Annotated in this window: 195 protein-coding genes, 2 tRNA genes and 2 pseudogenes (1 of these 199 cut by a window edge); 91 read left to right on the top strand and 108 right to left on the bottom strand. The window is 67.6% G+C overall.

Annotation, left to right across the window (positions count from 1 at the left end; all coding sequences use genetic code 11):
- Positions 1–52: 52 nt before the first annotated feature.
- Positions 53–1,573, bottom strand: a complete 1,521-nt coding sequence (gene exaC, locus AC3B6A_RS12090) for an acetaldehyde dehydrogenase ExaC (RefSeq protein WP_488403010.1) — start codon at positions 1,571–1,573, stop codon at positions 53–55.
- Positions 1,574–2,260: 687 nt separating this feature from the next.
- On the bottom strand, positions 2,261–4,033 hold the full coding sequence (locus AC3B6A_RS12085) for a methanol/ethanol family PQQ-dependent dehydrogenase (RefSeq protein ID WP_488403009.1): 1,773 nt from the start codon (positions 4,031–4,033) through the stop codon (positions 2,261–2,263).
- Between the two features lie 432 nt (positions 4,034–4,465).
- On the opposite strand from AC3B6A_RS12085, the gene AC3B6A_RS12080 reads away from it, so the two are divergent.
- Positions 4,466–5,515, top strand: a complete 1,050-nt coding sequence (locus tag AC3B6A_RS12080; RefSeq protein ID WP_488403008.1) for a 3-ketosteroid-9-alpha-monooxygenase, oxygenase component — start codon at positions 4,466–4,468, stop codon at positions 5,513–5,515.
- A 92-nt stretch (positions 5,516–5,607) separates the two neighbouring features.
- The gene (locus AC3B6A_RS12075; RefSeq protein ID WP_488403006.1) at positions 5,608–6,747 is read left to right on the top strand and encodes a helix-turn-helix transcriptional regulator; all 1,140 of its coding nucleotides are present in this window, start codon (positions 5,608–5,610) and stop codon (positions 6,745–6,747) included.
- Between the two features lie 294 nt (positions 6,748–7,041).
- Here AC3B6A_RS12075 and AC3B6A_RS12070 read toward each other — a convergent pair whose 3' ends face one another.
- The 18 genes from AC3B6A_RS12070 to AC3B6A_RS11985 all read right to left on the bottom strand — a co-directional run bounded on the left by AC3B6A_RS12070 (position 7,042) and on the right by AC3B6A_RS11985 (position 24,243).
- A complete protein-coding gene (locus AC3B6A_RS12070; protein ID WP_488403005.1) occupies positions 7,042–7,326 on the bottom strand; it encodes an integrase arm-type DNA-binding domain-containing protein in 285 nt (94 codons plus the stop codon).
- A gap of 130 nt (positions 7,327–7,456) precedes the next feature.
- Positions 7,457–7,532 (bottom strand) — tRNA-Gly (locus tag AC3B6A_RS12065).
- Between the two features lie 64 nt (positions 7,533–7,596).
- Complete coding sequence (pgsA, locus tag AC3B6A_RS12060) at positions 7,597–8,157, bottom strand: CDP-diacylglycerol--glycerol-3-phosphate 3-phosphatidyltransferase (RefSeq protein ID WP_488403003.1); 561 nt, start codon at positions 8,155–8,157, stop codon at positions 7,597–7,599.
- A gap of 33 nt (positions 8,158–8,190) precedes the next feature.
- Positions 8,191–10,017, bottom strand: a complete 1,827-nt coding sequence (gene uvrC, locus AC3B6A_RS12055; RefSeq protein WP_488403001.1) for an excinuclease ABC subunit UvrC — start codon at positions 10,015–10,017, stop codon at positions 8,191–8,193.
- Between the two features lie 2 nt (positions 10,018–10,019).
- Positions 10,020–10,664, bottom strand: a complete 645-nt coding sequence (gene gacA, locus AC3B6A_RS12050) for a response regulator transcription factor GacA (protein WP_015477443.1) — start codon at positions 10,662–10,664, stop codon at positions 10,020–10,022.
- 444 nt (positions 10,665–11,108) lie between these two features.
- Positions 11,109–11,273, bottom strand: a complete 165-nt coding sequence (locus AC3B6A_RS12045) for a hypothetical protein (protein ID WP_488402999.1) — start codon at positions 11,271–11,273, stop codon at positions 11,109–11,111.
- A gap of 218 nt (positions 11,274–11,491) precedes the next feature.
- Positions 11,492–12,328 carry a taurine dioxygenase gene (tauD, locus tag AC3B6A_RS12040; protein ID WP_488402998.1) on the bottom strand — a complete coding sequence of 279 codons (837 nt, stop codon included), beginning with the start codon at positions 12,326–12,328 and terminating at the stop codon, positions 11,492–11,494.
- Between the two features lie 111 nt (positions 12,329–12,439).
- Positions 12,440–13,258 (bottom strand): ABC transporter permease subunit, encoded by an 819-nt coding sequence (locus tag AC3B6A_RS12035; RefSeq protein ID WP_488402996.1) that lies wholly within the window; start codon positions 13,256–13,258, stop codon positions 12,440–12,442.
- On the bottom strand, positions 13,248–14,039 hold the full coding sequence (locus AC3B6A_RS12030; RefSeq protein WP_488402994.1) for a taurine ABC transporter ATP-binding protein: 792 nt from the start codon (positions 14,037–14,039) through the stop codon (positions 13,248–13,250). Before AC3B6A_RS12030 ends, AC3B6A_RS12035 begins: the two co-directional genes overlap by 11 nt.
- 143 nt (positions 14,040–14,182) lie before the next feature.
- Positions 14,183–15,193, bottom strand: a complete 1,011-nt coding sequence (gene tauA / locus AC3B6A_RS12025) for a taurine ABC transporter substrate-binding protein (protein WP_488402993.1) — start codon at positions 15,191–15,193, stop codon at positions 14,183–14,185.
- 79 nt (positions 15,194–15,272) lie between these two features.
- Complete coding sequence (locus tag AC3B6A_RS12020; protein WP_488402992.1) at positions 15,273–16,244, bottom strand: aliphatic sulfonate ABC transporter substrate-binding protein; 972 nt, start codon at positions 16,242–16,244, stop codon at positions 15,273–15,275.
- A 169-nt stretch (positions 16,245–16,413) separates the two neighbouring features.
- Positions 16,414–17,310: an acyl-CoA dehydrogenase family protein gene (locus AC3B6A_RS12015; protein WP_488402990.1), complete on the bottom strand. Its 897-nt coding sequence runs from the start codon at positions 17,308–17,310 to the stop codon at positions 16,414–16,416.
- A 260-nt stretch (positions 17,311–17,570) separates the two neighbouring features.
- The gene (locus AC3B6A_RS12010) at positions 17,571–18,557 is read right to left on the bottom strand and encodes an aliphatic sulfonate ABC transporter substrate-binding protein (RefSeq protein WP_488402989.1); all 987 of its coding nucleotides are present in this window, start codon (positions 18,555–18,557) and stop codon (positions 17,571–17,573) included.
- A gap of 122 nt (positions 18,558–18,679) precedes the next feature.
- The gene (locus AC3B6A_RS12005; RefSeq protein WP_488402987.1) at positions 18,680–19,828 is read right to left on the bottom strand and encodes an acyl-CoA dehydrogenase family protein; all 1,149 of its coding nucleotides are present in this window, start codon (positions 19,826–19,828) and stop codon (positions 18,680–18,682) included.
- A gap of 4 nt (positions 19,829–19,832) precedes the next feature.
- Complete coding sequence (locus AC3B6A_RS12000) at positions 19,833–20,915, bottom strand: LLM class flavin-dependent oxidoreductase (RefSeq protein ID WP_488402986.1); 1,083 nt, start codon at positions 20,913–20,915, stop codon at positions 19,833–19,835.
- Between the two features lie 35 nt (positions 20,916–20,950).
- Positions 20,951–21,895 (bottom strand): ABC transporter substrate-binding protein, encoded by a 945-nt coding sequence (locus AC3B6A_RS11995; RefSeq protein WP_488402984.1) that lies wholly within the window; start codon positions 21,893–21,895, stop codon positions 20,951–20,953.
- A gap of 11 nt (positions 21,896–21,906) precedes the next feature.
- Positions 21,907–22,995, bottom strand: a complete 1,089-nt coding sequence (locus AC3B6A_RS11990) for an LLM class flavin-dependent oxidoreductase (protein WP_521774162.1) — start codon at positions 22,993–22,995, stop codon at positions 21,907–21,909.
- 351 nt (positions 22,996–23,346) lie between these two features.
- The gene (locus AC3B6A_RS11985) at positions 23,347–24,243 is read right to left on the bottom strand and encodes a LysR family transcriptional regulator (protein ID WP_488402981.1); all 897 of its coding nucleotides are present in this window, start codon (positions 24,241–24,243) and stop codon (positions 23,347–23,349) included.
- A gap of 133 nt (positions 24,244–24,376) precedes the next feature.
- Here AC3B6A_RS11985 and AC3B6A_RS11980 point away from each other — a divergent pair, with 133 nt between their 5' ends.
- Complete coding sequence (locus AC3B6A_RS11980) at positions 24,377–24,982, top strand: 3-mercaptopropionate dioxygenase (RefSeq protein ID WP_488402980.1); 606 nt, start codon at positions 24,377–24,379, stop codon at positions 24,980–24,982.
- The gene (locus AC3B6A_RS11975; protein ID WP_488402978.1) at positions 24,979–26,562 is read left to right on the top strand and encodes a rhodanese-related sulfurtransferase; all 1,584 of its coding nucleotides are present in this window, start codon (positions 24,979–24,981) and stop codon (positions 26,560–26,562) included. Before AC3B6A_RS11980 ends, AC3B6A_RS11975 begins: the two co-directional genes overlap by 4 nt.
- A gap of 65 nt (positions 26,563–26,627) precedes the next feature.
- Here AC3B6A_RS11975 and AC3B6A_RS11970 read toward each other — a convergent pair whose 3' ends face one another.
- Positions 26,628–27,539, bottom strand: coding sequence for an AraC family transcriptional regulator (locus AC3B6A_RS11970; RefSeq protein ID WP_488402977.1), 912 nt, complete (start codon positions 27,537–27,539; stop codon positions 26,628–26,630).
- A 154-nt stretch (positions 27,540–27,693) separates the two neighbouring features.
- Here AC3B6A_RS11970 and AC3B6A_RS11965 point away from each other — a divergent pair, with 154 nt between their 5' ends.
- Positions 27,694–28,527 (top strand): oxidoreductase, encoded by an 834-nt coding sequence (locus AC3B6A_RS11965; protein ID WP_488403576.1) that lies wholly within the window; start codon positions 27,694–27,696, stop codon positions 28,525–28,527.
- A 40-nt stretch (positions 28,528–28,567) separates the two neighbouring features.
- Here AC3B6A_RS11965 and AC3B6A_RS11960 read toward each other — a convergent pair whose 3' ends face one another.
- The 11 genes from AC3B6A_RS11960 to AC3B6A_RS11910 form a co-directional block, all read right to left on the bottom strand.
- Positions 28,568–29,890 carry a cytochrome c gene (locus AC3B6A_RS11960; RefSeq protein ID WP_488402976.1) on the bottom strand — a complete coding sequence of 441 codons (1,323 nt, stop codon included), beginning with the start codon at positions 29,888–29,890 and terminating at the stop codon, positions 28,568–28,570.
- A gap of 11 nt (positions 29,891–29,901) precedes the next feature.
- Entirely contained in the window at positions 29,902–31,689 is a 1,788-nt protein-coding gene (locus AC3B6A_RS11955; protein ID WP_488402974.1) for a GMC family oxidoreductase, read from the bottom strand.
- 3 nt (positions 31,690–31,692) lie between these two features.
- Entirely contained in the window at positions 31,693–32,457 is a 765-nt protein-coding gene (locus tag AC3B6A_RS11950) for a gluconate 2-dehydrogenase subunit 3 family protein (protein WP_488402972.1), read from the bottom strand.
- A gap of 105 nt (positions 32,458–32,562) precedes the next feature.
- On the bottom strand, positions 32,563–33,474 hold the full coding sequence (locus AC3B6A_RS11945; RefSeq protein ID WP_488402971.1) for a LysR substrate-binding domain-containing protein: 912 nt from the start codon (positions 33,472–33,474) through the stop codon (positions 32,563–32,565).
- Positions 33,475–33,515: 41 nt separating this feature from the next.
- A complete protein-coding gene (locus AC3B6A_RS11940; RefSeq protein ID WP_488402969.1) occupies positions 33,516–34,466 on the bottom strand; it encodes an HlyD family secretion protein in 951 nt (316 codons plus the stop codon).
- A gap of 1 nt (position 34,467) precedes the next feature.
- Positions 34,468–34,674, bottom strand: a complete 207-nt coding sequence (locus tag AC3B6A_RS11935; RefSeq protein ID WP_488402967.1) for a DUF1656 domain-containing protein — start codon at positions 34,672–34,674, stop codon at positions 34,468–34,470.
- Positions 34,658–36,820, bottom strand: a complete 2,163-nt coding sequence (locus tag AC3B6A_RS11930) for an FUSC family protein (RefSeq protein ID WP_488402966.1) — start codon at positions 36,818–36,820, stop codon at positions 34,658–34,660. Before AC3B6A_RS11930 ends, AC3B6A_RS11935 begins: the two co-directional genes overlap by 17 nt.
- Positions 36,821–36,828: 8 nt before the next feature.
- Complete coding sequence (locus tag AC3B6A_RS11925; RefSeq protein WP_488402964.1) at positions 36,829–38,253, bottom strand: OprD family outer membrane porin; 1,425 nt, start codon at positions 38,251–38,253, stop codon at positions 36,829–36,831.
- An 11-nt stretch (positions 38,254–38,264) separates the two neighbouring features.
- Positions 38,265–39,206 carry a pirin family protein gene (locus tag AC3B6A_RS11920; RefSeq protein ID WP_488403574.1) on the bottom strand — a complete coding sequence of 314 codons (942 nt, stop codon included), beginning with the start codon at positions 39,204–39,206 and terminating at the stop codon, positions 38,265–38,267.
- Positions 39,207–39,311: 105 nt separating this feature from the next.
- The gene (gene ycaC, locus AC3B6A_RS11915; protein ID WP_488402962.1) at positions 39,312–39,938 is read right to left on the bottom strand and encodes an isochorismate family cysteine hydrolase YcaC; all 627 of its coding nucleotides are present in this window, start codon (positions 39,936–39,938) and stop codon (positions 39,312–39,314) included.
- Positions 39,939–40,136: 198 nt separating this feature from the next.
- Positions 40,137–41,003: a pirin family protein gene (locus AC3B6A_RS11910; protein WP_488402961.1), complete on the bottom strand. Its 867-nt coding sequence runs from the start codon at positions 41,001–41,003 to the stop codon at positions 40,137–40,139.
- 213 nt (positions 41,004–41,216) lie between these two features.
- Between AC3B6A_RS11910 and AC3B6A_RS11905 the strand changes: the two genes are divergently transcribed.
- On the top strand, positions 41,217–42,806 hold the full coding sequence (locus AC3B6A_RS11905) for an MFS transporter (protein ID WP_488402960.1): 1,590 nt from the start codon (positions 41,217–41,219) through the stop codon (positions 42,804–42,806).
- Positions 42,807–43,339: 533 nt separating this feature from the next.
- Here the strand turns inward: AC3B6A_RS11905 and AC3B6A_RS11900 are convergent.
- A pseudogene (locus AC3B6A_RS11900) lies at positions 43,340–43,821 on the bottom strand (transposase); the annotation flags it as partial.
- A 79-nt stretch (positions 43,822–43,900) separates the two neighbouring features.
- On the opposite strand from AC3B6A_RS11900, the gene AC3B6A_RS11895 reads away from it, so the two are divergent.
- Complete coding sequence (locus tag AC3B6A_RS11895) at positions 43,901–44,224, top strand: putative quorum-sensing-regulated virulence factor (RefSeq protein WP_488402959.1); 324 nt, start codon at positions 43,901–43,903, stop codon at positions 44,222–44,224.
- Positions 44,225–44,498: 274 nt separating this feature from the next.
- On the opposite strand, the gene AC3B6A_RS11890 is transcribed toward AC3B6A_RS11895, so the two are convergent.
- On the bottom strand, positions 44,499–44,702 hold the full coding sequence (locus AC3B6A_RS11890) for a hypothetical protein (protein ID WP_488402958.1): 204 nt from the start codon (positions 44,700–44,702) through the stop codon (positions 44,499–44,501).
- A gap of 447 nt (positions 44,703–45,149) precedes the next feature.
- Here AC3B6A_RS11890 and AC3B6A_RS11885 point away from each other — a divergent pair.
- Positions 45,150–45,344 (top strand): annotated as a pseudogene (locus AC3B6A_RS11885) (DUF4224 domain-containing protein); the annotation flags it as partial.
- A gap of 1 nt (position 45,345) precedes the next feature.
- Positions 45,346–46,395, top strand: a complete 1,050-nt coding sequence (locus tag AC3B6A_RS11880; protein ID WP_488402957.1) for a phage integrase — start codon at positions 45,346–45,348, stop codon at positions 46,393–46,395.
- A gap of 120 nt (positions 46,396–46,515) precedes the next feature.
- Here the strand turns inward: AC3B6A_RS11880 and AC3B6A_RS11875 are convergent.
- Positions 46,516–46,603, bottom strand: a tRNA-Ser gene (locus tag AC3B6A_RS11875).
- 137 nt (positions 46,604–46,740) lie between these two features.
- Here AC3B6A_RS11875 and AC3B6A_RS11870 point away from each other — a divergent pair.
- From AC3B6A_RS11870 to AC3B6A_RS11840, 7 genes are all read left to right on the top strand, one after another.
- A complete protein-coding gene (locus AC3B6A_RS11870; protein ID WP_488402956.1) occupies positions 46,741–47,406 on the top strand; it encodes a Bax inhibitor-1/YccA family protein in 666 nt (221 codons plus the stop codon).
- Between the two features lie 114 nt (positions 47,407–47,520).
- Positions 47,521–47,913, top strand: a complete 393-nt coding sequence (gene tusD, locus AC3B6A_RS11865; RefSeq protein WP_488402954.1) for a sulfurtransferase complex subunit TusD — start codon at positions 47,521–47,523, stop codon at positions 47,911–47,913.
- Positions 47,913–48,272 carry a sulfurtransferase complex subunit TusC gene (tusC, locus tag AC3B6A_RS11860; RefSeq protein ID WP_488402953.1) on the top strand — a complete coding sequence of 120 codons (360 nt, stop codon included), beginning with the start codon at positions 47,913–47,915 and terminating at the stop codon, positions 48,270–48,272. Before tusD ends, tusC begins: the two co-directional genes overlap by 1 nt.
- Positions 48,269–48,574, top strand: a complete 306-nt coding sequence (gene tusB / locus AC3B6A_RS11855) for a sulfurtransferase complex subunit TusB (protein ID WP_488403573.1) — start codon at positions 48,269–48,271, stop codon at positions 48,572–48,574. Before tusC ends, tusB begins: the two co-directional genes overlap by 4 nt.
- Positions 48,571–48,906 (top strand): TusE/DsrC/DsvC family sulfur relay protein, encoded by a 336-nt coding sequence (locus tag AC3B6A_RS11850; protein WP_488402951.1) that lies wholly within the window; start codon positions 48,571–48,573, stop codon positions 48,904–48,906. Before tusB ends, AC3B6A_RS11850 begins: the two co-directional genes overlap by 4 nt.
- Complete coding sequence (locus tag AC3B6A_RS11845) at positions 48,903–49,901, top strand: glycosyl transferase family protein (protein WP_488402949.1); 999 nt, start codon at positions 48,903–48,905, stop codon at positions 49,899–49,901. The genes AC3B6A_RS11850 and AC3B6A_RS11845 overlap by 4 nt, the downstream gene beginning before the upstream one ends.
- Positions 49,902–49,990: 89 nt before the next feature.
- Entirely contained in the window at positions 49,991–50,992 is a 1,002-nt protein-coding gene (locus AC3B6A_RS11840) for a glutathione S-transferase family protein (RefSeq protein ID WP_488402947.1), read from the top strand.
- Positions 50,993–51,276: 284 nt separating this feature from the next.
- Here the strand turns inward: AC3B6A_RS11840 and AC3B6A_RS11835 are convergent, their stop codons facing one another.
- Positions 51,277–52,188: a choice-of-anchor Z repeating domain-containing protein gene (locus AC3B6A_RS11835; RefSeq protein ID WP_488402946.1), complete on the bottom strand. Its 912-nt coding sequence runs from the start codon at positions 52,186–52,188 to the stop codon at positions 51,277–51,279.
- Positions 52,189–52,539: 351 nt separating this feature from the next.
- Between AC3B6A_RS11835 and AC3B6A_RS11830 the strand changes: the two genes are divergently transcribed.
- The 3 genes from AC3B6A_RS11830 to AC3B6A_RS11820 are packed head-to-tail and all read left to right on the top strand — an operon-like array spanning position 52,540 to position 56,133.
- A complete protein-coding gene (locus tag AC3B6A_RS11830; RefSeq protein WP_488402944.1) occupies positions 52,540–53,010 on the top strand; it encodes a DUF2271 domain-containing protein in 471 nt (156 codons plus the stop codon).
- Positions 53,011–53,024: 14 nt separating this feature from the next.
- Positions 53,025–55,184, top strand: a complete 2,160-nt coding sequence (locus tag AC3B6A_RS11825) for a PepSY domain-containing protein (protein ID WP_488402943.1) — start codon at positions 53,025–53,027, stop codon at positions 55,182–55,184.
- A complete protein-coding gene (locus tag AC3B6A_RS11820) occupies positions 55,168–56,133 on the top strand; it encodes an FAD:protein FMN transferase (protein WP_488402942.1) in 966 nt (321 codons plus the stop codon). The genes AC3B6A_RS11825 and AC3B6A_RS11820 overlap by 17 nt, the downstream gene beginning before the upstream one ends.
- Positions 56,134–56,135: 2 nt before the next feature.
- Here the strand turns inward: AC3B6A_RS11820 and ptrR are convergent, their stop codons facing one another.
- Positions 56,136–57,014 (bottom strand): putrescine utilization regulator PtrR, encoded by an 879-nt coding sequence (gene ptrR / locus AC3B6A_RS11815; RefSeq protein WP_488402940.1) that lies wholly within the window; start codon positions 57,012–57,014, stop codon positions 56,136–56,138.
- Between the two features lie 143 nt (positions 57,015–57,157).
- Between ptrR and AC3B6A_RS11810 the strand changes: the two genes are divergently transcribed.
- A complete protein-coding gene (locus AC3B6A_RS11810; RefSeq protein ID WP_488402939.1) occupies positions 57,158–58,543 on the top strand; it encodes an NAD-dependent succinate-semialdehyde dehydrogenase in 1,386 nt (461 codons plus the stop codon).
- Positions 58,544–58,634: 91 nt separating this feature from the next.
- Complete coding sequence (locus AC3B6A_RS11805; RefSeq protein ID WP_488402938.1) at positions 58,635–59,342, top strand: glutathione binding-like protein; 708 nt, start codon at positions 58,635–58,637, stop codon at positions 59,340–59,342.
- 241 nt (positions 59,343–59,583) lie between these two features.
- Here AC3B6A_RS11805 and qhpG read toward each other — a convergent pair whose 3' ends face one another.
- From qhpG to AC3B6A_RS11785, 4 genes are read right to left on the bottom strand one after another with little or no spacing between them, the layout of a single operon-like run.
- Positions 59,584–60,900, bottom strand: a complete 1,317-nt coding sequence (gene qhpG, locus AC3B6A_RS11800) for a flavin-dependent monooxygenase QhpG (protein WP_488402936.1) — start codon at positions 60,898–60,900, stop codon at positions 59,584–59,586.
- On the bottom strand, positions 60,897–61,568 hold the full coding sequence (qhpE, locus tag AC3B6A_RS11795) for a subtilisin-like serine protease QhpE (protein ID WP_488402934.1): 672 nt from the start codon (positions 61,566–61,568) through the stop codon (positions 60,897–60,899). Before qhpE ends, qhpG begins: the two co-directional genes overlap by 4 nt.
- Positions 61,558–63,285, bottom strand: coding sequence for an ABC transporter ATP-binding protein (locus AC3B6A_RS11790; protein ID WP_488402933.1), 1,728 nt, complete (start codon positions 63,283–63,285; stop codon positions 61,558–61,560). Before AC3B6A_RS11790 ends, qhpE begins: the two co-directional genes overlap by 11 nt.
- Positions 63,285–65,183 carry a sigma-54-dependent Fis family transcriptional regulator gene (locus AC3B6A_RS11785; protein ID WP_488402931.1) on the bottom strand — a complete coding sequence of 633 codons (1,899 nt, stop codon included), beginning with the start codon at positions 65,181–65,183 and terminating at the stop codon, positions 63,285–63,287. Before AC3B6A_RS11785 ends, AC3B6A_RS11790 begins: the two co-directional genes overlap by 1 nt.
- A 238-nt stretch (positions 65,184–65,421) precedes the next feature.
- On the opposite strand from AC3B6A_RS11785, the gene AC3B6A_RS11780 reads away from it, so the two are divergent.
- The 7 genes from AC3B6A_RS11780 to AC3B6A_RS11750 all read left to right on the top strand — a co-directional run bounded on the left by AC3B6A_RS11780 (position 65,422) and on the right by AC3B6A_RS11750 (position 75,173).
- Complete coding sequence (locus AC3B6A_RS11780; protein WP_488402930.1) at positions 65,422–65,826, top strand: MerR family transcriptional regulator; 405 nt, start codon at positions 65,422–65,424, stop codon at positions 65,824–65,826.
- A gap of 103 nt (positions 65,827–65,929) precedes the next feature.
- Complete coding sequence (locus tag AC3B6A_RS11775; RefSeq protein WP_488402928.1) at positions 65,930–67,093, top strand: isovaleryl-CoA dehydrogenase; 1,164 nt, start codon at positions 65,930–65,932, stop codon at positions 67,091–67,093.
- A 90-nt stretch (positions 67,094–67,183) separates the two neighbouring features.
- Positions 67,184–68,791 (top strand): carboxyl transferase domain-containing protein, encoded by a 1,608-nt coding sequence (locus AC3B6A_RS11770; protein WP_488402927.1) that lies wholly within the window; start codon positions 67,184–67,186, stop codon positions 68,789–68,791.
- Between the two features lie 91 nt (positions 68,792–68,882).
- Positions 68,883–69,668 carry a gamma-carboxygeranoyl-CoA hydratase gene (locus AC3B6A_RS11765; protein ID WP_488402925.1) on the top strand — a complete coding sequence of 262 codons (786 nt, stop codon included), beginning with the start codon at positions 68,883–68,885 and terminating at the stop codon, positions 69,666–69,668.
- Positions 69,668–71,629, top strand: a complete 1,962-nt coding sequence (locus AC3B6A_RS11760) for an acetyl/propionyl/methylcrotonyl-CoA carboxylase subunit alpha (RefSeq protein ID WP_488402924.1) — start codon at positions 69,668–69,670, stop codon at positions 71,627–71,629. The genes AC3B6A_RS11765 and AC3B6A_RS11760 overlap by 1 nt, the downstream gene beginning before the upstream one ends.
- 136 nt (positions 71,630–71,765) lie before the next feature.
- On the top strand, positions 71,766–72,668 hold the full coding sequence (locus AC3B6A_RS11755; RefSeq protein ID WP_488402922.1) for a hydroxymethylglutaryl-CoA lyase: 903 nt from the start codon (positions 71,766–71,768) through the stop codon (positions 72,666–72,668).
- A gap of 552 nt (positions 72,669–73,220) precedes the next feature.
- Entirely contained in the window at positions 73,221–75,173 is a 1,953-nt protein-coding gene (locus tag AC3B6A_RS11750) for an acetoacetate--CoA ligase (protein WP_488402921.1), read from the top strand.
- Between the two features lie 438 nt (positions 75,174–75,611).
- Here the strand turns inward: AC3B6A_RS11750 and pcaF are convergent, their stop codons facing one another.
- The 4 genes from pcaF to AC3B6A_RS11730 all read right to left on the bottom strand — a co-directional run bounded on the left by pcaF (position 75,612) and on the right by AC3B6A_RS11730 (position 79,525).
- Positions 75,612–76,817 carry a 3-oxoadipyl-CoA thiolase gene (pcaF, locus tag AC3B6A_RS11745; RefSeq protein ID WP_488402919.1) on the bottom strand — a complete coding sequence of 402 codons (1,206 nt, stop codon included), beginning with the start codon at positions 76,815–76,817 and terminating at the stop codon, positions 75,612–75,614.
- On the bottom strand, positions 76,814–77,596 hold the full coding sequence (locus tag AC3B6A_RS11740) for a CoA-transferase subunit beta (protein WP_488402917.1): 783 nt from the start codon (positions 77,594–77,596) through the stop codon (positions 76,814–76,816). Before AC3B6A_RS11740 ends, pcaF begins: the two co-directional genes overlap by 4 nt.
- Positions 77,596–78,444, bottom strand: a complete 849-nt coding sequence (locus tag AC3B6A_RS11735) for a CoA transferase subunit A (RefSeq protein WP_488402916.1) — start codon at positions 78,442–78,444, stop codon at positions 77,596–77,598. Before AC3B6A_RS11735 ends, AC3B6A_RS11740 begins: the two co-directional genes overlap by 1 nt.
- Positions 78,445–78,676: 232 nt before the next feature.
- Positions 78,677–79,525: a helix-turn-helix transcriptional regulator gene (locus AC3B6A_RS11730; RefSeq protein WP_488402914.1), complete on the bottom strand. Its 849-nt coding sequence runs from the start codon at positions 79,523–79,525 to the stop codon at positions 78,677–78,679.
- A gap of 83 nt (positions 79,526–79,608) precedes the next feature.
- Here AC3B6A_RS11730 and AC3B6A_RS11725 point away from each other — a divergent pair, with 83 nt between their 5' ends.
- The 8 genes from AC3B6A_RS11725 (at position 79,609) to AC3B6A_RS11690 (ending at position 87,883) form a co-directional block, all read left to right on the top strand.
- Positions 79,609–80,232, top strand: a complete 624-nt coding sequence (locus AC3B6A_RS11725) for a glutathione S-transferase family protein (RefSeq protein WP_488402912.1) — start codon at positions 79,609–79,611, stop codon at positions 80,230–80,232.
- Between the two features lie 153 nt (positions 80,233–80,385).
- Positions 80,386–81,294 carry a DMT family transporter gene (locus AC3B6A_RS11720; protein ID WP_488402911.1) on the top strand — a complete coding sequence of 303 codons (909 nt, stop codon included), beginning with the start codon at positions 80,386–80,388 and terminating at the stop codon, positions 81,292–81,294.
- Between the two features lie 401 nt (positions 81,295–81,695).
- A complete protein-coding gene (locus AC3B6A_RS11715) occupies positions 81,696–82,502 on the top strand; it encodes an ABC transporter substrate-binding protein (RefSeq protein WP_488402909.1) in 807 nt (268 codons plus the stop codon).
- Positions 82,503–82,583: 81 nt separating this feature from the next.
- Positions 82,584–83,372, top strand: coding sequence for an amino acid ABC transporter permease (locus tag AC3B6A_RS11710; RefSeq protein WP_488402907.1), 789 nt, complete (start codon positions 82,584–82,586; stop codon positions 83,370–83,372).
- A gap of 29 nt (positions 83,373–83,401) precedes the next feature.
- Positions 83,402–84,142, top strand: a complete 741-nt coding sequence (locus AC3B6A_RS11705) for an amino acid ABC transporter ATP-binding protein (RefSeq protein ID WP_488403571.1) — start codon at positions 83,402–83,404, stop codon at positions 84,140–84,142.
- Between the two features lie 101 nt (positions 84,143–84,243).
- The gene (locus tag AC3B6A_RS11700) at positions 84,244–84,723 is read left to right on the top strand and encodes an Lrp/AsnC family transcriptional regulator (RefSeq protein ID WP_488402905.1); all 480 of its coding nucleotides are present in this window, start codon (positions 84,244–84,246) and stop codon (positions 84,721–84,723) included.
- 276 nt (positions 84,724–84,999) lie between these two features.
- Positions 85,000–86,472, top strand: coding sequence for an NAD-dependent succinate-semialdehyde dehydrogenase (locus AC3B6A_RS11695; protein ID WP_488402903.1), 1,473 nt, complete (start codon positions 85,000–85,002; stop codon positions 86,470–86,472).
- A gap of 16 nt (positions 86,473–86,488) precedes the next feature.
- Positions 86,489–87,883: an aspartate aminotransferase family protein gene (locus AC3B6A_RS11690; protein ID WP_488402902.1), complete on the top strand. Its 1,395-nt coding sequence runs from the start codon at positions 86,489–86,491 to the stop codon at positions 87,881–87,883.
- Between the two features lie 112 nt (positions 87,884–87,995).
- On the opposite strand, the gene tusA is transcribed toward AC3B6A_RS11690, so the two are convergent.
- A complete protein-coding gene (gene tusA / locus AC3B6A_RS11685) occupies positions 87,996–88,235 on the bottom strand; it encodes a sulfurtransferase TusA (RefSeq protein WP_488402900.1) in 240 nt (79 codons plus the stop codon).
- 152 nt (positions 88,236–88,387) lie between these two features.
- Here tusA and AC3B6A_RS11680 point away from each other — a divergent pair, with 152 nt between their 5' ends.
- Positions 88,388–89,944: an alpha/beta fold hydrolase gene (locus tag AC3B6A_RS11680; protein ID WP_488402899.1), complete on the top strand. Its 1,557-nt coding sequence runs from the start codon at positions 88,388–88,390 to the stop codon at positions 89,942–89,944.
- Between the two features lie 18 nt (positions 89,945–89,962).
- Here the strand turns inward: AC3B6A_RS11680 and AC3B6A_RS11675 are convergent, their stop codons facing one another.
- A complete protein-coding gene (locus tag AC3B6A_RS11675) occupies positions 89,963–91,090 on the bottom strand; it encodes a saccharopine dehydrogenase family protein (RefSeq protein WP_488402898.1) in 1,128 nt (375 codons plus the stop codon).
- 39 nt (positions 91,091–91,129) lie between these two features.
- Positions 91,130–91,531 carry a GFA family protein gene (locus AC3B6A_RS11670; protein WP_488402897.1) on the bottom strand — a complete coding sequence of 134 codons (402 nt, stop codon included), beginning with the start codon at positions 91,529–91,531 and terminating at the stop codon, positions 91,130–91,132.
- Positions 91,532–91,920: 389 nt separating this feature from the next.
- Between AC3B6A_RS11670 and AC3B6A_RS11665 the strand changes: the two genes are divergently transcribed.
- Entirely contained in the window at positions 91,921–92,094 is a 174-nt protein-coding gene (locus AC3B6A_RS11665) for a PA1571 family protein (RefSeq protein ID WP_488402896.1), read from the top strand.
- A 17-nt stretch (positions 92,095–92,111) separates the two neighbouring features.
- Here AC3B6A_RS11665 and pdxB read toward each other — a convergent pair whose 3' ends face one another.
- Positions 92,112–93,260: a 4-phosphoerythronate dehydrogenase PdxB gene (gene pdxB / locus AC3B6A_RS11660; protein WP_488402895.1), complete on the bottom strand. Its 1,149-nt coding sequence runs from the start codon at positions 93,258–93,260 to the stop codon at positions 92,112–92,114.
- Positions 93,261–93,405: 145 nt separating this feature from the next.
- On the opposite strand from pdxB, the gene AC3B6A_RS11655 reads away from it, so the two are divergent.
- Complete coding sequence (locus AC3B6A_RS11655) at positions 93,406–94,821, top strand: MATE family efflux transporter (protein ID WP_488402894.1); 1,416 nt, start codon at positions 93,406–93,408, stop codon at positions 94,819–94,821.
- A gap of 3 nt (positions 94,822–94,824) precedes the next feature.
- Here the strand turns inward: AC3B6A_RS11655 and rhtA are convergent, their stop codons facing one another.
- Positions 94,825–95,703: a threonine/homoserine exporter RhtA gene (gene rhtA / locus AC3B6A_RS11650; RefSeq protein WP_488402893.1), complete on the bottom strand. Its 879-nt coding sequence runs from the start codon at positions 95,701–95,703 to the stop codon at positions 94,825–94,827.
- A 46-nt stretch (positions 95,704–95,749) separates the two neighbouring features.
- Here rhtA and AC3B6A_RS11645 point away from each other — a divergent pair, with 46 nt between their 5' ends.
- Positions 95,750–96,352 carry a helix-turn-helix domain-containing protein gene (locus tag AC3B6A_RS11645; RefSeq protein WP_488402891.1) on the top strand — a complete coding sequence of 201 codons (603 nt, stop codon included), beginning with the start codon at positions 95,750–95,752 and terminating at the stop codon, positions 96,350–96,352.
- 831 nt (positions 96,353–97,183) lie between these two features.
- Here AC3B6A_RS11645 and comJ read toward each other — a convergent pair.
- The 3 genes from comJ to AC3B6A_RS11630 all read right to left on the bottom strand — a co-directional run bounded on the left by comJ (position 97,184) and on the right by AC3B6A_RS11630 (position 99,824).
- The gene (comJ, locus tag AC3B6A_RS11640) at positions 97,184–97,654 is read right to left on the bottom strand and encodes a competence protein ComJ (RefSeq protein ID WP_488402889.1); all 471 of its coding nucleotides are present in this window, start codon (positions 97,652–97,654) and stop codon (positions 97,184–97,186) included.
- A 197-nt stretch (positions 97,655–97,851) separates the two neighbouring features.
- Positions 97,852–98,679, bottom strand: coding sequence for a phosphonoacetaldehyde hydrolase (gene phnX, locus AC3B6A_RS11635; protein WP_488402887.1), 828 nt, complete (start codon positions 98,677–98,679; stop codon positions 97,852–97,854).
- A gap of 29 nt (positions 98,680–98,708) precedes the next feature.
- A complete protein-coding gene (locus AC3B6A_RS11630) occupies positions 98,709–99,824 on the bottom strand; it encodes a 2-aminoethylphosphonate--pyruvate transaminase (RefSeq protein ID WP_488402885.1) in 1,116 nt (371 codons plus the stop codon).
- A gap of 148 nt (positions 99,825–99,972) precedes the next feature.
- Between AC3B6A_RS11630 and AC3B6A_RS11625 the strand changes: the two genes are divergently transcribed.
- Positions 99,973–100,833 (top strand): LysR substrate-binding domain-containing protein, encoded by an 861-nt coding sequence (locus tag AC3B6A_RS11625; RefSeq protein ID WP_488402884.1) that lies wholly within the window; start codon positions 99,973–99,975, stop codon positions 100,831–100,833.
- Between the two features lie 206 nt (positions 100,834–101,039).
- On the opposite strand, the gene AC3B6A_RS11620 is transcribed toward AC3B6A_RS11625, so the two are convergent.
- Positions 101,040–101,924, bottom strand: coding sequence for a LysR substrate-binding domain-containing protein (locus AC3B6A_RS11620; protein WP_488402882.1), 885 nt, complete (start codon positions 101,922–101,924; stop codon positions 101,040–101,042).
- 349 nt (positions 101,925–102,273) lie between these two features.
- Here AC3B6A_RS11620 and AC3B6A_RS11615 point away from each other — a divergent pair, with 349 nt between their 5' ends.
- From AC3B6A_RS11615 to AC3B6A_RS11590, 6 genes are all read left to right on the top strand, one after another.
- Entirely contained in the window at positions 102,274–103,641 is a 1,368-nt protein-coding gene (locus AC3B6A_RS11615) for an MFS transporter (protein ID WP_488402881.1), read from the top strand.
- A gap of 169 nt (positions 103,642–103,810) precedes the next feature.
- On the top strand, positions 103,811–104,323 hold the full coding sequence (locus AC3B6A_RS11610) for an RNA polymerase sigma factor (protein ID WP_488402880.1): 513 nt from the start codon (positions 103,811–103,813) through the stop codon (positions 104,321–104,323).
- A 171-nt stretch (positions 104,324–104,494) separates the two neighbouring features.
- Positions 104,495–107,089, top strand: coding sequence for a TonB-dependent hemoglobin/transferrin/lactoferrin family receptor (locus AC3B6A_RS11605; protein ID WP_488402878.1), 2,595 nt, complete (start codon positions 104,495–104,497; stop codon positions 107,087–107,089).
- A gap of 213 nt (positions 107,090–107,302) precedes the next feature.
- Positions 107,303–107,893 carry a biliverdin-producing heme oxygenase gene (locus AC3B6A_RS11600; RefSeq protein WP_488402876.1) on the top strand — a complete coding sequence of 197 codons (591 nt, stop codon included), beginning with the start codon at positions 107,303–107,305 and terminating at the stop codon, positions 107,891–107,893.
- 73 nt (positions 107,894–107,966) lie between these two features.
- Complete coding sequence (locus tag AC3B6A_RS11595) at positions 107,967–108,323, top strand: YbaN family protein (RefSeq protein ID WP_488402874.1); 357 nt, start codon at positions 107,967–107,969, stop codon at positions 108,321–108,323.
- 57 nt (positions 108,324–108,380) lie between these two features.
- The gene (locus tag AC3B6A_RS11590) at positions 108,381–108,749 is read left to right on the top strand and encodes a YajD family HNH nuclease (protein ID WP_488402872.1); all 369 of its coding nucleotides are present in this window, start codon (positions 108,381–108,383) and stop codon (positions 108,747–108,749) included.
- Between the two features lie 232 nt (positions 108,750–108,981).
- Here the strand turns inward: AC3B6A_RS11590 and AC3B6A_RS11585 are convergent, their stop codons facing one another.
- Both AC3B6A_RS11585 and AC3B6A_RS11580 read right to left on the bottom strand, forming a co-directional pair.
- The gene (locus AC3B6A_RS11585; RefSeq protein ID WP_488402870.1) at positions 108,982–109,977 is read right to left on the bottom strand and encodes an LLM class flavin-dependent oxidoreductase; all 996 of its coding nucleotides are present in this window, start codon (positions 109,975–109,977) and stop codon (positions 108,982–108,984) included.
- 278 nt (positions 109,978–110,255) lie between these two features.
- Positions 110,256–110,669, bottom strand: a complete 414-nt coding sequence (locus AC3B6A_RS11580) for an arsenate reductase ArsC (protein ID WP_488402868.1) — start codon at positions 110,667–110,669, stop codon at positions 110,256–110,258.
- Positions 110,670–110,928: 259 nt separating this feature from the next.
- Here AC3B6A_RS11580 and AC3B6A_RS11575 point away from each other — a divergent pair, with 259 nt between their 5' ends.
- Positions 110,929–111,231: a hypothetical protein gene (locus AC3B6A_RS11575; RefSeq protein WP_488402866.1), complete on the top strand. Its 303-nt coding sequence runs from the start codon at positions 110,929–110,931 to the stop codon at positions 111,229–111,231.
- Between the two features lie 7 nt (positions 111,232–111,238).
- Here AC3B6A_RS11575 and AC3B6A_RS11570 read toward each other — a convergent pair whose 3' ends face one another.
- Together AC3B6A_RS11570 and AC3B6A_RS11565 are read right to left on the bottom strand one after the other, a co-directional pair.
- Positions 111,239–112,387, bottom strand: a complete 1,149-nt coding sequence (locus tag AC3B6A_RS11570) for a DUF1615 domain-containing protein (RefSeq protein WP_488402864.1) — start codon at positions 112,385–112,387, stop codon at positions 111,239–111,241.
- A gap of 97 nt (positions 112,388–112,484) precedes the next feature.
- Positions 112,485–113,378, bottom strand: coding sequence for a DMT family transporter (locus AC3B6A_RS11565; RefSeq protein WP_488402863.1), 894 nt, complete (start codon positions 113,376–113,378; stop codon positions 112,485–112,487).
- Positions 113,379–113,508: 130 nt separating this feature from the next.
- On the opposite strand from AC3B6A_RS11565, the gene AC3B6A_RS11560 reads away from it, so the two are divergent.
- A complete protein-coding gene (locus AC3B6A_RS11560) occupies positions 113,509–113,946 on the top strand; it encodes an Lrp/AsnC family transcriptional regulator (RefSeq protein WP_488402861.1) in 438 nt (145 codons plus the stop codon).
- A 251-nt stretch (positions 113,947–114,197) separates the two neighbouring features.
- On the opposite strand, the gene AC3B6A_RS11555 is transcribed toward AC3B6A_RS11560, so the two are convergent.
- On the bottom strand, positions 114,198–116,558 hold the full coding sequence (locus AC3B6A_RS11555) for a DNA polymerase II (RefSeq protein ID WP_488402859.1): 2,361 nt from the start codon (positions 116,556–116,558) through the stop codon (positions 114,198–114,200).
- Between the two features lie 150 nt (positions 116,559–116,708).
- Here AC3B6A_RS11555 and mltA point away from each other — a divergent pair, with 150 nt between their 5' ends.
- Positions 116,709–117,863 (top strand): murein transglycosylase A, encoded by a 1,155-nt coding sequence (gene mltA / locus AC3B6A_RS11550; protein WP_488402858.1) that lies wholly within the window; start codon positions 116,709–116,711, stop codon positions 117,861–117,863.
- A gap of 1,009 nt (positions 117,864–118,872) precedes the next feature.
- Here the strand turns inward: mltA and AC3B6A_RS11545 are convergent.
- Positions 118,873–119,844 (bottom strand): AraC family transcriptional regulator, encoded by a 972-nt coding sequence (locus tag AC3B6A_RS11545; protein WP_488402856.1) that lies wholly within the window; start codon positions 119,842–119,844, stop codon positions 118,873–118,875.
- Positions 119,845–120,025: 181 nt separating this feature from the next.
- Between AC3B6A_RS11545 and AC3B6A_RS11540 the strand changes: the two genes are divergently transcribed.
- From AC3B6A_RS11540 to AC3B6A_RS11520, 5 genes are all read left to right on the top strand, one after another.
- Positions 120,026–120,952, top strand: a complete 927-nt coding sequence (locus tag AC3B6A_RS11540; RefSeq protein WP_488402854.1) for a bile acid:sodium symporter family protein — start codon at positions 120,026–120,028, stop codon at positions 120,950–120,952.
- Entirely contained in the window at positions 120,949–121,692 is a 744-nt protein-coding gene (locus AC3B6A_RS11535; protein ID WP_488402852.1) for a sulfite exporter TauE/SafE family protein, read from the top strand. Before AC3B6A_RS11540 ends, AC3B6A_RS11535 begins: the two co-directional genes overlap by 4 nt.
- Positions 121,689–123,482, top strand: coding sequence for an N-acyl-D-amino-acid deacylase family protein (locus AC3B6A_RS11530; RefSeq protein ID WP_488402851.1), 1,794 nt, complete (start codon positions 121,689–121,691; stop codon positions 123,480–123,482). Before AC3B6A_RS11535 ends, AC3B6A_RS11530 begins: the two co-directional genes overlap by 4 nt.
- Positions 123,483–123,788: 306 nt before the next feature.
- On the top strand, positions 123,789–123,929 hold the full coding sequence (locus AC3B6A_RS11525; RefSeq protein WP_488402849.1) for a hypothetical protein: 141 nt from the start codon (positions 123,789–123,791) through the stop codon (positions 123,927–123,929).
- A gap of 158 nt (positions 123,930–124,087) precedes the next feature.
- Entirely contained in the window at positions 124,088–125,251 is a 1,164-nt protein-coding gene (locus AC3B6A_RS11520; protein WP_488403569.1) for an MFS transporter, read from the top strand.
- A 348-nt stretch (positions 125,252–125,599) separates the two neighbouring features.
- Here AC3B6A_RS11520 and putA read toward each other — a convergent pair whose 3' ends face one another.
- The 5 genes from putA to zapE form a co-directional block, all read right to left on the bottom strand.
- A complete protein-coding gene (gene putA / locus AC3B6A_RS11515) occupies positions 125,600–129,538 on the bottom strand; it encodes a trifunctional transcriptional regulator/proline dehydrogenase/L-glutamate gamma-semialdehyde dehydrogenase (protein ID WP_488402848.1) in 3,939 nt (1,312 codons plus the stop codon).
- Between the two features lie 439 nt (positions 129,539–129,977).
- Entirely contained in the window at positions 129,978–130,298 is a 321-nt protein-coding gene (locus tag AC3B6A_RS11510) for a DUF2025 family protein (protein WP_488402846.1), read from the bottom strand.
- 291 nt (positions 130,299–130,589) lie between these two features.
- Positions 130,590–131,762 carry a 5-demethoxyubiquinol-8 5-hydroxylase UbiM gene (ubiM, locus tag AC3B6A_RS11505; protein ID WP_488402845.1) on the bottom strand — a complete coding sequence of 391 codons (1,173 nt, stop codon included), beginning with the start codon at positions 131,760–131,762 and terminating at the stop codon, positions 130,590–130,592.
- 147 nt (positions 131,763–131,909) lie between these two features.
- Positions 131,910–132,752, bottom strand: a complete 843-nt coding sequence (locus AC3B6A_RS11500; RefSeq protein WP_488402843.1) for an IclR family transcriptional regulator — start codon at positions 132,750–132,752, stop codon at positions 131,910–131,912.
- A 239-nt stretch (positions 132,753–132,991) separates the two neighbouring features.
- Positions 132,992–134,059, bottom strand: a complete 1,068-nt coding sequence (gene zapE, locus AC3B6A_RS11495) for a cell division protein ZapE (protein ID WP_488402841.1) — start codon at positions 134,057–134,059, stop codon at positions 132,992–132,994.
- Between the two features lie 116 nt (positions 134,060–134,175).
- On the opposite strand from zapE, the gene AC3B6A_RS11490 reads away from it, so the two are divergent.
- The 5 genes from AC3B6A_RS11490 to AC3B6A_RS11470 all read left to right on the top strand — a co-directional run bounded on the left by AC3B6A_RS11490 (position 134,176) and on the right by AC3B6A_RS11470 (position 141,560).
- Positions 134,176–134,751, top strand: coding sequence for a sigma factor (locus tag AC3B6A_RS11490; RefSeq protein ID WP_488402839.1), 576 nt, complete (start codon positions 134,176–134,178; stop codon positions 134,749–134,751).
- Positions 134,752–135,038: 287 nt separating this feature from the next.
- Positions 135,039–136,946 (top strand): di-heme-cytochrome C peroxidase, encoded by a 1,908-nt coding sequence (locus AC3B6A_RS11485; protein ID WP_488402838.1) that lies wholly within the window; start codon positions 135,039–135,041, stop codon positions 136,944–136,946.
- A 260-nt stretch (positions 136,947–137,206) separates the two neighbouring features.
- Positions 137,207–138,355 (top strand): catalase family protein, encoded by a 1,149-nt coding sequence (locus AC3B6A_RS11480; protein ID WP_488402836.1) that lies wholly within the window; start codon positions 137,207–137,209, stop codon positions 138,353–138,355.
- Between the two features lie 42 nt (positions 138,356–138,397).
- On the top strand, positions 138,398–140,764 hold the full coding sequence (locus AC3B6A_RS11475; RefSeq protein WP_488402834.1) for an AAA family ATPase: 2,367 nt from the start codon (positions 138,398–138,400) through the stop codon (positions 140,762–140,764).
- A gap of 289 nt (positions 140,765–141,053) precedes the next feature.
- Positions 141,054–141,560, top strand: a complete 507-nt coding sequence (locus AC3B6A_RS11470) for a BRO-N domain-containing protein (protein ID WP_488402833.1) — start codon at positions 141,054–141,056, stop codon at positions 141,558–141,560.
- Between the two features lie 116 nt (positions 141,561–141,676).
- On the opposite strand, the gene AC3B6A_RS11465 is transcribed toward AC3B6A_RS11470, so the two are convergent.
- Positions 141,677–142,687, bottom strand: a complete 1,011-nt coding sequence (locus AC3B6A_RS11465) for an AraC family transcriptional regulator (RefSeq protein WP_488402831.1) — start codon at positions 142,685–142,687, stop codon at positions 141,677–141,679.
- Positions 142,688–142,819: 132 nt separating this feature from the next.
- Between AC3B6A_RS11465 and AC3B6A_RS11460 the strand changes: the two genes are divergently transcribed.
- Genes AC3B6A_RS11460 through AC3B6A_RS11450 form a run of 3 tightly spaced genes read left to right on the top strand, consistent with a single transcriptional unit; the run spans position 142,820 to position 147,290 of the window.
- Entirely contained in the window at positions 142,820–144,439 is a 1,620-nt protein-coding gene (locus AC3B6A_RS11460) for an FAD-dependent oxidoreductase (protein WP_488402830.1), read from the top strand.
- On the top strand, positions 144,436–145,608 hold the full coding sequence (locus tag AC3B6A_RS11455) for an L-lactate dehydrogenase (protein ID WP_488402829.1): 1,173 nt from the start codon (positions 144,436–144,438) through the stop codon (positions 145,606–145,608). Before AC3B6A_RS11460 ends, AC3B6A_RS11455 begins: the two co-directional genes overlap by 4 nt.
- A 23-nt stretch (positions 145,609–145,631) precedes the next feature.
- Complete coding sequence (locus tag AC3B6A_RS11450; RefSeq protein WP_488402828.1) at positions 145,632–147,290, top strand: acetolactate synthase large subunit; 1,659 nt, start codon at positions 145,632–145,634, stop codon at positions 147,288–147,290.
- A 60-nt stretch (positions 147,291–147,350) separates the two neighbouring features.
- Here the strand turns inward: AC3B6A_RS11450 and AC3B6A_RS11445 are convergent, their stop codons facing one another.
- From AC3B6A_RS11445 to AC3B6A_RS11425, 5 genes are all read right to left on the bottom strand, one after another.
- Positions 147,351–147,803: a PaaI family thioesterase gene (locus AC3B6A_RS11445; RefSeq protein ID WP_488402826.1), complete on the bottom strand. Its 453-nt coding sequence runs from the start codon at positions 147,801–147,803 to the stop codon at positions 147,351–147,353.
- A gap of 131 nt (positions 147,804–147,934) precedes the next feature.
- Positions 147,935–148,324 carry a hypothetical protein gene (locus tag AC3B6A_RS11440; RefSeq protein ID WP_488402825.1) on the bottom strand — a complete coding sequence of 130 codons (390 nt, stop codon included), beginning with the start codon at positions 148,322–148,324 and terminating at the stop codon, positions 147,935–147,937.
- 331 nt (positions 148,325–148,655) lie between these two features.
- The gene (locus AC3B6A_RS11435) at positions 148,656–148,814 is read right to left on the bottom strand and encodes a hypothetical protein (protein ID WP_488402824.1); all 159 of its coding nucleotides are present in this window, start codon (positions 148,812–148,814) and stop codon (positions 148,656–148,658) included.
- A 142-nt stretch (positions 148,815–148,956) separates the two neighbouring features.
- On the bottom strand, positions 148,957–149,901 hold the full coding sequence (locus tag AC3B6A_RS11430) for an IS110 family transposase (RefSeq protein ID WP_488399821.1): 945 nt from the start codon (positions 149,899–149,901) through the stop codon (positions 148,957–148,959).
- Positions 149,902–150,915: 1,014 nt separating this feature from the next.
- Positions 150,916–152,037 (bottom strand): M14 family metallopeptidase, encoded by a 1,122-nt coding sequence (locus tag AC3B6A_RS11425; protein ID WP_488402822.1) that lies wholly within the window; start codon positions 152,035–152,037, stop codon positions 150,916–150,918.
- A gap of 207 nt (positions 152,038–152,244) precedes the next feature.
- Between AC3B6A_RS11425 and lpdA the strand changes: the two genes are divergently transcribed.
- Both lpdA and AC3B6A_RS11415 read left to right on the top strand, forming a co-directional pair.
- The gene (gene lpdA / locus AC3B6A_RS11420; RefSeq protein ID WP_488402820.1) at positions 152,245–153,660 is read left to right on the top strand and encodes a dihydrolipoyl dehydrogenase; all 1,416 of its coding nucleotides are present in this window, start codon (positions 152,245–152,247) and stop codon (positions 153,658–153,660) included.
- A gap of 245 nt (positions 153,661–153,905) precedes the next feature.
- Positions 153,906–154,175 carry a DUF1652 domain-containing protein gene (locus AC3B6A_RS11415; RefSeq protein WP_488402818.1) on the top strand — a complete coding sequence of 90 codons (270 nt, stop codon included), beginning with the start codon at positions 153,906–153,908 and terminating at the stop codon, positions 154,173–154,175.
- 89 nt (positions 154,176–154,264) lie between these two features.
- Here the strand turns inward: AC3B6A_RS11415 and AC3B6A_RS11410 are convergent, their stop codons facing one another.
- From AC3B6A_RS11410 to AC3B6A_RS11335, 16 genes are all read right to left on the bottom strand, one after another.
- Positions 154,265–154,636, bottom strand: a complete 372-nt coding sequence (locus AC3B6A_RS11410; protein ID WP_488402817.1) for a Rieske (2Fe-2S) protein — start codon at positions 154,634–154,636, stop codon at positions 154,265–154,267.
- A gap of 10 nt (positions 154,637–154,646) precedes the next feature.
- The gene (locus AC3B6A_RS11405) at positions 154,647–154,958 is read right to left on the bottom strand and encodes a YciI family protein (protein ID WP_488402815.1); all 312 of its coding nucleotides are present in this window, start codon (positions 154,956–154,958) and stop codon (positions 154,647–154,649) included.
- Positions 154,959–154,960: 2 nt separating this feature from the next.
- Positions 154,961–155,827 (bottom strand): intradiol ring-cleavage dioxygenase, encoded by an 867-nt coding sequence (locus AC3B6A_RS11400; RefSeq protein WP_488402814.1) that lies wholly within the window; start codon positions 155,825–155,827, stop codon positions 154,961–154,963.
- 75 nt (positions 155,828–155,902) lie between these two features.
- Entirely contained in the window at positions 155,903–156,970 is a 1,068-nt protein-coding gene (locus AC3B6A_RS11395; protein ID WP_488402813.1) for a maleylacetate reductase, read from the bottom strand.
- A gap of 8 nt (positions 156,971–156,978) precedes the next feature.
- A complete protein-coding gene (locus tag AC3B6A_RS11390) occupies positions 156,979–158,442 on the bottom strand; it encodes an aldehyde dehydrogenase family protein (RefSeq protein WP_488402811.1) in 1,464 nt (487 codons plus the stop codon).
- A 127-nt stretch (positions 158,443–158,569) separates the two neighbouring features.
- A complete protein-coding gene (locus AC3B6A_RS11385) occupies positions 158,570–159,589 on the bottom strand; it encodes a hydroxyquinol 1,2-dioxygenase (RefSeq protein WP_488402810.1) in 1,020 nt (339 codons plus the stop codon).
- Positions 159,590–159,621: 32 nt separating this feature from the next.
- Positions 159,622–160,113 carry a cupin domain-containing protein gene (locus tag AC3B6A_RS11380; RefSeq protein WP_488402808.1) on the bottom strand — a complete coding sequence of 164 codons (492 nt, stop codon included), beginning with the start codon at positions 160,111–160,113 and terminating at the stop codon, positions 159,622–159,624.
- A 173-nt stretch (positions 160,114–160,286) separates the two neighbouring features.
- Positions 160,287–161,216 carry a LysR family transcriptional regulator gene (locus tag AC3B6A_RS11375; protein ID WP_488402806.1) on the bottom strand — a complete coding sequence of 310 codons (930 nt, stop codon included), beginning with the start codon at positions 161,214–161,216 and terminating at the stop codon, positions 160,287–160,289.
- Between the two features lie 141 nt (positions 161,217–161,357).
- Positions 161,358–162,383 carry a branched-chain amino acid ABC transporter permease gene (locus AC3B6A_RS11370; protein ID WP_488402804.1) on the bottom strand — a complete coding sequence of 342 codons (1,026 nt, stop codon included), beginning with the start codon at positions 162,381–162,383 and terminating at the stop codon, positions 161,358–161,360.
- Positions 162,383–163,246 (bottom strand): branched-chain amino acid ABC transporter permease, encoded by an 864-nt coding sequence (locus AC3B6A_RS11365; RefSeq protein WP_488402802.1) that lies wholly within the window; start codon positions 163,244–163,246, stop codon positions 162,383–162,385. Before AC3B6A_RS11365 ends, AC3B6A_RS11370 begins: the two co-directional genes overlap by 1 nt.
- Positions 163,247–163,248: 2 nt before the next feature.
- Positions 163,249–163,941: an ABC transporter ATP-binding protein gene (locus AC3B6A_RS11360; RefSeq protein ID WP_488402801.1), complete on the bottom strand. Its 693-nt coding sequence runs from the start codon at positions 163,939–163,941 to the stop codon at positions 163,249–163,251.
- On the bottom strand, positions 163,935–164,666 hold the full coding sequence (locus AC3B6A_RS11355) for an ABC transporter ATP-binding protein (protein ID WP_488402799.1): 732 nt from the start codon (positions 164,664–164,666) through the stop codon (positions 163,935–163,937). The genes AC3B6A_RS11360 and AC3B6A_RS11355 overlap by 7 nt, the downstream gene beginning before the upstream one ends.
- 4 nt (positions 164,667–164,670) lie before the next feature.
- Positions 164,671–165,975, bottom strand: coding sequence for an ABC transporter substrate-binding protein (locus tag AC3B6A_RS11350; RefSeq protein ID WP_488402798.1), 1,305 nt, complete (start codon positions 165,973–165,975; stop codon positions 164,671–164,673).
- A gap of 18 nt (positions 165,976–165,993) precedes the next feature.
- The gene (locus tag AC3B6A_RS11345; protein WP_488402797.1) at positions 165,994–167,343 is read right to left on the bottom strand and encodes an outer membrane beta-barrel protein; all 1,350 of its coding nucleotides are present in this window, start codon (positions 167,341–167,343) and stop codon (positions 165,994–165,996) included.
- A gap of 259 nt (positions 167,344–167,602) precedes the next feature.
- Positions 167,603–169,564: a sensor histidine kinase gene (locus AC3B6A_RS11340; protein ID WP_488402795.1), complete on the bottom strand. Its 1,962-nt coding sequence runs from the start codon at positions 169,562–169,564 to the stop codon at positions 167,603–167,605.
- Complete coding sequence (locus tag AC3B6A_RS11335; RefSeq protein WP_488402793.1) at positions 169,548–171,776, bottom strand: EAL domain-containing protein; 2,229 nt, start codon at positions 171,774–171,776, stop codon at positions 169,548–169,550. Before AC3B6A_RS11335 ends, AC3B6A_RS11340 begins: the two co-directional genes overlap by 17 nt.
- A gap of 303 nt (positions 171,777–172,079) precedes the next feature.
- Between AC3B6A_RS11335 and AC3B6A_RS11330 the strand changes: the two genes are divergently transcribed.
- From AC3B6A_RS11330 to AC3B6A_RS11320, 3 genes are read left to right on the top strand one after another with little or no spacing between them, the layout of a single operon-like run.
- Positions 172,080–173,084 carry a GlxA family transcriptional regulator gene (locus AC3B6A_RS11330; protein WP_488402791.1) on the top strand — a complete coding sequence of 335 codons (1,005 nt, stop codon included), beginning with the start codon at positions 172,080–172,082 and terminating at the stop codon, positions 173,082–173,084.
- A gap of 27 nt (positions 173,085–173,111) precedes the next feature.
- A complete protein-coding gene (locus AC3B6A_RS11325; RefSeq protein ID WP_488402790.1) occupies positions 173,112–173,354 on the top strand; it encodes a DUF1272 domain-containing protein in 243 nt (80 codons plus the stop codon).
- Between the two features lie 10 nt (positions 173,355–173,364).
- The gene (locus AC3B6A_RS11320; protein WP_488402788.1) at positions 173,365–174,531 is read left to right on the top strand and encodes an MFS transporter; all 1,167 of its coding nucleotides are present in this window, start codon (positions 173,365–173,367) and stop codon (positions 174,529–174,531) included.
- Positions 174,532–174,861: 330 nt separating this feature from the next.
- Here AC3B6A_RS11320 and nfuA read toward each other — a convergent pair whose 3' ends face one another.
- Together nfuA and AC3B6A_RS11310 are read right to left on the bottom strand one after the other, a co-directional pair.
- Complete coding sequence (gene nfuA / locus AC3B6A_RS11315; protein ID WP_488402787.1) at positions 174,862–175,446, bottom strand: Fe-S biogenesis protein NfuA; 585 nt, start codon at positions 175,444–175,446, stop codon at positions 174,862–174,864.
- 225 nt (positions 175,447–175,671) lie between these two features.
- Positions 175,672–177,918: a fatty acid cis/trans isomerase gene (locus AC3B6A_RS11310; protein WP_488403567.1), complete on the bottom strand. Its 2,247-nt coding sequence runs from the start codon at positions 177,916–177,918 to the stop codon at positions 175,672–175,674.
- 214 nt (positions 177,919–178,132) lie between these two features.
- Here AC3B6A_RS11310 and metH point away from each other — a divergent pair, with 214 nt between their 5' ends.
- The 8 genes from metH to AC3B6A_RS11270 all read left to right on the top strand — a co-directional run bounded on the left by metH (position 178,133) and on the right by AC3B6A_RS11270 (position 187,899).
- The gene (gene metH / locus AC3B6A_RS11305) at positions 178,133–181,825 is read left to right on the top strand and encodes a methionine synthase (RefSeq protein ID WP_488402785.1); all 3,693 of its coding nucleotides are present in this window, start codon (positions 178,133–178,135) and stop codon (positions 181,823–181,825) included.
- 87 nt (positions 181,826–181,912) lie between these two features.
- Positions 181,913–182,350, top strand: a complete 438-nt coding sequence (locus tag AC3B6A_RS11300; RefSeq protein ID WP_488402783.1) for a GFA family protein — start codon at positions 181,913–181,915, stop codon at positions 182,348–182,350.
- A 43-nt stretch (positions 182,351–182,393) separates the two neighbouring features.
- Positions 182,394–182,744 carry a YggL 50S ribosome-binding family protein gene (locus AC3B6A_RS11295; RefSeq protein WP_488402782.1) on the top strand — a complete coding sequence of 117 codons (351 nt, stop codon included), beginning with the start codon at positions 182,394–182,396 and terminating at the stop codon, positions 182,742–182,744.
- A gap of 360 nt (positions 182,745–183,104) precedes the next feature.
- Positions 183,105–184,430 (top strand): MATE family efflux transporter, encoded by a 1,326-nt coding sequence (locus AC3B6A_RS11290; protein ID WP_488402780.1) that lies wholly within the window; start codon positions 183,105–183,107, stop codon positions 184,428–184,430.
- A 33-nt stretch (positions 184,431–184,463) separates the two neighbouring features.
- Positions 184,464–184,679, top strand: coding sequence for a DUF2970 domain-containing protein (locus tag AC3B6A_RS11285; RefSeq protein WP_488402779.1), 216 nt, complete (start codon positions 184,464–184,466; stop codon positions 184,677–184,679).
- Positions 184,680–185,008: 329 nt separating this feature from the next.
- A complete protein-coding gene (locus tag AC3B6A_RS11280; RefSeq protein WP_488402777.1) occupies positions 185,009–185,503 on the top strand; it encodes a PaaI family thioesterase in 495 nt (164 codons plus the stop codon).
- Positions 185,504–185,753: 250 nt separating this feature from the next.
- Positions 185,754–187,412: a nitrite/sulfite reductase gene (locus AC3B6A_RS11275; RefSeq protein WP_488402775.1), complete on the top strand. Its 1,659-nt coding sequence runs from the start codon at positions 185,754–185,756 to the stop codon at positions 187,410–187,412.
- Positions 187,396–187,899: a DUF934 domain-containing protein gene (locus AC3B6A_RS11270; protein WP_488402774.1), complete on the top strand. Its 504-nt coding sequence runs from the start codon at positions 187,396–187,398 to the stop codon at positions 187,897–187,899. The genes AC3B6A_RS11275 and AC3B6A_RS11270 overlap by 17 nt, the downstream gene beginning before the upstream one ends.
- Before the next feature lie 175 nt (positions 187,900–188,074).
- Here the strand turns inward: AC3B6A_RS11270 and AC3B6A_RS11265 are convergent, their stop codons facing one another.
- On the bottom strand, positions 188,075–188,653 hold the full coding sequence (locus AC3B6A_RS11265; protein ID WP_488402773.1) for a TetR/AcrR family transcriptional regulator: 579 nt from the start codon (positions 188,651–188,653) through the stop codon (positions 188,075–188,077).
- A 154-nt stretch (positions 188,654–188,807) separates the two neighbouring features.
- On the opposite strand from AC3B6A_RS11265, the gene AC3B6A_RS11260 reads away from it, so the two are divergent.
- Together AC3B6A_RS11260 and AC3B6A_RS11255 are read left to right on the top strand one after the other, a co-directional pair.
- Complete coding sequence (locus AC3B6A_RS11260) at positions 188,808–189,245, top strand: hotdog fold domain-containing protein (protein WP_488402771.1); 438 nt, start codon at positions 188,808–188,810, stop codon at positions 189,243–189,245.
- Positions 189,246–189,260: 15 nt separating this feature from the next.
- Positions 189,261–190,115 carry an alpha/beta hydrolase family protein gene (locus tag AC3B6A_RS11255; protein WP_488402769.1) on the top strand — a complete coding sequence of 285 codons (855 nt, stop codon included), beginning with the start codon at positions 189,261–189,263 and terminating at the stop codon, positions 190,113–190,115.
- A gap of 21 nt (positions 190,116–190,136) precedes the next feature.
- Here AC3B6A_RS11255 and AC3B6A_RS11250 read toward each other — a convergent pair whose 3' ends face one another.
- Entirely contained in the window at positions 190,137–191,129 is a 993-nt protein-coding gene (locus tag AC3B6A_RS11250) for a YhdH/YhfP family quinone oxidoreductase (protein WP_488402767.1), read from the bottom strand.
- Between the two features lie 54 nt (positions 191,130–191,183).
- A complete protein-coding gene (gene sohB / locus AC3B6A_RS11245; protein ID WP_488402766.1) occupies positions 191,184–192,212 on the bottom strand; it encodes a protease SohB in 1,029 nt (342 codons plus the stop codon).
- Between the two features lie 211 nt (positions 192,213–192,423).
- Here sohB and AC3B6A_RS11240 point away from each other — a divergent pair, with 211 nt between their 5' ends.
- The 4 genes from AC3B6A_RS11240 to AC3B6A_RS11225 all read left to right on the top strand — a co-directional run bounded on the left by AC3B6A_RS11240 (position 192,424) and on the right by AC3B6A_RS11225 (position 195,676).
- A complete protein-coding gene (locus AC3B6A_RS11240) occupies positions 192,424–193,134 on the top strand; it encodes a histidine phosphatase family protein (RefSeq protein ID WP_488402765.1) in 711 nt (236 codons plus the stop codon).
- 59 nt (positions 193,135–193,193) lie between these two features.
- A complete protein-coding gene (locus tag AC3B6A_RS11235) occupies positions 193,194–193,505 on the top strand; it encodes an SCP2 sterol-binding domain-containing protein (protein WP_017519529.1) in 312 nt (103 codons plus the stop codon).
- Between the two features lie 306 nt (positions 193,506–193,811).
- On the top strand, positions 193,812–194,879 hold the full coding sequence (locus AC3B6A_RS11230; protein ID WP_488402763.1) for a phosphotransferase family protein: 1,068 nt from the start codon (positions 193,812–193,814) through the stop codon (positions 194,877–194,879).
- 29 nt (positions 194,880–194,908) lie between these two features.
- Entirely contained in the window at positions 194,909–195,676 is a 768-nt protein-coding gene (locus AC3B6A_RS11225; protein WP_488402761.1) for an SDR family oxidoreductase, read from the top strand.
- Positions 195,677–195,816: 140 nt separating this feature from the next.
- Here AC3B6A_RS11225 and AC3B6A_RS11220 read toward each other — a convergent pair whose 3' ends face one another.
- Positions 195,817–196,461, bottom strand: a complete 645-nt coding sequence (locus AC3B6A_RS11220) for a hypothetical protein (RefSeq protein WP_488402760.1) — start codon at positions 196,459–196,461, stop codon at positions 195,817–195,819.
- Positions 196,462–196,619: 158 nt separating this feature from the next.
- Here AC3B6A_RS11220 and AC3B6A_RS11215 point away from each other — a divergent pair, with 158 nt between their 5' ends.
- Entirely contained in the window at positions 196,620–197,399 is a 780-nt protein-coding gene (locus tag AC3B6A_RS11215; protein ID WP_488402758.1) for a TSUP family transporter, read from the top strand.
- A 49-nt stretch (positions 197,400–197,448) separates the two neighbouring features.
- Here the strand turns inward: AC3B6A_RS11215 and nudC are convergent, their stop codons facing one another.
- The 9 genes from nudC to AC3B6A_RS11170 all read right to left on the bottom strand — a co-directional run bounded on the left by nudC (position 197,449) and on the right by AC3B6A_RS11170 (position 209,460).
- Positions 197,449–198,288, bottom strand: a complete 840-nt coding sequence (gene nudC, locus AC3B6A_RS11210) for an NAD(+) diphosphatase (RefSeq protein ID WP_488402756.1) — start codon at positions 198,286–198,288, stop codon at positions 197,449–197,451.
- Complete coding sequence (locus AC3B6A_RS11205) at positions 198,288–199,961, bottom strand: FimL-related protein (protein ID WP_488402754.1); 1,674 nt, start codon at positions 199,959–199,961, stop codon at positions 198,288–198,290. The genes nudC and AC3B6A_RS11205 overlap by 1 nt, the downstream gene beginning before the upstream one ends.
- 42 nt (positions 199,962–200,003) lie before the next feature.
- Positions 200,004–200,816 carry a crotonase/enoyl-CoA hydratase family protein gene (locus AC3B6A_RS11200; protein ID WP_488402752.1) on the bottom strand — a complete coding sequence of 271 codons (813 nt, stop codon included), beginning with the start codon at positions 200,814–200,816 and terminating at the stop codon, positions 200,004–200,006.
- A gap of 224 nt (positions 200,817–201,040) precedes the next feature.
- Positions 201,041–202,384 (bottom strand): amino acid permease, encoded by a 1,344-nt coding sequence (locus tag AC3B6A_RS11195; RefSeq protein WP_488402751.1) that lies wholly within the window; start codon positions 202,382–202,384, stop codon positions 201,041–201,043.
- A 211-nt stretch (positions 202,385–202,595) separates the two neighbouring features.
- Positions 202,596–204,782, bottom strand: a complete 2,187-nt coding sequence (locus AC3B6A_RS11190) for a putative bifunctional diguanylate cyclase/phosphodiesterase (protein ID WP_488402749.1) — start codon at positions 204,780–204,782, stop codon at positions 202,596–202,598.
- A gap of 98 nt (positions 204,783–204,880) precedes the next feature.
- The gene (gene ldcA / locus AC3B6A_RS11185; RefSeq protein WP_488402747.1) at positions 204,881–207,133 is read right to left on the bottom strand and encodes a lysine-specific pyridoxal 5'-phosphate-dependent carboxylase LdcA; all 2,253 of its coding nucleotides are present in this window, start codon (positions 207,131–207,133) and stop codon (positions 204,881–204,883) included.
- A gap of 300 nt (positions 207,134–207,433) precedes the next feature.
- Positions 207,434–208,171, bottom strand: a complete 738-nt coding sequence (dnaQ, locus tag AC3B6A_RS11180) for a DNA polymerase III subunit epsilon (RefSeq protein WP_488402745.1) — start codon at positions 208,169–208,171, stop codon at positions 207,434–207,436.
- Positions 208,172–208,243: 72 nt separating this feature from the next.
- Positions 208,244–208,687, bottom strand: a complete 444-nt coding sequence (gene rnhA, locus AC3B6A_RS11175; protein ID WP_488402743.1) for a ribonuclease HI — start codon at positions 208,685–208,687, stop codon at positions 208,244–208,246.
- A gap of 11 nt (positions 208,688–208,698) precedes the next feature.
- Complete coding sequence (locus tag AC3B6A_RS11170) at positions 208,699–209,460, bottom strand: class I SAM-dependent methyltransferase (protein WP_488402742.1); 762 nt, start codon at positions 209,458–209,460, stop codon at positions 208,699–208,701.
- Between the two features lie 87 nt (positions 209,461–209,547).
- On the opposite strand from AC3B6A_RS11170, the gene gloB reads away from it, so the two are divergent.
- The 8 genes from gloB to fabI all read left to right on the top strand — a co-directional run bounded on the left by gloB (position 209,548) and on the right by fabI (position 220,326).
- Positions 209,548–210,327, top strand: coding sequence for a hydroxyacylglutathione hydrolase (gloB, locus tag AC3B6A_RS11165; RefSeq protein WP_488402740.1), 780 nt, complete (start codon positions 209,548–209,550; stop codon positions 210,325–210,327).
- A 79-nt stretch (positions 210,328–210,406) separates the two neighbouring features.
- The gene (locus tag AC3B6A_RS11160; protein WP_488402738.1) at positions 210,407–211,990 is read left to right on the top strand and encodes a lytic transglycosylase; all 1,584 of its coding nucleotides are present in this window, start codon (positions 210,407–210,409) and stop codon (positions 211,988–211,990) included.
- Positions 211,991–212,097: 107 nt separating this feature from the next.
- Positions 212,098–213,927 carry an extracellular solute-binding protein gene (locus AC3B6A_RS11155; RefSeq protein ID WP_488402736.1) on the top strand — a complete coding sequence of 610 codons (1,830 nt, stop codon included), beginning with the start codon at positions 212,098–212,100 and terminating at the stop codon, positions 213,925–213,927.
- Positions 213,924–215,789, top strand: a complete 1,866-nt coding sequence (locus AC3B6A_RS11150; protein ID WP_488402734.1) for an extracellular solute-binding protein — start codon at positions 213,924–213,926, stop codon at positions 215,787–215,789. Before AC3B6A_RS11155 ends, AC3B6A_RS11150 begins: the two co-directional genes overlap by 4 nt.
- Positions 215,789–216,871 (top strand): microcin C ABC transporter permease YejB, encoded by a 1,083-nt coding sequence (locus AC3B6A_RS11145; RefSeq protein WP_488402733.1) that lies wholly within the window; start codon positions 215,789–215,791, stop codon positions 216,869–216,871. The genes AC3B6A_RS11150 and AC3B6A_RS11145 overlap by 1 nt, the downstream gene beginning before the upstream one ends.
- Before the next feature lie 4 nt (positions 216,872–216,875).
- Positions 216,876–217,895 carry an ABC transporter permease gene (locus AC3B6A_RS11140; RefSeq protein WP_488402731.1) on the top strand — a complete coding sequence of 340 codons (1,020 nt, stop codon included), beginning with the start codon at positions 216,876–216,878 and terminating at the stop codon, positions 217,893–217,895.
- Between the two features lies 1 nt (position 217,896).
- Positions 217,897–219,510, top strand: a complete 1,614-nt coding sequence (locus AC3B6A_RS11135; protein WP_488402730.1) for an ABC transporter ATP-binding protein — start codon at positions 217,897–217,899, stop codon at positions 219,508–219,510.
- An 18-nt stretch (positions 219,511–219,528) separates the two neighbouring features.
- Positions 219,529–220,326, top strand: coding sequence for an enoyl-ACP reductase FabI (gene fabI / locus AC3B6A_RS11130; RefSeq protein WP_488402728.1), 798 nt, complete (start codon positions 219,529–219,531; stop codon positions 220,324–220,326).
- Positions 220,327–220,514: 188 nt separating this feature from the next.
- On the opposite strand, the gene AC3B6A_RS11125 is transcribed toward fabI, so the two are convergent.
- The 6 genes from AC3B6A_RS11125 to tig form a co-directional block, all read right to left on the bottom strand.
- Positions 220,515–222,404 carry a SurA N-terminal domain-containing protein gene (locus tag AC3B6A_RS11125; protein ID WP_488402726.1) on the bottom strand — a complete coding sequence of 630 codons (1,890 nt, stop codon included), beginning with the start codon at positions 222,402–222,404 and terminating at the stop codon, positions 220,515–220,517.
- A 226-nt stretch (positions 222,405–222,630) separates the two neighbouring features.
- Positions 222,631–222,903: a nucleoid-associated protein HU-beta gene (gene hupB / locus AC3B6A_RS11120; protein WP_003087931.1), complete on the bottom strand. Its 273-nt coding sequence runs from the start codon at positions 222,901–222,903 to the stop codon at positions 222,631–222,633.
- A 136-nt stretch (positions 222,904–223,039) separates the two neighbouring features.
- Positions 223,040–225,436 carry an endopeptidase La gene (lon, locus tag AC3B6A_RS11115; RefSeq protein WP_488402723.1) on the bottom strand — a complete coding sequence of 799 codons (2,397 nt, stop codon included), beginning with the start codon at positions 225,434–225,436 and terminating at the stop codon, positions 223,040–223,042.
- 133 nt (positions 225,437–225,569) lie between these two features.
- The gene (clpX, locus tag AC3B6A_RS11110; RefSeq protein WP_371226640.1) at positions 225,570–226,850 is read right to left on the bottom strand and encodes an ATP-dependent Clp protease ATP-binding subunit ClpX; all 1,281 of its coding nucleotides are present in this window, start codon (positions 226,848–226,850) and stop codon (positions 225,570–225,572) included.
- Between the two features lie 108 nt (positions 226,851–226,958).
- On the bottom strand, positions 226,959–227,597 hold the full coding sequence (gene clpP / locus AC3B6A_RS11105) for an ATP-dependent Clp endopeptidase proteolytic subunit ClpP (RefSeq protein ID WP_041711910.1): 639 nt from the start codon (positions 227,595–227,597) through the stop codon (positions 226,959–226,961).
- A gap of 93 nt (positions 227,598–227,690) precedes the next feature.
- On the bottom strand, positions 227,691–227,751 hold the final stretch of the coding sequence (gene tig / locus AC3B6A_RS11100) for a trigger factor (protein ID WP_488402721.1). It continues 1,250 nt past the right edge of the window; 61 of the gene's 1,311 nt are visible here — the last part of the coding sequence; its start codon lies beyond the right edge, outside the window; it ends in the stop codon at positions 227,691–227,693.

The raw sequence follows: 227,751 nt of genomic DNA, 5'->3' as shown, positions 1-227,751 counted from the left end.
AGTGGCCGGCGAACCCGATGGGGGGGAAGGTTCGCCGGCATAGCACCTGGGATCAGAAGAAGCCCAGCGGGTTGATGTCGTAGCTGACCAGCAGGTTCTTGGTCTGCTGGTAATGGTCGAGCATCATCTTGTGGGTCTCGCGGCCGACGCCGGATTTCTTGTAGCCACCGAAGGCGGCGTGCGCCGGGTACAGGTGGTAGCAGTTGGTCCACACGCGGCCGGCCTTGATCCCGCGGCCCATGCGCCAGGCGCGGTTGATGTCGCGGGTCCAGAGACCGGCGCCGAGGCCGAACTCGGTGTCGTTGGCGATCGCCAGGGCCTCGGCCTCGTCCTTGAAGGTGGTGACGCCGACCACCGGGCCGAAGATTTCCTCCTGGAACACGCGCATGGCGTTGTGGCCCTTGAGCAGGGTCGGCTGGATGTAATAGCCGCTGGCGAGGTCGCCGTTCAGGCGCTCCACCTGGCCGCCGGCGAGGACCTGCGCGCCTTCGTTCTGGGCAATGTCGAGGTAGGAGAGGATCTTCTCGTACTGCTGCTGCGAGGCCTGGGCGCCGACCATGGTGTCGGTGTCCAGCGGGTTGCCGCGCTTGATCTGGGCGATCTTCTTCTGCACCTCGGCCATGAACGGCTCGAAGATGGATTCCTGCACCAGCGCGCGCGACGGGCAGGTGCACACCTCGCCCTGGTTGAAGTAGGCCAGCACCAGACCCTCGGCGGCCTTCTCGATGAAGCTCGGCTCGGCCTGCATGATGTCTTCGAAGAAGATGTTCGGGCTCTTGCCGCCCAGCTCGACGGTGGACGGGATGATGTTCTCCGCCGCGCAGTGGAGGATGTGCGAGCCCACCGGGGTGGAGCCGGTGAAGGCGATCTTGGCGATGCGCTTGCTGGTGGCCAGCGCCTGGCCCGCTTCCTTGCCGAAGCCCTGGACGATGTTGAGCACGCCCGGCGGCAGCAGGTCACCGGCGATCTCGGCCAGCAGCATGATCGACAGCGGGGTCTGCTCGGCCGGCTTGAGCACCACGCAGTTGCCGGCGGCCAGGGCCGGGGCGAGTTTCCAGGCGGCCATCAGCAGCGGGAAGTTCCACGGGATGATCTGCCCGACCACGCCCAGCGGTTCGTGGAGGTGATAGGCCACGGTGCTGTCGTTGATCTCGGCGGCGCCGCCTTCCTGGGCGCGGATGCAGCCGGCGAAGTAGCGGAAGTGGTCGGCGGCCAGCGGCACGTCGGCGTTGAGCGTCTCGCGCACGGCCTTGCCGTTGTCCCAGGTCTCGGCCACGGCCAGCGCTTCGAGATTCTGTTCGATGCGGTCGGCGATCTTCAGCAGGATCAGCGAGCGGTCCTGCACCGAAGTGCGGCCCCAGGCGTCGGCGGCGGCATGGGCGGCGTCCAGCGCGCGCTCGACGTCCTCGGCGGTGGAGCGGGGAAACTCGGCGATGGCCTGGCCATTCACCGGCGAGGTGTTGGTGAAGTACTGGCCGAGCACCGGCGCGACGAACTCACCACCGATGTAGTTGCCGTAGCGCGGTTTGAGGGTGACGACGGCGCCGGGGGTTCCGGGTGCGGCGTAGATCATGGGGGATGCTCTCCTGTCAGGTCCCGGCCCACATCGGCCGAGTCATGGGGCGATCTTAGGCAGCGCCCTTCCCGCCCCGGAATGCACCCATGGAAGCGGTGGCTTACTCATTTGGTAGTAGATGCGCCGCATGGGCTCTTCGTAGGAGCGGACCTTGTCCGCGAAGCTCCTGAGCGGGGCCGATCGCGGACAAGGTCCGCTCCTACAAGAGCAGTCCCCAAGCGCGCTGTGCTTTGGGCTTCGGGGTTTGGCTTTTGAAGACTTCCAGAGAAACCTCCGCGCACACCGGAGCGCCCCTTCAGGAGGCCGAGTGGAATCGGAGTTTCAGGGGTCGAGCGGCATGGATGCCGCGAGAGCGTTGTCGGGCCAGGGATGGCCCGTCAACGCGGGCCCCTGAAACTTCGATGGAGCGAGGGAACCCCGGCGAAGCCGGGGCCGGATGCAGGGGCACAGACCTTTGCCTACTTTGGGGCACTTGCCAAAGTAGGTCGCCCGAGGGGGCGAAACCAAATCTCCCAGCACACGCCGAAGCGGCGCAGAAATACCCAACCAAGAGCATCGCGGACGGAGTCCGCTCCTACGCGAGCCGGCACCGTAGCCAAGGTCAGACAACAGCACCAATTCGTGTGCCCTCCAAAAAACAAAGGGCCGGCACCTGGCCGACCCTCTGCTCACCTCACCGGAACATCACTTCTTGGCCACCAGATCCTTCGGCAGCTTGAAGGTCCAGATCATCCCGCCCTGGTCCAGGTCCTTGATCCGCTTGGCCACCTCACCGCCCCACAGCGGCACCGCGCCACCCCAGCCGGAGAGCACGGTGACGTACTGCTCGCCGTCCATCTCCCAGGTGATCGGCGAGGCGATCACGCCCGAGCCGGTGTTGAACTCGTAGAGCTTCTTGCCGGACTTGGCGTCGAAGGCCATCAGGTAACCCTCGGGGTTGCCGGTGAACACCAGGTTGCCGTGGGTCGCCAGCACGCCGCCCCACAGCGGCGCGTAGTTCTCGTAGCGCCACACCTGCTTGCCGGTCTTCGGGTCGATGGCGCGCAGCACGCCGATGTACTTCTCGTTCAGCGGCTTGATGGTGAAGCCCGCCCCCAGGTACGCCGCGCCCTTCTTGTAGGCGATGTTCTCGTTCCACATGTCCATGCCCCACTCGTTGGACGGCACGTAGAACAGGCCGGTGTCCTGGCTGTAGGCCATGGGCATCCAGTTCTTGCCGCCGAGGAAGGACGGCGAGACGAACACCGAGGAACCCTTCTCGGTCCCCTGCCCCGGCGCACCCGGACGGTGAGCGTCGTCGTAGACCGGCCGGCCGTCCTTATCCAGGCCCTTGGCCCAGGTCACCTTGTCGACGAAGGGGAAGCCGCGGATGAACTTGCCGTTGGTGCGGTCGAGCACGTAGAAGAAGCCGTTGCGGTCGGCGGTGGCCGCGGCTTGCACGTTCTTGCCGCCGTCCTTGTAGTCGAAGGACACCAGTTCGTTGACGCCGTCGAAGTCCCAGCCGTCGTGCGGGGTGGTCTGGAAGTGCCACTTGATCGAGCCGTCCTCCGGGTTCAGCGCCAGGCGCGAGGAGGAGAACAGGTTGTCGCCCGGACGCAGGTGCGAGTTCCACGGCGACGGGTTGCCGGTGCCGATGAACAACGAGTCGGTGCTCGGGTCGTAGTAGCCGCCCAGCCAGGGTGCGGCGCCGCCGGTCTTCCACAGGTCGCCCGGCCAGCTCTTGCCCGCCTCGCCGCCGGAAATGCCGTTCTCGACGGCCTTGCCGTCCTTGTAGACGTAGCCCATGTGGCCTTCGACGGTCGGACGGCTCCACAGCAGCTCGCCGTTGGTGGGGTTGTACGCCTCGATCTTGCCGACCACGCCGAACTCGCCGCCGGCCACGCCGGTGATCAGCTTACCCTTGGCGATCAGCGGCGCGGCGGAAATGGAGTAACCGGCCTTGTAGTCGGCCACGGTCTTCTTCCACACCACCTTGCCGGTGTCCTTGTTCAGCGCGACCAGCTTGGCGTCGAGGGTGCCGAAGATCACCAGGTCGCCGTACAGCGCGACGCCGCGGTTGATCACGTCACAGCAGGGCATGATGCCGTCGGGCAGGCGCGCGTCGTACTGCCAGAGCTTGCGCCCGGTGCGCGCGTCCACCGCGAACACCCGCGAGTAGGACGCGGTGACGTACATCACGCCATCCTTCACCAGCGGCTGGGCCTGCTGGCCGCGCTGCTTCTCGCCGCCGAAGGACAGCGCCCACACCGGCCGCAGTTCCTTCACGTTGTCGCTGTTCAGGGTCGCCAGCGGGCTGAAGCGCTGGCCCTGCTGGTTGATGCCGTTGACCACGATCTGGTCGGTGCGCTTGGCGGAATCACTGATGTCCTGGTCGGTGACCCCGGCATGGGCGCCCAGGCTGGCCAGGCTGATGGCGGTGAACAGCACGGTGCGGGCGAAAGGTTGAAGCTGTCTCATGGCGGCTGCCTCTGCGGAATTGTTGTTGTAGCCGGGAAAATTTCCCGGTGTGCCGCAGATTCTTGGTTTGGTGCCCCCGGCCAACAATTGAACGCAGTGCCGAATTTCCTAGTTCCTTGGTAGCAATACCGGGCTGCCAAGACGCGAAAATGCTGGCTTTCGCAGGAGCGGACCCAGTCCGCGATCAGCCTTGTGCGAGGACCATCGCGGACGGAGCCCGCCCCTACGTCTGGGGATGGCTGGGAGTGTTCCTGCAGGAACGGGAGAGATGCCTAGTTCCTTGCTCGCGAATTCATCCTGCAGGACGAAGGACCAGAGCGCCGCTCTCGCCCATTCAGACGATGCCGCAGTCGACAAGCATTGCAAAATCCGGTCGAGGCATTACCCGCAGTCCACCTTCTGCCTGCGGTTACCTGACGGGAGAACAACAAGATGAACACTCTGCACCGTATCGAAGCAAAAACCATAGAAGATCGTTACGCGCGCGGCTGGCACTGCCTCGGGCTGACCGGCCAATACCGCGACGGCAAGGCCCATCGCCTGGAAGTCTTCGGCACCAGCCTGGTGGTCTTCCAGGGCGAGGATGGTCAATTGCACGTCCTCGATGGCTATTGCCCGCACATGGGCGCCGACCTGAGTGAAGGCTGCGTGGAAGGTAACGGCGTGCGCTGCCCATTCCATGAGTGGCACTGGGGGGCCGACGGCGTCTGCGACGATATCCCCTATGCCAAGCGCATACCGCCTCGAGCCAGGATTAAGGCTTGGCCGGTCATGGAACAGAACCATCTGCTGTTTGTTTGGAACGACCCGGAAGGAAATCCGCCAATTCCAGATCAGGCAATTCCTAGAATTGATGAGTGCTATGACGATGAGTGGGCAACGTGGGAAGTCGCCGAGCTTCGCATCGATACCAACTGCCGTGAGTTGGTTGATAACGTTGCCGACATGGCACACTTCGATAGCGTTCACAGGGCCCCTATCGATGAATTCAGCAATCACTTCGAGGGCCACAAAGCCACGCAATTTATGCGGGGACGGAGCGAGCGGCTTTCTGGAGATAGCGAGTTGCGCACCGAGTCTACTTACTTCGGACCTGCATATCAGATCACGAAGATGACTGGTGCGATGGGCGGGCAACCGATCCAGTCGATCCTGCTGAACTGCCACGTCCCTATCGACCAGAACAGCTTCACGTTACGTTACGGTGTTCTAGTAAAAAAACTCCCAGGCGTGTCCGCCGAAGAAAATAAAGAAATGGCGGAAGCATATATTGAACAAGCGCGGTTGGCATTTTACGAAGACGTGGCAATCTGGCACAGTAAAATCAGGGTAGACAATCCACTCCTCTGCGATGGCGACGGCCCAATCTACCAACTCAGAAAGTGGTATGAGCAGTTCTATACCAATATCGCAGACCTACCAGCAAGCATCGCCGAACGCAAAGATTTTCTTATTTACTCGCGCAAAGAACAACAGGCCTAGATATCGGTTCCTCTGCCTTCAGGAACCAGTTAACGTGCAATACCCGCCGCCTTGACTGGCGGCGTTATTAAAATAATAAAAAGGTATACAAAATGGCACAGACCCGCCCACTCTCGATCGAAGAGTTCAGCAAACTTGTAGAAAGCTTGTACAGGGGACCGCTCGAACAAACTCCGTGGCAAACTTTCCTGAACGATTTGAAAAAACGACTCGACGCCAAGTATGTAACGTTCATTATTCGCCCTCCAAGCGATGCATTTGACGGAATAATAGTAAATACCAATGGTAGCTCCGCCGCAGTAACCGCCTCTTACAACCGCTATTACTTCAACATCGATCCATTTGTGGACATTCCTGCCGGGCAGATAGTTACGCTCGCAGAAATGATTCCACGCGAGACCCTGCTCAATTCGGAGTTTTATCAGAGCTTTTTAAGGCCGGCCGGCGTATTTCACATACTCGGCACAGACATAAAAACGAGCGATGGAGTTCTTTGCCGCATTCGAATCAGCCGCGACGAAGAAGCGCGCGGCTTCAACGAGACAGACAAAGGTATACTTTCCTTATTCCTACCACATCTTGAACAATCAGTTCTCCTGCATACCCAGCTCAATCGAATAGAGTCTGAGAGAAACCTGTACGCGGGGGCTATTGAGCAATTTGCGGTCGGCACAATAATTCTCGATGAAAAGGGCAGCGTGCTTCAAACCAATCAAGTAGCAGACGAGCTACTAGCAGAAAAGGATGGCCTTCGCCTGAATGGCGAAACTCTGCAAATTGGTACAGCGAGGGATAATCAGGAGTTCCGACGCCTGATCAAACAGGCGCTATGTTCTCAGAAAGGTGAAAACCAACCATCAATTGTGGAGGCAATGCGCATTCAACGCCCATCGGGCCGTGCAGATCTCGGGCTGATTGTCCGCTCTGTTCCCTTAAGCGAATGGAGCGAGGGAAAGCACTGTCCAGCCGTTGTCATCTTTGTCAGTGATCCCGAGCAGAAGTCGAAAGCTCCGCAGGAAATAGTGAAAGCGCTATTCGACCTTACTCACGCGGAAGCTTCACTGGCTCTACTTTTATCAAATGGCTTAACGCTGGACGAGTCCTCAGAGCAACTCGGGATAAGCCGGAATACCGCTAGAGCGCATCTCCGTTCGACATTTTCGAAAACGGGCATTACCAGGCAGACAATGCTGGTGCGTTTAATTCTGAGAAGTGTTGCCACACTGGGATAGGCAGAACAAACCGAAAATAAAAAGAAGGAGCAAGCAAAATGCTCAAACTCACACCCATACTTGCTTTCATTCTTTTCTTTTTCTTGGTTTTTGGAACCTTCTATTATCTTCGCAACTACGATAATCCCACACATTATACGGCAGGCAGGTCCGCACCCTGTGGTGTTGGCAGTTGCTTCAAACAGTTCTGAGAGCACGGCATCCTCCTGCACAACATACGACAGTTGGCAGAAGATCCTTCTTGAAGATGCGCTGGATTTGCTCCCGAGGTGCTTTGCCGACCGGCCTTCCGGCTCAACTTACGAGACTCGAACACTGTTCGCATACCCGCAGGAACGTGCGCTCCTCGACCAGCAGCGCGAGCCGGCGCTCCTGGTTGCGGTGCTTGCGAGGGTTGATGCCATGGGCAACCAGTTCACGAGCTTCGTCGCGACGGGTGGGAGCTTCTTTGAGGGAAATTTCGGGACATGCCCCGAGAGAGAACTGTTTTGCTTCCCGTTCCAGCTGTAACGGAAATGCCAGCTTTGCTGCCTTCAGGGATGCGACCAGTGAGAGGTCGCCGATGTCACCGAGGGGCACGTCTTGCCGGTGGTCTTGAATGGACTAAAAAGCACCGGACTCCGGTAGACGTCACCGGAATGAAAAAAGGGGCTTTCGCCCCTTCTTTCGGTGATCTACAGAATGCCTTGGAACCCTATAGATCGATATTTGGAGCGGGAAACGAGACTCGAACTCGCGACCCCGACCTTGGCAAGGTCGTGCTCTACCAACTGAGCTATTCCCGCGTCGTGTTGACGGGCGCCATTCTAACGTTTTGAAAAGCCCTGTCAACTCCTTGATTCAAAAAACTTATTTCTCTTTCGGGGTGGTGTTGAGATGGGGCCAGGCGGCAAGCAGATAGTGCAGCATGGACCACAGGGTCAATACGGCCGCAACGATCAGCAGCACATAACCCACCACCACCCAGAAGCTCATCAGCGGCGTATTGGCCAGCAGGATGACCAGCGCCAGCATCTGCGCCGCGGTCTTCCATTTGCCGAGGTTGGAAACGGCTACGTGCGCCCTCGCCCCCAGTTCGGCCATCCATTCGCGCAGCGCCGACACCACGATCTCGCGACCGATGATGATCACCGCCGGCAGCGTCAGCCACAGGTTCGCGTGCTCTTCCACCAGCAGCACCAGGGCGGTCGCCACCATCAGCTTGTCCGCCACCGGATCGAGGAAGGCTCCGAACGGCGTGCTCTGCCCCAGGCGGCGCGCCAGGTAGCCGTCCAGCCAGTCGGTGGCGGCCGCCAGGGCGAACACGGCGCTGGCCGCCAGATGGCTGGCGGGGAACGGAAAGTAGAACAGCAGGATGAAGATCGGAATGAGCAGAACGCGGAGCAGTGTGAGCAGGTTCGGGATATTCATCGGGTCGGGATGTCTGCGGGTTGAGCGGGCATTCTACTCGCTGTGAAGAACCGCATAAATCTGCTCAGCCAGCTTTTTACTGATGCCGGGGGACTTGGCAATCTCATCGATACTTGCTCGCGACAGTTCCTGCAACCCGCCGAAATGCTTGAGCAGGTCGCGCCGGCGCTTGGGCCCCACGCCTGGCACGTCCTCGAGCGTGGAGGTACGGCGCGCCTTTCCCCGCCGTGCGCGGTGGCCGGTAATCGCGAAGCGGTGCGCCTCGTCGCGGATCTGCTGGATCAGGTGCAGCGCCGGTGAATCGGCGGGCAGCGTGAATTCGTGTTCGGCATCGTTCAGGTAGAGGGTCTCCAGGCCCGGCTTGCGGGTGACGCCCTTGGCCACGCCGAGCAGCGTCAACCCGACCACCGCCAGCTCCTGCAGCACTTCCTGCGCCATGGCCAACTGGCCCTTGCCGCCGTCGACCAGGAGGATATCCGGCATCTTGCCCTCGCCCTCCTTCAGCCGGCTGAAGCGCCGCGTCAGCGCCTGGTGCATTGCCGCATAGTCGTCGCCCGCGGTCACGCCTTCGATATTGAAGCGCCGGTAGTCCGACTTCAGCGCCCCCTCCGGCCCGAACACCACGCAGGAAGCGACAGTGGCCTCGCCGCTGGAATGGCTGATGTCGAAGCACTCGAGGCGTTGCGGCGGCTCGGCCAGATCCAGCGCATCGCCCAGCGCATCGAAGCGCGCCGCCATGTGCTGGCGATTGGCAAGACGCGCCGCCAGGGCCTGCTCGGCGTTGGTCACGGCCAGTTGCTGCCAGCGCGCACGGGTGCCACGCACGCGATGGCTGATTTCCAGCGACTTGCCGCGGGACGCCTCGATCGCCGACACCAGCACCGGGAAGTCCTCGTGCACGGCGTTGACGATGAGTTCGCCCGGCAGGTCGCGCTCGTGGTGACTGAGGTAGTACTGCCCGAGGAAGGCCAGCAGCACATCGCCCACCTCCTCCTCGATCGCCACCTGCGGGAAGAAGTTCTTGCTGCCCAGCACCCGGCCGCCGCGCACGCTGATCAGGTGCACACAGGCGCCGCCCGGCGTGACGATAGCGGCAACCACGTCGACGTTGCCGCTGCCGCCCTCCATGCTCTGCTGGTCCTGCACGCGCCGCAGGATGGCCACCTGGTCGCGCAGTTCGGCGGCTTTCTCGAACTCCAGGCGCGTGGCGGCCTGCTCCATGCCGACGGTGAGCTCATCCGCCAGCACATTGCTGCGCCCTTCGAGGAACATGATCGAGTGACGCACGTCCTCGGCGTATTCCTCTTCGCTGACCAGCCCGACGCAGGGCGCCTTGCAGCGCTTGATCTGGTACTGCAGGCAGGGCCGCGTGCGATTGCGGAAGTAGCTGTCCTCGCACTGTCGGACGAAGAAGGCCTTCTGCAGCAACGCCAGGCTTTCACGGATGGCGCCCGCGCTGGGGTACGGGCCGAAATAGCGCCCCTTCTGCTTCTTCGCGCCGCGATGGATCGTCAGCCGGGGGAAGCTGTCCTCGCTGGAGAGAAAGACATAGGGATAGGACTTGTCGTCCCGCAGCAGGATGTTATAGGGCGGCCGCCACTCCTTGATCAGCGTCTGCTCCAGCAGCAGCGCCTCGGTTTCGTTGGCGGTGATGGTCGTCTCGACCTGGGCGATCCGTGCCACCAGGGCAGCGGTCTTCGGCGCCAGGCCGGACTTGCGGAAATAGCTGGAAAGCCGCTTCTTGAGGTCCTTCGCCTTGCCGACGTAGAGCAGCTTGGCGTCCGCATCGAACATGCGGTAGACGCCCGGCCGCCCGCTGCAGGTGGCCAGGAACGCCGCTGAATCGAATCCTGCGGCCATCGTCAGTTGTTGGTATCGACCATGCCGTGCCGAACGGCCAGCAGCGCCAGTTCCACGTCGCTGGTGATCGAGAGCTTCTCGAAGATGCGGTAGCGGTAGGTGTTGACGGTCTTGGGCGACAGGCAGAGCTTGTCCGAGATGCTCTGCACCTTGTGGCAGTTGGCGATCATCAGGGCGATCTGGATTTCCCGTTCGGACAGGGTATCGAAGGGGGATGCGTTCTTCTCGGGCTCGAAGGATTTCAGCGCCAGGTTCTGGGCGATCTGCGGGCTGATGTAGCGCTGGCCGGCGAACACCTGGCGGATCGCCTGGACCATTTCTTCGAGCGCCGCGCCCTTGGTGAGGTATCCGGCAGCGCCGGCCTGCATCAGCCGGGTCGGGAAAGGATCCTCCTCGCACACGGTCACCACCACCACGCGCACATCGGGCTGGCTGCGCAGCAGCTTGCGAGTCGCCTCGAGTCCGCCGATGCCGGGCATCTTCACATCCATCAGCACCACATCGGGCTTGAGTTCGCGAGCCAGCTGCAGGCCCCGCTCGCCGGAGTCGGCCTGACCAACGACCTGCAGGCCGTCGATGTCGGCGAGCATGCGGGTAATTCCGGTGCGCACCAGATCGTGATCATCGACCACCAGCACCTTGATCACACAGCACCCCTTTAAACAGAAATGGAATTGTGAAGTTCCAGCGAGAGCTTCTCGGAATTCACGAACCTTAACAGAAAGCACCGTCTCGACCTAGCTTGGTGCAGGCTTGTCAAAATGCAAGCGCCAGAGACTTGCATCCGGCGCCCCGGCAAATGCTGACAGAAATGCTCCGCAGCGTCTAGGACGGTGCTTTCAGAGGAATCAACGGGAAAGGAAGAGGTATACCATCCTGGAGACTGGACTCGACTTCCGGAGCAGGATGGCCGACCCGGGGCTCCAGGGAAGATTCGTCTGCCGCAAGACTCCCCGCCAGAAACGCGAAAGCCCCGCATGGCGGGGCTTTCAGCCAAACAGCAGGCCTCTCACGGACCACCTCCAGAGACACGGAAAGGTTTTCCGCCCCTCCCGCTCCTGGCGCCCCTGAAACAGCCGGCTTTCCGGCAGTTACAGCCGCCGGTGATTCGTGAATGGGTCCGCGTTCATGATCAGCACATTGACCACCAGCGAGGCGATGAACACCCCCAGTCCAGCCCAGAATCCCCACGCGATCCCTGCCATGACCGGAATGACTACAAGGGTCAGCGCGAGCAGCGCCAGAGCAACCTTCATTCCATTAACACCCAAACCAAAGTTTGGTCATTGTCACAGTGTCACTTCGCCATCGCAACAATCCAGATGCGAATCCCAGGGTTATCGGGTGTTGAATCGCCCTGCCCTCCCACCACTGAAACATCGCCAGGGACGAGGTTCGGAATGCCCTGTACGCGCACAAGCGGTGCAAGGCGACGGCCCCGGCCTGCCCGGCGACCAGCAAGCAGGAACCCGGCTCAGAACGGCCGGTCCCCCAGAATCGTCGCCCGGTGCATCACCCGCCGCTGCGGGCGGTAGTCGTCCACCGCGTAGTGCTGGGTCACGCGGTTGTCCCAGAAGGCCACGTCGTTCTCCTTCCAGCGCCAGCGCACGCTGAACTCCGGGCGGCTGAAGTGGGCGAACAGCAGGTCGAGGACGGCGCGGCTTTCCGCCGGTTCCAGCTCGTTGATGCGGGTGGTGAAACCGTCGCTGACGAACAGCGCCTTGCGCCCGGTGACCGGGTGCGTGCGGATCACCGGATGGCTGCGCGGCGGGTTCGCCCTGCGGGCCTCTTCCAGGCGCGCGAGGTCCGCGTCGGTGGCGCCGAAACGCTCCCGGGGGAAGGACTTGCTGATGTCGTGGGTCGCGGTGAGACCATCGAGCAGCCGCTGCAGCGGGCTCGACAGCGCCTCGAACGCCGCGATGCCGCTGGCCCACAGGGTGTCGCCGCCGGAGGGCGGCAGTTGCTTGGCGGCCAGCACGGCGCCCAGCGCCGGGGTTTCCAGGAAGGTCACGTCGGTGTGCCAGATGGCGTTGTCGCGCATGTCGGTGACGGCGGTATCGAGCACGATCACCTCGCGCTGCTCCGGCGAGCCGGGGTAGATCGGGTGGATGTGCAGGTCGCCGAAGCGCGCGGCGAAGTTCGCCTGCTGGGGCGGGGTCAGCGGCTGGTCGCGGAAGAACAGCACCTGGTGATCGAGCAGCGCCTGCTCGATCCGGCGCCGGCCGGCGTCGTCGAGCGGATCGGCCAGGCGGATGCCGGACACCACGGCGCCGAGCGCCGGGCTGAGGGGTTCGATGGTCAGGGTGGTCATGGTTCCTGCTCTCTCGTGAGGTTCACGGGGAGAGGCGCGCTCTCCCCTGCCCCCGCCTTCGGGGCGAGAGGGTCGGGTCGGTGATTCTTCAGTAGCGGTGCAGGCGCGCCATCAGTCCCAGGAAGCGAAGCGCTTCTGCACCCAGCGCAGCCCCAGTTCGAAGCTCAGCGCGATGGCGGCGATCAGCAGGATCCCCAGCACCACCACGTCGGTGGCGAGGAACTGCGCGGCGGACTGCACCATGAAGCCCAGCCCGCGGTTGGCGGCGATCAGCTCGGCGGCGACCAGGGTCGACCAGCCCACGCCCAGGGCGATGCGCAGGCCGGTCAGCACCTCCGGCAGCGCGCCGGGCAGGATCACGTGGCGTACCACCTGCCAGCGGTTGGCGCCCAGGCAGCGCACCGCCTGGATGCGCGACTTGTCCACGCGGCGCACGCCGGCGGCGGTGGCGATCAGCAGCGGGGCGAACAGCGCCAGGTAGATCAGCAGCACCTTGGACAGCTCGCCGATGCCGAACCAGATGACGATCAGCGGCAGGTAGGCCAGCGGCGGCACCGGGCGATAGAACTCCACCAGCGGATCGAAGGCCGCGCCCAGCAGCGGGTTGAGGCCCATCAGGATGCCCAGCGGAATCGCCGTGAGCACCGCCGCGCCCAGCGCCAGCAGCACGCGCAGCAGGCTGGTGCCGATGTGCTGCCAGAGCGTCGCGTCGACGTAGCCCTCGGCGCGCAGACGCTGGAAGGCTTCCACCAGCTGTTCCGGCGTGGGCAGGAACAGGGTGTCGACCCAGCCCAGGTGCGTGGCCAGCCACCACAGCGCGAAGACGCCAGCGATGCTGCCGGCGGCGGCCCAGCGGCGGTGGTCGCCCGGCACGCCGCGGGCTTTCGGCGCGGCGGCCGGGAGTTTGGCGGCGAGGGTTTCAGTGGGCATGTTCGGCCTCCGGTTCCTCAAGGAACTCATCGAGAAGCAGTTGGCGCAGGCGCGCGAATTCCGGGTCGGACTTGATCGAACGCACCGGCTCGCCGGCCGCGTAGCGGCGGGCGAAGTCCAGCGGCAGGCGCTTGACGATGCGCGCCGGCGGGCCGTCCATCACCACCAGGTCGGTGGCCAGGAACAGCGCCTCGTCGACGCTGTGGGTGATCAGGAACAGGCCCTTGCCGGTCTTGCGCCACAGGTCGAGGGTCAGCACCTGCATGCGCTCGCGGGTCAGCGCATCGAGGGCGCCGAAGGGTTCGTCGAGCAGCAGGAAATCCGGCTCCACCGCCAGCGCGCGGGCCAGGCCCAGGCGTTGCCGCTGGCCGCCGGAGAGTTGCGAGATGCGGTAGTCGGCGTGCTCGCCCAGGCCCACCAGCTTGAGCACTTCATGGGCGCGCGCGGTCCGCTCGGCGGCGCCGACGCCACGGATGCGCAGGCCCAGGGCGACGTTGTCCAGCGCGTTCAGCCAGGGCATCAGCGCGTCGTCCTGGAACACCACGCCGCGTTCGCCGCCGGGGCCGCTCAGGGTGCGGCCGTCGATCTGCACGCGGCCGCTGTCCGGCGCCTGGAAGCCCGCCAGCACGTTGAGCAGGCTGGACTTGCCGCAGCCCGACGGGCCGAGCACCACCAGGGACTCGCCCTTGGCCAGGCTGAGAGTGAGGCCCTGCAGCACGACGCGCTCGCGTCCGCGCTGCGGGAAAGCGAGGCTGACCGCCTCGGCCGTCAGACGGCTCATGTTCTGCCCTCCTGGGGTGAGAAGAAATGCGTAGCGCTTTTCGCTTTGCGCTTTTCGTAGGAGCGAGCTTGCTCGCGAACCGCCTGACATCGCTGTATCCGGCGAATCTGTTCGCGAGCAAGCTCGCTCCTACAGAAAAGAATTCAGCGCTGCCCGACCTGCACGCTTTCCGCCTGGCGCACGTAGTCGGCGCTGACGTAGGGCGAGTAGTCCTTGAGCACCGACGGCACGCGCTTCTGCTCCTTTAGGAAGGCGGCGGTGCCGGCGATGTCCCTGGCGGTGCCGCCGCCCAGCAGCGCGGACGACAGCTGCGCCTGGGACTCAGGGAAGGCGGAACCGGCCAGCAGCTCGGGCACGTCCTGCGGATCGGCGCCGGTCAGCCGGGCGATCTTCTTCACCTGCTCGGAATCGGCGGTCCATTCGGCCTTGTGGGCGTTGTAGTCGGCGAAGGAATCCAGGCTGACCCTGGCGAACTTGGCGATGACTTCCGGGTGTTGCTCGGCGAAGTCCTTGCGGGCCACCCACACCTCGAAGGTCGGCGCGCCCCACTGGCCGACCTCGGCGGCGTCGGTCAGCACCTTGCCGGACTTCTTGATCTCGCCCAGCGCGGGCGACCAGACGAAGGCGCCGTCGATGTCGCCACGGCGCCAGGCGGCGGCGATCTCGGTGGGGTTGAGGTTGACGATCTTCACCTTGGCCGGGTCGATGTTCCAGTGCTTGAGCGCGCCCAGCAGGCTGTAGTGCGAGGTCGACACGAACGGCGTGGCGATGGTCTTGCCGATCAGGTCCTCGGGCTTCCCGATCCCGCTGCCGTTGCGCACCACCAGCGCCTCGGCGGCGTTGATCTGCGCGGAGACGATGAAGGCGACGATCGGCAGGCCGCGCGAGGTGGCCGCCGCCAACGGGCTGGAGCCGAGGTTGCCGAGCTGGACGTCGCCCGAGGCGATGGCGGCGACCACTTCCGGGCCGCTGTTGAAGCGGCGCCAGTCGAGCTTCTCGCCGATGACCTTTTCATAGGTGCCATCGGCCTGCGGGACCTTGGTCGGGTCGATGCCGGTCTGGTAGCCGAGGGTGATGTCGGCCTGGGCGGCGCCAGCGACGCCGGCCAGGGCGAGCGCGGCCAGCAGGCGGCGCGGGGCACTGATGTGTTTCATGTGAAGCTCCTGGGAATGCGTACAAGGCGGCCAGCCGGGCCGTGACGGGCCGCTCCGGGCGGAGCGGCGGAAAGGGCTTTCAGTTGCTCGCCACGTCCGGCTGCCACACCGGCACTGCGCGGGCGTCGACCGGCTTGGGCAGCAGGCCCTGGGTGTAGAACGCATCGGCGATGCGCTGCTGCTCGTCGAGGCCGTCGGCGCGCACCGGCTGCACGTCGTAGCTGCGGCGGGCGTTGGCCTGCTCGACGGTGGCGGCATCGAGGTTGCCCCACAGCGGGCCGAGCAGCCTGGCGGCATCGGCGGGATGTTCCTTCACCCAGCGGCCGGTCTTCTGCAGCTCGGCGAAGACCTGCTTGAGCACTTCCGGGTGGGCCTTGGCGTAGGCGGTCGAAGCCAGGTAGTAGCGCTGGTAGCTGGCCAGGCCCTGGCCGTCGGCGAGCACGCGGGCGTTCTGCTGGCGCTGGGCGCTGGCGACGTACGGGTCCCAGGTCACCCAGGCGTCGACCTTGTGGTTCTCGAAGGCGGCGCGGCCGTCGGCGGGGGTCAGGTAGGCCGGCTGGATGTCGGAGAATTTCAGCCCGGCCTTCTGCAGCGCGGCGATCAGCAGGTAATGGCTGCCGGCGGCCTTGGTCACGGCGACGCGCTTGCCCTTGAGGTCGGCCAGCGACTTGAGCGGCGAGTCCTGCGGCACCAGGATCGATTGCGCGGTGGGCGACGGGGTTTCCCGGGCGAAATAGGTCAGCTGCGCGCCGGCGGCCTGGGCGAAGACCGGAACGGTATCGGCGACGTCGGCGGACAGGTCGACATTGCCGAGGTTGAGCGATTCGAGCAGCGGCAGGCCGCTGGGGAATTCATGCCAGGCGACCTCGATGCCCTGCCTGCCCAGCTCGCGCTCCAGGCTGCCTTGCGCCTTGACGATGGTCAGCAGGGTGGAGGACTTCTGGTAGCCGATGCGCAGGGTATCTTCGGCGTGCGCGGCAAGGGCGCCGAACAGGGCGACCGAGGCGCTGAGGCCGACGGCGAAACGACGCAGGAATGGGCGGCGGGACATGGATAGGGCTCCTCGGGTACGGGTTGGCCGCCCGCAGAGCGAGGACGGACCACTGGACAGTTCAGGTAATGCAGTCCGGTGGTCCGGTGAAATGAAGATTACAGATATAAAAAATAAGAAATAAATAATTTTTAGTTCTTAAGTAATGCCTGACGAATGCACCGCCGGATCAGTGCGCAGCCCCCAGCAGCCGCGCCCTCAGGCTCTCCGCGCGAAGGCTGGCCTGCACCGCCTCGCGCGCCACCGCCAGCGCCTGGATGGCCAGGTTGGAGAAATGGCTGCTGCGGCTGAAGCTCAGCGCGGCGCCGGCCTCGATGTCCTCGTCCAGTTGCGCCGCGGCCTGCTCGCCGAGCACCAGCCCCAGCCCGAGCAGCCGCGACAGCGCGGAGTCCTCGGCCAGCGCCAGCCGATCAGCCGCCTGCAGCGCCAGGCCCAGGGCGACGTTGGCTTCCAGCAGCAACGCCAGACCGTCGCACAGCGAGCGCCGCGGCGTGATCGCCAGGCCCGGCGGCAGCAGGATGTCCTCGGGATGCACACGCAGCTCATGGCATTGCGCGCCGCCGCGCAGCACCAGGCCGGCGCGGGTCGCGGGCAGCGCGGCGTACAGGTAGTCGCGGCCCGGCTCGTACCAGGCGCGCAGCACCAGCCAGTCGGCGGCCTCGACGCTGAAGGCGTCCCACTCCGCGCCGTTGACCCGGAAGCCGCCGCGCACATGCTCGGCGGCCCGCAGCGACGGACCATCGCCCAGCGCGCCCCACAGCGGCTCGCGCATCAGGGTGAGGCTCAACAAGCGCTGCGCCTGCTCGCGGCTACCCAGCAGGCTCACGCGGGCGAGCTGCAGGTGATGCATGGCGAACAGCCGGGCCAGGCCGCCATCGCGCTCGCAGAGATCGCGCAGGGTCTGCAGGATGTCCCGCCAGGGACGGGCGCCGCCGCCCAGCCGGACCGGCAGCGACAGCCGCAGCAGGCCCGACTCGCGCAAGGCGCGGGCCCAGGCCCCGGCGGCACCGGGAACAGATGGGGCGACCGGCCGGGCCGTGGCCAGCCGGAACGGGACAACGCTCATGCACACCTCGAAGAACACGGGAGAATCAGTGGCCTGGGCGTTGGGCGCGCGGCTGGACTGAAGCGCAAAGACTCGGGAAGGCTCCGTTGCGCCGCCGGAAAGAACCGGCGGCCGGAGCGGTGCTTAGAACCATATCCAAGCACTGACTAGAGGTTAAATAACCTTTTTGCCTTAGCTGAGAACCGTCACGGCTGCCGGCCCCTGCTCCACCGCGAGCCGGCCCGCGCGGCAGGCCCAGGCCCTGCTTCATGGAAAGCCCCTCAACGCTGGCCGACGGCAATGTCGGCGGGCAGCGTGCGGGCCACCTCGCCCGCGCCGCGCGACAGGCTGAAATCGAAGGCCGGCGCGACCTGCAGCGCCTTGGGCAGCACGCCTTCGCCGTGGAAGAAGTCGGCGGCCTTCTGCAGCGTCGCGGCGACGCGCTCGTCGAACACGATGGGGCTGATGCGCGCCTCGCCGACCCAGCGGCGGGTCACTTCCTGCGGCATGTTCAGGTCCTTGGCCAGCGCCGCGGCGAATTGCTCCGGGTGCTGCAGCGCCCAGGCCTGGGCACGCGCCAGGCGGGTCATCAGGTCGCTGATCGCGGCCTTCTTGGCGGCGATGGCGGCGTCGCTGGCCAGGGCGTAGGAATAGCCGGTCATGATGCCGTCGCCGTTGTCGATCACCCGCGCCTGGTCGAGCAGCACGGCGCTGGAGGTGTAGGGCTCCCACGGCACCCAGGCGTCCACCGAGCCGCGCACCAGGGCGGCGCGGCCGTCCACCGGGCCGAGGAAGGAGAAGGTCACGTCCTCGGGCTTGAGCCCGGCGCGGCGCAACGCGCCCAGGGCCATGAAGTGTCCCCAGCCGCCACGGTTCACGGCGATGCGCTTGCCCTTGAGTTCGGCCACCGAGTGGATCGGCGAGTCCTTGCCGACCACCAGCGCCACCGTCGCCGGGTTGAAGTGCCAGGCGCCCACCGCCTTGAGCGGCGCGCCGGCGGCGTAGACGAAGAGGAACGGGATGTCGCCGGCGAAGCCGACGTCCAGGGCGCCGGCGTTGAGCGCTTCGAGCACCGGGGCGCCCGAGGGGAAGGTGGACAGTTCCAGCGTATACGGCAGGTTGTCGAGCTCGCCGGAGGCGCGCAGCGAGGCGTAGCGGTCGCCCTTCACGTCGCCCAGGCGCAGGGCGACGGGTTCGGCGGCACTGGCCGCGCCGGCCAGCAGGGTCGCGGCCAGCAGGCCGGCGATGACACGCAAGGATCGTTTCATGGGGCATTCTCCACACGGCTCCGAACGGAGGCCGAGGTTGTCGGGGGGCTATCCGTTCCGCCGGTGCGGTCGCCGATATTGCCGTCAGGTTGCGTGGCCCGCGCAGGGCGGGCCGGTTCGGTTCAGGGGAACAGCGCGGCCTTGCCGGCCTGGGTCTGGACACTGTCCTTCTGTGGGGTATGGACGCGGCCGCAGAGCACGTCGCGGTAGTGGCGCTGCAGCGGGTTGTGGCGGCTCAGGCCATGGTTGCCGGTCAGTTCGAGCGCCTTCCCGACGGCGGCGATGGCGTTGTCGGTGACGGCGACCTTGATCAGCCCGGCTTCGCTGGCGCTGAGCCGGTCGCGGCAGGCCGCGTCGAGCAGCAGGCGGTTCTGCAGCAACAGTCCTTCGATGCCGCCGAGCGCTTCCTGCACCCTCGGCAGGCTCGCCAGCGGCGCGCCGAGGCTGGCCGGCGCGCGCTCGCGCAGCCAGTCCACGAGCCAGTCGCGGGCGGCCCCGGCTATGCCGTCGTAGAGCGCGCCGAGCAACGCCGCGCTGGCCTGGGCGAAGTCGCGCTGCACGGCTTCGTCCGGCGCCGGCGGGCGGTCATGGGGATACAGGCCGACGGCGTGATCCAGCGGCACCGGCACGTCCGCGAAGATCACCTCGTGGCTGCCGGTGGCGCGCATGCCCAGGTGGTCCCAGCTTTCGACGATGCGGATGCCGGGGCTGTCGCGGCGCACCAGCCAGCTGCCCACGCGGGGCGTCGGCTCGTCGCTGCGCGCCCACACCGCCAGCCAGGTCAGGCCGGGAATGCCGGTGGTGTAGAGCTTGTGGCCGGACAGCCGCCAGCCGTCGCCGTCGCGCCGGGCGACGGTGTGCGGCAAGCCGCCCCGCGCCGGCGAGCCCAGCTCCGGTTCGACCCGCAGGCTGTTGATCAGCGCGCCCTGCTCCAGCGCCTCGCGGGCCACGCGGCGCTTGAGCGCCTCGGGCCAGCCGGGGTTGTCCGCCAGCCGGCGCAGGTGCAGGTACTGCATGCACAGCATCAGCGCGGTGGACGGCTCGCCACGGGCCACCGCGCCGATCACCCGGCGCAGCTCGCCCAGGCTCGCGCCGGGGCCGCCGAGCGAGGCCGGCAGGGCCAGCCCGAGCAGGCCGTGGCGGCGCAGCAGGTCGAGGTTGGCGTGGGGAAAGTCGCCGCTGCGATCCAGCGCATCGGCGCCTTCGGCCAGTTGCCGGGTCAGTTCCGGCAGTTGGCCGAGCGCCACCGGGAGGCTTTGCGGGAGGCTCATCGGATCAGGCCGTTTCACGCCGGCGCTCGCGCTCGGCGACCTTGGCGCGGGTCAGCGGGATCAGCTCGCGGCCGTATTCCACGGCGTCGTTGAGCGGGTCGAAACCGCGGATGAGGATGTTGCGCACGCCCAGGTCGTAGTAGGCCAGCAGCGCATCGGCCACCTGCTCCGGTGTGCCCACCAGCGCGGTGGAGTTGTGCCCGCCGCCCACCAGTCTGGCGATGCCGGTCCACAGGCGCTCGTCCAGCCGGTCGCCCTGCTCCACCGCCTTCAGCAGGCGCTGGGCGCCGACGCTCTGCGGCTTGCCCTTGGGGAACCCGGCGGCGCCGAGGCGCTCGCCGGCGCTGTCGCGGATCGCCTCGGCCTTGGCCCAGGCCTCCTCCTCGGTGCGCCCGAGGATCGGCCGGAACGACAGGCTGAACTCCACCTCGCGGCCATGCCGGCGCGCCTGCTCGCGCACCGCGGCGATGGTCTCGGCGGCCTGCGCCAGCGGCTCGCCCCAGAGCATGAAGACGTCGGCCTGCTTGCCGGCGACCTTCAGCGCGGCCTCCGAGGAGCCGCCGAAATACACCGGGAGGTGCGGCTTCTGCTGCGGGCGGATGGCCGAGAAAGCCTGCTCCACGCGGTAGTGCTCGCCGTGGAAATCGAAGGGTTCGGCGCTGGTCCAGCTGCGCTTGAGCACTTCGATGAACTCGTCGGTGCGGGCGTAGCGCTGGTCGTGGTCGAGGTAGTCGCCGTCCTTGCGCTGGTCGGCGTCGCTGCCGCCGCTGATGATGTGCACCGCCAGGCGCCCGTCGAGCAGGTGCTCCAGGGTGGCCAGCTTGCGCGCGGCCAGGGTCGGCGCGACGAAACCGGGGCGATGCGCCAGCAGGACGTTGATCTTCGAGGTGGCGAGGCCGGCGGTGGCCGCCACCAGGAAGCCGTCGGGCTGGTCCGACCAGTAGCCGACCAGGATGCGGTCGAAGCCGGCCTCCTCGTGGGCGCGGGCGAAAGCGGCGATGTACTGCTTGTCGAGGATGGGCCCGACAGGGGCGATGGTTTCCGAGGCCAGGCGATGGCCGATCATGCCGAGGAACTGGATGCTCATGGCGGTGCTCCGTGCTTGATTCGTGGAAGAAAATGTCAGTGGAAGGCGCTGGCGAAGGAGCTGTCGATCACGCTGGAGGTGTCGAAGGCCCCGGGCAGCGCGCCGGTCTGCAGGAGGAAGTCGGCGGTGCCCTGGTAATCGGCGGCGGCCTGCTTGTCCACCGGGCCGACGCTCATGGCGGCCTGGCCGATCCAGTGGCGCGACACGGACGGGTCGAGGTTGGCCTTCTTCGCCCAGATGTCGGCGTACTGCTCCTTGTGCGCCTCGACCCAGGCGCGGGCCTTCTGCAGGCGGCCGAGGAAGTCGGCGATCTGCGCGCGCTTGGGCTCGATGGCGCCGGCGTTGGCGGCGATGCTCGACAGGCCCGGCATCAGGTCGCGGGCGGTGAGGATCGGCCGCGCGCCGGAGAACACGATCTGCTGCGAGATGTACGGCTCCCACACCGGGAAGGCGTCGATGCTGCCGCGCGGCAAGGCGGCGGCGGCGTCGATGGGCATCAGCTTGACGAACTCCACGTAGTCGCCCGGCAGGCCGGCCTTCTCCAGCGCGCGCAGGGTCAGCTGCTGGCTCCAGGCGCCGGGCCAGTAGGCGACCTTCTTGCCCTTGAGGTCGGCGATGGACTTCACCGGGGAATCCTTGGGCACCAGCAGCGCGATGGTGTCGGGGTTCTGCCGCGAAATGCCGATCAGCTTCACCGGCGCACCCTTGGCGGCGAGGAAGATGAAGCCGGAGTCGCCGAGGAAGCCCAGGTCCAGCGCGCCGGCCTGCAACCCTTCGGCCACTGGCGCGGCGGACTGGAAGTGCTTCCAGTCGACCCTGTAGGGCGCGCCTTCGAGCACCCCGGAGGCCTCCATCGACGCGCGCACGTTGTAGTAGTTCTGGTCGCCCACCCGCAGGGTCGGCAGGTCGGCGGCGTGGGCCAGCGGCGCGCCCAGCAGCAGCGCGGCGAACGTGGCGCGCAGGCGTTGCTTCAGGTTCATCGGAAAGCTCCTCAGCCGGCGCGCCGCAGCTGCGGCAGGCGGGCGATCTGTTCATGGATGGCGGGGATCAGGCCCTGGCCGTAGCGCACGGCGTCGCCGAGCGGGTCGAAGCCACGGATCAGGAAGGTGGAAACGCCCAGGCGGTAGTACTCGCCCAGCGCGGCGGCGACCTGCTCGGGGGTGCCGACCAGGGCGGTGGAATTCCAGCGCGCGCCGGTCAGGCGGGCCACGCCGGTCCACAGGCGGGTGTCGAGCACCTCGCCCTGCCCGGCCGCCGCCAGCAGGCGTTGCGAGCCGACGTTCTCCGGCTTGTGGTCGCCCAGCGGCAGGCCGAGGCGCACACGGTTCTCGCGCACCTGTTCGAGCACTTCGGCGGCGCGCTTCCAGGCGGCTTCCTCGGTGTCAGCGACGATCGGCCGGAACGACACCGAGAAGCGCGGATCGCGGCCCTGCGCCCGGGCGGCGGCGCGCACCCGCTGGATGTGCTGCCCGACGGCGGCCAGCGGCTCGCCCCAGAGCATGTACGTGTCGGCATGCTTCGCCGCGACCGCGATGGCGGCGTCGGAGGAGCCGCTGAAGTAGATCGGGAGGTGCGGCGTCTGCCGCGGGCGCACGGCCGGCGAGGCGCCCTGGAAGCGGTAGAACTCGCCGGCGAAATCCACCGGCGCCTCGGCGCTCCAGATGCGCCGCAGGGCGGTGAGGTATTCGTCGGTGCGGGCGTAGCGGCGGTCGTGGTCGAGGTAGTCGCCGTCGCGCGCCAGGTCTTCGTCGTTGCCGCCGCTGACCACGTTGAGGGCCAGGCGGCCGTCGCTGAACTGGTCGAGGGTGGCGAGCTGGCGGGCGGCCAGCGGCGGCGCGATCACGCCCGGCCGATAGGCCAGCAGGATGCCCAGCCGGCGGGTGGCGGCGGCGACGAAGGAACTGACCACCGCGCCCTCGGCGGCGTTGCTGAAGTAGCCCACCAGCACGCGGTCGAAGCCGGCGTCCTCATGGGCCTGGGCGAAACGCCGGACGAACCCGGCGTCCACCGCGTCCCCCAATGGCTGATCCACCTCGGAACTCGGGGTGGCGGTGATCATGCCGAGAATTTCCACGCTCACTGTGTTGCCCTCGCCTGAGCCGCTGCATAAGGTCGCGGCGCTCGTTATAAGAAAAACGTCTTGTCAGACGTTGTTCTTAGAAGCTATAGGCAAGTGTTTCATGATGGAAATTCATTTTTGTCATATCCTAATATGCTAATTGAGCATATTCAGGCGTGACAAAGTTGCGCGCCGCGCTTTCCCGCTTTGCTGCTCGCAGGCGAACCGTAGGAGCGGACCTTGTCCGCGATGCGTTCAACACGCACCGCTGTTCGCGGAGAAGCTCCGCTCCTACGAAAGCGGTTCCGCCATGGCGGGTTGCAGGCGGTTCGCGAGCAAGCTCGCGCCTACAAGGGGAGACGGCGCGCTGAATCAGCCCGCCGTGATTTCCAGCGCGTCGGCCACCGCCGCGCCGAACAGCCGCGCGGGCGTTTCCAGGTTGCCCAGCAGGCGCGGGCGCACCAGCCAGAGCTGGATCAGCGGCTGGAAGTCCTCCAGTTCCAGCACCCGCAGCTGCTCGCGATAGCGGCTGCGCGCGAGGGCCGGCGCCGGCACCAGGCCCAGTCCCCGGCCTTCCGCCACCAGGCCGAGCTGCAATTCGCTGCCGAAGGTTTCCAGGTTCAGCTGCAGGCCCAGGCCCTGGTCGGCCAGGGCGCGCTGCAGGCCGGCGCGGAAGCCGCAACCGTCCGGGTTGAGCACCCAGCCGTGCGGGTGGCAGTCGAGCAGGCGGCGGGCCTGGATGTCGCTGTCCTTCGCCACCACCACGCGCAGTTCGACCCGCCCCAGCGCCGTGGCGCCGAGGTCGTCGGGGAACACCTTGTTCGGCGGGAACAGCACCACCGCCGCGTCCAGTTCGGCGTTGTCCAGCCGCGCCAGCAGGTGGCCGCCCCAGCCGCTGCTGACCTGCGCGCGCAGCTCCGGGTACTCGCCCGCCAGCCGCCGCAGGGCCTCCAGCAGCACCACCTCGCCGATGCTCTGCGGCACGCCCAGGCGCAGCACGCCGCTGGGCGCGGCGTCGCTGGCCACCAGTTCGCGCAGGCCGTCCACCTCGCGCAGCACCCGGCGGCACTGCTCGAACACCCGGCGCCCGGCGGCGGTGGGTTTGAGCGGCTTGGTGTTGCGGTCGAGCAATGCCACCCCGAGGGACTCCTCCAGGCTCTGCACCCGGCGGGTGATGGCCGACTGGGTCAGGCCCAGGCTTTCGGCGGCCTGGCTCAGGGAGGCGCTGCGGATCACCGCGACGAAGGCGTCGATGTCATCGATCTTCATGGACATTGACCTGCATGGATGGTCGAAGAAATTTTGCACTTCTCGCATATTAGCTTAGATTCAAAATGCATTTCAGGAATAAAAACGCCTTTGCTACCGTAGCGCCAAACCTGATCGGAGTGAGCCCATCCCCATGCCAGCCCCCCTGCGCCTCGACCGCCTGCGCCAGTTCATCGGCGACCTCGCGGCACTGCTCGACACCCGCCCCGACGAAGCCTCGCTGCTCGCCCAGGCCCGCCCGCTGCTGGCCGAACTGGTGCGGCATGACGACTGGCTGCCCGAGGACTACGCCCGCCCCGACCCGCAGCGCTACCAGCAGTACCTGCTGCACGCCGACTCGCGGCAGCGCTTCTCGGTGGTCAGCTTCGTCTGGGGCCCGGGCCAGCGCACGCCGGTGCACGACCACCGCGTCTGGGGCCTGATCGGCATGCTGCGCGGCGCCGAGTATTCGCAGCCCTTCGCCTTCGCCGCCGACGGCAGCCTGCGACCCGCCGGCGAACCCCGGCGCCTGGAGCCCGGCGAGGTGGAAGCGGTGTCGCCGCGCATCGGCGACATCCATCAGGTGAGCAACGCCTTCGCCGACCGCCCGTCCATCAGCATCCACGTCTACGGCGCCAACATCGGCGCGGTCCGGCGTGCGGTGTTCAGCGCCGAAGGCGAAGAGAAGCCCTTCATCTCCGGCTATTCCAACAGCCGCCTGCCCAATATCTGGGACCTGTCGAAAGAGAACCCCGCATGAGCCAGATCGCCCGCCGCAGCTTCCACGACATCCACGCCGCCCTCCTCGCCCGCCAGGAACTGGCGCTGCTCGACGTGCGCGAGGAAGACCCGTTCGCCCAGGCGCACCCGCTGTTCGCCGCCAACCTGCCGCTATCGAAGCTGGAGCTGGAAATCCACGCCCGCGTGCCGCGCCGCGACACGCCGGTCACCGTCTATGACGACGGCGAAGGCCTGGCCGAAGTCGCCGCGCAGCGCCTGCTCGGCCTCGGCTACCGCGACGTGGCCCTGCTCGACGGCGGCCTGGCCGGCTGGCGCGAGGCCGGCGGCGAGCTGTTCAAGGACGTCAACGTGCCGAGCAAGTCCTTCGGCGAACTGGTGGAAGCCCGGCGCCACACCCCGTCGCTGGCCGCCGAGGACGTGCAGGCGCTGCTCGACGCGCAAGCCGACGTGGTGGTGCTGGACGCCCGCCGCTTCGACGAATACCAGACCATGAGCATCCCCGGCGGCATCAGCGTGCCCGGCGCCGAACTGGTGCTGCGCGTGGCCGAGCTGGCGCCGGACCCGGCCACCCGGGTGATCGTCAACTGCGCCGGGCGCACCCGCAGCATCATCGGCACCCAGTCGCTGGTGAACGCCGGCATTCCCAACCCGGTGTCGGCGCTGCGCAACGGCACCATCGGCTGGACCCTCGCCGGGCAGCGACTGGAGCACGGCCAGGCGCGGCGCTTCGGCGAAGTCTCCGGCGCCACCCGCGAGTCCGCCGCCCGGCGCGCCCGCGCCGTGGCCGACCGCGCGGGCGTCACGCGCATCGACCTGGCCGGCCTGCGCCAATGGCAGGCCGACGCGGCGCGCACCACCTACCTGTTCGACGTGCGCACGCCCGAGGAATACGCAGCCGGCCACCTGCCCGGCTCGCGCTCCACGCCCGGCGGGCAGCTGGTGCAGGAAACCGACCATGTCGCCAGCGTGCGCGGCGCGCGGCTGGTGCTGGCGGACGACGACGGCGCGCGCGCCAACATGAGCGCTTCCTGGCTGGCCCAGATGGGCTGGCAGGTGGCGGTGCTGGACGGGCTGTCCGCCGCCGACTTCAGCGAGCAAGGCGCGTGGAACGCCCCGCTGCCGGCCAGGCCGCAGGCCGAGACCATCGCCCCGCAGACCCTGGCCGACTGGCTGCGCGAGCCGGGCACCCGGGTGCTCGACTTCACCGCCAGCGCCAACTACGTGAAACGCCACATCCCCGGCGCCGCCTGGGCCCTGCGCAGCCAGCTGAAGCAGGCCCTGGCGCAGCTGGGCGATGCCGAACGCTACGTGCTCACCTGCGGCAGCAGCCTGCTGGCGCGCTTCGCCGTGGCGGAAGTGGAGGTGCTGAGCGGCAAGCCGGTGTTCCTGCTCGACGGCGGCACCGCCGCCTGGGTCGCCGCCGGCCTGCCCACCGAGGACGGCGAAAGCCTGCTGGCCGCGCCGCGCATCGACCGCTATCGCCGCCCCTACGAGGGCACCGACAACCCGCGCGAGGCCATGCAGGGCTACCTGGACTGGGAATTCGGCCTGGTGGAACAACTGGGCCGCGACGGCACCCACGGCTTCTTCGTGATCTGACGCGAACGCGCCCGCCGACAGTCTCCCGTGGGCGGGCGCCGGGGGTTCGTCACGACGAGCCGGACTCAGTGCGACGAGACATACGCCGTGTCCGCGAATGCCGCCGGGAGCGCGAAGCTCCCGCGCATGCGCTTGGCTTCCGCGGCCGGCGTCAGGCCGAACAGACGCTTGAATTCCCTGCTGAACTGCGACGGGCTCGTGTAACCCACGGCGAGCCCCGCCGCCTCCGCGGTCAGGTCGTTGCGCACCATCAGCAGGCGGGCCTGATGCAGCCGCGTCGACTTCACGTACTGCATCGGCGACACCTGGGCGATTGCCTTGAAGTGGCTGTGGAAGCTCGGAACGCTCATGCCCGCCGCGGCGGCCAGTTGCCGCACGTCGAGGGGCTGCGCATAGCGCGCGTGGATCAGGCGCAGTGACCGGCCTATCCGGCCGAACTGCCCGCGCATCGCCAGGGCCTCGCGCATCGAGCTGCCCTGGGCGCCGGTGAGCACCCGGAAGTACAGCTCACGCAGCAGCCCGTCGCCCAGGATGGCCGCTTCGAGCGGCCGCCGCAGCGCTTCGAGGAAGCGCAACACGGACGCCTGCATCGCGTCGTCCATCGGCGTCGACATCATGCTCTGCGGCGCTCGCGCGGGCTCCGCCAGTCCCTGGCGGTCGATCTGTTCCGCCAGCTCGGCGGCCAGTTTGAAATCGAGGTGCAGATACAGCGCCAGCAGCGGGCGCGCCTCGGTCGCGTCGGTCTCCATGCTGAACGGCACGGGCACGGACACGGCCAGGTAGTGGCGCTCATCGTACAGATAGACCTGGTCGCCGAAATAACCCCGCTTGCGGCCCTGGCAGACGATCACGATGCCGGGGTCGTAGAGGACGGGCGTGCGCGCCAGTGCCCGGTTCGAGCGCAGGATGCGCACGCTCGGCAGCGCCGTCAGGTTGTAGCCCTCGTCGGGCGCCAACTCGCGCAGCAGGGCAGCCATGCGCTCCTGGCTTTGGCAGGACGGGTCCGGATACGGGGTCGATGCCTGTTTCGTGCTCATAGTTTTATGCAAGAAAATCAGCGTAATTCAGCTTATCGAGCTTCGTTTGCCAGACCAGTATGCACTCTCCAATCAACAACCGGGAGAAGCCTCAATGGCATCCAGCAAAACCCTGCTCATCACCGGCGTCAGCAGCGGCTTCGGCCGCGCGCTCGCAGAGGAAGCACTGGCGGCGGGTCACAAGGTCGTCGGTACGCTGAGAAGTGCGCAGGCAAAGCGTGACTTCGAGTCACTTTCCACGAATACCGCCTGGGGGCGTGTGCTCGACGTGACCGACTTCGACGCGATCGACGGCGTCGTGGCGGAAATCGAGGCCGACGTCGGCCCCATCGACGTGCTGGTCAACAATGCCGGCTACGGCCACGAGGGCATCATGGAGGAGTCGCCGCTGTCGGAGATGCGCCGGCAGTTCGAGGTGAATGTGTTTGGCGCGGTGGCCATGATGAAGGCCGTCCTGCCGTTCATGCGCGAGCGCCGCCGCGGCCACATCCTGAATATCACCTCCATGGGCGGCTTCATCACGATGCCGGGAATCGCCTATTACTGCGGCAGCAAGTTTGCGCTGGAGGGCATCTCCGAGGCGCTGGGCAAGGAGGTCGAACCCTTCGGCATTGCCGTGACGGCCGTGGCGCCGGGCTCATTCCGCACCGACTGGGCGGGCCGCTCGATGGCCCGGACGCCCCGCTCGATTGCCGATTACGACGCCAGCTTCAACCCCATCCGCGAAGCCCGCGAGGCAAAAAGCGGCAAGCAACCGGGCAACCCCAGGAAGGCGGCGCGGGCCATGCTGGCCGCCATTGCTGCGGACCGCCCGCCCGCGCATCTTCTGCTCGGCAGCGACGCACTCGGGCTGGTGCGAGGCAAGTTGTCGGCATTGAACGTCGAAATCGACGCCTGGGAGGCGACCAGCGTTTCGACGGATGGCTGAGGAGCGATGCGGGAGCGGATTCACCGCTCCCTCGCTTCGATCAGGGGGTGTGCCGGACACTTGTCGTCGTGCTCTCGATCAGCCGGTCCGCATCGAAGGCCTGCAGCGGCCCACCGCTGCGCAACTTGCTGACCTGAGCCGCATCGACGGCCCCCGCCTGGTTGCCCCAGCTGCTGCGGATGAAGTTGACCACGTCGGCCACCTGCTGGTCGGACAGCCGCCAGGCGAAGCCGGGCATGCTGAAGGTGGACGGCGCCGTCTGCGTCGCCGGCAGGGTCCCGCCGTCGAGCACGATGTGGATCAGCGAGGTGGCGTCGGCGCTGTGCAGCACCGGGTTGCCGGCCAGCGCCGGGAACACCCGCGCGTAGCCCTTGCCGTCGGTGCGGTGGCAGGCCGCGCAGTTGTCGACGTAGAGCGCGGCGCCGGTCTTGCCGTCGTCGCCCTTCCACAGCGCCTCGGCGACCTGGCGGTCTTCGCGGAACGGCTGGTCGTCCGGGTTCACCGGCGGCAGTGCCTTCAGGTAGCGGGCGATGGCCGTGAGGTCGGCGTCGCTCATGTACTGCATGCTGTGCTCGACCACGTCGCCCATGCCGCCGAACACGGCCGTGCGCTCGGTGCGCCCGGTCTTGAGGAAGGCGGCGATCTCCGCCTCGCTCCAGCTGCCCAGGCCGTCCTTGTGGTCGCCGCGCAGGTTCTTGGCGATCCAGCCTTCCAGCGGCGCGCTGCCGGACAGGTAGAGCGCGCCGTCGGTGGCGCCCAGGGCCTTCTCCTGCATGGTCAGGGCGCGCGGCGTGTGGCAGGCGCCGCAGTGGCCCAGGCCTTCGACCAGGTAGGCGCCGCGCGCCAGCACCGGGTCCTGCCCGGCGGCCTCGAAGGGCTTGACCTGCGGGGCGAAGAGGCCGCGCCAGATCGCCAGCGGCCAGCGCATGCTCAGCGGCCAGGGGATCTCGCTGTCCCTGTTCTGCTGCGCCACCGGCGCCACGCCGTGCATGAAGTAGGCGTAGAGCGCGCGCATGTCCTCGTCGCTGACGCGGGCGTAGGACGGGTACGGCATCGCCGGGTACAGGGTGCTGCCGTCCTTGCCGATCCCCTGGCGCACGGCGCGCTCGAAGTCTTCGTAGCGGTAGTCGCCGATGCCGCTCTTGTCCGGGGTGATGTTGGTGGAATAGATGGCGCCGATGGGCGTGACCATGGGCAGGCCGCCGGCGAACGGCTGGCCGCCCCTGGCGGTGTGGCAGGCCACGCAGTCGCCGGCGCGGGCCAGGTATTCGCCCTGCTTGAGCAGCGCCGGGTCGGCCGCGTCGGAGGCATGCAGCGCGGTGCTGGCGGCCGCGGCCAGGGCGGCGATCAGGAATGTCTTCATGCGCGGGGCTCCTATGCCTGCACCAGTGGGCCGGGGTTCTTCAGGTAGACCTCGCGGATCGCCCGCGCCGACCAGTAGGTCAGCGCCGCCACCAGGCCGGTGGGGTTGTAGCCCAGGCCCTGGGGGAAGGCCGAGGCGCCGGGCACGAAGACGTTGGGCACGTCCCAGCATTGCAGGTAGCGGTTCAGCGCGCTGGTCTTCGGGTCGCTGCCCATGATCGCCCCGCCGTTGAGGTGGGTGGTCTGGTAGACGGTGGCGTCGAAGTGCTGGCCGAATTCCTTCATCGGCGCGGCGACCACCTTGGCGCCCATGGCGTCGGCGATCCTGCGCAGCTGGGTGACCATGAAGCGGTTCATCTTCACGTCGTTGTCCTTCCAGTCGAAGGTCATGCGCAGCAGCGGCTGGCCGTAGGCGTCCTTGTACACCGGGTCGAGGTCCAGGTAGTTGTCGCGGTAGGACTGGTGCGCGCCGTGGGTATCCATCGCCAGCATGTGGCGGTAGCTGTCGGCCACGGCGGATTTCCATTCGCCGCCCCACCTGGGCGTGCCGGGCGGCACCTTGGCCCCGGCGATGGGTTTGGTGCCGGCCTGGTTGACCCAGAACGGCGAGCCGCCGACGAAGCCGTGGGGGCCGTGGTCGAAGTTGTCGGCATTGAAGTCGTCCACCGCCACGCCGTTGCCGCCGGCGCCGATGAAGGGGTTGGTGTGGTGGCTGCCCTTGTCGAAGAAGGCGGACACGGTGGAGATGTTCTGGAAGGCGAAGTTGCGCCCCACCACGCCCTCGTTCTTCACCGGGTCGTAGGGTTTGCCGATGCCCGAGAGCAGCATCAGGCGCACGTTGTTGAACTGGAAGGCGCCGAGGATCACCAGGTCCGCCGGCTGCTCCACCTCGCGGCCCCGGGCGTCGACGTAGGTGACGCCGGTGGCCCGGTCCTTCTCCGCGTTGAGGTTCACCCGCAGCACATGGGCGTCGTTGCGCAGCTCGAAGTTCGGCACCTGGCGCAGCGCCGGCAGGATGTTCACGTTGGGCGAGGCCTTGGAATACATGTAGCAGGCGTAGCCGCTGCAGAAGCCGCAGAAGTTGCACGGCCCCATCTGCGCGCCGTAGGGGTTGGTGTAGGGCCCGGAGGTGTTGGCCGACGGCAGGTTGTAGGGGTGGAAGCCGACTTCGCGGGCGGCCTTCTCGAACAGTTGCGCGGAGACGGTGTTCTTCTGCGCCGGCAGCGGGAAGTCGCTGGAGCGATCGGCCGCGAACGGGTTGCCGCCCTTGTCACGCCCCACCACCTGGCCCTTGATCGACCAGGCGGTGCCGGCGGTGCCGAAGACCTTCTCGGAGAAGTCGAAGTACGGCTCCAGCTCCTCGTAGCTGACGCCGAAGTCCTGGATGGTCATGCCCTCGGGGATGAACGCCTTGCCGTAGCGCTCCTCGTAGTGGCTGCGCAGGCGCAGCTCCACCGGGTCGACGCGGAAGTGCACGCCCGACCAGTGCAGCCCGGCCCCGCCGGTGCCGGTGCCGGGCAGGAAGGCGCCGAACTGGCGGTACGGCACGGCCAGGTCGTTCAGGCCATGCCGCAGCGTCACGGTCTCGCGGGAGATGTCCATGAACAGCTTCTTGCGCGAGTTGTAGGTCAGCTCATCCATGGTCTGCGGGTAGACGCCATCGGGGTAGGTGTCGCGCGCCGGGCCACGCTCCAGGGCCACCACCTGCAACCCCGCCTCGGTCAGCTCCTTGGCCATGATGGCGCCGGTCCAGCCGAACCCGACGATGACCGCATCGACTTTCTTCATTACCTGGGCCATCGCTCAACCTCGCTCGCCACTGATGGAAACCGGGGGGAAGGGATAGCGCTCGTCGCGCTCCACCCAATCCATGAAATCGGCGCGGGCGCCGGGGAAGCCGATCAGTTTCCAGCCGGCCATGCCCTGGTTGCCGCCATGCATGGGGTCGCTGAAGAAGCCCTCGCGGGTGTTCATCCAGAGCATGGCGAAGAAGGTGCTGGAGGGCACCGAGTCGAATGCCGCCTTGCCGCCGTCCAGGGCGACCAGCGCCTGCTGTTGCTGCGCGGCGTCCAGCCCGGCGAAGGGCTTGTTCCACTGCGCCCGGCACCAGGCGTCGGCCTCGCGGATGCCCAGGCGGTAGATTTCCTGCGGGCTGAGCTTGAGCTGGTAGCCCAGCTCCGGCGCGGCGTCCGGGTGGAAGGGGCCTTGCATGTACCACAGCCCGCCGCTGCCGTAACGGGTGTTCAGCTGGCGGTCGATGAACTCCGGCACGCCGACGTCCGCGGCCCCCGGCCCCAGCGCATCGGTGGGGATGAGGATGGCCACGGCGGCCTTGACGAAGGCCCACTCCTCGGCGGTGAAGTAGCTCGGCGAGTAGGCGCGGGCCTGCGCTGCGCCCTGCTCCGCCCCGGCGGCAGGCTCGGCGGCCGGTGGCGCTTTCGGCGTCTCGCCGAGCACCACGTTGCCGACCCCGGCGCCGGCCAGGGTGGCCACCGGAATCAGGGTCAGCGACTTGCGCAGGAAATCGCGCCGCGCCGGTTGCGCGGCGGATGGGTCATCGTGGGACATGGCGGGGTCTCCTGTTCCGGCAGGTCAATCGGGTCGTACGGGCTGTGCGCCACTCGTGCGCCGCCGGGTTCGCTCCGGACGGGCGCTTCACTGCAAAATGGCTCCTCATGAAGAAGCCACGGACTCTTGTTCGAACGCCTCGGCAAGGAAATCGATCAGCTTGCGCACGGCAGGCATCAGGCCGCGCCGCGAGGGGAAGATGGCGACCACGTCGCCCATTTTCGGCGCCCAATCGTCGAGGACGTTGACCAGCCGGCCGCTCGCCAGGTCCCCGCTCACCAGCTCCTCCGGGAGCAGCGTCACCCCTACCCCCGCCAGCGCGCCCTCGCGCAGGACGGCGATGTCGTCGGAAACCACGCGGGGACGTATGTGAATGGAGGCTGAAGCACCCTCCGGGCCATCCATCTCCCAGATGCAGTCCTGCACGCTCGGCCCCCAGCACAGGCTGGGCAGCTCGACCAGGTCCGCCGGCCCCAGCAGCCGGTCGACCGCGGACAGCACGGCGGGGGCCGCGACCAGGCGGTAACGGCTGCGTGCCAGCTTGCGCATGACCAGCTCACTGCTTTCCAACGGCTGGTGGCGGACGCTCAGGACCAGATCGAAACCTTCGCTGATGACGTCGACGCGGCGGTTGAAACTCTTGACCAGCAGCTCCACCACCGGGCACTGGGCCATGAACCGCGCCAGAATGGGCGCCAGGCGCGAGTCCAGCAGCGGCGTCGTGCAGGCCACCCGGACCATGCCCCGGGGCTCGGCCCGGCTGCGCTCGATGGTGTCCTCGGCGGCAAGGGCCTGCTCCATCATCGAAACGCAATGCTGGTAATACTCCAGGCCGATTTCAGTGACGGAGAAATGCCGGGTCGAACGCTGGATCAGCCTCACGCCCAAGCGCTCTTCCAACCTGGAAACCCGCCGGCTGAGACGGGACTTGGGCAGCCCCAGCACCCGGCCCGCGGGGGCGAAGCCGCCGTGCTCGACCACCTTGGCGTACAGGAACAGATCGTTCAGATCAAACATGGACAGCCACCATCCGCAGCCGCGCGGACATCCTTCCCGACCTACTCATGGAGGGTGACCGTGGCGGTGGTGCCCGCGCGCAGTGGCGGCGCGCCTTCGGGACGCGGGTCCAGGCGCAGGCGGACCGGTATGCGCTGCGCCAGCTTCACCCAGGTGTAACTCGGGTTGACGTTCGCCAGCAGGCGGTTGCCCGGCAGGTTCTCCCGGTCGGTGATCGCATAGGCGATGCTCTCGACCTCCCCCTCCAGTTCCTCCCCGCTCATCAGGGAGATTCGCGCGCGGCTGCCGACGCTGACCTTCGGCAGCTTGGTTTCCTCGAAGTAGCCGCTGACATAGAAGGAGTCGCTGTCCACCAGCGCCAGCAGGGGTGCGCCCGCCTGGGCGAAATCGCCCTGGCGGGTCAGCAGGTTGGTCACATGGCCGGTCACGGGCGCGCTCACCCGGGTGCGCTCAAGGTCGAGCCGCGCCTGCTTCAGGGCTGCTTCGGCGAGCTGCACATTGGCCTGCGCCAGGCCCAGGTTGGACTGTTCCCGGAGCAGATTGGCCCCGGCCACGGAAACATCGGTGCTGGACTTCTCCCACTCCTCGGCGGAGATCGCCGAACGCGATTGCAGCTGCCGCCGGCGCTGCTCCTCGCTGCGCCGCTGCCTGAGCAGCGCCTGATTGGCGACGATGGCCGCCTGCGACTGGCCGAGCGCGGCCCGGGCGACCTCCACCGCACGCTGTGCGTGCAACACCGCCAGCTCGTAGCGGGCCGGGTCGATCTGCAGCAGCAGGTCGCCCTTCCTGACGAACTGGTTGTCATGGACGGGCAACTCGGTGATACGGCCACCGACCTCGGCGGACAGTGTCACCACGTCCGCCCGCACCCGCGCATCGCGGGTCCAGGGCGCGCGGGTGTAGTACTCCCAGGCAAACCAGCCCAGTCCGACGGCAAGGCCCAGCACCGCCAGCGTCAGCACCTTGGGCAATACGGATTTCAACGAAGACATTTCAGAGACCAACTCCCATGAATAACACCAGGGCCGCGCAGAGCGCCGCATACAGCGCGCCCTGGAACAACGCCGGATGCCAGGCGAACGCCAGCACGCCGGCCCGCCGCAACAGGGCGTCCAGCACCGCGAACAACGGCAGGGCAAGCAGCAGGGCCTGGGCAATCGGCGGCAGGTAGACGCCGCCCAGTTCAAAGTCCACGGGCATAGGCACCCTCCTCCAGTGGCCGTGAGGCCGGCATTTCCAGCACCGTGCGATAGCGTTGCAGCAACAGGGTCGCGATCGACAAGGCGACGCGCATCGTGAACAGGCGCCGCAGTTCCTCTCGACCGAGCGCCAGCTGCGATTCGTGCAGATCGTCCAGAAGCAGGCCGAGCCGGCCCAGCTCGCGCAGCAGGGCGTCCAGCTCCACCTGGCGCCGCGCCCCGATGAAGTCGGCCACATCCCGCAACCCCTGGTGCAAGCGCGTTCTCGTCCCCGGCGGAAGCGCCGCGCTGCTGGCGCAGTGGGCCTTCGCCTGGCTCAACGCGATCGCCAGCCCGGGGCAGATCAGGCTGCAGTCGAAGAGCTCGCGGGAACGTGGATCGGCCGTGCTCGGCAGCAGGCCGATCATCATCGACAGCCGGTCCAGCATGCGGCTCTCGAAATCGAACTGCCGGGCCAGGCCGGCCGCGCCCGAGACTTGCCGGTAGGCATCCTCGCGGGTCTGGCGGAACAACCAGGCAATGCGCTGCGTGGGGTTGAAGGGGAATACCAGCGCGAACACCACCATCGCCAGTACCCCGCCCGCCAGGTAGCCCCCGGCGAACTCGAACCACTGCACGGCCGTGTTGTGATAGGTGCCGACATTCTGCGGCCCGATCATCAGCAGGCCGATCAGGCCGATGCCCATGCCGATGCCCGCCGTCATCGGGCTGGCCAGGCCGGCCGCCGAGAGGTACAGCAAGGGAACCAGGCACAGGGCGAGCATTTCGAAATCGCCGAAGACCGGCAGCAGTGCGAACTGATAGACGGCCGACAGGCCAATGGCGACCAGCAGGCCGCGGTTGAAGTTCTGGCTGGCCAGCAGCGGACGCGGCAGGGTCGCCATCAGCGAACACATGACCCCGATCAGGATCACGCCGGAGCGAGCGCCATCCCAGGCGGTTTCCATCCAGATCAGTCCCGCCAGGAGCAGGGCCAGGAACGCCCGCAGCGCATTCATTCCGGCCAGGCGGAAATCCAGGTGAAGCGCCTGGACGCGCCCCTGCTGGTTGGGGCAACTGGCCGCTCTGCCCTGCTGGATCGCCTCGTTGAGCTCGATCACATCGTCCAGCTGCCGCAGCAGCCGGGCCTGCTCCCAGCGCAGGGCCCAGGCCAGGGAGCGCATCCGCGGCGGCAGCGGTTCGCTCAGGAACTCGGCGCGGTCGGCCGCCTCATCGAAGCCCTGGTAAACGCGCCGGAGCGCCGCGCGGCGCTCCGCGGGCAGCGATACGCCCGCGAGCGCCAGCTCGTCCAGGCTCGCCAACTCGCGCTCGCGCAGCAGTTGGATATCGGCCGGCAGCGGCCCCTGCCAGTGCGCCTTGACCAGCTCGCGCTGCTGCCGCAGCACCTGCAGGCGGGACACCAGCAGGACCAGCTGGTTGGCGAACAGCTGCACCAGGCTGTCGGCGCTGCGCAGGTGCGGCGCATCGAAATAGAGGTGCCGGCGCAGCCCCTCCAGCGCACTGATTTCGGCGATCAGCTGCGCCTGGCGCTGGCGGAATGCGCTTTCGCCCTCCTCGGTCCGGACGACTTCCGCGGCGTGGCGGGCGATCAGCCTGACCAGGCTGTCCACCTTGGCGAAGTAGCCTTTGGCGACGGCATGCGGACGTGCCGTCAGCAGGCTGACGACCGCGACGCAGGCGACCGCCAGCAGCGTCTCCGTCAGCCGGGTGATCGCCAGCATGAGGACGCCGTCCGGGTCCGGCACAGCCAGCATCGCGACGACCACGGCGGTGAAGCCGCTCAACACGAAGGCATGGGAATCGGTGTAGCGCAGCAGCGTGCCACCCGCCGTGCAGAAGGCCAGCCAGAGGGCGAGGCTGATGATGAAGGGCATCGGCGCCTGCGGGAACAAGGCCATGAGCAGCACCGCCACCGACGCGCCCGCGGCCGTTCCCAGCACCTGGGCGAAGCTGCGCTTGAGCGTCATGCCGGCCAGGGGCAGGCTGATGATGATCACCGTCATCAACGCCCATTTCGGCTGCTCCAGATCGAAGAGGAAGGCCAGGTAAAGGCAGAGCAGGCCGGCGGCGATCGTGCGCAGCACGAAGAACAGCACGTCCCGGGCGGGATGCAAGGCGAGCTTGAAATAGGAAATCAGCGGGGTCATCCAGACTCTCAAAACAGGCTGAGCGGGTAATCGACGATCAGGCGGTACTCATCGGCGCTGGAATTGCCCCGGGTGTTGCCCGGTGCGGTATAGCCGTCGCCTTCGCGGTGGGTCGCCCAGCGGGCGGTCAGCGACAGGTCCTTGGCCGGCCCGGATGGCACCTGGTATTTGACGGCGAGGTCGCGCTCCCAGTGTTTGGCGTGCTTGCCGTCCGGGTTGTAGATGTAGCCGTAGCCGGCGCTGCCGGGGTCCACGCGGGTGAGGTCCGCCTCGCCCCGCGTATAGGCGGCGATGAATTGCAGTGTCGGCGCGCCGAGGAACGCCAGGGGCGTTTCGTACTGCACCCGCCAGGACTTCTCCCCCGGCCCGTTGAAGTCGGCGAACTGCTGGGAGTTGCTCAGGTAGAGGAAAATCCGGTCGTTCTGCGTGAGGTAATCGAAGGGCGTCCGGCCATCGACCTTCTGCAACCCGAGGGTCACGGTCTGCCCATAGGCGGTTGCGGCGAGCCCGGCGCTGTAGGTGTCGTTGTCGATCGTCCCCAGCTGGCTGCGGCCCTGGTCGCGCGTCTTGAAGTAGTGCAGGTAGGGCTTGAGCACCAGCGCGTCGCTCACCGGGATGGCATCGGAGATGCCCAGGTAGTACTGATTCCAGATGTCTTCGAGCTGGCCGCCATAGGCCGAAAGCTGCATGCCCCAGGGGCCGCTGTAGATCGCGCCCGCCCAGCCCACATGGGGGCTTTCGCGGTCCGCCGCCACGCCGGCCTTGTTGCGCGCGCCGTAGGCGGTGACCAGGTGACTGTGCCCGCTCTGGTTGCGCAGGCGCGTGGACTCCAGGAAGCCCGCGTCCAGCCACAGGTCCTGCAGGCCATGATTCTTCAGCGTGACGCCACGATAGGCCTGCGGAAACAGGCGGCTCGTGCCGCTGGCCGCCAGCGGGTTCTCCACCAGCTGGTCGCCCGCCTTCACCAGGGTGTCGAGGTACCTGAGCTTGAGCGCAGCGCCCGCGCTGGAGAATTCATCCTCGGGCGTGCGGGATGAATCCAGCGGCAGCAGGCCGGCGCCGCCGCTGCCACCGCCGCCATCCAGCTTGAGTCCGAGGAAGCCGTGGGCGTCGACCCCGACCCCGATCGGCGTATCGGTGAAGCCGGAGCGGAACGAGAGCAGGAAGCCTTGCGCCCACTCGGTCGGATCCCGGGTGACCAGCTCGGAATGATTGTCGCGCTGGAAGTAGTAATTCCTGACCAGGCCATCCAGCCGCGAACCTTCCACCAGTCCGGGCGGGATGGTCAGCTCGACCGCCTGGCGGTCGTTGATGCCGGTGAAGATGTTGTCCTTCTGCCCCAGGGCGTTGTCGGCCTGGGCGGGCGATGCCAGGAGCAAGCCGACCGACAACGGGCAAAGCAGGAGCTGCCGCTCGACGACGCGGGGTTTCATCACCGAAATCCTCATGCTCGCCAGGGAAGCGCGGGCGCGATCAGGCGCGGTCCGTCGAACCCCGCCACGTCGCCGAACCGGGCGCCGCCCTCCTCCCACTCGCGCTGCGCCTGGGCGATCTCCGCCTTGCTGTGCCCGACGAAGTTCCACCAGATGAAGATCTCCTCGGCGAAGGGCTCGCCGCCGAGCAGCACGGCACGGGCGCCGGCGGATGCCGCCAGGTCGAGCGACGTCAGGCCGCGACCGAGGTAGGCGAGCTCGTTTGCGCCAAACACCTCGTCATTGATCCGCCATTCGCCGGTGAGCGGCAGGAGGCCGTACTCGTGGCCCCGTTCCAGGCCGAGCCGGGTGCTCGCGGCATACTTCGCGGCCAGGTCGAGCCCCACCAGCGGCGAGAAGATGCGGGCAGGCGCGGTGTATCCCTCGAAGCTCCCGGCCAGCAGCGTCAGATCGAAGCCGTCCGACTGCCACTGGGGCAGGCTTGCATGGTGGTCGAACGTCGGCGGGAGGTCAGCGGCCGAGGCCGGCAAGGCGATCCACAACTGGACCGCATGCAGCTGCGCCTCGCCCGGCAGCGACTCCTCGGTGTGCGTGATCCCGGAACCGGCGGTCATCAGGTTCACCTGGCCGGGACGGATCACCTGGACATTGCCCAGGCTGTCGCGATGGAGCACGTCACCCGCGATCATCCAGGTGAAGGTCTGCAGGCCGATATGCGGATGCGGACCGACGCGCAGCCCGCTCCCGGAGGAGAAGACCGCAGGGCCGGCATGGTCCAGGAAGCACCAGGCCCCGATCATGCGCCGCTGCCGCGAGGGCAGCAGCCGGCTGACCGGGATGCCGCCGCCGACCTCGGCGGTGCGCGAGGTGATGCGCTGAATGGCGCGCACACCGTCATTCACCGGGCAATCGGCGGACGATGACAATTCGCAGTGGGTTTCGTGTGTACTCATCATCAGATCTCCCCAGCCACCGGGATACTCACGACCTTGGCCACGGGGGCATGCGCCTGGAGACGCGAGGAGCCATGCGCCGTGGCATGGCCCCTCGCGGCTGGATCACTTCGCTGCGGTCATCAGGCTGTAGCTGGTGATCAGGTTGCGGTAGTCCGGGATGTGCGCGGAGAACAGCGCGGCCAGGCCCTCGATGTCGTTGCGCCAGTCGCGGTGCAGCTCGCAGGCCACGCCGAACCAGGTCATCAACTGCGCGCCGGCGGCTTCCATGCGGCGCCAGGCGGCATCGCGGGTGACTTCGTTGAAGGTGCCGGAAGCGTCGGCGACGACGAACACGTCGAAGTCCTCGGCCAGCGCCGACAGCGCCGGGAAGGCCACGCAGACCTCGGTCACCACGCCGGCGATGATCAGTTGCTTCTTGCCGGTGGCCTTGACTGCCTTGACGAAGTCCTCGTTGTCCCAGGCGTTGATGTTGCCCGGACGGGCGATGTACGGGGCGTCCGGGAACATTTCCTTGAGCTCCGGAACCAGCGGGCCGTTGGGACCGTTTTCGAAGCTGGTGGTGAGGATGGTCGGCAGCTTGAAGTACTTGGCCAGGTCGGCCAGGGCCAGGACGTTGTTCTTGAACTTGTCCGGTTCGATATCCCGCACCAGCGAGAGCAGACCGGTCTGGTGGTCGACCAGCAGTACGGCGGCCTGGGACTTGTCGAGACGGACGTAGGGCTTGCTCATGGCGTTTCCTCGCTTTCAGGTTGAAAACCCGGCGCCATCGCCGGGCAAGGGTGGATTCAGCGTTGCGAATCCGCTATTTCGTGCCCGGTCACTACCCGCCGGGCGCGGGTTCGGCCCGCGGTCGGCAATCGGCCGCCGGCCCACATTCCGCGCAGGCATCTATCAGGTTAGATAGGCACCGGGGCGGCACCCTGACCGTCAGTCGTCCAGCCGGCCGAACCGCCCGCTTTCAAAGTCCTGAACCGCCTGGCGTATTTCGCTTTCGCTGTTCATCACGAAGGGGCCATAGCCGACGATCGGCTCATCGATGGGCTCGCCGGCCAGCAGCAGCACCTGCGCATCAGCGTTCGCCTCCAGCAGCACCTCGTCGCCCTCCCGGTCGAACAGCACGGTCTGGGCCTCCCGCACGACCTCGGTGCCATTCACCTGCAGCGTGCCGTGCAGCACCACCAAGGCCACGGTGCGCCCGGGGACAACCGGCAGGCTGACCGGCTTGTCACGCGTGAGCCGCACATCCCAGACATCGATCGGCGTGAAGGTTTCAGCGGCGCCCCGCTGGCCGTCGAACTGCCCGGCGATCAGGCGCAGCGTGCCGGCACCATTGGCCAGCGGGATGGCGGGAATGGACTTGTCGAGAATCGTCTGATAGCGCGGGGCCGACATCTTGTCCCGGGCGGGCAGGTTGACCCACAGCTGCACCATCTCCAGGGTTCCGCCAGTGCGGCCGAAGGCTTCGGAATGGAACTCCTCATGCAGGATGCCCGACGCGGCGGTCATCCATTGCACGTCGCCGGGGCCAATGCGTCCGCCGGCGCCGGTGGAGTCGCGATGCTCCAGTTCGCCCTGATAAACGACGGTGACCGTCTCGAAACCGCGGTGGGGATGCTGCCCCACGCCCCGGCGAGCGGAGGTCGGCGGAAAATCCTGCGGTCCGGCATAGTCGAGCAGCAGGAAGGGGCTGACGTGCTTGCCCAGGCTGTCGTAAGAAAACAGCGTACGAACCGGGAATCCGTCACCCACCCAATGGGGCCTGGGGCTGGTATAGACACCAAGGATTTTCTTCATTGCAGACCTCCTGCAGCCAACGGCGGTAACAGTAGTTCCGCAACGATGACCCCGGTAGGCCCGCAAAGTGACCCTCAGAGTTCTATTCCGGGAACACTGAATCCGGACCTGCCGGTGGTAAAAGCGACTCGGTCGGGCACCGCGGCAACGATGCCCGGCTATCGATCGCCTATACCTGATCCTCGAATCCCCTCTGAAAAGGTGGCGCAGACCATGCCCCCATCCTCCACCGCTCGCTCATCTCCCTGGAGTCCGCTACGCCAGGCCACCTTCCGCTGGCTATGGCTGGCCAGCATCACCTCGAACATCGGCACCTGGATGCACGAAGTGGGTGCCGGCTGGCTGATGACCTCGCTGTCGGCCAGTCCGCTGAACGTGGCGCTGGTGCAGGTCGCCGGCTCCCTGCCGATGTTCTTCCTGGCGCTGCCGGCCGGCGCCCTCGCCGACATCGTCGACAAGCGCCGCTACCTGCTTGGCGTGCAACTGTGGATGGCGGCGGTCGCCATGCTGCTGGCGATACTCACCCTGCTCGGGCTGACGACGGTCTGGCTGCTGCTCGGACTGACCCTGTGCATGGGCATCGGCACGGCGCTGATGATGCCGGCCTGGAGCGCAACCACTCCGGAGCTGGTGGACAAGGGCGAGTTGCCGGCGGCGGTGGCGCTGTCCAGCGTCGGCGTCAACCTGGCGCGCGCCGTCGGCCCGGCCATCGCCGGCGTGCTGGTCAGCCTCGTCGGGCCCTGGCTGACCTTCGCCCTGAACGCGCTGTCGTTCTTCGCGGTGATCGGCGTGCTGCTGGCCTGGAAGCGCGAAACGACGCCTGCGGTGCTGCCCGCCGAACGACTGCTCGGCGCGCTGCGCGCCGGTTGGCGCTACAGCCGCAGCTCCCGGCCGTTGCAGGCGGTGCTGGTACGCGCGCTGGCGTTCTTCCTCGGCGCCAGCGCCGGCATGTCGCTGCTGCCCCTGATCGTGCGCGGCGAACTGCAGGGCAGCGCCATGGACTTCGGCCTGCTGCTCGGCAGCGTCGGCGTCGGCGCGGTACTCGGCGCGGCATTCCTGCCGGCACTGCGCGAGCGGCTGGGCGGCGACCGCCTGGTGCTGGTGTCCAGCGCCGTCTATGCGCTGGTGCTGGTCGCCCTGGCGCTGCTGCGCAACCTGTACCTGCTGGTTCCGGTGATGCTGCTCAGCGGCGCCGCCTGGATCGCCGTGCTGTCCAGCCTGCAAGTGGCGGCCCAGACCTCGGTCCCGGCCTGGGTCCGCGCACGGGCGCTGGCCGTGTACATCCTGGTGTTCTTCGGCAGCATGGCCGCCGGCGGCGTCCTGTGGGGCTTCGTCGCCAGCCACGCCTCGATCCCCCTCGCGCTGCTGGGCGCCAGCGCGGTGCTGGTGCTGGGCCTGCCCGCCTGCCTGAGCTTCCGCCTGCCGGTCACCGAGGCGGAAGACCTGGCGCCGTCGCTGCACTGGCCGGCGCCGATCCTTGCCGAAGGGACGGACCAGGAGCGCGGCCCGGTGCTGGTCACCCTGGAGTACGACATCGACCCGGAAAAGGCCGCGGCCTTCCAGAAGGCGATGCAGGACGTCCGCGGCATGCGCAGGCGCAACGGGGCGATCTCCTGGGAGCTGGTACAGGACAGCGAAAACCCGCGCCATTGGCTGGAGTTCTTCATCGATGAATCCTGGCTGCAGCACCTGCGCCACCACCAGCGGGTCACGCGCGGCGAACTGAGGATCGAAGCGGCCGCGCGGCAGTTCCAGACCCAGGGCGTGGACATCCGCATCCGCCACTATCTCAAGGGAGGGTGACCTGAATTGCACGGCACATACGTTCAATCCCGGGCCCGTGCTTCCTGATACCGTGCGTACGTCGAACGGATCCCCGCGAAGGCTCCATGCGACAAAGCCGCCCACAAGGCGGCTTTTTCATTCGTCCTGCCAGTGCATTTCCAGAACAGGCCGGAGCACGGCAATGGCCAACGGCGGACGTTCAAACTGTCTCTGTATTTCCTCACAATGGGATAAACAAGCTTTGCATCGAAGCCGTCAATTCATCGATTCACTCTTATTGGCGAGTTTTCTTGTCCACCAGAACGCAAGGCAGTGCACCGCGCTTGTCGAGCTATCCAGCCATGACGAGGCGAGTGAAAAGAGTGTGATCGCTGATGGCCCAGGCTGTGTAAAAACGCAGCGTGTGATGGATTGCTGGTTATTGGATTGTTATAGCGGCGCTCAGAGGCCCTGTGGGCTTCTGACGTGTCGCCCCGAGTCATTCAACTGATTCGGGAAACTGCGGCTTTCGTGATGCTGCGCGACGAGTTCATCGGGGCGCGAAGAGGGTTTCAGGCCCTCATCGCGGCCATCAGTGCACTATTGCCCAGCAGGCTGAGCACCCGTTTGAAGTTGTAGGCGAGCACATGCAGGCTCATTTCCGTGCTTACCCGGTCGAGCGTTCGGGTGAGGAAATGGGTGGCCCCATCCAGGCCTTCAGTGTGCCAAATGGATGCTCCACCGTCTGACGGCGGATGCGCATCATCTCCGGTGCCTGATCCAAGCGGGACTGCATATCCTCGAGCACCGCCTCGTGTTCCCAGCGACTCACCCGACGCTCTGAGCTTGGAGTGCAGCGCTCTTTCAATGCACAGCCTTGGCAATGCGAACTCCAGTAACGGTGCAGCTTCAGCCCTTTCTCGACGCTTGAGAAACGCCAAATCAGGCTTTGCCCAGCAGGGCAGCAGTACTCATTCTTGGCTGCGTCATAGATGAAATCACCTTTGCCAAAGCGGCCTGCCGCTGTCGCGCCCGACGTCAGCGCCTTGGGTAACCCTGACATCAAGCGAATCTGCACCTTGGCGCTGAGCCGCTTCCTGTTCCCGGACAAGGACAGCCACACCCAGTCGGCCATGATGTACCTGATCGCGCGTCGCAACGGCCGGGAAGCTCAGGCTCGCGAGCTGCTGCGCAACGCCCACGCCGCTCTCGACGACGTCCGCAACTGCGCCATCGTGCTCCGCTTCCTGCTGCAGGTGGCCATGGATGCCGGGCACCCGGCTGACACCTGGGAAGAAGTCCACGCGCTGAGCGAGAAGGCGCGTATCCCGACCGTCATGCCCTACGGCAAGCACAAGGGCATGCCGATCAACCAGGTGCCGGGCGACTACAAATCGTGGCTCCTGCGCCAGCCCGACGTCGACCCGTACCTCGTCCAGGCGCTCCGCGCGCGCTGATCTACCACCAGGGCGCCGCAACGGCGCCCAGCACCACGAGCCGTCCCCATGGAATGCAAGATCACCCCCTCACGCCGGGCGGAGGATGCTGCGCGCCTGGCCGCCCTGGCCGCCCTGGTCGCGGCCTCCGGCATCCAGCCGGTTCCGGTCGCCGGGCTCACCGAGGTGAAGCCGCTGCCGCCGCGCTCCGAGCGCATTGACCCTGACACCGTCCTGAAACGACGCCAGCCGCACCAGAAGAACGATGTGGCTAGGTTGGGCAATGCGATGAGACTCATCTCGTCTCTATTCGAGAAAGCAGCCACAACCAAATCGACAGGCCGCCCAGGACAAGAAACGCCAGTGCACTCGGCCACAACGGCATCCGATATCCCGCCACAAGCACTTCCGGGTGAATCATCAATCGACCCAACTGCGCCAGCGCCATGAGGCAGAACATGGCGGCGGCGACCCTCAATCCCAAAAGTTGCGATTTCATATTTCGCTCCTCCGGCTTCAAATCACCTGACGCTGGCTCGTTGAGCGAGCAGCCTTCGATACAAATAAGACACTGGCGCAATCGACTTTGCTCAGCGGCGGCTCTGCAACTTGCCGCGCCTACCCATCCCACCCGCCAGCCGCACCTGCGGCGCGGCGGCGCTTTACCTGGAGAAAGCCATGGGCTGGAACCCGCGGTTCGTTGCGTTCTGCCACTCCCAGGGCCTGACGCCGGAGAAATACAAGGCACTCGGCAAGGGAAACCGCGGCGCCAAGGACGCAAGACCATGGGACACCGGCCGGCCGCTGAACCAGATCGCAGCCCTGGCTGGCTGGGCGACGCCAGCGGCCAGGGATTGGGTGAGCGCGTCAGCCTCGGAAGAGTTTCTGGCCGAGAGGCTGGAGCAGACACGGGGGAAGCCACTCAGCGAGCAGGCATTTACCTTGGCGGGATGGCCAACACCGATGGCGGGGACGGCTCACGGATCACCACTGGCACTTCGTGGAGAGCCGCGGTAAGCGTCCGCTCGTCGGCCGCCAATACGCGCGCATGAAGCTGGGCTTGGTCCACTTCGGCACAACCCAGCAGCCGCCGCAGCTTCCAACCCCAGCATGGACGCCTGACTTCTCCCGGATGAACTGAAATGCGACCGCGCAACAAGGAAAACCGCAAGCTGCCACCGAACCTCTATGTCCGGCGGCGCACCCGCAAGAACGGCAAGGTCTGGGTGGCCTACTACTACCGGAACGCCGACGGCAAGGACGTGCATCTGGGCAGCGACCTCGACATGGCCCGCATCAAGTGGGCGGAGTTCGAGGCCCAGGACAAGCCGATGGATCTGCGGATCATGCGCTCGATCTTCGACCGCTACATCGCCCAGGTGATACCGAAGAAGGCCTCGCGCACCCAAAGCGACAACCTGAAGGAGATCAAATTTCTGCGGAAAGTTTTCGACGATGCACCGATCGACGCGCTGACGCCGGCGATGATTGCTCAGTACCGAGACGCCAGGCAGGGTAAGGTCCGGGCCAACCGCGAGATCGCCACCCTCTCCCACGTATTCAATACCGCGCGGGAGTGGGGCCTGACGACGAAGGAGAACCCCTGCCGCGGCGTGCGCAAGAACAAAGAGACGCCGCGCGACTACTACGCCAAGGACGTGGTCTGGGATGCCGTATACAGGCACGCGGTTCCGGAACTGAAGGACGCGATGGACCTAGCGTATCTGACCGGTCAGCGCCCGGCCGATGTCCTATCAATGCGCAAGACCGACATCGATGGAGACTGGCTGCTTGTGAAGCAGGGAAAAACCGCGCACAAGGTGCGGGTCGTTATGCGTCAGGACGGCATCGAGAACAGTCTTGGAGCGCTGCTGAAGCAGATGGCGGCCCGGAACGAGCACTTCCGCAGCCCGTTCCTGATCATCAGCCCGCGTGGCCGCCGGGTGAGCAAGGAAATGTTGCGCCACCGCTGGGACGATGCTCGCGATTCCGCCCAGGCTGCTGCCATCGAGTCAGGCGACCCAGAGCTTGGCCTGCTGATCCGCCAATTCCAGTTCCGGGACATTCGCCCGAAGGCCGCCACCGAGATCAACGACCTGAAGGACGCCAGTCGGCTCCTCGGGCATACCGAGGAGGAGATCACGAGGAAGGTTTACCAGCGGCGCGGCGCGATCGCGAAGCCGGCGAAATAGGCTAATTTCTGGGACTCATACCCATTTATTCTGGGACTTTTGCCGAAATCAGCACGCAAAAGAATCCGGATAACCGCTGCCAAGAAATGAAAAGGCCCTGAAAAATCAGGGCCTTGAATATGGCGGAAGCGGTGAGATTCGAACTCACGGAGCTTTGACACTCGACGGTTTTCAAGACCGTTGCCTTAAACCACTCGGCCACACTTCCGTATACGGGAGGGCGCACATACTACCGAATCGCAACACACTGTCAAACTCTCGTCATTGGAGCCTTTTCCCGCTCTGATATGATGAATGGAACTACGGTCATGGACCCGTATCCCGCTTAAACAGGAGTGTCTCGACATGCAAGAACGGCAATATCTCGACTCCACAGCCGTGGAGCAGAAAGAGGTCAGCAGCGTCCTGCGCAACACCTACGGGCTGCTCGCGCTGACCCTGGCCTTCAGTGGCCTGGTGGCCTTCGCCTCGCAGCAGATGCGTCTGCCCTACCCGAGCATCTTCGTGGTGCTGCTGGGCTTCTACGGCCTGTTCTTCCTCACCGTGAAGCTGCGCAACAGCGCCTGGGGCCTGCTCAGCACCTTCGCCCTCACCGGCTTCATGGGCTACACCCTCGGCCCGATCCTCAACCTGTACCTGGGCATGGCCAATGGCGCGAGTGTGATCTCGTCGGCCTTCTTCATGACCGCCCTGGTGTTCTTCGGCCTGTCCGCGTACGTGCTGACCACCCGCAAGGACATGAGCTTCCTGTCCGGCTTCATCACCGCGGGCTTCTTCGTGCTGCTGGGCGCCGTGCTGGTTTCGCTGTTCTTCCAGATCAGCGGCCTGCAACTGGCGATCAGTGCCGGCTTCGTGCTGTTCTCCTCGGCGATGATCCTGTTCCAGACCAGCGCGATCATCCACGGCGGCGAACGCAACTACATCATGGCCACCATCAGCCTGTACGTGTCGATCTACAACATGTTCATCAGCCTGCTGCAGATCTTCGGCATCATGGGCAGCGACGACTGATCGTCACGCCCCCCTGGGAAAAGCCCGTTTCGACGGGCTTTTTTCATTTCTGGAGGAGCAAAAGGACCAGGGTGCCGTATCATTTGCGCGATATACCGCCGCCAAGGCCCAGCCATGAAGTTCGTCATCGCCCTCTTCTCCGCGCCGCATTCGCCGGCAGCCCGGCGCGCCCTGCGCTTCGCCGAGGCTGCGCTGGCCGGCGGCCATGAAATCACCCGGCTGTTCTTCTACCAGGACGGCGTGCACAGCGCCTCGGCCAACCCCGTGGCCGGCCAGGACGAGCTGGACGTCGCCGCCGCCTGGACCCGCTTCGTCGCCGACAACCGGCTGGACGGCGTGGTCTGCATCGCCGCCGCGCTGCGCCGTGGCGTGCTCAATGGCGAAGAAGCCAGCCGCTACTCCCGCCCCGCCGCCAACCTGCAGGCGCCCTGGGACCTTTCCGGCCTCGGCCAGCTGCATGAAGCGGCGCAACAGGCGGACCGCCTGGTCTGCTTCGGAGGCGATTGATGGCCAAGTCCCTGCTGATCATCAGCCGCCAGGCGCCCTGGGCCGGTCCCGCCGCGCGCGAGGCGCTGGACATCGCCCTGGCCGGCGGCGCCTTCGATCTGCCGATCTCGATGCTGTTCCTCGACGACGGCGTGTTCCAGCTCGCGCCCGGCCAACGCCCGGGCAACCTCGAACAGAAGGACCTGCAAGCCAACCTGCAAGCCCTGCCGTTGTTCGGCGTGGAAGCGCTCTACGCCAGCCAGCGCAGCCTCGGCGAGCGCGGCCTGGACGCCGCCAGCCTGACGCTGCCGGTGCAGGCACTGGACGACGCCACCTTGCGCGGCCTGCTGCAAACCCACGACCAGGTGATCACGATCTGATGGCCACTCTCCACCTGCTCTCGCACTCCCCCTTTAACGACGGCCGGCTCGCCAGCTGCCTGCACCTGCTCGGTCCGGACGACGGCCTGCTGCTGACCGGCGACGCCGTCTACGCCCTGCGCGACGGCACCGCCCCCTGCCAGGCGCTGGAACTGATGCCCGCCGCCAACGCACTCTTCGCCCTGCTGGAGGATTTGCAGGCACGCGGCATGGACGATGTTCCCGCCCGCGTCATCGCGGTCGACTACCCCGGCTTCGTCGAGCTCTGCACCCGCTTCGACAAGGTGAACGCCTGGCTATGAGCACCCTACTGGTCAACGGGCAAGCCCTGCCCCTGGACAAGGACGGCTACCTGGCGCAGCTGGACGACTGGAGCGACGCCGCCGCCGAGGCCCTGGCGCACAACGAAGGCATCCACCTGACGCCCGAGCATTGGGAAATCCTCCTCCTGCTGCGCGAGTTCTACGGCGAATTCCAGCTGTCGCCGGCCAACCGGCCGCTGATCAAGTACGTCGCCCAGCGCCTCGGCCCGGAAAAGGGCAGCAGCCTGCACCTCAACCTCCTGTTCAAGGGCACCCCGGCCAAGCTTGCCGCCAAGCTCGCCGGCCTGCCGAAGCCGACCAATTGCCTATGACCGCCCCCGCCCTCGTCCTGCACACGCCTGCCGAACACCCCTTCGCCCAGTTCGTCCGCATCCTCGGCAAGGGCAAGCGCGGCGCGCGCGGCCTGACCCGCGAGGAAGCCCGTGAAGCGCTGGGCATGATCCTCGACGACAAGGTCGAAGAGGCCCAACTGGGCGCCTTCCTGATGCTGCTGCGGCACAAGGAGGAAAGCGCCGAGGAACTGGCCGGCTTCGCCGAAGCCGTGCGCGAGCGCCTGCACGCGCCGAAGATCGCCGTGGACCTGGACTGGCCCAGCTACGCCGGCAAGAAGCGCCACCTGCCCTGGTTCCTGCTGGCCGCCAAATGCCTGGCCGGCAGCGGTACGCGCATCCTCCTGCACGGCGGCGGCGCGCATACCGCCGGCCGGCTCTACACCGAACAGGTGCTGGAGCAGCTCGGCCTGCCGCTGTGCCGCGACTGGGATTCGGTGGGCGTCGCGCTGGACGACCACGGCATCGCCTTCGCCCCGCTGGTGGACTGGATGCCGCGCCTGCAGCACATGATCGACCTGCGCAACAGCCTCGGCCTGCGCTCGCCGATGCACTCCGCCGTGCGCCTGCTCAACCCGCTGGGCGCGACCTGCGTGCTGCAGAGCATCTTCCACCCCGGTTACCAGGCGGTGCACCGCGAAGGCAGCCGCCTGCTCGGCGACTACGCCATCGTCATCAAGGGCGAAGGCGGCGAGATCGAAGTGAATCCCGACGCCACCTCGCATCTTTACGGTTGCCGTGATGGCGAAGCCTGGGATGAGGAATGGCCGGTACTTTCGCCGCAGCGTCACGTCAAGCCGGAGACGCTCGACCCCGCCCATCTGCTTGCCGTCTGGCGCGGCGAAAGCCGGGACGCCTACGGCGAACTGGCGATACGCGCCACGATGGCGCTGGCCCTGCGCGCAACGGGCCTGCAGCGAGACGCCGCCTTCGCGGAGGCCGATAGGCGCTGGGCTGCGCGCGATACATCGATTTAGTCGATACTTGGAATCCTGTTTTTGCGCTAAACAATCGACTCAGACTCGCTAGACTGGCCCCATCTCCCCCGCTTACTGGAGCACGCACGATGGGACAGTTGATCGATGGCCGCTGGCATGATCAGTGGTATGACACCAGCAAGGACGGCCGCTTCCAGCGCGAGAACGCACAGCGCCGCAACTGGGTTACCGCCGACGGCCAGCCCGGCCCGACCGGCGAGGGCGGCTTCCGCGCCGAAGCCGGCCGCTATCACCTCTACGTGTCCCTGGCCTGCCCCTGGGCCCACCGCACGCTGATCTACCGTCAGCTCAAGGGCCTGGAGTCGCTGATCGACGTCTCCGTGGTCAGCTGGCTGATGCTGGAGAACGGCTGGACCTTCGACCAGGCGCTGGGCTCGACCGGCGACAAGCTCGACGGCCTGGACTTCCTCCACCAGCGCTACACCAGGGACGACCCGCACTACACCGGCCGCGTCACCGTGCCGGTGCTGTGGGACAAGCACGAGCAGCGCATCGTCAGCAACGAATCGGCGGAAATCATCCGCATGTTCAACTCGGCGTTCGACGGGATCACCGGCAACACGCTGGACCTCTATCCGGAACCGCTGCGGGCGCAGATCGACGAGCTGAACGAACGCATCTACCCGGCGGTGAACAACGGCGTGTACCGCGCCGGCTTCGCCACCACCCAGGATGCCTACGAAGAGGCCTTCAAGACCCTGTTCGCCGAGCTGGACTGGCTGGACGAGCGCCTGGGCAAACAGCGCTACCTGGCCGGCGAATACCTCACCGAGGCCGATATCCGCCTGTTCACCACGCTGATCCGCTTCGACGCGGTCTACCACGGCCACTTCAAGTGCAACCTGCGTCGCCTGGCGGATTACCCCAACCTGTCCGGCTGGCTGCGCGAGCTGTACCAGTGGGAAGGCGTCGCCGGCACCGTGGACTTCCAGCACATCAAGCACCACTACTACGCCAGCCACCGCACCATCAACCCGACCGGCGTCGTGCCGCTCGGCCCGCAGCAGGACTTCAGCGCGCCACATGGACGGGAGCATCTGCCGGGCAAGGGCATTGCGCGCAAAGGTTGAGCGCCGGAGCGCGGCGTAACGAATCTGCGGGAGCGACCGCCTTCGGCAGATCCGTAGGATGGCGTGGAGCGAAGCGATACCCATCACGGCGGACAACGCTGCGCCTTACTCCCTACGAAGGGCACGCTCCACGCAGAGCAAAGGCATCGCGGAGAAGCTTCGCTCCTACGAAAGCAGTGCTCCCCCCGTAGGAGCGGACTCCGTCCGCGATCCGCCGGCAGGGCCGGCGTCAAGCGGGTTCGCGAGCAAGCTCGCGCCTACGGGGTGTAGAACGGCGCTACGCCCTAGCGGTGGTCGTACTCTGCCATCTCCTCCTCGATAGCCGCCTTCAGCGCCGCCACCGGAGCCGCCTCGGTGGACGCCTCCGGTTCGTCGACGGCCAGCATCAGCGGTGCCGAAGGCCCGCCGCCGGGTGGCGGGTTGACCACCTCCACGGTCAGGCTGCCAGCCTGCGCGACATCCTCGGGCAGCAGCTGGAAGGCCAGCCGGGTGCTGTCGGCCAGCGTGGTCTCGCGCCCCTCCCCGTTCACCTGCACCCACGCACCGCGGGCGAAGCCCACGCCGCGCAGGGAGATGTAGGTGGCGCGCGAACCGGCGCTCGGCGGTTGCGCCTCGATGATGCAGGCGACGGGATTGTCCAGGCCGTCCTTGCGCTTGGCGTCGCCCGTCGCATCGCGGGTGCGGAACAGGCTGTCGAAGAATCCGCCGAGCCTGTCGGTGGCCTGCTTGGCGAACATGCCGGCCAGGCAGGCCAGGCCGATCAGGCTGTGGAGATTGACGCTGCTCGCCTCGCCGGAGGCACTGGCGGTGAGCAGGACGCCGCGGATGAACAGATACAGGATCACCGCGAGGATCATGCCGATGAAGGGATTGAGCACGTACCACCAGATCCAGCTGGTCATGAAGCGCTCGTTGCCGACGAAATCGCCGAAGGATTTCGCGACATGCACGAAGCTGCCCAGCCCGCCGGCGACCATGACCATCGCCAGCAGCCGCGCGTCCGGCCCCGGACACCAGCCGGCCAGGCACTGCACGCCGGGATCGCCGACCGCGCCCGGCGGCGGGAACTTCGGATAGAGCGGCGGCCACAGGCCGACCAGCAGGCAGGCGAGCAGCAGCCCGAGACCGACCAGCCCCGCGCCCATGGCGGCGATCTGGAGTGAATTGGCGCGGCGGCTCTTGCTGCGAGTGTCCATCGTATGCTCCGGGCAAAAGGCCAGCGGGAGGAAAACACCCTGCCGCGAAGAGCGTTTGCCGCCCTCGCACGACGGACAGAGAAGCACACGTTAGCGCAGCGCGGAGGCTCTGCAAGGGGGCTTTGGCGGATATTTCGCGGCTGTCTCGGCCCTGATACGTAGCCCCGCTGAAACAGCGCCCGGAACGCCCCGTCCCCAGGCCGCCGCGGGCCCCGGCAGGTGATTCGTCCGGTAGTCCGATAACCGCTAGCAGGGTTGTCTGAACGCAGTCTGAAGCGCCTCCCGGGAAGCTTCAGCTTGATTTAAGCGCCTGCGCCCAGAGTGAAGCCTCCCCCCGCAGGAGACTCCATCATGAAGACCGCCGTAGCCACCCTCGCCGTTGCCGGCGCCCTCGCCGGCCCGGCGCTGGCCGAAGCCCGCGAACTCACCCTGAGCACCACCCTCGACGAATACCGTGGCGACAAGGCCTACCTGGCCATCTACCTGACCGACGCCAACGGCCAGTACCAGCGCACGCTGTGGGTCGCCGGGCGCAAGGCCAAGTACTACAAGCACCTGGGCGACTGGGCCCGCGGCAGCGGCCTGCGCGCCGCCGAGTTCGACGGCCTGAGCGGTGCCAGCGTCGGCAGCGGCGACACCCTGGAGGTCTCGGTGGACGTGGCCGACAGCCTGATCGACGCCGGCTACCAGATCCGCATCGACAGCGCGGTGGAAGACAAACGCTCCAACCGCGCCGAAGTGCAGGTGCCGCTGACCCTCGACGGCGCCGGCAAGGACACCGCCGGCAGCGGCTACGTCGCGGCCTTCCGCTACCAGCTTTGAGGACGGAGGCCGCCATGCTTCGCCGACTGCACGCCTGGCCCGGCATCCTGCTGACCGCCCTGCTGCTCCTGCTGGCCGGCAGCGGCGCCCTGCTCGCCACCCAGCCCCTGGCCGAGCGCGTGGTCGCCGGCGGGGAGCCATCGCGCAGCGTGGCGCAGGTCGCCGCGCAGGCGAGCCGGCAGGTGCCCGGTATCGAGCGCCTGGAGCGGCGCCCCTCCGGTCTGCTGATCGCTTACGGCGAACAGGGCGCGCAGCGCATCTCCGCGCGGGACGGCACGGTGCTGGGCGCCTATGAACCCTCCCCGCTGTACCGCGTCGCCCGCGACCTGCACCGTGCGCTGCTGCTGGGCGAGCCGGGGCACGCGCTGGCCGGCGCCGGCGCCCTGGGCATGCTCCTGCTGGGCGTCTCCGGGCTGGCGCTGCTGGCCCGCCGCCAGGGCGGCTGGCGCAAGCTGGCCGGCCCGGTGCGCGGCGGCGCGGCTTCGCGCTGGCACAACCAGGTCGGCCGCGCCCTGCTGCCCGTGGCCCTGCTGTTCGGCCTGAGCGGCATCTACCTGTCGGCGGTGCACTTCGAGCTGATCCCCGATGGTTCGGACCAGGAGCCGGCCTTCCCTGAGCACCTGGCCCAGGGCACGCCGCAGGCCCCCGCTGAGCTCAAGGCCTTGCGCGATGTGCCGCTCCGGCAGCTGCGCGAGCTGGAATTCCCGGTCGCCGGGGACCCGCAATCCGCCTACACGCTGCGCACCGCCGGGGGCGACGGCTATGTCGACCCGGTCAGCGGCGAGTTGCTCGGCTACCTGCGCCACGCTCCGGCGCGGCGCCTGAACGAATTCTTCTACCGCCTGCACAGCGGCGAGCTGCTCGGCGCCGCCAGCCCCGTGCTTGGCCTGGCGGCCCTGGGCGTGCCCGTGCTGGGCATCACCGGCCTGCTGCTGTTCCTGCGCCGTCGCCGCGCTCCCAAGCATGCCGCACAGGCAACTGCCGAGGGCGCCGAATGCGTGCTGCTGGTCGGCAGCGAGAGCAACGGCACCTGGGCCTTCGCCCAGGCGCTGCAGTCCGCGCTGACGGCCAGCGGCCGGCGCGTGCACAGCGCCCCGCTGAAGCAAGGGGCACGGGACTTCCCGGCGGCGCGCGAACTGCTGGTGCTGACCGCCACCTACGGCGATGGCGGCGCGCCGCAGTCGGCCGCGGGCTTCCTCGACAACCTCGACCGCCTGCGCCTGCCGGCCGACGCGCGCTTCGCCGTGCTCGGCTTCGGCGACCGGCGCTTCCCGCGCTTCTGCCAGTACGCCGTGGAGGTGGATGCCGCGCTCGCCGGCCGGGGCCTGCCGCGCCTGCTGCCGCGCCGGGACATGGAAGCCACGCAGCCGCAGGACTTCTCCGCCTGGGTGGGCGAGCTCGGCGCCGCGCTGGGCCTGCCCCTGCACATCGGCGAGGTTGGCGCAGCTCGCCCCGAATCCCGCTTCAGGCTGGTGGAACGGCACCTGCACGACGCACCCGGCGACACGCCCCTGGTGGTGCTGCGCTTCGCCCCGCTCGGCGAACCCGCGGCCTACCAGGCGGGCGACCTGCTGGCGGTCCACGCACCCGGTGCCAGCGCACCGCGCCACTATTCGCTGGCCAGCGACAGCCGCGACGGCCTGCTGGACATCTGCGTGCGCCTGCGCCCGGGCGGCCTCTGCTCCGGCTACCTGCACGGCCTGCGCCCTGGCGACGAGATCGCCGCCACGCTGCAGCCGCACCGCGAGTTCCGCCCGCAGCCGGGCGAGGCGCCGCTGATCCTGATCGGCGCGGGCAGCGGCATCGGCCCGCTGGTCGGCTTCGTTCGCCAGAACCGTTGCGAGCGCCCGCTCTACCTCTACTGGGGCGGCCGGGTGCCGGAAGCCGGCGTGCCCTTCGCCTGCGACCTCGACCGCGCCCGCGCCGACGGCCGCCTGCGCGAGCTGAACACGGCGTTTTCCGCCGGCCCGCAGCGGGCCTACGTGCAGGACCAGCTGCGCCGCGACGCGCCGGAGCTGCGCCGGCTGCTTGCCGCCGGCGCCCAGGTGCTGGTCTGCGGCGGACGCGGCATGGCCGAGGGCGTGCGCAACGCGATCGACGAACTGCTCGGCCCGCTGGCGCTGAGCGTGGAGCATCTCAGGGCCGGAGGCCGCTACCGTGAAGACCTTTTCTGAACCCGCAGGCGCCGGGCGCCACGACTTCAACGGCGCCACCATGGGGACGCGCTACCGCGCGCTGTTCTACAGCCCTGCCACGCTGGACCGGGAAGCGCTGGCGCAACAGCTGGACAGCGCCGTCACCCGCGTCGACCGGCAGATGTCGAACTGGCGGCCCGACTCCGAACTGATGCGCTTCAACGCCCTGCAGGCGGGCGTCTGGACGACCCTGCCGGCCGAGCTGCTCTGGGTGCTGCACACCGCCATCCAGGTCGGCGCCGGGTCCGCCGGCGCCTTCGACATCGCGGTGGGCGACCTGATCGGCGCCTGGGGCTTCGGCCCGCCCGGCGAACCCGCCGACGAGGCCCGGCGCGCGGCGCTGCGGAGCCAGCCGAGGTCCAGCGCCGCGGCGGCGCTGGAGTTCGACTTCGCCGGCGGCCGCGTGCGCAAGCGCCATCCGGTGCAGCTGGACCTGTCCGGCATCGCCAAGGGCTTCGGCGTCGACCAGTTGGCCCGCTGCCTGGAGGATCGCGGCATCCACGATTATCTGGTGAGCATCGACGGCGAGTTCCGCGCGCGCGGCTCCAAGCCCGGCGGCCAGCCCTGGACGGTGGCCATCGAGCGGCCCCAGGCGGGCGTCCGCGCGGCCCTCGGCGTGCTGCAGATGGGCGACGGCGCGCTGGCCACCTCGGGCGACTACCGGCACTTCCACGAGCGGGACGGCAAACGCTACGCCCACACCATGGACCCGCTGCGCGGCGCGCCGCTGGACAACGGCGTGGCCTCGGTCTCGGTGCTGGCGCCGACCTGCATGCTCGCCGACGCCTGGGCCACCGCGCTGATGGTGCTCGGCCCCGAACGCGGCCCGGAGGTGGCGCGCGCGCAGGGCCTGGGCGCGCTCTTCCTGCTGCGCGAAGGCGATGGCCTGCGTCAGCTGTGGGTCGAGGACGGGCGCGCGGCGGGCTGAGTTCAGGCGACCTCGGCGGCGGTCGGTTCCGGCTCCAGCAGCCCGATGAAGGCGCGCAGCGCCGGGGTGTCGGTGCCGCGCCGCCAGAACAGCCAGGTGGTGGCGTCGGCGTGGTGCGGCGCCAGGCGGTGGATGGTCACGTTGCGCCCGCCGGCGAGGCTGTCGAACATCGACCGGGGGATGATCGCCACCCCGCCGCCCGCCGCGATGCAGGCGAGCATGCCGTGGTAGGACTCCATCTCGACGATCTTGCCCGGCACCACGCGGTGCTCGGCGAACCAGCCTTCCAGGCGCTTGCGGTAGGAGCAGGTGTCGCGGAAGGCGAACACCGTCTCCCCGGCCACGTCCCGCGCGTCGCGCACCGGCGCATGGGACCTGGCGCTCATCAGCACCAGTTCCTCGCGGTACACCGGCTTGCCGTCCAGCTGCGGGTGGTTGGCCGGGCCGTCGGCGAAGGCGGCGATGAAGCGGCCGGAAAGCACGCCGTCGATCATCTCGCCGGAGGGGCCGGTGGACAGGTCCAGCTGCACCTTCGGGCACTGCTGGTGGTAGCGCGCCAGCATCTCCGGGATGCGCACCGCCGCGGTGCTTTCCATCGAGCCCAGGGAGAAGCCGCCGTTGGGCTCGGCGCCCACCGCCACCTGCCTGGCCTCCTCCACCAGATCAAGGATGCGCTCGACGTAATCGAGGAAGCTGCGCCCGGTCGGCGACAGGCGCAGGCGCAGCTTCTCGCGGATGAACAGCTCGGTGCCCAGCTCGGCTTCCAGCTGCTTGATCCGCGTGGTCAGGTTCGACGGCACGCGGTGCAGACGGGCCGCGGCGGCGGTGATGCTGCCCTCGTTGGCGACGGCGCGGACGATTTCCAGCTGGGTGAGGTCCATTATTCTCTCCGAGAGAAAGAGTCTTTCTTGATTATTCATTTTACATGAATGTATCCGCATCTTAATTTCTGCTCCATCCCGGAGCCAGCGTGCCCGGACGAACGACCGGCCTTGCGGCCCTCCCAGAACGAGCAGGACTCAGCATGAACCAGATCGCCGCCCTCCCCGCTGCCATCTCCCGCAGCCCCGCCACCGGCCAGGAACTGGCCCGCTACCCCTTCGCCGACGCCGCCCAGCTGGAAACCTCGCTGGCGCGCACCGACGCCGCCTTCCGCCAGTGGCGCGACACCAGCGTCGCCGAGCGCGTCGCCGTGCTGCGCCGGATGGCCGGGGTGCTGCGCGCCAACGTCGAGCCGATGGCCCGCATGGAAGCCCGGGAAATGGGCATGCCGGTCACCCAGGCCCGTGGCGAGATCAACAAGTGCGCCAACCTCTGCGAGTGGTACGCCGACAACGGCCCGGCGATGCTCGAAGACGAGAAGACCCCGATCGACGGCGCCTACATCTCCTACCTGCCGCTGGGCCCGGTGCTGGCGGTGATGCCGTGGAACTTCCCCACCTGGCAGGTCATGCGCGGCGCGGTGAGCATCATCCTCGGCGGCAACACCTACGTGCTCAAGCACGCGCCGAACGTCATGGGCTGCGCCTACCAGCTGCAGAAGGCCTGGCTGGACGCCGGCCTGCCGGAAGGCGTGTTCGAGGTGCTGAACGTCGAGCCGCCGCTGGTCTCCAGGGCCATCGCCGACGAGCGCATCGCCTCCATCGCCGTGACCGGCAGCGTCGGCGCGGGCGCCGCCATCGCCTCCCAGGCCGGCGCCGCGCTGAAGAAGTGCGTGCTGGAACTGGGCGGCTCCGACGCCTTCATCGTGCTCGCCGACGCCGACCTCGACGCCGCCGTGAAGGCCGCCGTAGCCAGCCGCTTCGGCAACTGCGGCCAGGTGTGCATCGCCGCCAAGCGCATGATCCTCGAAGCCTCCATCGCCCCGGCCTTCACCGAGAAGCTGCTGGCCGCGGTGAAAGCCCTGAAGATCGGCGACCCGCTGGCGGACGACACCTTCGTCGGCCCGATGGCCCGCTTCGACCTGCGCGACGAACTGGACGCCCAGGTGCAACAGGCCATCGCCGATGGCGCCAGCCTGCTGCTGGGCGGCCACAAACTGGACGGCGAAGGCAACTACTACGCGCCGACCGTGCTGGCCGACGTGAAGCCGGGCAACACCGCGTTCAGGAAGGAAATCTTCGGCCCGGTGGCCTCGCTGATCGTCGCCCGCGACGCCGAGCACGCTCTGGAACTGGCCAACGACAGCGAGTTCGGCCTCTCCGGCGCGATCTGGAGCGCCGACAAGCCTCGCGCGCAGCAGATGGCCCGCCGCCTGGTCAGCGGTGGCGTGTTCATCAACGGCTTCTCCGCCTCCGATCCGCGCGTACCGATCGGCGGCGTGAAGAAGAGCGGCTTCGGCCGCGAGCTGTCGCACTTCGGCCTGCGCGAGTTCCTCAATCCGCAGACCGTTTGGATCGACCGCCAGTAAGGCCTATCCTGAGCCCTTCGCCCGCGCCGTTGCCTTCGGCGCGGGTCTCCGCCCCGATGCCGTGTCGGGGCGGCTCAACCCGGGAGGTTCCATGATCGAGCTGTACTACTGGCCCACCCCCAACGGCCACAAGATCACCCTGTTCCTCGAAGAGACCGGCCTCGCCTACCGCATCCACCCGGTCGATATCAGCGCCGGCGACCAGTTCAAGCCGGAGTTCCTCGCCTTCTCGCCGAACAACCGCATGCCGGCGATCATCGACACCGCGCCCGCCGACGGCGGCGAGCCGATTTCGGTGTTCGAGTCCGGCGCCATCCTCGTCTACCTCGCGGAAAAGACCGGGAAGTTCCTGCCGGCCGACGTGCGCGGGCGCAAGACGGTGCTGGAATGGCTGTTCTGGCAGGTCGGCGGCCTCGGCCCGATGGCCGGGCAGAACCACCACTTCGTGCAATACGCCCCGGAAAAGCTGCCCTACGCCATGCAGCGCTACGTCAACGAGACCAACCGCCTGTACGGCGTGCTGGACCGGCGCCTGAAGAAGGTGCCCTTCCTCGGCGGCGAGCAGTACAGCATCGCCGACATGGCCAGCTATCCGTGGGTGGTGCCGTGGGAGCGCCAGCAGCAGAACCTCGACGACTTCCCGCACCTCAAGCGCTGGTTCGAAACCATCGCCGCCCGCCCCGCCACCGTGCGCGCGTACGAGAAGGGCCAACCCTTCCAGTCGCGCCCGGCGGTGACCGAGGAAGGCAGGAAAGTCCTGTTCGGGCAGACGGCGGCGAGCCTGGGCAAGGACGACTGAGCGGCGCGGCGGGAGGATCTGTGTCTGCGCCCCAACAGGTGAGGGGCTTTTGCTCTCGTAGGAGCGGACCTTGTCCGCGAATGAACCCCGCTGCGGTGCCTGATCGCGGACAAGGTCCGCTCCTACGCTTGCCTGAACGCTCTTCGTAGGATGGGTGGAGCGCAGCGATACCCATGCGGTCGTCCGTTGGAATGATGGGTATCGCAGGCTCCACCCATCCTACGGTCTGCGCTCCCGGCAGTTACGAACCCGGGCGATAGCCCTGTGTCAGCAGCCAGCCCTGGAAGGCCCGGCGCCGCTCCGGCGGCAGGTCGGCCAGCACCCGGGCTTCGGGCTCCTCCCGCATCCGCCGCAGCCACGGCGCCAGCTCCAGCCCGTCGAGGTGCCAGATGCCCAGCGGCTGGTCGGCGCTGACCACCACCTCGGCCTCATCGACGAAATCCCCGTGCAACACCGGCGCGCGCTCGATGCGCAGGCCGGCGAAGTCCGCCGGAGCGTGGCTCGGCTGCTCGTCCGGCCAGGCGCGGCGGGCCTGCCAGAAAGGCTGCTCGGACCACTGCGCCTCGCTGGCATAGAAGTCGCGGCCGACGCGGGCGAAGCGCAGGAACAGCTGCTCCACCCGCTGCTGGTGGAAACGCTTCGCCAAGGCCGCGCGCTCCGGCGCGCGCAGCAGGGTGTTGATCACCACCGGCGCCTGCAAGGCCGAGGACAGCGACTGGAAGATGCCGTTGCCGGACAGCGGGTCCACCGCCATCGCCGCATCGCCGACGCGAATCCAGTTGTCGCCGCAGGCTTCCAGACAGAGGATCGCCGTGCTGCTGCGGGCGTGCAGGTCCAGCTCGCGCTCCTCGATATCGCCGAAGAATGCCCGCGCCCGCTGCGATGCGGCGCGGCGTTCGCGGCAGTAGTCGAGCAGCTGTTCGCGCGGCGGCAAGCGGCTGCTGGCGACGTCCAGGGTCAGCTGCCAGTAGCAGCGCCCATCGCCCAGGCGCGCCATCCACGCCCAGCCGTCCGGCAGGCTTTCCACCGCGCTGGCCAGCGGGCCGGGCTCGCCCTGCCAGCGGTTGAGCAGGCTGAGGGTTTCCGGGCCGCGCCGGGCCTTCTGGCCGTTCTGGTTCAGCGGCGCCTGCCGGCCTCGGGCTTCGACGAGAAAGGCGCCCTGCACGTCCCGGCCGCCTTCGAGCCTGACGCGCCAACCGGCGCCCTCCGCGTCGACAGCCAGCACCTGCGCCTCGATCAGCCCGACGCCCGCCGCCGCCAGGTCCTCGCGCAGCCCGGCGTCGAAGCGCGGGCGGTCGAGGACGCATTCGATGTTCTGCGCGCTTTCCACGCCGTTCCACTGCACGCGCCGCTGCGAGGGCGGCGCGGCGCAGGCCAGGGCGCGGTTCAGCCCGGCATTGCGCAGCCCTTCCAGCACGCGCGGGGACACGCCCTCGACGGCGGCGAAGCGGCGCCATTCGCTGATGACGACGACGGCATGGCCGAGGCGGCGCAGGCCGAGGGCGACCGCCGCTCCAGCGGGGCCGGCGCCGAGGACCAGGATGGGTTCATCGCTCACAGACTCACCTTCCGCTCGATCCCCCGAAACGCCGCCCGCTCACGCATCGCCTCGACGAGCTGCCCATTCGACAACTCAGGCCGCTCCACCAGCAACGCAGCCAGGTGGCCGCTGAATGCCGCGCAACCCAGGCTCGCGCCGGAGCGCCCGGCCACCTTCACCGCCGCACCGAAATCCGCCTGCGGACTGTCCAGCCAGGACCATTCGCCCTCGCCGCAGCGTGCATCGCCGGTCACCCGGAGCACCCCCGGACAGCTCGCCGGAAACACCGGCTCGCCCCGCGCCGGGCTCGACGCGCAGACCAGCACACCGGCCTCGACCAGCTCCGTCACGGCCTCGCGCAGGATCGGCCGATCCTGGCGCACGCCGAGGCTCAGGTTGATCACCCGCACGCCCTGCCCGCCCAGCCAGTGCAGCGCGGCGGCGATCTGCAATGGGCTGGTCACGCCGCGCGCGTCGAAAACCTGGGCAACGCACAAGCGCGCATCCGGCGCGCGGGACAGGATCGCCGCGCAGACGGCGCTGCCGTGGCCAAGGAGATCAACCGCCAGTGGCAGTCGGTCCAATCCATCATCGGAGAGACAAAAGCGTTGTCCGCCAATCACCGAACCGGCCTGCTCGGAGGCGTGACCGCTGTCCACCACGCCAACCCGCACCTCAGGCCTCATGGCGTCGCTCCGCCTGCGCCTCGCGCACCCGCAGTTGCCCGTCCTGCAATTCCAGATGCAGGTCAGCGGCGGCCAGGGTCGAAGGACGATGGCTGATCAGCAGCCGTGTGCGGCCGTCGAACAGCTGGTCGATGGCGGCGATCACCTCGCGCTCAGTGCTTTCGTCCACCTGCGAGGTGGCTTCGTCGAGCACCAGGATCAGCGGGTCCTGCAGCAGCGCACGGGCGATGGCGATGCGTTGCTTCTGCCCGCCGGAAAGCTGCTGGCCGCGCTCGCCCAGCGGGCTGTCGAGACCTTCCGGCAGGCTGGCGATCAGGCTGTCGAGCTGCGCGGCGCGGGCGGCCTTGTCGATGGCGGCGCGGCTGGATTCCGGGGCGCTGTAGGCGAGGTTGTCGGCGAGGCTGCCGCGGAACAGCACGATGTCCTGGCTGACCACCGCCACGCGCCGGCGCAGGGCGTGCAGGTCGAGTTCGCGCAGGTCCACGCCGTCGAGCAGGATGCGCCCCTGGTCGGGGTCGTAGAAGCGTTGCAGCAGGTCGATCAGCGTGCTCTTGCCGACGCCCGAGGGGCCGCTCAGGGCGACCTTGAGGCCGGCGGGAATCACCGCCTGCGCGTTCTGCAACACCGGTTGCGCGCGGCCCGGCCAGGCGTAGTGCAGGTTTTCCAGGTGCAGCTCGCCGACCGTGGGCATCGGCCGGGGCGCGGCGGGCGAAACGATGCCGGCTTCCTCGCCGCGCAGCTCCATCACCCGGCCGAGGCTGACGGTCATGCGCTGCAGGGCGACGTAGAGGCCGAGCAGGCTCTGCACCGGGCCGATGGCCATGCCCAGATAGGTGGAAAAGGCGATCAGCGAACCCAACTGCCAGGTGCCCTGCACCACCCAGTAGCCGCCGACCAGGAAGGCGCAGGCGCGCGACAGCGACATCAGCGTGCCGGGCACCGCCTGGGTGAAGAATTCGGTGAGTTGCAGGCGCAGCAGCTGGCCCAGGTAGCCCTGCCCCAGCCCCTCCAGGCGCCCGGCTTCGCGGCTCTGCTGGCCGGCGGACTGGATGAACTTCATCGCCGGCAGGGTCTCGACGAAGAACGACGAGAGGTCCGCCGAGCGCTCGCGCAGGCCGCGCGCCTCGCACTCCACCTTGCGCCGCATCCAGCGCAGCCAGAGCACGTCCAGCGGGATCAGCAGCGCCACCAGCAGCGAGAGCTGCCACGACAGGGTGAGCAGCAGCGCCAGCGCGCCGACCAGGCCGATCACGCTGGAGACGGCGGAGAACAGCGAATCCACGGCGAAGCGCTGGATTTCGGCGACGTCGCCGTCCAGCCGGGACATCAGGTCGCCGATGCGGCGGCGGCCAAAGAAGCTCGGCGAGAGGGTTTGCAGGTGGCGGTACAGCGCATCGCGCAGGGCGAACAGGATGCGCCCGGACAGTCGCGTGTGCAGGAAGCGGTTGAGGCCGGACAGCGCGGTGCCGACCAGCCCGACGACGATCATCGCCCCGGCGACCATCACCAGCACCGGGAAGTCCTTCGCCAGCAGGCCGTCGTCGATCAGCAGCTTGGTCAGCCAGGGCTGCGCCAGCACCAGCAAGGACGCGCAGAACGACAGCCCGAGCAGGCCGGCGATGGCCGCCTTGTGCGGCCGCACGAAGCCGTACAGCCAGCGCAGCGAGGCCTTGAGCGCCTGCGGGTCGTCGCTCTCGATCAGGCGGGTGAAGAACATCAGCCCACCTTGAGTTGCTTGAGCTTGCGGTACAGCGTGGCGCGGCTGATGCCCAGCGCGTCGGCGGCGGCGGAGACGTTGCCCTGGTGGCGCTCCAGCGCCTGGCGGATCAGCTCCAGTTCATTCTCGCGGATGCTGCCGCTCTGTGGGCGCTCGCCGGCGCTGAGTTCGTCCAGGGTGCTGTCGGGCAGGTGGTCGAGGCCGAGGCACTCCTCGCCCTCCTCGCGCATGGCCAGGGCGGTGCGCAGGACCATCTCCAGCTGGCGGATGTTGCCCGGCCAGTGGTACTCGCGCAGCAGGCCGAGCAGTTCGGCAGAGAGCCTGACCTTGGGCGCGCCCATCCGCGCCAGCAGGCCGGCGGCCAGCTCGGCGAGGTCGTCGCGCTCGCGCAGCGCCGGCAGCTTCACGCTGATGCCGTTGACGCGGTAATAAAGGTCCTCGCGGAACTGCTTTTCCTCCACCAGACGCTTGAGGTCGCGGTGGGTGGCGCAGATCAGCGCGACGTCGATGTCCTGCTCCTCGCCGGCGCCCAGCGGCGCCACCTTGCGTTCCTGCAGCACGCGCAGCAGGCGCGCTTGCAGGGCCAGTGGCATGTCGCCGATCTCGTCGAGGAACAGCGTGCCGCCGTGGGCCTGTTGCAGCCGGCCGACCATGCCGCCGCGCCGCGAGCCGGTGAAGGCGCCGTCGCGGTAGCCGAACAGTTCGGATTCGATCAGGCCCTCGGGAATCGCCGCGCAGTTCACCGCGACGAAGGGTTTGTCGCTGCGCGCGCTGGCCTGGTGCAGGGCGCGGGCGACCACTTCCTTGCCGCTGCCGGTCTCGCCGAGCAGCAGCACCGGCAGTTCGTTGACCAGCCCCTGGCGCGCCATGCGCAGGGCGCGGGCGTAGCGCGGGTGGCTGCCGGCCAGGGCTTCGAGGTCGGGGCCGGCGGCCGGGCGCGGCGCGCGGGCGCTGACCGGCACGGAGTGACTGCGCAGCGGCGCCTGCAGGGTCTTGTAGAACAGCTCGCCCTTGGGCGTCTGCAGGCTGCCCACGCCGCCCTGGTTCAGCCGCGCCAGCAGTTGTTCGCCGCGCAGGCCGAGGAAGTCTTCGCTGCGCCGGCCGACCAGGCTTTCACGGCTGGCGCCAAGCAGTTGGCAGGCCTGGCCGCTGACGGCCAGCACCTTGCCGTCCAGGCCCAGCGCCAGCAGGCCCTGCCAGGCGGAGTCGAGGTACTGGCGGCGGTAATGGAAGGCGATCACCACCTGCCCCGGGTGGCTGACGGCGAACAGCCGCGCCTCGATCTGGAACACCGCGAGGCTGAGCAGCGAGAGGCTTTCCTGCGGGCCGGAGAGCGGGCCGTCGCGGGTCATGTCGAGCACGCCGAGCAGCGCGCCCTGCGGCCCTTCGATGGGCACCGAGGTGCAGGAGAAGCGGCTCAGGCGGTCGAGGAAGTGTTCGCCGCAGTCGATCTGCGTGGCGCGTTTTTCCACCAGCGCGGTGCCCAGGGCGTTGGTGCCGCGCGAGGCTTCGCTCCAGCAGGCGCCCTCGACGATGTCGGCCAGGCCCTTGCACTTCAGGCGCTCGCGGGCGCCTTCGACGGACAGGATGGTGGCGTCGGCGTTGGCCAGGATGATCACGCCGTCGTGGCCCTGGCGCTGGTGCAGGTAGTCCAGTTCGGGGGTGGCGGCGTCGAGCAGCAGGCGGTTGCCGGCCAGCAGCACGTCGGGTTTGACCCGCGTGTCGAGGCCGTGCTCGGTGCCGCTGGCGCAGTCCAGGCCATGGCCCAGGCTGCGCCGCCAGGAGGCGTCGATTTCCTCGCGGAGCACGCCGCTGGGGACTTCGCCTTCCTGTTGCAGATGTTCGCGGGCCAGGTGGGCTTCGCGCGGCAGGTCGCCGCTTATTGTTCTTGTGGTCATGCATCGCTCCGGTAGGTTCCGCACCCGATTGCGGCGCGGAACTCGCAGGCTGGTCAGGGCTGTGTACACCCCCGGGCGGCGTCAGTAAAGGGGAAGCCCCTGGTAGGAAAGGCTAACGCCGGCAGGGCACATTTCCCGCGCCGCTCGCCTTTCCCGCGCCGCCCGCGAGCTGTGTTGACAGTGACTCGAGGCAGGTTTACGTTAACGTAAAGGTAAACGACCGAGCAAGAGCATTCCCATGCCCACGACCTACACCATCTCCGAGCTGGCCCGCGAACTGGACGTCACCACCCGCGCCATCCGCTTCTACGAGGAGCAAGGCATGCTCAGCCCCGAGCGCCGCGGCCAGGAGCGCGTCTACAGCCCGAAGGACCTGGTGGCGCTGAAGCTGATCCTGCGCGGCAAGCGCATCGGCTTCTCGCTGGCCGAGTGCAAGGAGCTGATCGACCTCTACGATCCTTCCAGCGGCAACCAGAAGCAGCTGCAGACCTTCCTCGGCAAGATCACCGCCCGCCGCGCGCAGCTGGAGCAGCAGCTGCTGGACATCGAGCAGATGAAACTCGAACTGGACACGGCCGAGGAGCGCTGCCTCGCGGCCATGGCCGAGACCGACGACCCCCGGAAGCAGCGCGTGACGAGCTAGGACAAACCCGGACCTTGCGCGCTGGAGGAGGCTTTCAACGCAGCCTGACCGACGCGCGGCAGGTCCAATCAATCATCCAATTACAAGTACAACAGGTGACCCCATGAGCTATCCCTCCCTCAACTTCGGCCTCGGCGAAACCATCGACATGCTGCGCGAGCAGGTGCGTGGCTTTGTCGCCACTGAACTCGCCCCGCGCGCCGCGCAGATCGACGCCGACAACCTGTTCCCCATGGACATGTGGAAGAAGTTCGGCGACATGGGCCTGCTCGGCATCACCGTCGCCGAGGAATACGGCGGCGCCAACATGGGCTACCTGGCCCACGTCATCGCCATCGAGGAGATCAGCCGCGGCTCGGCTTCGGTCGGCCTGTCCTACGGCGCGCACTCCAACCTGTGCGTCAACCAGATCAAGCGCAACGGCAATGCCGAGCAGAGGGCCAAGTACCTGCCCAAGCTGATCAGCGGCGAGCACATCGGCGCCCTGGCCATGAGCGAGCCCAACGCCGGCTCCGACGTGGTGTCGATGCGCCTGCGCGCCGAGAAGCGCGGCGACCGCTTCGTCTTGAACGGCAGCAAGACCTGGATCACCAACGGCCCGGACGCCAACACCTACGTGATCTACGCCAAGACCGAGCCGGAGAAAGGCGCCCACGGCATCACCGCGTTCATCGTCGAGCGCGACTGGAAGGGCTTCAGCCGTGGCAGCAAGTTCGACAAGCTGGGCATGCGCGGCTCCAACACCTGCGAGCTGTTCTTCGATGACGTGGAAGTGCCGGAAGAGAACGTGCTCGGCGCGGTCAACGGCGGCGTGAAGGTGCTGATGAGCGGCCTGGACTACGAGCGCGTGGTCCTCGCCGGCGGCCCGATCGGCATCATGCAGGCCTGCATGGACGTGATCGTCCCCTACATCCACGACCGCAAGCAGTTCGGCCAGAGCATCGGCGAGTTCCAGCTGATCCAGGGCAAGGTCGCCGACATGTACACCCAGCTCAACGCCAGCCGCGCCTACCTCTACGCCGTGGCCCAGGCCTGCGACCGTGGCGAGACCACCCGCAAGGACGCCGCCGGGGTGATCCTCTACACCGCCGAGCGCGCGACGCAGATGGCCCTGGACGCCATCCAGATCCTCGGCGGCAACGGCTACATCAACGAGTTCCCCACCGGCCGCCTGCTGCGCGACGCCAAGCTCTACGAGATCGGCGCCGGCACCAGCGAAATCCGCCGCATGCTGATCGGCCGCGAGCTGTTCAACGAAACTAAATAAGCCACAAGCGGCAAGCACCAAGCTGCAAGCAAGAGCCCATGCGCCTGCTTGCAGCTTAAAGCTTGAGGCTTACAGCTCGCGGAGAACCGAATGACCATTCTCAACACCCAAATCAATACGCGTTCCCCTGAATACGCCGCCAACGCCGCGACCATGCTGGAGAACGTCCAGGACCTGCGCGCCGTGCTCGGCCGCGTCCATGAAGGCGGCGGCGCCGCCGCCCAAGCCAAGCACACCGCGCGCGGCAAGCTGCTGGTGCGCGAACGCATCAACCGCCTGCTCGACGCCGGATCGCCCTTCCTCGAAATCTCCGCCCTGGCCGCCCACGGCGTGTACGGCGAAGACGTCGCCGCCGCCGGCGTGGTCGCCGGCATCGGCCGGGTGGAAGGCGTGGAATGCATGATCGTCGGCAACGACGCCACGGTGAAAGGCGGCAGCTACTACCCGCTGACCGTGAAGAAGCACCTGCGCGCCCAGACCATCGCCCAGCAGAACCGCCTGCCGTGCATCTACCTGGTGGACTCCGGCGGCGCCAACCTGCCGCGCCAGGACGAGGTGTTCCCCGACCGCGAGCACTTCGGCCGGATCTTCTTCAACCAGGCCAACATGAGCGCCCAGGGCATCCCGCAGATCGCCGTGGTGATGGGCTCCTGCACCGCCGGCGGCGCCTACGTGCCGGCGATGAGCGACGAGACCATCATGGTGCGCAACCAGGCCACCATCTTCCTTGCCGGCCCGCCGCTGGTGAAGGCCGCCACCGGCGAGGTAGTGAGCGCCGAGGACCTGGGCGGCGCCGACGTGCACTGCAAGACCTCCGGCGTGGCCGACCATTACGCCGAGGACGACGAGCATGCGCTGGCCATCGCCCGCCGCTGCATCGCCAACCTCAACTGGAGCAAGCAGGGCAAGCTCAACACCCTCGCCCCGCGCGCCCCGCTGTACGCCAGCGACGAGCTGTACGGGGTGATCCCGGTGGACAGCAAGCAGCCCTTCGACGTGCGCGAGATCATCGCGCGGCTGGTCGACGGCAGCGAATTCGACGAGTTCAAGGCACTGTTCGGCACCACCCTGGTGTGCGGCTTCGCCCACCTGCACGGCTACCCGGTGGCGATCCTCGCCAACAACGGCATCCTCTTCGCCGAAGCCGCGCAGAAAGGCGCGCACTTCATCGAGCTGGCCTGCCAGCGCGGCATCCCGCTGCTGTTCCTGCAGAACATCACCGGCTTCATGGTCGGCCAGAAGTACGAGGCCGGCGGCATCGCCAAGCACGGCGCCAAGCTGGTCACCGCGGTGGCCTGCGCCCAGGTGCCGAAGTTCACCGTGATCATCGGCGGCAGCTTCGGCGCCGGTAACTACGGCATGTGCGGCCGCGCCTACGACCCGCGCTTCCTGTGGATGTGGCCCAACGCGCGGATCGGCGTGATGGGCGGCGAACAGGCCGCAGGCGTGCTCGCCCAGGTCAAGCGCGAGCAGGCCGAACGCGCCGGCCACGCGCTGTCCGCCGAGGACGAGGCGAAGATCAAGGCGCCGATCCTCGAACAGTACGAGCGCCAGGGCCACCCGTATTACTCCAGCGCGCGCCTGTGGGACGACGGCGTCATCGACCCGGCGCAGACCCGCGACGTGCTTGGCCTCGCCCTCTCCGCCTCGCTCAACGCGCCTGTCGAAGCCACGCGCTTCGGCGTCTTCCGAATGTAAGAACAGCCACAAGCCTCAAGCTGTAAGCTGCAAGCGGTGCTCTTTGCAGCTTTCGGATTACAGCTTGCCGCTAGCGACCGAAGGTAGCTATATGAACATCGAACTCGACATCGACCCGCGCGGCGTCGCCAATCTTTGGCTGAACCGCCCGGAGAAGAACAACGCCTTCAACGCCCAGACCATCGCCGAGCTGATCCGCGCGCTCGACGTCGTCGCCGCCGACGACCGCGTGCGCCTGCTGGTGCTGCGCGGACGCGGCAAGCACTTCTGCGGCGGCGCCGACCTTTCCTGGATGCAGGAATCCGTGCAGCTGGACTACCAGGGCAACCTGGCCGACGCCCAGCAGCTCGCCGAACTGCTCTACAACCTGCACCAGCTGAAGAAACCGACCCTCGCCGTGGTGCAGGGCGCGGCCTTCGGCGGCGGCGTCGGCCTGGTGGCCTGCTGCGACATGGCGCTGGCCGCCGAGGACGCGCAGTTCTGCCTGTCCGAAGTGCGCATCGGCCTGATCCCGGCGACCATCGGCCCGTTCGTCACCAAGGCCATCGGCCAGCGCGCCGCCACCCGCTACGCCATGACCGCCGAGCGTTTCAGCGGCGTGCGTGCCCGCGAGCTGGGTCTGGTGGACGAGCACTTCCCGGCCGCCGAGCTGGACGAAAAGGCCAACGCCTGGATCGCCAACCTGCTGAACAACAGTCCGGCGGCCCTGGTGGCCTGCAAGGCGCTGTTCCACGAGATCGGCGCCGGCGAACTCAAGCCCGAACTGCGCCGCTACACCGAAGCGGCCATCGCCCGCATCCGCATCAGCCCCGAGGGGCAGGAAGGCCTGCGCGCCTTCCTGGAAAAACGCAAACCGGCCTGGCAGGAGCAAGCCTGATGAGCAAGATCGATACCCTGCTGGTGGCCAACCGCGGCGAGATCGCCTGCCGCGTGATGCGCACCGCCAAGGCCCTGGGCCTGACCACCGTGGCCGTGCACAGCGCCACCGACCGCAACGCCCGCCATGTCGAGGAAGCGGACATCGCCATCGACCTGGGCGGCGCCAAGCCGGCCGAGAGCTACCTGCGCGCGGACGCCGTGCTGGCCGCCGCGAAAGCCGCTGGCGCCCAGGCCATCCACCCCGGCTACGGCTTCCTCTCGGAGAACGCCGGCTTCGCCCGCGCCTGCGAAGAGGCCGGGCTGATCTTCCTCGGCCCGCCGGCCAGCGCCATCGACGCCATGGGCAGCAAGTCCGCGGCCAAGGCGCTGATGGAAACCGCCGGCGTGCCGCTGGTGCCCGGCTACCACGGCGAAGCCCAGGACTACGCCACCTTCCAGCGCGAGGCGCAGCGCATCGGCTACCCGGTGCTGCTCAAGGCCGCCGCCGGCGGTGGCGGCAAGGGCATGAAGGTGGTCGAACGCGAGGCCGAGCTGGCCGAGGCGCTGGAATCCGCCCAGCGTGAGGCGCAGTCCGGCTTCGGCGACTCGCGCATGCTGGTGGAGAAGTACCTGACCAAGCCGCGCCACGTGGAAATCCAGGTGTTCGCCGACCAGCACGGCAACTGCCTGTACCTCAACGAACGCGACTGCTCGATCCAGCGCCGCCACCAGAAAGTGGTGGAAGAAGCGCCGGCGCCGGGCCTCTCCCTCGAACTGCGCCAGGGCATGGGCGAAGCCGCCGTGCGCGCCGCCCAGGCCATCGGCTACGTCGGCGCCGGCACCGTGGAATTCCTCTACGACGAAGGCAGCGGCCAGTTCTTCTTCATGGAAATGAACACCCGCCTGCAGGTGGAACACCCTGTCACCGAAGCCATCACCGGCCTCGACCTGGTGGCCTGGCAGATCCGCGTCGCCCGTGGCGAGCCGCTGCCGCTGACTCAGCAGCAGGTGCCGCTGAACGGCCACGCCATCGAAGTGCGGCTCTACGCCGAAGACCCCGAAGGCGGCTTCCTGCCCGCCAGCGGCCACCTCGCGCTGTACCGCGAACCCGCCGCCGGCCCCGGCCGCCGGGTGGACAGCGGCATCCGCGAGGGCGACGACATCTCGCCGTTCTACGACCCGATGCTGGCCAAGCTGATCGCCTGGGGCGAGAACCGCGAGGAAGCCCGCCAGCGCCTGCTGTCGATGCTCGGCGAAACCGCCGTCGGCGGCTTCAAGACCAACCTGGCGTTCCTGCGTCGCGTGCTGGCCCACCCGGCCTTCGCCGAGGGCGAGCTGGACACCGGCTTCATCGCCCGTCACCAGGACGCCCTGCTGCCCGCCCCCGCCGCCCTGCCCAAGCGCTTCTGGCAGCTGGCCGCCGAAGCCTGGGTGCAGAGCGAAGCCGCCCGCGTGCGCGGCGACGACGCCCATTCGCCCTGGTCCGCCCGCAGCGGCTGGCGCAGCGGCCTGCCGGGGGAAACCGACCTGCACCTGCTGGCCAAGGGCGAGTCCCACGTGGTGCGCCTGCGCCATGCCGACGGCCAGCGCATCGCCAAGCTCGATGGTCAGTGGCTCGATGTGAAGGACGGCGAACTGCGCCGCCGCCATCAGGTGATCCGCCGGGGCGACAGCCTCTATCTGGAGTGGAACGGCGAGCTGGTCGGCGTGCAGCGCTTCGATCCGATCGCCGAGGCCGAAGCCGCCCACGCCCACCACGGCGGGCTGGGCGCACCGATGAACGGCAGCATCGTGCGCATCCTGGTCGAACCCGGCCAGAGCGTCGAAGCCGGCGCCGCGCTGGTGGTGCTCGAAGCCATGAAGATGGAACACAGCATTCGCGCGCCGCATGCCGGCGTGGTGAAATCGCTGTATTGCAGCGAAGGCGAACTGGTGTCGGAAGGCACCGCGCTGGTGGAGCTGGAAGAAGCGTCGGCCTGACGCTTTTCCCTGTAGGAGCGAGCTTGCTCGCGAACGCATTGCACCCTGAGCGTCCGATGTGCGGCGGGTTCGCGAGCAAGCTCGCTCCTACGAAGAGCCAAAACCGCCCTTCGCCTGAAACCAACGAGGACAAACCATGACCCTGCCCCAATCCGTCCGCCTGGTCGAAGTCGGCCCGCGCGATGGCCTGCAGAACGAAAAACAGCCCATCAGCGTCGCCGACAAGGTGCGTCTGGTCGACGACCTCACCGCCGCCGGCCTGGGCTACATCGAAGTCGGCAGCTTCGTCTCGCCCAAGTGGGTGCCGCAGATGGCCGGCTCGGCGGAAGTCTTCGCCGGCATCCGGCAGAAGCCCGGCGTCACCTACGCCGCCCTGACGCCGAACCTGAAGGGCTTCGAGGCCGCGCTGGAAGCGAAAGTCGAGGAAGTCGCGGTATTCGCCGCCGCCTCCGAGGCCTTCTCGCAGAAGAACATCAACTGCTCGATCAAGGAGAGCCTGGAGCGCTTCGTCCCGGTGATGGAAGCGGCCCGCCAGCACGGCGTGCGCGTGCGCGGCTACGTTTCCTGCGTGCTCGGCTGCCCCTACCAGGGCGAGGTGGACGTGGCGCAGGTCGCCGCCGTCGCCGCCGAACTGCACGCCATGGGCTGCTACGAAGTCTCCCTGGGCGACACCATCGGCGTCGGCACCGCCGGCGCCACCCGCCGGATGATCGAAGTCGTCGGCCAACGCGTGCCGCGCGCACAGCTGGCCGGGCACTTCCACGACACCTACGGCCAGGCCCTGGCGAACATCTACGCCAGCCTGCTCGAAGGCATCGCGGTGTTCGACAGCTCGGTCGCCGGCCTGGGCGGCTGCCCCTACGCCAAGGGCGCCACCGGCAACGTCGCCACCGAGGACGTGCTCTACCTGATGAACGGCCTGGGCATCCACACCGGCATCGACCTCGACCAGCTGATCGACGCCGGCCAGCGCATCTGCGCGGTACTCGACAAGCCCAACGGCTCGCGCGTGGCCAAGGCGCTGCTGGCCAAGCGCTGAGCACGGCCCCCCGTAGGGTGGACATTGCTCTTCATGTCCACCATCGGCGCCCAGCCCAGGCGCCAGGGGTGGATGTAAACAGCGACATCCACCCTACAGCACTACGAAGTGCAAATCCTGCAGCTCTGTCTGTCACACCGAAATATCCGGCGCGCGCAGAGTCCTGTCAGGAGGCCGAGTGGAGGTATTGCGCAGAGGGGCGAGCGGCATGGATGCCGCGAGAGGCTTGAAGGGCCAGGGACGGCCCTTGCAAGCCGACCCTCGGAGCAATACCGGAGCGAGGGGAGTCTGAGCGAAGCGAAGACCCGGATGTCGGGACAAGTCCTTTTGGTTCCTTTTGGGACGCCAAAAGGGACTCGCCCGGGAGGGCGAAACCAGATATCCCAGCGCACGCCGAAGCGGCGCATGAACACCGTACGAAGAGCAAAAGCATCGCGGATAAGATCCGCTCCTACAAAAGCGGTGCATTCCCCGTAGGAGCCTCCCTCTCCTTCTATATCCCCGCGTCCGTGCCACACTGGTTAGAGAAGAAAAACCGGACGGACGCCCAACATGACCCCGCTGTGGACCCCCTCCCCCGAACGCATCGCCGCCACCCGGATGGACGCCTTCCGCCGCAGGGTGGCGCAGCAGCACGGGCTCGACCTGCCCGACTACGCCGCCCTGCACGCCTGGAGCATCGCCGAGCGCGAGGCGTTCTGGCTGGCCATCGTCGACACCTTCGGCGTGCAGTTCCATGAAGCGCCCACGGCGGTCCTCGAAGAAGGCCCGGAGATGCCCGATGCGCACTGGTTCCCCGGCGCCACGCTGAACTTCGCCGAGCACCTGCTGCGCCGCCGCGACCACCACCCGGCGCTGATCGCCATCAGCGAGGACGAGCGCCGCGAGGTGCTCAGCCACGCCGAACTGGCTGCCCAGGTCGCCGGCCTGCAACTGGCCCTGCGCGACGCCGGGGTGGGCATCGGCGACCGCGTCGCGGCCTTCATGCCCAACACCTGGCAGACCGTGGTCGGCATGCTCGCCACCGCCAGCCTGGGCGCCACCTGGTCGAGCTGCTCGCCGGACTTCGGCACCCAGGGCGTGATCGACCGCTTCGGCCAGATCGAACCCAAGGTGCTGATCGCCTGCGCCGGCTACCGCTACGCCGGCAAGACCCTGGACCTGACCGCCAAGCTCAATGAAATCCTCCCCCGGCTGCCCAGCCTGGAACAGCTGCTGATCGTCCCCTGCGCCCGTTCCGACGTGCGCCCCGGCGATTACCAGACCCTGGCCAGGGTCGCCCTCTGGCAGGATTTCTACCGCGCCGGCGGCGAGCCGGTGTTCACCCCGGTGCCCTTCGACCACCCGCTGTACATCCTCTATTCCTCCGGCACCACCGGCGTGCCCAAGTGCATCGTCCACGGCACCGGCGGCGTGCTGCTGCAACACCTCAAGGAACACGGCCTGCACACCGACCTGGGCAGCGCCGACACGCTGTTCTACTACACCACCTGCGGCTGGATGATGTGGAACTGGCTGGTCTCCGGCCTGGCCCTGGGCGCCAGCCTGGTGCTCTACGACGGCTCGCCCTTCCACCCCGGCCCGGAACGGCTGATCGACCTGGTCGACGCCGAGGGCATCAGCATCTTCGGCACCAGCGCCAAGTACATCGCCGCGCTGGAAAAGGCCAACGTGCGGCCGCGCCAGAGCCACTCCCTGGAGCGCCTGAAGAGCATCCTCTCGACCGGCTCGCCGCTGGCCCACGAGAGCTTCGACTACGTCTACCGCGACATCAAGGCCGACCTCTGCCTGTCGTCGATCTCCGGCGGCACCGACATCGTCTCCTGCTTCGCCCTGGGCAACCCGGCCGCGCCGGTGTGGCGCGGCGAGCTGCAATGCAAGGGCCTGGGCATGGCGGTGGAAGTCTGGGACGACGCCGGCAGGCCGGTGCGCGGCGAGAAAGGCGAGCTGGTCTGCGTGCGGCACTTCCCGTCGATCCCGGTGGGTTTCTGGAACGACGAGAACAACGAGAAATTCCTCGACGCCTACTTCGCCACCTTCCCCGGCGTCTGGGCCCACGGCGACTACGCCGAGGAGACCGAACACGGCGGCCTGGTGATCCACGGCCGCTCCGACGCCGTGCTCAACCCCGGCGGCGTTCGCATCGGCACCGCGGAAATCTACCGCCAGGTGGAGAAGGTCGAGCAGGTGCTGGAGTCCATCGCCATCGGCCAGGAATGGCAGGGCGACGTGCGCGTGGTGCTGTTCGTCCGCCTGCGCGAAGGCATCGCGCTGGACGAGGCGCTGCAGGAGCGCATCCGCCAGACCATCCGCGCCAACACCACCCCGCGCCATGTGCCGGCGAAAATCCTCGAAGTCGCGGACATCCCGCGCACCCTGAGCGGCAAGATCGTCGAACTGGCGGTTCGCAACGTGGTGCACGGGCGCCCGGTGAAGAACACCGACGCCCTGGCCAACCCGCAGGCGCTGGAGCTGTTCCGCGACCGCAAGGAGCTGGAGAGCTGAGCGTTGCCGGCGGGATCGCTTCCTGCTAACGCGGCGCCATCCCGTAGGAGCGGACCTTGTCCGCGATGCTCTTTGTTCGGTGTTTCTGCGCCGCTTCGGTGTGTGCTGGAAGATTTTGTTTCGCCCCCTCGGGCGACCTACTTTGGCAAGTGCCCCAAAGTAGGCAAAGGTCTGTGCCCCTGCATCCGGTTTTTCGCTTAGGCGAAAAATTCCCTCGTTCCATCGAAGTTTCAGGGGCCCGCGTTGACGGGCCATCCCTGGCCCGACAACGCTCTCGCGGCATCCATGCCGCTCAACCCCTGAAACTCCGATTCCACTCGGCCTCCTGAAGGGGCGCTCCGGTGTTCACGGAAGTTTCTCTGGAAGTCTTCAAGAGCCAAAGCCCAGCGCGCTCGGGATCCGCTCCTACAAGGGCTGTGCCCGCGGCTCAGCGAGCGCTCAGACGCGCTCGACCACCAGCGCCACGCCCTGCCCCACGCCCACGCAGAGGGTGCACAGGCCGAGCCTGCCGCCGCTCTTGTGCAACTGGTGCACCGCCGTCAGCACCAGCCGCGCGCCGCTGGCGCCCAGCGGGTGGCCGAGGGCGATGGCGCCGCCGTTGGGGTTGACCCGCGCATCGTCATCGGCGATGCCGAGCTCGCGGGTGACCGCCAGGCCTTGGGCGGCGAAGGCCTCGTTCAGCTCGATGACGTCGAACTGGTCGACCGACAGGTTCAGGCGCTCCAGCAGCTTGCGCACCGCCGGCACCGGGCCGATGCCCATCACCCGCGGGGCGACGCCGGCGCTGGCCATGCCGAGCACCCTGGCGCGCGGCGTCAGGCCGTGTTTCTGCACCGCCTCGGCGCTGGCGAGGATCATCGCCACGGCGCCGTCGTTGACGCCCGAGGCGTTGCCGGCGGTGACGGTCTTGCCCTCGCCGTTGACCGGCTTGAGCCTGGCCAGCGCTTCGAGGGTGGTGTCCGGGCGCGGGTGTTCGTCGGTGTCGACCACGGTCTCGCCCTTGCGCCCCTCGATCCGCACCGGGACGATTTCCTCGGCGAAGTAGCCCGACGCCTGGGCGACGCCGGCGCGCTGCTGGCTGCGCAGGGCGAAGGCGTCCTGGTCGGCGCGGTTCACCCGGTGTTCGTCGGCCACGTTGTCGGCGGTCTCGGGCATGGAGTCCACGCCGTAGCGGGCCTTCATCAGCGGGTTGATGAAGCGCCAGCCGATGGTGGTGTCCTCGATCTTCTGGCCGCGGCCGAAGGCGTTGTCGGCCTTGCCCATCACATAGGGCGCGCGGGACATGGACTCGACGCCGCCGGCGACGATCAGCTCGGCCTCGCCGCTGGCGATGGCGCGGAAGGCGCTGCCCACCGCGTCCATGCCCGAGGCGCAGAGGCGGTTGAGGGTCACGCCGGGCACGCTGTCCGGCAGGCCGGCCAGCAGCGCCGCCATGCGCGCGACGTTGCGGTTGTCCTCGCCGGCCTGGTTGGCGCAGCCGAGGTACACCTCGTCCAGCGCGGCCCAGTCGACCTGCGGGTTGCGCGCCAGCAGGGCCTTGATCGGGGTGGCGGCGAGATCGTCGGCGCGCACCGCCGACAGTGCGCCGCCGAAGCGGCCGATGGGTGTACGCACGGCATCGCAGATGAATACGTCGCGGCTCATTCCTCAGCTCCTTGCTGGCCATGGGCGGCCGCCGTGCGCGCTTCCAGGGCACGCAGGGCGGTCAGTTCGGTGTCGTTGGGGGCCGGCGTCTCGCCGACTTGCGCGGCGAAGCGGATCGCCCAGCCGGTGTTCTCCACCACCTGCTCGCGGGTCACCCCCGGGTGCAGCGAGGTGACGATGAATTCGTTGCTGCCGGCTTCGGGCTCCATGATGCACAGGTCGGTGATGATCGCCAGCGGGCCCTTGCCCGGCAGGCCGAGCTGCCGGCGATGGTCGCCGCCCTCGCCGAAGCCGACCGAGGTGATGAAGGCCAGCTTGTCGACGAAGGTGCGGTGGGACTGCTTGAGGATGATCAGCACTTCCCTGGCGCAACCGGCGATCTCCGGCGCGCCGCCGGCACCCGGCAGGCGCACTTTCGGGTTGTTGTAGTCGCCGATCACGGTGGTGTTGATGTTGCCGAAGCGGTCGACCTGGGCGGCGCCGAGGAAGCCGACGTCGATGCGCCCGCCCTGCAGCCAGTAGCGGAAGATTTCGCCGGTGGGCACCACGGTGTCGGCGGTTTCCGCCAGCTCGCCGTCGCCGATGGACAGCGGCAGCACGCCGGGCTTGGCGCCGATGGGGCCGGACTCGTAGATCAGGACCACGTCCGGCGAGGCGGTCAGGCGCGCCAGGTTGGCGGCCTTGGACGGCAGGCCGATGCCGACGAAGCAGACGGCGCCGTTCTTCAGGCGGCGGGCGGCGGCCACGGTCATCATCTCATTGGTGCTGTAGGCGCTCATCAGTTGGCCTCCGCGAGCTTGGCTTGGAACTCGGAAAAATCCTCGGTGCCGCGGATGTAGGTGTCGATCCAGGCGTTGAAGGTGTCGCGGTCGCGGGCGATCGGGTCCCAGGCCCGGTAGAAGCGGTTGTCGCGCTCGGAGTAGCCGTGGGCGTAGGACGGGTGCGAACCGCCCGGCACCAGGCAGACGGCGGACAGCGCCCAGGTCGGCAGCACGCAGGCGTTCATCGGCGCGTTGAGGTCGTCGACGATTTCCTCGACGGTGACGATGCAGCGCTTCGCCGCCAGGGCGGCCTCCTTCTGCACGCCGAGGATGCCCCACAGCAGCACGTTGCCCTTGCGGTCGGCCTTCTGCGCGTGGATCACGGTGACGTCCGGGCGCACCGAGGGCACGGCGGCCAGCTGCTCGCCGGTGAACGGGCACTCGATGAAGCGGATGTTCGGGTTGACCTTCGGCAGGTCGGAGCCGGCGTAGGCGCGCAGCACCGCGAACGGCAGGCCCGAGGCGCCGGCCACGTAGGAGTTGGCGAGGTCGGCGTGGCTGTGTTCGTCGATCTCCAGCGGACGCGGCCAGCCCTTCTCCACTGCGTCGCGCAGGCGGTGCAGCGAACCGACGCCGGGATTGCCGCCCCAGGAGAAGGTCAGCTTGCGCACGCAGCCGGCGCCGATCAGCAGGTCGTAGACCAGGTCGGGCGTCATGCGCACCAGGTGCAGGTCCTTGCGGCCCTGGCGGATCAGCTCGTGGGCGGCGGCGGTCGGGATCAGGTGGGTGAAGCCTTCGAGGGCGACGGTGTCGCCGTCATGGACGAAGCGCTCGACCGCGTCGCGGAGAGTGAGGAGTTCAGCCATTGTCGGTCTCGCTGTGGTGGTCCGTGTCGGTGGGAAGACACTACCGTCGAGGGAGACGGGCGAACAATCCGATAATCGACTATCGGTGCGAATATCGAACACTTCTCGGGATGGGCTTTGGGTTCGCGAGCAAGCTCGCTCCTACAGGTGGAGGTCCCAGAGAGGGGCGAGCTGCGCGCGGAACGGGCTTTTCGCAGGAGCGAGCGTGCTCGCGAACCGCCCCGCAGCAGAGCTAGGCCGACGCACGCCCCGCGCGGAAACTGCCCGGGGTGATCCCGACCACCTTCTTGAACGCGCGGGTCATGTGGCTCTGGTCGAAGAAGCCGCAGGCGAAGGCGGCATCGGCGATGCTCGCGCCGGCACGCAGCAGGCGCTGGACCTGGGCGATCCTGACCTGGATCTGGTAGCTGTGGGGCGACACGCCCACGCTCTTCTTGAACACCCGGATCAGGTACAGCGGCTCCAGGCCCACCAGCTCGGCCAGCTGTTCCAGGGAAACCTGCTGGTCGAAGTCGTCTTCGAGCTTGCGCCGCACCCGCTGCACCGCCTGCTTCTCGACGCCCTCGGCCGGGGCGATGCGCGCACCGTCGCGCTCGAAGAGCCGGGGCACCAGTTCCAGCAGCAGGCATTCCCGCTCCAGGCCGGACTGGGACGCCTCGATGGCCTGGTGTTGCTGCAGGAAGCTCCGGGCGAGCGCCGGCGAGTGGTCGAAGGCGGTCCTGAACAGGTGAATGTAATCGCTCGCCTGCTTCGGCAGCAGCGTGCGGTTCAGCCACTGCGGGTCGAGGTAGAGCATGCGGTACATCCAGCCCTGCTCATGGCCGGGCAGGCCGTCGTGGATCTCTCCGGGGCTGATGGTGACCAGGCTGCCCGCGCCGCCCAGGGAATGGCGGCCACGGTAGTACATGCGCTCCACGCCGCCGCTGATGACCCCGACGGCGTAGCGGTCGTGGGAATGGCGGCCGAACGTCTGGTTGCTGAAGCGCGCCGAGAGCAGTTCGCACTCGCCCTCGGGTATGCGCCAGAACTTGACGAAGTCCTGCTCCGGGGTGCCGCGCTGGTTGTTCCGCTGTTCGTCCAAGACCTGTCCAGTTTTTTACAATACGCACCGAAAACCGCCGGATAACGTTACCACTCCTTCCGCAACCCGAGTGAGCAAGCGTGATGTCCGCGAAACTGGTTATCGGCGACTTCGACAAATCCTCCTGGTCGCTCCGCGCCTGGCTGGCCCTGGTGAGCGCCGACGTCGCGTTCCAGACCCTGCAGGTCCGGCTCGAACAGCCGGACACCCGCCAGCGCATCCTCGAACACTCGCCCTCGGGCAAGGTCCCGGCGCTGCTGGTCGACGGCATGGTCATCAACGACAGCCTGGCCATCTGCGAATACATCGCGGAAACCCACCCCCAGGCCAAACTCTGGCCAGAAGACGCCCGCCTGCGCGCCCTGGCCCGCGCCGCGGCGGCGGAGATGCACTCCGGTTTCACCCACCTGCGCACGCAGATGTCGTTCGGCCTGAACACCGGGGACCAGGCCGGTGAGCTGCTGGAACAGACCCGCGAAGAAATCCAGCGCGTCTTCGCGATCTGGAGCGACCTGCTCGCGGCCAGCGGCTCGCACAGCTTCCTCTGTGGCGGCTTCGGCATCGTCGACGCCATGTTCGTGCCCGTGGTCTTCCGCTTCCGCCGCTACGACGTCCAGGTGCCGGGGCATCTGCGGGCCTACGTCGACAACGTGCTGGCCCACCCCGCCGTGCGCCAGTGGCTGGAACTGGCCGCCCGGCAGGCCTGAGCCCTGCCCTCCACCGATCAAGACGCACCTTTCAGATGAGCACTCCGAACATGGCTACACCAGCGCCGGGCCTGCCCGCCACATGCGGGCGCCAGTCTCCAGGCCGGACACCCCGCGCCGGCGGCAAACCGCAACGCCTCGACGGAGCGGTCCATGTCGACTAACGGCAACCGGGCGATCCTCGAACTGACCGTCGGCGGCCTGATGCTCAGCCTTTCCGCCCTGGCCGTGGCCTTCGCCCGGATCGGCCCCGGCGGCGCCGGCTTCTACCGGATGCTGTTCGCCTCGATGCTGTTCTTCCTGCTGCTCAGGGTCCGCCGCACTCCGCTGCTGCTCAGGGGTTTCAAGCCGCGGCTCTATACCGCGCTGGCCGGGGTGTTCCTGGCCATCGACCTGGGGCTCTGGCACCAGAGCATCCATATCGTCGGCCCCGGCATCGGCTCGATCCTGACCAACTGCCAGGTGTTCTTCATGACCTTCCTGGGCTTCTACCTGCTCAAGGAACGGCCTTCGGTGTATTTCCTCGTCTCGATCAGCCTGGCCTTCGTCGGGCTGTACCTGCTGCTGATGCCGGAAATGACCAGCGCCCTGGGGATCAAGGGAGTGGTGTACGGAGTGCTCTCAGGGCTGGCCTACGCGATCTGCGTGTACTTCCTAAAGATCAACACCCAGTTGCCGGACGGCGGCGGCGACAAGATCGCGCAGATGCTCAACCTGAGCCTGTGGGCGGCGCTGGTGCTGCTCGGCTACGCCCTGGCCAACGGCGAAAGCCTGGCGATCAACGATGGCCGGACCCTGCTGATGCTGGTGATCTACGGGGTGCTGGTGCAGTTCGTCGGCTGGCTGCTGGTCAACCGCTCGATCGGCGCCATCAGCCTGGGCCTGGCCGGGCTGATCCTGCTGCTGGAGCCGGTGATCACCTATTTCATCGATATCGCCTTCCTCGGCAAGGCCAACACGGCGCTGCAGATCGGCGGCGCCCTGCTGACCATCCTCGCGGTGTACATCGGCTCGATCCGGCCGCCGAAGAAGGCGGCCCCGGCGCTGCCCGAAGCGGCCTGACGCGTCCCCACGGCAGCTGCGGGCCTGGCTGCGGGTGGCGCCGGGCGCCCTGGCGAATGCCTGAGCCCGTGCGCGGGGGTGCGCCCCGCCGCTTCGAAGGCAAGTCAGCGCGGCGCTGGAAATCATCATGCGGACTTCACTCCGGGCGGAACACACCTGTCCCAGCGGAACCTCGCACAACTCCTGCGCGGAAAAACCGATTTACGCATCAATCCTGCGTCGAGCGGGAAAATACGAAGAGTTGCTGCCTGGAGAGCGAAGATAATTCCACCCAGCCTCACCAAAGTTCAATCAGCCGGGCCCTTCGACCAACTCGCTTCATAGTTGCCGAAGTGCGCCTGAAAGAGGCGTACACAAACTATCTCTGCCTTAACAATAATTCATCAGGAGATATTGCACTCATGAAGAAGTCCTTCCTCATGGCCTTTGCTCTGATTGGCGCCATCGGTTTCCAGACAGCCAGCGCGCGCCCCCTTGACGAGATCCAGAAGAGCGGAACCCTCGTCATCGGCACCGACGGAACCTTCCCCCCTTTCCAGTACTTCGACGGCGGGAAACTCACCGGCTTTGAAATCGACCTGGGCAACGAAATCGCCAGGCGCCTGAACCTCAAGGCGGAATGGAAGCCCATGGCGTTCGACTCCCTGCTGGCGGGCCTGTCCCAGGATCGCTGGGACCTGGTGATCGCATCGTTCGGCGTGACCCCCGAACGCGCCAAGGCCGTGGACTTCACCCATCCGCACTACTGCACCGGCGGCATCATCGTCTCGACCAACCCGGAGATCAAAAGCGCCGCGGACCTCGACCGGAAGACGGTGTCGGTGCAGACCGGCTCAACCTATTTCGAAGCGGTGCAGAAGGTCCCGGGCATCAAGCAGGTGCGCAACCTTTCGTCCGACAACGATGCGCGCAATGCGTTGGTTTCCGGGCGCGCCAACGCCTGGATCACCGACAAGTTCGTCGCCCTGATGGCCCAGGCCAAAGGCAGCCAGATCCAGGGGTCGCCCCGCGCCTTGTATCTGGGCGACATGCTCTTCAACGAAGAAATCGCAACCGCGGTGAAAAAGGGCAACTCCGGCCTGCTGGATAAATACAACGCGGTCCTCAAGGACATCGAGGACGACGGAACTTATGCGGCCATTTCCCAGAAATGGTTCAACGAAGATATCCGCTGCAAGTCCGCCCCGGCAAAAGTCGCCAGCAACTAAGTCCGCCTTTATCGCCAGTTTCGAATAACCCGCGACTGGCGATTCCGATCCTGCCGTTCGTTTTATCGATAGAGGTGCAATATGTCATCGAGTGCCAAGCCCATGCCGGGCAGGCCGGTTCGCCTGTCGGCGAATTCGCCGCTGATCAAGACGGTGCTGGCCATCGCAGTAACCCTGGCGTTTGTCGTGGGCATGGAGTGGATCTTGAGGCATGTCCCCAACCCCATCGGGCCCAACGCCGACCAGCTTGCCCAGGCCGCTGTCGTCACCATCGAACTGACACTCCTGGCCGGCGCCCTGGGCGTGGTCATCGGCACCCTGGTGGCGCTGGGCAAGACCTCGGCCATCTGGCCGGTGAGCTGGGTGTGCGCGCTGTACATCTGGATCGCCCGCGGCACACCGCTGCTGCTGCAGATACTGTTCACCTTCTTCGCGCTGCCCACTCTCCTGCCCGCCCTGGAGTTCAGCGACTTCACCTCGGCGGCGATCGCCCTCGCCTTCAACGTCGGCGCCTACAACGCCGAAGCCATCCGCTCGGGCCTGCTCTCGGTGCCCAAGGGGCAGATCGAGGCGGCCCATGCGCTGGGCCTGTCGCGCCTGACCATCTTCAGCGCCGTGGTCTTCCCGCAGGCCCTGCGCATCAGCCTGCCGCCGCTGGTGAACAACGGCGTGTCGCTGCTCAAGGACTCGTCCCTGGCCTATGCGATCGGCGTGGTCGAGCTGTCGAACGCCGCCAGCCGTATCCAGTCGGCGACCTTCGAACCGGTGCCGGTGCTGCTGACGTCCGCCGCGATCTACCTGGTGCTGACCACGGGGCTGACACAAGTCACCAACGCCCTGGAACGCTATCTGAGCTTCGAGAGGAAATGAGCATGGCCACGGGCATGACTGAAAAATCCCTGATCAGCGTATCGGGCGTCTGCAAGAGCTTCGGCGCCGCCAGCGTCCTCAACGGCGTCTCCGTGGACTTCAGGCCCGGCGAGGTCGTGGCGATCCTCGGCGCGTCCGGCTCCGGGAAGTCCACCTTTCTCCGCCTGCTGAACCGGCTGGAGAAGCACGAGGCCGGCACGATCGTCATCGACGGCGTGGAAGTCTCGGACAAGCCCGCCAGCCTGGCGGCGCTCCGCCGCGAGGTGGGCATGGTGTTCCAGAGCTTCAACCTGTTCTCCAACATGACCGTGCTGGAGAACCTCTGCCTCGCCCCGCGCAAGGTGCGTGGCCTGTCGAAGGCCAAGGCGCAGGAAGTGGCGTCGAACCTGCTCAAGCGCGTCGGCATGGCCGACCATGCGCACAAATACCCGACGATGCTCTCGGGCGGCCAGCAGCAGCGCGTCGCGATCGCCCGCGCGCTGGCCATGGAGCCGCGCGTGCTGCTGTTCGACGAGCCCACCTCGGCCCTCGACCCGGAAATGGTCACGGAGGTGCTGGATGTCATGAAGAAGCTGGCGGCCAGCGGCATGACGATGCTCATCGTCACCCATGAGATGGGCTTTGCCAGCGAGGTCGCCGACCGCATCATCTTCTTCAGCCAGGGCAGGATCGAAGAAGACCTGCCGCCCCGGGAGTTCTTCGGAAGCTGCGCGAACCCGCGGGTCAGATCCTTCCTCGGCAAGGTGCTGCAGCCCGGCATCGCCGGCTGAGCAGAGGCGGGGAAAACCGGCGAACCGGAAGCCAGCGATGGCTTCCGGTTTTGCCATGCAAGCCTGGAATTGTCTTCACGCTGGATGAAAGAGAGTTGAGAGTGGAACTGGACCGGATCGACGCCAAACTTCTTGATGAACTGCAGAAATGCAACCGGATTTCCAGCGAGGAACTGGGAGAGCGAGTCGGACTTTCCAGCACGGGGGTGCAACGCCGCCTCAAGCGCCTGAGGGCGGATGGCGTCATCCAGGCCGACGTATCGGTGGTCAATCCGAAGGCCGTGGGCCGCGATGTGACGATGCTGGTGCTCGTCTCGCTGGAAAGGGAGCGGGCGGACATCATCGACAAGTTCAAGCAGTCGATCCGGAACACGCCGGAGATCATGAGCGGCTATTACGTGACGGGCGATGCCGACTTCGTCCTGGTCATCACCTCGAAGAACATCGAAGACTACGAGCAGTTCACCCGGCAGTTCTTCTACAACAATTCCAACATCAAATGGTTCAAGACCATGGTGGTCATGGACCGGGTCAAGTCGGGCTTCACCATCCCGATTCCGGGCCTCACGGAAATCAAGTAACCCCCGCCCCTACCGGAGTGCCCCCACCAGGGGCGCTCATCGCCCCGCCCCGCCAGATTCCCGGCCCCAACTCCCCATTCGACGACGCATCCCGGCGCTCGACAAGCCGCTGCGCCGGATATCGCTGCGATCCCTCCCCCGCGCGCAGGACCTCGACGCAACGGCGCAATCTTCGAAGCATTTCAGCGCATATCGCGCCGTTTACGCCGCAAGACGGCGCCACCCGATTCCTAGAATGGCCTCCAGAAAGACCCGTCTGACGTTGAGGCCCATAACATGAAAAACCTTGCCAAAACGGCGCTGGAAAAACTGCGGCGCCCGGACCTTCTGGAGAAGCGTGCCTACATCGATGGGCGGTGGATCGAAGGTGAAAGCTGTCTCGCGGTGACCGATCCGGCGACCGGCGAGACCATTGCCCAGGTCGCCCATTGCGGGGAAGGCTGGATCGACAAGGCCGTCGACGCGGCGGCCGTGGCCTTCGAATCCTGGCGCGACACGCCCGCGGTTCAGCGCGGGGCGATCCTGCGCCGCTGGGCCGCGCTCACCCGCGAGCATTCGTACGACCTCGCCACCATCATGACCGCCGAGCAGGGCAAGCCGTTCAAGGAGTCGCTGGGCGAAATCGCCTATGGCGCCAACTTCCTCGAATGGTTCGCCGCCGAGGCCGAGCGCAGCTACGGCGAGTCGATCCCCAGCCACCTCGACGGCTGCCAACTGGCCACACGGCTGCAGCCGATCGGCGTGACCGCCGCCATCACCCCGTGGAACTTCCCCAGCGCGATGATCACCCGCAAGGCCGGCGCCGCGCTCGCCGCCGGCTGCAGCATGATCGTCAAGCCCGCGCCGGAAACCCCGCTCTCCGCCCTCGCCCTGGCCAGGCTGGCGCAGGAGGCCGGTATTCCGGCGGGGGTTTTCCAGGTCGTCACCGGCGATGCGCCGAAGCTCTCCGCCCGGCTGCTGCAACGCACGGAAGTCCGCGCGTTCAGCTTCACCGGCTCCACCGAGGTCGGCCGCATCCTGCTGCGCCAGTCGGCCGACACGCTGAAGAAGGTCTCCCTGGAGCTTGGCGGCCACGCGCCGTTCATCGTCTTCGACGACGCCTCGATCGACGAGGCGGTGCAAGGCTGCATCGGCGCGAAGTTCGCGACCTCCGGCCAGGACTGCCTGGCGGCGAACCGCATCTACGTGCAGCGCGCCCTCTACGAGCCGTTCCTCAAGGCGTTCGCGCTGGCCACCGCGGCCCTCAAGGTGGGCCACGGCCTGGAGGAAGACGTCGATATCGGCCCGATGACCCGGGCGAGCGTGGCCAACAAGTGCCGCGACCACATCGGCAACGCGATATCCCTGGGCGCCCGGGTTCTCACCGGCGGCATGGACAACGAGCTGGGCGGCAGCTTCGTCTCCCCGACCGTGCTGGCCGACGTGACCGACAGCATGGACATCGCCTTCGAGGAAACCTTCGGCCCAGTGGCCGCGGTGCTGCCCTTCGACAGCGAAGACGAGGTCGTCCGGCGCGCGAACGACACCGAGTACGGCCTCGCGGCCTATGTCTACACCAACGACCTGGGCCGCGCCGCGCGGGTCTCCGAGCGCCTCGAATACGGCATGGTCGCGCTCAACACCGCGAAATTCACCGGCGCGCCGATTCCCTTCGGCGGCTGGAAACAGTCCGGCCTCGGCCGGGAAGGCTCCAGGCACGGCCTGGCCGAGTACATGGAGCTCAAATACGTCTGCGTAGGCGGCCTTTAACCCCAGGAGAACAACAATGGACAAGCACACCCAGGAACTCGTCGCCGCCCAGGATCGTGGCGCGGTACTGCACCCCTTCACCCATCTGAAGGACTTCGCCAGCGGCAAGCTGGGCGACCCGACCATCGTCGAGACCGGCAAGGGCATCCGCATCACCGATGCGACCGGCCGCGAATACATCGACGGTTTCGCCGGCCTGTACTGCATGAACATCGGCTACGGCCGCACGGAAGTGGCCGAGGCGATCGCCCGCCAGGCCCACAAGCTGGCCTACTACCACACCTACGCGGCGCACACGACCGACGAACTGGCGCGCCTCTCGGAGCGCCTGGTGCGCATGGCGCCGGGCCGGATGAGCAAGGTGTTCTACGGCCTCTCCGGCTCCGACGCGAACGAGACCCAGGCCAAGATCGTCTGGTACTACAACAACCTGCGCGGCCTGCCGAAGAAGAAGAAGAAGATCATCTCCCGCGACCGCGGCTACCACGGCTGCTCGGTCGTCTCGGGCTCGATGACCGGCATGAGCTTCTACCACGACTACATGGACCTTCCCGTCCCGGGCATCCTGCGCACCGGCGCGCCGCACCACTACTGGGGCGCCGAAGCGGGCGAAACCGAGGAGCAGTTCTCCGCCCGCCGCGCGCGCGAGCTGGAAGAGCTGATCCTGCGCGAAGGCCCCGACACCATCGGCGCCTTCATCGCCGAGCCGGTCCTGGGCACCGGCGGCATCACCCCGCCCCCGGCCGGCTACTGGGCGGCGATCCAGCCGGTCCTGAAGAAGTACGACATCCTGCTGATCGCCGATGAAGTCATCACCGGCTTCGGCCGCACCGGCGCCCTGTTCGGCTGCGGGAAATACGGCATCGAGCCGGACCTGATCACCGTCGCCAAGGGCCTGACGTCCGCCTACGCGCCGCTGTCCGCCTCGATCGTCGGCGAGAAGGTCTACCAGGTCATGGAGGACGGCGCCGACCGCGTGGGGGCCTTCTCCCACGGCTACACCTACTCCGGCCACCCGATTGGCGTCGCGGCGGCGAACGCCGTGCTGGACATCGTCGAAGGCGAGGACATCCCGGGGCACGTCAGCCGCGTCGGCGACTACTTCCAGAAGTCCCTGCAGGAAACCTTCGCCCACCTCCCGATCGTGGGTGAAGTGCGCGGCGTCGGCATGATGGCGGCCATCGAGTTCGTCGCCGACCCGGCGACCAGGAAGCGCTTCGATCCCGCCCTGAAAGTCGGCGCCCGCGTGTCGAAGGCGGCGCGCGACCGCAACCTGATCGCCCGCGCCATGCCCCATGGCGACATCCTGGGCTTCGCCCCGCCGCTGGTCACCACCGAGCAGGAGGTGGACCAGATCATCGACATCGCGCAGAAGGCCGTGCTCAGCGTCATGGACGAGCTGAAAGCCTGAAGACCCGCTTGCCTGTTACCTCTCGGCCGGCTTTCAGCCGGCTTTTTTTTCACTGACATCCGGATCGGCGGGGCATCAGGGGCAACCGCGCCAGGGCCGCCCTCGGGCGCAATCAATCCGCCTTCTTGCGAATCCAGTACAGGTAGGTCCCCGCCTCTTCCTGCTGCTCCACCAGCTCATGGCCGAGGAACACGCAGAACTTGGGAATGTCGCGGCGGGTGGAAGGATCGGTGGCGATCACCTTGAGCAGGCCGCCGGCCGGCAGGTCGCGCACCTTGTTGTGCAGCATCATGACCGGCTCGGGGCAGTTCAGGCCGGTGGCGTCGAGAATCGCGTCGACAGGCAGGGACATCGCGGAACTCCAGAAAAGCGAATGGCGCATTGTCGCGCAAAGCGCACCGCGCGGTCACCCCGCGCCCGTCCGGGGCGCCGAACCTTGGTTGGGCGCCGGCGGCACCGGCGCCCGGCATGCTGCTGCATTCGTCCGATCCGACCGGAGTCCCGATGCGCATCCTCTTCTGCCTGTTCGCCCTGCTGCTCGCCGGCTGCGCCGCCCGCGACCAGCTTCCCGACTTCGGCGCCAGCGCCGGCCAGGACCTGCCGGCCGGCTGGTTCGAAGCGGTGATCACCGCCCGCGACGGCACCCGGCTCTCCGCCACGGTGTTCCAGCCGGCGCTGAAGGCCGGCGACACCGCGCCGCTGATCGTGCACACCCACGGCTGGGGCGGCTGGCGGGTCACCGGGCCGGACGGCTACTACGGCAAGCGGATGATGTCCGGGCGCGCCGCGCTGAAGGCCTGGCAGGCCGGCTACTGGGTGGTCAGCTACGACCAGCGCGGCTGGGGCGGCAGCGACGGGCGCATCGAGATGATGAACCCGCGGTTCGAGGTGCAGGACGCCAGCGCGGTGATCGACTGGGCCGCCGCGCACCTGCCGCGGCTGCTGATGGACGGCCCCGGCGACCCGCGCGCCGGCATGCTCGGCGAAAGCTACGGCGGTGCCGTGCAGCTGCTGGCCTCGGCGCAGGACCCGCGCATCGACGCCATCGTCCCCATCGCCACCTGGTACGACCTGGCCGACGCCCTGGCGCCGGACGGCCAGCTGAAGATCGGCTGGAGCGGTGTGCTGGTCAGCCTGGGCCTGGCCACCGGCTACGACCTCGGCAAGTTCGTCCAGGCCGACTACCTGCGCACCGCCGGCGGACGCATGGCCGCGCCGGTGCAGGCCGAGCTGCGCGAGCACAGCCTGGCGCGCTACTGCGCCGAAGGCCGCCTGCCCCGGGCGGACGCGCTGATCATCCAGGGCATGCGCGACACCCTGTTCCCCCTCGACCAGGGCCTGCGCATCCGCCAATGCCTGAAACAGGGGCCGGCCGACGTGCGCCTGCTGGGCATGCAGGGCGGGCACATCCTGCCGCCGCCGCTGCAAGCCTGGAGCGGGATGCCGCCGTTCAACAACGAGCCGGTGATCCATTGCGGCCCGCGCGCCATCAACCTCTACCAGGGCATAGTCGCCTGGTACGAGGAGAAGCTGCGCGGCCGCGCCGGCGCCGCCGACAGCGTGCCGGACCTGTGCATCAGCCTGGACCTCGACCAGGGCGTGGCGCTGGACGAGCTGCCGCCGCCCGGCCCGACCGTGGCGCTGCCGGCCACGACCCTGCGCCCCGCCAGCAGCGGCCTGCTGCAGCCCGCGCGCTTCGTCCCGCTGCAGCGCGTCGGAGAAAGCAGCGCCCTGCTCGGCAGCGCGGAAATCCGCCTGGCGCAGCCGCTGGCCGAGCGGCCCGACGTCCAGGTGTTCGTCTCGCTGGCGATCCGCGGCGCCGACGGCCGCACCCGGCGACTGGACGAGCAGGTCAGGCCGCTGGCGAACCAGGGCGACACACGGCTCAACGCGGTCAGCGCCAGCCTGGCGCCGGGCGACGAGATCGGCCTGCTGCTGAGCGGCTTCAGCGGTCAGTACCTGTTCAACAGTTCCTGGCGCCTGACGCCGGTGGAGCTGCGCGGCGAGGTGCAGCTGCCGGGCCTGCTGCCGCTGCAGCCGCGCCTGGCGGAACGCCGCTGAGTCAGTCAGCTCCGGCGGCTAGTGGCTGGCGACTTCGCGGACGCCGTGGGAAACCTTCAGCCCTTCGAGTTCGGCCAGGTAGTCCTCGACGCTGATCAGCCCGACGCAGGGCATCGCGCCGCGCTGGCCGAGGCGCCCCGCCGCCAGCTTGCGCGCCAGGGCCACGGCCGCCATGCAGGGGATGTTCGGGCCGTGGTCGTCCTGGGCGATCAGCTCCCAGCACAGCGCCAGCGCCCTGCCCGACTCGTCCGCGCCCCGCAGCTGCACGAACATGCCGCTGCGACCGTCGCCCAGCGGCTGCATCGCCAGCGCCAGACGGTGCAGGCCGTTGCTCAGCGCGGCGGCATTCTTCAGCAGCCGCGCGCGCACCAGCCAGGACAGCGCCCAGGTGCCGAAGTGGGTGAGGCGCAGGCCGAGGCCGGCGGAAAAACGCACCTCGCGCACACCGGGGTAGCGCTGCGGGAACAGCTCCAGGTCCGGCACGTCGCAATGGGCCAGCCAGCGCCGGCCCAGCGGCCGGGGGAAGCGGTGCACGCTCAGCCCCTGCCAGCCATGCACGTCCTGCCACTGGCCGGCGCGCCACTGGCGCAGGGGCTTGCCGCAATAGCCGAGCACCGCCGCCAGGGTGGCGATGCCGGGAATCTTCGCCGAGGAGCTGATGCCGTGATGGATGCTGTCCAGCCGCTGGAAGCGCGGGCGCAGCTGGTCGATCACCGCCGCGCTGAGCGCCGGCACCGAACTGGCGCCGCTGCACACCAGCACGCCGGCGCGGCGGGCCGCGCGGTCGAGTTCGCCGATGCCGCAGACGAAGCGGCGCGCGTCGGCGAGGTCGATGTAATGCGCGCGCGCCCCGATGGCGGCGCGGGCGACCCGGTAGTCCTGGCCCTGGAAGGGGCCGGCGGTGGAGATCACCAGGTCGACCCCGAGTTCATCGAGGCGGCCGGCCAGCGTCGGCTGGTTCATGTCCAGGCACACCGCCTCCCCGCCCACCTCGCGCGCCAGCGCGCTGGCACGCTTCTGGTCGCGCCCGCCGACCAGCACGCGAATCCCCTCGATCCCGCTCAGGCGGCGAACGATCAGGCTGCCGAAATTGCCATAGCCGCCCAGTACCAGGACGCGGAACGGCGGTTCAACTGACACGGACATCGATACTCCCTTGCACCCGCCCGCGGCACGCCGGCGGTGTCATCCCTGTTTCCCGCCGATGTGCCTCGGCAGGTCGTCCTCCAGCGGCCACCACGCGGCCCTGGACTCGATGTAGTAATGCCCCTCGGGGCTGGTCCGCACCGGCTCGTCCAGGGTTCCCGCCCGCACGCGCAGCGCCTCAGGGCGCGAGTCGCGGGCGCTGTAGACCGGCGATCCGCAGCGGCCGCAGAACACCCGGCGCTTGTCCTCCGAGGAGCGGAAATGCACCAGCGCCTCCGCGCCGGCCAGCAGCCTGAAGGCAGCGGCGGCGACCGGGATATTGGTGGCGAACGGACCACCCTGGGCCTTGCGGCACTGGCCGCAATGGCAGACCTGGATCGGCGCCAGCTCGCCGCTGATCTCGAAACGTACCGCACCGCACAGACAACCGCCCGTATGCATCTTTCCGCTCTCCGTTCGCATCCGCAAAGTGCTGGAGTCTAGAACAGCGCGACGGCCCTTCACCACCCGGCCCGCGCAGGCCGGCCGGGCGCCGCCATCCTCGCCCCGGAGCGCCATCGGCCCGCCGCTACCGGCCAGCGGATCGCCGGCCGGGCCCGCGCGAAAGCCGGCCATACTCACATTGAGTCGAACCTCCGGCGCAACGCGGGGTCGATCTTCATTACAACGATACGAAACAGACCGGGACCTTGCGGGTGGCGCAGACCTGCGAGGACGCGGTCGTCCGCCTCCGTGGGCGGCGGGTTTCCGCCGCCGGCCGCGACGGCTCTGTCACCGAGGCTTCATGTGATCTGCCTAGACTGCATTCAACGCTGTAGAGGAGACTGGCCATGAGCCTGCAACACCATCGCGAACCCACCCCCAGCCCCGTCCCCCGCAATCCGCAGCAGCCGGTGGGCGGCTCGATCATCGATGCCCAGGGCCGGGAAATCCCGATCACCGAAGACATGATCCAGCGCGCCTGCCGCGAACTGGACAAGGGCTGCGAGCCGCCGCGCCGATGAGCGCGCGGGCCCCTCTGCTACTCCCCGACCCGGTTGGCGCCCAGCGCCGCCAGCAGACGCTCCAGGCGCGGCGCATCGCCCTGGATGTCCACCCATAGCCCGGTGATTTCCCGCCGCGGCGGATAGTGCTTGCGCAGGGCATCGAAGGCCTTGCGCCGGGTGTCCACATCCCCCACCAGGCTGCGCCGGAAGGCCGCGTCGTCGCTGCGCGGGTCGTACACCGCGCGGCACAGCATGGCCAGCGCCCAGTCCGGATCGCACTCCTCGGTCAGATTCAGTTCGGCCAGCCACTGGGCCGGCAGCAGGTCGTCCAGGCTCACCTGCGGCGCCTGCCCGAGCCAGGCGCAGAAGGCGTCGTAGATCTGCGCGGTGCCGCGCAGCTTGCCGTCCAGGCTGTAGCCGGCGATGTGCGGGGTGGCGATGCGGCAGCGCGCGGCCAGTTCGACGTCCACCTGCGGCTCGCCTTCCCACACGTCCAGCGCCACGTCGAGGTCGGCGCCGGCTTCCAGGTGCGCGCGCAGCGCGGCGTTGTCGACCACCCCGCCGCGGCTGGCGTTGAGCAGCCAGGTGCCGGGGCGCAGCGCCGCGAGGCGCGCGGCGTCCAGCAGGTGGCGGGTCGGATGCGCGCCGTCGCGGGTCATCGGCGTGTGCAGGCTGATCACGTCGCACTCGCGCAGCACTTCGTCGAGGCTGCGGAAGTCGCCGCCCTCGGCGGCCGCGCGCGGCGGGTCGCAGACGCGCACGTCCCAGCCCAGCCCGCGCAGCACGTCCACCAGGCGGCCGCCGACCTGGCCGGCGCCGATCACCCCGTAGCGGCGCTCGGCGAGCTTCGCCCCGTGCACCTCGGCCAGCGCCAGCAGGCTGCCCAGCACCCAGTCCACCACGCCGCGGGCGTTGCAGCCCGGTGCGCTGGACCAGGCGATGCCGGCCTCGGCGAAATAGTCGAGGTCGAGATGATCGGTGCCGATGGTGCAGGTGCCGACGAAGCGCACCTGGCTGCCTTCGAGCAGCGCCCGGGACACGTCGGTCACCGAGCGCACCAGCAGCACCTCGGTATCGCCCAGGGCGGCGCGGTCGATGCCGCGTCCGGGCAGGCGACGGATCTCACCGTGACCGCCGAAGAAGGCTTCGACCAGGGGAATGTTTTCATCGGCAAGAATACGCATGGGCTGACTCCAGAAATCTGCAGCGGCTACTTTACCAGCGCGCCCGCGCGCGGTCCCGCAACTCGCATCGGCGCTTTCCTGACCAACCCGGCAGGCCGTAGACTGGCCGGCTTCGTTCCGCTCCCGTCGCCAGAAAAGGACCGCCGTGACCAGCATCGCCCAGCCCGTCTCCCGCAGACGGCGCGCCACCACCGAACTCAGGGAACTGCTCAGCCTCGCCACCCCGATCATGATCGCCCAACTGGCCACCACCGCCATGGGCTTCGTCGATGCGGTGATGGCCGGACGCGTGGGGCCGCGCGACCTGGCGGCGGTGGCGCTGGGCAACTCGATCTGGATTCCGGTGTTCCTGCTGATGACCGGCACCCTGCTGGCGACCACCGCCAAGGTCGCCCAGCGCTACGGCGCCGGCGACCAGCCGGGCACCGGCCCGCTGGTGCGCCAGGCGCTGTGGCTGGCGCTGCTGGTCGGCCCGCTGGCGGCGGCCAGCCTGTGGTTCCTCGCCGAGCCGGTGCTGCGCGCGATGAAGGTCGAGGAGGCGCTGATCGAGCCCAGCCGCTTCTACCTGCGCGGCATCGCCAGCGGCCTGCCGGCGGTGGCGCTGTACCACGTGCTGCGCTGCTTCAGCGACGGCCTGGGGCGCACCCGGCCGAGCATGGTGCTGGGCATCTGCGGGCTGATGCTGAACATTCCGGTGAACTACGTGCTGATCTACGGCCACCTCGGCTTCCCGGCGCTCGGCGGCCCGGGCTGCGGCTGGGCCACCGCCTCGGTGATGTGGTTCATGCTGCTGGGCATGCTGTTCTGGGTGAACTGGGCCGGGGTCTACAAGCCCAGCCGGCTGTTCGCCCACTGGGAGCTGCCCAGGCCCGGGGTGATCGGCGGCCTGCTGGCGGTCGGCCTGCCCATCGGCATCGCGGTGTTCGCCGAGTCCAGCATCTTCTCGGTAATCGCCCTGCTGATCGGCGAGCTGGGCGAGAAGGTGGTGGCCGGCCACCAGGTGGCGCTGAACTTCAGCTCCCTGGTGTTCATGATTCCCTACTCGCTGGCGATGGCGGTGACCGTGCGCATCGGCCAGTCGCTGGGGGCCGGCGCACCGCGCGACGCGCGCTTCGCCGCCGGCGTGGGGATGGCCGCGGCGCTGGGCTACGCCTGCATTTCCGCCAGCGGCATGCTGCTGATGCGCGAGCAGATCGCCGCGCTCTACACCCAGGACCCGGACGTGCTGGCGCTGGCCGCCTCGTTGCTGGTGTTCGCCGCGCTGTTCCAGTTCTCCGACGCCGTGCAGGTCACCGCCGCCGGCGCCCTGCGCGGCTACCAGGACACCCGCGCGACCATGCTCATCACCCTGTTCGCCTACTGGGGCATCGGCCTGCCGGTGGGCTACAGCCTGGGCCTGGCCCACTGGCTGCAGGCGCCCACCGGGCCGCGCGGCCTGTGGCAGGGCCTGATCGTCGGCCTGACCTGCGCGGCGCTGATGCTGTGCATCCGCCTGGCGCACATCGCCCGGCGGCAGATTCGCCTGAACGAACAGCGCCGGCACGAGCGCCTCGCCGGCTGATCCTCAGTCGGCGGCCGCCAGCGCCGGCTTCGGCCGGCTGCTCAGGGTGGTGCCCACCGAGGCGACGATGATGGCGCCGATGGCGAGCCACTGGTGCGAGGTGAGCTGCTCGCCGAGGAACACCAGCCCGGACAGCGCGCCAAAGGCCGGCTCGATGCTCATCAGGGTGCCGAAGGTGCGCGCCGGCAGGCGCGTCAGGGCGAGCATTTCCAGGGTGTAGGGCAAGGCGCTGGAGAGGATCGCCACGCCCAGCAGCGCCGGGAACAGGCTGACATCCAGTAGCGCAGCACCGGAATGGATGATGCCCACCGGCGCCACGCACACGGCGGCGATGGTGATGCCCAGCGCGGCGCCCTGGGCGCCCAGGTCATTGCCGGCGCGCTGGCCGAAGATGATGTACAGCCCCCAGCAGACGCCCGCCCCGAGCGCCAGCGCGGCGCCCGTGGGGTCGATGCCCTGGCCGAAGTCGGCGATCGGCAGCAGCAGGCCGAGGCCGAGCACCGCCAGGGCGATCCACAGGAAGTCCAGCGGCTTGCGCGAGTGGAACAGCGCCACCGCCAGCGGCCCGGTGAACTCCAGCGCCACCGCGATGCCCAGCGGAATCGTCTGCAGGGCCATGTAGAACGTCAGGTTCATCAGGCCCAGGTTCAGGCCATAGATGAACAGCGGCTTGAGCGACTTGCCGCGCAGCGAGACACGCCACGGCCGCAGCACCGCCAGCAGGATGATCGCGGCGAAGATCAGCCGCATGGTGGTGACGCCCTGGGCGCCGAGCACCGGGAACAGGCTCTTGGCGAGGGACGCGCCAGTCTGGATCGACGCCATGGAGACGATCAGCACGGCGATGGGGAAGATGGTGGCGATAAGGCGCGAGCGAGGCATGAGGCAGACCGACGTTGCAACGATGGGAAAATCTTGGTTGACTGTTATGCGCAACATAATGCGCAAAAAGGCCCAGATGAGCAATATACTGCCTACTTCTTCCGAGCGTCCCAGCGTGCTGGTCCACGTCGCCGACAACGTGAAGACCCTGCGCCGCAACGGCGGCTTCAGCCAGGACGCGCTGGCCAGGGCCTCCGGGGTCAGCCGGCGGATGCTGGTCGGCATCGAGGGCGGCGACACCAACGTCAGCCTGGCCACCCTGGACCGCATCGCCGCCGCCCTGAACGTCACCTTCGCCGACCTCGTGCGGCCGCCTTCCACCGGCGGGCTGTCCCGCGTCGATGCGGTGGCCTGGGGCGGCCGGCAGCCCGCCAGCCGCGGCACCCTCCTCGCCAGCACGCCCGCCACGCGCCAGGTCGAACTCTGGCACTGGGCGCTCGCCCCCGGCGACCGCTACAACGCCGAGCCGGACGCCGAGGGCTGGTACGACATGGTCTACGTGATCGAGGGCCGGCTGACCATCGTGCTCGCCGAGGAGAGCGTGGAGGTCGAGGCCGGCGGTTTCCACGTATTCAAGAGCAACCAGCCGTTTTCCTACCTGAACCACGGGGACGTGCTGGTGCGGTTCGTGCGGAACGTCGTGAACTGAGGCCGGGAGTGGCTTTTCTGTAGGAGCGAGCTTGCTCGCGAACCCGCTCGACGCCGGCCCTGCCGGCGGATCGCGGACAAAGGCTAGGCGCCCCCGTCTCTCCTACGGTTTACGGGGTTGCCGCTCTCGTAGGAGCGGAGCTTCTCCGCGATGCTTTTTGTACGGTGTTTCTGCGCCGCTTCGGTGTGTGCTGGGAGATTTGGTTTCGCCCTCCCGGGCGAGTCCCTTTTGGCGTCCCAAAAGGAACCAAAAGGACTCGTCCCGACATCCGGGTCTTCGCTTCGCTCAGCCTGATTCGCTTCGCTCACCCTTCGGGCCAGCCTTCGGCTGTTACTACGCTTCGCTCCGTTTCCCTCGCTCCGGCATTGCTCCGAGGGTCGGCTTGCAAGGGCCGTCCCTGGCCCTTCAAGCCTCTCGCGGCATCCATGCCGCTCGCCCCTCTGCGCAATACCTCCACTCGGCCTCCTGACGGGACCCTGCGCGCGCCTGCAACTTCGGTGAAGAAGAACTGCGTTCGTAGGATGGCGTGGAGCGAAGCGATACCCATCAGGGAATAACGCTACGCGTTATCCACCTGCGAAGAGCCAGAGCATCGCGGACAAGGGCTAGGCGCCCCCGTCTCTCCTACAGGGTGCGCCGCTTTGATGAAGATGGTCGTGCCAAAGTACCGTGTTTGACTAGCAGTGGTGCGACAGCAGGGCCATGTTACTTTGCACAGCTTGCTAGGTGGCAGCATCTTGGATGTTTCCGCCTGGGTCGTTGCCAATGCTTTCATTGGCGGCCGGTACAAATAGTTGACTCACAGCTAAGTAATATAGAGCTCTTTTCAATTTAGCTAGTCGTAAATAAAGATCTTTCCGCGACACCTCCAAAATCGTCATTCTGCAGAAATTTAGGCTCCACTCTTCCTTTAGAGAATTTCAAATTATAATAAACCTCATCAATATCATCCGATTCACATATTTCAAAATATATTGAATACAAGCCAACATTTATTCCAATATTTATCTTGTGCTTTGTTACTACTGACGCAACATACAAATCATTTAAACCAACAACATCAAATGGAACAACCATCGCTCTCAATGCATTTGAATCAGGGACATAATATTCTTGCAAAGAGATATTTATTTTTGCAGCGAATGCACCGTCAACAATCGGATCGAATATAACATGCCCATGATTTATTAAAACTCCCTGAGCCACACTTTCATTATTCCATTGGACATTGCTATCCAAGAATGGTACTGATCGGACCTGAATTTGATGGTGTGATATCTGCAAATCTACTTCTTGATTCATATCATTCCCCTATGCGCACTCTGATTTTTGTACCATCTGGCAAATCTTGCAATATATTCCCAATTGTAGGAGCGGAGCTTCTCCGCGATCCGCCGGCAGGGCCGGCGCTGGGCGGGTTCGCGAGCAAGCTCGCTCCTACAAAAGCAAGGCAAAGAAAAAGGCCCGCGCGATGCGGGCCTTTTCCGTGCAGCTGGCGATCAGTTGCTCTGCGGCATCTCGCCCCGCGCCAGGCGGGCGTTGATGTCGGCGATCACCGCCGGCAGGTCGGCGATGGTGTCGATCAGGTAGTGCGGTCGCGAGCCCTCGAACATCTGGCCGATGCGCTGGCGTTCCTGCTCCAGCCTGTCCGTCGGCAGCGCCTTGTACTGCGCGTAGGTCAGGCCCAGGGCGTTGCCCGAGCAGGTCAGCGCGACGGTCCACATGCCGGCGCGGCGGCCTTCGAGGATGCCCGGCCAGGTGTCGTCGACCTTCACGCAGGCGGCGACGTCATCGATGCCCAGGGCGATCACGTTGGCCAGCGCCTGCGCGGGATGTGGGCGGCCGTTGGGCACTTCGTCGGTGGCGACGACGTGGTCGGCGACGTAGCCGTTGGTCTTCGCCAGGGCGACGACCTTCTCCATCACCACCGCCGGGTAGCCGGAGCAGGAGCCGATCTTCAGCCCGCCCTCGCGCAGGGTGGCGATGGCGTCCAGCGCGCCGGGGATCAGCGCCGAATGCTCGGCGATCTTCTCGATCTGCAGCGGCATGAAGCGCTCGTAGATGGCGGTGACGTCGTCGTCGCTCGGCACGCGGCCGAACCTGGCCTTGTAGCGCTCGGCGATGGCGGGGATGTCGCACAGGGTGCGGATGTGGTCCCACTTGCCCATGCCCATCGGGCCGCGGGCTTCTTCCAGGCTGACCTTCACGCCGAACTCGGCGAACGCCTCGACGAAGATCTGGGTCGGCGCGAAGGAGCCGAAATCGACCACGGTGCCGGCCCAGTCGAGGATGACGGCTTGCAGTTGCTTGGGTTGTTCGTAGTTCATCAGATTCGATCCTCTGGCAATCGGCCGGGTCAGATTTCGAAGACTTCCATCTCTTTCAGGGTCTCGGCGATGGCCGCGACCGCTGCGCGCATGCCGCTGCCATCGACCTGGCCGATGCAGCCGACACGGAAGGTTTCCACCTGGGTCAGCTTGCCCGGATAGAGGATGTAGCCCTTCTCGCGCACCCGGTTGTAGAACTCGGTGAAGTTGTAGCGGGCATCGCGCGGGGCGTGGAAGGTGACGATGATCGGCGCCTGGATCTCGGCCGGCAGGAAGCTGCGCAAGCCCAGCCTGCCCATCTCGCTCAGCAGAGTCTGGCAGTTGTTTGCGTAACGTCGATGACGCGCCACGAGACCGCCCTCCTCCTCGTACTGGCTCAGCGCTTCGTGCAGCGCGGCGACGACGTGGGTCGGCGGGGTGAAGCGCCACTGGCCGGTCTTGGCCATGTAGGCCTGCTGGTCCTGCAGGTCCATCGCCAGGGAATGGCAGTTGCCGGCGCTGGCGTTCAGCGCCGAGGTGCGGGCGAAGACGAAGCCCATCCCCGGCACGCCTTCCAGGCACTTGCCGGAGGCGGCGATCAGCGCGTCGAAGGGAATGTCGCGGGCGTCGATGTCCAGCGCGCCGAAGGAGCTCATGGCGTCGATGATCAGGCGCTTGCCGTGGGCCTCGATGACCTTGGCGATGTCCTGCAGCGGGTTGAGGATGCCGGTGCTGGTCTCGCAGTGGATCAGCGCGACGTGGGTGACGCCCGGGTCCGCGCTGAGCAGGCGGTCGACGTCGGCGGCGGTGGTCGGCACGTCCTCTTCGGTTTCGAAGGTGGTGAACTCGCGGCCGATCACCTGGCAGATCTTCGCCAGGCGTTTGCCGTAGGCGCCGTTGATCAGCACCAGCACCTTGCCGTCGCGCGGCACCAGGGTGCCGACGGCGGCCTCCACGGAGAAGGTGCCGCTGCCCTGCAGGGGTACGCAGGTGTGGGTGGCCTCGCCGTGGATGATCGCCAGCAGACGCTTGCAGACGTCGGCGGTCAGTTCGTTGAAGTCGCTGTCCCAGGAGCCCCAGTCGACCATCATGGCGCGACGGGTGCGGGGGGATGTGGTCAGCGGACCGGGAGTCAGCAGGATGGGGGCTCGCTCGGCAGTGCTCATGCTCGATTCCTCTTTCATGGGAACGTCGTCAGGGCGGGATTCGGTTGGGCCCGGCGCCATCGCCGCGGCCTGGGCATAACTTGCCGGCCGGGTAGATATCGTTCAAATTGTTTATCACGATGCACTGCATAAGCCGGACATATACCTCATGAACCTTTTCCAGCTCCGCGCCTTCGACGCGGTCGCCCGCGAACGCAGCTTCACCCGCGCCGCCGAGCGCCTGTTCATCAGCCAGCCCGCCGTCACCGGGCACGTCAAGGCGCTGGAGGAGCACTACCAGGTCAACCTGTTCCGCCGCACCGCGCGGGGCGTGGAGCTGACCGAGGACGGCCTGCGCCTGTCGGCCATCAGCCGCACCCTGTTCGCCCTGGAGGAGGAAGCCGAGGCCATGCTCGACGCCAGCCGCGAACTGGTGACCGGGCGCATCGAGGTGGCCGCCGACGGCCCGCACCTGGTGATGCCGATGCTCGCCCGGCTGCGCGCGCGCTACCCGGGCATCACCGTCAACCTGCGCCTGGGCAACGCCCAGGAAACCCTCGCCGCGCTGCTCGACGAGCACGTCGATATCGCCGTGCTGACCGAAGTGGAGCCGCGCGCCGGGCTGTTCCTGCGCGAGCTGGTGGAGTCGCGCATCTGCGCCCTGGTGCCGGCCAGCCACCCCTGGAGCGGGCACGCCGGGGAATTGCCGCTGGCCGAACTGGACCAGCAGATCATGGTGCTGCGCGAACCCGACTCCATCACCCGCCGCACCTTCGATGCGGCCTGCTCGGAGCAGTCGGTCGAGCCTCGCGTGCTGCTGGAGCTGGACAGCCGCGAGGCGGTGACCGAGGCGGTGGCGGCGGAACTGGGGATCGGCATCGTCTCGTCGCTGGAAGTCAGCCCGGACCCGCGGGTGAAGGTGCTGCCGCTGAGCGGCGACGGCCTGCTCAACCGCCATGCCATCGGCTGCCTGGAGCGGCGCCGGGGGTTGCGGGTGGTGAGTGCGTTTCTGGAGTTGGCGGAAGGTTGAAACTGACGGCTCGGTGGGATGCGGTTCGCGAGCAAGCTCGCTCCTACAAAGGGCACCTCAGCCCAGGGTCAACCTGTAGGAGCGAGCTTGCTCGCGAACGAACGGCCGCTCACTCCGATGCCGACCCGTAGGATGGGTGGAGCTTGCGATACCCATCGGCATTGCCTGCGCCGTACTCGATGGGTATCGCTTCGCTCCACGCCATCCTACGGTTGAGGCTCCGGCAAATCCTCCCGCAGCAGATCGAGGAAGGTCGCCACGATCCGCCGTGTGCTCTGCTCGCGCAGGCACACCAGGGTCTCGCTCATCCGCCACTGGCAATCGAGGATCGGCAGCGCATGCACGCGGGCGTCGGCGCCCAGCTCGGCGGCGGATACCACGCCCACGCCGATGCCCACCGCCACCGCCTCCAGCGACGCCTCGCGGCCTTCCACCTCGATGGCCGGGCGGATGCGCAGGCCGGCGCTGGCCATCTCCTGCTCCAGCATCTGCCGGGTCACCGAGCCCTGTTCGCGCAGCACCAGCGGCATGCCGTCGAGGTCGGCGAGCTCGATGGACTCGCGTCCGGCCCAGGGATGGCCGCGGCCGACGAAGGCGACGATGGGATCGCTGCGCAGGGTGAAGGTCAGCAGGCGGTCGTCCTGCACCTCGCGGCCGAGCAGCGCGAGATCGGCCTGGTAGTCGAACAGGCGCTGCAGGGACTCGTCGGTGTTGCCGGTCTCCAGCTTCACGCGGATGCCCGGGTAGCGCTGGCAGAAACGCGCGATCTGCGGCAGCACGTGCACCGGGGCGTCCACCGCCAGGGTCAGGCTGCCGGTCTGCAGCGCGCTGGATTCCTGCAGCAGCTCCTGCGCCTCGGCCTCGATGACGAACAGCCGCTGGGTCACCGCCAGCAGGCGCTCGCCCAGTTCGGTCAGGCGCACCGAGCGCTTGTTGCGGTGGAACAGCAGCACCCCGTAGCGCTCTTCCAGCTTGCGCACCTGGTCGGAAACCGCCGGCTGGGTGAGGAACAGCCGCTCGGCGGCGCGGGTGAAGCTGCCGTGCACGGCGACGGCGTGGAAGGCCTTGAGCTGGGCATGGGAAACGGACATGGGCAAGCCTCTGGCACGGTGGTTTGACCGCCCCCAGGAGCGACAAACGGAAATCGACCCCCGGGGCATTCGTGCGAAACACTAGCGTCATGGCCCCTTGTCATACAAGTTCAGCTTATTTTTGAAATCTGATAAATCGATTTCAGTTATTTATTCGAAATTGTTTCCATCGCTCCACCGCCGCGTTCCGCGACGGCTCCAGGACAGCCTCCCCACTTCTGACCCGCACCGCGAAGACGGTGCGACGTGCCCTTGCTCATGCGTTGAAAACCAAAAGAACAAGAAGAACAACACAACCGTTTCCCCACTGACTGCCGGCACAGCACAACTACAACAACGAGGTCGGATCATGCTCAACCCCCAAGGCACCGCTTCGCCGCGCTCGCCCCTTGCATCGATGCAACGCTGGCGCTGGCAGATCTTCGCCATCACCTGGCTGGCCTACGCGGCCTTCTATTTCACCCGCAAGGCCTTCTCGGTGGCCAAGCTCGGCATCACCGAAGACCCCAGCTTCCATCTCGACAAGATCGCGATGGCCAACCTCGACGCCATCTACCTCGCCGCCTACGCCGTGGGCCAGTTCACCTGGGGCGTCTTCGCCGACCGCTTCGGGCCGCGCGTGGTGGTGCTGGGCGGGCTGCTGATCTCCGCGGCCGCCGCCCTGGTCATGGGCAGCTTCGCCACCCTGCCGATCTTCGCCACCTGCATGGTGGTGCAGGGCCTGGCGCAGTCCACCGGTTGGTCCGGGCTGTGCAAGAACATCGGCAGCTTCTTCGCCACCCACGAGCGCGGCCGCGTGCTCGGGCTGTGGAGCACCTGCTACGCCTTCGGCGGACTGGTCGCCTCGCCGTTCGCCGGCTGGTGGGCCTATGAAGTGTTCGGCACCTGGCACGCGGCCTTCTATTCCAGCGCCGCGGTGGTCGGTGGCGTGGCCGTGCTGTTCCTGCTGCTGCAGCGCAACCGTCCGCAGGACGTCGGCCTGCCGCCGGTGGAGCCGGAGATCCAGCAACCCGATGCCGCGGACTACGCCGGCGTCAAGCCGATGGGCCGCAACGGCAACTCGCTGCGCATTCTCGGCAAGGTGCTGCGCAACCGCACGGTGCTGACCCTGGGCCTGGCCTACTTCCTGCTCAAGCCGGCGCGCTACGCCATCCTGCTGTGGGGCCCGGTGATCGTCTACGAACGCATGCCGGCGCTGGGCAAGGTCGGCGCGGCGATCCTGCCGTCGGCCTTCGAGGTCGCCGGGCTGCTCGGCCCGATCCTGATCGGCTACGCCTCGGACCGCCTGTTCGGCGCCCGCCGCATGCCGGCCTGCGTGCTCAGCCTGCTGGGGCTCACGGTGTTCCTGGCACTCTTCGTCCCGGCGATGCAGACCGGCAGCAGCCTGATGGTGCTCGGCCTGCTGTTCATGATGGGCCTGACCCTGTACGGGCCGGACTCGATGATCAGCGGCGCCGCCGCGGTGGACTTCGGCACCGGCGAGGCGGCCGGCACCGCGGCGGGCTTCGTCAACGGCTGCGGCTCGATCGGCGCGATCCTCGGCGGCCTGCTGCCGGGCTACTTCGACACCTACACCGTGTTCATCGGCTTCACCGTCGCCGCGCTGATCGCCGCCGGCGTGCTGATCCCGCACTGGAACAGCCGTCCGGAAGCGGCAGGCCCGGCGAAAACCGCCGATGACGAATCCCGTCTGAACGCGCGCCCGGTGCGCACCTGATCCCCCGCTTGCCCTCACCAGCCGGCTGAGGGAATGGGCGAGGCCGCCACGCGCGCCTCGCCCTTTTTTTCGTCCGCACGAACACATCCGGAACCACTGATGGGCTTGTGCCATCGCCATTCAGGTAATAATAATTCTCATTTGTAAATTATTCTTGCCGGATGCTTCTGTGAGCACGACCCCTCTCGACGCGCTCTTCCGGGCCCAGCGCCGGCCCCTGCTGCGCACGCTCCTGCGGATGGTGAAAAACCCGAGCATCGCCGAGGACCTGGTGCAGGAGACCTACCTGCGCGTCGCCCGTACCCTGCTCGAACGCCGCATCGACCACCTCGAACCCTTCCTCTTCCAGACCGGCCGCAACCTCGCGCTGGACCATCTGCGCCACCTGCGCATGCAATCGCGCATCCTGCTCGAAGACGTTCCCCCGGCTGAGCTGCAAGCCGTGCCGGCCCCCGGTTCCAGCGCCGACGACCAGTTGCACGCGGAGAAGCTGCTGGAACGCCTGGGCGCGGCGCTCGACCAGCGCCAGCAGCGCATCGTCATCCTCAGCCGCCTGCATGGCTGCGGCTACGCGGAGATCGCCGGGCAGCTCGGCGTCTCGCCCAGCACGGTGCAGAAGGAGCTGAAGCGGATCATGGCGATCAGCGTCGGCCTGCTCAGCCACCTGGAGGAGCCGGTATGACGGAGCATCGTTGCTCTCCGCGCGGCGGCCTGCATCACCGCAACCGCCGATTCTCGGCTGATCGCGAAATTTGTTTACGCGATCGCCCCGGCTCGTTCGTTTAGTCATAAGCAAATGCAACAGATTCGCATTTGCCAATGCGGAAAAATGACTGACCAAGAGAGCCCCTCGATGACCACCGTTGCTTCGCGTGCCCCGCTGCGCCACCCCGCCCGCCTCTCCCTGCTGGCCCTGTCGATCGGACTGGCCAGCCTGCTGGCATCCGCCTCCCTCGCGGCGGAAACGACGGGTGACCCGGCTCGCGCCGCGTACCGCTTCGACATTCCCCGCCAACCGCTGGCCCAGGCGCTGAATGCCTTCAGCGCGATGAGCGGCTGGCAGGTTGGCGTTGCCGGCGAGCTGGCCGCGGGCATCGAGTCGCCCGGCGTCGACGGCCGCCTGCCGGCCGCGCTGGCGCTCAAGGAACTGCTCGCCGGCACCGGCCTGAACGCCCGTGCGCTCGGCCCGGGCAAGGTGGTGGTGGAACGCGGCCCGTCGAACGTGGTGGAACTGCAGCCACTCACCGTCACCGCCACCCGCCAGGAACAGAGCGTGACCTCGGTGCCGAGCACGGTGAACGTGGTCGACCGCGGCGCGCTGGACCGCCGGAACGTCAACACCATCAAGGACCTGGTGCGCGACATGCCCGGCGTTTCCGTCGGCGGTACCGGCAACCGCGCCGGCATCACCGGCTACAACATCCGCGGCATCGACGGCGACCGGGTGCTGACGCAGATCGACGGCGTCGAGCTGCCCAACGGCTTCTTCAACGGCCCCTACGCGCAGACCGAACGCAACTACGTCGATCCGGAAATCGTCAAGCGCGTCGAAGTCCTGCGCGGCCCGGCCTCGGCCCTGTACGGCAGCAACGCCATCGGCGGCGCGGTGAGCTATTTCACCCTCGATCCGGACGACATCATCCAGGACGGCCGGGACCTGGGAGCGCGCCTGAAGACCGGCTACAGCTCCGCCGACGACAGCTGGCTGACCTCCGCCACCGTCGCCGGCCGCCTCGACACCTTCGACGGCCTGCTGCACCTGAGCCAGCGCAACGGCCACGAGACCGAATCCTACGGCAGCCACGGCGGCACCGGCCTGGACCGCACCGAAGCCAACCCGGAAGACGCGCGCACCACCAACGTGCTCGCCAAGCTGGGCTGGAACTATGCCGGGGACAGCCGCTTCGGCCTGGTCTACGAGAAGTACAAGGACGACGTCGACACCGACCAGAAGAGCGCCTACGGCGGCCCCTACAGCAATGGCCAGCCGGCGCTGCCGCCCAGCGTGCTGCCCGGCGGCATGTACCAGTGGCGCACCGGCAACGACACCATCACCCGCGAACGCTACGGCCTGGAACACTCGATGCCGCTGGACAGCGCGGTGGCCGACCACCTGAAGTGGACCTTCAACTACCAGATCGCCAAGACCGACCAGAGCACCGACGAGTTCTACTACCCGATGACCCGCCAGGTGCTGCGCACCCGCGAGACCCTCTACAAGGAACGCCAGTGGGTGTTCGACCTGCAGATGGACAAAGCCTTCGCCCTGGGCGACACCGACCACCTGCTGACCTACGGCACCACCCTCAAGCGGCAGAAGGTCACCGGCTTCCGCGAAGGCAGCGGCACCTGCCTGGCCGTGGGCCGTGGCTGCACGGCCGTCGGCGCGCCCAGCGCCGCCGACACTCTGGTGCGCAGCAGCGACTTCCCGGACCCGACCGTCGACACCTACGGCCTGTTCGCCCAGGACGAGGTCCGCTGGAACGCCTGGACCTTCCTGCCCGGCCTGCGCTACGACCACACCCGCCTGAAGCCGCACCTCACCGAGGAATTCCTCAACACCGTGAACCAGAGCGGCGAAGGCTACGTCAGCAGCGCGGACAAGACCTGGCACCAGCTCTCGCCCAAGCTCGGCGTGACCTACGCCTTCAACGACCACTACCTGTGGTACGGCCAGTACGCCCAGGGCTTCCGCACCCCGACCGCGAAAGCGCTGTACGGCCGCTTCGACAACCCCGGCGTCGGCTACCGCGTCGAGCCCAATCCGGACCTCGACCCGGAGCGCAGCCAGAGCTACGAGACCGGCCTGCGCGGCAACTTCGAGGAAGGCTCGTTCGACGTCGCGGTCTTCTACAACAAGTACCGCGACTTCATCAACGAAGACGCCATCACCCCCGGCTACAGCGAGCCGACCTTCCAGAGCAACAACATCAAGCACGCCATCATCAAGGGCGTGGAGCTCAAGGGCCGCCTGGAACTGGGCGCCTTCGGCGCGCCGCAGGGCCTCTACAGCAAGGGCGCGGTGGCCTACGCCTACGGCCGCAACCAGGACAGCGGCGAGCCGATCAACAGCGTCAACCCGCTGACCGGCGTGTTCGGCCTGGGCTACGACGAACAGGCCGGCCGCTACGGCGCCCTGCTCGACTGGACCCTGGTCAGGCGCAAGGACCGCGTCGACGACACCCGCTTCAACGCCCCCGACGGCACCAGCGGCCAGTTCAAGACCCCGGGCTTCGGCATCCTCGACCTCAGCGGCTACTACCGGCTGACCGACGACCTGACCCTCAACGCCGGCCTCTACAACCTCACCGACAAGAAGTACTGGCTGTGGGACGACGTGCGCGGCTACGACGGCGTCGGCGAGGCCGCGGTACTGGCGCCGGCCAACCTCGACCGCCTGACCCAGCCCGGGCGCAATTTCGCGGTCAACCTGGTGTGGGAGATCTGATGTGCTGATTGGCACCGGTTTCCAGGCGAACTCCCTGCCTGCTCTGTTCGCGAGCAAGCTCGCTCCTACGAAGAGCGCCAGGCCCTGTAGGAGCGAGCTTGCTCGCGAACCCGCCTCGCTCCGGCATTGCCCATTGAACATCCGACAATCTTTACGCCTTCCCGGAGCGCATTCGCCCCGTCGGCAAAACCCCATGACTTCAAGGAACCGGACATGACCACCGTGGAACTCCCCGCCCTGCGCTCGCAGCGCCTGAACGCCCTGACCCATGCCCCTCACGAGCGTCTCGAACAGGCCGTGAAGGCCCGCGCGCCCTTCTCCAGCCGCGAGCGCTTCGCCCGCTTCGTGGTCGCCCAGTACCTGTTCCAGTCCGAGCTCCGGGCGCTCTACCAGGACGCCGGACTCGGCGCGATCTTCCCCGACCTGCCGCAGCGCTGCCGCGCCGAACAGGCCCGCCTGGACCTGGCCGACCTGGACACCGAAGTGCCCGCTCCGCTCCCCGGCGCCATCAGCCGGCCGAGCCTGGCCCACGCCCTGGGCTGGCTGTTCGTCTCCGAAGGTTCCAAGCTGGGCGCCGCCTTCCTGATCAGGCGCGTCGCCGCGCTGGGCCTGGACGAGCACACCGGCGCCCGTCACCTGGGCGAGCCGGACGGCGGCCGCGCCGAAGGCTGGAAGCGTTTCACCCGCACCCTCGACGCGCTCGAGCTCAGCCAAGCCCAGGAGCGCGAAGCCGAAGCCGGCGCCATCGCCGCCTTCGAGCGCTTCGCCCACCTGCTGCAGCACAGCTACGACAGTGCCGCCTGAGACTACCGGGCACGCGCCCGCCGCCACGACACACGCCACCCCGTTCGGCCCGGCCCGCTCGAGACTGGCGCGCATGGCCTTCGCCTTGCTGGCCTACACCAGCCTGGGCGTGGGCATGGTCGGGCTGGTGGTGCCAGGGCTGCCGACCACCGAGTTCGTCCTGCTCGCTGCCTGGGCCGCCTCGAAGAGTTCGCCGCGCCTTTGCGCCTGGCTGGAGAACCACCGGCTGTTCGGCCCGATCCTGCACAACTGGCGCAACGGCCGCGCCATCGCCCGCCGCGCCAAGATCGGCGCCAGCGTCGCGATGCTCGCCGCCCTGGCGATCATGCTGGTCGCCCTGCCCCACGGCCTCTGGCTGTATGCGCTGATCCTCGGCATGGCCATCGGCAATCTGTGGATCTGGTCGCGCCCGGACAGGCCCGGGCCATAGCCAGCGCGCGAGCCCGGGCCTATGCTGGAAGTCCGATCCACACTGCCAGCCAGAGCCATGAGCCAACCCACGAACAAGGTCGACGCCCTCCTCGCCGAAGCGCAACGCCGCCGCGAAAGCAGCTACCGCGAAAAGGCCCTGAAGATGTACCCCTGGATCTGCGGCCGCTGCGGCCGGGAGTTCAGCGGCGTGCGCCTGCGCGAACTGACCGTGCACCACCGCGACCACAACCACGACAACAACCCCGAGGACGGCTCCAACTGGGAGCTGCTGTGCCTCTACTGCCACGACAACGAGCACCAGCGGCAGGTCGACCTGCATTACCAGAACGGCAACGACGCCGGCGCCAAGGGCCCGAAGGTCACCCACAAGGGACTGGCCGGGCTGGCCGACCTGCTGAAGAAGAAGGAAGACGGGCAGGCCTGACGACCGCTGCGCCTTCGTTGCTGCGGCTCGTCTCGTAGGCGCGGATTCATCCGCGATCCGGCCGCCAGGCAACAGCAATCGCGGACGGAGTTGTCCGCTCCTACGCAGCTCCATTCATCGCGCCAGAGGTTGGCTTATCTGTAGGAGCGAGCTTGCTCGCGAACCGGACCCGCAGCGGGGTTTGTTCGCGAGCAAGCTCGCTCCTACAAAACCTCTCAGCGCGATGGGGGCTTCAGCGCAGACCGGCGACGATCTCCAGCGAACGCAACCGCAGCGCGTGGTCGTAGATGTCGCTGGTGAAGATGATCTCGTCCGCCCCGGTCTGCTCCACGAGGACTTCCAGGCGGCTGCGCACCTTTTCCGGGCCGCCGATCACCGCCAGGCCGAAGAAGTTGCCCACCGCATCCTGCTCATGGGGCAGCCACAGGCCGGCCATGCTCTTCACCGGCGGCTTCTGCTTCAGGCTTTCGCCACGGATCAGCGCCAGCACGCGCTGGAACGCCGTGGTCGCCAGGTATTCGGCTTCCTCGTCGGTGGGCGCGGCGATCAGCGGCACGCCGATCATGGCGTAGGGCTTGTCGAGCACCGCCGAAGGCTGGAAGTTCTCCCGGTAGATGCGCAGCGCGTCGTGCAGGTAGCGCGGCGCGAAGTGCGAGGCGAAGGCGTACGGCAGACCCTTCTGCGCCGCCAGGTGGGCGCTGAACAGGCTGGAGCCGAGCAGCCAGATCGGCACGTTGGTGCCCTCGCCCGGCACGGCCAGCAGCGCCTGCTGCGAGCGGCGCGGACCGAGGAGCATTTCCAGCTCGGCGACCTGTTCGGGGAAGTCGGCGCCGTCGCCCAGGCGGTCGCGGCGCAGCGCGCGCATGGTGGCCTGGTCGGCCCCCGGCGCGCGGCCCAGGCCGAGGTCGATGCGGCCCGGGTAGAGGGTTTCCAGGGTGCCGAAGTTTTCCGCCACCACCAGCGGCGGATGGTTCGGCAGCATCACCCCGCCGGAGCCGACGCGGATGCGCTCGGTCTTGCCGGCGATGTGGCCGATCAGCACGGCGGTGGCCGAGCTGGCGATGCCGTCCATGTTGTGGTGCTCCGCCAGCCAGTAGCGGGCAAAGCCCAGGCGCTCGACGTGGCGGGCGACCTCGACGGCGTTGTGCAGCGCCTCGGCGACGCTGCCCTGGTCGCGCACGGGCACCAGGTCGAGCATGGAGAAAGCGATATCGGACAGGGACTTCATGGGCACTCCGCTTCGGGTCACGCGGACGCCGCGCAGGGCGGCGGCGCGGACAGGATTTTGAGCGAGACTCTATCGGCACCCTCCCCGCCTGGCCACTCGTCGGGATCGATAGTGCTCATGAAGGCCAATGATGAGCGATGGCCAGTCGCCATTTGCGCTTCACGAAACCGTCACCACCCCGTCATGTGCCGTGCGCAAGATAGCCCCCAGCTGAAGGACCAGCGCCCATCAAACAGAAAGCCCGCGATCAGCGGGCTTTTTGCTTTGTGGCGCCAGCGTCAGGGACGGTTCTTCACCACCTCGAACAGCTTCAGGCGGTCGCGGAGTTCCTGCAGGGTATGGCGGAACGGCTCGTGCTGCGCGCTGCTGGCCGGGTCGGCGAAATTCCACACCAGCACCTCGTCGGAGCTGGGCAGTTCGTCGCCTTCGCTGCTGGACTTGTCGCACAGGTCGATCAGGAAATCGAAGTGCTGGCCGCTGAACTCGTCGATGGACTTGCTGCGCAGCCCCTCGGTGGAGATGCCGGCATGCTCCAGCACCTCGCGGGCGCGCGGGTCGATGGCGCTGGGATGGATGCCGGCGCTGAAGGCTTCGAAGTGCTCGGCATCGGTATGCCGCATCAATGCCTCGGCCATCGGCGAGCGGGCATCGTTGGCGATGCAGACGAACAGGACTCGGCGTTTCTCGGTCATTGCTACCTCGGTTCAGGACGCGGATTCGCCCCCTTATACGCGAGATTTTAGACGGTTCCGTGTCAGGCCCTTCCGGAAGCCCGGCCTGTGAAAGCCCTCCCGCGGCCGCATTCCCGCCGGCCGCCCAGCGAAACCGGCGTGGACCTGCGCGTCCCCCGCCCGTGGAGGCGCGGGCGCTGGACTAAGCTTGCAGTGTCCGTGCGGCCACGCCGGAGCAGCAAGGCGTGGCATTGCCGCCCACCCATCCCAAGGATATGCCATGAAACCGCTACTGCTCGCCGCTTCGTTGCTGATCCTCGCGCCGTCCGCGCACGCCGCCATCCCGATGCTCAACTACGACTGCCCGGACAACATCCAGATCCACGCCGACGAGGGCGGGCCCGTCTACATCAACGGCAGGGAAGCCACGCTGAAGAAGATCAGCGAAAACGACTTCGAGGCGCGGGACAAGGAGTCCGGCGTCACCGTCTCCATCACCCTCGGCGAGGACGGCACGCCCGCGGTCTCCTACACCCTCGGCAAGAGCGCCAGCGGCGTCTGCCAGGCCGCCGAGGGCGACTGAGCCCGGTTCAGGGCTTCTTCGGGGCCCGCGCCAGGCAGCGCTGGTAGCGCTCGTCCACCCGCTGGGCGAACCAGGCGGTGGTCAGCTGGCGGGTGATCTTCGGGCTGTGCAGCGTGATGCCCGGGAGGATCGCCCGCGGCAGCGGCTTGCCGGCGGCGCGCTCGCCCAGGGCGAAGACCCTGGTGTACAGCTCGGATTCGGCGAATTCCGGCGTGTCGCCCTGCTCCAGCGCGCGGCGGATTTTCCCCTCGCTCATGCCCAGGCGCGGCGCCAGGGTGCGCACGGCCTTTTCCGTGCTGCCGGCGTCGTAGCTGCCGGGGAGGATCAGGTCGCCGTCCAGCGCCAGGGTGATGCCGCTGGCCTCGCTCACCGCGCGCTGGAAGGCGGCGTTGCGGCTGGCGTACCAGCCGGCGTTGAAGTCGGCGAAGCGGTACAGCGGCCGCGGGTAGTCCGCCGGGTAGCCGAGCAGGTGGGCGATGCCGAAGTACATGCCACCGCGGCGGCTGAACACTTCCCGGCGGATGCTGCCGTCCACCGCATAGGGATAGCCCTCGGCGTTGGCCTGGGCGAAGGCGATGCTGACCTGCATCGGCCCGCCGGTATGCACCGGGTTGAAGCGACCGAACAGTTGCTGGCCGAGCGGCACGCGGCCGATGAAGTCATCGAAGATCGCGCTCAGCTCCTTCTCCGTGCGCGCCGCGCTCAGGCGCTTGCTGTAGCTGCGGCCATCCGGCGACTTCAGGCCCAGCGCGGCGTCGACCAGGATGCCCGGCACGTGCAGCTTGCCGGCGCGCCGGTCGATCTCGCCACGGGCGATCCGGCCCAGCCCGGGCACGGCCGGGTCGGCCTTGTAGTTGGACTCCTGCTCGGTCACCGCCAGCACCGAGCAGAGGTTTTCGCGGGTCGCCGGAATGCGCTGGGCGCTGAAGGCGACCTGGATGTCCCGCGCCCAGCCGGGGCGGTCGTCGACGCTGGCCGGCAGCAGCTTCACCAGCGTTGCGCGCACTTCTTCCGGGGTCGCTTCCGGCGCGCCCGGCCGGGTGCCGCAGCCGGCCAGCGCCAGCAGCGCGGCCAGGCCCAGCAGGCGCAGAACGTATAGTCGAGGGAGGGGCCAGTCCAGGCCGGGGGAATCTGCCGTCGGGGCAGCCGCATTCATAATCCAATCCTTGCTTCGAGACCGCCTACAGTTTTCCGCCTACAGAGACGGCGCCCGACGGCGCAGGTTCCCCGGTATTGTCAGCGAAGCAGGGATTTCAGCGCCAGGCCAGGCGCCGCAGGTCGAAGCTCCAGCCGCGCTGCATGCCGGCGGCGGCGAGCAGGATGGCAACCACGCCGAGCCATTGCAGCGGCGTCAGGCGGTGGCCGAAGGCGAACCAGTCGACGAAGATCGCCGCGATCGGATAGATGAACGACAGCGCGCCGGTCAGCGCCGTCGGCAGCTTCTGGATGGCGCCGTAGAGCAGCACGTACATCAGCCCGGTGTGGACGATGCCCAGCGTCGCCAGGCTGGCCCAGGCCGCGGTCGCCTGCGGCAATGCCGAGAGGTTCGCCCAGGGCGCCAGCAGCAGCGCGCCGGTCAGCGTCTGGATCAGCGCGATCAGGTGCGGCGGGATGCCGTCCAGGCGCTTGATGATCAGCGCCGCCAGCGCATACAGCGCCGCCGCGCCGAGGGCCAGGGCGATGCCGCCGAGGTAGTCGCTGCCGACCTGCCCGTCGGCGCCGTGCGCGCTGACGATGGCCAGCATGCCGAGGAAGGACACCCCGAGCCAGGCCATCTTCTGCGCGCTCAACCGCTCGCCGAGGAACAGCGCGCCCAGCAGCACCAGCAGGAACGGCTGCACGTTGTACACCGCCGTGCCGATGGCGATGGACGCCCGCGAGTAGGAGCCGAACAGCAGCACCCAGTTGCCGACGATGGCCACGCCGCTGAGCAGCGCCAGGCCGAAGGTCGCGCGGGTGAGGATGCCCGGCCGCAGGAAGCCCATCAGGCCGCAGATCAGCAGCAGGGTCGCGGCGCCGAACACGCAGCGCCAGAACACCACATCCAGTACCGGCTGCCCGGACGTCAGCACCAGCCAGCCGATGGTGCCGCAGATCAGCATGGCGCTGACCATTTCCAGGGTGCCGCGTCGAATCCGCTCGTTCATGGTTCACCTCCTTTCGTTGGCGCTCAGTATGAACGGGCGATTCGGCGCACTCCATCGCCTGGCGGAGGCAAAACCCGACGTTCGCCTTTACTATCAAGGCAACTCTCGCCATTCACCTTTCGAGGCCGCCATGACCGACGAAATCGACCAGTTGCTGATCGCCGCGCTGATGGAAGACTCCCGCCTCTCCCTCAAGGCCCTGGCCCAGGTCAGCGGCCTGAGCGCCCCCAGCGTCGCCGAGCGCCTGCGCAAGCTGGAGGAGCGCCAGGTGATCACCGGCTACACGGTGAACGTCGACCCGCGCGCCTTCGGCTACCAGTTGCAGGCCATCGTCCGCGTGCGCCCGCTGCCGGGGCGTTTGCAGGAGGTGGAGAAGCAGATACTGGCGATCCCCGAGTTCACCGAGTGCGACAAGGTCACCGGCGAGGACTGCTTCATCGCCCGCCTCTGCGTGCGCTCGATGGAGCAGCTGGACGAACTGCTGGATCACCTCAACGGCTTCGCCGAGACCAACACCGCCATCGTCAAGAAGAGCCCGGTGAAGCGGCGCTTGCCGCCGATGGGCTGAGGCCCGTTCGCCTTCGTAGGAGCGGACTCCGTCCGCGATGCTTTTGCGTGGGGACTTCGCGGACAGGGTCCGCTCCTATGAGAGCCGCTCGCCCCTGTAGGAGCGGACCTTGTCCGCGAATCGGCCTCGCATCCGGCGCAGGATCATCAGGATCGCCCTGGCCGCCGGGTTCGCGAGCAAGCTCGCTCCTACGAAGAACTGCCCCCGAGGAGACGCTCAGCCCTTGCTCGCGAACAGTCTGCGCAACAGCCTCAGAACAACCCCATCTGCCGGTCGATCAGCGCGGCGAAATCATCCTCCACGAACGGCAGGATGGCGTCCGCCACCGGCTGCAGCTGGCGGCTGACGTAATGGTCGTAGTCGATGGGCGAGTGCCGCGTCTCCAGCGGCTCCGGGCCGTTGACCGTCATCACGTAGCTGATCCAGCCGCCGTTCTGGTACTGCCGTGGCCGTCCCTGGCGTTCGTTGAAGTCGTCGGCGATGCGCGCCGCGCGCACGTGCGGCGGCACGTTGCGCTCGTAGTCGCCGAGCCGGCGGCGCAGGCGCTTGCGGAAGATCAGCAGCTCGTCCTGCTCGCCGGCCAGGGTGCGGTTCACGTAGTCGCGGACGAACTCGCGGTACGGCTGGCGCTGGAAGATGCGCAGGTACAGCTCCTGCTGGAACTGCTGGGCCAGCGGCGACCAGTCGGTGCGCACGGTCTCCAGGCCCTTGAAGACCATCTCGTCGCTGCCGTCGGCGCGCCGCACCAGGCCGGCGTAGCGCTTCTTGCTGCCCTCCTCGGCGCCGCGGATGGTCGGCATCAGGAAGCGCCGGAAGTGCCGCTCGAACTGCAATTCCAGCGCGCTCTCCAGGCCGTATTCCCCGCGCAGGTGCTCGCTCCACCACTGGTTGACGTGGCGCACCAGCGCGCGGCCGATCTGCGCCGCCTCCTCCTCGCCGTGGGCGCGGCCGAGCCAGACGAAGGTGGAGTCGGTATCGCCGTAGATCACCTTGTGGCCCTGCCCTTCGATCAGCTCGCGGGTGCGGCGCATGATCTCGTGGCCGCGCAGGGTGATGGATGACGCCAGGCGCGGGTCGAAGAAGCGGCAGCCGCTGGAACCGAGCACGCCGTAGAAGGCGTTCATGATGATCTTCAGCGCCTGCGACAGCGGCGCGTTGCCCTCGCGCTTGGCGGCCTCGCGGCCCTGCCAGACGCGCTCGACGATGGCCGGCAGGCAGTGCCGCGTGCGGGAGAAGCGCCCGCCACGGAAGCCGGGGACCGAGGCTTCATCCGACGGCTCGCTCAGCCCTTCCACCAGCCCCACCGGATCGATCAGGAAGGTGCGGATGATCGACGGGTACAGGCTCTTGTAGTCCAGCACCAGCACCGATTCGTAGAGCCCCGGCCGCGAATCCATGACGAAGCCGCCGGGGCTGGCCTCCGGCGCCTTGCCGCCGAGGTTCGGCGCGACGTAGCCGAGGCGGTGCATCGGCGGCAGGTAGAGGTGGGTGAAGGCCGCCACCGAACCGCCGCTGCGGTCCGCCGGCAGGCCGGTGACGCTGGCGCGTTCGAGCAGGAAGTCGAGGATGCGGGTCTTCTCGAAGATGCGCGTGACCAGCTCGCAGTCCTTCAGGTTGTATGTCGCCAGCGCCGGCTTGTCCTCGGCGAAGCGGCGGTCGATCTCGGCCATGCGGTCGTAGGGGTTGTCGATCGACTTGCCCTCGCCCAGCAGGCTCTGCGCGACGCTCTCCAGGCTGAATGAGGGGAAGCTCCAGAACGCCGAACGCAGCGCCTCGATGCCGTCGATGATCAGCCGCCCGGCCGCCGCGGCGAAGTAGTGGTTGGACGATGCGTGCTGCCGCCAGCCCATCTCGTCGCCGCCACGGCCCAGGCGCAGCGGGATGTCCAGGCGCTTGGCATGCTCCTGCAGCACGCGCAGGTCGAACTGCACCAGGTTCCAGCCGATGATCGCGTCCGGGTCGTGCGCGGCCAGCCACTGGTTCAGGCGCTCCAGCAGCTCGGCGCGGCTGTCGCAGTACTCCAGCGCGAAATCGCGCTCGCCGTCGACGCCGTTGGCCGGGCCGAGCATGTAGACCTGGCGCTGGCCGCAGCCTTCCAGGGCGATGGAATAGAGGTCGCCGCGGATATTGGTCTCGATGTCCAGCGACACGAGTTTCAGCGTCGGCCGGTACTCCGGCGCGGGCCGCAGTTGCGCGGCGACGACGCTGCCGCCCTCGCCCGGCTCGCCGCTGAAGGCCACCGGCGCGGTGATGAAGCGCTCCATCAGGTAGCGCTCGGGCGGGCGGATGTCCGCCTCGAAGACCTCGACGCCGGCCTCGCGCAGGCGCTTTTCCAGGTTCATCAGCTGGCGGTGCTGCTGGCAATAAAGGCCCAGCACCGGGCGCCGCTGGAAGTCGCGCAGGCCCAGCGCGCGCAGCTCGGCGCCGCGCTCGCCGGCCAGCAGCGTTTCGGCGCGGGCGCGCTGCTCGGCGGGGACGAAGGCCACCGACGTCTGCGGCGGCAGCAGCACATGCCGGGGCCCCGCGTCGGTGGCCAGCCAGAAGCCCACCTCGGTGCCCTCTGGGGTATCCCGCCAATGTCGGGTCAGGACGAAACCCTGCCGTGCCTCCACGCTCTAACCTCGGTCTGTCGAATCACCCCGCCATTCTACCGGTCCGCCCGCGGCCGGGTTGCGCGGCGTGCGATTCCGACCGATGCGTTTGACGCACGCCCCGCGTCTGCCCAAGCTAGCGGGTTTTCGTATGCCCGCCAGGAATTGCCCGTGACCGAATCGTCCCGCCACTGGACCCGCCCCCTCCTCGCCACCCTCTGCATCGCCACCCTGCTCTCCGGCTGCGGCCTGTTCGGCAAGAAGCCCGAAGAAGCCCGGGCGCCGACCTATTCCAGGGCCGACTGGTCGGACCTGCCGAAAACCGCCGACGACGACGTGGTGCAGGGCTTCAACGCCTGGCGCTCGGCCTGCGCGGTGCGGCTGAAGAAGGACGCGATCTGGGCCGCCACCTGCACCCAGGCGCTGGGCGTGCCGGCCTCGCCGGAAGCGATCCGCCAGTTCATGCAGGCTCACCTGCAGCCCTACCAGCTGCGCTCCGGGGAAGGCAGCGAGACCGGCCTGATCACCGGCTACTACGAGCCGATCTACCGCGGCAGCCTGGAGCGCAGCGCGCAGCACGGCGTGCCGGTGTACGGCACGCCGTCCGACCTGGTGGTGGTGGCGCTGGACAGCGTCTACCCCGAACTCAAGGGCAAGCGCCTGCGCGGCAGGCTCGACGGCAACACCGTGAAGCCCTACGCCGACGCCGCCGGCATCCGCCGCGACGGGGTGGATGCGCCGGTGCTGGCCTGGCTGGGCGACCCGATGGACCTGCAGTTCCTGCAGATCCAGGGCTCCGGCCGCGTGCAGCTGGACTCCGGGCGCCAGCTGCGCCTGGGCTACGCCGAGCAGAACGGCCGCCCCTACAAGCCGGTGGGCCGCTGGCTGGTGGAACAGGGTGAGCTGAGCAAGGACGAGGTGAGCATGCCGCGCATCCGCGACTGGGCCCGCGCCCATCCGCAGCGGGTCGACGAACTGCTGGCGAGCAACCCCAGCTACGTGTTCTTCAGCCAGCGCCCAGACAGCAACGAAGGTCCGCGCGGCTCGCTGAACGTGCCGCTGACCGCCGGCTACAGCGTGGCCATCGACCGCAAGGTGATCCCGCTGGGCAGCCTGATGTGGCTCTCCACCACCCGCCCGGATGGCGCACCGGTGGTGCGCCCGGTGGCGGCGCAGGACACCGGCGGCGCCATCGCCGGCGAAGTCCGCGCGGACCTGTTCTGGGGCACCGGCGATGCCGCCGGCGAACTGGCTGGGCACATGAAGCAGGAAGGCCAGCTGTGGCTGCTCTGGCCGAAGGGCGCGCAGCTGCCGGGGGCGTCCTGATCGCTGAATATTTCTTTTCGTAGGAGCGAGCTTGCTCGCGAACCCACCTGACGCCGGCCCTGCCGGCGGATCTTATCCGCGATGCTTCTGGTTGGGTGTTTCTGCGCCGCGTCGGCGTGCGCTGAGAGATTTGGTTTCGCCCTCCCGGGCGAGTCCCTTTTGGGGCCCCAAAAGGAACCAAAAGGGCCCGTCCCGACATCCGGGTCTTCGCTTCGCTCAGACTTCCCTCCTTCCGGCATTGCTCCGAGGGTCGGCTTGCAAGGGCCATCCATGGCCCTTCAAGCCTCTCGCGGCATCCATGCCGCTCGCCCCTCTGCGCAATACCTCCACTCGGCCTCCTGACGGGACCCTGCGCGCGCCTGCGATTTCGGTGTGACAGACAGAGCCGGAGCTGAAGGATCGCTCTTCGTAGGATGGCGTGGAGCGAAGCGATACCCATCAGGTGGATAACGCTGCGCAAAGCAAGAGCATCGCGGACGGAGGCTAGGCGCCCCCGTCTCTCCTACAAAAGCCGATCCCGCCGTAGGAGCGGACTTCGTCCGCGATCAGCCGTGGTTCGCGAGCAAGCTCGCTCCTACAAAAGAGAAAGAGCGAAAAGCGATTTCCAGTGGAATATCCGCGCGCGCCGGAGCGCCCCTTCAGGAGGCCGAGTGGAATCGGAGTTTCAGGGGTTGAGCGGCATGGATGCCGCGAGAGCCGCGATGGGCCAGGGATGGCCCTTCGCGGCGTGCCCCTGAAACTTCGATGGAGCGAGGGAATTTTTCGCCTAAGCGAAAAACCGGATGCAGGGGCACAGACCTTTGCCTCCTTTGGGTCGTTTGCCAAAGGAGGTCGCCCGAGGGGGCGAAACAAGAAGTCCCAGCACACGCCGAAGCGGCGCAGAAACACCCAACCAAAAGCATCGCGGATAAGATCCTACGAAAGCGGTGTACCCCGTAGGCGTAGGAACGGACCTTGTCCGCTATCCGCCACCAAGGCCGGCGTCAAGCGGGTTCGCGAGCAAGCTCGCTTACGAATACGAAGAGCCCGTCGCCCCCTGGCGGAACTGGCCGGGCGTCATGCCGCTCCAGCGGCGGAACGCCTTGGCGAATGCGCTCTCGTCGGAGAAGCCGAGCCGCCCGGCAACCTCGGCCAGGCGCGGCGACTCACGCAGCAGCTGCTCGGCCATGCCATGCAGCACCTGCTCGCGCAGCAGCTTGAAGCTGGTGCCCTCGTCGGCCAGCTTGCGGTTGAGGTGGCGGCCGCTGAGCGCCAGCTGTTCGGCAACCTTTTCCTTGCCCCAGCGCGGCTGCTGGCGCAGCAGTTGCTGCACCTGCGCCGCCAGGCTCTGCGCGCCCAGGCGCTGCAGCTGCGCGTCAGCCAGCGCGCGCAGGTGCTCGCGCATGGGCGCGTTGGCCTGGATCAACGGCACGTCGAGGTCGGCCAGGGTGAAGCACAGGGCGTTCTGCGCTGCGGCGAAATCGATGGGGCAGCCCAGCACCTGGTCATAGCGGGCGGGCTCCGCACGCGCCGCGTGGCACAGGGCCAGGCGCGCCGGCGTCACCCGCTCGCCGGTGATCCAGCGGGTCATGTGCACCAGGCTGGCCAGCGCGGCTTCCACCCGCTCCTCGCGGCGCACCCCGTAGCTGGGCCGGTAGACCAGGCGCACCCGCGCGGCCTCGCGTTCGAGCTGGAATTCGCTGCCCTCGGCGATGATCGGGTAGTACTCCAGCAGGGCTTCCAGCGCCTCGCCGAAGTGCTCGCAGCTCATCAGCAGCGCGCCGACCATGTCCAGGTGGCCGACCTGCAGGGCACTGCCCAGGCGCAGTCCCACCAGCGGATCGGCGGACGCGGCGCAGAGGCCCTCCCAGATGCGGTCCTGCAGCGCCAGCGGGATGCGCGCCTCGACGGGCAGCTCGGCGGGTACCGGCAAACCCAGGCGCTGCGCTGCCTGGAGGATGCCCTGGGCATAATGGATGGTGATCGATGGGCTGTGGGGCATGGTCCCGAATTAACCGCGCGAAGTCTCGATTGAGCCGTTACCGGACGGTGACGGTTCACTAAGCTTGCCAATTACAACGATAAATACAAACAAGAGTCGCCTTGCATGCACGATAAAAAAGGAGCCGCGCCTTCGACGCCGGCCGTCCGCGCGCCCGCCCCTGCCCGTCAGGAGGCCGGCCATGCCTGATATCAACCTCGAATTCTCCGGCGGTTCGATGATCGCGCTGAACGCCATCATCGCCCTGATGATGTTCGGCGTGTCGCTGGAACTGCGCCGCGACGACTTCAGCCGCATCCTGCGCCAGCCCAAGGCGCCGGCGATCGGCCTGCTGGTGCAGTTCCTGCTGCTGCCCGCCGTCACCTGCCTGCTGACCATCCTCCTGCCGATCGACCCGGAACTGGCGCTGGGGATGATCCTGGTCGCCACCTGCCCCAGCGGCACCTTCTCCAACATCATGACCTGGATGGCCCGCGGCAACGTCGCGGTGTCGGCCAGCGTCACCGCCGTGTCGGGGCTCAGCGCGGGGATCTTCACCCCGCTGAACTTCGCCCTCTACGCCGGCCTCAACCCGGCCACCCGCGACCGCCTCACGCAGATCCACATCGACCCGCTGGAGCTGGTCGGCGTGGTGCTGCTGGTGCTGATCCTGCCGATGCTCGCCGGCATGGCCCTGGGCCGGCACAAGCCGGACCTGGCACGGCGCCTGGAGAAGCCGCTGCGGCAACTGTCGCTGCTGGTGATGCTGGGTTTCGTCGGCATGGCCTTCGCCAAGAACTTCCAGCAGTTCATGGCGTACTTCCACCTGTTCTTCTGGCTGGTGCTGCTGCTCAACGGCACCGCGCTGCTGCTCGGCTACCTCTGCGCGCGCCTGTGGCGGCTGCCGGACGCCGACGTGCGCGCGGTGACCCTGGAGAGCGGCATCCACAACTCGGCGCTGGGCATGGCGCTGATCCTCACCTTCTTCCCGCAAGCCGGCGGCATGCTGCTGATCGCCGCCTTCTGGGGCTGCTGGCAGCTGTTCTCCGGGCTGCTGCTGGCGCAATGGTGGGCGCGCCGCGAGCCGCGCGGCGCGGTGCTCGCCGCCGCCGGCGGAGGCAGCCGGTGAACGCCCCGGCCATCGCCCTGGGCGGCTTCATCCTGCTGGCCTACACCCTGGAAGCGGTGACCGGCTTCGGCAGCGTGGTGGTGGCGCTGTCGCTCGGCGCGCTGCTGATGCCGATCGACACGCTGCTGCCGATCCTGGTGCCGCTGAACATCGCCATGACCGGCTACCTGGTCGGGCGCCACTGGCGGCTGATCGACCGCGCGCTGCTGCTGCGCACCGTGCTGCCGGGGATGCTGCTGGGCATGGGCATCGGCTACCTGCTGCTGCCGCACCTGGACCCGCAGCCGCTCAAGCGCGGCCTCGGCGTGCTGATCCTCTGGTTCGCCGGCCGCGAGCTGTGGCGCCTGCGCGCCAGCGCAGCGGAACGGGCGCACACGCCGGCCTGGGTGGTGCGCCTGGCCACCGGCGCGGCCGGGGTCTGCCACGGCCTGTTCGCCTCGGGCGGGCCGCTGCTGGTCTACGCCCTGGCCACCCGCCCGCTGGACAAGGCGCGGCTGCGCGCCACCCTGGTATGCGTCTGGTTCACCCTCAACGGCCTGCTGACCCTGGCCTTCCTCCTCGACGGACGCCTGCGTCCGGCGCTGCCCCAGGTGCTCGCCTACGCCCCGCTGCTGCTGCTCGGCGTGTGGCTCGGCGAGCGCCTGCACCGGCGCTTCGACGAGCGCCATTTCCGTCTCGCCATCCACTGCCTGCTGCTGGTCAGCGGCACCCTGCTGCTGTCGCCCTGGAGCCTCCTGTGAGCTACGACATCATCATCAAGAACGGCCTGTACTTCGACGGCAGCGATGCCCCCGGCAGCCTGCGCCACGTCGGCATCAAGGACGGCCGCATCGACGCCCTGAGCCTCAGCCCGCTGGACGAAGGCGGCTGCGCGCAGGTCATCGACGCCGCCGGCAAGTGGGTCACCCCCGGCTTCCTGGAAATCCACTCGCACTACGACGCCGAGGCCATCGCCGCGCCGGCGCTGAAGGAATCGGTGCGCCACGGCGTCACCACCGTCTCGGTCGGCTCCTGCTCGATCAGCATGGTGCTGGGCGAGGCCGAGGACTGCTCCGACCTGTTCACCCGCGTCGAGGCCGTGCCGCGCGAGCAGGTGCTGCCGATCCTGCGCGACAGGCGCACCTGGAAGGACGCCAGGGGCTACCGCGCCTTCTACGAGCAGCAGCCGCTGGGGCCGAACCTCTGCTCCTTCCTCGGCCACTCCGAGCTGCGCGTGGCGGTGATGGGGCTGGAGCGCGCCATCAGCGGCGCCAAGCCCAGCGAGGCCGAGCTGCAGCGCATGGAAGAGCTGCTGGAACAGGCGCTGGACGCCGGCTGCTTCGGCCTCTCGGTGATGACCACGCGGCTGGACAAGATGGACGGCGAGCGCGCCTGGTCCAGCCCGCTGCCCTCCACCTTCGCCAGCTGGAAGGAATTCTCCCGCCTGTTCGCCGTGCTGCGCCGGCGCAACGCGCTGCTGCAGGGCGCGCCCAACGCGGTCACCAAGATCAACGTGTTCGCCTTCCTCTACCAGGCCCACGGCTGGTTCCGCCGCCCGCTCAAGTGCTCGATGCTCACCGCGCTGGACCTCAAGTCGCAGCCCTTCATGCACCGCATCACCCGCGCCTCCGGCTGGGTCGCCAACCGCCTGCTGCGCGGCCGCTATCGCTGGCAGACCCTGCCCGCGCCCTTCGTGGTGCGCATCGAGGGGCTGAACATGAACGGCTTCGAGGAATTCGGCGCCGGCGAAGTGCTGCGCGACACCAGGGACCCGGAGGAGCTCTACGCGCGCATCCAGGACCCGGCCTTCCGCGAGCGCTTCAAGAAGGACATCAAGGCCACCTTCAGCCTCGGCCTGTGGCACCGCAACCTGTCCGACTGCTGGGTGCGCGAATGCCCGGACGCGGCGCTGGTGGGGCGCAACTTCGAGGACATCGGCCGCGACCGCGGCATGGACGCGGTGGACGCCTTCTTCGAGCTGGCCGGGCAGTACCGCGACGCGCTGAAGTGGACCACCTGCTACGGCAACCACCGCCCGCCGATCATGCGCAAGCTGCTGGCCAGCCCCTGGACCCAGCCGGGCTTCGCCGACTCCGGCGCGCACCTGGCGTCCCACGCGCAGTACAACTTCCCGCTGCGCTTCCTCAAGTACGTGCGTGACGCCGAGCTGGCCGGCGAAGCCTTCATGGACACCGGCCACGCGGTGCATCGGCTGACCGGCGAACTGGCGGACTTCGCCGGAGTCGACGCCGGCTACATCCGCGTCGGCGACCGCGCCGACCTGGTGGTGATCGACCCTGAAGGCCTCACCGACGAGCTGGACGAGGTCAGCGAGGCGCCCATGGAAGTCCTCGGCCTGACCCGGCTGGTCAAGCGCAACGATGCGGCGGTGGAGGCCACGCTGATCAACGGGCGCGTGGCGTATCGGCGCGACGGCGGCTTCCCCGAGGCACTGGGCAGGGAGCGCGTGTTCGGACGCTTCCTGCCGGGGCGGGACGTGCTCGGCCGGGCGCAGGAAGTGGCGGCCGGGGCGCCGGTTTACGGCCGATAGACGCGGTGTCACCGGTGGTTCGCGAGCAAGCTCGCTCCTACAGGCATGCTCCGGCGCGCTCTTCGTAGCGAGCTTGCTCGCGAACCCGCCTCACACCCGACCCGCCGATATGAATCGCTTTCGTAGGAGCGGACCTTGTCCGCGAAATCCCTCCGCGCGTGCCGAGCCCGCATCGCGGATAAGATCCGCTCCTACGAAGAGCCCCCATGCCATATCGCGCCCGACCGCCCGGCCCGCCGCGATTGACGGTCCCGCGCGCGCTCTCTAGAGTGCGACTTTTCCTACATCCCCCGCCGTACCCGCGCCATGATTTCGTCCTGCCACACCGCCGATCCGTCCCTCGCCCTGCTGCGAGAGCCGCCGCGCGTGCGCAAGGTCGATACGGTGCTGCGCCGTCGCCGCAGCGTGCTGTTCGCCTACACCTTCTCCCCTCCCGCCGGCCGCTGAGCCGGACGCCGCGCGCTGTCGCGCCGGTCATTCCGCATTCCGATTCCACCCACCGGCAGCGGCCGGCGGGTTCGTTCGCATGTGTTGGCCCCGCCGCCGGAGCGCCGGGGCCGGAGAAGGCTTCCATGAACAATCCGACTACCCTCCAGCCGTTTTCCCTGAACAAACCGCTGCTGGCGGTGCTGCTGTTCGCCGTGTCCATCGTCGGCCTGAGCCTGGGCGCGACCCTGCCGCTGGTGGCGCTGCGCCTGCTGGACCAGGGCGCCAGCGCGTTGCAGATCGGCATCCTCTCGGCCGTGCCGGCGGCCGGCATGATCCTCGCCGCCACCCTGGTCGACCGCCTCTGCCAATGGATGAGCCGGCGCCGCCTGTACCTGCTGTGCTTCGTGCTGTGCAGCGCGAGCACCGCCGCCATCGAGTTCAGCGGCGCTTCGCTGTGGCTGCTGGGCATGGCGCGGCTGGCGCTGGGCGTCGGCATGGGCATCGCGATCATCCTCGGCGAAGCCTGGGTCAACGAGCTGTGCGGCGAGAACAACCGCGGCACCGTCGTCGCGCTCTACGCCACCAGCTTCACCGCCTTCCAGCTGCTCGGCCCGACCCTGGTGGCGCTGCTCGGCGCGCAGACGCCCTGGGTGGTGCTGCTGGTCGGCGCCGGGCACCTGGTCGCGCTGGCCACCGTGGCCCTGGCGATGCCCGAGGAAGGCATCCACGAGCACATCGAAGAGCCGCGCAGCTTCTCCCTCGCCGGCTTCCTGCGGGTGGCGCCGGCGCTGTGCATGGGCGTGCTGTTCTTCTCCTTCTTCGACAGCGTGGTGCTGTCGCTCTTCCCGGTCTACGCCTCCAGCCACGGCTACGCGGTGGGCATCGCCGCCTTCATGGCGACGGTGATCCTGCTCGGCGACATGCTCTGCCAACTGCCGCTGGGCTGGCTCTCCGACCGCCTCGACCGCCCCAGCCTGCACCTGGCCTGCGGTGTCGCGGCGATGCTGATCGGCCTCGCCCTGCCCTGGCTGATCGGCCAGCCGGCGCTGCTCTGGCCGGCGCTGATGCTGCTCGGCGCGGTGGCCGGTGGCGTCTACACCCTGGCGCTGGTGCTGATCGGCCAGCGCTTCCGCGGCCGCGACCTGGTCACCGCGAACGCCGCCGCCGGGATGCTCTGGGGCGTCGGCAGCCTGCTCGGCCCGCTGCTCAGCGGCAGCCTGATGGACCTCGGGCCGCAGGGCGTGCCGCTGGCACTGGCGCTGGCGGCCGGGTTGTTCGTGGCGACGGCGGCGGGTTCGGTGCGGCGCACCACGTCCGATGTTGCCGACGCGCTCCCGTAGGAGCGGATCTTATCCGCGAATCCGGCCGGCAGGCCGGCGGCCTGGGGATGGCACCGCTGTCGCGGTGATCGCGGAGAAGCTCCGCTCCTACGAAGAGCGCTTGTAAGCGCGTGCGTAAAAGGGTGCGGAACCGGGATCAGGCGTGGGATTTGAAAGGAATCGGCGGAGCGGGTAGCTCCGCCGTTGTGCCGGGCGTGGCGCCCGAGACGGATTGCGCAGGACGCGCGAGGGAAGCGGCCTGCCCGGAGCGGGTAGCTCCACCCGAGGGCTGGCAGGCCGGGTGGCCGCCGGGCGGCGGCCGGAAGCTCGCCGGGAGCGCACCCGACGGGCACGCTCCCGGCGCGGACGTCAGCCGATGGTCATCAGGCTGGCGTTGCCGCCGGCGGCGGCGGTGTTGACGCTCAGGGCGCGTTCGATCAGCAGGCGTTCCAGCGGGATGTCGGTTTCCCCGCGGTTCAGCCCGGTGACGCCGACGATGGCGCCCTTGCGCTGCGAGGCCTGCTCGCAGACCGCGCGCAGCTGGTCGGAATCGCCGTGGTGCAGGATGGCGTCGAAGGCGCTGTCGGTGGCGGCCCAGTCGGCGATCAGGTCGATGCGCGCGCGCACTTCCTTCGGCAGGCTGGTGACCAGCTCGCTCTGCGCCTGCAGGACCAGCGCGCGGCTGCCCACGGAGAGCACGGCGGCCAGTTGCGCCAGCAGGTCGGCGCGCTCCTCGGCCAGGCACAGCACGTGTTCGCGCGGCAGCAGGCTGTAGGTGTTGCGCTCGCCGGTCGGGCCGGTCAGCACCTGCACGGTGTAGCTCTGCGACAGCTCGGCGTAGCTGGCGATCAGCGCGGCCAGCGCCGGCTCGTTCTGGCCGGCCCACTGGGTCAGCGCGTCCAGCGCCTTGCTGGCTTCGGCCGGGCGGCCCACCGCCTGCGCGCCGTCGCCCTGCAGCTGCCTGGCCACCGCGTCGGTCGGACGGGTCGAGAGCAGGCGGTACAGGTACAGCGGGCCGCCGGCCTTCGGGCCGGTGCCGGACAGGCCCTCGCCGCCGAACGGCTGCACGCCGACCACGGCGCCGACCACGTTGCGGTTGACGTAGAGGTTGCCGACGTGGGCGCTCTCCACCACCTGGGCGATGGTCTCGTCGATGCGGGTGTGCACGCCCAGGGTCAGGCCGTAGCCGGAATCGTTGATCTGCTGCAGCAGCTGGTCCAGCTCGGCGCGCTGGTAGCGCACCACGTGCAGCACCGGGCCGAAGATTTCGCGCTTGAGCTCGCTGAAGCTGTCCAGCTCGATCAGGGTCGGCACGACGAAGGTGCCGCGCTTGATTTCCTCGGCGTCGACGCGGGCGCTCTGGAACACCTTGCGGCCTTTGTCGCGCAGGGTCTGGATGTGCTTGTCGATGTTGCCCTTGGCTTCCTCGTCGATCACCGGGCCGATGTCAGTGTGCAGGCGTTCCGGCGCACCGACGCGGTATTCGGCCATGGCGCCCTTGAGCATGGCGACCACGCGGTCGGCCGCGTCTTCCTGCACGCACAGCACGCGCAGCGCGGAGCAGCGCTGGCCGGCGCTGTCGAAGGCGGAGTTGACCACGTCCACCACCACCTGCTCGGCCAGCGCCGAGGAGTCGACGATCATCGCGTTGAGGCCGCCGGTCTCGGCGATCAGCGGGATGGTGCGGCCCTGGGCGTCGAGGCGGCCGGCGATGTTGCGCTGGAGGATGCCGGCCACTTCGGTGGAACCGGTGAACATCACGCCGCGCACGCGCTCGTCACCCACCAGACGGGCGCCGACGGTCTCGCCACGGCCCGGCAGCAGCTGCACGGCGCCGGCCGGCACGCCGGCTTCGAGGAGGATGCGCACGGCTTGCGCGGCGATCAGCGGGGTCTGCTCGGCCGGCTTGGCCAGCACGGTGTTGCCGGCGGCCAGGGCGGCGGCCACCTGGCCGCTGAAGATCGCCAGCGGGAAGTTCCACGGGCTGATGCACACCACCGGACCCAGCGGGCGGTGGCTGTCGTTGGCGAAGTGGGTGCTGGCCTGGGCGCCGTAGTAGCGCAGGAAGTCCACCGCCTCGCGCACTTCGGCGATGGCGTTGGCGAAGGTCTTGCCCGACTCGCGCACCAGCACGCCCATCAGCTGCTGGATCTCGGCTTCCATCAGGTCGGCGGCGCGCTGCAGGATGGCGCCGCGCTCGGCCGGCTGGGTGGACTGCCAGATCGGCGCGCTGGACAGCGCGCCGAGGATGGCGTTGTTGACGTCGGCTTCGCTGGCCTCGCGCACGTGGCCCACCACGTCGCGCAGGTCGGCCGGGTTGCGCACCGGCTGCGGCTCGCCCGGCGCGGCGTCGGCCAGGCCGAGGATCGGCGCGGCGACGTAGGCATGGTTGGTGCTCGACAGCAGCGCCGAGGACAGCGAGCCCAGGCGGTGTTCGTTGGCCAGGTCGATGCCGGCGGAGTTCAGCCGCGACTCGCCGTACAGCTCGCGCGGCAGGGCGATGCGCGGGTGCGGCAGGCCCAGGGTGCCTTCCTGCGCGGCCATCTGCTCGACCTGCAGCACCGGGTCCAGCACCAGGTCCTTGAGGGAGATGCTGTGGTCGGCGATGCGGTTGACGAAGGAGGTGTTGGCGCCGTTTTCCAGCAGGCGGCGCACGAGGTACGCCAGCAGGGTTTCATGGCTGCCCACCGGGGCGTAGATGCGGCACGGACGGTTGAACTTGCCGTCGGCGACCTTGCCCACCACCTGCTCGTAGAGCGGCTCGCCCATGCCGTGCAGGCACTGGAACTCGTACTGGCCGGGGTAGTAGTTCTGCCCGGCGAGGTTGTAGATGGCCGACAGCGAGTGGGCGTTGTGGGTGGCGAACTGCGGGTAGATGGCTTCCGGCACCGACAGCAGCTTGCGCGCGCAGGCCAGGTAGGACACGTCGGTGTACGGCTTGCGGGTGTAGACCGGGTAGCCTTCCAGGCCGTTGACCTGGGCCAGCTTGATCTCGCTGTCCCAGTAGGCGCCCTTCACGAGGCGGATCATCAGGCGGTGGCGGCTGCGCTTGGCCAGGTCGATCACGTAGTCGATCACGTACGGGCAGCGCTTCTGGTAGGCCTGGATGACGAAGCCGATGCCGTTCCAGCCGGCGAGGCTCGGCTCGAAGCACAGGCGCTCCAGCAGGTCGAGGGAGATTTCCAGGCGGTCGGCTTCCTCGGCGTCGATGTTGATGCCGATGTCGTAGTCGCGGGCCATCTTCACCAGGCCGAGCACGGTCGGGTACAGCTCGTCCATCACGCGGTCGTACTGGGCGCGGCTGTAGCGCGGGTGCAGCGCGGAGAGCTTGATCGAGATGCCCGGGCCTTCGTAGATGCCACGGCCGTGGGAGGCCTTGCCGATGGCGTGGATGGCCTGCTCGTAGGAGGCCAGGTAGTTCCGGGCGTCTTCCTCGGTCAGCGCGGCTTCGCCGAGCATGTCGTAGGAGTAGCGGAAGCCGCGGGATTCCATGGTGGCCGCGTTGGCCAGCGCCTCGGCGATGGTCTCGCCGGTGACGAACTGCTCGCCCATCAGGCGCATGGCCATGTCCACGCCCTTGCGGATCAGCGGTTCGCCGGACTTGCCGATGATGCGGTTGAGCGACGAGGACATGCCGGCCTCGTTATGCGTCGAGACCAGCTTGCCGGTGATCAGCAGGCCCCAGGAGGCCGCGTTGACGAACATCGACGGGCTCTGGCCCAGGTGTTGGCTCCAGTTGCCGTTGCTGATCTTGTCGCGGATCAGCGCGTCGCGGGTGGCCTTGTCCGGGATGCGCAGCAGCGCCTCGGCCAGGCACATCAGCGCCACGCCTTCCTGGGACGACAGGGAGAACTCCTGCAGCAAGCCCTGCACCAGGCCCTGGCGGCCGCCGGCGTTCTTCTGGTTGCGCAGCTTCTCGGCGATGCCCAGGGCCATCTTGCTGGCGGCGGCGGCCTGCTCTTTCGGCAGGCGGGCCAGGTCCAGCAGCATCGGCAGCGCCTCGGTTTCCGGACGGCGGTAGGCGCCGGTGATGGCGGCGCGCAGCACCGACTGCGGCAGGATGCTTTCGGCGAAATCGAGGAAGACCTGCAGGCCCTGCTCGCTCAGCGAGTCCACGGATTCCTCGCCCGCGGCGGCGGCCAGCCCGGAGTGCTCGGCGGGGGTCAGCCCACCCTCGACCTGTTCCAGGTACGTGAAGATCGCCTGCTTGATCAGCCAGTGCGGGGTACGGTCGAGTTGCTGGGCAGCCAGCTTGAGGCGCTCGCGGGTGGCGTCGTCGAGCTTCACGCCGAGGGTAGTGGTGGCCATGGGTCGTCCTGTTGTTAAAAGGTTGGGCCGGAAAACCGCGCAAGGTTATACCGCGAAACAACAAGGTGCAACTTGGTGCAACCACGCCTCGGAAAGCGCCTGAAGCCACGCCATCCGGCGCACCAGAGAGGTACGCCGGGACTGGCGCGGGCTCGACGATGGATCAAGCCGACAGACGGATGAGACCAAGGTATGACCCTGTCGAGAATCGGTTGCACCCCAACGCAAGGCGAACCAGGACAGCATAGGCCAGGACACGGCGGGTTGCGCTCGCCGGGACGCTTGCGCGGGCGCGCACGGAGGAAGGAGCGCGAGGGCCCCGCGCCCTGCCCTTGTCGGTCAGGCGGGGCGATCGGGCGAAGGCTGCGGCAGCCGGGAGGTGAATCGTCCCGGCGGATGCGGGGCCGACCGGCGCAACCGGCCGCCCCGCCGCGGGGAGTTACTTCAGACGCCGCTCCGCCGCGATTTCCGGCAGGTCGGTGCGGCGCAGGTAGGTGACCAGCGCTTCGCTGAAGTTGAGGCGGTCGTTGATGTTCTGCTCGGCGAGGATCTGCAGGCACTCGCGGCTCAGGGTCATGACATCGCCCGCCCGCAGCGCCCAGACGAACTCGCAGGCCGGGCGGATGCTGTCCTCGATCACGTCCATGCCGAAGGAGTCTTCGCTGAAACGCACGATGTACTTGCCGGTCTTGCGGTTGAAGCCGACGAAGCCGCAAAGGCCGTCGGCGGCGGCGCAGATGTCGCGGGAGGTGATGCCCATGTTGTCCCCTGGATCGGATTGTTCCTGTTATTGGTTACGCACGCCGCAGGCACCGCTCCGCTCTGGCGACGGCTGGATCGCATATCCCGCCCCCGGCCTCGCAACTCGTCCTGCGATACCCATCGATCTCGCGTGCCGGGCCAGCATGGGTATCGCTGCGCTCCACCCATCCTACGAACTGGATCGCATCTTTCACCCCGCCGGTGAACGGGTGGATCGCGGGCAAGCCCGCCCCCGCGATGGCGCCACTGGGGGAGGGTCTGAGCGGGAGCGAGCTTGCCCGCGAAGGCTTTACGCGCCGTGCGCCAGATGCCGCGCGATCACCTGCCGCAGCGGCGGCAGGCCCTGCGCCAGGCGCAGGCCGGCGTTGCGCAGCAGGCGCACCGGCGGACGCGGATCGGTGTACATGCCGACGATCAGCCGCGTGGCCTGGTACAGCGGCCAGGTCGCCAGGCGGTGGGCCGTGGCGTAGCGGCGCAGCGGCCAGGCGCCGCCGATGTCGCCGCCGCGCCGGTGGGTGGCCAGCACCTCGCTGGCAAGGCGCCGCTGGCTCTGCAGGCCGAAGTTGAAACCGTGGGCGGTGACCGGGTGCATGCCGACGGCGGCATCGCCGATCAGCGCGCTGCGCGGGCCGGCGAAGCGGTCGGCGAAGACGCCCACCAGCGGGTAGCTGTGGCGCGGGCCGAGCAGTTGCATCGCCCCCAGGCGGCGGTCGAAGCGCCGCTCCATCTCATGGGCGAAGGCCGCCTCGTCCAGCGCCAGCAGCGGCGCCATCTCGCGCTGCGGCAGGGTCAGCACCACCGAGGAGCGGTCGCCGTTGATCGGCAGCAGCGCGAGGGTCTGGCCGTAGCCGAACCACTCCCAGGCCACGTTGTGGTGCGGCCGCTCGTGGGCCATGCGGCAGACCATCATGGTCTTGCCGAAATCCTCCATGCTCGCGCCGATGCCGAGCATCCGCCGCGTCTCGGAGAAGCGGCTGTCGGCGGCGACCAGCAGGCGCGCGCGCACCTGGCTGTCGTCGTCGAGGGTCAGTTGCACGCCATCGCGCTCCATCCGCAGCGAGCGCAGGGCCCGGCCGCAGACCAGCGACACGTCCGGGCACTCGTGCACCGCATCGAAGGCCGCGCGGCGGATCGCCTGGTTGGGCACGAAGTAGCCCAGCTGTTCGGCGCCCGCCTGCCCCGCCTCGATGCGCAGCGCGAACAGCGACGGGCCGTTGAGCACCTGGGCATCGCGCAGCGGCGAGACGTCCTGCGGGTCGATGCGCGACCACATCCCCAGCCGCTGCAGTTCGGCGCGGGAGGCATGGGTCAGGGCGATCTCGCGGCCGTCCTCGGCCGGCTCGGCCAGGCTCGCCAGCGGCTGGCGTTCGATCAGCAGGACCGACAGGCCGTTGCCGGACAGCGAGCGGGCCAGGCACAGCCCGGCGGGGCCGGCGCCGACGATGGCGATGTCCACGTGCATGGATGACTCCTTTCGCGTTTTTGCGGGGATGGGGGCGGCTCCGGAGTCTAGGTTGGCCGCCCGGCGGTTTCGTTGCCGTGGATCAGTACCGCGCTGCGCTGGCCCTGCGGCGGCCCGGCGCATCCCCCACGAACAGCATGCCGCCGCTCAGTGGAACAGCCGCGCGCTCAGCTCGCGGCTGGCCTCCAGCAGCACCGGCAGGAAACGCGTTTCCAGCTCCTGGCGCGACACCCGCCCCACGTGGGTGCCGACGTTCAGCGCGGCCAGCACCTGGCCGGCGGAGTCTTTCAGCGGCACGGCGATGGAGCGCAGGCCGACTTCCAGTTCCTGGTCGACGATCACCCAGCCCTGCCGGCGGATTTCGCCGATGCTCGCCCGCAGCATGTCGGCGGTGTGCAGGGTGCGGCTGGTCTTCACCTGCAGGTCGGCGTGGGCCAGGTAGTCCTCCAGCGCCTCATCGTCCAGGCCGGCGAGGAGGATGCGGCCCATCGAGGTGCAGTAGGCCGGCAGCCGGCTGCCGACGCTGAGGTCCACCGAGATCAGCCGCTGCGGCGTCGCGGAGCGGGCGATGTAGAGGATTTCGTCGCCCTCCAGGGTGGCCATCGAGCAGGCCTCGTGCAGTTGCTCGCTGAGGCGGTCGAGGATCGGCTGCGCGGTGACCGCCAGCGGCGTGGACGACAGGTAGGCGTGGCCGAGGGTGAGCACCTTGGGCAGCAGCGAATAGGTGCGCCCGTCGGAGGTGACGTAGCCGAGCTTCATCAGCGTGTACAGGCAGCGGCGCACGGCGGCGCGGGGAATCTCGGTGCGGTGGCTGATCTGCGCGATGGTCAGGTGGCGCTTGCGCTCCTGGAACGCATGGATCACCGCCAGGCCGCGGGCCAGCGAGGTCATGAAGTTCGGATCGCCGGTCAACGCCTCGATGCGCTTGGCCGGCGAGGCAACGATGGGCGGCGCGAGGGACGGCTGGCTGGCGCGGGGGGAATCGGTCATTTCTGGCGTTCCTGGCAGGCGGGATTCGGGCGATTATCGATACGATTTGGCGGTTGTCGCAACAGGGGTGGGCGGTTATCGGACAGGGCAACGGGTGCCATGGAGGAGCGCGCTTTGCGCGCTGATCGCGGACAAGGTCCGCTCCTACGAAAAGCCCCCCGCGCCGATCTGCTCCCGTAGGAGCGGACCTTGTCCGCGAAGGCCAACCGCCGCGCCGTGATCGCCGGAGAAACCCACCCCTACAGCGGCTCCAACTTCAACTGCCGCAACCGACTCAAGGTCCGCGCAAAATCCACCGCCGCGCCGCCAGCAGTCAGCTCCTCCATCGAAACCCCGGCAAACAGCTGCAACCGCAACTGCCGGTCATAGGCAATGTCGATGAAGTTGAGAAAACGCATGCTCACATCCGGCGGGTAGTCCGCCAGCGGGCCAAGGCCGCTGACGGCCATGCGCGGGTAGTGCTCGATCAGCCACAAATAGTCGCTGGCCGAGCGCGGCCGCTCGAACATCTCGCTGAAGGCCAGCCAGGCGCGACGGTCGTCATGGGCGCGGACCGTCAGCGGATGATGGTTGACGCTGAGCACCTCGTCGAACCGCGCATCCTCCGCCAGCCCCAGGCGCGCGCCGATCAGCGGCAGATCGTCGGCCCGCGCCGGCCACAGGTAGCTGCCCCACTCCTCCAGCGCGCTGCTGTGCTCGCGGTAGTCGTGGCCGCCGTCCAGCGAAACCACGTCGAAGCGCCTTTCGATCAGCTCGATGGCCGGGCGGAAGCGCTCGCGGTACATCGGGTTCGGGCAGAGGTCCTGCGGCCGGTAGTTGGACGTGCAGACCAGCCCCACGCCCTCGTCGACCAGCACCTTGAGCATGCGCCCGAGCAGCATGGCGTCGCCGATGTCGTGGACGTGGAATTCGTCGAAGCACAGCAGCCGGGTCTCCCCGGCGATGGCGCGGGCCACGCGCACCAGCGGGTCGGACTGCCCGGTGATCGCCAGCATGCGCCCCTGCAATTCCTGCAGGAAGGCGTGGAAATGCACGCGGCGCTTGGCCTGGATCGGCGCGGCGGCGAAGAAGTGATCCATGACGAAGCTCTTGCCCCGCCCCACGCCGCCCCACAGGTAGACGCCGGCCACCGGCTTGCGCAGGAAGCCGTGGCGGCCGGCGAGGAAGTCGTCGAGCCAGCCGGCGAGCTGCTCCACCGCCGCCAGCTGGGCCGCGTCCGCCCGGTAGCCGCGCTCGTCGAGCGCGGCGGCGAAGTGCCGCCGGACACGGTCGGCCACCGCCTCGGTGGACGTTTCATGAAGCCGCATATCGGAAGTCAAGACGCACCGTCTCCACATCATCCCGGACGCGGATATCAAAGCGGCAAGCGAGCCCCGCGTCCACCCCGGCAGCCCGCGCGGATCGCACCGCCCGCTTCCGTAGGGTGGCGTGGAGCGCAGCGATACCCATCGATCCCCGCACTGAAAGCCCCCCAACTATCCTTGAAGAACGCACCCACGCCACGCTCGCCGCGTCACCGCCGGAGGCCGCCATCGAACCGGACGACGGGGATTTCCTCAGCCACCTGCTGGCCGAGAGCGGCGACGGCGACCTGCGCGCCTTCGCCACCCTCTACCGCTGCGCCGCCCCGCGCCTGTACCCGCTGGCGCTGCGCCTGCGGCCCCGGCAGGACGAAGCGGACGCCCTGTTCGTCGACACCTTCCTGCACATCTGGACCGACGCCGAGCGCTACCACCCCACGCGCGGCGCGGCGCTGGACTGGATGATCGCCCTGCTGCACCAGCGCGCCAACCGCCCGCCGCCCGAGCCCGGCGGCGAATCCTGGCCGGAGCTGCCGCCGCCGGACGAACTCTGGCCCAGCATCCGCGCGCACCTGCCCGACGACGAGGACGACAGCCAGACCCTGCGCTGGCCGATGATCATCGCCTGCCTGGTCGGCGTGTTGATCGGCGTGCTGCTCAGCCTCAGCCTGCTGCTCGACCTGCGCCCGGCTCCCTAGGCGCTCGCCTCAAGACGGACGATGGGTATCGCTGCGCTCCACGCCATCCTACGAACGTGCTCCCCCCGGCCTGGGCACCGCGGGCCACACCGCGCCGAAGCCCCGTAGGATGGGTGGAGCGCAGCGATACCCATGCCGCCGCCCCAAAACCTGCGCCCGACCATCGCCACCAAAATCCGCCCCGCCTCCCCACAAACCCCTGAACTCCGTGCGGCATCATCTTGCCAATCCGCTACGCAGTTGGCATAAACGTCCGAATCTCTCGCACACATAACAAGGAAGTTTCGATGCGCATTGTCAGACGCGTCCTGCTTGCAGTCCTGTTGCTGCTTCTGTTGGTCGGCGCCGTCGTCGGCTGGTACACCGCCCATCCCGACCTGCCGCAGTACACGCCGCCGGAGAAGATGATCCACCTCGACCAGTGGAGCCCGGCGGACCGCCAGACCTACTACTACACGCCCCAGGGCACCCAGGTGAAAGGCCTGCGCTACGACTGGTTCACCCACCTCGAACAGCCCTTCTCCAGCGACAGGTTCGCCAACCCCGCGAACCTCGCGCGCTTCGGCTTCCTCATCGAGCCCGAGCAGATCGGCCGCGACGCCGACGACTCCCAGGCCGCCAACCCGGCCAACCCCGGCAACCTGCCGGTCGGCTTCGCCCGCCACCAGGACGGCGAGAGCGGCGCCTGGTACCTGGACATCACCTGTTCCGCCTGCCACACCGGCGAGCTGCGCTACAAAGGTACCGCCGTGCGCATCGACGGCGGCGCGGCGATGCACTCCATCGCCTCCACCGTACCCACCCTGCGCGGCGGCGCCTTCGGCCAGGCGCTGGGCGCCAGCCTCGCGGCCACCTACTACGTGCCGTGGAAGTTCGACCGCTTCGCCAAGGGCGTGCTCGGCACGCGCTATCCCAAGGGCAAGGCCGAACTCCGCCGCGACGTGCGCAACGTCCTCGGCACCCTGGTCTCCACCGCCTGGAACGACACCCACCGCGGCCTCTACCCGACCCTCGAAGGCCCCGGCCGCGCCGACGCCTTCGGGCGCATCGCCAACGGCGTGTTCGGCGACGCCATCGACCCGGCCAACTACCGCGTGGCCAACGCCCCGGTGAACTACCCGCAGGTCTGGGACATCTGGAAATTCGACTGGGTGCAGTGGAACGGCTCGGCCATGCAGCCCATGGCCCGCAACATCGGTGAAGCCCTCGGCGTGGGCGCCACCCTGCGCCTGTTCGACAGCGGCGGCGCACCGGCGCAGGGCGACCAGCGCTACGCCTCCAGCGTGCGCCTGCGCGACCTCTACACCGTCGAGGAAACCCTCAAGCACCTGAAACCGCCGACCTGGCCGAAGGACGTCTTCGGCGAGATCGACCTGGCGAAAGCCTCCCAGGGCCGCGCGCTGTTCCAAGCCAACTGCGTCTACTGCCACGGCCCGCACGTCAAGGAGCCGGGCGCCCAGGACTACATCGCCCCGGCGCGCGTGCCCGAGTGGCGCATGAAGCTGGTGCCCACCAGCGAGATCGGCACCGACCCGAGCACCGTCGACAACATCGCCGACCACACCTTCGACATCCGCGCGCTGAAGCTGAAAGTCGATGAACTGAAAGGCATGGACGTCCACCTCTACCCGCAGAGCGACCAGCCGCTGGACCTGTCGAAAATCTCCGCCGCCAAGGGCCTGGCCTACGTCACCGCCTTCGTCGAACAGCGCGCCTACCGCGACGCCCACATCGGCCCCGAACAGCAACAGGCCATGAACGGCTACGGCCTGCCCATCGGCGTACAGGAACTGCGCGCCTACAAGGCCCGCCCGCTGGACGGCATCTGGGCCACCCCGCCCTTCCTGCACAACGGCTCGGTGCCCAACCTGTTCCAGCTGCTCTCCCCGGTGGCCGAGCGCGACAACCAGTTCTGGGTCGGCAGCTTCGAGTACGACCCGAAATACGCCGGCTACCGCACCGAACGCTTCCCCGGCGGCTTCCTGTTCAAGACCAGCGTCACCGGCAACGGCAACGCCGGCCACGAATTCCGCGACGGCTGCCGCAAGGACGGCGCCATCGGCCGCGCGCTCTCCCCGGAGGAACGCTGGGCGCTGGTGGAATACCTGAAGGTGCTCGGCAACCCCGAGTACGAAAACCGGCTCGCCCCGAACGTCCCCACCCCACCGTGGACGCCCGGACCGAAGTGCGAATAAGGCCCGAGCCGTCGGGAGCGAGGCACATTGCCGCTTTCGTAGGAGCGGATCTTATCCGCGATCCGGCCGGCAGGCCGGAATCACCCATTGCACCGCTATCGCGGTGATCGCGGAGAAGCTCCGCTCCTACACGAGCAAAAGCCCCGTTCCCTGGGCTTCACAGCCACAAAAGCAGTCCCCTCTCCACCAGGAGAGAGGGCCACAAAGAGGAAAGCCCCCGCGCTCCCCTCCATAAAAAGAACACGAAAGGACCCCGTGCCATGCAGTCCCTGCTCACCCGCTTCTGGCTCTTCCTCGGCAAATGTCTCGGCCGCCTGCTGCTCGGGATCCTCGTCATCGGCCTGCTCGGCTGGGGCGCCGGCAGCCTCTACTACGCCTGGAAATTCTCCGGCCCCGTCTCCGCCCAGGAAGAAATCCCGCCGGGCGAAGCCCAGCTCAGCCAGGCCATCATCGAAGACGCCCTGCGCATCATCGAGCAGCACCGCGACAACACCCGCGTCCTGCGTGACGCCCACGCCAAGGCCCACGGCTGCGTGAAGGCCCAGGTCACCGTCGCCAGCGACCTCGCCCCCGGCCTGCGCCAGGGCGTGTTCGCCGAGCCCGGCCACAAGTGGGAAGCGATGGTCCGCTTCTCCAACGGCAACGCCTACCCACAGTTCGACAGCGCCCGCGACGCCCGCGGCATGGCCATCAAACTGCTCGACGTGCCCGGCGCCAAGCTGATGCCCGGCAAAGGCCACGACACCGAGCAGGACTTCGTCATGTTCAACCACCCGGTGTTCTTCGTCCGCGACGTCGCCGAATACCGGCAGAACTTCGCAGCGCAAGCCAGCGGCCAGAAAGTCGCCGCCTTCTTCCCCAGCTGGAAGCCCAGCACCTGGGAAATCCGCCACCTGATCATCGCCCTGCAGACCCTCGCCCCCGCCCCCGACAGCCCGCTCCAGGCCGGCTACAACGGCATCGCCCCCTACAAGCTCGGCGAGGCGAACAACATCAAATACCGCGTCGTCCCGACCACCGAAGGCTGCCCGGCCTACCCGCTACCCAAGCTCAACGAAAAGCTCCCCAACTTCCTGCGCACCGCCCTGTACCAGCAACTCTCGGTCGACCGCGTACCCGCCTGCTTCGCCCTGCAAGTGCAGAAACAGGACCCGAGCAAATACATGCCCATCGAAGACACCAGCGTCGAATGGAGCGAGAAGGACGCCCCCTTCCAGACCGTCGCCACCGTCAGCATCCCCGCCCAGGACTTCGACAGCCGCGAGCAGAACCTCATGTGCGACAACCTCTCCTTCAACCCCTGGCACGCATTGCCCGAGCACCAGCCGATTGGCGGGATCAACCGGCTGAGGAAGGCGGTTTATGAGGCGGTGAGTGTTTATCGGCATCAGAGGAATGGGGCGTTTTAAACAGGGGAAACCTCCCAGTCGATATCTGAAAAGGAGTTACCAATGCTAAGGAAAATATCATCCATAAATAACGTTGGAATATTTAAGAAATTCAACTGGGACACCACAACCAAAGAACAAAATGGCCACGCAGCCACATTCCAGCGAATTAACATTATTTATGGAAGAAACTATTCCGGGAAAACTACAATATCCCGTATTTTTCGCGCACTTGAAACCGGCACAATATCAGAAAAATACATTAACCCCAGCTTTGAAATCGAAGATGATAGCGGAAAAAAAATAACCCTAACCTCCATCGACAAACCATTAGTCAGAGTTTTCAACGAAGACTTCACCAGAGAAAATTTAAAATTTATAGCCAATCCCGAGGAATGCATAAACTCCTTTGCAATCTTAGGAGAAGACAACAATAGAATCCAAGAAGAAATCCAGAACCTTGAAACAACCTTAGGCTCCGAAGAGTTAAAATCCGGAGAGATATTCAAGCTTAAGGAAGCCGAATCCTCGCTTCACAATCGCCAAGAGAGCACAAAAAGAGCCAAAACGGCCCTTGAAAGAAGACTGACTGAAAAAGCAAATTCGAAAGAATTTGGAATAAAGCATAATAAAATCTACGGAAATGCCACATACAACATCACAAAACTACAGTCAGACATCCAAACCATCCACATAGAAAAACCGACCCCATTAACACCCGAACAGGACAGCGAATTACGGAATCTACTGAAGGAAGACGGAAAAAACCATATTCAAATAATTGACATCCCCACACCAGGCATATCAAAACTCCTACCCACCATTAATGAGGAAATCAGCAGATCCATCACAATATCCGACCCAATAAATGACTTATTAACCGACACACTTTTGGAAACCTGGGTCCGCGACGGCAGAAAAATACATGAAGGCAAAAGAACAAAATGCGGATTTTGCGGATCGCCCCTCCCGCTAGATCTTTGGGAAAAACTTGATGCACATTTCAGCAAAGAATCAGAAAGTCTGAGATCCAGCCTAGAAATATCTATTAAATCTCTCGACCACGAGATAGAGAACTTCAAATCGATAAAGAAAATTGATCAATCTCAATTTTATTCAATCTTCCACAAAGACCTAAACACTCAGGAACAAAGCCTACAAGATTTAAGCTCAATCTATATAAGCGACCTAGAATCCATAAAAAAAGTCGCACTCAAAAGACTTGCCAGCATATCCCTCCCACTTGAAAAACTATCAACCCCAAATACGCAAAAAATCGAAACCGCTATAGAAGAAATCAAGTCGCTAATCGGAAAGTCTAATAAATTCACCGCAGAGCTAGAAGAAAGACAATCTCAAGCCAAAACATCACTCCGAATTAATGACATACAAACCTTCCTTCTAGAAATAGACTACCTCTCAGCAGAAACTGAAATTGTTTCTCTAGAGAAAAGCGAAAAAGAAGCAACTGAAAGCCTTCGAAATATTCGCGCCAATGTTTCAGAAATAAACTCAGAAATAAGATCCCTGAAATCTCAACTTAAAGACGAATCAAAAGGAGCCGAACAGGTCAACAATTATTTGACAAACTTTTTCGGCCACAAACATTTGACACTATCCCCAATAGCAACGGAGCATGGATATAACTTCGAAGTAATACGAGATAATGCCAAGGCGCACAATCTAAGCGAAGGCGAATGCAGCCTCATTGCATTCTGCTACTTCATGGCAAAACTAAACGACATCGACACCAAGAACCAGAAACCCATAATATATATTGACGACCCAATCTCAAGCCTAGACAGCAATCATATTTTCTTTATTTTCAGCATCATAAACTCCGAAATTCTAATAAACGACAACAACTCCCAGCTATTTATATCAACCCACAATCTAGACTTCCTAAAATACCTAAAGCGCCTCAGCTCTAAAAACTCCGCCGGCGCTGACCTAGAAAAGAAATATTTCATAACCGAGCGCACTGATGAAACCAGCAACATTAGAGTCATGCCAAAATACCTGAAGGAGTACGTGACCGAATTTAACTATCTATTTCACCAAATATTCAAATGCGCCAATGCCACGCATACTGACCCAGACTACGATCATGAGTGCTATTACAATTACGGGAACAACGCCAGAAAATTTCTCGAGGTCTTCCTTTACTTCAAATATCCCGACGCGATAAACAACGACAGCGCCAAACTAAAGAAGTTCTTTGGAAACAACATCCAAGCAACCACGCTTACCGAGCGCATCAACAATGAATTTTCGCACCTAGCTGGAGTATTTGAAAGAAGTATCAATCCAGTTGATATCCCGGAGATGCGAAGCTCAGCTCAATTCATCCTAAACACTATAAAAGCAAAAGACCCAGATCAGTACGCAGCACTTCTCCTTAGCATTGGAAATCCAACACCATCTTTCTGAAATCAATAGCTTGACCAAAATAAACAAGATAAATAACCTTCTCCCGCCCCGTGAAAGCGACGGGGCCGGGATTAGCAGCCCGAAAACCCCAAAGACTCGGTAATGCCATGGCATTTCCCGACGATTGTGTTCGTCTGGAGTTAGCCATTTATGGCGGCCGCACAGGGAGACCTTCGGGTCTGCCGATGTCTTTGGGGATCGGTACTGCTAACCCCGTGCGGCTCGCCTCCATTACCGATTAGCAGCGGCCGGTGGCGACTTCTTGGACTCTCCCCAAAGGATTACCACCATGGACGATTCATCCCTCCCAACCCCACTCCCCTTCCTCCGCAACCGCCGCACCCTGCGCGCACTCCTGATCGACGATCAGGTCTGGTTCATCCTCTCCGATTTCTGCCGCGTGGCGGGTTACCCGCATGTGGAGCGCATGGCCATGCGCATGGCGGATGACCAGATTCGCAACGCGCGGCTGCTGACCGAGGACGGCCTGGAGCTCGATTACCTGCTGGTGAGCGAATCCGGCGTGTACCAGGCGCTGGTGCTGTTCAACGTACCGGACTACGGCTCGCTGCGGCGCTGGATCAGCGGCACGGTGGTGCCTCAGGTGCGCAGCCAGTTCAACGCCGCCGGCCCGCGCCATGTGCAGCTGCAATTCGAGCGGCAATGCCTGCGGGTGCTGGATTGGCAGGACGATCTCTGGGTGAGCTTCGGCGACCTGCCGCGTGTGCTTGGCGGTCATTCGCCCATTGCCGGGCGCAGCGGTTGGCGTGGTTGGGCGAGGCGGTTGCGGGTGTAGGGCGCATGGCGCGGGCCGCGTGATCCGACGTTGCGGCATCTGTGCGGCGGCGGGTTCGCGAGCAAGCTCGCTCCTACGAAGAGCGAAGAGCGCGTGGGTGGGGGGCGGGTGTATCGCTAGTCGCCTGCGGGTGCGGCGCCCGCCTCGCCCGCCGCCTGCTGTCGCCACTGCGCGGGAGTCACGCCGGTCCAGCGCTTGAAGGCGCGCCAGAAGGTGCTGGGCTCGGCGAAGCCGAGGCTCTGGCCGATGTCCGCCAGGGCCTGCGAGCTGGTGGCCACGGCGTGCAGGGCGGCGTCGCGGCGGGCCTCGTCGAGCAGCGTGGAGAAGTCCAGCTGTTGCTGCTGCATGCGCCGCGCCAGGGTGCGCGGGCTCAGGCCCAGCGCCTGGGCGGCGCGGTTGCGGGTCGGTGGTTGGGCGTAGAGCTGCGAGTCGATCCAGCGGCGCAGGTCCTGCACCAGCGCGTCCGCCGGGGACAGCGCCGCCAGCCGCGCCGCCGCGTGCTGTTGATGGACGCGTGCCAGTTGCGCGTCGGCCTGCGGCAGCGGGGCGTCGAGCAGAACGTTGTCGAGCTGCACGCCGCTGAAGGCCTGGTCGAACTCCACCGGGCACTGGAAGACCGCGTGATAGCCCGCCATCGGGCCGACCCGCGACTGGCTGAACTGCACCTTGAGCGGCGGCTGGAAGCTCCCCGAGTTCCAGTGCGCGAAGGCGACCACGGCGGCCAGCACGGCTTCGATCTGGTGCGGGCTGAACGGCAGCCGGCCCTGGCACGGGTGGTACACCAGCCAACTGGCGTGGGCGCCGGGGATCATCTGCAGGCGCCCGCCGTCGCTGATCAGGCGCTGGTATTTCTGCACCACGGCGATGGATTCGCGCAGGGTGGGCGCCGATTGCAGCAGGTAGCTGACCACGTTGAAGCTGGCCGGGCCGACCAGCGCGCCGGCCTTCAGGCCGAACCCCGGGTCGCCGGTGAGCCGCGCCGCCGCGCGCCATAGCCGGGTGATGTGATCGACCGGCCAGCGCTCCTGCGCAAGCTCGGCCGGGGCGATGCCGGCGGCCTTGAGCAGCGCGTCGCGCCCCACGCCGCCGCGCTGCGCCGCGGCCAGGACGGTGTTGACCCAACTCATGGAAACACTGGCCTGCAAGGTCAATTGCCCTGTCCTCTGAAGTCAATCCGTGTGGATCATAGGCAGCTATCGTCGACCGGACAAGAAGCGCTCCGGGCAACCCGGGGCCGAGAAACGTACGGGATCGACGACATGCAGTTGCAATCCGATCTTGTGGTCGCTGGCGGTGGTCTGGCCGGCATCGTCACCGCGCTGGAGGCCCTGCGCGGCGGACTGCGCGTCACCCTGATCGACCGCGACAGCCCCGCGCGCTTCGGCGGACTGGCGCCCTGGTCGTTCGGCGGCATGGCGCTGGTGGGCACGCCGTTGCAGGCCCGCATGGGGATTCCGGACACCCCGGAAACCGCCCTGCGCGACTGGCTGCGTTTCGGCGAACTGGCGACGGATGACCAATACCCGCTGCAATGGGCGCGCTACTACGTGGAGCGCTCGCGCGCGGAGGTGCACGACTGGCTGCTGGGCGAAGGCGTGAAGTTCATGCCGGCGGTCAACTGGGTCGAGCGCGGCCTCAACGGCGAGGGCAACAGCCTGCCGCGCTACCACGTGGTCTGGGGCACCGGGCACGGGCTGAGCCAGGCGCTGATCGCCGCGCTGCGCGCCGCCGACAGCGGCGGACGCCTGACCCTGCTGCACCGCCACCGCGTCACCGCCCTGGAGCACCACGCCGGCAAGGTCGACGGCGTGCTGGCCGTCTGCGAGGACAGCGGCGCGGAAATCCGCGTGCAAGCGCCGGTGGTGGTGCTGGCCATGGGCGGCATCAACGGCGGCCACGCCCAGACCCGCGCCAACTGGCCCGCCGGGCGGCCGCTGCCGGCCGCCATGCTCAACGGCGCGCATCCCTACGCCGACGGCAGGCTGCACCACTGGGTCGCCGAGCACCTGGGCGGGCGCATCACCCACGCTGGCGAGATGTGGAACTACGCCGCCGGCTTCCCGCACCCCTATCCGCATTTCGACGGGCACGGGCTGTCGACCATTCCCTGCAAGTCCGCCCTGTGGCTGGACCACAGCGGCCGGCGCATCGGCCCCGAACCGCTGGTCACCGGCTTCGACACCCACTGGCTGTGCCAGCGCGTCGCCGAGCAGGAGAAACCCTGGACCTGGCACCTGCTGAACTGGCGCATCGCCGCCAGGGAGTTCGCCATTTCCGGGGCCGAGCACAACCCGCGCATCCGCGACCGGCAGTTCCCCGCCTTCCTCTGGGAAACCCTGACCGGCAACCACCGCCTGGTGCGGCAGATGCAGCGCGAGAGCCGGCATTTCCTGGTGGACGACACGCTGGCCGGGCTGGCCGAAAAGATGAACGCGCTGACCTGCTCGCTGGACGTCGACCCGCGCGTGCTGCAGGCCACCGCCGACGCCTTCGACGCCAACTTCGCCGGCGGCCGCAAGCTGCACAACGACGACCAGATCCGCCGCATCCTGCACGCCCGCCAGTGGGGCCCGGACCGCCTGCGCACCTGCAAGCCGGCGCCGCTGCAGAAGCCCGGCGCCGGGCCCTTCATCGCCATCCACGCGCAGCTGATCACCCGCAAGAGCCTCGGCGGCCTGCGCACCGACCTGCAAAGCCGCGTGCTGGATGCTGGCGGCCAGCCCATCGACGGTCTCTACTGCGTCGGCGAGGCCGCCGGTTTCGGCGGTGGCGGCGCCAGTGGCAAGCGGTCGCTGGAGGGCACCTTCCTCCCCGGCTGCATCCTCACCGCCCGCGCGGCAGCCCGCAGCATCCGCCACGGCGGCGGGGAGAACCGATGAGCAAACCCGCCTATCCCGCCACCGCCGCCGATTACCAGGCGCTGGCCCGCGCGCGCCTGCCGGGGTTCCTGTGCGACTACCTCGACGGCGGCGCCGGCGACGAACGCACGCTGCGCGCCAACGTCGAGGACTGGCAGGACATCCGCCTGCGCCAGCGCGTGCTGGTCGACGTCGAGCGGGTCGATACCCGCACCACCCTGGCAGGACGGCCCTGCGCCCTGCCGCTGGCGCTGGCCCCGGTCGGGCTGGCCGGCCTGATGGCGCGGCGCGGCGAGGTGCAGGCGGCCCGCGCGGCCGCGGAGCTGCAGGTGCCCTTCACCCTGTCCACCGTCGGCATCTGCTCGGTCGACGAAGTGCACGCCGCCGTCGCCCCGCCCTGCTGGTTCCAGCTGTACATGCTGCGCGACCGCGGCGCCGTCCGCGCCATCCTGGAAAAGGCCTGGACCAGCGGCTGCCGGACCCTGGTGTTCACCGTCGACCTGCCGCTGCCCGGCATGCGCCACCGCGACACCCGCCACGGGCTGAACGTCGGCGGCCTGCGCCCGGCGCTGCTCCGCGCGCGGCAGGTGCTCGCCCGCCCCGGCTGGCTGTGGAACGTCGCGCTGCGCGGCCGCCCGCTGACCTTCGGCAACCTCAGCGAGCAGGTGCCGGATGGGCGCAGCCTGGATGCCTTCAAGGCCTGGGTCGACAGCCAGTTCGACCCCAGCGTGACCTGGGCGGACATCGACTGGCTGCGCGGCCTGTGGCCGGGGACGCTGATGCTCAAGGGCATCCTCGGCGCCGAGGATGCGTGGCAGGCGGTGCGCGTCGGCGCCCAGGCGCTGGTGGTGTCCAACCACGGCGGCCGCCAGCTCGACGGCGTGGCCTCCACCGCCAGCAAGCTGCCCGAGGTCGTCCAGGCCGTCGGCAACGGCGTCGAGGTGCTGGTGGACGGCGGCGTGCGCAGCGGCACCGACCTGTTCCGCGCCCTGGCGCTGGGCGCGCGCGGCGTGCTGATCGGCCGTCCGTGGATCTGGGCGCTGGCCGGCGCCGGTGAAGCCGGCGTCCGCGCGCTGCTCGCCAGCTGGCAACGCGAACTGCTGCTGGCCATGACCCTGGCCGGCGTCACGCGGGTCGCCGACATCGGCCCCGCGCACCTCGACCACCTGAATCCACGCGCTACTCACTGAACAATAAAAACCAGGAGAATCCCATGCCCAACGGCGCTCAAGCCCTGATGAAGACGCTGGTCGATGCCGGAATCGAGGTCTGCTTCAGCAACCCCGGCACTAGCGAAATGCACTTCGTCGCCGCCCTCGACAGCGAGCCGCGCATGCGCGCCGTGCTCGCCCTGTTCGAGGGGGTGGCCACCGGCGCGGCGGACGGCTACGCGCGCATGGCCGACAAGCCGGCCGCCACCCTGCTGCACCTGGGCTGCGGCCTGGGCAACGGCCTGGCCAACCTGCACAACGCGCGCAAGGGCAAGGTGCCGGTGCTCAACATCGTCGGCGACCACGCCACCTACCACACCCAGTACGACGCGCAGTTGCAGTCGGACATCGAGACCGTGGCGCGCAACGTCTCGCCGGGCTTCGTGCGCACCTCCCGGCACACCGCCGAGCTGTGCCGCGATGCGGTGGAGGCCATCGGCGTCGCCCGCGGCTATCCGGGCCAGGTGGCCACGCTGATCCTGCCGGCGGACGTGTCCTGGGGCGAAGGCGGCCAGCCCTGCCCGCCGCCGCCGGCGCCCAGCCCCAAGGCCGCCGATGACGCCTGCATCGAGGCCATCGCCGGGGTGATCCGCTCGGGCCGCAAGGTCGCCCTGCTGCTCGGCGGCCGCGCCCTGCGCGAGGCCGACCTGCTGGCCGCCGCGCGCCTTGCCGCGCACAGCGGCGTCCGGCTGCTCGCCGAGGTGTTCCCCACGCGCCTGCAACGCGGCGCGGGCCTGCCGCCGGTCGAACGGATCGCCTACATGGCGGAGATGGCCGGCGTGCAGCTGGCGCAGGTCGAGGAACTGATCCTGGTCGACAGCAAGGCGCCGGTGTCGTTCTTCGCCTACCCGGGCAAGCAGAGCTACCTGGTGCCCGAAGGCTGCCGGGTGCACACCCTGGCCACGCCGGAGCAGGACACCACCGCCAGCCTGGAGAAGCTGGTCGCCGCGCTCGGCGCCGGACAGGCCACGCCCTTCCTGCAACCGGCGCAGCGCCCCGGCCGCCCGCGCGGCAAGCTGACCGCGCCGAAGGTGTGCAAGGCGGTCGGCCACCTGCTGCCGGAAAACGCCATCCTGGTCGACGAGGCCATCACCTCCGGGCTGATGCTCTCGGCGATGACCGCCGGCGCCCCGCGCCACGATGTCATCACCCTCACCGGCGGCGCCATCGGCCAGGGCCTGCCCAACGCCATCGGCGCGGCCATCGCCTGCCCGGACCGGCCGGTGCTGGCGCTGATCGGCGACGGCACCTCGATGTACACCATCCAGTCGCTGTGGACCATGGCGCGCGAGCGGCTCAACGTCACCTCGATCATCTTCAACAATGCGTCGTACTCGGTGCTCAACGTCGAGCTGGAGCGGGTCGGCGCGGACCAGGCCGGCCCCAAGGCGAGGTCGCAGCTGGACCTGCACGGCCCGGTGCTGAACTTCGCCCAGCTGGCCCAGGGCATGGGCGTGCACGGGGTGCGCGTGAGCACCGCCGAGGAGCTGGCGAAGGCGCTGGAGTACGCGCTGGCGCATCCCGGCCCGCACCTGATCGAGGCGCTGGTGCCCGAATCGCTCAGCGGCGCCAAGCGCAAGCTGCTGCCCTACCTGCTGCGCGCCCTGCCCAACCTGCCGCCGGCGGTGGCCGGCGCGCTCAAGCGCAAGCTGGCGCCCTGATCGCCCGTTGACGCGGACCGGGGCCTGGTCGCGGGCAGGCCCCGGTTCTGCCGGGGCCGGTCAGGCGTCGGCCAGCGGGCGCGGCGGGTTGACGTACTTGAAGGTGCCGGACGCCGAGGCCACGACCAGGCCGGCGCTGTTGCGCAGCTCGCCCTCGCAGAAGGCGATGGAGCGCGTGTGGTGCCGGACCGTGCCGAAGGCTTCGAGCACCTCGCCCACTTCGCCGCCGGGGCGCAGGAAGCTGGTCTTCATTTCGATGGTCACCACACCGCGGCCGGCTTCGTCCGCCGCGCTGGCGTTGAGCGCCATGGCCACGTCGAGCAGGGTCATGATCAGCCCGCCGTGGGCGTTGGCCCAGCCGTTGAGGTGGTGCGGCTCGATCCGCACGACGATGCGGCCCGGCTCCGAGCCGTCCGCCGCCGGCGCGTGGCGGAACTGCAGGTGGTCGAGCATGGGAATGGCGATGCCGCGATGGGCGGTGTAGAGCTTGAGCTGGTCGACGTCGAGGGGCATGGGCGGTTCCTGGCGCTGGGTGGGCCAGGCGATGTTCCGCGCTGCGCCCGGCGGCCCGCAAGCGCGGCGGCGCTGCATAGGCTGCGGGAATACCGGACGATTGCGCCGCGCGGACGGCGGCGCCCGGGCGTTCAGCGCGACTTGCGGCCGCTGCTTTTCACGGTCTGGCGTTCGACGGCCTGGACGAAGAGTTCCTCGACCATCAGCGACTGGATCGGCGCCTGGGTTTCCAGCGCCAGGCTCATGGCTTCGAGCCTGTGGTTGACGCCCAGGCGGGCGATGCCGCACAGCAGGATGCGCTGGCCGCCGGAGACCTTGCCCTTGTCGAGCCGCACTTCGCGGACCCGCTCGCCGTCCTGGTAGATCACCTTGAGGATGATCGGCGTTTCGCCGTGCACGCTGAGGTTGAGCCAGGTGGCGACGTTGAATTCGACCACCCAGCCCAGGCCGGTTTTCTTGGGCAAGGCTTCGCGGACCAGATGCGCCGGGACGGGTCCGAGGGGGGTGTTGTGGGTATCCATGAGCGACATCTGACGGCTGGGACGAAACGGACAGGCTGAGCGGAAGACACATCTTATGTGATGCAGTTCAAGTTTTCAGGTGATCTTTTGCAGGATCGCCGCGACGGGACGCGCATCGGAGTGCGGGAACGCGCCGCTCTGCAACGCGGCTTTCCGGGGTTTGCCGGGTAATGGTGGGGTGGTGACGGCTGGGGAAGGCGGAAACTGTCCGACGAAATGAACGCGGATGCGCTGGTCACGGAGACCGGTCCGACGCGGCGCGCCGGATCGGCCCTACCGTGTTTTCCGAGCTGGCTTGCACCAGTGGGGGATGGGCCCTGGGGCCCGTTGCTCAGGCCACCGCGCCAGCGTAGGTGCGAGGCCTGGTTTCGCCCGAGCGGTTCTTGCGCACTTCACGGCGCTCTCTGAAGTCCAGTTCTTCCATGGCGTCCATGCGTTCCTGCAGGTCTTCGATCTCCTGCGGGGTCAACAGCTTCCGGTGTCGAGTCATGTGCACCTCCTGCGTGCGAATGCCTCATTCATTGGACTAGCACGCGGAGTGGAAGATTCAACGGATTTGGTGGCGGGATTGATCGAGTGGTCAGGTGAAATGCACAACCGACACGCCCCACACCCTGTAGGAGATTCTATGTCTACCCCGCCGTATCACCCGCAGGTCGGTACGGCTGTTGGGTGGTCATCAGGGCAAAGGAGATTCTCGCCAGCTTGCGTGCAAGGATGGTCAGCGCCTGGGTTTTCTTCAGCCCCCGCGCCAGGTAGCTCTGGTAGAGATCGCGCCAGCGGTGGGTCCGGGCAGCGGACATCGCGGCGTTGTGCAGCAGGCGTCGCACTTCGGGGCTCCCTTGCTTGGTCAGCTTGCGCTGGCCGCAATAGCGGCCCGACTCCTTGACCCGCACATCCAGTCCCAGAAACGCGATGAATGCATCACCGTTGCGAAAGCTGCCGCGCAGAAAGGCCATGTTCAGGGCCGCCGCGGTCAATGGGCCGATACCCTCGATGGCCTGGCAGCGTTGGCTCTGCTCGCCCAGGCCGGCGTCGTGCAGGGCAGCCTGAATGAGCTTCTCCAGGCGCAGCTCCAGCACCGCCATGCGCCGCAGGACCGGTTTGAGTGCTCTCTTGAGCTCGCCATCCTGGGCAAAGCCCTGCCGCAGGGCCGTCGCGCTGCGAACCAGGAGGCTGCGGCGGTGCAGCAGGGTCTGCAGGCGGGTGTAGGTCTTGCTGGGCGGCTGCCAGGGCTCAAGCTGCGCGTGCTCGTGAGCCAAATAGCGGGCCAGGAGTTGGGCATCGCTGCGATCATCCTTGTTACGACCGCCAATCCCCTTGCGGTAGTTGCTCAAGCGATAGCCGTTGATGAGGTAGACCCGGTGCCCCTTGGCATACGCCAGGGTCGCTGCCGCCACGTGATAGGTGCCAGTGGCTTCGATGGCGATGGCGCAGCCGGCGGGCAGCTCCTTGAGCCAAGCCTTGATCGCGCGGACCTCGTTGGGCAACTCGCTGACTTCGCCTGAATGGGCATGGCAGAGACTCAGCGAGTCCTTGCCAACATCGATACCGATAACGGGGACCTGGCTTGTCATGGCGTACTCCGACGGGGAAGATGGAACAACCTGTCGGGGCTCACATCAGCGCAGGCTTGCCGGTATTGTCGGTCTGAGCTGCTACTCAGTTTCCGATGGATTCCTTATCGGCGCTTGGCGTGAGCGCGTGGGTGGGAGAAGTCTCCTACCGTCTGGTTTGCAGAAGCGAGCTTGGTCCCTCCACCCCCGACAGGTTCCTACCCTACGCCATACAAGCGAGCTTGCTCGCGAACCCGTTTGACGCCGGCCCTGCCGGCGGATCGCGGACAAGGTCCGCTCCTACACCTGCGAGGTGCATCGCTTTCGTAGGAGCGGATCTTATCCGCGATGCTTTTGATCGGGTGTTTCTGCGTCGCTTAGGCGTGTGCTGAGAGATTTGGTTTCGCCCTCCCGGGCGAGTCCCTTTTGGGGCCCCAAAAGGAACCAAAAGGGCCCGTCCCGACATCCGGGTCTTCGCTTCGCTCAGACTGCCCTCGCTCCGGCATTGCTCCGAGGGTCGGCTTGCAAGGGCCGTCCCTGGCCCTTCAAGCCTCTCGCGGCATCCATGCCGCTCGCCCCTCTGCGCAATACCTCCACTCGGCCTCCTGACGGGACTCTGCGCGCGCCTGCGATTTCGGTGTGACAGGCAGCGCCGCGGCTGAAGGATCGCTCTTCGTAGGATGGCGTGGAGCGAAGCGATACCCATCAGGGAATAACGCTGCGCGTTATCCCCCTGCGAAGAGTAAGAGCATCGCGGACAAAGGCTAGGCGCCCCCGTCTCTCCTGCAGGGTGCGCCGCTTTTGTAGGAGCGGAGCTTCTCCGCGATCCGCCGGCAGGGCCGGCGCTGGGCGGGTTCGCGAGCAAGCTCGCTCCTACGAAGAGCCAGAGCATCGCGGACAAAGGCTAGGCGCCCCCGTCTCTCCTGCAGGGTGCGCTGCTTTTGTAGGAGCGGAGCTTCTCCGCGATCCGCCGGCAAGGCCGGCGCTGGGCGGTTCGCGAGCAAGCTCGCTCCTACGAAGAGCCGGGGCTCTGGCTCAGCGCAGGTCGTCGAGCAGGCTGGCGATCGTGGTCAGCACCGCGCCGGCGAGGGCCTTGGAGCGCGCCCCGCTCCAGCCGGTGCGCGCATCGGGCGACAGGTTGTGGTCCTTGAACGGCATTTCCAGGGTCAGCGACAGGCAGTCGTAGGTCTGCCCGACGTGGTTGCAGGCCAGGGTCATGTTGGCCTTGCCCGGTGCGTCCTTCGGGTAGCCGTGCACGCTCTGGAACTCGCCGTTGGCTTCCAGGCGCTGGCGGAACAGGCTTTCCAGACGCTCCAGGCGCGGGGTGAAGCCGGGGTTGCCCTCGCAGCCGGCGGCGAACACGTAGGGGATTTCCTCGTCGCCGTGGATGTCGAGGAACTGGTCCACGCCGTATTTCGCCATCTGCTCCTGCACGAACAGCACTTCCGGACTCTCCTCGGCACTGGGCGCGGCCCAGGCGCGGTTGAGGTCCTTGCCGGCGGCGTTGGTGCGCAGGTGGCCGTGGAAGGCGCCGTCGGGGTTCATGTTCGGCACCAGGTAGAAATCGGCGCGCTCCAGCAGGCGCTGGATATCGGCATCGGCGGATTGCAGGCGCTCGATCAGGCCTTCCATGAACCACTCGGCCATGTGCTCGCCGGGATGCTGCTGGGCGATCAGCCAGATCCTGCGCGCGCCGGCCGCGCCCTTGCCGATGCGCAGCAGCGGCAGCTCGCGGCCTTCCAGGCTGTGGCCGGTGGCGAGCAGTTCGGCGCCATTGGCCAGGGTGCGTTTCACCAGTTCGGCATGGCGCTCGCGGCTGTAGGGCTCGAAGTAGGCGAACCAGGCCTGCGGCTGTTCGGCGTCGAGGCTGAAGTGCAGGCCGTCGGCGTCGTAGCTGCTGGGCACGCGGAACCAGTCGCGCTGGTCATGGGACGCCACGGCGTTGTAGCCCGGCCAGCCGCCGGTGTAGCTGGAGCCGGCGGCGTTGGTCAGGCTGAAGCGGTACTGCTGGCCGGGCTGCAGGCCCTCGGCCTTGAAGTGGAACCACTGGAAGTGCGGGCTTTTCGTGTCCGGCCGCAGCGCCAGGCGCACGTGGCGCGGGGCGCTGTCGTCGATGACCTGGATGTTGCCGCTGTCGAAATCGCAGTCGATTTTCATGAATTCTCCGTAGGCGCGAACCCGGGGCGCCAAAGCCCGGCATTTTCGCCCTCCCCGCCGTGCCTGTCATGTGCTGGCGATTCGTCCAGGCTTATATATTATGAGTGAAATATAAATCGAACGACGCAATCCCGCGGGCCTATGCTGGTGATCCGGCGGGCGCGGGCTAACCTCGATTCACCCCTTTTCCAACCCGGAGAACCCTGCATGAGCACTTACGATGTGATCGTCATCGGCGGCGGCCCCGGCGGCTACAACGCCGCCATCCGCGCCGGCCAGCTGGGCCTGAAGGTCGCCTGCGTGGAGGGCCGCGAAACCCTCGGCGGCACCTGCCTGAACGTCGGCTGCATGCCGTCCAAGGCGCTGCTGCACGCCTCCGAGTTGTATGAGGCGGCGGCCGGCGGCGAGTTCGCCAACCTCGGCATCCAGGTCAAGCCCAAGCTCGACCTGGCGCAGATGATGAAACAGAAGGCCGAGAGCGTGGCCGCGCTGACCAAGGGCGTGGAGTTCCTGTTCCGCAAGAACAAGGTGGACTGGGTGAAAGGCTGGGGCCGCCTGACCGGCCCGGGCAGCGTGGAAGTGACCGCCGCCGACGGCAAGAAGACGTCGCTCACCGCCAAGGACATCATCATCGCCACCGGCTCGGAGCCCTCCCCGCTGCCGGGCGTGGAGGTCGACAACCAGCGCATCCTCGACTCCACCGGCGCGCTGTCGATCCCCGAAGTGCCCAAGCACCTGGTGGTGATCGGTGCCGGGGTGATCGGCCTGGAACTGGGCTCGGTGTGGCGCCGCCTGGGCGCCGAGGTCACGGTGATCGAGTACCTCGACCGTATCTGTCCCGGCATGGACCTGGAAACCGCCAGGACCTTCCAGCGCGCGCTGACCAAGCAGGGCATGAGCTTCAAGCTCGGCTCGAAAGTCACCCAGGCCAAGGTCAGCGACAAGCAGGTGACCCTGAGCGTGGAACCGGCCGCCGGCGGCGCGGCAGAGTCGATCCAGGCCGAGCTTATTCAGGCAGATCATGTGCTGCTCGCCATCGGCCGCCGCCCCTACACCCAGGGGCTGGGCCTGGAGAACGTCGGCCTGGCCACCGACAAGCGCGGCATGCTGGAGAACCACGAACACCGCAGCGGCGTGCCGGGCATCTGGGTGATCGGCGACGTGACCTCCGGGCCGATGCTGGCGCACAAGGCCGAGGACGAGGCCATCGCCTGCGTCGAGCTGATCGCCGGCAAGGCCGGGGAAGTGAACTACGACGTCATCCCCAGCGTGATCTACACCCACCCGGAAGTCGCCACCGTGGGCCGGACCGAGGAGCAGCTCAAGGCCGAGGGCCGCGCCTACAAGGTCGGCAAGTTCCCCTTCACCGCCAACAGCCGGGCGAAGATCAACCACGAGACCGAGGGCTTCGTGAAGGTGCTGGCGGACGAGCGCAGCGACGAAATCCTCGGCGTGCACATGATCGGCCCGAACGTCGGCGACATGATCGCGGAATACTGCGTGGCCATGGAGTTCCGCGGCGCCGCCGAGGACATCGCGCGCACCTGCCACCCGCACCCGACCCGTTCCGAGGCGCTGCGCCAGGCGGCGATGAACGTGGACGGCTGGGCCATGCAGGCCTGACCGCCCGTCGCTTCTGACGAACGGTACATGCGGCGCGATGGCGCACCCACCACAGCGCTGCAGGCCACGGCTGACGGGGCCTGCAGCGTTTCGCTCAGATTGATTTGCGACCACTTTGTGTACAAACGCGACATAGGACGTGACTTTCTTCGCTTCCGAAAACATCAATTGCGTGAACGAACACGATGGCGGATGGACCGCCGTCGCCATCTTCGCAACGGATTACCGCGCAGAGAGATCACACCATGAATGCGACCCTTCGTTTCAACGAGGCTCTGCTGATCACCGGACGAGCCTTCCAACCCTTCCAGTGCGTGACCTGGGTTGACCAGGGGGGCGACGGCAGCCTCGACCTGTCCGTCCTCGACCGGACCGGCACCCGCCTGCTGGGCCTGACCCGCATCCCCTGTTCAGCCTATTCCGACCCGGAACAGCTCGAAGACCTGCTGGTCCAGGCCCGCGACGAGCTGAACCGCGAAGGCTACCGCCTGCAGGACTGGCACATGCCCGGCTGATCCCGGCAGCATGAAAAAGCCCGGCCAAAAGCCGGGCTTTTTCTTTTCAGGCGGCGCCGATCGACGCCGTGGAGCAGCGGGACGCCTCGCTACCCGACGATGCACCCGGAGCGTGCCCGGCCAGAATGCTCCTCCAGCCAGAGACCGCCATCCTCGATACGCATCGACATCGGCTCCAGGCGCGCGCCTGCGCAGGGGCCGTCGATGCACAGGCCATCGTCGAAACGGAACATCGCGCTGTGGTGGGCGCACATCAGCAGTTGCCGGTCGTAGGTGCAGAACTCTCCCGGGCGAAAGTCCAGCGGCACGGAGAAATGCGGGCAGCGATTGCGGTACAGCCAGGCTTCGGCGCCGCGCCGCACCGCCACCAGCGCCAGGCCCTCGCCGTCGCGTGTCAGGTGCAGGGCCTTGGCGCCGCCGTCGGGTATCTCATCCAGCGCGCAGAGCAGGATTGCGTTCACCTTCACCTCCTCAGCTCCGGTATTCCGGATTGCCCAGGCCCCAGTTCCACAGGCGGATTTCGACACGCTCGAAAAGCCCCGCACGCACGTAGGGATCGTCGTCGAGAAAGGCGCGCACCTCGTCCAGCGAGGCGGCCTGCACGACCAGCAGGGTACCGTTCATGCAGCCGTCGGCGCCGTCCAGCGTCGGGCCGCCAAGCCGCACCAGCACCCGATGCGGGTGCGGGTTGCGCAGGTGCTCGCGGTGGGCCGGGCGCATGCGTTGGCGCAGCGCCAGCAGCTCCGGCTTGTCGGTGGCGAACACGGCGAAATACTGATCCATCGTCAGCCACGCTCCAGCACGAAGTCGTAGCGCGCCAGGCGGAACCCGCCGGTGAAATCGAAGCGGGCCGCCAGCGGATGGCCGGGCGCGCACGGCTGGTAGACCACCCGCAGGGAATCCTTGACGCCGAACACCGCATCCGACTCCAGGTACGGATCGTCGTGGTTGAACAGGTGGGTCACCAGGGTGCGCTGGCCGGCGGCCTCGATCATGAAGTGCAGGTGCGCCGGGCGCCACGGATGGCGGCCGGTGGCCGCGAGCAACTGGCCGACCGGGCCGTCGGTGGGGATCGGGTAGCTGACCGGCACGATCGTGCGGATGGCATAGCGCCCCTCGCCGTCGGTGCGGTAGCGCCCGCGCAGGTTGCCCGCCGGCTGCGCCTCGTCCTGGCCGGAGTACATGCCGTTCTCCGCGGTCTGCCAGACGTCCAGCAGCGCCCCGGCGACCGGCTGGCCGTCGGCATCGAGCACGCGGCCGGTGACCAGCGCCGGCACGCCGGGGGTGAAGGCCATGTTCTCGCCCTGGACGCGCTCCGGCATGCCGGCAATGTAGAACGGGCCGAACACCGTGCTTTCGGTGACGTGCGCGGCGGCGCGGTGGTTGATCGCGTCGACCAGCATCGACAGGCCGGTCACATCGGAAAGCAGGATGAATTCCTGGCGCACCTGGCCGTCGCACTTGTGCCCGGTGGCGGTGAGGAAGCGGATACCCTCGAACCACTCGGCCTCGGTCAGTTCCACTTCGCTGGCGAATGCGTGCAGGTGGCGCACCAGGCTCTGCACCAGTTGCCGAAGGCGTGGGTCGGCGGTGCCCGCGAAGCTGGCCACGGCCTGGTCGGTGATTCGGGTTTCTGGGCTGACGCTTGTCATTCTTGTTCTCGCTGTCGGCGGCCGGTGATGACCCGCCCGCCGGCAGCCGGCCGGCAGGCGGGGAACGGCTGGCGGTCAGGCCGGCGGCAGGCCCTGGCGGGCGCGCTGCAGCAGCGCCTCGATGGCCGCCTGCTCGAATGGCCGGGGGTTGTAGTAGGGACTGGCGCAGGCGATGCGCGCCGCTTCCGCCGGGCCTTCCGGCGGCAGGCCGATGGCCTCCAGCGCCAGCGGGATGCCGAGCTTGCGGTTGAGCGCGAACAGCAGCGCGCCCACCTCCTCCGCGCGCTCGCCGCCCAGTGCGCGGGCGGCGCGGGTCAACGGCCCGGCGGCGGCCTCGCGGTTGTAATGCGCGGCATGGGGCAGGACGATCGCATGCGCCTGGGCGTGCGGCAGGTTGAAGGTGCCGCCGAGGGTGTGGCAGAGCTTGTGGTGGATGGCCATGCCCACCGAACCCAGGCAGATGCCGGCCAGCCAGGCGCCGTAGAGCGCGCGGCTGCGCGTGTCCTCGTCGAGCGGATCGGCGACCACCTGCGGCAACGCCTCGGCCAGGGCGCGGATCGATTCCTCGGCCATCAGGCTGACGATGGGGTTGGCGTCCTGGGCGTAGAGCGCCTCCAGCGCATGGGCCATGGCGTTCATGCCCGAGCAGGCGGAGATCGCCGGCGGCAGCGTCAGGGTCAGCTGCGGGTCGTAGATCACCGTCTTCGGCAGCACCCGCGGGTCGCGCCCGGTCTTCTTCAGGCGGTTCTCGGTGAGGCCCCAGATCGGCGTCATTTCCGAACCGGCATAGGTGGTCGGGATCGCCAGGATCGGCAACCCGGAATCCAGCGCGATGGCCTTGCCCAGGCCGATGGTCGAGCCGCCGCCGATGGCCACGCAGCAATCGGCACCGCGCCGCGCGGCCTCCGCGCGGGCGGCCTGGGCCACCTCCAGCGGCACGTGCATCACCGCCTGCGGGTAGACCCCGGCGCTGCGCGCGCCGAGCAGCTTGGCGACACGCTCGCCCTGCTCCCGTTGCTCCGGCGTGGTGAGGATCAGCGCACGCTCGGCGCCCAGGCGCTGGATTTCCTCGCCCAGGCTGGCCAGCGAACCCGCGCCGAACACCACGCGGCTCGGCGTGCCCTGGTAGATGAATGACTGCATGGCGGACCTCAGCGTTTGAAGTGGGGGGGAATCTGCGCGTCCACGTTGACCCACACCGAGCGCGCCTCGGTGTAGTCGTGGATCGCCTCGAAGCCCATCTCGCGGCCGTAGCCGGACTGGCCGACGCCACCGAAGGGGCTGCCGGGGCTGACGCGCTTGTAGCAGTTGATCCAGCACATGCCGGCGTGGATGCGCTCGGCCATGCGGTGCGCGCGCTGCAGGTCGCGGGTCCAGAGGCCGCTGCCCAGGCCGTAGGCGGTGCCGTTGGCGATCGCCAGGGCTTCCTCGTCGGTGGAGAAGCGCAGCACGGTGACGAACGGACCGAACACTTCCTCCTGCGCCACGCGGTCGCCGGGTCTGGCCTCGACCACGGTCGGCTCGACGTAGTAGCCGCCGGCCAGCGCCGGATCGCTCGGCGCCTTGCCGCCGGTGAGGATGCGGCCGCCCTCCTGCTGCGCCACTTCCACATAGGACAGCACGCGGTCGCGGTGCAGGGCCGAGGTCAGCGGGCCCATTTCGGTCTCGGGGTCGAGCGGGTTGCCGAGGCGGATCGACTTCGCCAGTTCGACGAAGCGGCCGAGGAAGTCGTCGGCGATGCGCTCGTGGAGGATCAGCCGCGAGCCGGCGATGCACGCCTGGCCCTGGTTGTGGAAGATCGCCCAGGCCGCGCCGTTGATCGCCGCGTTCAGGTCGGCGTCCTCGAACACGATGTTGGCGCCCTTCCCGCCCAGTTCCAGCTGCACGCGCTTGAGGTTGCCGGCGGAAGCCTCGACGATGCGCCGGCCGGTGGCGGTGGAGCCGGTGAAGGCGATCTTGCCCACCTCCGGGTGCTCGGCCAGGCGCTGGCCGGCGCTGTAGCCGTAGCCCGGCACCACGTTGACCACGCCGTCCGGGAAGCCGACTTCCTTCATCAGTTCGGCGATGCGCAGGGTCGACAGCGGGGTGATCTCCGACGGCTTGATCACCACCGTGTTGCCGGCGGCCAGCGCCGGGCCCATCTTCCAGCTGGTGAACATCAGCGGGAAGTTCCACGGCACGATCTGCCCGACCACGCCGACCGGCTTGCGCTGCACGTAGTTGAGGAAACCGGCCTCGACCGGGATCACCGAACCCTCGATCTTGTCGGCGATGCCGCCGAAGTAGCGGAAGCAGGCGGCGGTGCGCGGCACGTCGAGATTGCGCGAGTCGCGGATGGGGTGGCCGGTGTCCAGCGACTCCAGCTGCGCCAGTTCCTCGGCGTTGGCCTCGATGGCGTCGGCCAGCTTGAGCAGCAGGCGGCCGCGCGCGGCGGCGGGCAGCGCGGCCCAGGCCGGGAAGGCACGTTTCGCGGCGGCGACCGCCAGGTCCACGTCCTCCGCCTCGGCAGCGGCGATGCGGGTGATCAGCGAGCCGTCGGCCGGATTCAGGACCTCGATCTCGCCACCCTTGAGGGCGGGGACGAAGCGGCCGTCGATGAACAGTTGGTTTTGCATGGGCAAAGCTCTCCGTGCGCCACCGGCAAGGCTCGATGGCGTGAGGACTTGATGGAAATTGCGGAGTGGCTGGATTCCCGTCCCCCTCCCGAAGGGAAAGGGGCTCGTACGGAGTGGCCGGCCGGGCTCAGAACTCGACCGGGTAAGGCGCCAGCTCGCCGCTCTCGTAGCGCTGCGGCAGGTTCGGCGTGGCGTTCTCCCACACCAGCAGCATCGAGCGCTTGGTGGAATAGCCCTGGTGGCGGATGTCGGCGGGCATCGCGGCGATGTCGCCGGCGCGCATGGTCACGCGGGCGCGCGGGGTGCCGTCGTCCTTGTCGGCGACATCCCAGATGATCTCGTCGGACAGCTGCAGGAACCACTCGATGCGGTCGTTGCCGTGGAACACCGGGAGGATGAATTCCTCGGTGGTCGGGCAGAACAGGCTGGCCTTGCACACCGAGCTGACCGAGGGGTTCCAGGTCACGTCCGAACGCGACAGGTACTTGAACAGGTTGATCGCGTGCAGCTCGCCTTCGAAGCCTGCGGCGGCATGCACTTCCGGCTCGTCCTGGGGCACGTCGGCGAACTGGCGGTTCACCGGCAGGTCGTCGCGCAGCGGCGAGTCGTCCGGCAGCCCTGGCATGCGCTTGGTGGCGATGCGGAAGCGCTCGATGGCGTCGAGGTTGTCGCCGTGCTTGCGGCCGTAGGCGCTGCCGGTTTCCTCCGGCGCGGCGAAGGGGTCGAAGCCTTCGTTGGTCCAGTCGCGCAGGATGGCCTTGAAGGTGGCCATGATCTTCGGCGTCTCGAACTGTTCGATGTAGTCGACCCCGGCGTCCCTGAGCACACCGTTGAAGGTGCCGGCGTAGAGGTCGACCTTGCCGTAGTGGTTGCGGGTGCCGATCACCGAGTCGAAGTTCACCCAGCCGTAGAAGAAGCCCCAGGCCACGTCGCGCATCATCGCGCGGAGGAAGGCGTCGGCGGGGATCAGGTGCGAGCGCAGCTGGCCCTTGGCCGGCCACTCGATGCGCGCGAAGTATTCATCGCGGGACAGGGTGAAGGCGCCGAGGCGGAAGCTGCGGTAGCCGGTGACGGCATCGCAATGGCTGGCTTCGACCTCGTCGAGGGCGAAGGCGCGGGTCGGTTCGAGCGTTTCGGGCATGGCCATGGGGAGGCTCCTTTTATTGTTCGCTGGCGGGCTTACTTGAGGCAGATGTCCGCCCACTTCTCGACCGAGAGCGGGCCCTTGATGGTCTGCTGCAGCAGTACGCCGGGGCGGCCGCTCTCGAAGCGGTAGGCGCAGCCGGCCGGCAGCAGGGCCTGGTGGCCGCGCTTGAGCAGCACGTAACCCATGGGCTTGCCCCTGGGTTGCTCGCCGGCCAGCGCGGTGCCCTCGCCGTCACGCAGCGGTTCGTCGAGCTTGAGGAAGTCGATGCGCACCTCGCCGTCCATGCAGATGGCGAATTCGTCGTGGGCGCAGTGGAACCAGGGGGAACGGCCCTCGGCGCGCAGCACCTCGATGACGTAGCCGAGGTTCAGGCCGACCACGACCTTCTCGTAGGCGGCGGACTGGCTGGCGACTTCGAAGACGTTGGAGAAGGCATAGTGGCGGGCGTCGCCCTTGACCAGTTCGATGGAGCCCTTGCGGTAGTCGTCGAGGGCGCCGAAGACAGTGCGAAATGCGGCATTCATGTCGTTCACCGTTTTGTTGTTGTAGTCGTTGGGAACAAGGTACGAGTCCCGGGCCCCGCCAACAATCACAGACGGTCCGACAGGAGTGTTCGCAAATCACGAACAAAAACCGCGCCCGGGCGGGGCGCGGTCATCGTGGTCGGAGGGCGCTTGCGGGGCCGGACGAAGGCGCCTCAGCGCACCCAGCCCTTTTCCAGCAGCGGCCGGTCCCAGGCCGGCTCGTCGGTGATCCGCTCCACCAGGAAGTCGATCAGGCTGCGCACCTTGAGCGCGCGCCGCTGGGTGGCGGGAAACACCGCGGAGAAATTGAACGACGACAGCGGGTAGTCGATCAGCAGCGGCACCAGGCGGCCGCTCTGCAGGTCGGCGCCGGCCACCAGGGTCGGCAGGCAGGCCAGCGCCGAGCCGGTCAGCGCGTAGTCGCGCAGCAGGTGCACGGAGTTGGAGCGGACCTGCCCCGGCAGGCTCAGCTCGATCACCTCGCCGCCGTGGTGGAATTGCCAGCGGTTGCGCGTCGGGTAGCCCTCGTAGAGCGCGATGCGGTGCTGCAGCAGCTCCTCCGGGTGCTGCGGCGCCGGGTGCCGCTGCAGGTATTCCGGGCTGGCGACGAACAGCCGGCGCACGCTGAACAGCTTGCGCTCGATGAGGGTCTCGGCCTGCGGCGGGAACATCTGGAAGGCGACGTCGAAGCCCTCCTCGATGGGATCGACGACGCGGTCGTTGACGATCACGTCCACCTCGATGTCCGGGTACAGCTCGGCGAACTCGGCGAGCAGCGGGCCGAAGTGATGGATGGCCAGCCCCGGCAGCATCTGCACGCGCAGCTTGCCGGTGGGCTTGGCGCGCAGGTCGCGCATCTGCTCGGTGAGGGCCTTGAAGCCGGCGACCATGTCGGCGCATTCCTTGTAGTAGGTCTCGCCCACTTCGGACAGGCGCACATGGCGGGTGCTGCGGTGGAACAGCGGCGCGCTGATGAACTGCTCCAGCTGCTGGATGCGATGGGTGATCACCGAGCGGGTGACGCCCAGCTGCTGGGCAGCCCGGGCGAAGTTGCCGGTCTCGGCGACGCGGACGAACGCCTCGATGCTGAGCAGGTGATCCATTGGGCCTCCGGTTCTTGTTCTTATGGATGCGGCAACGCCGGCCAGAACGGATTCTAGCCGGCGCCGGGGGGCGACGTTGCAGGTCGCGGGCGAACGGGGGGAGCGCAACTGCGTCGACGGGTCTCGCCGCCCCCGCTCACTCTACGGGCCCCGGTATGGGCTGAGCGTCCTGCGCATCGGCAGCAGTTGCCAGCCGTAGCGCTCGCCGAGCAGGCCCCAGATGCCCTGCGGGGCCTTGAGCATCATCAGCACCGCGACGCTGCCGAGGATGATCATGTACAGCGGCCCGTAGCTGGCGAAGCAGGCGCGCAGGGCGAAGTACACCAGGGTGCCGATCAGCGGTCCCTCCAGGCTGCCGATGCCGCCGATGATGACGATGAAGATCACCGCGGCGGTCCAGTCCTGCACGCTGAACGCGGCGTCCGGGGAAATGCGCAGCTTCTGCAGGAAGATCAGCGCGCCGACCAGGCCGGTGCCGCCGGCGGCCAGCACATAGACCAGCAGGCGCGTGCGCCGGGTGTTCACCCCCAGGCTGCCGGACGCCGCCTCGGAGTCGCGGATCGCGGTGAGCGCCAGGCCCTGGCGCGAACGCAGGAGGAGGAACATCGCCGCCATCACCGCCACGGCGATGCCCAGCGCGCTGAAGTACAGCAACGCCTCACGTGCATCGCGGCTGGCGCCCAGGCTGCGGATCACCGTCGCCGGCAGGCTCTGCCCGGAACCGCCGCCGAGGCTGCCCACCTGCGCCAGGCCCAGGCGGAACACCTCGGCCAGCACCCAGGTGCCGATGGCGAAATAGGCGCCGCGCAGGCGGAACAGCAACAGCGCCGAGGGCACCGCGAGCAGCGCGGTCAGCAGCCCCGCCGCCAGCAGCGCGAGCAGCGGCGGCAGGCCCAGCTTGCCGGCGAGCAGGAACAGCAGGTAGCCGCCGAGGCCGACGAACGCCTGCTGGCCCACCGAGACCATGCCGCCATAGCCGGCCAGCAGGTTCCACAGTTGCGCCAGCGCCAGGTAGTAGGCGAACTCGATCACCGCGTGCTGCAGCGCCGGGGACGCCCACAGCGGCAGCGACAGCAGCAGGCACAGCAGGCCGCCGAGCAGGCCCAGGCCGACGCGGCTGCTGCGGGTGGTGCGTTGCACCCGCCAGACGGGATTCATGGCATTCATCAGTCGACACTCCGGGGGAACAGGCCGCGCGGGCGGACCAGCAGGATCAGCAGGAACATCAGGTGGCCGGCGAGGATCTGCCAGCCGGGGTCGATGCGCGCGCCCACGGCCTGCGCCACGCCGAGGATCACGCCGCCGGCCAGGGTGCCCCAGAGGCTGCCGAGGCCGCCGATGATCACCGCCTCGAAGCCGTACAGCAGGCGCCCCGGCCCGATGGCCGGATCGAAGCTGGTGCGGATGGCGAGGAACACCCCGGCGATGGACACCACCGCCATCGCCAGGCCCATGGCCAGGCCGAACAGCTGGCTGTTGTCGATCCCCATCAGGCGCGCGGTCTGCGCGTCGTCCGAGGTGGCGCGCAGGGCGCGGCCGAGCGTGGTGCGGTAGAACAGCAGCTGCAGGCCGCCGATCACCAGCAGCGCGCAGCCGAACACCAGCAGCGGCATGACGCCGACGCTGATCCCGCCGAGGCTGACGCTGGCGACTTCCAGCGCGCCCTGGGAGAGCTTGCGGCTGTCGGCGCTGAAGCCGGCCAGCAGCGCGTTCTGCACGATCACCGAAAGGCCGAAGGTGACCAGCAGCGGCGGCAGGATGTCGCCGCCCAGGGTGCGGTTGAGCAGCAGGCGCTGCAGCAGGTAGCCGAGGCCGAACATCGCCGGCACCACCAGCACCAGGCTGGTGAGCGGCGAGATGCCCAGGCCGTTGCACAGCACCAGCGCCAGGTAGGCGGCCAGCACGATGAAGTCGCCGTGGGCGATGTTGACCAGGCGCATGATGCCGAACATCAGCGACAGGCCGACCGCGAACATGGCGTACAGGCCGCCCAGCAGGACGCCCTGGATGAGGGTATTGAGCCAGTCCATATCTAGATTCCGAAGTAGGCCGCGCGGATCTGCTCGCGGCTCGCCTGGTGCGGGCGGCCGCCGAGGGACACGCGCCCCTCCTGGAAGCAGTAGAAGCGGTCGGCGACGCTGAGCGCCTGGTTGATGTCCTGTTCGACGAGAATCAGCGAGGTGCCGCCGGCCTTGATCGCCGGCAGCGCCGCGTAGATGTCGCGGATGACCGTCGGCGCCAGCCCCAGGCTGATCTCGTCGCACAGCAGCAGCGCCGGGTTGGACATCAGAGCGCGGCCGATGGCGACCATCTGCTGCTGCCCGCCGGACAGCGCCGTGCCCGGCCGCCGGCGCAGCTCGCCGAGCACCGGGAACAGCCGGTAGACGCGCTGCAGGTCCCAGGCGCCGCGACGCTTGCTCCAGGCGCCGATCTGCAGGTTTTCCTCCACCGACAGCGAGGGGAACAGCCGGCGCCCTTCCGGTACCAGGGCGATGCCGCGGCGCAGCACCCGGTTGGCCGGCAGCGCGCCGATGGCCTCGCCGCGAAAGCGGATGGCCTCCGGGGCGTTGCGAATCAGCCCGGCCAGCGAGCGCAGGAAGGTCGACTTGCCGGCGCCGTTGGCGCCGATGATCGCCAGGGTCTCGCCCTCCTCCAGTTCCAGGTCGAGGTCGAACAGCGCCTGGAAGTCGCCGTAGCCGGCGCGCAGCCCTTGAACCTTCAGCATGCCGCACCTCCCATGCCCAGATAGATTTCCTGCACCCGTGGATTGGCCATCACCGCCTGCGGCTCGCCTTCGTCCAGCTTGCTGCCGAAGTTGATCACCAGCAGGCGGCCGACCACGGCCAGCAGGGCATGCACGATGTGCTCGATCCAGATGATCGCGGTGCCGCCGCGGTGGATGTGCTGGATGGTCTCCACCAGTGCATGGCACTCGGCCTCGGTCAGGCCGCCGGCGATCTCGTCGAGCAGCAGCAGGCGCGGCCGCGTGGCCAGCGCGCGGGCCATCTCCAGGCGCTTGCGTTCGAGCAGGGTCAGCGAGCCGGCGAGCACGTTGGCCTTGCGCAGCAGGCCGGTGGTCTCCAGCACCTGCGCGCACCACTCGTTGGCGCCGCGCTCGTCCTCGCCGCCGCCGAAGGCCGCGCCCACCAGCAGGTTCTCGAACACCGTCATCTTCACGAACGGATGCGGGATCTGGTGCGAACGGCCGATGCCCAGCCGGCAGCGCCGGTGCACCGCTTCGCGGGTCACGTCGACCCCGGCGAAGCGGATGCTCCCGGCGTCGGCGCGCACGCCGCCGGCGATCAGGTTGAACAGGGTGCTCTTACCCGCGCCGTTCGGCCCGATGATGCCCAGCGCCTCGCCCGGGGCGAGCTGCAGGCTCAGGTCATCAGTCACGGTGACCGGGCCGTAGCGCTTGCGGAGGCCGTCGACGGCCAGCAGTGGCTGCATGGCTTCAGCCTCCATAGGTGATCGGCTGCATCTCGCCGCCCAGCGGAATGTTCGGCGCGGTGCGGTTGGCGGTGATCACCAGGTCGTAGCCGAAGGTCCCGCCCTGGCGCCACTGCCCGGCCACCAGCGGGGTCTTGGCGACGTTCTTCACCGGGCCGTGCTTCCAGCTGACCGGGCCGACCACGGTGTTCAGCTCGGTCGCCAGCAGCGCCTCGCGTACGGCATGCGGGTCGCCCACCTGGGCGGTGCGGCGGAGGATGTCCACGGCCAGCTCGAACAGCGCGTGGACGAAGCCCAGCGGCTGGGTCCACTGCTTGCCGGTGGCCTGGGTGTAGGCCGCCGCCAGTTGCGCCGAGGTGCGCCCGTCGAGGGACGAACTGAAGGGGTGCTGCGGGCTCCACCAGATTTCCGTCGACAGGTTGTGCCCGGCCGGGCCCAGCGCCTGCACCGCCGAGGGGAACAGCAGCGCCTTGCCCACCGACACCACCTTGGGCCGCAAGCCCTGCTGGCGCGCCTGGGTCCAGAAGGTGGTGAGGTCCGGCGGGATGACCACGCCGGTGACGATGTCCGCTTCGCCCTTGCGGAAGGCGGCGATCTGCGCGGAGAAGTCGTCGGTCAGGCTCTGGAAGCGCCCCGGGTCGACCAGTTGGAAGCCCTTCTGCGCCAGCGCCGGCGGGAAGCCCAGCTGGGCATCGCCCCAGGCGTTGCCGTCGCCGTCGTTGGGGAACAGGCCGCCGACCACCTTGTTGCCGGGCAGCGCTTCCCACATCGCGGTGTAGGCGCCGATCACGTCTTCCAGCCCCCAGAAGAAGTGGTAGGTCCACTCGAAGCCCTGCTCGGGCTTGCCGCCACGGGTGAAGAACCAGGGCTGCCAGGGCGCGACGGTGGACAGGCAGGGCACCTCGTTGATCTCGCACTGGTCGGACACCGGGTTGGTGGTTTCCGGGGTGGAGGACACCAGCATCAGGTCGACGCCGTCGGAAAGGATCAGCTCGCTCGCCACCTCGGCCGCGCGGTTCGGGTTGGACTGGCTGTCGCGCACCAGCACCTCCAGGCGGTAGGCCTTGCCGGCGATGTCGATGCGGTTCTTCAGCAGTTGCGCCAGGCCGTCGAGGATGAAGCGGTCGGCGGCGGCGAAGGGCGCCAGCGGGCCGGTCTGCGGGCTGACGTAGCCGATGCGGATGACCTTCTCGCCGGCCACCGCCGGCGCACCCGGCAGGCCGGCCAGCAGCGCCCCGCCGGCAACCACGCCGCTGGCGCGCAGGAAGTCGCGGCGGCTGAAGCCACCGGGCAGTTTCTTGTCGTTCATGGGAGACCTCGCGGGTGCTCAGAAGAAGAAGGTGACGTCGAAGGAGCCGATCAGTTGGCGGTCCTCGCCGCCGTCACCGAACGCATCGCGGCCGCTGCCGTTGTGGATGTCGTAGCGCAGCTCGGGACGCAGGCGGACGTTGGCGACCGGCGTCCAGGCCAGGTTGGTGGTGAAGCCGTAGAAGTTGCCCCAGCTGGGGTCGGGAATGCCGGTGTCCGGGTCGATGTTGGCCATCACCACGTGCACCGGCGCGGTGGTGTGGAACCACTCGGCGCGGCTGTTCCACATCAGCTGCGGCGCCAGCTGGTGGTACCAGTTGAGGTCGGTGCCGTACCAGCGGCCATCGCGCTCGTTGGCGAAGGCCGCGAAGGCGGCGTCCTCCTGGTAGCCGTAGTTGAACTCCACGGCGACCCGGTTGCGCTCGTCGAGCACATGGCTGACGGTGAGGTAGGAGTCGTAGCGGGTCAGGTCCTGGTGCTTGTCGCCCGCCGGGATCGGCGAGCCGCAGGCGCATTCGGCGAAGCTGTCGCCGGCGCCGTTGCCGTAGATGTTTTCCCAGTCGACCCAGGTGCGGAAGTCGGCCGAACGCCAGCGCAGGTTGGCGATCACGTCGGGATCGTGGTTGGGGTCCTGCAGGTTGTTCCAGCCCTGCACCAGCCCCGCCTCGAAGCCGAGCATGCTGCCGCCCTCGCGCTGCGGCAGCTTGAACGAATAGAGCACGCCGGCGTGCTTGGCCGGGCCGTGCATGAACGAATAGGTGTGGCTGTAGAAGTCCGCCGGCGCCGGGCTGCCGAGGGCGAAGCCGATCTCGTTCTCCAGCGGCGTGTGGAAGATGCCGACCATGAGGTCCGAGCCGCCGAGCACCGGGAAGTAGAAGTCCAGGAAGGCCTGGGCGATGGTGAAGTTCTCGTCGTCCGGATCGGCCGAGCGGTTCACGCCCAGGTCCTCGTCCCAGCCGTAGGTCTTGAAGAAGCGCGCGTCCTTGCCGTAGAGGGCGGTGAGGTTGAAGCCCCAGTCCGCTTCCTGCGGCATCGGCCCGGGGAACGGACCGACGCGGCCAACGACGTTGCTCTTCGGCGCCTTCTCCACCGCCAGCGCGAACTGGTTGAGGTTGAAGCCCTCGTCGTCGTTGAAGAACGCCTGCTTGCTGACGTCGTCGGTGCCGTTGTCGTTGTAGATCCAGCCGGCCTGCGCCCAGCCGTGCACCTTGATGCCGTAGTCGCGTTCGAGGCTGTCGCCGAACAAATGGCGGAACAGGGAACCATTGGGATCCTCGCCGTCGGCGACGGCCAGGGAGGAGAAAAGCGTTGCGCCCATCGCCACGGGGACGAACAGGCGCCTGGCAAGCGAGTGCTTGAAGGCAGGCATGGCAGCTTCCTTATTTTTATGAGGCCAATGCCGGAGACTGCGCCGGGCAATAGCCCGGCGATGTCCGGTGAGTGGAAGCTACAAGCAGCCAGGGTGGTCAACAATCAGGCATTTGATGACCGCAGTGTTCGTGAAATCAGAACAGTGACGCGGCATTCGAGGGGCGGGCAAGGCAGGTCTGCCCGTGTGCGGCGATCCCGGTTGGGTTGCCGCGCCGATCAGGAAGCCGGGCTTTCTGCCCCTGCCCCGTTCGACCGGGCTAATCCGGCAGCGCCTCCGGCCCCCGGCGGGGCAGGTAGAGGGTGAAGCAGGTGCCGCTCGCGAGACCCTCGGCCTCGTCCGCCGCCACGCTCTCCACGTGCATCCGCCCGCCCAGCACCTCGCTCACGATCTGGTGCGAGATGTGCAGCCCCAGGCCGGTATTGCCGCGGTGGCGGCCGGTGGTGAAGAAGGGTTCGAGGATGTGCGGCAGCTCGGCGCGCGGGATGCCCCTGCCGTTGTCGCTGAATTTCAGCACCACCCGCTCGGGGCCGTCGGCGGCGATGGTGATGCTGATCCGCCCCGCCCTGCCGTCGGGGAAGGCGTGATCGAGGGCGTTGCCCAGCAGGTTGGAGATGACCTGCCCCAGCGGCCCGGGGTAGCTGTCCATCCACAAGCCATCCGCCAGGCCCAGCTCCAGCTGCACCGGCTGCTGCGGGTCCCAGCGGCGCAGGCGGACGTCGGCGTCGAGTATCGCCTCGGCGAGGTCGAAGCGGCGTTTCTGCAGCGTGGTGCGGTCCATCGCCACCTGCTTGAAGCGCTGCACCACGCCCGCCGCGCGGGTGGTCTCGGACTGGGCGATGCCCAGGGCCTCACGGCTGTCGGCGAGGAAGCGCTCCAGGTCGGAGCGGCGCAACCCGGCGTCGAGGCGGCGCAGCAGCTCGTCGAGGCTGCTGCGCGCGGTGGAAAGCGCCAGGCTGGCGCTGCCCAGCGGGGTGTTCATCTCGTGGGCGACGCCGGCGACCATCAGGCCCAGCGACGACAGGCGCTCGACCCGCGCCAGCTCCGCCTGCATCGCCTGCATGTCGCGTCCCGCCTCGATCAGCGCCGTGTTGGCCTGTTCCAGCTCGCTGCGCCGGCTCGACTCCGCCTCCATGCTGCGCATCAGGCGCAGCATGAGGAATCCGGCCAGGCCGACGATGCACAGCGCCAGCGCGGCGACCGCCAGCTTCCAGCGCCAGCCCAGGGTGCCGGCGGCGGTGTCCGGCAGCTCCACCAGCACGCGCAGGCCGAAACGCTGGGTGTCGACCTGCGCGCCGGCGCGGCTGGCCAGGACGTCGGCGCTGTCCAGGTCGAACCAGGTCCAGTCGCCGCCCGCGCCGCTCCAGTGGCCCTTGCCGCGCGCCTGCATCGCCTGCCAGAGGTCCGGCAGGCTGGCGGCCAGCCTACGCTCGCCGTTGCCCAGCTGCCAGTTCCACTCATCCTCGGCGCTCGGCCCCAGTATCCAGTGCCCGTCGCGGTTCACCAGGTAGAGTTTCACGCCCTGCCGGGCGCCCAGCTGGCGCAGCCGGTCGAGCAGGCGCTGGGCGCGGTAGTTGAGCACCACCACGCCATGCCGGCGGTCCTGGTCCAGCACCGGGCTGACCACCCGCAGCGTCGGTTGCAGCGGACGCTCGATGGCGCCGTGCTCGACGTTCAGGTCCAGCTCGGAGAAGTACACGCTGCCGGCCGGCAACCCCACCGCCTCGCTGAAGTAGGCAGCATCGGCGCGGTTCTCCAGCTGCTCCGGCGGCAGCAGTTCGGCGCGGCCATCGCGGTAGTCGACGCGCAGGCGCTCGTCGCCGTTCTCGTCGATCCAGCGCATCTGCGAGTAGAAGCCGGAGCTGCGCGAGAAGCTGAGGAACAGCCGCGCGGCGACCGAGTCGGGGCGTGTGTCGACGCTGATCAGTTCCGGCGGCAGGTCGGCGAGGAACACCACGTCATGCCGCAGCAGGTCGAGCGAGCGCGTCAGCACCTGCACGGCCTCCTCGCGCACGCTGTCGCGGGCGCGCATGGCGGGCTCGCGCGCCACCCGCTCCAGCTCGCCCCAGAGAAACGGAATCCCCAGGAACAACAGCAGCAGCCAGGGTATGGCCAGGGTCAGCAGGTGGCGCCGCTGTTGCCGCAGCAGGCGGCCGCTGAGGCGCAGCCAGCCGGGCCGGATGGCCGGCTGCCCGGCCACGCCCTCAGCAGCCCCGTTCACGCAGGCGCCCGATGAAGGAGTCCAGCGGCTCGGGGCGGCCGAACAGGTAGCCCTGGGCGCGCTGGCAACCGTGCTCGCGCAGCCAGTCGGCCTGGGCGGCGGTTTCCACCCCTTCGGCGAGCACGCACATCTGCATGCGCCGGCCGAGGGCGATGATCATGTCGGCGATGCTCTGTTCGTCGTCGACCTGGCCGATCTCGCGGACGAAGCGCTGGTCGACCTTGAGCGTCGAGGCGCAGATCGAATTCAGGTAGCTCAGCGACGAATAGCCGGTGCCGAAGTCGTCGATGGCGATGGAGAACCCGGCCTGCTCCAGGCTGCGCAGGATGGTGCCGCCGGCCTGCTGGTCGTTCATCGCCGCCGACTCGGTGACCTCCAGCTCGATGCGCTGCGGGCGGATGCCGTGCTGGCGGACCACCGCGACCAGTTCCTCGGAAAACTCCTGGCGCGCCAGCTGCAGCGGCGACACGTTGACCGCCAGCGGCAGGTCGGGGAAACCCGCCTGGTCGAGCGCCCGCGCGGCCGCGCAGGCCATCTCCAGGATGCGCTTGCCCAGCGGCACGATCAGGCCGTTGGCCTCGGCGATGGGGATGAACACCCCCGGCGGCACTTCCGTCCCGCTGGCATCGACCCAGCGGGCCAGGACCTCGGCGCCGGTCACCCGGCCGCTGGCCAGGTCCACCTGGGGCTGCAGCACGATGCGGATGCCCTGGGTGTTGCGCAGCGCGTGGTAGAGCGCGTGGGACTGCTGGAAGCGCTGGCTGGTCTCCGCCTCCATGCCCGGGTGGTATTCGCACAGCAGCGCCGCCTCGCTGCGCGCCCGCTTGAGCAGCAGCAGGCCGGCGGCGATGGCGCCGCGCGCCGAGCCGTTGTAGGCGTCCAGGTCCAGGCGCGCGGCACCGATGCCGATGAAGGGCGAATGCGCGCTCTCGTCGAACAGCTCCAGGCTGCGCACCTGTTGCGCCGAGAGGCGCGGGGTCGGCCCGAGGATCGCGAAGGTGTCCTCGTGCAGGCGCGCGACCAGGCAGGGCGGCGCGAAGCTGGCGCGCAGGCGCCGGGCCATGCCCTGCAGCATCAGGTCGCCCTGCTCGACGCCCAGCGACAGGCTGCCCTCGGCGTACTGGTCGAGGTCCACCAGCAGCAGCGTGCGGCCGCACGGCGGCGGCAGCGCGAGGACGCTTTCCAGCTCGCGCAGCAGGGCGTTGCCGTTGGGGATCGAGAGGAGCGCGTCCTCGTAGGCGATGCGGTCGAGGCGGCTGCTCAGGGAGACGTTGATCAGCCCGGAATTGACCTGGGTGGAGAACACCCGCAGCAGCTCGTGCTCGGTCTCGTCGAGGTGCCGGTCGGTGGCCAGGTAGGCGGCCGCGTGGGGCACCCCCAGCGTGCCGGGGAAGAACAGCACCTGGCTGTCGGCGGTGGCGATGGCCGTCTGTTCCTGCATCGCCCGGCTCAGCAGGTCGCGGATCGAAGCGTCGTCGAGGGACTCCAGCGGCCGCGCCAGATGGCCGGAGAAACGCCCGGCGGCCGCGCTGATGCTGGCGTGCAGCGGCGTCGCGTCGGCATGCCCGGCCTGGACGCAGACCAGGCCGTCCGGAGCCACCCCGAGCAGCCCCGACAGCTCGCAGATCATCCGCGCCGAGAAATCCTCCAGCCCGCGGGCCAGGGTCAGGCTGTTGCTCGCCTCGACGATCGCCTGCAGGCCGCGCTTGGCCCGGCTCAGCGCACGAATCTGCTGCCAGGTGCGCAGGTTGCCGGTGAGGATGCTGTGCAGGCGCTCCTGGCTCATCTCGGTCTTCAGCCAGTAATCGCTGATGTCCAGCTGGTCCAGCGACGCCTGCATCGGCGCCATGCCAGGCTGGCCGGTCAGCAGGACGATCCGCACGTCGGCATTGCCCTGCACCTCGCGGACGTTGCGCACCAGGCGCAGGCCGGCGTCGTCGGTTTCCATCACCACGTCGAGCAGCACCACGGCCAGCTCCGGCGTTTCCACCATGAGCTTGGCGCCCTCCTCCGCCGACCTTGCGGTCAGCAGGCGCAGCGGCTGGTCCTGGTAGCGGTAGCCCTGCAGCGCCGCCTGCAGCGAGCGCTGGAAACCGGGGTCATCGTCGACGCTGAGCACCAGCAGGGGCGCCGTCTCGATCAGCTCGTCCGACGCATCTTCCGGAGAGAACTGGAACATGCCCTCGTCGGGCTCCTTGTCATTCCCCCGCATCGCCATCTCCTTGTCCCGGCCATCCGGGCCTGCATGCCTTACCGGTATAGAGCACGCGATGGCATTCGGCCAGAAGCCCCGGAGGCACTCCGACGAGGGCCCGGAAAAACAGGCCCCCGGGTTCCAGACGACCTGCGCAACATTTCGGATGGCTTCTTTGCGGGGAGTGGGAACCCAGGGGAACAGGGCCGCCCCTCTCACACCTGGAACCAGTGACAGAATGGCAATATCCGTGGGCTGACTGACATTGCGGCCAGCGCCACCCGCCGCCACACTCGCTGCATCACCCGAACGAGGCCCGCCATGGAATCGCCGCGCCAGATCGCCTGCCTGCTCTACCCCGAGGTCATGAGCCTGGACGTCACCGGGCCGCTGCAGGTGTTCGCCTCCGCCAACGTCGAGCGCCAACGCCAGGGGCTCGCGCCGGTCTACGAACTGCAGGTGCTCGGCGAACGGGCCGGGCCGGTGGCGACCTCGGCGGGCCTGCGCATCTGCGCCGATGCGGCATGGCGCGATGTCGACCCCGCCACCCTGGATACCCTGCTGGTGCCCGGCGGCCTCGGTGTCCCGGCGCAGTGCCGGAACGCCGACCTGCTGCACTGGCTGGCCGGCGCCGAACCGCAGGTGCGCCGGCTCGGCTCGGTGTGTTCCGGTGCGCTGATCCTCGCCGCCGCCGGCGTGCTCGACGGCCGCGCGGCCACCACGCACTGGGCGGACGTCGATGCGCTGTGCGCCGGCTACCCCGAGGTGCGGGTGCAGGGCGACCGCCTGCACACCTACGACCCGCAGCGCCGCGACGGCGACGATCACGTCTTCACCTCGGCCGGCGTCACCGCCGGCATCGACCTGGCCCTGGCGCTGGTGGAGGCCGACCTCGGCCGCGCCCTGGCGCTGGCGGTGGCGCGGCGGCTGGTGATGTTCCTCAAGCGCCCCGGCGGGCAGGCGCAGTTCAGCCACTGGCTGACCCCGGAGCCGACCCGCACGCCGCGCCTGGCGGCGCTGCTGGAGTGGATTCCGGCGAACCTGGGCCGCGACCTGTCGCTGGAAGCCCTGGCGGAACAGGCCTGCATGAGCCCGCGCACGCTGTCGCGGGTGTTCATCAGCGAACTGGGCATGGGCCCCGGCCGCTATGTCGAACGGGTGCGCCTGGAGGCCGCCCGCGCGCTGCTGCAGGACGCCCAGGCGTCGATCGGCACGGTGGCGCGGCTGTGCGGCTTCGGCCATCCGGAGAACCTGCGGCGGACCTTCCACAAGCACCTGGCGATCAGCCCCCAGGAATACGCCGAGCGCTTCGGCCAGTTGCACTGACACTCACCATCGGCCGAGGACCCCGCCATGCTCGAACTGCGCCCCAACTGCGAGTGCTGCGACCGCGACCTGCCCGGCGACAGCCCGGACGCGCGTATCTGCAGCTTCGAATGCACCTTCTGCCGCGACTGCGCCGAGGCCGTGCTGCACGGCAGCTGCCCGAACTGCGGCGGCGAGCTGGTGCCGCGCCCGCGCCGCCCTTTGCAGAAGCTGGCGGCCAATCCGGCCTCCACCCAGCGGGTGCTCAAGCCCGCCGGCTGCCAGGGCTGAGGGGGAACACATGCTGCTGCGCATCCCGGCGATCCGCCTGCTGTTCGCCAGCCAGGCGCTGTACTGGTCCTGCTCGCTGATCGGCATCACCCTCACCTCGCTGGTCGGCGCCCAGCTCACCCCGCTGAACAGCCTGGCCACCCTGCCGCTGGCGATCCTGGTGCTGGGCAACCTGCTGGCGGTGCAGCCGCTGTCGCTGTTCATGCAGCGCCACGGACGCCGGCGCGGACTGTTGCTGGGCGCCGCCTGCGGCGTGTTCGGCGGGCTGCTCTGCGCGCTGGGCGTGTGGCTGGCGGATTTCCTGCTGTTCTGCCTTGGCGCGCTGCCCATCGGCGCCTACCAGGCCTCGGCCATGTACTACCGCTTCGCCGCGCTGGAGGCGGTGGACGGCACGCACAAGGGCCGCGCCACGGCCTATGTGATCGGCGGCGGCGTGCTCGCCGCGCTGCTCGCGCCGAGCCTGGCGCTGTGGTCGCGCAATGCGCTGCCGGCGCCCTTCGTCGGTTCCTACCTGGCCATCGCCGCGCTGGCCCTGGCCGCCATCGCGGTGCTCAGCCGCCTGCCGGAAGGCGCGGCACCGGCGCCGTCCACCGGTGGCTGGCGGGTGATGCGCGAGCTGCTCGCGCGCCCGGCAGTCCGCGCCGCCATGGCCTGCACCGCCGCCGGCCACGGGCTGATGATCCTGATCATGAACGCCACGCCGCTGGCCATGAGCTTCTGCGGGCTGCCGCTGGAGCGCTCGGTGAGCGTGATCCAGTGGCACGTGCTGGGCATGTTCCTCCCCGCCTTCGTCGCCGGCCCGCTGGTCGACCGCCTCGGCGGGCGCCGCGTGGCCTGGGTCGGCATCGCGCTGCTGGCGGTGAGCGCGGCGGTGGCGCTGAGCGGCCAGTCGGCGGCGCAGTTCCTGATCAGTTCGCTGCTGCTGGGCGTGGGCTGGAACCTGATGCTGGTGGCCGGCACCACGCTGCTCGCCTTCGGCCATGCGCCGGAGGAGCGCGGCCATGCGCAGGGTTTGATGGAGCTGGGCAACGGCAGCCTGGCGGCGCTGATGTCCTTCAGCTCCGGCGCGCTGATCACCAGCATCGGCTGGAGCGCGGTGAACCTGCTGGTCTGGCCGGTGCTGCTGGTGGCGCTGGCGATGCTCTGGTCGGGGTCGCGGCAGGCGGTGGATGCGTAGTTTCAGCGCCGGCCGGGGCAAGTATCGGGCAGGCCGGCGATCAGGGTTGATGGTGGATAGCGTCGGACCCTGCGTCGAGCACGGGATCGATGGGTATCGCTTCGCTCCACGCCATCCTACGGGGTGCGATGCCGCGCTCTCGTAGGAGCGGATCTTATCCGCGATCCGGCCGCCAGGCCGGCCCGGTTCGCGAGCAAGCTCGCTCCTACGAAGAGCGCCTAGCCTGCTGGCCTGTGGGAGCGAGCTTGCTCGCGAACCTTCCCCACCGAGAAAGAAGGCCCAAACAAAAAGGCGACCCGAAGGTCGCCTTTTCGCTGCTCGATCACCCACTCAGTAGTAGGCGTTCTCGCGGTTGCTGTGGTCGGTCACGTCACGCACGCCGTTCAGCTCCGGGATGCGCTCCTTCAGGGTCTTCTCGACGCCGTCCTTGAGGGTCATCTCGACCGCCCCGCAGCCCTGGCAACCGCCGCCGAAGCGCAGCACGGCGATGTTGTCCTCGACCACGTCCACCAGGCTCACCTGGCCGCCGTGGCTGGCCAGGCCGGGGTTGATCTCGGTCTGCAGGTAGTAGTTGATGCGTTCGCCGATCGGGCTGTCCTCGTTGACCATCGGCACCTTGGCGTTGGGCGCCTTGATGGTCAGCTGGCCGCCCATGCGGTCGGTGGCGTAATCGACGATGGCGTCTTCCAGGAAGGGCTCGCTGATGGCGTCGATGTAGGCGGTGAACGCCTGCAGGCCGACCGGGGTGTCTTCCGGCTTCTGCTCGCCCGGCTTGCAGTAGGCGATGCAGGTTTCGGCGTACTGGGTTCCCGGCTGGGTGATGAAGATGCGAATGCCGATGCCGGGGGTGTCCTGCTTGGACAGCAGTTCGGCCAGGTAATCCTGTGCGGCTTCGGTAATGGTGATGGCGCTCATGGCAACTCCTCGCAAACGTGGCGCCAGTTTACGCTATTCGGAGGCGCGGGATAAAGCCCTAGTGTTTTGGTAGGAATAATTCGCAGCTGGCGGATCGCTTTTCGTAGGATGGGTGGAGCTTGCGATACCCATCGGCATTGTCTGCACGTCCAGTGATGGGTATCGCTTCGCTCCACGCCATCCTACGGAGCCGCCGAAGGCAGCGGCGTCAACGGGTTCCGCCCGTCAGAGATTCTCGTAGCGGTTCATGTCCAGCACGCCCGCTTCCACCGGCTCGTTCTCGCGCAGGTAGGCGTCGAGGTCGTGGAAGTAGAACCAGAACTGCGGATGGCTGCGGCGGATACCCCAGCGATCCGCCACCTTCTCGAAGTCCGCCGCGTTCTTCGCCCGCTCCAGCGCGCCGACGAAAGCGCCCGCCTCGCCCGCCTTCAGGTTGAACATGAAGTTCGGGTAGCTGGAGAGCACGCCGGGGTAGATGGTCAGGGTGTCCAGCCCCGGCTGGTAGCGCAGCGACTCACCGGCAATGAAGGCGACGTTGCTGTGGGCGCGGTTGCGCAGCACGGTGTAGACCTCGCGCCGGCCGTCGGGCAGTTCCACCCGCAGCATCGTCGCTTCGGGGAACTGGTCGATCACCGGCAGCCCCGCCGCCGGGCGGCTGACCAGGCGGCTGAAGGTCTGCTCGGCGTCCTGCAGCGGCGCGGCGACGCTGTTGCGGTAGCAGGCGCCGTTGTCGCACAGGTTGATCGGGTCGGGCCGCGCGTTGAGCGCCACGTAGCGCTGGAGCAACTGCTGGGCGAAGGCGTTCTTCGCGCCCTTCTGCGGCAGGAACAGCCCGGTCGGGGCCTCGCTGTCGTTGTCGTAGTAGTCGACCCACATCTTCAGCCTGCCGCCGTCCTGGTACCAGTCGTCCAGCAGCGGCTTGCGCGCGGCCAGCGGCATCAGGCGCAGGAAGTTCTGCTCGGCGCCGTTGCGGATCAGGTCGAAGTACAGCCGCGTCTGCGCCTGGTGGGCGACGTTGCCGTAGACGTCGAAGTTGACCACCAGGCCGTAGTAGGTGCGCTCGAACAGCGGGTAGTCCAGCCACCAGATGGTCTGCGGGATGCCGCCGATCAGGCCCTTGCGCACCGTGGCGCTGTCGTACTGGCGGAAGATGCTCAGCACGGCGTTGTCGTTGCCGGCCCAGATGTCGGCCCAGGTCGGCGCCGGCGCGTCGTCGTAGACATCCTGGCGCAGCTCCTCGTAGGCGTTGCGCTTGTCGCGGTAGGCGCGCCACTGCGACAGCATCGCGCCCATCTCGTCGATCTGCCCCGGCAGCGCCAGCAGCGGCGAGGCCTGGGCGCGGAAGTTCGGGTCGGTGACGTAGAGGTCGTGCTGCGGGTCCTGGAACACCGCCCAGAAGTTGTCGCGGATCACGTCGGTGGCGATCTGCCCGCGGCACACCGGCCCGCGGATGAAGGTGCGGACGAAGTATTCGGCGTTGTCCAGCATGAACTGGTAGCGCGCCTGCGCCGGGATGGCGGCGAAGGTCTCGAACGGGTTGGCGCGGTGCTGCAGGCCGTAGCCGGGCACCCGATCGGTGCTCCAGTCGCTGGCGTAGAACAGCTCCCGGGTGCGCGCCAGCTTGGCCGGGTTGAGCGGGTAGGTGATGTGCGTCTTGTGCACGATCACGCCCTGCACCGGCCACAGGCGGTAATAGAAGGTGCTGCCCGGATCGTCGTTCGGCCGGCGGGTGGCGATCGGGTCGATCGGCTGGCCGCTGGGCGTGCGCGAACGCACCAGCTGGAAGAAATGCGCGGGCTCGCCGCGTTCGCTGAAATACAGGTGGGCGAGGAACAGGTGCTCGTAGAGCCAGCGCGACACCAGGCTCTGGCGCGCGCCGGGCTGGTTCAGGAAGTTTTCCCAGTCGGCGATCTGCCGCGCCTCGCCGGCGCCCGGCTGCCAGGCCTGCTCGTCCACCGGCGCGCCCTGGGCCAGCCAGGTCTTGAGCGTCGCCAGTTGCTTGGCAGTCAGGCCGGTGACGGCGAAGGGCATGCCGCTGCGCGGGTTCTTGCGCACGAAGTCGTCGATGCTGTCGGGCGTCGGGCACTGGTTGTCGCGGTTGATCGACAGGTCCAGGCCATCGGCAATCTTCGCGTTGGGCACCAGCGGATGCTGGTGGCCCAGGTCGATCATCCGCGCCATCAGCGCGGCCTGGCTGCCCCGGCCGTCGAGCACCGACCAGAAGTCCTTGCGCCGCCAGGCATCCGCGCCGCGGGCGTCGAGGAACAGCCGGGTGGTGTCCTGGGCCCTGGTCCGCGCGCCGTCGTACACCGGCAGCTTGGTGGCGCCGCGCTGCGCGCCCTCGGCGGCGGTCAGGTTGAGCTGGCAGGGCGAGTCGTAGCAGGCGTGGCAGGCTACGCACTTCTCGGTGAAGATCGGCTGGATATCCCGGGTGTAGGACAGGTTCGCGGCCTGGGACAGCGCGGAAAGCATCAGGGATGCGATGAACAACGTGAAGCGTGCTCGCCGGGACATGTAAGGCTCCAGACCTTCGGAATGGGCGGATTCTAGCGGGAACGCCGTCGTAGCGCCTCTCGCCGAAGACCTGAACATGAGCGATTTTCATGCAAATCCCGGCAAGCTCAAATTTTCCACAGCTTTGTTATCATCAGTGACCCATTGTCACACCGCCCTCCAGGTACCTCCGATGTCCGACCGCGCCGCACGCCTGCAAGCCCTCCAGCAAGCCCTCAAGGAGCGCATCCTGATCCTCGACGGCGGCATGGGCACCATGATCCAGAGCTACAAGCTGCAGGAGGAGGACTATCGCGGCACCCGCTTCGCCGACTGGCCGAGCGACGTGAAAGGCAACAACGACCTGCTGCTGCTGACCCGCCCGGAGGTCATCCAGGCCATCGAGAAGGCCTACCTGGACGCCGGCGCGGACATCCTCGAGACCAACACCTTCAACGCCACCCGCGTGTCCCAGGCCGACTACGGCATGGAAGCGCTGGTCTACGAACTGAACGTCGAAGGCGCGCGTCTGGCCCGTGAAGTGGCCGACGCCAAGACCGCCGAGAACCCGGCCAGGCCGCGCTTCGTCGCCGGCGTGCTCGGCCCGACCAGCCGCACCTGCTCGATCTCCCCGGACGTCAACGACCCGGGCTTTCGCAACGTCACCTTCGACGAGCTGGTGGAAAACTACAGCGAGGCCACCCGCGGCCTGATCGAGGGCGGCGCCGACCTGATCCTGATCGAGACCATCTTCGACACCCTCAACGCCAAGGCGGCGATCTTCGCCGTGCAGGGCGTCTATGAAGAGTTGGGCGTCGAGCTGCCGATCATGATCTCCGGCACCATCACCGACGCCTCCGGCCGCACCCTGTCGGGCCAGACCACCGAGGCCTTCTGGAACTCGGTGCGCCACGCCAACCCGATCTCCGTCGGCCTGAACTGCGCCCTCGGCGCGAAGGAGCTGCGCCCGTACCTGGAAGAGCTGGCGAACAAGGCCGGCACCCACGTCTCCGCGCACCCCAACGCCGGCCTGCCGAACGCCTTCGGCGAGTACGACGAGAGCCCGGCGCAGATGGCCGAAGTGGTCGCGGAATTCGCCGCCTCGGGCTTCCTCAACATCATCGGCGGCTGCTGCGGCACCACCCCGCCGCACATCGAGGCCATCGCCAAGGCCGTGGCCAGGTACGCGCCGCGCGCGATCCCGGAGATTCCCAAGGCCTGCCGCCTGTCCGGCCTGGAGCCCTTCACCATCGATCGCAGCTCGCTGTTCGTGAACGTCGGCGAGCGCACCAACATCACCGGCAGCGCCAAGTTCGCCCGGCTGATCCGCGAGGAGAACTACGCCGAGGCGCTGGAAGTGGCGCAGCAGCAGGTCGAAGCCGGCGCCCAGGTGATCGACATCAACATGGACGAGGGCATGCTGGATTCGAAGGCGGCCATGGTCACCTTCCTCAACCTGATCGCCTCCGAGCCGGACATTTCCCGCGTGCCGATCATGATCGACTCCTCCAAGTGGGAGGTGATCGAGGCCGGCCTGAAGTGCATCCAGGGCAAGGGCATCGTCAACTCGATCTCCATGAAGGAAGGCGTCGAGCAGTTCAAGCACCACGCCCGCCTGTGCAAGCGCTACGGCGCCGCCGTGGTGGTGATGGCCTTCGACGAAGCCGGCCAGGCCGACACCCAGGCGCGCAAGGAGCAGATCTGCCAGCGTTCCTACGACATCCTGGTCAACGAAGTGGGCTTCCCGCCGGAAGACATCATCTTCGACCCGAACATCTTCGCGGTCGCCACCGGCATCGAGGAACACAACAACTATGCGGTCGATTTCATCGAGGCCTGCGCCTACATCCGCGACAACCTCCCCTACGCGCTGAGCTCGGGCGGGGTGTCCAACGTGTCCTTCTCGTTCCGCGGCAACAACCCGGTGCGCGAGGCGATCCACTCGGTATTCCTCTACTACGCGATCCAGAACGGCCTGACCATGGGCATCGTCAACGCCGGCCAGCTGGAAATCTACGACGAGATCCCCAAGGAGCTGCGCGACAAGGTCGAGGACGTGGTGCTCAACCGCAGCCCGGACGCCACCGAGGCGCTGCTGGCCATCGCCGACAATTACAAGGGTGGCGGCGCGGCCAAGGAAGTCGAGGACGAGGAATGGCGCAGCCATAGCGTCGAGAAGCGCCTGGAGCACGCGCTGGTCAAGGGCATCACCACCTGGATCGTCGAGGACACCGAGGAGTGCCGGCAGAAGTGCGCGCGGCCCATCGAGGTCATCGAGGGCCCGCTGATGTCCGGCATGAACGTGGTCGGCGACCTGTTCGGCGCCGGCAAGATGTTCCTCCCGCAGGTGGTCAAGTCCGCCCGCGTGATGAAGCAGGCGGTGGCCCACCTGATCCCCTTCATCGAAGCGGAGAAAGGCGACAAGCCCCAGGCCAAGGGCAAGATCCTGATGGCCACGGTGAAGGGCGACGTGCACGACATCGGCAAGAACATCGTCGGCGTGGTGCTCGGCTGCAACGGCTACGACATCGTCGACCTCGGCGTGATGGTCCCGGCGGAAAAAATCCTGCAGACCGCCCGCGAGCAGAAGTGCGACATCATCGGCCTGTCCGGCCTGATCACCCCGTCGCTGGACGAGATGGTCCACGTCGCCCGGGAAATGCAGCGCCAGGACTTCCACCTGCCGCTGATGATCGGCGGCGCCACCACCTCCAAGGCGCACACCGCGGTGAAGATCGACCCGCAGTACAGCAACGACGCGGTGGTCTACGTCACCGACGCCTCCCGCGCGGTGGGCGTGGCGACCACCCTGCTGTCCAAGGAGCTCAAGCCCGACTATGCGCGCAAGCTGCGTGAGGAATACGCGGAAGTCCGCGAGCGCACCGCCAACCGCAGCGCGCGCACCGAGCGCCTGACCTACGAGCAGGCCATCGCCGCCAAGCCGCAGTTCGACTGGGCTGGTTACCAGCCGCCGGTGCCCTCCTTCACCGGCGTGAAGGTGCTGGAAGACATCGACCTCAACGTGCTGGTCGACTACATCGACTGGACGCCCTTCTTCATCGCCTGGGACCTGGCCGGCAAGTACCCGCGCATCCTCACCGACGAAGTCGTCGGCGAAGCGGCCACCACCCTGTTCAACGACGCCCAGGAACTGCTGAAGCAGCTGATCGACGGGAAGCTCATTCGCGCCAAGGCAGTCCTTGGCTTCTGGCCGGCCAACCAGGTCAACCACGACGACCTGGAAGTCTACGGCGACGACGGCCACAAGCTGGCCACCCTGCACCACCTGCGCCAGCAGACCATCAAGCCCGACGGCAAGCCGAACTTCAGCCTGGCCGACTTCGTCGCGCCGAAGGAAAGCGGCGTGCAGGACTACGTCGGCGGCTTCATCACCACCGCCGGCATCGGCGCCGAGGAAGTGGCCAAGGCCTACGAGGCCAAGGGCGACGACTACAACGCGATCATGGTCAAGGCCCTCGCCGACCGCCTCGCCGAAGCCTGCGCCGAGTGGCTGCACGAGCGCGTGCGCAAGGAATACTGGGGTTACCAGCCCGAGGAGCACCTGAGCAACGAGGCGCTGATCAAGGAGCAGTACGTCGGCATCCGCCCGGCGCCCGGCTACCCGGCCTGCCCGGACCACACCGAGAAAGGCACGCTGTTCAAGCTGCTCGACCCGAAAGGCCTGTCCGGCGTGACCCTCACCGAGCACTTCGCCATGTTCCCCGCCGCCGCCGTCAGCGGCTGGTACTTCGCCCACCCGCAGGCGCAGTACTTCGCCGTCGGCAAGGTCGACAAGGACCAGATCGAACGCTACAGCGCGCGCAAGGGCCAGGAAATCAGCACCAGCGAACGCTGGCTGTCGCCGAACCTGGGCTACGACGCCTGAGGCGCATCCGCGACGCGACGCGACCGGGCTTGCCCGGCGCGGCGCGGGACGGCACGCTCCGGGCGACCAACCACCGGAGCCGCGCCCATGACCTACGCGCTTCAGGGAAGCTGCCACTGCGGCAACCTCTCCGTTCACCTCACGCTCAGCCGCTACCCGGCCGAATACACCCCGCGCGCCTGCGACTGCGAGTTCTGCCGCAAGCACGGCGCGGCCTACGTCTCCGATGCCCGCGGCAGGCTGTCCATCCATTGCCGGTCGGCGCCCGACGCACAGCGCTACCGCCAGGGCAGCGGCACCATCGACTTCCTCCTCTGCCGCCGCTGCGGCGTGCTGGGCGCCGCGCTCTGGGAGGACGCAGGGAAAACCTACGCTGCACTCAACGCCCGGATACTGGATAATCCCGCCACCCTGGGCGCGCCCCAACCCGCTTCGCCGCGCCAGCTGCCGCTGCAGGAGCGCATGGCGCGCTGGCGAGCGCTGTGGTTCGCCGACGTGCGGATAACCCAGGACACCATGGACTGAAGCCCGGCCGTCCGCCGGACCTCCCCTGACGAGAGAAAGACAGATGAAATACCTCACCCCCGAACAAATGGCCAAACCGCGCAAGCGCCGCCTGCAGAAGAAGCTGCGCCTGGGCGAGTTCCAGGAGTTCGGCTTCAGCCTGGAAGTGAACTACACCGGCGAACTGGATGACGTGCTCGACCAGTGGATCGGCTTCGTCGAATCCGAGGGCTGGGTCTTCGTCGGCGGCGCCACCGAAGAGGGCGAGTTCACCGGCTACCTGTGCCTGAACGCCGTCGGCAGCCTCGGCGAGGCCGACCGCGAGACCACCCGCCTGTGGCTGGAAAAGCAGTCCTGGTGCAAGTCCTTCGAACTGGGCGAGCTGAGCGACTGCTGGCACGGCCTGTTCGAGTAAGCTCCCCCGCTTCCGGCGACGGCTCGCGCCTCGCCGGCGGCAACCGGTCGCGTCGTTTCGCCACGGTTGTCTTCACTCCCCGCCTCTGCGACCCTGCGCGGGTTCGAATGATGCCGACGGCGCCGCCAATCCGAATCTTTACCTGCTGAGCCCGATGCGGCATGCCAGCCGTTGGGAGGCTACGGCGACTCCGGAGCGGCACTTGCTGTCCGGCCGGCAACGGCGGTACCCGCCCACGAGGACATCCACCAACACAGGCAGGGCCACGGCGCTTACGCTAGGCTTTCCCTCGACGCACCCTACCGGCACGGGTGCGGACGATCCCCAGAACAGGCCGGAAGCACATTCCCCAAGGACGCCATGCTAGAGCGCCAGCGCCTCCAGAACATTCTCAGCCTGGGCCTGCCGATCATCGGCGGGATGCTCAGCCAGAGCCTGCTCAACCTGGTGGATGCCGCGATGGTCGGCCATCTGGGGGAAAAGTCCCTGGCCGGCGTCGGCATCGGCAGCTACGCCAATTTCGTCGCGATTTCCCTGGTGATGGGCCTGGGCGCCGGCGTGCAGGCCCTGGTGGCGCGGCGCCGCGGCGAAGGCCGCACGCAGGACCAGGCAGCGCCGCTCAGCTGCGGCCTGCTGGTGGCGCTGGGGCTGTCGCTGCCGATCACGCTGATCTGCCTGCTGTTCGCCGAGCCCATCGTCCGCGCCCTGTCCGGCGATCCCGAGGTGCTGGCGGTCGGCATCCCCTACTTCGAGTGGCGCGCGCTGTCGGTGCTGGCGGTGGGGTTGAACTTCTCCTTCCGCGGCTACTGGAACGGCACGCGCCGCTCGGGCATGTACATGCGCACGCTGGTGGTGATGCACCTGGCCAACGCGGCGATCAGCTACAGCCTGATCCACGGCCTGTTCGGCCTGCCACGCATGGGCGCGGTGGGCAGCGGGCTGGGCACCACCCTGGCACTCTACCTGGGCTCGCTGATCTACGCCTGGATCACCTGGCGCGACGCCCGCGCCCAGGGCTTCCACCCGCGCCTGCCGAGCGAGCGCGACGTCCGCGTGATGCTGCGCCTGTCGCTGCCCAACTCGCTGCAGCAGTTCTTCTTCGCCGCCGGCATCACCCTGCTGTTCTGGATCATCGCCCAGGTCGGCACCCGCGAGCTGGCGGTGGCCCACGTGCTGATCAACCTGGCGCTGTTCCTGATCCTGCCCGGCATCGGCCTGGGCATGGCCGCCACCACCCTGGTCAGCCAGTGCATGGGCGAGCGCGACTTCGACAGCGCGCACCGCTGGGGCTGGGACGTGGTGAAGGTCGCCGCCTGCGGCCTGGCGCTGCTGGGCGCACCCTTCTGGCTGTTCCCCGATGCCATCCTGCGGCTGTTCGTCAGCGATCCGGCGCTGATCGAACTGGGCCGCCTGCCGCTGACCCTGACAGGGCTGGGCATGGTGATCGACGCCACCGCGCTGGTGCTCACCCAGGCCCTGCTCGGCGCCGGCGCCACGCGCACGGTGATGGCGGTCAGCCTGGGCAACCAGTGGTTGTTCTTCCTGCCGCTGGCCTATCTGGTGGGACCGGTCCTCGGCGGCGGCCTGCTGGCGATCTGGAGCATGCAGATTCTCCAGCGCGGGCTGTCGTCGGCGATCTTCGCGGTGATGTGGCAGAAACGCGAGTGGACGCAAATCGAACTCTAGAAGCTAGGCTCTGAGCAAATGGAGGTGCAAACGATGAACGACCAACAGAACAAACCACCAAGTTTCTGGCAGATGCTGCAAAGCGTGCTGGCGGCGGCCTTCGGCGTGCAGAGCGGGAAGAACCGCGCGCGCGACTTCAGCCAGGGCAAGGCCAGCCACTTCATCGCCATGGGCATCATCTTCACGCTGATCTTCGTGCTGCTGCTCTACGCCCTGGTGCGGATGGTGCTGCATTTCGCCGGGGTCTAGGCCGGCGGGGCTGGAAAGGCAAGGCGCCGGACGGGCCGCGGGGCGGCCCGCCGGAGCCGTCGTCACTGATGGCTGACCCAGTACACCGCGGTGGCAACCACCAGCAGGATCAGGACGAACGCGGCACGCGCATCGACGACGCTGTCGCGATCCTTGCTGGACTCTTGGCTCATGTTTCCCCCCTTGTTCTCGTTGTTTGTCGAAGGACCACAGGCAAGAGTTAAGACCAGCTCCGCCCGCCCCTCAAGGCCCCGCCCCTTTCCGCGACGCGGTGAAAGCCGTTAGGCTGCGCCTTCGACAGAACCCGCGAGAAGGAATAAGGAAGGGCCATGCACGTGGATTCACTGCAAGACACCGTCGCGCCGGAAGGCGTCTGCTACGGCTGCGGCGGCAGCAACCCGCACGGGTTGCACATCAAGAGCCGCTGGCACGAGGACGGCGTCCACGTCGTCGCCGAGCACCTGCCGGAGGCCAAGTACTGCGGCTGGCCGGAGCTGGTCTACGGCGGGCTGATCGCCATGCTGGTGGACTGCCACTCGAACTGGACCGCCATGGCCTACCACTACCGCGCCGAGGGCCGCGAGCCGGGCAGCCTGCCGCGCATCGACTGCGTGACCGGCAACCTGGGCATCAAGTACATCAAGCCGACCCCGATGGGCGTACCGCTGACGCTCAAGGCCCACGTCGAGGGCGAGGTCGGGCGCAAGAGCCGGATCATCTGCGAGGTCTATGCCGGCGACGTGCTGACCTGCGTCGGTGATTCGATCTTCGTGCGTGTCGACACCTCGCAATTGCGTGACTCCGCCCACGGCCGTGAAGCCTGATCGACACCTCCCGCGCCAGTGAAAAACACTGGCGCAGTGCGCGCCCCTGGTGTCGGCGCAAGGCGCCGGCCCGCCTGTGTTTCAGGCCCGGCGCGGCATAGATCCAAAAGTTCTCGCCATATACTCAAACATCACTTTTACGCATATTCCCTTACTGGTATCGTGCGGCCCACTCCGCGTGGAGCGCGTTGCCGTGCGCGCCGGGATACGCAGTAAGCCTGAGCGCTATAGCCTGACAGCAGGATGATTCATGTACGTATATGACGAATACGATCAGAGGATCGTAGAGGATCGCGTCAAGCAGTTCCGCGATCAGACCCGCCGCTTCCTGGCCGGTGAACTGACCGGCGAGGAATTCCGCCCGCTGCGTCTGCAGAATGGCCTGTACATCCAGCGCTATGCGCCGATGCTGCGCATCGCCGTGCCCTACGGCCTGCTGGCCTCCCGGCAGATCCGCAAGCTGGCGCAGATCGCCCGCGACTACGACAAGGGCTACGCCCACATCAGCACCCGGCAGAACGTGCAGTTCAACTGGCCGGCGCTGGAAGAAGTGCCGGACATCCTCGCCGAGCTGGCCACCGTGCAGATGCACTCGATCCAGACCAGCGGCAACTGCGTGCGCAACACCACCACCGACCAGTTCGCCGGCATCGCCCGCGACGAGCTGGTGGACCCGCGCCCGTGGTGCGAGATCATCCGCCAGTGGTCGACCTTCCACCCCGAATTCGCCCACCTGCCGCGCAAGTTCAAGATCGCCGTCAACGGCGCCGCGACCGACCGCGCCGCGATCGAGGTGCACGACATCGGCCTGGAAGCGGTGAAGAACGACGCCGGTGAGCTGGGCTTCCGCGTGCTGGTCGGCGGCGGCCTGGGCCGTACCCCGATCGTCGGCAGCTTCATCAACGAATTCCTGCCCTGGCGGCACCTGCTGTCGTACCTCGACGCCGTCCTGCGCGTGTACAACCGCTACGGCCGCCGGGACAACAAGTTCAAGGCGCGCATCAAGATCCTGGTCAAGGCCCTGAGCCCCGAGGTCTTCGCCGACAAGGTCAACGCCGAATGGGCGCACCTCAAGGACGGCCCGAGCACCCTGACCGAAGCGGAAGTGCAGCGCGTCTCCCGGCATTTCGTCGACCCGGCCTACAAGGCCCTGGACGACCAGGACGCCGCCCTCGCCCAGCTCGACGCCGAGCACCCCGGCTTCGCCCGCTGGCGCGAGCGCAACACCTTCGCCCACAAGAAGCCCGGCTACACCGCCGTGACCCTGTCGCTCAAGCCCACCGGCCGCGCCCCGGGCGACGTCACCGACAAGCAGCTGGACAAGATCGCCGAACTGGCGGACCGCTACAGCTTCGGCGAAGTGCGCAACAGCCATAACCAGAACATCATCCTCGCCGACGTCGAGCAGTCGCAGCTGTTCACCCTCTGGGGCGAACTGCGCGAGCACGGTTTCGCCAGCCCCAACGTGGGCCTGCTGACCGACATCATCTGCTGCCCCGGCGGCGACTTCTGCTCCCTGGCCAACGCCAAGTCGATCCCGGTGGCCGAGGCCATCCAGCGCCGCTTCGACGACCTGGACTACCTGTTCGACATCGGCGACATCGACCTCAACATCTCCGGCTGCATGAACGCCTGCGGCCACCACCACGTGGGCCACATCGGCATCCTCGGCGTGGACAAGAAGGGCGAGGAGTTCTACCAGGTGTCCCTGGGCGGCAGCGCCAGCCGCGACGCCAGCCTGGCGCAGATCCTCGGCCCGTCCTTCGCCCAGGACCAGATGGCCGACGTGATCGAGAAGATCATCAAGGTCTACGTGGAACAGCGCACCGAAGAGGAACGTTTCCTCGACACCTACCGTCGCATCGGCATCGACCTCTTCAAGGAGCGCGTATATGCAGCGAATCATTAAGCACCGCGAGGTCATCGACGACCGCTGGCACCTGCTGCCCAAGGACGCGACCCTGGAAAGCGTGCCCAACTGCGACGACGTGATCATCCCGCTGAACCTGTGGCTGGAACACGGCCCGGCCCTGCGCGGCCGCGACGGCGGCCTGGGCGTGTGGCTGGACTCGGACGAAGAGCCCGAAGCCATCGCCGGTGACCTGGACAAGTTCCAGGTGATCGCGGTGAACTTCCCGGCCTTCACTGACGGCCGCGGCTTCAGCTCCGCCCGCCTGCTGCGCGAGCGCTTCGGCTACAAGGGCGAAGTGCGCGCCATCGGCGACGTGCTGCGCGACCAGTTGTTCTACATGCAGAGCTGCGGCTTCGACGCCTACGCCATCCGCGCCGACCGCGACCCGCACGACGCGCTGGCCAGCCTGGGGGACTTCTCCGAGGTCTACCAGACCTCGGTCGCCCAGCCGCAACCGCTGTTCCGTCGCCGCCAGCCCGCCTGATCCGGCCGACCTGATTCAGCGACATGAAAAGCCCCGCACTGCGGGGCTTTTTCGTTTGCTCTTCGTAGGAGCGGACCTTGTCCGCGATCCGGCCGGCAGGCCGGCGTCCTTGTCTCAACGGGCGTCCCGGCTCCGCCGGGATTTCGCGGAGAAGCTCCGCTCCTACGAAAAGCTCTCAGGCCCGCACGCTGTCCCAGGCAATCTGCGCCAGCTGCTCCCGGCACTCGATCAGGTCCACCCGCGTGCGCCCGGCCAACCAGTTGCGTGCGTAATCGTGGGTCGGGCCGATCACCACCGAATTGAACAGCTCCGGCGCCAGCGCCTTGAACGCACCGGCCTTGCGGTGCTCCGCCAACAGCTCGGCGATGCGCCGGCCCTGCTGGCGGTTGGCCTCGCGCAATTCGTCGCCCACCTCCCCCGCCTCCACGCGCCCACGACTGTGCAGGATGAAGCGCGCCCACTGCGGATTGGCCGAGACCCAATCGATGTAGGAGGTGACGAACAGCTTCACCACCGCCTCGGCGCTCATCGGCTGCCGCAGCCCCGCATCGAGCAGCGCCGCGTACTGGCCGACGCCGGCCAGGTACAGCGCGCCGATGACCCGCTCCTTGTTGCCGTAATGGTGATAGAGGCTGCCGATGCTGGCACCGGAGCGGTCGCGGATCATCTCGATGGTGGTGGCGTCCACGCCGGATTCGCTGAAGCAGGCCAGCGCGGCCTGGAGGATGTCGTCTTTGCGGGAAGGTCGGGCCATGGGGTTCCTGCGGGAATGGAGCTCCGGAATAAAGTTCTAGAATAATTTTCTAGAATAATTTTCTAGAATTAATTTCTAGTCTTCGTATACTGCCTGGGCGCGCATCCATCTTCAATCCTGCCTTGCTCATTCCAGCCTTGCTTGCGGAGTCACCATGAGTCAGATGCTGCAGATGTACCAACAGGCCGGTCCGGCGCAGTTCAGCGCCATGATCGGCCAGATCGCCCCCTATTTCTCCACCATCGCCGCGCAGTTCGTCGAACTGCGCCCCGGCTACGCGGAAGTGACCTTCCCCAAGCGCCGCGAGGTGCTCAATCACATCGGCACGGTCCACGCCATCGCCCTGTGCAACGCCGCCGAACTGGTGGCCGGCACCGTGACCGACGTGTCGATCCCCCAGGGCCGCCGCTGGATTCCGCGCGGCATGACGGTGGAATACCTGGCCAAGGCCACCGGCGACGTGCGCGCCGTGGCCGACGGCCTCGCGATCGACTGGAACCAGGAGGGCGACATCACCGTGCCGGTGCTAGCCTACGTCGGCGACAGGAAAGTCTTCCGCGCCGAGATCACCCTGTACGTCAGCCAGGCCTGAGCCACGGAGTCCGCCATGATCACCCCGTTCCCCCGCCCGCTCGACAACGGCAATGGGCACACCCTTTCCAGCCACTGGTTCCACCCGCCCGGCGAAGCCCGTGGCGTGGTGCTGATCGTCCCCGCCATGGGCGTCGAGCAGCGCTTCTACGCGGCCTTCGCCAATTGGCTGGCCGAGCGCGGCTACCTGGCCGTGACCTTCGATTACGTCGGCATGGGCAAGTCCCGCTCCGGGCACCTGCGTGACTTGGACGTCAACGTCGTCGCCTGGGGCAACCATGACTGCAGCGCCATGCTCGACGCCGTCGTCGAGGCCGCCGGCGACCTGCCGGTGTACTGGATCGGCCACAGCCTCGGCGGGCAGATCCTGCCCTTCGTGCGCGGCAACGAGCGCATCCGGCGCGCCTTCACCATCGCCACCGGCAGCGGCTACTGGCGCGAGAACACCAAGGGCCTGCGGCACAAGGCCTGGCTGCTCTGGTACTGCCTGGCGCCGACCCTCACGCCGCTGCTGGGCTACTTCCCGGGCAAGCGCCTGGGCGTGGTCGGCGACCTGCCGCGCGGGGTGATCGAGCAATGGCGGCGCTGGTGCCTCGACCCGGAGTACGCGGTGGGGGCGGAAGGCGGCGCGGTGCGCGAGGCGTATTCGTCCATCCGTACGCCCATCACCTCCATCTCCTTCACCGACGACGAGATGATGTCCGGCCGCAACACCGAATCGCTGCACGGTTTCTACCGTGGCGCGCCAAAGACCGTGAAGAGGATCGCCCCGGAGGACATCGGCGTGGCGCGCATCGGCCACTTCGGCTTCTTCCGCAGCCAGTTCGCCGATTCGCTGTGGGCGGGCTACCTGCTGCCGGACCTGGGCTGACACCCAGGCCCGGCGCGGGCATCACCCGAGGTTGACCAGCACCCGCCCGACCAGCTTGCCGGCGAGGATCTGGTGGATGGCGGCGGGCAGCTCGTCGAGGGTGACCTCGCGGACCGCCGCTTCGAGGTTGTCGAGCTTCCACTGCAGGGACAGCTTGTCCCACATGGACGCCTTGACCACCAGCGGCAGCTCCACCGAGTCCACGCCCAGCAGGTTCACGCCGCGCAGGATGAACGGCAGCACGGTGGCCTGGAAGGCGGCGCCGGCGGTCAGGCCGCAGCAGGCGACGCTGCCGCCGTACTGCAGCGACTTGACCACGTTGAACAGGATGTCGCCGCCCACGGTGTCCACCGCGCCGGCCCACTGCTCGCGCAGCAGCGGCTTGTCGACGCCATCGGAGACGGTGGCGCGGTCGAGGATCTGCCGTGCGCCGAGGCGGTTCAGCAATTCGGCCTGCTCCAGCTTGCCGGTGGCGGCGGCCACGGTGTAACCCAGTTGCGCCAGCAGCATCACCGCGATGCTGCCCACGCCGCCGGTGGCGCCGGTGACCAGGATCGAGCCGGACGACGGCGTGACGCCGGCGCGTTCGAGCTTGTCGACGCACAGCGCGGCGGTCAGGCCGGCGGTGCCGAGGATCATGGCTTCGCGCAGCGACAGGCCCTGCGGACGCTTGATCAGCCAGGCCGCGGGGACGCGGATGTACTGGCTGAAGCCGCCCGGGGTGTTCATGCCCAGGTCGTAGCCGGTGACGATCACCTCGTCGCCGGCGGCGAATTCGCCCACCGAGGACGCTTCCACCACGCCGGCGGCATCGATGCCGGGCGTGTGCGGGTACTTGCGGGTGACGCCACGGTTGCCGCTGGCGGACAGCGCATCCTTGTAGTTCAGCGAGGAATACTTCACCCGCACCAGCACTTCACCTGCCGGCAAATCGGAAACCTGCCGCTCGGCCACCTGCAGGTCGTACACGCCATGCGCGCTTTCCGTGACCCACAATGCCTTGAATGCACTCATCTCGACCCTCCTCTTGCGAAATCGGACCGGGCGCAGTCCCGCGCCCGATGACAATCACTGCCAGAAACGGCTGCGCCCCAGGCGCTCCCACCAGGTCACCAGCACGCGGTCGATCACGCCGCTGACGCCGACGCCGAAGCGCTCCTGGATGGACTTCTTCTGCACGTAGCTGAGCTGATAGACATCCGCGTCGCGGGCGCGTTCGGCCAGGTACTCGTCGCTGGTCTTGAGCTCGTCCACCAGCTTCTTGCCCAGCGCCGCCTGGCCGAGCCAGACCTCGCCGGTGGCGATCTCGTCGATGGCCAGCTGCGGGCGGTAGTGCACGACGAAACGCTTGAACAGTTCGTGGGTGGTTTCCAGGTCTTCCTGGAACTTCTCGCGGCCCTTGTCGGTGTTCTCGCCGAACACGGTCAGGGTGCGCTTGTATTCGCCGGCGGTGAGCACCTCGAAATCGATGTCGTGCTTCTTCAGCAGGCGGTGCACGTTGGGCAGCTGCGCCACCACGCCGATGGAGCCGAGGATGGCGAAGGGCGCGGAAAGGATGCGCTCGCCGATGCAGGCCATCATGTAGCCGCCGCTGGCGGCGACCTTGTCGACGCAGACGGTCAGCGGCACGCCGGCCTGGCGGATGCGCGCCAGCTGGGAGGCGGCCAGGCCGTAGCCGTGGACCATGCCGCCACCGCTCTCCAGGCGCAGCACCACTTCGTCGCGCGGGGTGGCCAGGCTCAGCAGCGCAGTCACTTCATGGCGCAGGTGCTCGGTGGCCGAGGCCTTGATGTCGCCGTCGAAATCCAGCACGTAGACGCGGTTTTTCTCGCCGCCCTTCTTCTTTTTCGCATCCTTCGCCGATTTCGCTTCGGACTTGCGCAGGGCCTTCAGCTTGGCCTTCTCCAACACGCTGTGCTGCAGGCGCTCGCGCAGGTCCTTGTAGAAGTCGTTGAGCTTGTGCACCTCCAGGTGCCCGCTGCCACCGCGGCGGCCGCGACCGCGCAGCGCGGCGATCACCACCAGCACCACGACCACCGCCACCAGCACGGTGAAGGTCTTGGCCAGGAAACCCGCGTAATCCGCTAGAAACTCCACACACTCCCCCTTTTATAAGACGTGTCCCGCTCGCCGGGCGAGCGACGCGAATCCCGCAAGCATACCCACGCCGCAGGCGCGCCACCAGCGCTGGCAAGACGCTGCATCAGTCCAGCGAATGGCATTCAAACAAGCGTATGTTTTTTCGTTGACAGCCCCAGGTGATCCTCATAACCTCGCCGGAACTTTCAGCCCTGCCGGGATACTGCGCGTGGGAAGCATCTACCTGATTCGACATGGCCAGGCTTCGTTCGGCGCCGACGACTACGACGTGCTCTCGCCCATCGGCGTGCGCCAGGCGCAAGTCCTCGGCGAGCACCTGGCGAGCCTGGGCCTGCGCTTCGACCGCTGCGTCAGCGGCGACCTGCGCCGCCAGCGCCATACCGCCGAAGCGGTGATGGGCCGGCTGAACGACGCCGGCATCGCCACCCCCGCGCTGGAAATCGACCCCGCCTTCAACGAATTCGAAGCCGACACGGTGATCCGCGCGCACCTGCCCGACCTGCTGCAGATCGAGCCGCAGGCGCTGCACATCATGCGCAACGCCGCCGATCACCGCGCCGAATTCCAGCGCCTGTTCTCCATCGTGATCGCCCGCTGGGTCTCCGGCGAACACGACAAGGACGGCCTGGTCAGCTGGGCGGAATTCCTCGACACCGTGCACGGCGGCCTCGCGCGCCTGCTGGAACAGGCCAGCGGCAAGGACAGCATCGGCGTGTTCACCTCCGGCGGCACCATCACCGCGCTGCTCCAGCTGGTGACCGGCATCCCGCCGCTGAACGCCTTCGAACTCAACTGGCAGATCGTCAACACTTCGCTCAACCGCCTGAAGTTCCGCGGCAGCGAAGTGGCCCTGGCTTCCTTCAACAGTCACGTGCATCTGGAACTGTTGAGGGCGCCGGAACTCATCACCTATCGTTGAGAGCCGGCCCATTGCGACGCTCCGCGTCGCGCGAGAAAACCTAGAAAAGGAATAGAACCATGAGTGTTGCTGACATCGTTTCCACCATGAAGAGCAAGTTCAACGCCAGCGCGGCCGCCGGCCTGGATCTGGTGTTCCAGTTCAACATCGAAGACGGCGACAACCACTACCTGGTGGTCAAGGACGGCACCTGCGAAGTCGTCCAGGGCGACGCCGAGTCCCCCAACGTCACCCTGATCATGGACAGCGAGACCCTCAAGGGCATCACCAGCGGCGAAACCGATGGCATGCAGGCCTTCATGGCCGGCAAGCTGCGCGCCGAAGGCGACATGATGCTGGCGATGAAGCTGGGCGAACTGTTCCCGGTCTGATCCGAGTCGAGCAGCCCAGGCAGCACGAAAAACCGGAGTCCCTGGCTCCGGTTTTTTTATGCCCGGACAAGGCTCCGGCCCGCGAATCAGGCAGCTTGATCGGGGGCCAACACGGACGCCAATAACGACCCGGCGCGCTTGTGACGGCCCGGCACGGACATTAGATTAGCCAATGATCGTCCGGCGCCATCATTGCTCTGCCTGATCCGGCACCTCTCATCAGGCAAGAGCGCGACGCCGCCTTGCGCGCCACCCTCGCCCGCCGCCTTCGCTGCGGTGCGACGACCAGTACAAGAAGGGACCAGCATGTCGTTGACCGACCAGACCATCCGCTCCCGCGAAGGCGAAGAACTCGATGCCGCCGTGATCGACGGCTACCTCAAGGACCACATTCCCGGCCTGCAGGGCCAGCCGCGCATCAGCCAGTTCCCCGGCGGGGCGTCGAACCTGACCTACCTGATCCAGTACGACAACCGCGAGCTGGTGCTGCGCCGCCCGCCGTTCGGCCACAAGGCCAAGTCGGCCCACGACATGGGCCGCGAGTTCCGCATCCTCAACCAGCTCAACGACGGCTTCCCCTACTGCCCCAAGGCCTACGTCTACTGCACCGACGCCAGCGTGATCGGCGCCGAGTTCTACGTCATGGAGCGGGTCAACGGCATCATCCTGCGCGCCGAGCTGCCCAGGGAGCTGAACTTCAGCCCCGAGCAGACCACCGCGCTGTGCAAGAGCTTCATCGACAAGTTCGTCGACCTGCACAACGTCGACTACAACGCCTGCGGCCTGGGCGACCTGGGCAAGCCCGAAGGCTACGTGCAGCGCCAGATCGGCGGCTGGATCGACCGCTACGAGAAAGCCCTGACCCCCGACGCGCCGGCCTGGGACCAGGTGAAGACCTGGCTGCGCGAGAAGATGCCGGCCGACCACCACAAGCCGGGTATCGTGCACAACGACTACCGCTTCGACAACGTCATCCTCGACCCGGACAACCCGATGCAGATCATCGGCGTGCTCGACTGGGAGATGACCACCATCGGCGACCCGCTGATGGACCTGGGCAACACCCTCGCCTACTGGATCCAGGCCGACGACCCGCAGCCGCTGCAGATGCTGCGCCGCCAGCCGAGCCACGAGCCGGGCATGCTGACCCGCCAGCAGTTCGCCGACTACTACGCCGAGCGCGCCGGCATCCGGATCGACAACCTCGATTACTACTACACCTACGGCCTGTTCCGCCTGGCCGGCATCATGCAGCAGATCTACTACCGCTTCTTCCACGGCCAGACCCAGGACAAGCGCTTCGCCACCTTCATCCACGCCAACAAGCTGCTGGAACAGGTGAGCCTGCAGGTCATCGGCAAGTCCCGCCTGTAAGGCGTGCGTCAATAACAAGGAGAATTTCCATGTCCAAGACCCAACTGTTCGACCTCGACGGCAAGATCGCCTTCGTCTCCGGCGCCAGCCGCGGCATCGGCGAGGCCATCGCCAAGCTGCTGGCCCAGCAGGGCGCCCACGTGATCGTCTCCAGCCGCCGGATCGACGGCTGCCAGGCGGTGGCCGACGAGATCGTCGCCGCCGGCGGCAAGGCCACCGCCATTGCCTGCCACATCGGCGAGATGGAGCAGATCCAGGCCGTCTTCGCGCAGATCCGCGAGCAGTTCGGCCGCCTGGACATCCTGGTCAACAACGCCGCCACCAACCCGCAGTTCTGCAACGTGCTGGACACCGACCTGTCGGCCTTCCAGAAGACCGTCGACGTGAACATCCGCGGCTACTATTTCATGTCCATCGAAGGCGGCAAGCTGATGAAGGCCAACGGCGGCGGCAGCATCATCAACGTCGCCTCGGTCAACGGCGTCACCCCGGGCGAGTTCCAGGGCATCTACTCGGTGACCAAGGCCGCGGTGATCAGCATGACCAAGGTCTTCGCCAAGGAGTGCGCGCAGTTCGGCATCCGCTGCAACGCCCTGCTGCCGGGCCTGACCGACACCAAGTTCGCCTCGGCCCTGGTGAGCAACGACGCCATCCGCAACGTCGCCCTGCAGCGCATCCCGCTCAAGCGCGTGGCCGACCCGAGCGAAATGGCCGGCGCCGTGCTCTACCTCGCCAGCGATGCCTCCAGCTACACCACCGGCGTGACGCTGAACGTGGACGGCGGCTTCCTCGCCTGAGGTTGATCGCTGAAACGAAAAAGGGAGCCATTCGGCTCCCTTTTCTGCTCTTGTAGGAGCGAGCTTGCTCGCGAACCGCATCGCCCCCAGCTCCAGCGAGGGGCAAGTTCGCGAGCAAGCTCGCTCCTACAGAAAAGCCGTCACTGCCAATCCTTCAGCGCCTGGCTCGCCGCCGGGTTCATCGGCTCGGCGCTCAGCCCGCCCGGCCCGTAGCGCACGGCGAACACCGCCTGGTCGGCCATCGGCAGGTAGTTCACCCGCCCCGCCTTGGGCACGAAGGTCAGCAGGTCGTGCTGGCCGTCGCGCAGCCAGCGCCACAGGTCGATGCCCAGCGCATCGTCGGCCAGCGGCACCTTGCGCCCCGCGGACTGCTGCTCCACGGCGAGGAAGCGGCCGCTGATGCTCTGCAGGCGGTACCCCGGCGCGAGGCCGATCAGCCGCGCCAGGCCCTTCCAGTCCAGCAGGCGCGCGTCCAGCTGCCAGAGATCGCCGGCCAGTTCCACCCGGCGCTCCTGCGCGCCTTCCAGCAGCGTCACCTCGAAGCGCTGCGGGCTCAATTGCTTGAAACTCAGGGTCACCAGCGGGCGCTCCGCCGGCAGCGGGTCGTAGCCGCGCAGGTCCCAGGCCACCAGGGCAACCAGGGCGGCGAGCGCGATGAAGGCAAGGCCCGCCATGCCGCGCAGCCAGCCGAGAAACCAGTGGCGGTCGAACAGAATGCGGGCCGCCACCAGCAGCGCCAGCAGCGCCACGAAGGCAATGACCCAGGCCAGACCGTCGTACTGCATCGAATGATTTCCTTCCACGTAGAATTGCCGGCATTATGCGCACCGCGTATCTGCACGGCCAGCCAGACCGTCGCAGCTTTCGGGCCCGTTAACGTTTTCCCTCCGCGCCATTCCTTACAAAAGAGTGGCGCAACGGGCCCCCGATCAAGGCCGATCCCATGCCCTTCGAACTCGCCGTAGACCCCACTACCCTCGTCATCCTCGCCGGCGTCGCCTTCCTCGCCGGCTTCATCGATGCCATCGCCGGCGGCGGCGGCCTGCTGACCATCCCCGCCCTGCTCACCGCCGGGGTGCCGCCGCACCTGGCATTGGGCACCAACAAGCTGAGTTCGACCTTCGGTGCCGCCGTCGCCAGCTACACCTTCTACCGGCGCAAGCTGTTCCATCCGCGCCAGTGGCGCAACGGCGTGATCGGCACCGCCATCGGTGCCGCCCTGGGCGCCTGGGCCGCGCACCTGCTGCCGGCGGAGTGGCTGAACCGCATGCTGCCGGTGGTGGTGTTCGGCTGCGGCCTGTACCTGTTGTTCGGCAAGACCCCGGACGCGCCGCTGGACGCCGCCCCGAACATCGCCCAGGGCCGCCAGTGGCCGCAGGGCCTGGGCCTGGGCTTCTATGACGGCGTCGCCGGCCCCGGTACCGGCGCCTTCTGGACCGTCAGCACCCTGCTGATGTATCCGCTGGACCTGGTGCGCGCCAGCGGCGTGGCGCGCAGCATGAACTTCGTCAGCAACGTCCTCGCCCTGGCGGTGTTCGTCGCCTCCGGCCAGGTGATCTGGGTGATGGGCCTGAGCATGGGCAGCGCCCTGATGATCGGCGCCTACTTCGGCGCGCGCACGGCGATCGGCGGCGGCGCCAGGTTCATCCGTCCGGTATTCATCCTGGTGGTGCTGGCGCTGACCGTGCGCCTGGTGTGGCAGCACTGGTTCAACGCGGCCTGAGGGCAGGCTTTCGCCCGCATGGCCTGACGGCCCGGGACGACGCCTGAAGTCAGGCGCCGCCGGGCAGCACGGGATCGGGCCGGCCGGCGCGGCGCGCCAGGTACAGCTCGATCAGGTAGCGGGCAATGGAGCGCTCGGCCGGCAGGCGCGGCAGCTCGTCGATGTGGAACCAGCGGGCGTCCTCGATCTCGTCCGGTTGCGGGACGATCTCGCCGCTGACGTACTCGGCGTGGTAGCCGAACATCAGCGAATGGGGGAACGGCCAGGGCTGGCTGCCCAGGTAGCGGATATTGCCGATCTCCACCCCGACCTCTTCGCGCACCTCGCGGATCACGCAGTGCTCCACCGACTCGCCCGGCTCGACGAAGCCGGCCAGGGTGCTGTACATGCCGGGCACGAAGCGCGGCGAGCGTGCCAGCAGGAGTTCATCGCCGCGAGTCACCAGCACGATCATGCTCGGCGACAACAGCGGGTAGCGCTGGATGCCGCAGGCATCGCAGTGCATGGCGCGGTCGCGGGGCATGCGCTGGTTGGGCTGGCCGCAGCTGCCGCAGAAGCGGTTCTGCCGCCACCAGATGCCGATCTGGCTGGCGAAGCCGAGCATGGCGAAGATGTCTTCCTCGGCCTGCATCATGAACTGGCGCAGGCCGATCCAGTTGGCGCCTTCGAACGGCTCCGGGCGGTCGATCTCCAGCAGGTACACCGGCTCGCCGTCGAAGTGGCCGACGGCGTGTTCGGAAAGCACCGGCAGGTCCTGGCGCTTCAGCCAGTCGCGGGGGAACAGCACGCCGTTGCTGTCGGCGAGGAACTGCTGCTGGCAGTGGGCGAGCGCCCAGCCACCGTTCGCCGCGATCTCGAACAGCGAGGACTCCCAGCGTCCGGTACGCATCAGGCGGCCACCGTCAGGCCGAGCGCCTTGACGCTCTCGCTGGCGACGTCCAGCACATCGGGTTGGCCTTCGGGCCGCATCATGGCGCCACCCTCCAGGTAATACTCCAGGCCGGTCAGCGCGTCGGCCAGGGTTTCCAGCATCTGCTCGGACGGCATCTGCGTCGTCTCGATCATCTGCTGCTGAATATAGTCGGCACAGGCGCCGACCAGCAGCGCCGCGCGCTCCTGGCCGAGGAACCAGAGGCCGCCGCGCACCGCCTGCAGGCTGATGGGCACGTTGGCTAGGTGCAGCTTGTCGCCATTGGATTCGAGGTAGGCGGTGATCGCCCGCTTGGCCAGCGCCAGGCCGGCCTGCGCCTCGTCGATCACCACGATGCGGGCCTCGGCGAGCTGGTGCACGGCGAACGACTCATCCTCGCCCAGCGGCACCGCGCGGGCGCTCGGGCGCTCACCGCGCTCCAGGTTCCCCACCATGCTCTCGACATAGAGCAGGGTGTCGGCCAGCGTGTTGAGGGCGAGCGCATCATCGGCGGTGCCCTTGGCCAGCCACCCCGCCACCACCGCATGCTGGTGCTGCAGGGCGGTGGCTGCGGCGTTCAGGCCGACCATGCCCAGCGTCTTGGCCAGCTTGCCCAGCTGGGTGTGCAGGATGCCCAGGGCATCGGCCTGGGACACGCCGCGCTCGATCAGGTCGAGCTGGTCCTTGACCGAGGTCAGCTCCTCGCGGATCGCCACCGACAGCGAGCGCATCACCGACTGGCCGGGGCCGGACAGGCGCTGCGATTCGTCTTCCAGCAGATGGTCGGTGAACGGCAGCTGCGCCAGGCCGAACACCTGGCGCAACTCGCTGGCGCGCGGACCGCGGGTATCGGCCAGCGCGGTGAGATAGAGCAGCTCCTTGAGCAGCTGGCGCGGCACCTCGTACTGCGGATTGCCGATCAACTGCTTCAGTTCGCGGTCCACGCGGGCGAAGACCAGCTTGCGCGTCTTGCGCGGCAGCATCTGCGCGTCCACCAGCGCCTCCAGGGCGCCGGCGCCGACCCAGCACAGGCGGGTGCGCGCGGCACTGCCCAGCAGCAGGTCGAGCCGGGTCAGGGCGCGGCTCATCAGCTTCAGGCTGGGGTAGAGATTCTGTTCGCGGATCAGCCCGAGCAGGCCGACCTGGTACATCTGCCGCAGCCGGCGAACCTCGCGGGCCGGGTCGTCCACCTGCGGCGCGGTCACCGCGCGCAGCGGGCGCGGCAAGTCCAGCCGCGCGCTGAAGAAGAAACTTTCCGGCAGCGCCGGCTGCCCGGCGGCCTGGCGCACGTCGTTGATCGCCGGCAGCAGCAGCTCGGGGATTTCCTGGCGGTGCGCCTCGAGGTTTTCCAGGTAGCGGCGCAGCACGTAGAGCGCATTGCCCAGCGCCGCCAGCTGGCCGTCGCGGTCCTCGCTGACGCCGGCGGGAATGTCGGTGGCCAGTTGCAGGGCTTCCTGGGCCAGCAGCTCGGCACCGGCCAGTTCGATGAGATTGAGGGTGCCGCGAATCTGGCTCAGGCACTCGACCGAGTGCTGCAGCAGACTGCCGTTGTGGCGCTCGGCGATGAAGTGCTCGAGATTCTGCTCGGCCTCTTCCATCGTGGCGAACAGTTCGTCACGAACCAGACTGAGGGACGTGGCTCCGGTAACCATCGGCCTAGTGCGCCTCCTGCGCGCAAGAAGAGTGGATGGACATCAATCGGCGAACTCGGGGTTCTTCTTGCTCATGTGCGCCATCATGGCGGCCTGCAGGTCGGCGGACTGCAGCATGGCGGCGTTCCAGGTGGCGATGTAGTCCAGGCCGTCCTCGACGCGGTGGTCGCGGGCGTAGCGGATCATTTCCTTGGTGCCGCGCACCGCGATCGGCGACTTGGCGGCGATCTGCCGGGCCAGCTCCATCACCCCGTCGATCAGCGCGCTGTGGTCGGCGTAGACCTTGTTGACCAGGCCGATCTCGCGGGCCTCCTGGGCATCGACGTTGCGCCCGGTGTAGGCCAGCTCGCGCATGATGCCGTCGCCGATCAGGCGCGGCAGGCGTTGCAGGGTGCCGACGTCGGCCGCCATGCCCATGTCGATTTCCTTGATCGAGAACTGCGCGTCGGCGCTGCAGTAGCGCATGTCGCAGGCCGAGACCAGGTCGATGCCGCCACCGATGCAGTAGCCCTGCACCGCCGCGAGCACCGGCTTGCTGCAGTTGTCCACGGCGTTGAACGAGGCCTGCAGCTCGAGGATGACCTTGCGCAGCGCGCGGGCGTTGCGGCCGACGTCCTTGCCCAGGCGGCTGCCGGCCTGGGCCAGCAGGGCGAGGTCGATGCCGGAGGAGAAGTGCTTGCCGGCGCCGCTGAGGACCACCGCGCGCACCTCGTCGGTGTCGTCGGCCCACTGGAAGATATCGATGATCTCCTTCCAGAAGTCGCTGTTCATGGCATTGAGCTTGTCCGGACGGTTGATCTGCACATGGGCGATCTTGTCCGCCAGCTCGACACGGAATGCTTTGTACTCGGTCACGGGAAAGATCCTCGGGTATGCCCTGCTTCACGTCTGGGCGCGGCGATCTGCCGCTGGAGCCCGGACCAATCGCTCTTATGAGTGTCGGAATCTCGTCACTATAACAAGGCAAGACCAAAAGTCGATGCCGCGGTCTGTGACACAGACCACGGCATCGGGCTCGAGTTGGCTTGCAAAACCGTCACCAAATACCTGATCTGACGGGATTGTGACGGAGGCGACTGTCAGTCGCCCGTCACCAGCGGCAGTCCCTGGGCACGGTTGCGGTACTGCCGCCAGGTGTACATCGGGATACCGGCCATGAACACCAGGAAGCCCCAGAAGATCGCCTGCTCGCCGGTGCCGTAGAGCGCCCACAGCGAGTAGAGGAAGCCCAGGCAACCGATCGCCAGCACCTGCGGGCGCGAGCGCGGCGAGAAGGAGTCCGGTTTCACCGCCAGCAACTGCAGCAGCGCCGCGGTGCAGAAGGCGTAGGGCACCACGCCGGTCATGGTGCCGAGCAGGATGATGACGTTGAACACCTCCACCAGGTCGCCCTGGCCGTCGATCATCACCAGCGCGGTGACCAGCAGGCCCGACGACAGCAGGCCGTTGGCCGGCGCGCCATTCTTGTTGAGCTTGCCGAGGGACTCCGGGAACAGCCCGTCGCGCGCCGGCGCCAGCGGGATCTGGCCCTGCAGCAGCACCCAGCCGTTGAGCGCGCCGAGGCAGGCGATCACCGCGCCCGCGGCCACCAGGTAGTAGCCCCAGTCGCCCAGCAGGATGCGCGCCGCATCGGCGAACGGCGAGGTGGACTTGGCCAGCACCTCCGGCGGCATCAGCCCCTGCACCGCGGTGATCGAGAGGATGTACACCGAGGCCGCCGCCAGGGTGCCGAACAGCGTGGCGCGGGGAATGGTCCTCTTCGGGTCGCGCACGTCGTCCGCCGGCACCGTGGCCGACTCCAGGCCGATGAACGACCAGAGCGTCAGCGCCGCGGTGGTGGCGATGGCCTGGGCATAGCCCATGTTCGGCAGCTCGCTGCGCGGCGGGATGGTCAGGTAGTCGGGATTGAAGTGGAACCAGCCGAGGATGCCCACCAGCAGCAGCGGGATCAGCTTGAGCACGGTGAGCAGGTTCTGCATCAGGGCGAAGGTGGTGATCCCGCGCAGGTTGACCAGGGTGCAGAACCAGATCGCGCCGATGGCCGTGAGCACCATCAGCAGCGGGTCGGCCAGCGCCGGGATGAACACCCGCAGGTAGCCCACCAGGGTCACGGCGATCGCCGCGTTGCCGATCCAGGCGGCTTTCCAGTAGGTCCAGGCGCACAGGTAGCCGGCGAAGCTGCCGAAGCCGTCGCGGGTATAGGCATAGGGGCCGCCGGCGCCGGGATTGAGCCGCGCCAGCCGGGCGAAGGTGAAGGCCAGCAGCACCGCACCCGTGGTCGACACCAGCCAGCCGTACAGGCTGAGCCCGCCGTACGCCGCCAGGCTCGACGGCAACAGGAACACCCCCGAACCGACCATGTTGCCCACCACCAGCGCGGTGCAGCTCCAGAATCCCATGCTGCCCTTGTTCGTTCCCGACATCTGCGCTCCTTGTAGTTCGCGTCCTTGCTCCGCGGGCTCGCGCCTGCCGCGCCGGTCATGGCGAAGTCATCTCGATCCGGACGCAATATTCCGATCTGCCCTACAGGGTAGACAGCACAAGGCAAAGCGGAAACCGTTTCCGCCACGAATGCGCGGACGTTCTGCGATTTCCCCGCGCGGGATCAATCCGCGCGGAGAAAAACCATCTCGCTCAGGCCGAACCGAAGCGCCGCGCGCCGATCCCGAAGACCTGCTCGAACAGGTGGGCCGGCATCGGCTTGGCGAACAGGTAGCCCTGCCCTTCCGCGCAGCGTTCGCTGCGCAGGCGATCGCGCTGGGCCGAGGTCTCGATGCCCTCGGCGATGGTGTCCAGCTCGAAGCTGCGGGCCATGTCGAGGATCGCGCGGATCACCGACAGGTCCTGCTGCGACTCCAGCATGCCGACCACGAAGGAACGGTCGATCTTGATCCGGCTCAGCGGGTAGGTCTTGAGCAGGCTGAGCGACGCGTAGCCGGTGCCGAAGTCGTCGAAGGCGAGCCCCACGCCGTGGCTGCGCAAGGTGCGCAGGGTGTCGAGCACCACGTCATCGTGGTCGAGCGCGATGTTCTCGGTGATCTCCAGCTCCACCGCGCCGGGCGGCAGGCCGTGGCGCTCCAGCGCTTCGAGCACCTGGGAAACCAGGTTGCCCATGCGGAACTGCGCGGCGAACAGGTTGATCCCCATGCGCATCCGCGCCGCGCCGTTGCGGCGCCAGTAGGCGGCCTGGGCGCAGGCCTCGTCGAGAATCCAGGCGCCGACCATCGCCGCCAGCGGGCCGCCCTCCAGCGCCGGCAGGAACGCCGCCGGCGACAGCAGGCCGCGCTGCGGATGCTGCCAGCGGATCAGCGCTTCGGCACCGCACAGGGAGCCGTCCCGCAGGCTGACCTGGGGCTGGTAGAACAGCAGGAACTCGCCATTGGCCACCGCCCGGTGCAGCTCCATGCCGTACAGGTGCCGCGCCGCCGCTTCCATCTTCAGCGCCGGCACGAAGAAGAAGGCATGGCCGCGCCCGCTGTTCTTCGCCTTGAACAGCGCGAGGTCGGCGTCGCCGACCAGGTCCAGCGCCTCCTGGGCATGCAGCGGCGCCAGCGCCACCCCGCAACTGGCGGCCACCCGCACCTCATGGGCGTCGATGACGATGGGCTCGGCGATGCGGGCGATCGCCGCCTGCGCCAGGCGCATGGCCGGTTCGGGCGAGACCAGGCCCGGCGCGAGGATGGCGAACTCGTCGCCGCCGATGCGCGCCACCGTGGCGTCCGCGCTGGCGGTGCGCTCCAGCCGCCGGGCGACCTCGCGCAGGATGCCGTCGCCCACCGCGTGTCCCAGCGAGTCGTTGACGTCCTTGAAGCCATCCAGGTCGATCATCAGCACCGCCGCCGGATGCGATTGCACCAGGAGGTCCTCGGTGACCCGGTAGAAGCGGCCGCGGTTGGCCAGGCCGGTGAGCACGTCGACGCTGGCCAGCTGGCGCAGCGCATCCTCTTCCCGATGCTGCGCGGTCAGGTCCTTGAGCACCGCCTCGAACCTGAGCTTGCCCTTCTCCGTCCAGCAGAACAGCGTGAGCCCCAGGGCCAGCTCGGTGCCGTCCTGGCGCACACCGGTGATTTCCGCCGGCACCTCCATGCCGTCCAGCGAGGTCGCGTCGGTGGCGCGGTGGATCAGGCCGCGGAAGGCGGCGCGGCTGTGCTCCGGCAACAGCGACTCGAACGACTGCCCCGCGCCTTCGTCCAGCGTGTAGCCGTAGAGGCTGGAGGCCGCCTCGTTCCAGGCCACGATCTCGCCCCAGCAGTCGAACCAGACCACCGGCGTCGGCGAGTTGCCGGCGTATTCGGAGAACAGCGGGCGGGTGCGCGCCGAGGTCACTTCGATGCGGCGCAGCTCCAGGCGGTCGGCCGCCATGCGCGCCAGTTCGCGCAGGCGCTCGCGGTCGTCGCCGGAGAAGTCCTCGTGGGGCTGGTTGTCGATGATGCACAGGGCGCCCAGCGGGTGGCCCTCCACCGACAGCAGCGGCACCCCGGCGTAGAAGCGCACGCCGGAAGGCCCGGTCACCAGCGGGTTGTCGTGGAAGCGCTCGTCATGGCGGGCGTCGGGCACCACCATCACCTCGTCCTGGGTGATGGCGTGGGCGCAGAAGGACACGTCGCGCCCCATGTCCACCTCGCCCACGCCGGTCGCCGCAGCGAAGAACACATGATCGCTGCCGATCATGTTCACCGCCGCCACCGGCATGCCGAACATGCGCACGGCGATCTGCACCACCGGGTCCAGGCTGGGCAGCAGGGCCTCGTCGTCGAAGCCATAGTCGGAAAGAGCGCTCAGGCGCTCGCGTTCGTTCGGCAATGTCGAGGGGCAACGCATGCGGAACCTCCGTTTGTCCCGGCTCTCCCTTGATCAATTCCGACAAGAATAGTTGGACTTTGAAAAAGCGCGGGCCCCGGCGCGTCAGGGCCCGCCCGTCACTTGCAGCACTCCACGGTATAGCGCCGCTCGCCGTTCACCTCGTGCACCTGCAGGCCGTGCACGTCCGAGTCGAAGCCCGGGAAGGTGCGCTCGAAGTTCTGCGCGAAGGCCAGGTAGTCGACGATGGAGCGGGTGGCTTCGGTGAACCGCTCGCCCGGCATGATCAGCGGAATGCCCGGCGGATAGGGCACCAGCATGACCGCCGCGATACGCCCCTCCAACTGGTCGATGGGCACCGCCTCCACCTCCCCGCGCACCAGTTGCGCATAGGCGTCCGCGGGGCGCTCGGCGACTTCCGGCAGCACGGTGTACATGCGCTTCATCGCCTTGGCGGTGGCGTGGTCGCGGTAGCAGTGGTGCAGCTCGTCGCACAGGTCACGCAGGCCCATGCCGGCGTAACGCGCCCCGCCGGCCTGGGCGACGCTGGGCAGCGCCTTGGCCAGCGGCTCGTTGGCGTCGTAGCTGCGCTTGAACTCCAGCAGTTCGGTGACCAGGGTGCTCCATTTGCCCTTGGTCACGCCCATGGAGAACAGCACCAGGAAGGAGTACAGGCCGGTCTTCTCCACCACCAGCCCGCGCTCCCAGAGGAAGCGGCTGACCACCGCGGCGGGAATGCCCTGGGCATCCAGGCGCCCGCCGGCGGTGAGGCCGGGCGTGGCCAGGGTGACCTTGATCGGGTCGAGCAGCACGTAGTCCTCGACCGCATCGCCGAAGCCATGCCAGTCGGCATTGGGCTCCAGCACCCAGTCGCGGGTCTTCACCTCGTCGGTGCCCTCCACGCCCGGCGGCTGCCAGACGCAGAACCACCAGTCGTCCTCGGCGAGGTTCTGCCGCACGTTGGCCAGGGCGCGGCGGAAGCTCAGCGCCTCGTCGAAGGTCTCCTGGATCAGCGAGCGCCCCGCCGGGCCCTCCATCATCGCCGAGGCCACGTCCAGCGAGGCGATGATGCCGTACTGCGGCGAGGTGGAGATGTGCATCATGAAGGCTTCGTTGAAGCGCGCCCGGTCGAAGTGCCGCGCGCCGCCGTCCTGCACATGGATCATCGAGGCCTGGCTGAAGGCGGCGAGCATCTTGTGGGTGGAGTGGGTGGTGAACACCAGCGGGCCGCTGTCCTGGCGGCTGGTGCCCATGCCGTAGCGCCCGTCGTAGAAGTCGTGGAAGGCCGCATAGGCGTACCAGGCTTCGTCGAAATGCAGCACCTCGACGCTGTCCCCCAGCGCCTGCTTGATCATCTCGGCGTTGTAGCAGAGGCCGTCGTAGGTGGAGTTGGTCACCACCGCCAGCTTGACCTTGGGCTCGCGCCCGCGGGCCAGCGGGCTGGCGGCGATCTTCGCGGCGATCGACTCGCGGCTGAACTCGGAGAGCGGAATCGGCCCGATGATGCCCAGCTCGTTGCGCTCCGGCGTCAGGTAGAGCGGGATCGCGCCGGTCATGATGATCGCATGGAGGATCGACTTGTGGCAGTTGCGGTCGACCAGCACCAGGTCGTCGCGGCAGACCATGGAGTGCCAGACGATCTTGTTCGCCGTGGAAGTGCCGTTGATCACGAAGAAGGTGTGGTCGGCGCCGAAATTGCGCGCGGCGCGGGCTTCCGCCTCGGCCAGCGGGCCGGTGTGGTCGAGCAGCGAGCCCAGTTCCGGCACCGAGACCGAGAGGTCCGAACGCAGGGTGTTCTCGCCGAAGAACTGGTGGAACGCCTGCCCCACCGGGCTCTTGCGATAGGCCACGCCGCCGCCATGGCCGGGCGTGTGCCAGGAATAGTTGGACTCCGAGGTGTGCTCCACCAGCGCGCGGAAGAACGGCGGCAGCAGGTCCTCCAGGTAGCGGCGCGCGGCGCGGCTGACCTGGCGGGCGAGGAACGGCACGGTGTCTTCGAACAGGTAGAGGATGCCGCGCAGCTGGTGCAGGTCGGCCATGGACTCGGCCGGCGCGTTCTCGATGGTCATCTGCTCGCCGAGGGCGAAGATCGGCAGCTGCGGCGCGCGCACCCGCGCCATGCGGATCAGCTCCACCACGTCCTGCAGCAGCCGCTGGTTCTCCCCCGCCCCCTCGGCGGCAACCAGGATGCAGGCCAGGCCATGGTGGGTGGAGGCGACGATGCGCCCCTCGGCGGAACTGGCGGTGGAAAGGATGCTGAAACCATCCTGCTCCAGTTCGCGGGCGATGTCGCGGACGCGGTCGCCGGCCACGGTGTCGGCCTTGATGTCGCGGTGGACGATGAGAATGGGGAATTTGAGGTCTTTATACATTGTGAGCCCCTGAGGCAGACGCTCTGCTGGCGTCGATCCCTAAGAGTATTGGCTCACGGAATGCAGGGGAATGCACCCGGCTAGAGACTGTAATAAAACGTCGCACCGCTGACAGGTGCGCAGCCACCAACCGTAGGAGCGGAGCTTCTCCGCGAAATCCCGGCGCAGCCGGGACCGTTATGTCGAGGCCAGGGCACCGGCCTGACGGCCGGATTCGCGGATGAGATCCGCTCCTACAAGAGCCCCCCGCTGAAACGAAAAAGGCCCCGGTTCGGGGCCTTTTTCATTGGACGGAGCACATCACTCCTTCGGCGCTTCCATCTGCACCCACAGCGGCGGGCCGCCGGCGGATTTCTCGATCACCGCCAGGCGCGCGGCGTGGGCGGCCAGCTCTTCCTCGCTGGCGCGGATCACCCGGGTCGCCACACGCCCGGCGGCCAGCCGGCGGATCGCCGAGGCGGCGACGCGGCCGCTGCCGTCGGTGTCGCCACCGTGGCCGGCCAGCGACAGGCTGGTCTGGCCACCGGTCATCGCCAGGTAGACGTCGGCGAGAATCTCGGCGTCGAGCAGTGCGCCGTGCAGGTCGCGGCCGGAGTTGTCGACGCCGTAGCGCTTGCACAGGGCGTCGAGGTTGTTGCGCTGGCCCGGATGGCGCTCGCGGGCCATCAGCAGGGTATCGAGCACCGAGCAGTAGTCGCCGACTTCGGCGCGCTCGGACTGGCCCAGCAGGGCGAATTCGTTGTTGATGAAGCCGACGTCGAACGCCGCGTTGTGGATGATCAGCCGGGCGCCGTTGATGAACTCGAAGAAGTCGTCGGCGATCTCGCGGAAGCGCGGCTTGTCCTTCAGGTACTCGTTGGTGATGCCGTGGACCGCGATGGCGCCTTCGTCGATTTCGCGGTCGGGCTGCAGGTAGACGTGGAAGTGCCGGCCGGTGAGGCGGCGGCCTTCGAGTTCGACGCAACCGATCTCGATGATCCGGTGGCCGTCGGTGACCGGCATACCGGTCGTTTCAGTATCGAGTACGACGCTGCGCATTCTGTGTGAAACCTTCTTGCGGTTGATTCGCCCGGACGGCTCCGGGCGACCTTGATCCTGATAGCCGGACGCTTAGCGCGGCAGTTCGCTCACGCCACGGTTGGCGAGCATGTCGGCGCGCTCGTTGCCGGGGTGGCCGGTGTGGCCGCGCACCCAGCGCCATTCGACAGTATGCCGGTTGACCTGTTCGTCCAGCGCCTGCCACAGGTCGGCATTCTTCACCGGCTGCTTGGAAGCGGTCTTCCAGCCGCGCTTCTTCCAGTTGGTCATCCATTCGGTGATGCCCTGCATGACGTACTGCGAGTCGGTGACGATGCGCACGTCGCAATGCCGCTTGAGCGCGGCCAGGGCCATGATGGCGGCCATCAGTTCCATGCGGTTGTTGGTGGTTTCCGCCTCGCCGCCCCAGAGTTCGCGCTCGGCGCCCTTGTAGAACAGCACGGCGCCCCAGCCGCCCGGGCCCGGGTTGCCCTTGCAGGCGCCGTCGGTATAGATCTCGACTTTCTCTTCGCTCATATCGCTCGTGTTCAGGACTCGGAATCGCGGCGGCTGACCTTGGCCACCGGCAGCGGCACCAGTTGCCCGCGCGGTTCGCGGCGGGGTTGGCGCAGGGGCCGCAGGCCGACCACCAGCTTGCGCGCCACCAGCAGATAGAAACCGGCGCCGGAGCCCTGCAGGACGGGGCCCCAGGTCTCCATGCGGGCCAGGCGGCCCTGCCATTTCGCCGATGCAAGCGGCGGACGATAACACCCGTAGCGGCGTTTCTCCAGCGCGAAGCCCAGCAGGTTGAGCCAGTCGCAAACCCGCATCGGCGAGATGCAGCGGGCCCGGCGCAAGGCATCGCGGGCGAAGTAATGGCGGATGCCCCAGGCACTCCACGGATTGACCCCGACCACCAGCAGGTGACCGCCGGGGCGCACGCTGCGCGCGGCCTCGCGCAGTAGCCTGTGCGGCGACAGGCAGAAGTCCAGGCCGTGCTGCAGCAGCACCACGTCGGCGGCGTGTTCGCCCAGCGGCCAGGCCGCCTCGTCGCAGGCGATTTCCACGCCCGGCAGCGGCGGGCCCAGGCGCACTCCGCGTTGGATGTTGCCGGTGCTGGCCGGCAGCTCGGCGTGCGGACCGTAATGCACCAGGTAGCCGCCGAAATAGCGTTCCAGTTCGTCGGTCAGCAGTTGCTGCTCTTCGGCGAGCATCATTCCGCCGATCGGCCCGGCGAGCCAGCCGCGGGCCTGGGCGATCAGCTCCAGCCAGTCGGCGTCGGCCTGGGCGAAGGGTTCGGGTTCGATCATCACTAACCCCCTGTGGGCGCGCCCGACACAAAAGTGCGTATCGGCACTACTATGCGCCAATGCCCATTACTTAGCGACTTTCCGGCCATGATACAGATAGACGCACTCCCCGCCTTTTCCGACAACTACCTCTGGCTGCTGCAGGACGCGCCGCGCCGCCAGTGCGCGGTGGTCGACCCGGGCGACGCCGGGCCGGTCCTGGCCTGGCTGGAAGCCCACCCCGGCTGGACCCTGACCGACATCCTGGTCACCCACCACCATGCCGACCACGTCGGCGGCGTGGCGCGGCTCAAGGCCGCTACCGGCGCCCGCGTGCTCGGCCCGGCCAGCGAGACCATCCCGGCGCGCGATGTCGCCCTGCAGGACGGCGACCGCGTCGAGGCGCTCGGCCTGGCGTTCGAGGTCATCCACGTGCCGGGGCATACCCTCGGCCACATCGCCTATTTCCATGCCGCCCCCGAGCAGCCCCTGCTGTTCTGCGGCGACACCCTGTTCGCCGCCGGCTGCGGCCGCCTGTTCGAAGGCACCCCGGCGCAGATGCACGCCTCACTGAGCCGCCTGGCAGCGCTGCCGGGGCAGACCCGCGTCTACTGCGCCCACGAATACACCCTGAGCAACCTGCGCTTCGCCTGCGCGGTGGAACCGGAGAATCCCGAGGTCCGCGCACGCTTCGAGGAAGTCAGCCTCTGGCGCGAGCGGGGGAAGATCAGCCTGCCCTCGACCATCGCCCTGGAACGGGCGACGAATCCCTTCCTCCGGGTGGCGGAAACATCCGTTAAGAAAACTGCCGACGAGCGGAATGGCCAGGAAATCCGCACGCCGGACGAGGTCTTTGCGACCATTCGCCGCTGGAAGGACCAGTTCTGAAGTCTGGCGAAATCTTGACCAGGGCAACCGCGATTCCTAGAATCCCCGGAATTTTCGCCCCGGACACAGTCATCAGCCAATGCCGCCAAAGACCAGCAAGACCTCCGATCTAGACGCATTGGCTCGTGCCATCCGAGTCTCCCTGGTGCTGCTCGCCGCGGGCCTGGCCGGCTGTCAATCGAGCCAGCAGGCCAGCACCGACAGCCAGGTCCGCAGCGCCAGCCGCGCCATCGACGTGAAGTTCAACCCGGCCTGGTCGGACGCCCAGAACGATATCTGGGAGCGCATGCGCGTCGGCTTCCAGCTGCAGGACCAGATCGACACCAACCCGCGCATCGAACGCCAGCGCCTGTGGTTCATGAGCAACCCGTCGTACCTGGAGAACGCCAGCGAACGCGGCAGCCCCTACATGCACTACGTCGTGGAGCGCCTCGAAGAGCGCGACATGCCGCTGGAACTGGCGCTGCTGCCGGTGATCGAGAGCGCCTACAACCCGATGGCCGTCTCGCGCGCCCAGGCCGTCGGCCTGTGGCAGTTCGTGCCGGCCACCGGCACCCATTTCAACCTGCGCCAGACCAACTGGTACGACGGTCGCCGCGACATCACCGCCTCGACCAACGCCGCGCTGACCTACCTGAGCCGCCTGCACGACATGTTCAACGGCGACTGGCTGCTGGCCCTGGCGGCCTACAACGCCGGCGAAGGCACCGTCAGCCGCGCCATCGAGCGCAACCAGAAGCTCGGCCTGCCGACCGACTACTGGAACCTGCCGCTGCCGCAGGAAACCCAGGACTACGTGCCCAAGCTGCTGGCCCTGTCGCAGCTGGTGAACGCCCCGACGATCTACGGCATCAACCTCAGCCCGATCGCCAACCAGCCCTACTTCACCTCGATCCGCGTCAAGCCGGGGCTGGACCTCTCGCGGGTCGCCGCCCTGGCCGACCTCGACGAGGACGAGCTGTACCAGCTCAACCCCGCCTTCAAGCGCAAGGTGACCCTGGACGGCCCGCATCACCTGCTGGTGCCGCTGGACAAGGCCGACACCCTGCAGGCCGGCATCGCCAACATGAAGCCGCAGGAAATCCCGGTCGCCCAGCAGTACCGCGTGCGCAAGGGCGACAGCCTGCACAGCATCGCCCAGCGCTACCGCCTGAGCGTCGCCGAGCTGAAGTCCGCCAACCGCCTGAGCGCCAACCGTTTGCGCAATGGCCAGGTCCTGGTCATTCCCGGCCAGCCGGGCCGCCCGGCCGTCGAGCCGGAGAGCCCGCGCCAACTGGCGCAGGTCGAGCGCACGCCCGCACGCGCGCAGACCCGCAGCTACACCGTGAAGAATGGCGACAACCTCTGGCAGATCGCCAGGAAGAACGACGTCGACGTCGCCGACATCAAGCGCTGGAACGACCTCGACAGCCACGGCGTCAAGCCGGGCCAGGTGCTCAAGCTGCAGGGCGGCTCCAGCGCCGCGACCCAGGTGGCCTCGCGCGCCAAGAGCAAGGCGGACAACGTGACCTACTACAAGGTCAAGCAGGGCGACTCGATGTACCTGATCGCCAAGCGCTTCAACGTCGAGATGCAGCACATCAAGCGCTGGAATCCGCGCAGCGGCAAGGCCCTGAAACCGGGCCAGACCCTTACGCTCTACCTCGACACCGCCAGCCGCTGACCGGCGACACATGCCGCGACGCAAATGTCGCGGCGCGCGGCTTCTGGCGGCATGGACAAGCTGCTACTGTATGGCCCTCGCCTGCCAAGGATCGGACCCTACGCCCGATGCGTCGCCTGCCCCTCCTGATCCTCGGCCTCCTGCTCGGACTGCCCGCCTCCGCCCAGATCACCGAAAGCCACGGCTACGCACAATTCGGCGAACTGAAATACCCCGCCAGCTTCGACCATTTCGACTGGGTCAACCCCACGGCGCCCAAGGGCGGCACCCTGCGGCTGATGGGCCTGGGCAGCTTCGACACGCTCAATCCCTACACCCTCAGGGGCAGCCCGCCGATCAGCACTGCCGACTTCCTGCAGTACGGCGTCAGCGAACTGAACGAGCCGCTGATGGTCGGCACCGGCCTCTACGATCCGTCGGGTGACGAGCCCGCCTCCAGTTACGGCCTGATCGCCGGCAGCGTCGAATACGCCGAAGACCGCAGCTGGGTGGTGTTCAACCTGCGGCCGCAGGCGCGCTTCCACGACGGCACGCCGATCACCGCCTACGACGTGGCGTTCTCCTACCGCACCCTGCTCAGGCACGGGCACCCGATGTACCGCACCGCGCTGCAGGAAGTGCAGCGGGTCGACATACTCTCGCCCCAGCGCATCCGCTTCATCCTCAAGCGCCACGACAACCCGCTGCTGATCCTGCGCCTGGGCGAGATGCCGGTGCTGCCGCAGCACTACTGGAAAGGCCGCGACTTCCAGGCCACCACCTTCGAACCGCCGCTGGGCAGCGGCCCCTACCGCATCAGCGAAGTGACGCCGGGCCGGCGCCTGGTGTTCGAGCGGGTGAAGGACTGGTGGGGCGCGGACCTGCCGGTGAATCGCGGCAAGTACAACTTCGACCGGGTCGAGGTGGACTTCTACCGCGATGCCGGCGTCGCCTTCGAAGCCTTCAAGGCCGGCGAATTCGACTTCTACATCGAACACCAGGCGAAGAACTGGCGCAGCGGCTATCGCTTCCCGGCGCTGCTGCGCGGCGACGTGGTTCGCGCGGAGATTCCCCACCAGATCCCGACCCAGACCCAGGCGCTGTTCATCAACACCCGCCGCCCGACCTTCGCCGACCGCCGCCTGCGCGAAGCCCTGGGCATGATGTTCGACTTCGAATGGACCAACCGCGCGCTGTTCAACGATGCCTACGTGCGCGCCAGCAGCTACTACCCCAACAGCGCCTTCGCCGCCACCGGCGTGCCCCAGGGCAAGGAATGGCTGCTGCTCTCGCCGTATCGCAAGCAACTGCCGGACGAACTGTTCAGCCGCCCCTTCACGGTACCGGTCACCCAGGGCCACGGCATTCCGCGGGAAACCCTGCGCCACGCGCTGGGTCTATTGGCCGACGCCGGCTGGAAACTCTCCGGCGACCGCCTGCTGGACGCCGGCGGCAAGCCGCTGCGCTTCGAAATCCTGCTTGTCAACCCGAGCCTGGAACGGATTCTCCAGCCGTACCGCGAGAATCTCGCCAGCATCGGCATCGATGCGCGCTTGCGCACCGTGGACCGCGCCCAGTACAAACAGCGTCTGGACCAGTTCGACTACGACATGATTCTGATGACCCTGCCCCAGACCCTGAGCCCCGGCCTCGAACAATGGCAGTACTTCCATTCCAGCCAGGTGGCGGTGAAGGGCAGCAAGAACTATGCGGGCATCGCCAACCCCGTGGTGGACGCGATGCTCGACAAACTCCTCGGCGCCACCGACCGCGACCAGCAGGAAGCCGCGGCACGCGCCCTGGACCGGGTGCTGCTGTGGCAGCACTACAGCATTCCCAACTGGTACCTGAACCGACACCGCTTGGCGTACCGCAACCGCTTCGCCTTCGTCACCACGCCGCCCTATACCCTGGGCCTGCGTGCCTGGTGGCAGAAAAATCAGGAGAACCCCCTATGAAGAGCCCCCGCCGCGCCGCGCTGTTCGCCGGCCTGTTGCTGGGACTGCTGGGCAGTGCGCAGGCCGCGCCGCAGCACGCCATCACCCTCTACGACGAAGCGCCGAAATACCCGGCCGACTTCAAGCACTTCGACTTCGTCAATCCGGACGCGCCCAGGGGCGGCACCCTGCGCCTCTCCGACTTCGGCGGGTTCGACAGCCTCAACCCCTTCATCGCCAAGGGCAATTCCGCGCCGCAGATCAACCTGATCTACGACACCCTGACCTTCCACTCCCTCGACGAGCCCTTCACCGAATACGGCCTGCTGGCCGAGAAGATCGAGAAGGACCCGGAGCACCGCTTCGTGCGCTTCTACCTGCGCCCGGAGGCGAGATTCCACGACGGCACGCCGGTCACCGCCGAGGACGTGGTGTTCACCTTCGAGACCCTGGTGAAAGATGGCGACCCGATGTACCGCAACTACTACGCGGACGTCGACAAGGTGGTGGCCGAGGACAAGCTGCGCGTGCGCTTCGACTTCAAGCACGGCAACAACCGCGAGCTGCCGCTGATCCTCGGCCAGCTGGCGGTCCTGCCCAAGCACTGGTGGGCCAGCCGCGACTTCAACAAGACCGGCATGGAGCCGCCGCTGGGCAGCGGCCCGTACCGCATCGCCAAGGTCGACGCCGGCCGCTCGATCCGCTACGAGCGGGTGAAGGACTGGTGGGGCGACAAGCTGGCGGTGAACCGCGGCTTCAACAACTTCGACGCGGTGGTGGTGGACTCCTACCGCGACCTCACCGTCGCCCTGGAGGCGTTCAAGGCCGGGCAGTTCGACTTCAACGAGGAGCGTGTGGCCAAGAACTGGGCCACCGCCTACGACACCCCGGCGGTGCGCGACGGCCGCATCGTTCGCGAGGAACCGGTCAACAGCAACCCCTGGGGCATGCAGGGATTCGCCTTCAACCTGCGCCGCCCGGTGTTCCAGGACCCGCGCGTGCGCGAAGCGATCGCCCTGCTGTTCGACTTCGAGTGGACCAACAAGCAGCTGTTCTTCGGCTCCTACCTGCGTGACGGCAGCTACTTCGAGAACTCCGAAATGGCCGCGCACCAGTTGCCCGACGCCGAGGAGCTGAAGATTCTCGAACCGCTGCGCGACAAGCTGCCGCCGCAGGTCTTCACCGAGGTCTACGTGCCACCGGCCAGCGACGGCAGCGGCATCATCCGCGAGCAGAAGCGCAGGGCCTACCAGTTGCTGCTGGACGCCGGCTACCGGATCGAGAACGACAAGATGATCGGCCCCGACGGCAAGCAGCTGAGCTTCGAGTTCATGCTCGCCCAGGCCGACTTCGAGCGCGTGCTGCTGCCCTTCAAGCGCAACCTCGCCGAACTGGGCATCGACATGCAGCTGCGCCGCGTCGACGTCTCGCAGTACGTCAACCGCCTGCGCTCGCGGGACTACGACATGATCGTCAGCAGCTGGCCGCAGTCCAACTCGCCGGGCAACGAGCAGCGCGAGTTCTGGCACTCCAGCAGTGCCGACAAGCCCGGCAGCCGCAATTTCATCGGCCTGCAGGACCCGGGCATCGACGCCCTGGTGGACGGCCTGATCAACGCCGACTCCCGCGCAAGCCTGGTCAACCACGCCCGCGCCCTCGACCGCGCGCTGCTCTGGGGGCACTACGTGGTGCCCAACTGGTACCTGGGCACCTGGCGCCTCGCCTACTGGAACCGCATCGCCCACCCGGAGAAGCTGCCGCCCTACGGCTATGCGCTGATGACCTGGTGGCAGGCGCGCGACCAGGCCGTGCCGACCAAGGCCGAGGGCAGCGCCGCCGAACCCGCCCCGGCGAATGACGCCCAGACCGGGGAAGCGTACTGATGCTCGCCTACATCCTGCGGCGCCTGCTGCTGATCATCCCCACCCTGTTCGGCATCCTGCTGATCAACTTCATCATCATCCAGGCCGCGCCCGGCGGCCCGGTGGAGCAGACGATCGCCAAGCTGGAAGGCTTCGACGCCGCCAGCGGCGGCGCCACCGGACGCATCTCCGGCGGCGGCGGCGAAGTCGCCTCGGCCGGCTCGCACTACCGCGGTGCCCAGGGCCTCGACCCGGAGCTGGTGAAGGAGATCGAGCGCATGTACGGCTTCGACAAGCCGGCCCCCGAACGCTTCTGGATCATGCTGAAGAACTACCTGCGCCTGGACTTCGGCCAGAGCTTCTTCCGCGACGCCAAGGTCACCGACCTGATCGTCGAGAAGCTGCCGGTCTCCGTCTCCCTCGGGCTGTGGAGCACGCTGATCATGTACCTGGTGTCGATCCCCCTGGGCATCGCCAAGGCGGTGCGCCACGGCAGTCACTTCGACGTCTGGACCAGCTCGGCGATCATCATCGGCTATGCCATCCCGGCCTTCCTCTTCGCCATCCTGCTGGTGGTGCTGTTCGCCGGCGGCAGCTACTGGGACTGGTTCCCGCTACGAGGGCTGACGTCCAACAACTTCGACGAGCTGACTTGGGTCGGCAAGGCCCGCGACTACTTCTGGCACCTCGCGCTGCCCATCACCGCGCTGGTGATCGGCAACTTCGCCACCATCACCCTGCTGACCAAGAACAGCTTCCTCGACGAGATCGGCAAGCAGTACGTGGTCACCGCCCGCGCCAAGGGCCTCACCGAGCGCCGCGTGCTCTACGGCCACGTGTTCCGCAACGCCATGCTGCTGGTCATCGCCGGCCTGCCCTCGGCGCTGCTGGGCATCTTCTTCACCGGCGCGCTGCTGATCGAGGTGATCTTCTCCCTCGACGGCCTCGGCCTGCTCAGCTTCGAGGCGGCGCTGAACCGCGACTACCCGGTGGTGTTCGGCACGCTGTTCATCTTCACCCTGTTCGGCCTGATCATGAAGCTGGTCAGCGACGTCCTCTACACGCTGGTCGATCCGCGCATCGACTTCGAGAACCGGGAGTAAACCGATGCGCCTGTCTCCCATCAACCAGCGCCGCTGGGCGCGCTTCAAGGCCAACAAGCGCGGCTGGTGGTCGCTCTGGCTGTTCCTCGTGCTGTTCGTCGCAAGCCTGGGCGCCGAGCTGATCGCCAACGACAAGCCGCTGGCCATCCGCTACGACGGCGCCTGGTACTTCCCGGCGTTCAAGCGCTACCCGGAAACCACCTTCGGCGGCGAGTTCCCCATGGAGGCGAACTACCGCAGCCCCTACATCCGCGAGCAGATCGCCGCGAACGACGGCTGGATCCTCTGGCCGCCGATCGCCTACAGCTACGACACCATCAACTACGACCTGCGCGTGCCCGCCCCCTCCCCGCCCAGCCGGGAAAACTGGCTGGGCACCGACGACCAGGCGCGCGACGTACTCGCCCGGGTGATCTACGGCTTCCGCATCTCGGTGCTGTTCGCCCTCACCCTCACCGTGCTCAGCTCGATCATCGGCGTCGGTGTCGGCGCGCTGCAGGGCTTCTACGGCGGCTGGATCGACCTGCTCGGGCAGCGTTTCCTGGAAATCTGGTCGGGCCTGCCGGTGCTCTACCTGCTGATCATCCTCGCCAGCTTCGTGCAGCCGGGCTTCTGGTGGCTGCTGGGGATCATGTTGCTGTTCTCCTGGATGAGCCTGGTGGACGTGGTCCGCGCCGAGTTCCTCCGCGGCCGCAACCTGGAATACGTACGCGCCGCGCGGGCGCTGGGCATGCGCAACGGGGCGATCATGTTCCGCCACATCCTGCCCAACGCGATGATCTCCACCCTGACCTTCATGCCGTTCATCCTCACCGGCGCCATCGGCACCCTGACCTCGCTGGACTTCCTCGGCTTCGGCCTGCCCGCCGGCGCGCCCTCGCTGGGCGAGCTGGTGGCCCAGGGCAAGTCCAACCTGCAGGCACCCTGGCTCGGCATCAGCGCCTTCGTGGTGCTGGCGGTGATGCTCAGCCTGCTGGTGTTCATCGGCGAAGCCGCCCGTGACGCCTTCGACCCGAGGAAGTGAGATGACCACAAGTGAAAACCTCATCGAAGTCCGCGACCTCTCGGTGGACTTCCTCTGCGGCGACGAGACGGTGCATGCGGTGGAGAAGATCAGCTTCGACATCCGCAAGGGCGAGACCCTGGCGCTGGTCGGCGAAAGCGGCTCCGGCAAGTCGGTGAGCGCCAACTCCATCCTGCGCCTGCTGCCCTACCCCACGGCCAGCCATCCGAGCGGCAGCATCCACTACGCCGGCAAGGACCTGCTGAAGCTGCCGGAGAACAAGCTGCGCGGCATTCGTGGCAACCGCATCGCCATGGTGTTCCAGGAGCCGATGACCTCGCTGAACCCGCTGCACACCATCGAGAAGCAGATCGGCGAAGTCCTGGCCCTGCACAAGGGCATGAACGCCGCCCAGGCGCGGGCGCGCACCCTGGAGCTGCTGGAGCTGGTCGGCATCCCCAACCCGGCCAGCCGCCTGAAGGCCTACCCGCATGAGCTCTCCGGCGGCCAGCGGCAGCGGGTGATGATCGCCATGGCGCTGGCCTGCGAGCCGGAGCTGCTGATCGCCGACGAGCCGACCACCGCGCTGGACGTCACCGTGCAGCTGAAGATCCTCGACCTGCTGCGCGACCTGCAGCAGCGCCTGGGCATGGCCCTGCTGCTGATCACCCACGACCTCAACCTGGTGCGGCGCATCGCCCACCGCGTGTGCGTCATGCAGCACGGCTGCATCGTCGAGCAGGCTCCCTGCGAAGCCCTGTTCGAGTCACCGCAGCATCCCTATACCCGCGAACTGCTGGGCGCCGAGCCCAGCGGCAACCCCGCCGACAACCCGCCCGGCCCGACCCTGCTGGACGTCAGCGACCTGCGCGTCTGGTTCCCGATCAAGAAGGGCGTATTCCGCCGCACCGTGGACCACGTCAAGGCGGTGGACGGCATCGACTTCAACCTGCCCCGCGGCCAGACCCTGGGCATCGTCGGCGAAAGCGGCTCGGGCAAGTCCACCCTCGGGCTGGCCATCCTGCGCCTGATCAACAGCCAGGGCGGCATCCGCTTCGAAGGCAGCGACCTGGAGGGGATGAACCAGAGCCAGGTGCGGCCCTTGCGACGGGAAATGCAGGTGGTCTTCCAGGACCCCTTCGGCAGCCTCAGCCCGCGCATGTCGGTGGGCCAGATCGTCGGCGAAGGCCTGGAAATCCACCGCATCGGCACGCCGGAAGAGCGCGAGCTGGCCATCGTCGAGGCGTTGAAGGAAGTCGGGCTGGACCCGGAAACCCGTCACCGCTACCCCCACGAGTTTTCCGGCGGGCAGCGGCAACGCATCGCCATCGCCCGGGCGCTGGTGTTGAAGCCGGCGCTGATCCTGCTGGACGAGCCGACCTCGGCGCTCGACCGCACCGTGCAGCGTCAGGTAGTGGAACTGCTGCGCCGCCTGCAGGCCAAGTACAACCTGAGCTACCTGTTCATCAGCCACGACCTGGCGGTGGTCAAGGCGCTGAGCCATCAACTGATGGTGATCCGCCAGGGCAAGGTGGTCGAACAGGGCTCGGCCGAGCAGGTCTTCTCCGCGCCGCAGCACGCCTACACGCAGCAACTGCTGGAAGCCGCCTTCATGGTTCCGGCGCAGCCTCACTGAGAAAAGGAGGAAACCCCCGTGGGATTTCTTGCCGGTAAGCGCGCGCTGATCGTCGGCGTCGCCAGCAAACTCTCCATCGCCTCCGGCATCGCCGCCGCGATGCACCGTGAAGGCGCGGAGCTGGCCTTCACCTACCAGAACGACAAGCTCAAGGGACGCGTCGAGGAGTTCGCCGCCGGCTGGGGTTCCCGCGCCGAGCTGTGCTTCCCCTGCGATGTGGCCAGCGACGCCGATATCGAGGCGGTGTTCCGCGAGCTGGGCAAGCATTGGGACGGCCTGGACATCATCGTCCACTCCGTAGGCTTCGCGCCGGGCGACCAGCTCGATGGCGACTTCACCAGCGTCACCACCCGCGAGGGCTTCCGCATCGCCCACGACATCAGCGCCTACAGCTTCATCGCCCTGGCCAAGGCCGGCCGCGACATGATGAAAGGCCGCAACGGCAGCCTGCTCACCCTCTCCTACCTCGGCGCCGAGCGCACCCTGCCCAACTACAACGTGATGGGCATGGCCAAGGCCAGCCTGGAAGCCGGCGTCCGCTACCTGGCCGGCAGCCTCGGCCCGGAGGGGACACGGGTCAATGCCGTCTCCGCCGGCCCGATCCGCACCCTGGCCGCCTCGGGCATCAAGAGCTTCCGCAGGATGCTCGCCGCCAGCGAACGGCAGACGCCCCTGCGCCGCAACGTGACCATCGAGGAAGTCGGCAATGCCGGCGCCTTCCTCTGCTCCGACCTGGCCAGCGGCATCAGCGGCGAGATCCTGTACGTCGACGGCGGCTTCAACACCACCGCCATGGGGCCGCTGGACGACGAGTGACCCACGAAAAAGCCGCCCGATGGGCGGCTTTTCATACAGCTGCGGAGCGGCCTGTTTGTTGTAGGAGCGAGCTTGCTCGCGAACCTTCTCCCGACAGAGCCCGCTCCCGCACGACCATGAAAAAAGGCCGCATTCGCGGCCTTTTTCCTTGTCGGCACCGGGCTGCCAGTGGCAGCCCGGGTCGATCATCACTTGCTGGCGTCGTCGAACTTCTCGATTTTCGCCTTCTCCTGCAGTTGACGGCGGAAGGCAGCGAAGTCCTCCTGGCCACTGCGCGAAGCGAGGAAGCGCTGGTACATGGCCTTCTCTTCGTCGGTCATCTTGGCTTCCGGCTCGCTGACGCCGGAGAGGCGCACCAGCACAAAGTCACCGTTCTGCAGTGCAACACCGGACAGGCCCGGCTTGTCGGCCGAAGCCGGATGCGCCATGCGGAACACGCTCTGCAGCACGACCGGATCGACACCCTCCTGGCTGCGCGAAGCGGCTTCCACCACCTTCCAGCTCTGGCCTTCCTGATCCTTGTCCAGCGGAATCTTGCCGTCGCGCAGGCCGGCGAGCAGCGCTTCACCGCGGGCCTTGGCGTCGGCAGCCGCATGCTCCTGCTGCAGACGGGCGCGGATGGTCGCACTGACCTGTTCCAGGGTTTGCTGCTCAGGCTTGTGGTGCTCCTTGACGCGCAGTACGACCACGGTGTCCGGGTCCAGCTCGATCGCGCCGCTGTTGGCGCCGTCTTCCAGCACCTCGGGGCTGAACGCCGCCTGGATGACCTGACGGTTCGCGGTCACACCCTCGCCGCCTTCGCGGCCGAACGGCTTGCTGGTCTGTACCTTCAGCCCCATGTCCTGGGCCGGCTGGGACAGGTCGGATGCCTCGTAGGCGGCGCTTTCCAGCTGCTTGGTGGCATCGACGAAGCGCTGCTCGACCAGTTGGGCCTTCACGTCCTGCTCCAGCTTCGGCTTCAGGCTTTCGAAGGCCGGAACTTCCGGCGCCTCGACGCCCAGCAGCTTGATCAGGTGCCAGCCGTAGGGGGTTTTCACCGGAGCGGAAACCTCACCCTTGTTCAGCGCATACAGGGCCTCCTCGAAGGCCGGGTCGTACACGCCGCGGCCGGCGTAGCCCAGGTCACCGCCATTGGCAGCGGAGCCGGTATCGTTGGACAGCTCCTTGGCCAGCTTGGCGAAGTCCTCGCCCTTGTCCAGGCGCGCCTTGATCTCGTCGATCTTGGCCTTGGCCTGCTGGTCGTTCTGCTTGTCGTTCACCTCGATCAGGATATGCGCGGCGTTGCGCTGCTCGGCGAGGCCGGCGATTTCCTTCTGGTACAGGGCCTCGAGGTCTTCCTTCTTCACTTCGACCTGGTCGAAGAAGCCGGACTTCTTCAGCTCGATGAAGTCGATGGTCACCTGCTCGGTGGTCATGAACTCGGTGCTGTGGGCGTCGTAATACGCCTTGATCTCGCTGTCCTCGACCTTGCTCCTGGACGGATCGGCCTTGAGGGTCAGGGTGGCGAAGTCACGAGTCTGCTTTTCCAGGCGGGCGAAGGCCTTCAGCTCGTCATCGGTGACGAAGCCGGTGCCGGCGATACCGGCGCGCAGCTGGCCGATCAGCATTTCCTCGGCGAACATCTGGCGGAACTGCATGCGGCTGTAGCCCATCTGGCGAATGACCTGGTCGAAGCGGTCGGCATTGAACTTGCCATCCACCTGGAACTCGGGGGTCTGCACGATCAGTTGGTCCAGCGCCTGCTGGGAGAGGGCGAACTTGTTGTTCTGGGCAGCCTGCAGGACCAGCTTGCGCTCGATGAGCGACTTCAGCGCGGAGTCCTTGAGCAGCTTGTCGTCGAGCATGGAGGCATCGAAGTCCTTGCCCAGACGCTGCATCAGCTGGCGACGCTGCATGTCCACGGCCTGCTGCACCTCAGGCAGACCGATGTCGTCACCATTGACCTGCGCGGCGACGTTCTCGTGGTGGGTTGCGCGAATGATCTGATCGAACCCGGTCAAAGCCATGAGGACAACGATGACTCCCAGGATGGTCTTGGTGATCCAGCCCTGAGAATTGTCCCTGATGTTTTGCAGCATGCGGCCCCCGAACGCGGCCACGGCCTGCCGTCAATGGCGGCGCGGCGTGGAAAAGGCGGATATAAGAAAGGCGCATCCGAGGATGCGCCTTCTCGTAACTGTTGGAGCTTGCGGGCATCTGCCCGTGACCCCTGGCGATTTCTACCGGCTCTGGGCCTGTAGAGTCGCCGCTCCGTGATCGGCTCAACCTGAGCTGAGCCGATCCAGGTCTAGTCCAAAAAGACGCTTAGTTTACAGCATCCTTGAGGGCTTTACCGGCCTTGAAGCCCGGGATCTTAGCGGCAGCGATCTTGATCGGCTTGCCGGTTTGCGGGTTACGACCGGTGCGAGCAGCACGCTCTTTCACGGCGAAGGTGCCGAAGCCGACCAGTACGACGGAGTCACCAGCCTTCAGGGCGCCAGTTACAGACTCGATCACCGCGTCCAGAGCGCGACCGGCAACAGCTTTCGGGATATCAGCAGATGCGGCGATAGCATCGATCAGTTCCGACTTGTTCACTCTAAGTCCCCTTATTTCTGTTGAGTATGTTTCTATGTGTTAGGTGTAAGCAAAAGCAGGTGCTGGTTTGCCAACTGACAAAGCAAGTGCCGCTTTATAACAAGGGCTCAAAAACAGTGTCAAGAAAGCCCCCCAACTAATGCGTGCTGATTCGCTCCTTGGAATCAGACTCGCGCTTCTCATCCTTTGCAACCATCTCGGGAGCCGCATCGGGCAAGGGCTCCGGCGCGTATTGCAGCGCAATTTGCAGGACCTCGTCAATCCATTTAACCGGTTTAATAACGAGATCAGCCTTAATATTATCCGGAATTTCCCTAAGATCTCGTACGTTTTCCTCGGGAATGATCACGGTCTTGATTCCCCCCCGATGCGCAGCCAGAAGTTTTTCCTTCAGGCCACCAATGGCCAGTACCTGGCCTCTCAGGGTGATTTCACCGGTCATGGCAACATCGGCCCGCACCGGAATCTGCGTAATGGCCGAGACCAGCGCGGTGCACATGCCGGTACCGGCACTGGGACCGTCCTTCGGCGTGGCGCCTTCCGGCACGTGGATATGGATGTCGTGCTTCTCGTGGAAGTCCGCCGGAATCCCCAGACTCTTCGCCCGGCTGCGCACCACGGTCAGCGCGGCCGTGATGGATTCGGCCATGACGTCGCCCAGCGAGCCGGTCTTGGTCAACGCGCCCTTGCCGGGAACGATGGCCGATTCGATGGTCAGTAATTCGCCGCCCACCTGGGTCCAGGCCAGGCCGGTCACCTGGCCGATCTGGTCCTGCTGCTCGGCCAGGCCGTAGCGGAACTTGCGTACGCCCAGGTAGTTCTCCAGGGTCTCCGGGGTCACCTTGGCGTCGATGCGCTTGACCTTCGTGCCCTCTTTCACCGCCTTGCGGCAGACCTTGGCGATCTGCCGCTCGAGGCTGCGCACGCCGGCTTCGCGGGTGTAGTAACGAATGATGTCGCGGATCGCCGCCGCCTCGAAGGTCAGCTCGCCCTTCTTCAGGCCGTTGGCTTCGGTCTGTTTCGGCACAAGATATTTCGAAGCGATATTGACCTTCTCGTCCTCGGTGTAACCCGGCAGGCGGATCACCTCCATGCGGTCCAGCAGCGGTGCCGGAATGTTCATGGAGTTCGCCGTGCAGAGGAACATCACATCAGACAGGTCGTAGTCGACTTCAAGATAGTGATCGTTGAAGTTGTGGTTCTGCTCGGGATCGAGCACCTCCAGCAACGCCGACGCGGGGTCGCCGCGCATGTCGCTGCCCATCTTGTCGATCTCGTCGAGCAGGAACAGCGGGTTGCGCACGCCGACCTTGGTCATCTTCTGGATCAGGCGACCCGGCATGGAACCGATATAGGTGCGGCGGTGGCCACGGATCTCGGCCTCGTCACGCACGCCGCCCAGGGCCATGCGCACGAACTTGCGGTTGGTGGCGCGGGCGATGGACTCGGCCAGCGAGGTCTTGCCCACGCCGGGCGGACCGACCAGGCAGAGCACCGGCCCCTTCACCTTTTTCACGCGCTTCTGCACGGCGAGGTATTCGAGGATGCGCTCCTTGACCTCCTCCAGGCCGTAGTGGTCGGCATCGAGGATGTCTTCGGCCTTGGTCAGGTCGTGACGCACCTTGCTCTCGGCCTTCCACGGCACGTTCACCAGCCAGTCGATGTAGGAACGCACCACAGTCGCCTCGGCGGACATCGGCGACATCTGCTTGAGCTTGTTCAGTTCGGCGTTGGCCTTGGCCAGGGCTTCCTTGGTCAGGCCGGCGGCATCGATGCGCTTCTTCAGCTCCTCGACTTCGTTGTGGCCTTCGTCGATGTCACCCAGCTCCTTCTGGATGGCTTTCATCTGTTCGTTCAGGTAGTACTCGCGCTGACTGCGTTCCATCTGCTTCTTCACGCGGCCGCGGATGCGCTTCTCGACCTGCAGCAGGTCGATCTCGGCATCCAGCATCGCCAGCACGTGCTCGACGCGGGCGGACAGCTCGGTGATTTCGAGGATTTCCTGCTTCTGCTCAATCTTCAGCGCCATGTGCGCGGCCATGGTGTCCACCAGGCGACCGGGCTCGTCGATACTGTTGAGCGAGGACAGGACTTCCGCCGGAACCTTCTTGCCCAGTTGCACGTACTGTTCGAACTGGCTCAGCAGGCTGCGGGTGAAGACTTCGGACTCGCGCTCGCCAACGGAGGCCTCGTCGATGATCGAAACTTCGGCGCGGCAGTAGGCTTCCTCGTCGGTGAAGCGCTCTACCTGGCCACGCTGCTCACCCTCGACCAGCACCTTGACGGTGCCATCGGGCAGCTTCAGCAGCTGCAGGACGGTGGCAACGGTACCCATGCGGTACAGGCCATCTTCACCCGGATCGTCGTCGGCCGGGTTCTTCTGCGCCAGCAGCAAGATCTGCTTGTCGCCGGTCATGGCGGCCTCGAGGGCCTCGATGGATTTCTCGCGTCCCACGAACAGCGGGATGACCATGTGCGGATACACCACTACGTCACGCAGGGGCAGCAGGGGCAACTCGACGAGTGTTTTCATGATATTCGGCTCTACAGCGGCACTTGGCCAAAACGATGGGATTGGACCCTTCGGCCTAAGATGGGGTTAGGGCTGGGAAAAAACAAGCGCGGTAGATAGGAAGAAAGAAGGGGCCGCAGGGCCCCTTCTGGTTTCAGGCGTCAGGCGCGGCCTTGGCCGGCTGCTCGCTGTTCTCGTAGATCAGCAGGGGCTGGGAGGAGCCATCGATGACGCTTTCGTCGATGACCACCTTGCTGACTTCGGTCTGCGATGGGATCTCGTACATGGTGTCCAGCAGGATGCCTTCGAGGATGGAACGCAGGCCACGGGCACCGGTCTTGCGCTCCAGCGCCTTGCGGGCCACGGCCTTGAGGGCGTCCGGACGGAACTCCAGGTCCACGCCTTCCATTTCGAAGAGCTTGGCGTACTGCTTGGTCAGCGCGTTCTTCGGCTCGGTGAGAATCTGCATCAGCGCAGCCTCGTCGAGCTCGTCCAGGGTCGCGATGATCGGCAGACGACCGACGAACTCCGGAATCAGGCCGAACTTCACCAGATCCTCCGGCTCGACCTCACGCAGCGCCTCGCCCACCTTCTTGCCGGCTTCCTGGCTGCGAACCTCGGCATTGAAGCCGATGCCGCCCTTGGTGGAGCGGTTCTGGATGACCTTTTCCAGGCCAGCGAACGCGCCACCGCAGATGAACAGGATGTTGCGGGTGTCGACCTGCAGGAATTCCTGCTGCGGGTGCTTGCGGCCGCCCTGGGGCGGCACGGAGGCCACGGTGCCTTCGATCAGTTTCAGCAGGGCCTGCTGAACGCCCTCGCCCGAAACGTCACGGGTGATCGACGGGTTGTCGGACTTGCGCGAGATCTTGTCGATTTCGTCGATGTAGACGATGCCCATCTGGGCCTTCTCGACATCGTAATCGCACTTCTGCAGCAATTTCTGGATGATGTTCTCGACATCCTCGCCCACGTAACCCGCCTCGGTGAGGGTGGTCGCATCGGCGATGGTGAACGGGACGTTGAGCAGGCGCGCCAGGGTTTCGGCCAGCAGCGTCTTGCCCGAGCCGGTCGGCCCGATCAGCAGGATGTTGCTCTTGCCCAGCTCGACATCGTCCTTGCGCTCACGCTGATTCAGGCGCTTGTAGTGGTTGTAGACCGCTACCGCCAGCACTTTCTTCGCGCGCTCCTGGCCGATCACATACTGATCGAGGATGGTGCGGATCTCTTTCGGCGCCGGAAGCTTGTGTGCACTGCTCTCCGCCTGCGCTTCCTGCACCTCCTCGCGGATGATGTCATTGCACAGGTCGACGCACTCGTCGCAGATAAAGACCGAGGGGCCGGCAATCAACTTGCGCACTTCGTGCTGGCTCTTGCCGCAGAAGGAGCAATACAGCAGCTTGCCGTTGTCCTCGCCGTTGCGGGTGTCAGTCATTCGATCGTTCCAATCGGGGATATACGTGAAGGACAAGATGAAGGCATTCGCAGGCATTTTCAAGCCCGCGAAGCGGCCGGATTACCGGCCGCGGTGTTGCGGAGAGACTCAGCTCGCGGAAGGACGCTGAGTGAAGACCTGGTCGATCAGGCCGTAGCTGACAGCCTCTTCGCCGCTCATGAAGCGGTCACGATCGGTGTCGCGGGCGATGACGTCCAGCGGCTGGCCAGTGTGGTGCGCCAGCACCTGGTTCAGGCGCTCCTTGATGAAGAGGATTTCCTTGGCGTGGATCTCGATGTCCGAGGCCTGGCCCTGGAAGCCGCCCAGCGGCTGGTGGATCATCATGCGCGAATGCGGCAGGCAGTAGCGCTTGCCAGCGGCGCCGCCGGCCAGCAGCAGGGCACCCATGCTGCATGCCTGACCCACGCAGATGGTGGACACGTCGGGCTTGATGAACTGCATGGTGTCGTAGATCGACATACCGGCAGTCACCGAGCCACCCGGGGAGTTGATGTAGAGGTGGATGTCCTTGTCCGGGTTCTCGGCCTCGAGGAACAGCAACTGGGCAACCACCAGGTTGGCCATGTAGTCCTCGACCTGGCCGACCAGGAAGATGATCCGCTCCTTCAGCAGGCGCGAATAGATGTCGTAGGAACGCTCACCGCGGGCGGATTGCTCCACCACCATCGGCACCAGACCGCCAGCGGCCTGAATGTTCGGAACTTGCGGCATATAAGGATTATGCATGTCCGACGATCACTCCCTAATAAAAAGTCATGTCTCTATAGACGCACAAGCCAGCCCGAAGGCTGGCTTGTGACAATCGAACGAAGCGATGAATCAGGCCGCTTGCGGAGCTTCAGCAGGCTTGACCGCGTCTTCGTAGGATACCTGCTTGTCG

The sequence above is a fragment of the Pseudomonas sp. B12(2026) genome, from assembly GCF_057767015.1.
The sequence above is the reverse complement of the archived record's forward strand: the minus strand, read 5'-3'. Positions and strand labels throughout refer to the sequence as shown.

Coding starts and splice junctions, on each gene's coding strand:
- AC3B6A_RS11950 (WP_488402972.1), bottom strand. CDS start 32,457: ATGTCCCACGATGACCCATCCGCCGCGCAACCGGCGCGGCGCGATTTC.
- AC3B6A_RS12030 (WP_488402994.1), bottom strand. CDS start 14,039: ATGAGCCGTCTGACGGCCGAGGCGGTCAGCCTCGCTTTCCCGCAGCGC.
- AC3B6A_RS11680 (WP_488402899.1), top strand. CDS start 88,388: ATGCGCATCCTCTTCTGCCTGTTCGCCCTGCTGCTCGCCGGCTGCGCC.
- AC3B6A_RS11930 (WP_488402966.1), bottom strand. CDS start 36,820: ATGACCCCGCTGATTTCCTATTTCAAGCTCGCCTTGCATCCCGCCCGG.
- AC3B6A_RS11435 (WP_488402824.1), bottom strand. CDS start 148,814: ATGACTCGACACCGGAAGCTGTTGACCCCGCAGGAGATCGAAGACCTG.
- tauA (WP_488402993.1), bottom strand. CDS start 15,193: ATGAAACACATCAGTGCCCCGCGCCGCCTGCTGGCCGCGCTCGCCCTG.
- ptrR (WP_488402940.1), bottom strand. CDS start 57,014: ATGGACCTCACCCAGCTGGAAATCGTCCGCGCCGTCGCCAACGAGGGC.
- AC3B6A_RS11620 (WP_488402882.1), bottom strand. CDS start 101,924: ATGTCCGTTTCCCATGCCCAGCTCAAGGCCTTCCACGCCGTCGCCGTG.
- AC3B6A_RS11675 (WP_488402898.1), bottom strand. CDS start 91,090: ATGTCCGTGTCAGTTGAACCGCCGTTCCGCGTCCTGGTACTGGGCGGC.
- AC3B6A_RS11975 (WP_488402978.1), top strand. CDS start 24,979: ATGAGCCAGATCGCCCGCCGCAGCTTCCACGACATCCACGCCGCCCTC.
- AC3B6A_RS11615 (WP_488402881.1), top strand. CDS start 102,274: ATGCTCAACCCCCAAGGCACCGCTTCGCCGCGCTCGCCCCTTGCATCG.
- AC3B6A_RS11235 (WP_017519529.1), top strand. CDS start 193,194: ATGAGTGTTGCTGACATCGTTTCCACCATGAAGAGCAAGTTCAACGCC.
- AC3B6A_RS11250 (WP_488402767.1), bottom strand. CDS start 191,129: ATGAGTGCATTCAAGGCATTGTGGGTCACGGAAAGCGCGCATGGCGTG.
- AC3B6A_RS11330 (WP_488402791.1), top strand. CDS start 172,080: ATGGAATCGCCGCGCCAGATCGCCTGCCTGCTCTACCCCGAGGTCATG.
- AC3B6A_RS11825 (WP_488402943.1), top strand. CDS start 53,025: ATGCTTCGCCGACTGCACGCCTGGCCCGGCATCCTGCTGACCGCCCTG.
- AC3B6A_RS11770 (WP_488402927.1), top strand. CDS start 67,184: ATGACCATTCTCAACACCCAAATCAATACGCGTTCCCCTGAATACGCC.
- AC3B6A_RS11190 (WP_488402749.1), bottom strand. CDS start 204,782: ATGCGTTGCCCCTCGACATTGCCGAACGAACGCGAGCGCCTGAGCGCT.
- AC3B6A_RS11320 (WP_488402788.1), top strand. CDS start 173,365: ATGCTGCTGCGCATCCCGGCGATCCGCCTGCTGTTCGCCAGCCAGGCG.
- AC3B6A_RS12000 (WP_488402986.1), bottom strand. CDS start 20,915: ATGAGCATCCAGTTCCTCGGCATGATCGGCCATCGCCTGGCCTCGGAA.
- AC3B6A_RS11415 (WP_488402818.1), top strand. CDS start 153,906: ATGAATGCGACCCTTCGTTTCAACGAGGCTCTGCTGATCACCGGACGA.
- AC3B6A_RS11760 (WP_488402924.1), top strand. CDS start 69,668: ATGAGCAAGATCGATACCCTGCTGGTGGCCAACCGCGGCGAGATCGCC.
- AC3B6A_RS11280 (WP_488402777.1), top strand. CDS start 185,009: ATGCACGTGGATTCACTGCAAGACACCGTCGCGCCGGAAGGCGTCTGC.
- AC3B6A_RS11300 (WP_488402783.1), top strand. CDS start 181,913: ATGACCTACGCGCTTCAGGGAAGCTGCCACTGCGGCAACCTCTCCGTT.
- AC3B6A_RS11310 (WP_488403567.1), bottom strand. CDS start 177,918: ATGCTTTCCGCGCTGTCCCAGGCCGCGAACCTGTCCTACACCCGGGAT.
- AC3B6A_RS11715 (WP_488402909.1), top strand. CDS start 81,696: ATGAAGAAGTCCTTCCTCATGGCCTTTGCTCTGATTGGCGCCATCGGT.
- AC3B6A_RS11880 (WP_488402957.1), top strand. CDS start 45,346: ATGCGACCGCGCAACAAGGAAAACCGCAAGCTGCCACCGAACCTCTAT.
- gloB (WP_488402740.1), top strand. CDS start 209,548: ATGATACAGATAGACGCACTCCCCGCCTTTTCCGACAACTACCTCTGG.
- AC3B6A_RS11645 (WP_488402891.1), top strand. CDS start 95,750: ATGCGCAACATAATGCGCAAAAAGGCCCAGATGAGCAATATACTGCCT.
- AC3B6A_RS11475 (WP_488402834.1), top strand. CDS start 138,398: ATGCTAAGGAAAATATCATCCATAAATAACGTTGGAATATTTAAGAAA.
- AC3B6A_RS11970 (WP_488402977.1), bottom strand. CDS start 27,539: ATGGCTGCCCTGCTGCGCGAGTTGGCGCCCGACGAGGGCTACAACCTG.
- dnaQ (WP_488402745.1), bottom strand. CDS start 208,171: ATGCGCAGCGTCGTACTCGATACTGAAACGACCGGTATGCCGGTCACC.
- AC3B6A_RS11470 (WP_488402833.1), top strand. CDS start 141,054: ATGGACGATTCATCCCTCCCAACCCCACTCCCCTTCCTCCGCAACCGC.
- AC3B6A_RS11845 (WP_488402949.1), top strand. CDS start 48,903: ATGACCGCCCCCGCCCTCGTCCTGCACACGCCTGCCGAACACCCCTTC.
- AC3B6A_RS11140 (WP_488402731.1), top strand. CDS start 216,876: ATGCGCCTGTCTCCCATCAACCAGCGCCGCTGGGCGCGCTTCAAGGCC.
- AC3B6A_RS11295 (WP_488402782.1), top strand. CDS start 182,394: ATGAAATACCTCACCCCCGAACAAATGGCCAAACCGCGCAAGCGCCGC.
- AC3B6A_RS11380 (WP_488402808.1), bottom strand. CDS start 160,113: ATGAATGCCGCATTTCGCACTGTCTTCGGCGCCCTCGACGACTACCGC.
- AC3B6A_RS11835 (WP_488402946.1), bottom strand. CDS start 52,188: ATGGACACTCGCAGCAAGAGCCGCCGCGCCAATTCACTCCAGATCGCC.
- phnX (WP_488402887.1), bottom strand. CDS start 98,679: ATGAACTACGAACAACCCAAGCAACTGCAAGCCGTCATCCTCGACTGG.
- AC3B6A_RS11895 (WP_488402959.1), top strand. CDS start 43,901: ATGATGTACCTGATCGCGCGTCGCAACGGCCGGGAAGCTCAGGCTCGC.
- AC3B6A_RS11575 (WP_488402866.1), top strand. CDS start 110,929: ATGAAACCGCTACTGCTCGCCGCTTCGTTGCTGATCCTCGCGCCGTCC.
- AC3B6A_RS12020 (WP_488402992.1), bottom strand. CDS start 16,244: ATGTCCCGCCGCCCATTCCTGCGTCGTTTCGCCGTCGGCCTCAGCGCC.
- AC3B6A_RS11945 (WP_488402971.1), bottom strand. CDS start 33,474: ATGTTTGATCTGAACGATCTGTTCCTGTACGCCAAGGTGGTCGAGCAC.
- AC3B6A_RS11600 (WP_488402876.1), top strand. CDS start 107,303: ATGACCACCGTGGAACTCCCCGCCCTGCGCTCGCAGCGCCTGAACGCC.
- AC3B6A_RS11775 (WP_488402928.1), top strand. CDS start 65,930: ATGAGCTATCCCTCCCTCAACTTCGGCCTCGGCGAAACCATCGACATG.
- exaC (WP_488403010.1), bottom strand. CDS start 1,573: ATGATCTACGCCGCACCCGGAACCCCCGGCGCCGTCGTCACCCTCAAA.
- tusA (WP_488402900.1), bottom strand. CDS start 88,235: ATGTCCCTGCCTGTCGACGCGATTCTCGACGCCACCGGCCTGAACTGC.
- AC3B6A_RS11960 (WP_488402976.1), bottom strand. CDS start 29,890: ATGAAGACATTCCTGATCGCCGCCCTGGCCGCGGCCGCCAGCACCGCG.
- AC3B6A_RS11125 (WP_488402726.1), bottom strand. CDS start 222,404: ATGCTGCAAAACATCAGGGACAATTCTCAGGGCTGGATCACCAAGACC.
- AC3B6A_RS11755 (WP_488402922.1), top strand. CDS start 71,766: ATGACCCTGCCCCAATCCGTCCGCCTGGTCGAAGTCGGCCCGCGCGAT.
- AC3B6A_RS12045 (WP_488402999.1), bottom strand. CDS start 11,273: ATGAAGGTTGCTCTGGCGCTGCTCGCGCTGACCCTTGTAGTCATTCCG.
- AC3B6A_RS11570 (WP_488402864.1), bottom strand. CDS start 112,387: ATGAATGCGGCTGCCCCGACGGCAGATTCCCCCGGCCTGGACTGGCCC.
- AC3B6A_RS11965 (WP_488403576.1), top strand. CDS start 27,694: ATGGCATCCAGCAAAACCCTGCTCATCACCGGCGTCAGCAGCGGCTTC.
- AC3B6A_RS11155 (WP_488402736.1), top strand. CDS start 212,098: ATGCGTCGCCTGCCCCTCCTGATCCTCGGCCTCCTGCTCGGACTGCCC.
- AC3B6A_RS11450 (WP_488402828.1), top strand. CDS start 145,632: ATGCCCAACGGCGCTCAAGCCCTGATGAAGACGCTGGTCGATGCCGGA.
- AC3B6A_RS11150 (WP_488402734.1), top strand. CDS start 213,924: ATGAAGAGCCCCCGCCGCGCCGCGCTGTTCGCCGGCCTGTTGCTGGGA.
- pgsA (WP_488403003.1), bottom strand. CDS start 8,157: ATGAATATCCCGAACCTGCTCACACTGCTCCGCGTTCTGCTCATTCCG.
- AC3B6A_RS11740 (WP_488402917.1), bottom strand. CDS start 77,596: ATGAGCGCCTACAGCACCAATGAGATGATGACCGTGGCCGCCGCCCGC.
- AC3B6A_RS11935 (WP_488402967.1), bottom strand. CDS start 34,674: ATGCCCGTGGACTTTGAACTGGGCGGCGTCTACCTGCCGCCGATTGCC.
- AC3B6A_RS11780 (WP_488402930.1), top strand. CDS start 65,422: ATGCCCACGACCTACACCATCTCCGAGCTGGCCCGCGAACTGGACGTC.
- clpX (WP_371226640.1), bottom strand. CDS start 226,850: ATGACTGACACCCGCAACGGCGAGGACAACGGCAAGCTGCTGTATTGC.
- AC3B6A_RS11270 (WP_488402774.1), top strand. CDS start 187,396: ATGCAGCGAATCATTAAGCACCGCGAGGTCATCGACGACCGCTGGCAC.
- AC3B6A_RS11580 (WP_488402868.1), bottom strand. CDS start 110,669: ATGACCGAGAAACGCCGAGTCCTGTTCGTCTGCATCGCCAACGATGCC.
- AC3B6A_RS11910 (WP_488402961.1), bottom strand. CDS start 41,003: ATGAAGAAAATCCTTGGTGTCTATACCAGCCCCAGGCCCCATTGGGTG.
- pcaF (WP_488402919.1), bottom strand. CDS start 76,817: ATGAGCCGCGACGTATTCATCTGCGATGCCGTGCGTACACCCATCGGC.
- AC3B6A_RS11695 (WP_488402903.1), top strand. CDS start 85,000: ATGAAAAACCTTGCCAAAACGGCGCTGGAAAAACTGCGGCGCCCGGAC.
- rnhA (WP_488402743.1), bottom strand. CDS start 208,687: ATGAGCGAAGAGAAAGTCGAGATCTATACCGACGGCGCCTGCAAGGGC.
- AC3B6A_RS11160 (WP_488402738.1), top strand. CDS start 210,407: ATGCCGCCAAAGACCAGCAAGACCTCCGATCTAGACGCATTGGCTCGT.
- AC3B6A_RS11355 (WP_488402799.1), bottom strand. CDS start 164,666: ATGCAGCCACTGCTGGCCGTCGACGGCCTCCGCAAGCGCTACGGCCCG.
- AC3B6A_RS11995 (WP_488402984.1), bottom strand. CDS start 21,895: ATGAACCTGAAGCAACGCCTGCGCGCCACGTTCGCCGCGCTGCTGCTG.
- AC3B6A_RS11955 (WP_488402974.1), bottom strand. CDS start 31,689: ATGGCCCAGGTAATGAAGAAAGTCGATGCGGTCATCGTCGGGTTCGGC.
- AC3B6A_RS11585 (WP_488402870.1), bottom strand. CDS start 109,977: ATGAAGTCCCTGTCCGATATCGCTTTCTCCATGCTCGACCTGGTGCCC.
- AC3B6A_RS11195 (WP_488402751.1), bottom strand. CDS start 202,384: ATGTCGGGAACGAACAAGGGCAGCATGGGATTCTGGAGCTGCACCGCG.
- AC3B6A_RS11510 (WP_488402846.1), bottom strand. CDS start 130,298: ATGGGCATCACCTCCCGCGACATCTGCGCCGCCGCCGACGGCCTTTGC.
- AC3B6A_RS11590 (WP_488402872.1), top strand. CDS start 108,381: ATGAGCCAACCCACGAACAAGGTCGACGCCCTCCTCGCCGAAGCGCAA.
- AC3B6A_RS11205 (WP_488402754.1), bottom strand. CDS start 199,961: ATGGTTACCGGAGCCACGTCCCTCAGTCTGGTTCGTGACGAACTGTTC.
- AC3B6A_RS12010 (WP_488402989.1), bottom strand. CDS start 18,557: ATGAAACGATCCTTGCGTGTCATCGCCGGCCTGCTGGCCGCGACCCTG.
- AC3B6A_RS11690 (WP_488402902.1), top strand. CDS start 86,489: ATGGACAAGCACACCCAGGAACTCGTCGCCGCCCAGGATCGTGGCGCG.
- lpdA (WP_488402820.1), top strand. CDS start 152,245: ATGAGCACTTACGATGTGATCGTCATCGGCGGCGGCCCCGGCGGCTAC.
- uvrC (WP_488403001.1), bottom strand. CDS start 10,017: ATGGCCGCAGGATTCGATTCAGCGGCGTTCCTGGCCACCTGCAGCGGG.
- AC3B6A_RS11460 (WP_488402830.1), top strand. CDS start 142,820: ATGCAGTTGCAATCCGATCTTGTGGTCGCTGGCGGTGGTCTGGCCGGC.
- AC3B6A_RS11710 (WP_488402907.1), top strand. CDS start 82,584: ATGTCATCGAGTGCCAAGCCCATGCCGGGCAGGCCGGTTCGCCTGTCG.
- AC3B6A_RS12015 (WP_488402990.1), bottom strand. CDS start 17,310: ATGAGCGTTGTCCCGTTCCGGCTGGCCACGGCCCGGCCGGTCGCCCCA.
- AC3B6A_RS11765 (WP_488402925.1), top strand. CDS start 68,883: ATGAACATCGAACTCGACATCGACCCGCGCGGCGTCGCCAATCTTTGG.
- AC3B6A_RS11980 (WP_488402980.1), top strand. CDS start 24,377: ATGCCAGCCCCCCTGCGCCTCGACCGCCTGCGCCAGTTCATCGGCGAC.
- putA (WP_488402848.1), bottom strand. CDS start 129,538: ATGGCCACCACTACCCTCGGCGTGAAGCTCGACGACGCCACCCGCGAG.
- lon (WP_488402723.1), bottom strand. CDS start 225,436: ATGAAAACACTCGTCGAGTTGCCCCTGCTGCCCCTGCGTGACGTAGTG.
- AC3B6A_RS11540 (WP_488402854.1), top strand. CDS start 120,026: ATGCCTGATATCAACCTCGAATTCTCCGGCGGTTCGATGATCGCGCTG.
- AC3B6A_RS11405 (WP_488402815.1), bottom strand. CDS start 154,958: ATGGATCAGTATTTCGCCGTGTTCGCCACCGACAAGCCGGAGCTGCTG.
- AC3B6A_RS11335 (WP_488402793.1), bottom strand. CDS start 171,776: ATGCGGGGGAATGACAAGGAGCCCGACGAGGGCATGTTCCAGTTCTCT.
- AC3B6A_RS12005 (WP_488402987.1), bottom strand. CDS start 19,828: ATGAGCCTCCCGCAAAGCCTCCCGGTGGCGCTCGGCCAACTGCCGGAA.
- AC3B6A_RS11790 (WP_488402933.1), bottom strand. CDS start 63,285: ATGTTCTTCACCCGCCTGATCGAGAGCGACGACCCGCAGGCGCTCAAG.
- AC3B6A_RS11905 (WP_488402960.1), top strand. CDS start 41,217: ATGCCCCCATCCTCCACCGCTCGCTCATCTCCCTGGAGTCCGCTACGC.
- AC3B6A_RS11365 (WP_488402802.1), bottom strand. CDS start 163,246: ATGGACTGGCTCAATACCCTCATCCAGGGCGTCCTGCTGGGCGGCCTG.
- AC3B6A_RS11630 (WP_488402885.1), bottom strand. CDS start 99,824: ATGAGCACTGCCGAGCGAGCCCCCATCCTGCTGACTCCCGGTCCGCTG.
- AC3B6A_RS11290 (WP_488402780.1), top strand. CDS start 183,105: ATGCTAGAGCGCCAGCGCCTCCAGAACATTCTCAGCCTGGGCCTGCCG.
- AC3B6A_RS11395 (WP_488402813.1), bottom strand. CDS start 156,970: ATGCAGTCATTCATCTACCAGGGCACGCCGAGCCGCGTGGTGTTCGGC.
- ldcA (WP_488402747.1), bottom strand. CDS start 207,133: ATGTATAAAGACCTCAAATTCCCCATTCTCATCGTCCACCGCGACATC.
- AC3B6A_RS11445 (WP_488402826.1), bottom strand. CDS start 147,803: ATGCCCCTCGACGTCGACCAGCTCAAGCTCTACACCGCCCATCGCGGC.
- AC3B6A_RS11425 (WP_488402822.1), bottom strand. CDS start 152,037: ATGAAAATCGACTGCGATTTCGACAGCGGCAACATCCAGGTCATCGAC.
- nudC (WP_488402756.1), bottom strand. CDS start 198,288: ATGCGTACCGGACGCTGGGAGTCCTCGCTGTTCGAGATCGCGGCGAAC.
- AC3B6A_RS11595 (WP_488402874.1), top strand. CDS start 107,967: ATGGCCTTCGCCTTGCTGGCCTACACCAGCCTGGGCGTGGGCATGGTC.
- AC3B6A_RS11850 (WP_488402951.1), top strand. CDS start 48,571: ATGAGCACCCTACTGGTCAACGGGCAAGCCCTGCCCCTGGACAAGGAC.
- AC3B6A_RS11485 (WP_488402838.1), top strand. CDS start 135,039: ATGCGCATTGTCAGACGCGTCCTGCTTGCAGTCCTGTTGCTGCTTCTG.
- rhtA (WP_488402893.1), bottom strand. CDS start 95,703: ATGCCTCGCTCGCGCCTTATCGCCACCATCTTCCCCATCGCCGTGCTG.
- AC3B6A_RS11230 (WP_488402763.1), top strand. CDS start 193,812: ATGTCGTTGACCGACCAGACCATCCGCTCCCGCGAAGGCGAAGAACTC.
- ubiM (WP_488402845.1), bottom strand. CDS start 131,762: ATGCACGTGGACATCGCCATCGTCGGCGCCGGCCCCGCCGGGCTGTGC.
- AC3B6A_RS12085 (WP_488403009.1), bottom strand. CDS start 4,033: ATGAGACAGCTTCAACCTTTCGCCCGCACCGTGCTGTTCACCGCCATC.
- AC3B6A_RS11720 (WP_488402911.1), top strand. CDS start 80,386: ATGTCGACTAACGGCAACCGGGCGATCCTCGAACTGACCGTCGGCGGC.
- AC3B6A_RS11810 (WP_488402939.1), top strand. CDS start 57,158: ATGAACCAGATCGCCGCCCTCCCCGCTGCCATCTCCCGCAGCCCCGCC.
- AC3B6A_RS11225 (WP_488402761.1), top strand. CDS start 194,909: ATGTCCAAGACCCAACTGTTCGACCTCGACGGCAAGATCGCCTTCGTC.
- AC3B6A_RS11625 (WP_488402884.1), top strand. CDS start 99,973: ATGAACCTTTTCCAGCTCCGCGCCTTCGACGCGGTCGCCCGCGAACGC.
- AC3B6A_RS11830 (WP_488402944.1), top strand. CDS start 52,540: ATGAAGACCGCCGTAGCCACCCTCGCCGTTGCCGGCGCCCTCGCCGGC.
- AC3B6A_RS11925 (WP_488402964.1), bottom strand. CDS start 38,253: ATGAAACCCCGCGTCGTCGAGCGGCAGCTCCTGCTTTGCCCGTTGTCG.
- tusD (WP_488402954.1), top strand. CDS start 47,521: ATGAAGTTCGTCATCGCCCTCTTCTCCGCGCCGCATTCGCCGGCAGCC.
- AC3B6A_RS11735 (WP_488402916.1), bottom strand. CDS start 78,444: ATGGCTGAACTCCTCACTCTCCGCGACGCGGTCGAGCGCTTCGTCCAT.
- AC3B6A_RS11985 (WP_488402981.1), bottom strand. CDS start 24,243: ATGAAGATCGATGACATCGACGCCTTCGTCGCGGTGATCCGCAGCGCC.
- AC3B6A_RS11385 (WP_488402810.1), bottom strand. CDS start 159,589: ATGGCCATGCCCGAAACGCTCGAACCGACCCGCGCCTTCGCCCTCGAC.
- tauD (WP_488402998.1), bottom strand. CDS start 12,328: ATGACCACCCTGACCATCGAACCCCTCAGCCCGGCGCTCGGCGCCGTG.
- AC3B6A_RS12080 (WP_488403008.1), top strand. CDS start 4,466: ATGAACACTCTGCACCGTATCGAAGCAAAAACCATAGAAGATCGTTAC.
- AC3B6A_RS12035 (WP_488402996.1), bottom strand. CDS start 13,258: ATGCCCACTGAAACCCTCGCCGCCAAACTCCCGGCCGCCGCGCCGAAA.
- AC3B6A_RS11260 (WP_488402771.1), top strand. CDS start 188,808: ATGAGTCAGATGCTGCAGATGTACCAACAGGCCGGTCCGGCGCAGTTC.
- tusC (WP_488402953.1), top strand. CDS start 47,913: ATGGCCAAGTCCCTGCTGATCATCAGCCGCCAGGCGCCCTGGGCCGGT.
- AC3B6A_RS11870 (WP_488402956.1), top strand. CDS start 46,741: ATGCAAGAACGGCAATATCTCGACTCCACAGCCGTGGAGCAGAAAGAG.
- AC3B6A_RS11360 (WP_488402801.1), bottom strand. CDS start 163,941: ATGCTGAAGGTTCAAGGGCTGCGCGCCGGCTACGGCGACTTCCAGGCG.
- AC3B6A_RS11440 (WP_488402825.1), bottom strand. CDS start 148,324: ATGGATACCCACAACACCCCCCTCGGACCCGTCCCGGCGCATCTGGTC.
- AC3B6A_RS11670 (WP_488402897.1), bottom strand. CDS start 91,531: ATGCATACGGGCGGTTGTCTGTGCGGTGCGGTACGTTTCGAGATCAGC.
- AC3B6A_RS11135 (WP_488402730.1), top strand. CDS start 217,897: ATGACCACAAGTGAAAACCTCATCGAAGTCCGCGACCTCTCGGTGGAC.
- metH (WP_488402785.1), top strand. CDS start 178,133: ATGTCCGACCGCGCCGCACGCCTGCAAGCCCTCCAGCAAGCCCTCAAG.
- AC3B6A_RS11525 (WP_488402849.1), top strand. CDS start 123,789: ATGATTTCGTCCTGCCACACCGCCGATCCGTCCCTCGCCCTGCTGCGA.
- AC3B6A_RS11750 (WP_488402921.1), top strand. CDS start 73,221: ATGACCCCGCTGTGGACCCCCTCCCCCGAACGCATCGCCGCCACCCGG.
- AC3B6A_RS11145 (WP_488402733.1), top strand. CDS start 215,789: ATGCTCGCCTACATCCTGCGGCGCCTGCTGCTGATCATCCCCACCCTG.
- AC3B6A_RS11890 (WP_488402958.1), bottom strand. CDS start 44,702: ATGAAATCGCAACTTTTGGGATTGAGGGTCGCCGCCGCCATGTTCTGC.
- comJ (WP_488402889.1), bottom strand. CDS start 97,654: ATGAATCAAGAAGTAGATTTGCAGATATCACACCATCAAATTCAGGTC.
- zapE (WP_488402841.1), bottom strand. CDS start 134,059: ATGCGGCTTCATGAAACGTCCACCGAGGCGGTGGCCGACCGTGTCCGG.
- AC3B6A_RS11455 (WP_488402829.1), top strand. CDS start 144,436: ATGAGCAAACCCGCCTATCCCGCCACCGCCGCCGATTACCAGGCGCTG.
- AC3B6A_RS11785 (WP_488402931.1), bottom strand. CDS start 65,183: ATGACCACAAGAACAATAAGCGGCGACCTGCCGCGCGAAGCCCACCTG.
- AC3B6A_RS11430 (WP_488399821.1), bottom strand. CDS start 149,901: ATGACAAGCCAGGTCCCCGTTATCGGTATCGATGTTGGCAAGGACTCG.
- pdxB (WP_488402895.1), bottom strand. CDS start 93,260: ATGCGTATTCTTGCCGATGAAAACATTCCCCTGGTCGAAGCCTTCTTC.
- AC3B6A_RS11215 (WP_488402758.1), top strand. CDS start 196,620: ATGCCCTTCGAACTCGCCGTAGACCCCACTACCCTCGTCATCCTCGCC.
- AC3B6A_RS11840 (WP_488402947.1), top strand. CDS start 49,991: ATGGGACAGTTGATCGATGGCCGCTGGCATGATCAGTGGTATGACACC.
- AC3B6A_RS11665 (WP_488402896.1), top strand. CDS start 91,921: ATGAGCCTGCAACACCATCGCGAACCCACCCCCAGCCCCGTCCCCCGC.
- AC3B6A_RS11500 (WP_488402843.1), bottom strand. CDS start 132,752: ATGACCGATTCCCCCCGCGCCAGCCAGCCGTCCCTCGCGCCGCCCATC.
- AC3B6A_RS11275 (WP_488402775.1), top strand. CDS start 185,754: ATGTACGTATATGACGAATACGATCAGAGGATCGTAGAGGATCGCGTC.
- nfuA (WP_488402787.1), bottom strand. CDS start 175,446: ATGAGCGCCATCACCATTACCGAAGCCGCACAGGATTACCTGGCCGAA.
- AC3B6A_RS11220 (WP_488402760.1), bottom strand. CDS start 196,461: ATGCAGTACGACGGTCTGGCCTGGGTCATTGCCTTCGTGGCGCTGCTG.
- clpP (WP_041711910.1), bottom strand. CDS start 227,597: ATGCATAATCCTTATATGCCGCAAGTTCCGAACATTCAGGCCGCTGGC.
- AC3B6A_RS11390 (WP_488402811.1), bottom strand. CDS start 158,442: ATGCAAAACCAACTGTTCATCGACGGCCGCTTCGTCCCCGCCCTCAAG.
- AC3B6A_RS11545 (WP_488402856.1), bottom strand. CDS start 119,844: ATGCCCCACAGCCCATCGATCACCATCCATTATGCCCAGGGCATCCTC.
- AC3B6A_RS11725 (WP_488402912.1), top strand. CDS start 79,609: ATGTCCGCGAAACTGGTTATCGGCGACTTCGACAAATCCTCCTGGTCG.
- AC3B6A_RS11285 (WP_488402779.1), top strand. CDS start 184,464: ATGAACGACCAACAGAACAAACCACCAAGTTTCTGGCAGATGCTGCAA.
- AC3B6A_RS11170 (WP_488402742.1), bottom strand. CDS start 209,460: ATGATCGAACCCGAACCCTTCGCCCAGGCCGACGCCGACTGGCTGGAG.
- AC3B6A_RS11350 (WP_488402798.1), bottom strand. CDS start 165,975: ATGAACGACAAGAAACTGCCCGGTGGCTTCAGCCGCCGCGACTTCCTG.
- AC3B6A_RS11400 (WP_488402814.1), bottom strand. CDS start 155,827: ATGACAAGCGTCAGCCCAGAAACCCGAATCACCGACCAGGCCGTGGCC.
- AC3B6A_RS11255 (WP_488402769.1), top strand. CDS start 189,261: ATGATCACCCCGTTCCCCCGCCCGCTCGACAACGGCAATGGGCACACC.
- AC3B6A_RS12075 (WP_488403006.1), top strand. CDS start 5,608: ATGGCACAGACCCGCCCACTCTCGATCGAAGAGTTCAGCAAACTTGTA.
- ycaC (WP_488402962.1), bottom strand. CDS start 39,938: ATGAGCAAGCCCTACGTCCGTCTCGACAAGTCCCAGGCCGCCGTACTG.
- AC3B6A_RS11565 (WP_488402863.1), bottom strand. CDS start 113,378: ATGAACGAGCGGATTCGACGCGGCACCCTGGAAATGGTCAGCGCCATG.
- AC3B6A_RS11345 (WP_488402797.1), bottom strand. CDS start 167,343: ATGCCTGCCTTCAAGCACTCGCTTGCCAGGCGCCTGTTCGTCCCCGTG.
- AC3B6A_RS11325 (WP_488402790.1), top strand. CDS start 173,112: ATGCTCGAACTGCGCCCCAACTGCGAGTGCTGCGACCGCGACCTGCCC.
- AC3B6A_RS11480 (WP_488402836.1), top strand. CDS start 137,207: ATGCAGTCCCTGCTCACCCGCTTCTGGCTCTTCCTCGGCAAATGTCTC.
- AC3B6A_RS11265 (WP_488402773.1), bottom strand. CDS start 188,653: ATGGCCCGACCTTCCCGCAAAGACGACATCCTCCAGGCCGCGCTGGCC.
- AC3B6A_RS11805 (WP_488402938.1), top strand. CDS start 58,635: ATGATCGAGCTGTACTACTGGCCCACCCCCAACGGCCACAAGATCACC.
- AC3B6A_RS11920 (WP_488403574.1), bottom strand. CDS start 39,206: ATGAGTACACACGAAACCCACTGCGAATTGTCATCGTCCGCCGATTGC.
- AC3B6A_RS11370 (WP_488402804.1), bottom strand. CDS start 162,383: ATGAATGCCATGAATCCCGTCTGGCGGGTGCAACGCACCACCCGCAGC.
- AC3B6A_RS11465 (WP_488402831.1), bottom strand. CDS start 142,687: ATGAGTTGGGTCAACACCGTCCTGGCCGCGGCGCAGCGCGGCGGCGTG.
- AC3B6A_RS11940 (WP_488402969.1), bottom strand. CDS start 34,466: ATGTCTTCGTTGAAATCCGTATTGCCCAAGGTGCTGACGCTGGCGGTG.
- AC3B6A_RS11605 (WP_488402878.1), top strand. CDS start 104,495: ATGACCACCGTTGCTTCGCGTGCCCCGCTGCGCCACCCCGCCCGCCTC.
- AC3B6A_RS11375 (WP_488402806.1), bottom strand. CDS start 161,216: ATGGATCACCTGCTCAGCATCGAGGCGTTCGTCCGCGTCGCCGAGACC.
- qhpE (WP_488402934.1), bottom strand. CDS start 61,568: ATGAGGCCTGAGGTGCGGGTTGGCGTGGTGGACAGCGGTCACGCCTCC.
- AC3B6A_RS11560 (WP_488402861.1), top strand. CDS start 113,509: ATGACCGACGAAATCGACCAGTTGCTGATCGCCGCGCTGATGGAAGAC.